157 protein-coding genes and 3 pseudogenes (1 of these 160 only partly in view) are annotated in these 174,561 nt (G+C 65.7%); 74 read left to right on the top strand and 86 right to left on the bottom strand.

The genetic code is table 11. The annotated features are described in order from the left end of the window. The 12 genes from AC1DGP_RS08935 to AC1DGP_RS08990 form a co-directional block, all read right to left on the bottom strand. Nucleotides 1-600 carry the start of an MFS transporter gene (locus tag AC1DGP_RS08935; protein WP_441506586.1) on the bottom strand. Its footprint begins 960 nt before the window's first position, so only the first 600 of its 1,560 coding nucleotides appear in the window; its start codon is at nucleotides 598-600; its stop codon lies beyond the left edge, outside the window. 68 nt (nucleotides 601-668) lie between these two features. Then, complete coding sequence (locus AC1DGP_RS08940; RefSeq protein WP_441506587.1) at nucleotides 669-1,109, bottom strand: SRPBCC family protein; 441 nt, start codon at nucleotides 1,107-1,109, stop codon at nucleotides 669-671. 21 nt (nucleotides 1,110-1,130) lie between these two features. Continuing rightward, entirely contained in the window at nucleotides 1,131-1,553 is a 423-nt protein-coding gene (locus tag AC1DGP_RS08945; protein ID WP_441506588.1) for an ArsR/SmtB family transcription factor, read from the bottom strand. A gap of 70 nt (nucleotides 1,554-1,623) precedes the next feature. Continuing rightward, nucleotides 1,624-2,007, bottom strand: coding sequence for a cupin domain-containing protein (locus tag AC1DGP_RS08950; protein WP_441489182.1), 384 nt, complete (start codon nucleotides 2,005-2,007; stop codon nucleotides 1,624-1,626). A gap of 33 nt (nucleotides 2,008-2,040) precedes the next feature. Beyond that, nucleotides 2,041-2,502 (bottom strand): PaaI family thioesterase, encoded by a 462-nt coding sequence (locus tag AC1DGP_RS08955; RefSeq protein ID WP_441506589.1) that lies wholly within the window; start codon nucleotides 2,500-2,502, stop codon nucleotides 2,041-2,043. Nucleotides 2,503-2,511: 9 nt separating this feature from the next. Further along, the gene (gene dusA / locus AC1DGP_RS08960) at nucleotides 2,512-3,510 is read right to left on the bottom strand and encodes a tRNA dihydrouridine(20/20a) synthase DusA (RefSeq protein WP_441506590.1); all 999 of its coding nucleotides are present in this window, start codon (nucleotides 3,508-3,510) and stop codon (nucleotides 2,512-2,514) included. Nucleotides 3,511-3,620: 110 nt separating this feature from the next. Next, complete coding sequence (locus tag AC1DGP_RS08965; RefSeq protein ID WP_441506591.1) at nucleotides 3,621-4,511, bottom strand: class I SAM-dependent methyltransferase; 891 nt, start codon at nucleotides 4,509-4,511, stop codon at nucleotides 3,621-3,623. 75 nt (nucleotides 4,512-4,586) lie between these two features. Continuing rightward, complete coding sequence (locus AC1DGP_RS08970) at nucleotides 4,587-5,309, bottom strand: GntR family transcriptional regulator (protein WP_441489178.1); 723 nt, start codon at nucleotides 5,307-5,309, stop codon at nucleotides 4,587-4,589. Nucleotides 5,310-5,434: 125 nt separating this feature from the next. Further along, nucleotides 5,435-6,265, bottom strand: a complete 831-nt coding sequence (locus tag AC1DGP_RS08975) for an ABC transporter permease (protein ID WP_069882107.1) — start codon at nucleotides 6,263-6,265, stop codon at nucleotides 5,435-5,437. 4 nt (nucleotides 6,266-6,269) lie between these two features. Beyond that, entirely contained in the window at nucleotides 6,270-7,157 is an 888-nt protein-coding gene (locus AC1DGP_RS08980; protein ID WP_441478761.1) for an ABC transporter permease, read from the bottom strand. Next, the gene (locus tag AC1DGP_RS08985; protein WP_441489177.1) at nucleotides 7,154-8,227 is read right to left on the bottom strand and encodes an ABC transporter ATP-binding protein; all 1,074 of its coding nucleotides are present in this window, start codon (nucleotides 8,225-8,227) and stop codon (nucleotides 7,154-7,156) included. Before AC1DGP_RS08985 ends, AC1DGP_RS08980 begins: the two co-directional genes overlap by 4 nt. A 100-nt stretch (nucleotides 8,228-8,327) precedes the next feature. Beyond that, nucleotides 8,328-9,521 (bottom strand): ABC transporter substrate-binding protein, encoded by a 1,194-nt coding sequence (locus AC1DGP_RS08990; protein WP_441489176.1) that lies wholly within the window; start codon nucleotides 9,519-9,521, stop codon nucleotides 8,328-8,330. Nucleotides 9,522-9,655: 134 nt separating this feature from the next. Here AC1DGP_RS08990 and AC1DGP_RS08995 point away from each other — a divergent pair, with 134 nt between their 5' ends. Continuing rightward, a complete protein-coding gene (locus AC1DGP_RS08995; protein ID WP_441506592.1) occupies nucleotides 9,656-10,348 on the top strand; it encodes a GntR family transcriptional regulator in 693 nt (230 codons plus the stop codon). A gap of 53 nt (nucleotides 10,349-10,401) precedes the next feature. Next, a complete protein-coding gene (uxuA, locus tag AC1DGP_RS09000; protein ID WP_441506593.1) occupies nucleotides 10,402-11,598 on the top strand; it encodes a mannonate dehydratase in 1,197 nt (398 codons plus the stop codon). A gap of 18 nt (nucleotides 11,599-11,616) precedes the next feature. Here the strand turns inward: uxuA and AC1DGP_RS09005 are convergent, their stop codons facing one another. From AC1DGP_RS09005 to AC1DGP_RS09080, 16 genes are all read right to left on the bottom strand, one after another. Next, on the bottom strand, nucleotides 11,617-12,759 hold the full coding sequence (locus AC1DGP_RS09005) for an alpha-D-ribose 1-methylphosphonate 5-triphosphate diphosphatase (protein ID WP_441506594.1): 1,143 nt from the start codon (nucleotides 12,757-12,759) through the stop codon (nucleotides 11,617-11,619). Nucleotides 12,760-12,980: 221 nt separating this feature from the next. Further along, on the bottom strand, nucleotides 12,981-13,565 hold the full coding sequence (locus tag AC1DGP_RS09010) for an ANTAR domain-containing response regulator (RefSeq protein ID WP_476832019.1): 585 nt from the start codon (nucleotides 13,563-13,565) through the stop codon (nucleotides 12,981-12,983). Between the two features lie 39 nt (nucleotides 13,566-13,604). Next, on the bottom strand, nucleotides 13,605-14,183 hold the full coding sequence (locus AC1DGP_RS09015; RefSeq protein WP_441506596.1) for a HupE/UreJ family protein: 579 nt from the start codon (nucleotides 14,181-14,183) through the stop codon (nucleotides 13,605-13,607). 11 nt (nucleotides 14,184-14,194) lie between these two features. Next, nucleotides 14,195-14,827 carry an urease accessory protein UreG gene (gene ureG / locus AC1DGP_RS09020; protein WP_441506597.1) on the bottom strand — a complete coding sequence of 211 codons (633 nt, stop codon included), beginning with the start codon at nucleotides 14,825-14,827 and terminating at the stop codon, nucleotides 14,195-14,197. Continuing rightward, nucleotides 14,824-15,501, bottom strand: a complete 678-nt coding sequence (locus AC1DGP_RS09025) for an urease accessory protein UreF (RefSeq protein WP_441506598.1) — start codon at nucleotides 15,499-15,501, stop codon at nucleotides 14,824-14,826. Before AC1DGP_RS09025 ends, ureG begins: the two co-directional genes overlap by 4 nt. Before the next feature lie 6 nt (nucleotides 15,502-15,507). Next, nucleotides 15,508-16,266 (bottom strand): urease accessory protein UreE, encoded by a 759-nt coding sequence (ureE, locus tag AC1DGP_RS09030; RefSeq protein ID WP_441506599.1) that lies wholly within the window; start codon nucleotides 16,264-16,266, stop codon nucleotides 15,508-15,510. Between the two features lie 26 nt (nucleotides 16,267-16,292). Continuing rightward, a complete protein-coding gene (locus AC1DGP_RS09035) occupies nucleotides 16,293-16,601 on the bottom strand; it encodes a putative quinol monooxygenase (RefSeq protein ID WP_113514657.1) in 309 nt (102 codons plus the stop codon). A 164-nt stretch (nucleotides 16,602-16,765) separates the two neighbouring features. After that, nucleotides 16,766-17,806 (bottom strand): ABC transporter substrate-binding protein, encoded by a 1,041-nt coding sequence (locus tag AC1DGP_RS09040; RefSeq protein WP_476832020.1) that lies wholly within the window; start codon nucleotides 17,804-17,806, stop codon nucleotides 16,766-16,768. A gap of 133 nt (nucleotides 17,807-17,939) precedes the next feature. Further along, nucleotides 17,940-19,676 carry an urease subunit alpha gene (ureC, locus tag AC1DGP_RS09045; RefSeq protein WP_441506601.1) on the bottom strand — a complete coding sequence of 579 codons (1,737 nt, stop codon included), beginning with the start codon at nucleotides 19,674-19,676 and terminating at the stop codon, nucleotides 17,940-17,942. A gap of 41 nt (nucleotides 19,677-19,717) precedes the next feature. Then, complete coding sequence (locus AC1DGP_RS09050) at nucleotides 19,718-20,545, bottom strand: DUF1003 domain-containing protein (RefSeq protein WP_441506602.1); 828 nt, start codon at nucleotides 20,543-20,545, stop codon at nucleotides 19,718-19,720. A 33-nt stretch (nucleotides 20,546-20,578) separates the two neighbouring features. Then, entirely contained in the window at nucleotides 20,579-21,199 is a 621-nt protein-coding gene (locus AC1DGP_RS09055) for an urease subunit gamma (RefSeq protein ID WP_113514651.1), read from the bottom strand. Then, nucleotides 21,196-21,519 carry a hypothetical protein gene (locus AC1DGP_RS09060; protein ID WP_441506603.1) on the bottom strand — a complete coding sequence of 108 codons (324 nt, stop codon included), beginning with the start codon at nucleotides 21,517-21,519 and terminating at the stop codon, nucleotides 21,196-21,198. Before AC1DGP_RS09060 ends, AC1DGP_RS09055 begins: the two co-directional genes overlap by 4 nt. Nucleotides 21,520-21,529: 10 nt before the next feature. Then, the gene (locus AC1DGP_RS09065) at nucleotides 21,530-22,420 is read right to left on the bottom strand and encodes an urease accessory protein UreD (protein ID WP_441506604.1); all 891 of its coding nucleotides are present in this window, start codon (nucleotides 22,418-22,420) and stop codon (nucleotides 21,530-21,532) included. 89 nt (nucleotides 22,421-22,509) lie between these two features. Next, nucleotides 22,510-23,409 (bottom strand): PfkB family carbohydrate kinase, encoded by a 900-nt coding sequence (locus tag AC1DGP_RS09070; protein WP_476770115.1) that lies wholly within the window; start codon nucleotides 23,407-23,409, stop codon nucleotides 22,510-22,512. Nucleotides 23,410-23,414: 5 nt separating this feature from the next. Further along, nucleotides 23,415-24,464, bottom strand: coding sequence for an aldose epimerase family protein (locus AC1DGP_RS09075; RefSeq protein WP_441506606.1), 1,050 nt, complete (start codon nucleotides 24,462-24,464; stop codon nucleotides 23,415-23,417). Between the two features lie 132 nt (nucleotides 24,465-24,596). Further along, nucleotides 24,597-25,049 carry a VOC family protein gene (locus AC1DGP_RS09080; RefSeq protein WP_441506607.1) on the bottom strand — a complete coding sequence of 151 codons (453 nt, stop codon included), beginning with the start codon at nucleotides 25,047-25,049 and terminating at the stop codon, nucleotides 24,597-24,599. A 109-nt stretch (nucleotides 25,050-25,158) separates the two neighbouring features. On the opposite strand from AC1DGP_RS09080, the gene AC1DGP_RS09085 reads away from it, so the two are divergent. The 3 genes from AC1DGP_RS09085 (at nucleotide 25,159) to AC1DGP_RS09095 (ending at nucleotide 31,815) form a co-directional block, all read left to right on the top strand. Further along, a complete protein-coding gene (locus AC1DGP_RS09085) occupies nucleotides 25,159-26,577 on the top strand; it encodes a cation-efflux pump (protein WP_244523343.1) in 1,419 nt (472 codons plus the stop codon). Nucleotides 26,578-26,655: 78 nt separating this feature from the next. Beyond that, nucleotides 26,656-29,301 carry an aminopeptidase N gene (gene pepN / locus AC1DGP_RS09090; protein WP_476775655.1) on the top strand — a complete coding sequence of 882 codons (2,646 nt, stop codon included), beginning with the start codon at nucleotides 26,656-26,658 and terminating at the stop codon, nucleotides 29,299-29,301. 219 nt (nucleotides 29,302-29,520) lie between these two features. Continuing rightward, a complete protein-coding gene (locus AC1DGP_RS09095; protein ID WP_476832021.1) occupies nucleotides 29,521-31,815 on the top strand; it encodes a PAS domain-containing sensor histidine kinase in 2,295 nt (764 codons plus the stop codon). A gap of 7 nt (nucleotides 31,816-31,822) precedes the next feature. Here AC1DGP_RS09095 and AC1DGP_RS09100 read toward each other — a convergent pair whose 3' ends face one another. The 4 genes from AC1DGP_RS09100 to AC1DGP_RS09115 form a co-directional block, all read right to left on the bottom strand. Next, the gene (locus AC1DGP_RS09100; protein WP_476832022.1) at nucleotides 31,823-34,780 is read right to left on the bottom strand and encodes a bifunctional [glutamine synthetase] adenylyltransferase/[glutamine synthetase]-adenylyl-L-tyrosine phosphorylase; all 2,958 of its coding nucleotides are present in this window, start codon (nucleotides 34,778-34,780) and stop codon (nucleotides 31,823-31,825) included. A 16-nt stretch (nucleotides 34,781-34,796) separates the two neighbouring features. After that, on the bottom strand, nucleotides 34,797-36,254 hold the full coding sequence (locus AC1DGP_RS09105) for a HAMP domain-containing sensor histidine kinase (protein WP_476832056.1): 1,458 nt from the start codon (nucleotides 36,252-36,254) through the stop codon (nucleotides 34,797-34,799). 55 nt (nucleotides 36,255-36,309) lie between these two features. Beyond that, nucleotides 36,310-36,993, bottom strand: a complete 684-nt coding sequence (locus tag AC1DGP_RS09110; RefSeq protein WP_043241143.1) for a response regulator transcription factor — start codon at nucleotides 36,991-36,993, stop codon at nucleotides 36,310-36,312. A gap of 122 nt (nucleotides 36,994-37,115) precedes the next feature. After that, the gene (locus AC1DGP_RS09115) at nucleotides 37,116-38,321 is read right to left on the bottom strand and encodes a S1C family serine protease (RefSeq protein ID WP_441489148.1); all 1,206 of its coding nucleotides are present in this window, start codon (nucleotides 38,319-38,321) and stop codon (nucleotides 37,116-37,118) included. 198 nt (nucleotides 38,322-38,519) lie between these two features. On the opposite strand from AC1DGP_RS09115, the gene AC1DGP_RS09120 reads away from it, so the two are divergent. Continuing rightward, complete coding sequence (locus AC1DGP_RS09120) at nucleotides 38,520-39,047, top strand: hypothetical protein (protein WP_476832023.1); 528 nt, start codon at nucleotides 38,520-38,522, stop codon at nucleotides 39,045-39,047. 63 nt (nucleotides 39,048-39,110) lie between these two features. Here AC1DGP_RS09120 and AC1DGP_RS09125 read toward each other — a convergent pair whose 3' ends face one another. From AC1DGP_RS09125 to AC1DGP_RS09155, 7 genes are all read right to left on the bottom strand, one after another. Beyond that, nucleotides 39,111-39,581, bottom strand: coding sequence for a cytochrome c-type biogenesis protein (locus AC1DGP_RS09125; protein ID WP_441506611.1), 471 nt, complete (start codon nucleotides 39,579-39,581; stop codon nucleotides 39,111-39,113). A 4-nt stretch (nucleotides 39,582-39,585) separates the two neighbouring features. After that, on the bottom strand, nucleotides 39,586-41,562 hold the full coding sequence (locus tag AC1DGP_RS09130; RefSeq protein WP_441506612.1) for a heme lyase CcmF/NrfE family subunit: 1,977 nt from the start codon (nucleotides 41,560-41,562) through the stop codon (nucleotides 39,586-39,588). 7 nt (nucleotides 41,563-41,569) lie between these two features. Next, nucleotides 41,570-42,031, bottom strand: a complete 462-nt coding sequence (gene ccmE / locus AC1DGP_RS09135) for a cytochrome c maturation protein CcmE (protein WP_441489234.1) — start codon at nucleotides 42,029-42,031, stop codon at nucleotides 41,570-41,572. A 41-nt stretch (nucleotides 42,032-42,072) separates the two neighbouring features. Continuing rightward, a complete protein-coding gene (gene ccmI, locus AC1DGP_RS09140; protein WP_441506613.1) occupies nucleotides 42,073-43,176 on the bottom strand; it encodes a c-type cytochrome biogenesis protein CcmI in 1,104 nt (367 codons plus the stop codon). A gap of 71 nt (nucleotides 43,177-43,247) precedes the next feature. Beyond that, nucleotides 43,248-44,618 (bottom strand): ATP-binding protein, encoded by a 1,371-nt coding sequence (locus AC1DGP_RS09145; RefSeq protein WP_441506614.1) that lies wholly within the window; start codon nucleotides 44,616-44,618, stop codon nucleotides 43,248-43,250. A 9-nt stretch (nucleotides 44,619-44,627) separates the two neighbouring features. Beyond that, on the bottom strand, nucleotides 44,628-45,296 hold the full coding sequence (locus tag AC1DGP_RS09150) for a response regulator transcription factor (protein WP_043241156.1): 669 nt from the start codon (nucleotides 45,294-45,296) through the stop codon (nucleotides 44,628-44,630). Between the two features lie 59 nt (nucleotides 45,297-45,355). Further along, on the bottom strand, nucleotides 45,356-45,676 hold the full coding sequence (locus AC1DGP_RS09155; protein ID WP_069877267.1) for a PepSY domain-containing protein: 321 nt from the start codon (nucleotides 45,674-45,676) through the stop codon (nucleotides 45,356-45,358). A gap of 28 nt (nucleotides 45,677-45,704) precedes the next feature. On the opposite strand from AC1DGP_RS09155, the gene AC1DGP_RS09160 reads away from it, so the two are divergent. From AC1DGP_RS09160 to AC1DGP_RS09170, 3 genes are all read left to right on the top strand, one after another. Beyond that, nucleotides 45,705-45,893, top strand: a complete 189-nt coding sequence (locus AC1DGP_RS09160) for a hypothetical protein (protein ID WP_441506615.1) — start codon at nucleotides 45,705-45,707, stop codon at nucleotides 45,891-45,893. A gap of 99 nt (nucleotides 45,894-45,992) precedes the next feature. Next, nucleotides 45,993-46,772, top strand: a complete 780-nt coding sequence (locus AC1DGP_RS09165; RefSeq protein ID WP_441506616.1) for a S1 family peptidase — start codon at nucleotides 45,993-45,995, stop codon at nucleotides 46,770-46,772. A gap of 63 nt (nucleotides 46,773-46,835) precedes the next feature. Further along, nucleotides 46,836-47,678 (top strand): S1 family peptidase, encoded by an 843-nt coding sequence (locus tag AC1DGP_RS09170; protein ID WP_441489141.1) that lies wholly within the window; start codon nucleotides 46,836-46,838, stop codon nucleotides 47,676-47,678. Between the two features lie 145 nt (nucleotides 47,679-47,823). Here the strand turns inward: AC1DGP_RS09170 and AC1DGP_RS09175 are convergent, their stop codons facing one another. From AC1DGP_RS09175 to AC1DGP_RS09185, 3 genes are all read right to left on the bottom strand, one after another. Continuing rightward, a complete protein-coding gene (locus AC1DGP_RS09175) occupies nucleotides 47,824-48,405 on the bottom strand; it encodes an LOG family protein (RefSeq protein ID WP_069877270.1) in 582 nt (193 codons plus the stop codon). Next, on the bottom strand, nucleotides 48,402-49,784 hold the full coding sequence (locus AC1DGP_RS09180; protein WP_441489140.1) for a dipeptidase: 1,383 nt from the start codon (nucleotides 49,782-49,784) through the stop codon (nucleotides 48,402-48,404). Before AC1DGP_RS09180 ends, AC1DGP_RS09175 begins: the two co-directional genes overlap by 4 nt. 115 nt (nucleotides 49,785-49,899) lie before the next feature. Continuing rightward, nucleotides 49,900-51,441, bottom strand: a complete 1,542-nt coding sequence (locus tag AC1DGP_RS09185) for a helicase HerA-like domain-containing protein (RefSeq protein WP_441489139.1) — start codon at nucleotides 51,439-51,441, stop codon at nucleotides 49,900-49,902. 150 nt (nucleotides 51,442-51,591) lie between these two features. Here AC1DGP_RS09185 and AC1DGP_RS09190 point away from each other — a divergent pair, with 150 nt between their 5' ends. The 4 genes from AC1DGP_RS09190 (at nucleotide 51,592) to scpA (ending at nucleotide 57,150) form a co-directional block, all read left to right on the top strand. Next, on the top strand, nucleotides 51,592-51,978 hold the full coding sequence (locus AC1DGP_RS09190) for a DUF2267 domain-containing protein (RefSeq protein WP_441489138.1): 387 nt from the start codon (nucleotides 51,592-51,594) through the stop codon (nucleotides 51,976-51,978). Nucleotides 51,979-52,149: 171 nt separating this feature from the next. Continuing rightward, nucleotides 52,150-54,144 (top strand): methylmalonyl-CoA mutase family protein, encoded by a 1,995-nt coding sequence (locus tag AC1DGP_RS09195; RefSeq protein WP_441506618.1) that lies wholly within the window; start codon nucleotides 52,150-52,152, stop codon nucleotides 54,142-54,144. Nucleotides 54,145-54,160: 16 nt separating this feature from the next. Then, entirely contained in the window at nucleotides 54,161-54,985 is an 825-nt protein-coding gene (gene thiD, locus AC1DGP_RS09200) for a bifunctional hydroxymethylpyrimidine kinase/phosphomethylpyrimidine kinase (protein ID WP_441489136.1), read from the top strand. Next, on the top strand, nucleotides 54,982-57,150 hold the full coding sequence (scpA, locus tag AC1DGP_RS09205) for a methylmalonyl-CoA mutase (protein WP_441506619.1): 2,169 nt from the start codon (nucleotides 54,982-54,984) through the stop codon (nucleotides 57,148-57,150). Before thiD ends, scpA begins: the two co-directional genes overlap by 4 nt. 62 nt (nucleotides 57,151-57,212) lie before the next feature. On the opposite strand, the gene AC1DGP_RS09210 is transcribed toward scpA, so the two are convergent. From AC1DGP_RS09210 to AC1DGP_RS09230, 5 genes are all read right to left on the bottom strand, one after another. After that, on the bottom strand, nucleotides 57,213-57,482 hold the full coding sequence (locus AC1DGP_RS09210; RefSeq protein ID WP_069877276.1) for a hypothetical protein: 270 nt from the start codon (nucleotides 57,480-57,482) through the stop codon (nucleotides 57,213-57,215). A gap of 100 nt (nucleotides 57,483-57,582) precedes the next feature. Next, entirely contained in the window at nucleotides 57,583-58,371 is a 789-nt protein-coding gene (locus tag AC1DGP_RS09215) for an ABC transporter permease (protein ID WP_441489134.1), read from the bottom strand. Beyond that, nucleotides 58,368-59,234: an ABC transporter permease gene (locus AC1DGP_RS09220; RefSeq protein ID WP_441506667.1), complete on the bottom strand. Its 867-nt coding sequence runs from the start codon at nucleotides 59,232-59,234 to the stop codon at nucleotides 58,368-58,370. The genes AC1DGP_RS09215 and AC1DGP_RS09220 overlap by 4 nt, the downstream gene beginning before the upstream one ends. 35 nt (nucleotides 59,235-59,269) lie before the next feature. After that, nucleotides 59,270-60,466 (bottom strand): ABC transporter ATP-binding protein, encoded by a 1,197-nt coding sequence (locus AC1DGP_RS09225; protein WP_441489133.1) that lies wholly within the window; start codon nucleotides 60,464-60,466, stop codon nucleotides 59,270-59,272. Then, nucleotides 60,463-61,578, bottom strand: coding sequence for a polyamine ABC transporter substrate-binding protein (locus AC1DGP_RS09230; RefSeq protein ID WP_476769290.1), 1,116 nt, complete (start codon nucleotides 61,576-61,578; stop codon nucleotides 60,463-60,465). Before AC1DGP_RS09230 ends, AC1DGP_RS09225 begins: the two co-directional genes overlap by 4 nt. Nucleotides 61,579-61,720: 142 nt before the next feature. Between AC1DGP_RS09230 and AC1DGP_RS09235 the strand changes: the two genes are divergently transcribed. Further along, nucleotides 61,721-62,458 (top strand): DUF3750 domain-containing protein, encoded by a 738-nt coding sequence (locus AC1DGP_RS09235; RefSeq protein ID WP_441506621.1) that lies wholly within the window; start codon nucleotides 61,721-61,723, stop codon nucleotides 62,456-62,458. A gap of 91 nt (nucleotides 62,459-62,549) precedes the next feature. On the opposite strand, the gene AC1DGP_RS09240 is transcribed toward AC1DGP_RS09235, so the two are convergent. After that, nucleotides 62,550-63,833 carry a cystathionine gamma-synthase family protein gene (locus AC1DGP_RS09240; protein WP_441506622.1) on the bottom strand — a complete coding sequence of 428 codons (1,284 nt, stop codon included), beginning with the start codon at nucleotides 63,831-63,833 and terminating at the stop codon, nucleotides 62,550-62,552. A gap of 150 nt (nucleotides 63,834-63,983) precedes the next feature. Here AC1DGP_RS09240 and AC1DGP_RS09245 point away from each other — a divergent pair, with 150 nt between their 5' ends. Beyond that, complete coding sequence (locus AC1DGP_RS09245) at nucleotides 63,984-64,442, top strand: Lrp/AsnC family transcriptional regulator (RefSeq protein WP_441489131.1); 459 nt, start codon at nucleotides 63,984-63,986, stop codon at nucleotides 64,440-64,442. A 3-nt stretch (nucleotides 64,443-64,445) separates the two neighbouring features. Here AC1DGP_RS09245 and AC1DGP_RS09250 read toward each other — a convergent pair whose 3' ends face one another. The 3 genes from AC1DGP_RS09250 to AC1DGP_RS09260 form a co-directional block, all read right to left on the bottom strand. Beyond that, nucleotides 64,446-65,339 carry an alpha/beta hydrolase family protein gene (locus AC1DGP_RS09250; protein ID WP_476832024.1) on the bottom strand — a complete coding sequence of 298 codons (894 nt, stop codon included), beginning with the start codon at nucleotides 65,337-65,339 and terminating at the stop codon, nucleotides 64,446-64,448. Nucleotides 65,340-65,396: 57 nt separating this feature from the next. Continuing rightward, nucleotides 65,397-66,398 (bottom strand): alpha/beta hydrolase, encoded by a 1,002-nt coding sequence (locus tag AC1DGP_RS09255; RefSeq protein ID WP_441489129.1) that lies wholly within the window; start codon nucleotides 66,396-66,398, stop codon nucleotides 65,397-65,399. 144 nt (nucleotides 66,399-66,542) lie between these two features. Next, nucleotides 66,543-67,706: an alpha/beta hydrolase gene (locus AC1DGP_RS09260; RefSeq protein ID WP_476769288.1), complete on the bottom strand. Its 1,164-nt coding sequence runs from the start codon at nucleotides 67,704-67,706 to the stop codon at nucleotides 66,543-66,545. 109 nt (nucleotides 67,707-67,815) lie between these two features. On the opposite strand from AC1DGP_RS09260, the gene meaB reads away from it, so the two are divergent. Together meaB and AC1DGP_RS09270 are read left to right on the top strand one after the other, a co-directional pair. Beyond that, a complete protein-coding gene (gene meaB, locus AC1DGP_RS09265; protein WP_441506625.1) occupies nucleotides 67,816-68,790 on the top strand; it encodes a methylmalonyl Co-A mutase-associated GTPase MeaB in 975 nt (324 codons plus the stop codon). Between the two features lie 106 nt (nucleotides 68,791-68,896). Further along, nucleotides 68,897-70,273 (top strand): TIGR03808 family TAT-translocated repetitive protein, encoded by a 1,377-nt coding sequence (locus AC1DGP_RS09270; protein WP_476832025.1) that lies wholly within the window; start codon nucleotides 68,897-68,899, stop codon nucleotides 70,271-70,273. A gap of 97 nt (nucleotides 70,274-70,370) precedes the next feature. Here AC1DGP_RS09270 and AC1DGP_RS09275 read toward each other — a convergent pair whose 3' ends face one another. Continuing rightward, entirely contained in the window at nucleotides 70,371-71,372 is a 1,002-nt protein-coding gene (locus AC1DGP_RS09275; protein WP_441506627.1) for an asparaginase, read from the bottom strand. Between the two features lie 150 nt (nucleotides 71,373-71,522). Here AC1DGP_RS09275 and AC1DGP_RS09280 point away from each other — a divergent pair, with 150 nt between their 5' ends. The 14 genes from AC1DGP_RS09280 (at nucleotide 71,523) to AC1DGP_RS09345 (ending at nucleotide 88,503) form a co-directional block, all read left to right on the top strand. Continuing rightward, nucleotides 71,523-72,347 (top strand): alpha/beta hydrolase, encoded by an 825-nt coding sequence (locus tag AC1DGP_RS09280; protein WP_476832026.1) that lies wholly within the window; start codon nucleotides 71,523-71,525, stop codon nucleotides 72,345-72,347. A 50-nt stretch (nucleotides 72,348-72,397) separates the two neighbouring features. Further along, nucleotides 72,398-72,634: an Lrp/AsnC ligand binding domain-containing protein gene (locus AC1DGP_RS09285; protein ID WP_038361355.1), complete on the top strand. Its 237-nt coding sequence runs from the start codon at nucleotides 72,398-72,400 to the stop codon at nucleotides 72,632-72,634. Nucleotides 72,635-72,778: 144 nt separating this feature from the next. After that, nucleotides 72,779-74,371 (top strand): ABC transporter substrate-binding protein, encoded by a 1,593-nt coding sequence (locus AC1DGP_RS09290; protein WP_476832027.1) that lies wholly within the window; start codon nucleotides 72,779-72,781, stop codon nucleotides 74,369-74,371. 151 nt (nucleotides 74,372-74,522) lie between these two features. Then, nucleotides 74,523-75,500, top strand: coding sequence for an ABC transporter permease (locus AC1DGP_RS09295; protein WP_069877289.1), 978 nt, complete (start codon nucleotides 74,523-74,525; stop codon nucleotides 75,498-75,500). Further along, the gene (locus AC1DGP_RS09300) at nucleotides 75,497-76,423 is read left to right on the top strand and encodes an ABC transporter permease (protein ID WP_441489121.1); all 927 of its coding nucleotides are present in this window, start codon (nucleotides 75,497-75,499) and stop codon (nucleotides 76,421-76,423) included. Before AC1DGP_RS09295 ends, AC1DGP_RS09300 begins: the two co-directional genes overlap by 4 nt. A 4-nt stretch (nucleotides 76,424-76,427) precedes the next feature. Further along, entirely contained in the window at nucleotides 76,428-77,414 is a 987-nt protein-coding gene (locus AC1DGP_RS09305; protein ID WP_476832028.1) for an ABC transporter ATP-binding protein, read from the top strand. Then, on the top strand, nucleotides 77,411-78,430 hold the full coding sequence (locus tag AC1DGP_RS09310) for an ABC transporter ATP-binding protein (RefSeq protein WP_476832029.1): 1,020 nt from the start codon (nucleotides 77,411-77,413) through the stop codon (nucleotides 78,428-78,430). The genes AC1DGP_RS09305 and AC1DGP_RS09310 overlap by 4 nt, the downstream gene beginning before the upstream one ends. A gap of 118 nt (nucleotides 78,431-78,548) precedes the next feature. After that, the gene (locus tag AC1DGP_RS09315) at nucleotides 78,549-80,846 is read left to right on the top strand and encodes an NADP-dependent malic enzyme (RefSeq protein ID WP_441506633.1); all 2,298 of its coding nucleotides are present in this window, start codon (nucleotides 78,549-78,551) and stop codon (nucleotides 80,844-80,846) included. A gap of 76 nt (nucleotides 80,847-80,922) precedes the next feature. Next, nucleotides 80,923-82,041, top strand: a complete 1,119-nt coding sequence (locus tag AC1DGP_RS09320; protein WP_441506634.1) for an alpha/beta hydrolase family protein — start codon at nucleotides 80,923-80,925, stop codon at nucleotides 82,039-82,041. A gap of 131 nt (nucleotides 82,042-82,172) precedes the next feature. After that, on the top strand, nucleotides 82,173-83,774 hold the full coding sequence (locus AC1DGP_RS09325; protein WP_441489116.1) for a peptide ABC transporter substrate-binding protein: 1,602 nt from the start codon (nucleotides 82,173-82,175) through the stop codon (nucleotides 83,772-83,774). 65 nt (nucleotides 83,775-83,839) lie between these two features. After that, on the top strand, nucleotides 83,840-84,760 hold the full coding sequence (locus tag AC1DGP_RS09330) for an ABC transporter permease subunit (protein ID WP_441489115.1): 921 nt from the start codon (nucleotides 83,840-83,842) through the stop codon (nucleotides 84,758-84,760). A gap of 4 nt (nucleotides 84,761-84,764) precedes the next feature. Beyond that, nucleotides 84,765-85,886: an ABC transporter permease subunit gene (locus tag AC1DGP_RS09335; protein WP_476832030.1), complete on the top strand. Its 1,122-nt coding sequence runs from the start codon at nucleotides 84,765-84,767 to the stop codon at nucleotides 85,884-85,886. 1 nt (nucleotide 85,887) lies between these two features. After that, nucleotides 85,888-87,483, top strand: coding sequence for an ABC transporter ATP-binding protein (locus AC1DGP_RS09340; RefSeq protein ID WP_441506636.1), 1,596 nt, complete (start codon nucleotides 85,888-85,890; stop codon nucleotides 87,481-87,483). 162 nt (nucleotides 87,484-87,645) lie between these two features. Beyond that, the gene (locus AC1DGP_RS09345; RefSeq protein WP_069877297.1) at nucleotides 87,646-88,503 is read left to right on the top strand and encodes a D-amino-acid transaminase; all 858 of its coding nucleotides are present in this window, start codon (nucleotides 87,646-87,648) and stop codon (nucleotides 88,501-88,503) included. Here the strand turns inward: AC1DGP_RS09345 and guaD are convergent. Continuing rightward, nucleotides 88,464-89,804 carry a guanine deaminase gene (gene guaD / locus AC1DGP_RS09350; RefSeq protein ID WP_476832031.1) on the bottom strand — a complete coding sequence of 447 codons (1,341 nt, stop codon included), beginning with the start codon at nucleotides 89,802-89,804 and terminating at the stop codon, nucleotides 88,464-88,466. The genes AC1DGP_RS09345 and guaD overlap by 40 nt on opposite strands. Before the next feature lie 117 nt (nucleotides 89,805-89,921). On the opposite strand from guaD, the gene xdhA reads away from it, so the two are divergent. From xdhA to AC1DGP_RS09425, 15 genes are all read left to right on the top strand, one after another. Beyond that, nucleotides 89,922-91,400: a xanthine dehydrogenase small subunit gene (gene xdhA, locus AC1DGP_RS09355; protein ID WP_476768484.1), complete on the top strand. Its 1,479-nt coding sequence runs from the start codon at nucleotides 89,922-89,924 to the stop codon at nucleotides 91,398-91,400. Further along, a complete protein-coding gene (xdhB, locus tag AC1DGP_RS09360) occupies nucleotides 91,393-93,744 on the top strand; it encodes a xanthine dehydrogenase molybdopterin binding subunit (RefSeq protein ID WP_441506639.1) in 2,352 nt (783 codons plus the stop codon). The genes xdhA and xdhB overlap by 8 nt, the downstream gene beginning before the upstream one ends. Next, nucleotides 93,741-94,619 carry a xanthine dehydrogenase accessory protein XdhC gene (xdhC, locus tag AC1DGP_RS09365; RefSeq protein ID WP_476832032.1) on the top strand — a complete coding sequence of 293 codons (879 nt, stop codon included), beginning with the start codon at nucleotides 93,741-93,743 and terminating at the stop codon, nucleotides 94,617-94,619. Before xdhB ends, xdhC begins: the two co-directional genes overlap by 4 nt. After that, nucleotides 94,600-96,165, top strand: coding sequence for an ABC transporter ATP-binding protein (locus tag AC1DGP_RS09370; protein WP_441506641.1), 1,566 nt, complete (start codon nucleotides 94,600-94,602; stop codon nucleotides 96,163-96,165). Before xdhC ends, AC1DGP_RS09370 begins: the two co-directional genes overlap by 20 nt. Then, entirely contained in the window at nucleotides 96,158-97,237 is a 1,080-nt protein-coding gene (locus AC1DGP_RS09375) for an ABC transporter permease (RefSeq protein ID WP_476832033.1), read from the top strand. Before AC1DGP_RS09370 ends, AC1DGP_RS09375 begins: the two co-directional genes overlap by 8 nt. Continuing rightward, nucleotides 97,234-98,157 (top strand): ABC transporter permease, encoded by a 924-nt coding sequence (locus AC1DGP_RS09380; RefSeq protein WP_441506643.1) that lies wholly within the window; start codon nucleotides 97,234-97,236, stop codon nucleotides 98,155-98,157. Before AC1DGP_RS09375 ends, AC1DGP_RS09380 begins: the two co-directional genes overlap by 4 nt. Nucleotides 98,158-98,197: 40 nt before the next feature. After that, nucleotides 98,198-99,268, top strand: coding sequence for a BMP family ABC transporter substrate-binding protein (locus tag AC1DGP_RS09385; RefSeq protein WP_441506668.1), 1,071 nt, complete (start codon nucleotides 98,198-98,200; stop codon nucleotides 99,266-99,268). A gap of 218 nt (nucleotides 99,269-99,486) precedes the next feature. Next, nucleotides 99,487-100,656 (top strand): ABC transporter substrate-binding protein, encoded by a 1,170-nt coding sequence (locus AC1DGP_RS09390; RefSeq protein ID WP_113515589.1) that lies wholly within the window; start codon nucleotides 99,487-99,489, stop codon nucleotides 100,654-100,656. 351 nt (nucleotides 100,657-101,007) lie between these two features. Further along, complete coding sequence (locus tag AC1DGP_RS09395) at nucleotides 101,008-101,934, top strand: branched-chain amino acid ABC transporter permease (RefSeq protein ID WP_069882119.1); 927 nt, start codon at nucleotides 101,008-101,010, stop codon at nucleotides 101,932-101,934. Next, on the top strand, nucleotides 101,931-102,926 hold the full coding sequence (locus AC1DGP_RS09400; protein WP_441489104.1) for a branched-chain amino acid ABC transporter permease: 996 nt from the start codon (nucleotides 101,931-101,933) through the stop codon (nucleotides 102,924-102,926). The genes AC1DGP_RS09395 and AC1DGP_RS09400 overlap by 4 nt, the downstream gene beginning before the upstream one ends. Beyond that, on the top strand, nucleotides 102,919-103,668 hold the full coding sequence (locus tag AC1DGP_RS09405; RefSeq protein ID WP_441489103.1) for an ABC transporter ATP-binding protein: 750 nt from the start codon (nucleotides 102,919-102,921) through the stop codon (nucleotides 103,666-103,668). The genes AC1DGP_RS09400 and AC1DGP_RS09405 overlap by 8 nt, the downstream gene beginning before the upstream one ends. 2 nt (nucleotides 103,669-103,670) lie before the next feature. Next, on the top strand, nucleotides 103,671-104,369 hold the full coding sequence (locus AC1DGP_RS09410) for an ABC transporter ATP-binding protein (protein WP_441489102.1): 699 nt from the start codon (nucleotides 103,671-103,673) through the stop codon (nucleotides 104,367-104,369). Nucleotides 104,370-104,383: 14 nt separating this feature from the next. Further along, nucleotides 104,384-104,842, top strand: a complete 459-nt coding sequence (locus tag AC1DGP_RS09415) for a cupin domain-containing protein (protein ID WP_441506645.1) — start codon at nucleotides 104,384-104,386, stop codon at nucleotides 104,840-104,842. Between the two features lie 105 nt (nucleotides 104,843-104,947). Continuing rightward, nucleotides 104,948-105,283 carry a hypothetical protein gene (locus AC1DGP_RS09420; RefSeq protein WP_441506646.1) on the top strand — a complete coding sequence of 112 codons (336 nt, stop codon included), beginning with the start codon at nucleotides 104,948-104,950 and terminating at the stop codon, nucleotides 105,281-105,283. Nucleotides 105,284-105,506: 223 nt separating this feature from the next. Further along, a complete protein-coding gene (locus AC1DGP_RS09425; protein ID WP_441489100.1) occupies nucleotides 105,507-105,872 on the top strand; it encodes a PilZ domain-containing protein in 366 nt (121 codons plus the stop codon). A 7-nt stretch (nucleotides 105,873-105,879) separates the two neighbouring features. Here AC1DGP_RS09425 and AC1DGP_RS09430 read toward each other — a convergent pair whose 3' ends face one another. Then, nucleotides 105,880-107,121 carry a flavin-dependent oxidoreductase gene (locus AC1DGP_RS09430; RefSeq protein WP_441506647.1) on the bottom strand — a complete coding sequence of 414 codons (1,242 nt, stop codon included), beginning with the start codon at nucleotides 107,119-107,121 and terminating at the stop codon, nucleotides 105,880-105,882. Nucleotides 107,122-107,398: 277 nt separating this feature from the next. Between AC1DGP_RS09430 and AC1DGP_RS09435 the strand changes: the two are divergent. The 3 genes and pseudogenes from AC1DGP_RS09435 to AC1DGP_RS09445 form a co-directional block, all read left to right on the top strand. Further along, nucleotides 107,399-107,683 (top strand): annotated as a pseudogene (locus tag AC1DGP_RS09435) (HU family DNA-binding protein); the annotation flags it as partial. Nucleotides 107,684-107,763: 80 nt separating this feature from the next. After that, nucleotides 107,764-108,939 carry a vWA domain-containing protein gene (locus AC1DGP_RS09440; protein WP_476832034.1) on the top strand — a complete coding sequence of 392 codons (1,176 nt, stop codon included), beginning with the start codon at nucleotides 107,764-107,766 and terminating at the stop codon, nucleotides 108,937-108,939. 32 nt (nucleotides 108,940-108,971) lie between these two features. Beyond that, complete coding sequence (locus tag AC1DGP_RS09445; RefSeq protein WP_476832035.1) at nucleotides 108,972-109,568, top strand: hypothetical protein; 597 nt, start codon at nucleotides 108,972-108,974, stop codon at nucleotides 109,566-109,568. Nucleotides 109,569-109,588: 20 nt separating this feature from the next. On the opposite strand, the gene AC1DGP_RS09450 is transcribed toward AC1DGP_RS09445, so the two are convergent. After that, complete coding sequence (locus AC1DGP_RS09450) at nucleotides 109,589-110,017, bottom strand: universal stress protein (RefSeq protein ID WP_069877316.1); 429 nt, start codon at nucleotides 110,015-110,017, stop codon at nucleotides 109,589-109,591. A 207-nt stretch (nucleotides 110,018-110,224) separates the two neighbouring features. Between AC1DGP_RS09450 and AC1DGP_RS09455 the strand changes: the two genes are divergently transcribed. Continuing rightward, nucleotides 110,225-111,463, top strand: a complete 1,239-nt coding sequence (locus AC1DGP_RS09455) for an MFS transporter (protein WP_441506649.1) — start codon at nucleotides 110,225-110,227, stop codon at nucleotides 111,461-111,463. A 21-nt stretch (nucleotides 111,464-111,484) separates the two neighbouring features. Here the strand turns inward: AC1DGP_RS09455 and AC1DGP_RS09460 are convergent, their stop codons facing one another. Beyond that, the gene (locus AC1DGP_RS09460) at nucleotides 111,485-111,805 is read right to left on the bottom strand and encodes a 2Fe-2S iron-sulfur cluster-binding protein (RefSeq protein WP_069882120.1); all 321 of its coding nucleotides are present in this window, start codon (nucleotides 111,803-111,805) and stop codon (nucleotides 111,485-111,487) included. 84 nt (nucleotides 111,806-111,889) lie between these two features. Continuing rightward, entirely contained in the window at nucleotides 111,890-112,228 is a 339-nt protein-coding gene (locus tag AC1DGP_RS09465) for an Hpt domain-containing protein (RefSeq protein ID WP_441489095.1), read from the bottom strand. A gap of 267 nt (nucleotides 112,229-112,495) precedes the next feature. On the opposite strand from AC1DGP_RS09465, the gene AC1DGP_RS09470 reads away from it, so the two are divergent. Further along, nucleotides 112,496-118,921 carry an apolipoprotein A-IV repeat region-like domain-containing protein gene (locus tag AC1DGP_RS09470; protein WP_476832036.1) on the top strand — a complete coding sequence of 2,142 codons (6,426 nt, stop codon included), beginning with the start codon at nucleotides 112,496-112,498 and terminating at the stop codon, nucleotides 118,919-118,921. A 198-nt stretch (nucleotides 118,922-119,119) separates the two neighbouring features. On the opposite strand, the gene AC1DGP_RS09475 is transcribed toward AC1DGP_RS09470, so the two are convergent. The 4 genes from AC1DGP_RS09475 to AC1DGP_RS09490 all read right to left on the bottom strand — a co-directional run bounded on the left by AC1DGP_RS09475 (nucleotide 119,120) and on the right by AC1DGP_RS09490 (nucleotide 122,993). Continuing rightward, nucleotides 119,120-119,722 (bottom strand): ABC-type transport auxiliary lipoprotein family protein, encoded by a 603-nt coding sequence (locus tag AC1DGP_RS09475; protein ID WP_441506651.1) that lies wholly within the window; start codon nucleotides 119,720-119,722, stop codon nucleotides 119,120-119,122. Nucleotides 119,723-119,726: 4 nt separating this feature from the next. Then, nucleotides 119,727-120,860: an MlaD family protein gene (locus AC1DGP_RS09480; RefSeq protein ID WP_476832037.1), complete on the bottom strand. Its 1,134-nt coding sequence runs from the start codon at nucleotides 120,858-120,860 to the stop codon at nucleotides 119,727-119,729. A gap of 116 nt (nucleotides 120,861-120,976) precedes the next feature. Beyond that, entirely contained in the window at nucleotides 120,977-121,831 is an 855-nt protein-coding gene (locus tag AC1DGP_RS09485) for an ABC transporter ATP-binding protein (RefSeq protein WP_441506653.1), read from the bottom strand. A gap of 16 nt (nucleotides 121,832-121,847) precedes the next feature. Continuing rightward, nucleotides 121,848-122,993, bottom strand: coding sequence for an MlaE family lipid ABC transporter permease subunit (locus AC1DGP_RS09490; RefSeq protein ID WP_441489090.1), 1,146 nt, complete (start codon nucleotides 122,991-122,993; stop codon nucleotides 121,848-121,850). A 312-nt stretch (nucleotides 122,994-123,305) separates the two neighbouring features. Between AC1DGP_RS09490 and AC1DGP_RS09495 the strand changes: the two genes are divergently transcribed. Then, a complete protein-coding gene (locus AC1DGP_RS09495) occupies nucleotides 123,306-124,193 on the top strand; it encodes a hypothetical protein (protein WP_476832038.1) in 888 nt (295 codons plus the stop codon). Here AC1DGP_RS09495 and AC1DGP_RS09500 read toward each other — a convergent pair whose 3' ends face one another. From AC1DGP_RS09500 to AC1DGP_RS09515, 4 genes are all read right to left on the bottom strand, one after another. Further along, nucleotides 124,194-125,579 carry an FAD-binding oxidoreductase gene (locus AC1DGP_RS09500; RefSeq protein ID WP_476832039.1) on the bottom strand — a complete coding sequence of 462 codons (1,386 nt, stop codon included), beginning with the start codon at nucleotides 125,577-125,579 and terminating at the stop codon, nucleotides 124,194-124,196. Between the two features lie 2 nt (nucleotides 125,580-125,581). Then, nucleotides 125,582-126,472 (bottom strand): ABC transporter permease, encoded by an 891-nt coding sequence (locus tag AC1DGP_RS09505; protein WP_084651136.1) that lies wholly within the window; start codon nucleotides 126,470-126,472, stop codon nucleotides 125,582-125,584. Then, complete coding sequence (locus AC1DGP_RS09510) at nucleotides 126,469-127,281, bottom strand: ABC transporter ATP-binding protein (protein WP_441489087.1); 813 nt, start codon at nucleotides 127,279-127,281, stop codon at nucleotides 126,469-126,471. The genes AC1DGP_RS09505 and AC1DGP_RS09510 overlap by 4 nt, the downstream gene beginning before the upstream one ends. A gap of 100 nt (nucleotides 127,282-127,381) precedes the next feature. Next, nucleotides 127,382-128,410, bottom strand: coding sequence for an ABC transporter substrate-binding protein (locus AC1DGP_RS09515; protein WP_441506656.1), 1,029 nt, complete (start codon nucleotides 128,408-128,410; stop codon nucleotides 127,382-127,384). A 264-nt stretch (nucleotides 128,411-128,674) separates the two neighbouring features. Here AC1DGP_RS09515 and AC1DGP_RS09520 point away from each other — a divergent pair, with 264 nt between their 5' ends. Both AC1DGP_RS09520 and AC1DGP_RS09525 read left to right on the top strand, forming a co-directional pair. Next, nucleotides 128,675-130,066 (top strand): FAD-binding oxidoreductase, encoded by a 1,392-nt coding sequence (locus tag AC1DGP_RS09520; protein ID WP_476832040.1) that lies wholly within the window; start codon nucleotides 128,675-128,677, stop codon nucleotides 130,064-130,066. Between the two features lie 25 nt (nucleotides 130,067-130,091). Continuing rightward, nucleotides 130,092-130,889: a creatininase family protein gene (locus tag AC1DGP_RS09525; protein WP_476832041.1), complete on the top strand. Its 798-nt coding sequence runs from the start codon at nucleotides 130,092-130,094 to the stop codon at nucleotides 130,887-130,889. 9 nt (nucleotides 130,890-130,898) lie between these two features. Here the strand turns inward: AC1DGP_RS09525 and soxR are convergent, their stop codons facing one another. Beyond that, a complete protein-coding gene (gene soxR / locus AC1DGP_RS09530) occupies nucleotides 130,899-131,360 on the bottom strand; it encodes a redox-sensitive transcriptional activator SoxR (protein WP_476832042.1) in 462 nt (153 codons plus the stop codon). Between the two features lie 75 nt (nucleotides 131,361-131,435). On the opposite strand from soxR, the gene AC1DGP_RS09535 reads away from it, so the two are divergent. The 3 genes from AC1DGP_RS09535 to AC1DGP_RS09545 all read left to right on the top strand — a co-directional run bounded on the left by AC1DGP_RS09535 (nucleotide 131,436) and on the right by AC1DGP_RS09545 (nucleotide 134,863). Further along, nucleotides 131,436-132,026 carry an NADPH-dependent FMN reductase gene (locus AC1DGP_RS09535; RefSeq protein WP_476832043.1) on the top strand — a complete coding sequence of 197 codons (591 nt, stop codon included), beginning with the start codon at nucleotides 131,436-131,438 and terminating at the stop codon, nucleotides 132,024-132,026. A 156-nt stretch (nucleotides 132,027-132,182) separates the two neighbouring features. Next, complete coding sequence (locus AC1DGP_RS09540) at nucleotides 132,183-133,904, top strand: Na/Pi cotransporter family protein (protein ID WP_476832044.1); 1,722 nt, start codon at nucleotides 132,183-132,185, stop codon at nucleotides 133,902-133,904. 194 nt (nucleotides 133,905-134,098) lie between these two features. Then, a complete protein-coding gene (locus AC1DGP_RS09545; protein WP_441489080.1) occupies nucleotides 134,099-134,863 on the top strand; it encodes an MBL fold metallo-hydrolase in 765 nt (254 codons plus the stop codon). A 15-nt stretch (nucleotides 134,864-134,878) separates the two neighbouring features. Here AC1DGP_RS09545 and AC1DGP_RS09550 read toward each other — a convergent pair whose 3' ends face one another. The 3 genes from AC1DGP_RS09550 to otnK form a co-directional block, all read right to left on the bottom strand. Continuing rightward, entirely contained in the window at nucleotides 134,879-136,408 is a 1,530-nt protein-coding gene (locus AC1DGP_RS09550) for a malonate--CoA ligase (protein WP_476832045.1), read from the bottom strand. A 20-nt stretch (nucleotides 136,409-136,428) separates the two neighbouring features. Then, nucleotides 136,429-137,763, bottom strand: a complete 1,335-nt coding sequence (locus AC1DGP_RS09555; protein ID WP_476832046.1) for a malonyl-CoA decarboxylase — start codon at nucleotides 137,761-137,763, stop codon at nucleotides 136,429-136,431. 170 nt (nucleotides 137,764-137,933) lie between these two features. Next, complete coding sequence (gene otnK / locus AC1DGP_RS09560; RefSeq protein WP_476832047.1) at nucleotides 137,934-139,208, bottom strand: 3-oxo-tetronate kinase; 1,275 nt, start codon at nucleotides 139,206-139,208, stop codon at nucleotides 137,934-137,936. Nucleotides 139,209-139,589: 381 nt separating this feature from the next. Here otnK and AC1DGP_RS09565 point away from each other — a divergent pair, with 381 nt between their 5' ends. The 6 genes from AC1DGP_RS09565 (at nucleotide 139,590) to AC1DGP_RS09590 (ending at nucleotide 146,497) form a co-directional block, all read left to right on the top strand. Continuing rightward, nucleotides 139,590-141,095 carry an ABC transporter substrate-binding protein gene (locus tag AC1DGP_RS09565; RefSeq protein WP_441489076.1) on the top strand — a complete coding sequence of 502 codons (1,506 nt, stop codon included), beginning with the start codon at nucleotides 139,590-139,592 and terminating at the stop codon, nucleotides 141,093-141,095. 88 nt (nucleotides 141,096-141,183) lie between these two features. Further along, entirely contained in the window at nucleotides 141,184-142,128 is a 945-nt protein-coding gene (locus tag AC1DGP_RS09570; RefSeq protein ID WP_113515563.1) for an ABC transporter permease, read from the top strand. Further along, on the top strand, nucleotides 142,128-143,018 hold the full coding sequence (locus AC1DGP_RS09575; protein ID WP_441489075.1) for an ABC transporter permease: 891 nt from the start codon (nucleotides 142,128-142,130) through the stop codon (nucleotides 143,016-143,018). The genes AC1DGP_RS09570 and AC1DGP_RS09575 overlap by 1 nt, the downstream gene beginning before the upstream one ends. Nucleotides 143,019-143,038: 20 nt before the next feature. Next, nucleotides 143,039-144,838, top strand: a complete 1,800-nt coding sequence (locus tag AC1DGP_RS09580) for a gamma-glutamyltransferase family protein (protein ID WP_441489074.1) — start codon at nucleotides 143,039-143,041, stop codon at nucleotides 144,836-144,838. A gap of 13 nt (nucleotides 144,839-144,851) precedes the next feature. After that, the gene (locus tag AC1DGP_RS09585; RefSeq protein ID WP_441508616.1) at nucleotides 144,852-145,580 is read left to right on the top strand and encodes a DUF1028 domain-containing protein; all 729 of its coding nucleotides are present in this window, start codon (nucleotides 144,852-144,854) and stop codon (nucleotides 145,578-145,580) included. Nucleotides 145,581-145,807: 227 nt separating this feature from the next. Further along, nucleotides 145,808-146,497, top strand: coding sequence for an OmpW/AlkL family protein (locus tag AC1DGP_RS09590; protein WP_441489072.1), 690 nt, complete (start codon nucleotides 145,808-145,810; stop codon nucleotides 146,495-146,497). A 150-nt stretch (nucleotides 146,498-146,647) separates the two neighbouring features. Here AC1DGP_RS09590 and AC1DGP_RS09595 read toward each other — a convergent pair whose 3' ends face one another. The 7 genes from AC1DGP_RS09595 to AC1DGP_RS09625 form a co-directional block, all read right to left on the bottom strand. Beyond that, complete coding sequence (locus tag AC1DGP_RS09595) at nucleotides 146,648-147,724, bottom strand: D-TA family PLP-dependent enzyme (protein ID WP_441489071.1); 1,077 nt, start codon at nucleotides 147,722-147,724, stop codon at nucleotides 146,648-146,650. Further along, nucleotides 147,721-148,179 carry a RidA family protein gene (locus AC1DGP_RS09600; protein WP_113515557.1) on the bottom strand — a complete coding sequence of 153 codons (459 nt, stop codon included), beginning with the start codon at nucleotides 148,177-148,179 and terminating at the stop codon, nucleotides 147,721-147,723. Before AC1DGP_RS09600 ends, AC1DGP_RS09595 begins: the two co-directional genes overlap by 4 nt. A gap of 121 nt (nucleotides 148,180-148,300) precedes the next feature. Beyond that, nucleotides 148,301-149,470, bottom strand: coding sequence for an amidohydrolase/deacetylase family metallohydrolase (locus AC1DGP_RS09605; RefSeq protein ID WP_441508617.1), 1,170 nt, complete (start codon nucleotides 149,468-149,470; stop codon nucleotides 148,301-148,303). 22 nt (nucleotides 149,471-149,492) lie between these two features. Beyond that, complete coding sequence (locus tag AC1DGP_RS09610; RefSeq protein WP_441508618.1) at nucleotides 149,493-150,428, bottom strand: N-carbamoyl-D-amino-acid hydrolase; 936 nt, start codon at nucleotides 150,426-150,428, stop codon at nucleotides 149,493-149,495. 169 nt (nucleotides 150,429-150,597) lie between these two features. Next, entirely contained in the window at nucleotides 150,598-151,506 is a 909-nt protein-coding gene (locus AC1DGP_RS09615; RefSeq protein ID WP_441508619.1) for an ABC transporter permease, read from the bottom strand. Next, nucleotides 151,503-152,444 carry an ABC transporter permease gene (locus tag AC1DGP_RS09620; protein ID WP_441508620.1) on the bottom strand — a complete coding sequence of 314 codons (942 nt, stop codon included), beginning with the start codon at nucleotides 152,442-152,444 and terminating at the stop codon, nucleotides 151,503-151,505. Before AC1DGP_RS09620 ends, AC1DGP_RS09615 begins: the two co-directional genes overlap by 4 nt. 28 nt (nucleotides 152,445-152,472) lie before the next feature. After that, nucleotides 152,473-154,071 (bottom strand): ABC transporter substrate-binding protein, encoded by a 1,599-nt coding sequence (locus AC1DGP_RS09625; RefSeq protein ID WP_476832048.1) that lies wholly within the window; start codon nucleotides 154,069-154,071, stop codon nucleotides 152,473-152,475. Between the two features lie 402 nt (nucleotides 154,072-154,473). Here AC1DGP_RS09625 and AC1DGP_RS09630 point away from each other — a divergent pair, with 402 nt between their 5' ends. Next, nucleotides 154,474-155,430, top strand: a complete 957-nt coding sequence (locus AC1DGP_RS09630; protein ID WP_476832049.1) for an amidohydrolase family protein — start codon at nucleotides 154,474-154,476, stop codon at nucleotides 155,428-155,430. Between the two features lie 18 nt (nucleotides 155,431-155,448). Here AC1DGP_RS09630 and AC1DGP_RS09635 read toward each other — a convergent pair whose 3' ends face one another. The 3 genes from AC1DGP_RS09635 to AC1DGP_RS09645 all read right to left on the bottom strand — a co-directional run bounded on the left by AC1DGP_RS09635 (nucleotide 155,449) and on the right by AC1DGP_RS09645 (nucleotide 159,691). Further along, the gene (locus AC1DGP_RS09635) at nucleotides 155,449-156,861 is read right to left on the bottom strand and encodes an amidase (RefSeq protein ID WP_441489065.1); all 1,413 of its coding nucleotides are present in this window, start codon (nucleotides 156,859-156,861) and stop codon (nucleotides 155,449-155,451) included. Between the two features lie 70 nt (nucleotides 156,862-156,931). Next, complete coding sequence (locus AC1DGP_RS09640; protein ID WP_476832050.1) at nucleotides 156,932-158,161, bottom strand: Zn-dependent hydrolase; 1,230 nt, start codon at nucleotides 158,159-158,161, stop codon at nucleotides 156,932-156,934. A gap of 66 nt (nucleotides 158,162-158,227) precedes the next feature. Further along, nucleotides 158,228-159,691 (bottom strand): amidase, encoded by a 1,464-nt coding sequence (locus tag AC1DGP_RS09645; RefSeq protein ID WP_476832051.1) that lies wholly within the window; start codon nucleotides 159,689-159,691, stop codon nucleotides 158,228-158,230. 197 nt (nucleotides 159,692-159,888) lie between these two features. Here AC1DGP_RS09645 and AC1DGP_RS09650 point away from each other — a divergent pair, with 197 nt between their 5' ends. From AC1DGP_RS09650 to mbfA, 5 genes and pseudogenes are all read left to right on the top strand, one after another. Further along, nucleotides 159,889-161,295 (top strand): MATE family efflux transporter, encoded by a 1,407-nt coding sequence (locus AC1DGP_RS09650; RefSeq protein WP_441478841.1) that lies wholly within the window; start codon nucleotides 159,889-159,891, stop codon nucleotides 161,293-161,295. A 315-nt stretch (nucleotides 161,296-161,610) separates the two neighbouring features. Further along, nucleotides 161,611-162,384 carry a L,D-transpeptidase gene (locus tag AC1DGP_RS09655; RefSeq protein WP_441508625.1) on the top strand — a complete coding sequence of 258 codons (774 nt, stop codon included), beginning with the start codon at nucleotides 161,611-161,613 and terminating at the stop codon, nucleotides 162,382-162,384. A 192-nt stretch (nucleotides 162,385-162,576) separates the two neighbouring features. Further along, complete coding sequence (locus AC1DGP_RS09660; RefSeq protein WP_113515549.1) at nucleotides 162,577-163,881, top strand: UDP-glucose dehydrogenase family protein; 1,305 nt, start codon at nucleotides 162,577-162,579, stop codon at nucleotides 163,879-163,881. Nucleotides 163,882-163,969: 88 nt separating this feature from the next. Next, nucleotides 163,970-164,779, top strand: coding sequence for a DUF2076 domain-containing protein (locus tag AC1DGP_RS09665; RefSeq protein ID WP_441489060.1), 810 nt, complete (start codon nucleotides 163,970-163,972; stop codon nucleotides 164,777-164,779). 121 nt (nucleotides 164,780-164,900) lie between these two features. After that, nucleotides 164,901-165,852 (top strand): annotated as a pseudogene (mbfA, locus tag AC1DGP_RS09670) (iron exporter MbfA). A gap of 24 nt (nucleotides 165,853-165,876) precedes the next feature. Here mbfA and AC1DGP_RS09675 read toward each other — a convergent pair. Together AC1DGP_RS09675 and AC1DGP_RS09680 are read right to left on the bottom strand one after the other, a co-directional pair. Continuing rightward, on the bottom strand, nucleotides 165,877-166,686 hold the full coding sequence (locus AC1DGP_RS09675; RefSeq protein ID WP_441489058.1) for a L,D-transpeptidase: 810 nt from the start codon (nucleotides 166,684-166,686) through the stop codon (nucleotides 165,877-165,879). A 215-nt stretch (nucleotides 166,687-166,901) separates the two neighbouring features. Then, nucleotides 166,902-168,335 carry a lipopolysaccharide biosynthesis protein gene (locus AC1DGP_RS09680; protein WP_476832052.1) on the bottom strand — a complete coding sequence of 478 codons (1,434 nt, stop codon included), beginning with the start codon at nucleotides 168,333-168,335 and terminating at the stop codon, nucleotides 166,902-166,904. Nucleotides 168,336-168,617: 282 nt separating this feature from the next. Here AC1DGP_RS09680 and AC1DGP_RS09685 point away from each other — a divergent pair, with 282 nt between their 5' ends. The 3 genes from AC1DGP_RS09685 (at nucleotide 168,618) to AC1DGP_RS09695 (ending at nucleotide 170,862) form a co-directional block, all read left to right on the top strand. After that, nucleotides 168,618-169,121, top strand: coding sequence for an N-acetyltransferase family protein (locus AC1DGP_RS09685; protein WP_476832053.1), 504 nt, complete (start codon nucleotides 168,618-168,620; stop codon nucleotides 169,119-169,121). Beyond that, complete coding sequence (locus AC1DGP_RS09690) at nucleotides 169,118-169,960, top strand: DMT family transporter (RefSeq protein ID WP_441508627.1); 843 nt, start codon at nucleotides 169,118-169,120, stop codon at nucleotides 169,958-169,960. Before AC1DGP_RS09685 ends, AC1DGP_RS09690 begins: the two co-directional genes overlap by 4 nt. A gap of 209 nt (nucleotides 169,961-170,169) precedes the next feature. After that, nucleotides 170,170-170,862 (top strand): DUF930 domain-containing protein, encoded by a 693-nt coding sequence (locus tag AC1DGP_RS09695; RefSeq protein ID WP_441508628.1) that lies wholly within the window; start codon nucleotides 170,170-170,172, stop codon nucleotides 170,860-170,862. 36 nt (nucleotides 170,863-170,898) lie between these two features. On the opposite strand, the gene AC1DGP_RS09700 is transcribed toward AC1DGP_RS09695, so the two are convergent. After that, the gene (locus AC1DGP_RS09700) at nucleotides 170,899-171,279 is read right to left on the bottom strand and encodes a VOC family protein (RefSeq protein WP_441489053.1); all 381 of its coding nucleotides are present in this window, start codon (nucleotides 171,277-171,279) and stop codon (nucleotides 170,899-170,901) included. Between the two features lie 21 nt (nucleotides 171,280-171,300). After that, nucleotides 171,301-171,801 (bottom strand): hypothetical protein, encoded by a 501-nt coding sequence (locus tag AC1DGP_RS09705; RefSeq protein ID WP_476832054.1) that lies wholly within the window; start codon nucleotides 171,799-171,801, stop codon nucleotides 171,301-171,303. 82 nt (nucleotides 171,802-171,883) lie between these two features. Here AC1DGP_RS09705 and AC1DGP_RS09710 point away from each other — a divergent pair, with 82 nt between their 5' ends. After that, nucleotides 171,884-172,696, top strand: coding sequence for a helix-turn-helix transcriptional regulator (locus AC1DGP_RS09710; protein WP_441489051.1), 813 nt, complete (start codon nucleotides 171,884-171,886; stop codon nucleotides 172,694-172,696). On the opposite strand, the gene AC1DGP_RS09715 is transcribed toward AC1DGP_RS09710, so the two are convergent. The 3 genes from AC1DGP_RS09715 to AC1DGP_RS09725 all read right to left on the bottom strand — a co-directional run bounded on the left by AC1DGP_RS09715 (nucleotide 172,693) and on the right by AC1DGP_RS09725 (nucleotide 174,122). Next, nucleotides 172,693-173,043: a DUF1801 domain-containing protein gene (locus tag AC1DGP_RS09715; protein WP_476832057.1), complete on the bottom strand. Its 351-nt coding sequence runs from the start codon at nucleotides 173,041-173,043 to the stop codon at nucleotides 172,693-172,695. The genes AC1DGP_RS09710 and AC1DGP_RS09715 overlap by 4 nt on opposite strands. Nucleotides 173,044-173,168: 125 nt before the next feature. Continuing rightward, the gene (locus AC1DGP_RS09720) at nucleotides 173,169-173,654 is read right to left on the bottom strand and encodes a PaaI family thioesterase (RefSeq protein ID WP_441489049.1); all 486 of its coding nucleotides are present in this window, start codon (nucleotides 173,652-173,654) and stop codon (nucleotides 173,169-173,171) included. A gap of 81 nt (nucleotides 173,655-173,735) precedes the next feature. Next, nucleotides 173,736-174,122, bottom strand: a complete 387-nt coding sequence (locus AC1DGP_RS09725) for a MarR family winged helix-turn-helix transcriptional regulator (RefSeq protein WP_176733255.1) — start codon at nucleotides 174,120-174,122, stop codon at nucleotides 173,736-173,738. A 320-nt stretch (nucleotides 174,123-174,442) separates the two neighbouring features. Here AC1DGP_RS09725 and AC1DGP_RS09730 point away from each other — a divergent pair. Further along, nucleotides 174,443-174,561: pseudogene (locus AC1DGP_RS09730) on the top strand (co-chaperone GroES); the annotation flags it as partial.

Raw genomic sequence — 174,561 nt, forward strand, 5'->3', positions numbered from 1 at the left:
CCTGCCGGCATTCGGGTCGCGGAATTCCGGCAGCAGCACGGGGCCGAGCAGGAGCAGCAGCACCATCACCGGCACATTGATCAGGAAGACCGAGCCCCACCAGAAATGCTCGAGCATGATGCCGCCGACCAGCGGGCCGATCGCGCCGCCCGCCGAGAAGCTGGCGATCCAGATGCCGATGGCCGCGGTCCGCTGGCGCGGATCGAGGAACATGTTGCGGATCAGGGAGAGCGTCGAGGGCGCGAGCGTCGCCCCCGCCACACCCAATGCGGCGCGCGCCGCGATCAGCGTGCCGGCGCTATTGGCGAAAGCGGCCAGGATCGATGCGAGGCCGAACGCCGCCGCACCGATCAGTAGCAGCCGGCGCCGGCCGATCCGGTCTCCCAGCGTGCCCATGGTGATCAGGCAGCCGGCGATCATGAAGCCGTAGATATCGACGATCCAGAGCAGTTGCGAGGCACTGGGCCTGAGTTCCGCGCTGAGCTGCGGCACAGCGAGATTCAGGACCGTCAGATCCATCGAATAGAGCAGGCAGGGCAGCGCGATGACGGCAAGGCCGATCCATTCGCGCCGACCGGCCTGAGGGGCTTGATCGTGCATCGTTATTGAAGGCTCCGGAGGCGTTGCCGCCCCTTGGTGATGATGTCCCTTGAGCTCGCCCGGCTCTGTCAGGAGAAGAGCTGCTCCAGCTTGACCAGCGAACCTGTCCAGCCATGCACATGGCGGCCGGCCGCGGCCTCGTCGTAGAACTGCTCGTGAAGCAGCGTCAGGATGGTGACATCCCCGTCCGGCTTGAGGGTCACCGTCACGCGTGAGACGCGCTCCGGCGTCGAGATCCAGGCCCAGCTGAAGACGAGGCGCTCATTTTCGACGACCTCGTGATACTCGCCGGACACGTGATGCAATTGACCATCACTGCCGCGCATCGAGATGCGATAATGGCCGCCGACGCGCGCATCGATCTCCGCCTTCTCGGCCCGGACATTCTCCGGCCCGAACCAGCGCGCGAGCAGTTCCGGTTGCGTCCAGGCGCGGTAGACCTCCGCCGGCGTCGCATTGAGCCGCCGCTTCATCGTCAGGCTGGGCGCGGTCTCGACCTTCTTGTCCATGATTATCCTCCGGTCGATCGATCAGGTCTTGTCGCTGGTCTTGCATGGTGGCGCGCCGCGATCAGGCTCCCGATCCTTGCGCGGGCGGTTGAAATAGGCCTCGAGCGCATCGAGTTTCTCACGCCAGAAGCGCTCGTAGCGGCGCAGCCACCCCATAGCTTCCTCCATCGGTGCGGCGTTCAGGCGGCACGATACCGTGCGGCCTGTCTTTTCCCGCGTGATCAGCCCGGCATCCGACAGCACGTCGAGATGTTTCATGATGGCCGGCAGCGTGACCGGAAAGGGTCGCGCTAGGTCACTGACCGAGACGGAATCCACCCCTTCGAGCCGCGCCAGAAGCGCCCGCCGCGTCGGGTCGGCCAAAGCGGCAAAGGTGCGGTCGAGCGACGGCTCTTGATACTTAACCATTGAGTTAAGTTTAGGCATCGATTCAGGCAGCGTCAAGCGCTCGTGACCAAGGGGCAGGAGACGCGGCTACGAGGCGCCTACTCCATCCAGCGCCACGCCGGCACACTCAATCCGGCACATAGCGCCGGGACAGTTCGTTGCGATCGTCATAGGACGCTTCAAAGATGGATGCGGCCAGGGTGGCGCGTACGTGCAGGATTCCGGCGCCGACATTCCTGAAGCCATGGCGGGCGCCTGCCGGAATCAGCACCGACTGATTGGCCGTCACGGTCCGGGTCTCGTCGCGCAGGGTGATCTCGGCCGTGCCCTCGATCACTTCGAGCACCTCCTCGACGGCGTGGAGATGCATCGGCGCGCCCAGGCCGGGCTCGCAATATTGCTCGAAGATGCAGAGCTGCCGGCTCTCGACCCGTGCCGAAACGCGCATCAGCGTCCTCACCCCGTCGCGCCAGTGTTCCTGCGGCTGAGTGGCGTGATCGAGGATATCCATGGCGCTGCCTTCTTCCGCGGTCGGAGCACGCATTCAGTCGGACACGCCGTCGCGACCGGCAATGGTCATGCAGGTCGCCGTCATCATCGCGCAGAGCCTGGCCGCGCCGTCCTTCAGCGCGAAGACTTCGGCGGTCGCGAGCGTCAGGGTGCGGCCGGCCTTGACCACCCTGCCCTTCGCCACCAGCCGTTCGCCGGCAGCAGGCGCAAGAAGATTGATCTTGAACTCGGCAGTGAGGATGCCGGTGCCCGGCGGCATCATCGTCAGCGCCGCATAGCCTGCGGCGGAATCGGCGATGGTGGCGACCGCTCCGGCATGGACGAAGCCGTGCTGCTGGGTGAGATGGGCCGAGACCGGCAGCTCGATCTCGACCTCGCCAGGAGCGACACGAGCAAGCCGGGCGCCGAGCGTCGTCATGAAGGCCTGTTTGCCGAAACTCGCCTCGATGCGCCTGACCACGTCCGCATCTGGAAGCGACTGGTCGGGCACGGTCATGGCAGACTCCTATGCAGCGGCGGCCGCCTCTTCGTAGCGCGAGACATGGGCGACAGCCGCACGCAAATCCGCCAGCCCCGCTTCGCTTCCGACGCAATGCTCGGCGAGATGGCGGCGGAACTGGCGCGCCCCCCGGCGGCCCGGGAACAGCCCGACGAGATGACGGGTGAAGGCATGCAGCCGGCCACCCTTCTCGAGATGCGTCGCGATATGCGGTTCGAGCGCCTCCAGCATGGCGAAGGCATCGTCGACCGGAGCCGCCTCGCCAAAGAGCAGCGGGTCGACCTGCAGCAGCACCTCGGGATTTTGATAGGCCTCGCGGCCGATCATCACGCCGTCGAGATGCGCCAAGTGAGCCGGCCATTCCGTGGGAGCGCGGATGCCGCCATTGATCGCCACGATCAGGTCCGGATTTGCCGCCTTCAGACGATAGGCGCGCTCATAGTCGAGCGGCGGGATCTCGCGGTTTTCTTTCGGCGACAATCCCTGCAGCCAGGCCTTTCGGGCATGCACGATAAGGGCATCGACGCCGGAGGCGCGCACGCTGGCGGTCAGGGCATCGAGCGCTGCTTCCGGATCCTGATCATCGACGCCGATGCGGCATTTGACGGTGACGGCGACGGAGACCGCCGCCTTCATCGCCGCGACGCAGTCACCGACCAGCGCGGGCTCCCGCATCAGGCAGGCGCCAAAGGCCCCGCCCTGCACGCGGTCGGAGGGACAGCCGCAGTTCAGATTGATCTCGTCATAGCCGAAATCGGCGCCGATCTTCGCGGCCTCGGCCAGCAGGGCCGGATCATTGCCGCCGAGTTGCAAGGCAACGGGCTGCTCCATCGCGTCGAAGCCGATCAGGCGCTGCCGGTCGCCGCGGATCACCGCCTGCGCCGTCACCATCTCCGTATAGAGCCGCGCCCGGCGCGACATCAGGCGATGGATGACGCGGCAATGCCGGTCCGTCCAATCCATCATCGGTGCGACGGAGAATCGATATGACTGATAGTGCTGCATTTTATCCGGACATGGGCGGCGCGTGTTGAGCTTCACGCGCCCTTATACGCGAAACCAGGCAATTTTCGACCGGTTTTGCGCATGGGATTCAGCCCGGCGATCTGCCGCGCTCAAAACTGGAAGCGGAGCAGCCGGCCCATGCGCCCGAGAGGCGGAAAGGCGGAGAGGAAGAGGACCGTCAGACGGGCGGGCCAGGACATTCTGGCAATCTGGGCAGAGTCATAACCGCGCGGATCATAGGCGGTCAGGTCATTCCTGAGCTTCAGCCCGGGAATGCGGTCTTCAAGCTCGCGCGGCTCGTCGATGCTCCATAACAGCGTGGCGCCGGTCGCCCGCACCGCGCGGTGATGGCTGACAAGCCATAATCCGAACGGGCTGAAGGCATCGAAGGCCAGTTCGCCATGCCCGAAATGCGCAACCAGCCGTTTGATCAGCCGTGGCACGGCATCCGGTCGGAGATACATCAGCAGCCCCTCCGCAATGATCATTGTCGGCCGGCCCGAAGGCACGTCATCGAGCCAACCCGACTCCGTCACCGGGGAACCGATCAGGGTGTAACCCTGTCTTTCCGGATAGAGACGCCGGCGGAGCGCGACGACGTCGGGATAGTCCAGATCGAACCAGCGTACGCTCGGGGGCGGATCGATCCGGAAGACCCGGCTGTCGAGGCCGCAGCCGAGATGCAGCACCGTCGCATCGGGATGCCGCATGATGAAATCACTGGTCCAGCCATCGAAAATATGCGCCCGCATCGCCAGCGCGATCATGTCATCCCGGCTGACGCCCAGTTTCCGGAAGTCATAGTCGATCCGGCGGACCGCGCTCGCGGCGAAGCGATCATGCAGCAGGGAATCCCGCAGGCGGCTTTCCTCGCCCTTGGCGTAGAGGGTGATGAGGAGCGTTTCCCGCTCCCTGGTCAGGGTCACTTTCTCGGACAGCAATGACTCGGGATCAGTCTGCACTGGCCGCGCCATGTTTCGGGTGGTCTGGCTGCGCACCATTGGGCGATCCCGGATCACGTTGCTGGATCGATCGGCACGGGTCTCGGACGCTCCCTGAGCCCCTGGGCCCGCCGATCAGGGCCTGTGCAGCACCTGCGTATGTGCCGGCATGACTTCGTCCTCGAACAGCTCGGGATAGTTCTGCGCAATCCGGGGCAAGGCGTTGAGGATCTCGCGCAAATGCCTGCGCATCTCGCATTCGGCTCCATCGGCGTCTCCGGCCTCGATGGCATCGAGGATCGCAGCGTGTTGCGCAACGAGCAGCGGAACCGGCGAGGCACCGGGCAGCGACAGATAGCGGACGCGGTCAGTCTGGGCGCGAGCACCTTCGACGATGCGGGCGGCGTAGTCGCAATCGACGATCTCGGCCAGGGTCTGGTGGAAATTCTCGTCGAGCACGGCAAAGGCAGCGCGATCGGCGAGGGCAGACACCTCGCGCTGACGCTCGATCAGCCAGCGCAGCCGCATCACGTCGTCCTTGGTGATCAATGCGCTGGCCGCGCGCGCAATGGCACATTCCACCGCCTCGCGCACGAAGCGGGCATTGGCGATCGCCCGCATCGAAACCTTCATCACATAGGTGCCGCGGCTCGGCAGGACCTGCACGAGACCGGCTTCGGAGAGTTTGATGAAGGCCTCACGGACCGGCTGACGGCTGACGCCGAAGCGGCCGGCGATATCTTTTTCGGAGAGCGCCTCGCCGGGCCTGAGCTGCGTGGCAATAATCGCCTGCCGCAAGGACGAAACCAGTTGCGGAGCGATCGGATCCTTAAGGCGGAGGCTGGGTTCCATCGTCATGGGCAGAGCGTCCCGCTCATCCCCCATCCGTTGGTCTATCTAGCATACCGGTATGGTGGATGTCGCCATGCCCATACGTCGCAGGGGCCCGGCCGCCCAAAGGCGGCCGGGATCACTTCGGCATTCTATTTCTTGGCGCGGGCGACAATCTGCGTCGGGTTAACGAAGCGCAGCGCGATCACCAGCCAGATCAGCGTCGTGATCATGTAGATCACCGCCATGGCATCGATCGACTGCACGGCGCGGACGCCCGCAGCGAAGACCGCATAATAGAGGGCGACGACGAGTGTCTGGCTGGTCGGGCCTGCGGTCAGGAAGGTCAGCTCGAACATCGCGATCGTCCTGACCAGAACCAGCAGCAATGCAGCCAGAATGCCCGGCATCAGCAGGGGCAGCAGGACGTGAATGAAGAGCTTGAAGGTGTTCGCCCCGAAGACGCGGGCGGCCGCCTCGATCTTGGTGTCGATCTGCTCGATGAACGGGATCATCACCAGGATGACGAAGGGAACCGTCGGCACCAGATTGGCGAGCACGACACCCGACATGCCGCCGGCAAGACCGAGCTTGTAAAGCACCGTCGCGAGCGGGATGCCGAAGGTGATCGGGGGCACCAGCAACGGCAGCAGGAACAGCAGCATGACGAGCTTCTTGCCCGGGAAGTCCCGCCGCGCCAGCGCATAGGCGGCTGGAACGCCGAGCAGGCCCGAGAGGAACACGACCAGGAAGACGATCTGGAAGGTCACGCTCAGCACGTCGGAGAGCTGGAACTCGCTCCAGGCGGCCGAATACCAGCGCGTGGTCCAGCCGGCCGGCAGCCATGTGCCAAGCCAGCGGGTCGCGAAGGAACTGGTCACCACCGTCGCGATCATCGCGCCGAGATTGAGGATGAAGAAGCCGATGAGCGTCCAGTTGGCGGCAGCCCAGAGCTTGCTGGAGAGGCGGGTATCCTTGACCATGATCTCAGCCCTTCCCGCCACCGGCGGGGCCACGGTAGAGCATGCCGCGCGCGGCCAGCACGACGACGACAATGCTGAGCTGCACCACGCCCATGATCATCGCGACGGCAGACGCCATCGAATAATCATACTCCTCGAAGGCAGCCTGATAGGCCGCGATCGAGATGACGCGCGTCGGCCCGGCCGGCGCCCCCAGCAAGACCGCCGAGGGAAAGACCGAAAAGGCCTGCACGAAGCTGAGGCAGAAGGTGATCGCCAGACCCGGCAGCAGGAGCGGCAGCAGGATGTGCTTGAACCGTTCCCAGGGCCCGGCGCCCAGCGTCGCACCCGCCTGCTCGAGCGCCGGATCGACACCGGAGAGGTAGGACAGGGTCAGCAGGAAGGTGAAGGGGAAGCCGGTGATGACGAGTGAAATGCAGACGCCCCAGTAATTGTGCAGGAGTTTCACCGGCGTCGAGATCAGCCCGAGCGTCAGCAGGGTACGGTTAAACCAGCCCTGGGGGCCAAGATAATTCAACAGGCCCTGCGCGACGAGAACCGTGCCGAGCGTGATCGGGATCACGAGGATCGTGGTCAGCAGGCGCTGATGCTTCATCATCCGCACGCGGAAGGCGATCGGGATCGCCAGCAGAAGCGTCACGATCGTGACCGGCAGTGCCAGCCAGAGCGTCGTCGCGATCGTCCCGTACAGGAAGGAATCCGAGAAGAAGCGCGTGTAGTTCGCCAGCATCGGCCCGGTCTTGGGCGTGAAGGAGAGCACGAGCCCATAGAGGAACGGGTAGATGAACAGCGCCAAGAGGAAGAACACCGCTGGCAGAACCAGCAATGTCAGAGAATCGATGCCGCGTGCGGCGAGCCTCTGGCTGAGGGGGATGGATGTCGTCGCGCTCACGCCGCCCCCCCGAAAACCAGGACGCGATCGGGATCTGCCGCCAGAGTGACCTCGCCGCCCGGCGCGATGCGGTCATGCGCCAGGAAGGAGAGATCGGTTCCATCCGCCATGCGGGAGAAGCCGACGAATTCGCGACCGCGGAACTCGGTCGAGACGACGGACGCCTTGAGCCCGGCGCCCCCGGCAGTTGCGGGGTGAAGATCCTCCGGCCGGATCGCGAGCCAGGCCTGAGCACCGGGCGCCACCGCGCCACGCACCCGCCCGACGATCTTGGCGTCACCGACGGTGACGGTCGCACGCTCGCCCTCGACAGAGGCGACGCGACCGGCGACCTTGTTGCGGAAGCCCATGAACTCGGCGACATCGAGATGGTCGGGGCGGGAGAACAGGTCTTCCGGCCCACCGACCTGACGGACCTCGCCGTCACGCATCACGACGATGCGGTCGGCCAGCGACAACGCTTCTTCCTGGTCATGCGTGACGTAGATCGTGGTTGCGCCGAGCGTATTGTGGATGCGGCGGATCTCGGCGCGCATCTCGAGACGCAGCTTGGCATCGAGGTTGGAGAGCGGCTCGTCCATCAGCACGAGCGGCGGCTCGACGACGATGGCCCGGGCGATGGCGACACGCTGCTGCTGTCCGCCGGAGAGCTGGCCGGGCAGTTTTTCGGTCTGGCCCTGCAACCGGACCAGGGCTGCGGCTTCGCCGACACGCCGCTCGATCTCGGATTTCTGGACGCCGCGCATCTTCAGACCGAAGCCGATATTCCGCTTCACGCTCATATGCGGGAAGAGGGCGTAATTCTGGAACACCATGCCGAAGCCGCGCTCCTCGGGCCGCAGCGGGTCGATGCGCCGATCATCGAGCCAGATGCCGCCCCCCGTCGCCGGCAGAAGGCCCGCGATCAGGTTCAGCGTCGTCGACTTGCCGCAGCCCGACGGACCGAGAAGCGCGATGAACTCGCCCTTCTTGATCGTCAGCGACACGTCCTTGACGGCGTTGTGAGTGCCGAAGTCGCGGCTCAGATTGTCGAGCCGCAGCTCGCGGAAGTTCGCAGCGTGAATCGTCATTTAGGTCACGTCTTTGGAAAGCGGCTGATGGGTTCAGTCAGGAAATGTGACGGCGAAGCGAGCCGGCCGGAACCGGCTCGCTGTCGTTAGCGGGTTTCGTTCACTTGCGCTTGGCGCCGCCGACTTCCTCGTCCCAGCGGCGGAAGGCGAGCACCATCTGGTCGGGGTCGAGCGGCGTCTCGAGCGGAGCCTCGGCGATGAGCTTCTCGTATTCGGGGCGGCCGTATTCCTTGATCGCCGCCTGGCTATCGGCGGGCGCCATGTCGAGCGTCACGCCCTTCACCGCCGGACCCGGATAGAAATAGCCCTCGTCATAGGTGTAGGCCTGCTGCTCCTTGGTGAGCAGGAAGTTCATCAGGTCGAGCAGAACCGCGAGCTTCTCGTCAGAGACGCCCTTCGGGATGCACATGTAGTGCGCGTCGGTGACCCAATGGAATCCCTTGAGCGCGCCGACCTTGGCTTCCTTGGGCACGACGCCGAGCACGCGCGGGTTGATGTCCCAGCCCGTGGTCGTGACGGTCATGTCGCGGGAGCCTTCGCCGAGCTCCTTCATCACCGCACCCGTGCCGGCCGGGTAGTACTCGACGTTCTCGCCCAGCGCCTTGAGATAGGCCCAGGTCTTGTCCCAGCCCTTGACCGGGTCCTTCGGGTTCGAATCCCCGAGGATATAGGGCAGGCCCATGATCCAGGTCCGGCCGGGGCCCGAATTGGCGGGGCGCGCATAGAAGAAGCGGTTCTTGTTCTCGCGGGTATAGGCGAGCAGCTCCTCCGCCGTCGTCGGCACCTTCTTGACCTTGTCAGGCATGTACTCGAGCAGCGGCCCGGACGGATAATAGGTCACCACGACGCCCTGCCCGCTCGCGAGGCCCTGCATCTTGGCGGCACCTTCGAGATAGATCTCGTCGAGCTTCGGCAGCGAGCCTGCAAGCTGCGGCAACAGCGGCGTCCAAAGCTTCTGGTCGACACCGGCGGAAAGCGCATCGGTCCCGGTCAGCACCATGTCGATATCGACGCGGTTCGCTTCCTGCTGTGCCTTCAGCTTGCCGGGAAGCTCCGGCGCGGGCGCCTTGGTGAAGGTGATGCGCGAGACCAGGTTCGGCTTGGCCTTGCGGTAATTCTCAATGGCCTTCTGCGTCAGCGCCAGATTGCCGGCGACATCGACGACGGAAAGCGCGACCGGCGAGGTCGGCAGCTTGAGCTGCTGCGCGAAGGCGCCCGGCGCATAGGCCGCGGCACCGGCGAGACCTGCGACGCCGCCGAGAAATGTGCGCCGATTGATGCTGTCCTGGACCATGACTTCTCCCTTCGGTACGGATTTACCGCTTTTGGATTCTTAGACACCTTTCGGCATCAGCCTCGGCGAAGTTCACGTTGACGCCGCCTCGGATTGCCCGGTATCCTAGTATACTAGTGGACCAGAGCTTGGCAATGGGCAGCGCAGCGGCACGACAAAGCACAGACCAGATTCACCGCGCCTTGCGGGACGACGTCCTCAACGCGGTGCTCCTGCCGGGCGAGGCGATGTCGGAAGCGCGGATGGCCGTCCAGTTCGGGGTCAGCCGCACGCCCGTGCGCGAGGCCTTCAAGCGACTGGTCGACGAAGGTTTCCTGGTGGTCGTGCCGCAGGTCGGCACCTTCGTCGCGCCGATCGATCTGGCGGCAGTCTATGACAGCCAGTTCGTGCGCGAAACCTTGGAATGCCGCACTGTCACGCTGGCCGCGCAGCGGATCGACGATGCCGGGCGCGCCGCGCTGGAACGGCTGATCACCCAGCAGGAACAGGCGCTCGCAGTGGGCGATCGCGTTAATTTCTTCCGTGCTGACGAGGCCTTCCATGCCGAGCTCTCGCGGCTATCGGGCCACCCCTCGGTCTGGGGCCTGATCGAAGGCGTCAAGGCGCAGCTTGACCGCGTGCGCTGCCTGTCGCTCGAGGCCGCGTCCTGGCCCGGCATGATCATGGACCAGCATCGCGAGATCGCCGCGAAGGTCAGCGCCGGCGACGTGCTCGGCGCCGAGACGGCAATGCGGGCGCATCTGCGCACGGTGTTCGACGCCATCGAGGCGATCGCGCGCAATCATGTTGACGCCTTCGTCGCCAACACCCCGATCCGCAAGGCCTGAGCCGGCCGCATTCTCTGCATCACGACAAGAAACGACAAGGAAGGAACGCGACGATGGAACAAACTTGGCGCTGGTTCGGGCCGGACGATGTGGTGACGCTCGCCCAGGCACGGCAGGCGGGCGCGCAAGGCATCGTCAACGCGCTGCATCAGATTCCCTATGGCGTCGTCTGGAGCGTCGAGGAGATCGAGGCGCGCAAGGCGATCATCGAAAAGGACAAGAGCCTCGGCCTGCGCTGGTCCGTGGTCGAGAGCCTGCCGATCCATGAAAGCGTCAAGATCGGCGAAGGCGATCTCGAGCCGATCTTCGTCAACTACCGCCAGTCGCTGCGCAATCTCGCCGCCTGCGGCATCGAGGTGGTCTGCTACAACTTCATGCCGGTTCTCGACTGGACCCGGACCGAACTCGCCTGCCCCCTGCCCGGCGGCGGCACGGCGCTGCGCTTCAACCTGCATGAATATGTCGCCTTCGACCATTTCATGCTGGAGCGACCTGGCGCCGCCGACGGCCACTCTGCCGAGGTGATGGACCGGGCCAAGGCCTGGTTCGAGCGCTCGACCGAGGCCGATCGCGCCCGTCTGCTCGCCAATATCATGGCCGGGCTGCCCGGCGCCTATGATCGCTATGACGTGCCCGGCCTGAAGCGCATGCTCGCGCGCTATCATGAGATGAGCCATGACGGGTTGCGCGCCAATCTGAAGCGGTTCCTCGAGGCGGTGATCCCGACTGCGGAAGAGGTCGGGATTCGCATGTGCATTCACCCCGACGATCCGCCGCGCCCACTCTTCGGCCTGCCGCGCATCTGCTCGGACGAGAGCGACATCGCCTTCATACTCAGTGCGGTCGATACCCCGTCCAATGGCCTGACGCTGTGCTCGGGCTCGCTGGGGGCCAACCCAGGGAACGACGTGCCCGGAATCGCCCGGCGCTTCGCCGACCGGATCTGGTTCGCGCATCTGCGCAATGTCGCCAAGGATCCGGACGGCTCCTTCATGGAGGCAGAGCATCTCGGCGGCGACACCGACATGGTGGCGCTGGTCGATGTGCTGATGGTCGAGGAGCAGCGCCGCAAGGCCGCCGGCTGGCGCCATTGGCGCATCCCGATGCGGCCCGATCACGGCCATGAACTGCTCGACGATATCGGCAAGGGCAGCTTCCCGGGCTATCCGGCCGTCGGCCGCCTGCGCGGCCTCGCGGAGCTGCGCGGCGTGATGGCCACCCTGACCAGCCTGCGCGGCTACGACGCCTGATCAGGCCAGGGACGCTACTTAGGCCAGAAGACGCTGATCGGCGAGCTGCACCAGCTTGCCGCCAGCAATCGTCGCAACGACGCGCGGCTGCGGCGCATCCTCGACGATGATCAGATCCGCCCGCCTGCCCGGCGCAATGACGCCGCGATCGGCCAGGCCAAGGGCTTCCGCCGGGGCCTCGGAAACCAGCCTCCAGGCCTCGGGAAAGCTCGCCGTGCCGTTGCGCGCCAGCATGAAGGGCGCCAGCAGCAGCGCCGGATAATAGTAATCCGACGCCAGAATGGTGCAGAGCCGCTTGCCGACCATATCCTCGGCGGCCGGGCAGCCGGTATGCGAACCGCCGCGTACGACATTGGGCGCGCCGAACACCGTCGCCTCGTCATGCGCGACCGCCTCGCGCGCCGTCGCCTCATCCATCGGGAACTCCGCCACGGTCACGCCGAGCGAGCGATACCAACGCCGCATGTCCGGGCTCATGTCGTCATGCGAGAGCGTCGGAATGCCGGCGGCCAGCGAGGCCTTCGCCAGCCGCGCGACCGATTCCGGCACGTCGTCGCCGCGGTCATGGGCGTTCTGCGCCAGGGCCATGAAGTCGGCATGTGAGAGGCCGGTGCGCTCGACCATCTTGGCGACCTTGTCCGGCCGGGTCGTCTCCTTGAGGATCCCGCCGGTATGGTCGTTGAAGGCCAGCACTCCGACGCGCCCCGCCTGCAGCCACTCGATAATCTCGGCCTCGGCATCGAGGTTGAAGGTCTCGTGGCGCAAATGAAATCGGGTATCGGCCCCAAGTTCCGGCCCGAGCCGTGCAATCGCCTCGACCAGGCGCCGCGCATTACCGGCTCCGCGCAGGCCGGGTTCCCAGGACCAGGTGACGCCGTGGAAGGCCGTGGTGATACCGCAGCTCAGCATGGCGCGATCGGCATCGCGCAGAGCGAGATCGATATCGAACGACACGCGCGGTCGCGGCATGATGTGCCGCTCGAAGGCATCACCATGACAATCGACCATGCCCGGCAGGACGAGCAGGCCGGTGGCGTCCAGGCGCAAGGCGCCGGCAGGAGGAGACGCATCGAGCGCAGCGATGGACGATCCATCGGTGACGAGATCGGCACGGGTGAGCGCGGCGGTCAGAACTGTTCCGCCCGTGATATGAAGTGACACGCCCGCCTCCGCCGCAGCCCCTGGGAGGGCGCGCTTGACGGGTCAGCATGACGGCAGAATGACAAGCGGGCCGGTCAGGATGGCGTCCGGCCTTGTTCAACGCACCGAGACCGGCGACAACGTCATCGACCGGGCGGCCTTCCGCAAAGCCGGCATCGTCCACTGCGATCAGCAAGCGGCGGCATCGGCGAGGCGCAGGACGGTGACGCTCCGGCCCAGGATCATTTCAAGACCTCGGTCGCGGTGATGATGGAACGGGCGATGTCGACCAGCTTGCGCTTCTCGTTCATCGCGGTGCGGCGCATCAGGGCATAGGCCTCCGCTTCGGGGAGCCCTTTGAGGCGCATGACGATCCCCTTGGCATGATCGATCAGCGCGCGGTCGTCGCGCTGCGACCGCACCTCGTCCAGCCCCTCGCGCAGCTTCGAGGCAGCGTCGAAGCGACTGATGCAGGCCTGGAGGATCGGCTTGAGCGCCGCCCGGTTCAGCCCGTCGACGGCATAGACCGCGACCCCTGCCTCGACGGCCGCCTCGATCAAGGMCGGATCCGGCGGCTCGACGAACAGGGTGACCGGCCGCTTCGGGCGCTGGCTGACCAAAAATGCCTCAGCCAGCGCATGATGGTCGGGGCTCGCGAGATCGATCACGACTACATCGGGGTCATGTGACTCAACGCTAGTGACTTGCCCGTTTGTCGCACCGATTTGGACGAGATCGGTAAAGCCCGCCTCGCGCAAGCCCTCGTCGAGAATGGCAGCCCGGACCGGGTTGGCGTCGACGATCAGAATTTTCAACGCAGGTGTCATGAGCCACGACGCCTAACGCAGTGAGGATAAGGCCCGTCCTCAGCCCGACAGGATTGCGACACCTGCCAGAATGAAACCACCACCGGCGATGCGGGCAAGCTGCGGCATCCGCACCGCAAGCTGGCCCGCAAGAAGCAAGCCTACTCCATGCAGGGCAGATGTCGCGATCACAAAGCCGATCGCATAGCTCACACCGCTGGCATCCTCCGGCATCTCGGCGCCATGGGCAAAGCCGTGGAAGATCGCGAAGATCCCGCAGGCAAGGGCGCCGGCAGCGAGCGGCGGCGCGAGATTGAGTGCGATGGCAAGCCCGAGGATGACGATGGAAAAGGCGATACCGACCTCCGCGCCTGGAAGCGGTCCGCCGGACATCGCCCAGAGCCCGGCCAGCGCCATGGCCGAAACGAAGGTGACGGGGTAGGCGATGCGCGCCCTGCCACCGACGAGCCCGGCCCAGAGGCCGACCGCGATCATCGCCAGCGCATGATCCAACCCGGTGAGCGGATGCTGCAGCCCGTGAACGAGACCATCTACGGAGCCCACTCCGGTATGGGCAAGGGCGGGTGCCGCCATCATCGTCACGAGCGACGCCAGGGCGCCCGTCAACCGCGTCAGCATGTTCGCCTCCTCTATCCCGGGGCGATCGCCTTCAGGCCGCCCACGGTCTCGATGAAATCCACCACCGCATCGACGCCCTCGCCCTCCCGCGTATTGGTGAAGACGAAGGGTCGCTTGCCCCGCATGGTTCTTGAGTCCCGGTCCATCACAGCAAGATCCGCGCCAACATGCGGAGCGAGATCGGTCTTGTTGATGACGAGCAGGTCCGAGCGGGTGATGCCCGGGCCGCCCTTGCGCGGGATCTTCTCGCCGGCTGCGACATCGATCACGTAGATCGTCAGATCGGCGAGTTCGGGCGAGAAGGTCGCCGCCAGATTATCTCCGCCGGACTCGATCAGGATCAGGTCGAGCGCGGGAAATTTGCCGCGCATTTCGTCGACCGCGGCGAGGTTGATCGAACAATCCTCGCGGATCGCGGTATGCGGGCAGCCGCCGGTCTCGACGCCCATGATGCGCTCCTCGGGCAGAGCCCCTGCGACGGTCAGGAGACGCGCATCCTCCTTGGTGTAGATGTCATTGGTGATGGCGCAGAGATCGTAACGATCGCGCATGCGCTTGCAGAGCACCTCCATCAGGGCGGTCTTGCCGGAACCGACCGGGCCGCCGATGCCGACGCGCAAGGGGCCGTGGGGAGAGCGGGTCATGAGCGGAACAGCCTCGAATACTGGGTTTCGTGGCGCAGGGACGCAAGGTCCGAGCGCAGCGCGCAGCCGCCGAGATCAGCGAGCGTCGCGGTTTCCGCGCGCGTGGCAGCCGCATGCAAGGACGGCACCAGCCCAGCCGTAATCCTCTGCCCGTCGGTCTGTCCGATGACGCCGAGCCTGACCGAGGCCGAAACCAGATTGGCGACGAAGGCGAGGCTGTAAGCTTCCAGGGCCGGGCGCAGCGGCACGTCATGGCCGCTGGCGGCGGACGCGACCGCAATGGGATAGGCGACGTCGCCCTCCCAGGCAGCGCGGAGCCGATCAAATGCCGCGCAGGGCCAGGCGGCGCGAACGGCCGCGACGAACGCATTGCCCTGCGTCACCGTTTCCAGCCGCCGCTCCGCGGAGTTCGCCAGCGCCAGGGCCAGCTCCGCCACCTCGCTCAGCGCCGCGCCGTCCTCAGCCCCGAGGGCGTTGTAGGCGCACGTGAACAGGACGAGGTCGTTATGGAGGGAGCCGTGGCCGACGAGCGCCTCGAGCCAATCGCGAAGCGTGTCGGCATTGGTGAGGTCGCCGGCCTCGAAGGCCCATTCCAGCCCATGCGAATAGGCAAAAGCGCCGACCGGGAAGGACGGCGAAAGCCAGACCATCAACCGCAGATGGACGTGCGACATCAGCCCTCAATGGTCGTGCTTGTGACCCTTGTGCGCGTGTTCGGCGCCATGATGGTGGCCGTCGTCATGCTTGTGATCATGATCGCCATGGCCGTGGTCGTGGCCACAGCCGCAATCCGCACCGTGGGCATGCGCATGGGCGTGGGCATGGTTCGCGTGATCATCACGCTTGTTCTCGTGGTGGTCGTGGCCATGGTGATCGTGAGCATGATCATGGCCGGCGTGAGCGTGCCCCTTCTCGTGATGACCGTGGCCGTGATCGTGCCCGCAGCCGCAGGATGCGTCATGCGCGTGATCGTGATCATGACCGCGTTCATGGTCGTGGGCGTGACCGTGATCATAGGCGCCGCGCTCAGGCTGGAACGGACGTTCGACCACGCTCATGGCGCAGCCCTGGCCACGGACCATCTCGGCGAGGACGTGGTCGTTCTCGATATAGATGGCGTCCGCCGTGATCTCCGCGGGCGTGTGCCGGTTGCCGATATGCCAGGCGACGCGCATCAGCCGCAGCGGGTTCTCGGCCCGCACTTCGAGCAGGCTCTGCGCAGCGGCCCTGACCAGGACCAGGCCGCCGTCTTCGAGTTTCACGGCATCGCCATCGTTCAGAACCGTCGGTTTGTCGAGATCGAGCAGGATCTCGCGCCCGCCATCGCCTTTCAGCGCGATGCGGCGGCGATTGCGGTCCTCGTGGTCGAGCGTCAGGGTCTCGACGACCTTGTCCTGCTTGACCGCGGCCTTGCGGACGACGGAGGTGGCGCGCAGCATGATGGTACCCGTGACAACGAAATGGATCAGAGGCGATCGACCGATCGCGGCTCGACCACTTCGATCACCGGAGGCGTCGTGACGCAAGCCCCCGCGATCTCGAGGAACGCCTGAAGATGCGGCTGCTGCAGGTGGCGGTCGATATGCTCGCGCTGCTCCCAGCTCTCCACCGACACGAAATACCCGGGCTCCGTAATGCTCTCATGCATGTCATAGGCGAGACAGCCATGTTCGCGACGTGTCGCGGCGATACAGTCTTGCGCCGCAGCGACAAAGGCTGCGCGGGTTTCCGGGCGGATGCGCGCCCGCGCAATGACGATAACCGGATCCGACATACCGCGTTCTCCTCTCGTGCCTGAGGGCGCTTCACCCGCCCAGAGAGAATACGCACGTTTCGGCGGGCTGGATGCAGCCGCCGCGCCCTCTGCAGCAGAATGGCGCAGAGGGTCCGGATGCGTGGGATGCGCTTGCGAAGGCGAGGAGCCGGATTTCGCCGCCCTTACCGTGGCCGCGCCTTCACCTCGGTGTCGAACTTCTTCAACAGGCGCGAGCGTTCGGCCGGACTGCCCCAGCGCGGTGTATCGTAGTCGATCAGCTTGATCTCCGAGAACTTTGGCGCGTCGGGAGAGAGTTCGGCGCTCCTGTTCGACGGGATCGAGTTGATCTTGAGCTTGGCGTTGATGTTCTGCGCCTCGGGCGAGAGCGTGAAATCGATGAAACGGCGCGCCGCCTCGGCATTCCTGCCGCCCTTGATGATCGAAACCGAGCCGGTCTCGTAGCCCGTGCCTTCGCAGGGCGCGACGGTCTGGATCGGCGCCCCCTGCAGCTTCTGCGTCAGCATGTCGTGGATGAAGGCGATGCCGATCGCCGTCTCGCCCAGCGCCGTCGCCTTGACCGGTGCAATGCCGGACTTGGTGTACTGATTGATGTTCTTGTGCAGGGCCTTGAGATAGTCGAAGCCCTTCTCCTCGCCGAGGCGCTGCACGGTGGTCGCGAGGAAGACGTAAGCCGTGCCGGACGAGCTCGGGTCGGCAATCTGGACCTCGTCGCGATAGGCCGGGTCGAGCAGGTCTGCCCAGCATTTCGGCTCGGGCAGGCCCTTCTTCTTCAGCATCTCGGTGTTGTAGCCGACGCCAAGCGCGCCGAGATAAATGCCGGAGGTGCGGAATTTCGACTGCTCGGCATGGCGCTGTGCCCAATCATGCAGCTCGGCGAGCTTGGGCGAACGATACTCGTCGAGCAGCCCCTCCTCCGCCGCCTGCAGATGCGGCTCACCGGGGCCGCCCCACCAGACATCGCCACGCGGATTGGAGGCTTCCGCCTTGACCTGCGCATAGACCTCGCCCGTGCTCTTGCGCACCATCGAGACCTTGATGCCGGTGGCGCGCTCGAACATCGTCGCGCCCTCACGACACTGTTCTTCGAGAATCGAGCAATAGACTGTGACCTGCCCCTGCGCCGCAGCGGGCTGATAGGAGGCCAGAAGCGCAGCGCTGGCGAGCCAGAACGACGCCTGGCGAGCGAAACGGAAACCGGACACGAGCTCTCTCCCTGGCAAACTTGTCTGCCTGACAAATTCATTTGCCGACGAAGAAAGGATGCGCGAGCGGGCTAGTCAATACGGAAGCGGCGCGCGCCCATGCGGTCCACAGCCCCGGGCGCCACTCAATCGCTCAGAACAGGAAATAGCGCTGCGCCAGCGGCAGCTCGCTGGCAGGTTCGCAAACCAGCAACTCGCCATCCGCCACCACCGCATAGGTTTCCGGATCAATCCGGATGTCGGGCGTCGCGTCGTTGTGGATCATGCTCTTCTTGGAGATGCCGCCACGCGTGTTCTCGACCGCGACCATCTCCTTGTCCGTACCGAGGCGGGACTTGAGGCCACTCGCCAGCGCGGCCTGCGAGACGAAGACCAGCGATGTCGTGGTCACGGCCTTGCCGAAGGCGCCGAACATCGGGCGGTAATGCACCGGCTGCGGCGTCGGAATCGATGCGTTGGGATCGCCCATGGGCGCAGCCGCGATCATGCCACCCTTGAGGACGAGATCGGGCTTGGCGCCGAAGAAGGCCGGCGACCAGAGCACGAGATCGGCTAGCTTGCCGATCTCGATCGAGCCGATATGGCGCGAGATGCCATGCGCGATCGCCGGATTGATCGTGTATTTCGCGACATAGCGCTTGGCGCGGAAATTATCGGCGCCGGTGCCGGCGTCCTGTGGCAGCGGACCGCGCTGCACCTTCATCTTGTGCGCGGTCTGCCAGGTCCGGGTCACGACCTCGCCGATGCGCCCCATGGCCTGGCTATCCGAGGACATCATCGAGAGCGCGCCGAGATCGTGCAGGATGTCCTCGGCCGCGATCGTCTCCTTGCGGATGCGGCTTTCGGCGAAGGCGAGATCCTCGGGGATAGAGGGCGAGAGGTGATGGCAGACCATGAGCATGTCGAGATGCTCGTCGAGCGTGTTGACCGTGAAGGGCCGCGTCGGATTGGTCGACGACGGCAGCACATTGGGCAGGCCCGCCACCTTCATGATGTCGGGCGCATGGCCGCCGCCGGCCCCCTCGGTGTGGAAGGCGTGGATGGTGCGGCCCTTGAAGGCCGCGATCGTGTCCTCGACGAAACCGCTCTCGTTCAGCGTGTCGGTGTGGATCATCACCTGGATGTCGTAGTCGTCGGCGACGGAGAGGCAGTTGTCGATCGCGGCCGGTGTCGTACCCCAGTCTTCATGCAGCTTCAGCGCGCAGGCGCCGGCCTCGATCATCTCCGTCAACGCGCCCGGCAGCGCGGCATTGCCCTTGCCGGCAAAGGCGAGGTTCATCGGGAAGGCGTCGGCCGCCCTGATCATCTGGCCGAGATGCCAGGGGCCGGGCGTGCAGGTCGTCGCGAGCGTGCCATGGGCCGGGCCGGTGCCGCCGCCCAGCATCGTGGTGAGGCCGCTCATCAGCGCGTCCTCGATCTGCTGCGGACAGATATAGTGGATATGGCTGTCGAAGCCGCCGGCGGTGATGATCTTGCCTTCGCCGGCAATGACCTCGGTTCCGGGGCCGACAATAATGGTCTCGGACGGATTGAAGTTTCCGAACCCGTTCTGGATATCTGGATTGCCGGCCTTGCCGATGGCGCAGATGCGCCCGGCCCGGATACCGATATCGGCCTTGACGATGCCCCAATGGTCGAGGATCAGCGCGTTGGTGACGACGGTATCGACCGCACCAGCGGCATTGCTGACCTGGCTCTGGCCCATGCCGTCGCGGATGACCTTACCGCCGCCGAACTTCACCTCCTCGCCATAGGTGGTGAAATCCTTCTCGACCTTGATGACGAGTTCGGTATCGCCGAGGCGCACCGTATCGCCGGTCGTCGGGCCGAACATGGCGGCATAGGCATTGCGCGGAAAGGGAAAGGGCATCTCGAAGTCCCTGGTCGGTTCTTGCGACGTGTTAGCAATTCTCAGGCCGATGCATCCGGCTCCGATTTGGGCTGCCGGTCCTCAGCGCGCCGCTTCGTCTTGGCCTTCGCACCCGCGGGCTTGCGGCGGCGGGTAGCGCGCAGGCTCTCCTCCTGCAGCATCTCGAGCTGGACCTGCTGGATCTCGGCCAGGCGCTGCCATTGCCGGGTGATCAGATGGTCGATCTTCTCGTGCAGATGGCGGATCTCGAGTTCGGCCTTGAGGTTGACCTGATAGTCGTTGAACGAGCGCAGACGGTCCTTCTGCTCCTGCCGCTTCTGGCTCATCATGATGATCGGAGCCTGGATCGCCGCGATGCAGGAGAGGACGAGGTTCAGCAGGATGAAGGGATAGGGGTCGAAGGCATTGTCCATCCCTTCCACGACATTGATCATCATCCAGATCGCCAGCACGACGCCAAAGCTGATCAGGAAGGCCCAGGAGCCGCCGAAGCCGGCGAGACCGTCGGAGAGGCGCTGCCCTACCGTGCGATGCTCCTCGAAATCGTCCTCGACATTCGCCGCGATGGTGTCCTGCTTGGCGATGCTTTCGACGACTTCACGGTCGAGCTCCGTGTACTCGCCATGCTCCTCACGCAGGATTTCCTCGACATAGCGCGTGCGGTAGCGCGCGAGCTCCGCCTTGCTGATCAGGCTCTGCTCGGTAAGCTGCGGGAAGTCGGACTGGATGCGCTCGGCCAGGGAAGGACGCAGCGTGGCAAGCGGGACAAGGTTCTTGCGGCTGGTCTCGACACCCGAAATGGCGCAGGTCCCGCGCTTCTTTCCGTTCGCGGCCAGTTGTTGTGACGATTTCTCTGCGATCGCGGTCATCGGCACTCTCACCCCGCACCGGCATCGGTCTCGCTAGAGCTTACCCATGATCTCCTGCCGGAAGCCATAGACCTCGCGCTTGCCGCCGAGCGCCACGAGCCTGACCTCGCGGGTCTGGCCGGGCTCGAAGCGCACAGCCGTTCCCGCCGGAATATCGAGCCGAAAGCCCCTCGCCTTCTCGCGTTCGAAGGAGAGCGCGGGATTCGCCTCGAAGAAATGATAGTGGGAGCCGATCTGGATCGGCCGGTCACCGGTATTGGCAACCGCGAGCATCAGGCTCTCGCGACCTTCATTGAGAATGAGGTCGCCGGGTAGCGTCGTCACTTCGCCGGGCTTCAGGCGCCCGGCCGAGCCGCGGATCGGCTCATGCACGGTGACGAGCTTGGTCCCGTCTGGAAAGGTCGCCTCGACCTGCACGTCATGGATCAGCTCGGCGATGCCGTCCATGACCTGGTCGGCCGAGATCACATGCGCGCCTGCCTCCATCAGCTCGGCGACAGAACGACCGTCGCGCGCACCCTCGACCACGAAATCGGTGATGAGCGCAACGGCCTCCGGATAGTTGAGCTTGACGCCGCGCTCCAGCCTTCGCCGCGCCACCATGGCAGCCATGGCGACGAGCAGCTTGTCCTTTTCGCGCGGCGTCAGGTTCATGCCTTTTCCTTCTCGTCTTCCTCGTCCTCTTCGGACTCGTCTTCCGAGGTCTCGACCTCTTCGTCGTCCTCGTCTTCCGCCTCGTCCTCATCGAGGTCGAGATCGGCGTATTCATAGGCGAAGACGATCTCGCTGGTGGCGGGATCGAAGCTGCTCGTGGTGGATTCCTCGAAGGCCTCGATCAGCATCTCGGCATCATCAGGCCCGTCGACGTCGAAGCGACGCGTGACGGTTTCCCCCTCGTCGGCGAGGGCGAGCTCGACCGCCCAGCCCCGCGAGCCGGTGTCATAAATGCATTTCAGGCCTTGGATCGCCAGCATGGTGCTCTCCTCACGTGGACCATGTGCGCGGCAGCGCACGCCCCGTGACATGCCGAAGCAGCATGACGAGGGCGCGACGGAGCGCCTGGGCATCGCGGGAGAGAAGGCGAATGACGAGAAGGCCGGAGACGAGCCCGGCCCCGGCCTCGACGCTGACACAGGCGGGATCCTCGGCAAGCAGCGCACGAAGCTCATCGAGCCTGGCAGGATGCTCCGGGCCGGCGGCGATCACGGTTGCGACGGCCCGCGCCCCGGCGGCAATGGCAGGCCGCTCCAGCGTGGCGGCGACCGCGCCGTCAAGGCGAAGCTCGTCGGCGAAAATCAGGCGGCCGTCGCGGCGGATGCGCCAGCGATCGTGAATGGCACCGCGCTGCATCGTCTCGCCCATGGCGATGCGGCCGAAGACGATCGATTCACAGGCGACGAGGCGGGCGTCGGTGGCGAGGTCAATCGTCAGATTCCGGGCGAGGCGAGCGCCCGAAAACAGGATGCTCTCCTGCGGCAGCCAGGCGAGGCTCGCCCCGGCAGCAACCGAGAGATGGGTCTCGACCCGCGTGTCAGCGCCCTGGCTGCGATAAATCTTCTCGGCCGCCTGCGTGGTGATGACCGCCTCGGCCTGCGCCTCGATGACGGCATCGACCCGCATCGCGTCGCCACCGGCCATGCCGCCGCCGGTGTTGATCAGCACGGCCTCGCAGGTTGAGGCGAAGGTGTCGGGGAAGCGGGCGCGGTAGCCGCCGGACTCGGCGAGCTCGAGCCGGCGCGTCACTTCGCCGACCCTGGCGAAACGCAGGCGCACGCCGCCATTGGCCCGAACATAGGCCGGCAACAGCGGATCGGCAGAGGCCGGAAGCGGCGGCGCGAACATCGAAGGCCCTGGCGCGAATGAACCTTCAGCCATTCTCCGCCTGCGGCCTCGCCGGGCAAGAGGTGGCGCCGTCAGCGCCGCCCAAATTTCAGGCAGGCGCTGCCCGTTCCACGGGCGCCGCTTCAGCCGGGGCCGGTCTCGATCAGGAAGCGCATCACCTCGCCGCGCGTCGGCGCGCCGGCGCGACCGCCAAAGCGCGTGCATTTGATCGCAGCGGCCGCCGAGGCGAAGCGGATGGCGCTGCGCTCGTCCTGTTCCTCGGCCAGCGCCAGCGCAAAAGCCCCATGCCAGACATCCCCTGCGCCAAGCGTGTCGACGGTCTCGACCGCGAAGGCCGGCAGATGCGCGACTTCGCCATTTTCGATGAAGAGCACCCCTTCCTTGCCGAGCGTGACGGCAAGCCAGGTCGCTGCACCCTGCCCGACCCGGGCGAGGCCAAGGCGCGGATCCTCCTCCCCCGAAACCTCACGCAAGGCCTGGGCGCTGAAGGCGACATGGCTTGCGGTCGCCACGAGATCGGGATGAGGCGGCCTACGGTCGCCATCGAGCAGGCCCGGAATACCGGCCTGGCGCGCAAGCCTCAGCGCCGCGAGCGCTCCTTCGCCCCAGCGCGTATCGGCGAGCACCGCCTTCGCCCCATCCGGCAGGGTTTTCGGGAGCCACTCGGCGCTCTCCGGCATCGCCGGATCGGAATAGGAGACGACCATGCGTTCGCCAGCGGCATCGACAAGAATGGCTGAAACCGGTGAGCGCAACCCCACGGCGCGCAAGGCAAAGCGGGTATTGACGCCCTCGTCTGCGAGCTCAGCCACGATCTCGTCGCCGACACGATCGTCCGCGAGCCGGGTCGCCAGCCAGGATTGACCGCCAAGCCGCGCGATGGCGACCGCGGCATTGCCGGCGCAGCCGCCACCGACCACCGCCAGATCGCGTGAGCGATATTTCTCGCCACGCGTCGGCATGGTCTCGACGCTGTAGACATAGTCGAGGGTTGCGATGCCGAGACTGAAGACGCCGGCCATGGATTTCAACCGCTGAAGCGATATTCGCTGACCTGCCGGTAGACCTCGCCGGGGCGCAGCACGGTCGTGGGAAAATGCGGCAGATTGGGTGAGTCCGGCACGTGCTGGGGTTCCAGCGCGATGCCGGCATTCGGACCATAGGGCTGGCCATCGAGCCCCGCCACGGCAGTGTTGAGCTTGAAGCCGTCATAGACCTGGAGCGCCGGCTCCGTCGTCCAGAGTTGCATCGCGAGCCCACTGCGCAACGAGCGCAAGATCGCGGCATGGGCGAGCGTCAGCCCGGCGAGCGCGCTCGGCTCACACTGGTCGCGGAGGAGGACATAGTCGTGATCGAACCAGAAGCGCGTGCCGTCGGGGTTTGCGAAGCGGACCGCGCGCGGCTTGCGAAAATCGAAGGGCGTGCCGGCAACCGGAACGAGCGATCCGTCCGGGATCAGGTCGGCATCGACCGGCGTCATCAGATTGGCGCGGACCTCGAGCTCGTGGTCGAGAATGTCGGGACCATCATCGAGCTTGAAATAGGAGTGATGCGCGAGATTGACGATCGTCGGCGCATCGGTGGTGGCGGTGAGTTCGATGCGCAGCGTTGCTGCCCCGACAAGGCTGTAGCGGCACCAGAGATTCAGCGCACCGGGATAGCCGGCATCACCGTCAGGCGAGACCAGGGCCAGCGTCACGCTTGCCGCGTCATGATGCAGGATCGTCCAGGGCCGCTTGCCAAAGCCCTGCCCGCCACCATGGAGCGAATGCCGGCCGTTCTCGTTCAGAGGCAACTGATAGGTCTTGCCGTCGAGCGTGAAGCGCCCGCCGCCAATGCGGTTGGCGAAGCGTCCGGCGATCGCGCCCATATGCGAGGCGTGCTGGGGATAATCGGCGGGATCGGCGAGCCCGAGTACGACACGCTGCGGCTGGCCGCTCGTCAGCGGCACGCGCAGATCGCGCAGCGTCGCGCCCCAGTCCATGACACGCGCCTCGGCCCCACCGGGCGAGCGAAGCACGATGTCGTGGATCGGCGTGCCGTCCGAAAGGGTCGCGGCGATAGCAGGCTTGGTCATGGGCATCACACCACCAGCAAGGAAACGCGGCCGAAGCCGCGCCCTCTCGTGCCCGATTTCATCGCCGTGCTCAACGGTCACACGCATGGGTCTGGCGCTTGGGCCCGGCGTTTGAGCCCGGCGCCTCGGCCCTCACCAAACCCCGGTATTCGGCATGCTCGCCCACGGCTCGGCCGGCGCCTTGGCGGGCCCCTTCTGCAGGATCTCGATCGAGATGTTGTCGGGAGAGCGGACGAAAGCCATGTTTCCGTCGCGCGGAGGGCGGTTGATCGTGACGCCCGCCTTCATCAGCTTGTCGCAGGTCGCGTAGATATCGTCGACCTCATAGGCGAGGTGACCGAAATTGCGGCCGCCGGTATAGACTTCCGGATCCCAGTTATAGGTCAGCTCCAGCGTGGGGCGGCCACGGCTGCCTTCGGCGCCCTTGGCGTCGGCGGCGTCATCCGGCGCAGCCAGGAAGACCAGCGTGAAGCGTCCCTTCTCATTTTCGATGCGGCGGGTTTCGACAAGGCCGAACATGTTCACGTAGAAATCGAGTGACGCGTCGAGATCGGTGACACGCACCATGGTGTGGAGATATCGCATGCTTGGGGCTCCCCTTGTTCGGCCGGGTTGATCTCGCTCCTAAATCGGGCCAGACGCTCTGCTTTCCAAGAGGCGGCGCGCGAGGCGGGCCATGACGAGAACGCAAGACGTGGACACGAAACGCCCCGACGCCGCGACAATTTCCAGCATCAAGCAGCGTGCTGCCTTGCTGTCGGTGATGGCGACGCTCCTGCTGACCGGAGCCAAGGGCATCGCTGCGATCCTCTCCGGCTCGCTCGCCCTGCTGACCGATGCCTTGCAGGGGCTGATCGATATCGGCTCGACTCTGTTCACCTGGTTCGCGGTGCGGGCGGCCGACAAGCCGGCCGACGCGGAGCACCATTACGGCCATGGCAAGGTCGAGGCGTTGGCGGCGCTGGTCGAGACCGCGATCCTCTTTACGCTGGCCGGAGCTATCCTCTGGGAGGCGATCAGCCGGCTGTGGAGCGGTACGGTCGACGCCGTTACCGTCACGCCCATCGTGCTTGGCGTCATCCTCTTTTCCATGATCGTCGACGCGATCCGCTGGCACTCGCTGCGCAAGGTCGCGGCGGAAACGGGCAGCGAGGCACTGGCAGCCGAGGCGACGCATTTTTCGGCGGATTTCGTCGGCTCGGCCCTGGTTCTCGTCGGCCTCATCGCCGCCTGGTTCGGCTTTGGGCGGGCCGACACGATCGCCGCCTTCGCGATCGCAGCCTTCATGGCCTATTCCGCCTTCAAGCTCGGGCGCCGCACGATCAATACATTGCTCGACGCTGCCCCCGCCGGGCTGAGCGAGCGCCTGACCGCCGCAGCCGGGGCTGTGCCCGGCGTCGTCGCCGTGGAATGGCTGAAGGTTCGGCCTTCGGGCGGCCAGACCCATGGCGAGATCGGAATTCGCGTCTCGCGGACGCTCCCGCTCGACCGTGTCGTCGCCATCAAGGACGCGCTCGTGCTGGCGTTGCGCGAGGTCGAGCCAGGGGCCGAGATCACCGTCACCGCCAACCCGATCCAGGTCGATGATGAGACCGCGCTCGAGCGGGTTCTGCTGATCGCGCTCAAGCTCAAGATCCCGGTGCACCACGTCACCGTGCACAGCATCGGCGACCGACTCTCGGTCAGCCTCGATATGGAGGTCGATTCCCGGCTGCCGCTCGGCGAGGCGCATGAGATCGCGACCCGGCTCGAGACCGCGATCCGCGCCGAGTTCGGCGGCGAGACAGAGGTCGAGACCCATATCGAGCCCATGGAAACCGGCACGCCGCCGGGCCACAATGCCGCATGGGACGCGGTGGAGGATATCGGCAAGGCGCTTGCCAAGGAGGCCGCGGGACTCGACGGCCCGATCCACGACATCCACAGCGTCCGCGTGCGCCAGACCCCGAACGGTCTCGTGGTGAATTATCACTGCCGTGTCGATCCGGCGCTCGACGTCGCGGCGGTCCATGCCGCGGTCGACGCGATCGAGCGCGCCGTCCGGATCGCGCGCCCGCAGGTCTGCCGGCTGGTCAGCCATGCCGAGCCTGCGCATCTGCGCCAGCCTGCCTGATCAGCGCGCACGGACTTTCAGCGGAAGGGGGCTCGGGCTACAGACAAGGCTCAGATGTCGTTTTCGCCAGGGTTGTCCATGCGCGCCGAAGATACCCCCCTGATCCGTCTCGAGGATTATCGTCCCTCCGACTGGCTGATCGATACGGTCGATCTCGACTTCGTTCTCGATGCGCATGAAACGAAGGTGCGGGCCCAGCTTGGCCTCAGGCCGAATCCGGCCGGGCAGCCGGGATCGGCGCTGGTCCTCGACGGGGACGAGCTGACGCTGGTCTCGCTCAAGCTCGATGGAACCACGCTGGATGCTGCGGCCTACAGCGCCACGCCGCAGGGACTGACCGTGCTCGCGCCACCGAAGCGCGGCTTAACCCTCACCATCGAGACGGTGCTGAACCCCTCGGCCAATACCAAGCTGATGGGGCTCTATCGCTCGTCCAACGTCTACTGCACCCAGTGCGAGGCGGATGGCTTCCGCCGGATCACCTATTTCCTCGACCGCCCCGACGTGATGTCGGTCTACACCGTGCGCCTTGAGGCGAAGAAGGCCGAGGCTCCGGTCCTGCTCTCGAACGGCAACCGGGTCGCGACCGGGGATGTCGCCGGCACCGACCGGCATTTCGCGGTCTGGCACGACCCTCATCCCAAGCCCGCCTATCTGTTTGCCCTGGTCGGCGGCACGCTCGACCATGTTCGCGAGGACTATGTCACCGCCGATGGCCGCAAGGTCGAGCTCGCCGTCTATGTCGAGCCCGGCAAGAGCAGCCGCGCCGGCTGGGCGCTGGACTCGCTGGTGCGCTGCATGCGCTGGGACGAACGCGTCTTCGGCCGGAACTATGATCTCGACGTGTTCAACGTCGTCGCCGTGTCGGATTTCAACATGGGCGCGATGGAGAACAAGGGCCTCAACATCTTCAACGACAAATATGTGCTGGCCGATCCGCAAACCGCCAGCGATGGCGATTATGCCAGCATCGAGGCGATCATCGCGCACGAGTATTTTCACAACTGGACCGGCAACCGCATCACCTGCCGCGATTGGTTTCAGCTGTGCCTGAAGGAAGGCCTCACGGTCTTCCGCGACCAGGAATTCTCCTCCGACGAGCGCTCCCGCCCGGTGAAGCGCATCGCCGATGTGCGGACCCTGCGCGCAACCCAGTTCTCCGAGGATGCGGGGCCCCTCGCCCACCCCGTCAGGCCGCGCGCCTACAAGGAAATCAACAACTTCTACACGCCGACCGTCTATGAGAAGGGCGCGGAGGTGATCCGCATGCTCAAGGTCCTGATCGGCGACGAGGCCTTCAAGCGCGGCATGGATCTGTATTTCGAGCGCTGCGATGGCACCGCCGCGACGATCGAGGAATTCCTGGCCTGTTTCGCCGAGAGCTCGGGCCAGGATCTCAGCCATTTCGCGCGCTGGTACGAACAGGCGGGCACCCCAACGATCGTCGCCTCCGGCCGCTACGATGCTGCCGCAAGGAGCTATACGCTCGATCTCGCCCAGAGCACGCCGCCGACCCCCGGCCAGCCCCAGAAAGCGCCGGTGGCGCTGCCGATCGCGCTCGGCCTCGTCGGCAAGGCCGGCGACCTGCCGCTCCACAGCAACTCGAATGCCTATGCGGGCGACGGGCTAATCGTGCTCGACCAACCGTCGCTGTCAGTGACCTTCACGGGCCTGGACGAGGCGCCGATCCCGTCCTTGCTGCGCGGCTTTTCGGCCCCGGCGCGGCTGGAGCTCGATCTTGCCGATGCCGATCTGCTGCGCCTGTTCTCTGCGGACAGCGATTCCTTCAATCGCTGGCAAGCGCTCCAAACGGTCGCGACGCGCGCGTTGACCAGCGCCGGGCGCGGAGCCCTCAGCGCCGCCGGGCTTGCCGACAAGGCCACGGAACTCGCCGGAGCGCTCGACGCCTTCCTGCGCGATCATGCGCTTGCCGACCCTGCCTTTGCCGCCCAGGTGCTGCGCCTGCCCGCCGCCGCCGATATCGCCCGCGAGATCGGTCGGGATGTCGATCCCGACCGGATCCATGCGGCCCACCGCGCGCTCTCGGCACAGATCGGCAAGACACTGGCCGACAGGCTTTCGAGCCTGCGCGACGCGCTTGACGATAAGAGCCTCTATTCGCCGGATGCCACGGCAGCCGGGCGAAGGGCGCTGCGCAACGAAGCGCTGGGACTGCTCGCCATCGGCGCCCCCGAGACCAGCGCGCGCCTCGCAGACACCCAGTTCAGCGCCGCCGACAACCTGACCGACCGGCTTGCGGCACTCGCCGCCATGACGCTGATCCCGGGCGAGGCTCGCGAAGCCCTGATCCGGCGCTTCGCAGAGCGCTATGCGGCTGAGCCGCTCGTGCTCGACAAATGGCTGATGGCGCAGGCTCTGATCGCCGAGCCCGGCACGCTCGGCCGCGTCAAGGACCTGATGCGGCACCCGACCTTCTCGCTCGGCAACCCGAACCGCGTCCGCTCGCTCATCGGCGGGTTTGCCGCCAACCTGACGCAGTTCAACCGACCCGATGGCGCCGGCTATGATTTCGTGGCGGATATCGTGATCGCGCTCGATCGGACCAATCCCCAGATCGCCTCGCGCCTGCTCGGTTCCTTCAAGACCTGGCGCACGCTGGAGCCGGGCCGTCGCGGCCTCGCTCAGGCGGCCCTCACCATGGTGTCGCGCACCCCCAATCTGTCGCGGGACGTCGCCGATATCGCAGAGCGCGCACTCGCCTGAGAGGCGGGGCGCGCACCGCCTGTCCAGTTCGTTAACGATTTATTACCCGCACAAGATTCATTCTATGAATTACTACAACCATAGGGTGAATTCTGAGCCCCTGATTCAACTCAAAGCTAGACAAACCGATTCGGTCGGATTCAACTGGCGGTGATTCGAGGGGATGCGGCACGTCTCCCGATCTTACTGACGGTACTGTTATCCGAAGGGGGAACGGGCATGGCGCGTGCGAACGCGACCTGCGCGGCAACGCGCGCAGGCACGATTCTGGGTGTCGCAAGATCGCTGACTCATCCGCTCTACCAGCGGTTTGAGAAGGCTGAGCCGACCTTTCGCAAAGTCATTCCTGCCCTCGTCCTCGGCTTTTTTGTCCTGTTCGGTGCCGGCGCCTATATCCAGACCTCCGCGATGCGTGACGATGCATTGTCGGATGCGATATCTGATCTCGACCTCGTCGCGTCATTGATCGCGCGAGAACTCGACATCGCGACAAAGATCGATGCGGCACCTGCAACTGTTCTTGCCGCACTTGCGACCAAGCACCTGTCCTCACATGGCCGCCTCGTCCATGTCAGCGATGCCATCGGTCAGGTCATCGCCAGCGAGCCGGTGATTGGACAGGCCCGGCGCACGCTGGTCGATTTCCTTGGCCAGACCCAGCCGCTGACCGTGTTCGGCGACCGGGCCGGCGTCATGAAGATCGTCCTCCCAGGCGGCCTTGAGACCTTCGCGACCGTCCGCAACCTCGCCGCCCCGCTCGGCCAGGTTGCGGTCTTGCAACCCGCGTCGCGGGTGCTGTCGCTCTGGAATGAGCGCAGTCGCGCGCTCACCATCCTGTTCGGCTCGGCCGCGCTGGTCCTTTCTGCCCTTACCGTCGCCTTCCTGATGCAGTCGAAGCGCGCCCGCGCCGCCGACGAGGACTGCGACTGCGTGCGCGAACGTATCGATACCGCGCTCAACCGCGGCCATTGCGGCCTCTGGGACTGGGACCTCGCGCGCGGCCGCATCTACTGGTCGGACTCGATGTATGCGATGCTCGGCTATGACCGCGCCGGCGACTTCATGTCCTTTGGCGAAGTCAATGCCTTCATCCATCCGGCCGATGTCGATCTCTACGCGCTCGCCGACGCGATCAGCCGCGGCGAGGCCGACCATCTCGACCAGGAATTCCGGGTTCGCGACGTCAATGGCGGCTGGGTCTGGCTCAAGGCCCGCGCCGAGCTGGTCACCGACCGGCGCACCCATTCGCAGCACCTCGTCGGCATCGCAGTCGACATCTCCGAGCAACGCCGCATGGCCGAGCAGACCGCGACAGCCGATGCCCGCCTGCGCGATGCCGTCGAGGCCATCTCGGAAGCCTTCGTGCTCTGGGACGCGGATAATCGTCTCGTGCTCTGCAACGCCAAATACCAGCAGTTGCACCAGCTTTCCGCCGAAGCCGTCCATCGGGGCGTGAGCCACGAAGAGGTGATGAGCCTCAGCGCCCAGCCCAATATCGACCGCGAGCCGACCCGCCACTCCCGCGAGAACGGCACCTCCTACGAGGCGCGCCTCTCCGATGGCCGCTGGCTCCAGATCAACGGACGCCGCACGAAGGATGGCGGCTCGGTTTCGGTCGGCACCGACATCACCACGCTGAAGCAGCAGGAAGAGCGGCTCACCCAGTCCGAGCATGAACTCCTGATGCATGTCACCAATCTCAAGGCCTCACGCCAGAAGCTCGAGGCGCAGGCTCAGCAACTCGCCGATCTCGCCGAGCGCTATCTCGAGCAGAAGGCTGCCGCCGAAACCGCCAACCGCGCCAAGTCGGAATTCCTGGCGAATATGAGCCACGAGCTGCGCACGCCGCTCAACGCCATCATCGGCTTCTCCGAGATCATGGAGAACGGGATGTTCGGTGCCCTCGGCAGCGAACGCTATGTCGAGTATGTCCGCGACATCCGCACCAGCGGCGGCTATCTGCTCAGCGTGATCAACGACATCCTCGACATGTCGCGGCTGGAATCCGGCAAGCGCCGGTTGGAAGCCTCCGATGTCGCGGTCGACCTCGTCGTGGCCGAGGCCGTGCATGAGGCCCAGGACCAGATCGCGCGCAAGGACCTCACCCTGACCGTGGAGGGGGCCAAGAACCTGCACCTCGTCGCCGATCCGCATGCGCTCTACCAGATTCTCCAGAACCTGCTCGACAACGCGATCAAGTTCACCCCCACCGGCGGGCGCGTCGCCATCCGCACGCGGCAGGTGCCGGACGCGCTCAACATCTATGTCGAGGATACCGGCATCGGCATCCCGAAGGAGAAGATCGACCGTATCGGCCGGCCCTTCGAGCAGGTCGAGGGCGAGCTCATCCGCAGCCATGGCGGCTCCGGCCTCGGTCTCGCCATCGCCCGGTCCCTGACGGAGCTCCATGGCGGCTCGCTGCGCCTGCGCTCGACCAGCGGCGCTGGCACGATCGTGATGGTGCATCTGCCCCTGAACGGGGGCGCCGGGCGGATCAACGCCCAGGCTGCGTAAGGCTCCCTCAGCCCTGACGGGCTGCGCCCAGCACCCGCTTGAAGATTCCGCGCACGGCGCTCCGCGTTTCGTCCAGTTCTGCGCGCAGCACCTTGGCATCCGGCCGGCCAACGGCCGTCGCGATCCGGCGCAGCACACGCTCCGGCACCGCCTTCGGATCGAAGGCCTCCTCAACGGTGAAGCGCTGCCAGAGCTGCACGTCGCCAATCAGACGGTGCGCCTCCACGAGAACCGAGGCATCTGCTTGCGCCAGCAGCCCGGCTTCGCGCGCAGCGACGAAGACCGGCGCGGTATCGCGTACCAGAAGCCCGGGATGAGCGCTGGCGTGAGCCAGGATCAGGAACTGCGCCAGGAAATCCAGATCCGTCAGCCCGCCCGCAGCAAGCTTGAGATCCCATGGATCGCTTTCACCCTTCTCCCTGGCGATCAGCGCCCGCATATCGGCAACCGCCGCAGCGACTTTGGCCGGCTCGCGCCTGCGGCCCAGGATGGCCGCGATCGCCGCTTCAGTGCGGCGCGCGAGCCCAGCATCGCCGGTGATGACGCGGGCACGCGTCAGCGCCATCTCCTCCCAGATCTCGGCTTCGCCGCCGTGATAGGCCTCGAAGCCGGCGAACTGGGTTGCGGCCGGGCTCTTGTTGCCGGAGGGCCGCAGCCGCATGTCGACCTGGTAGAGCGTGCCACGCCGCGTCGGCACCGTCAGGGCCGCAACGAGGCGCTGCGTGAACCGGATATGCCAGGTCACCGGATCGAGCGATTTGCGCCCGGTGCTGACCTCAGATGCAGCAGGTCGGTCATAGAGCAGGATCAGGTCGAGATCGGAGGACGGCGTCAGCTCGCCCGCCCCGAGCCGGCCGAGCCCGAGGACCACCGTCTCCGCCCCCTCGACCACGCCATGGTCTTCTGCGAAGGCCGTCTTGGTGTCGTCGAAGGCGACGCACAGGCAGGCATCGGCCACCGCGCAATAGGCCTGACCGGCCTGCTGGGCGGCATAGACGCCCGAAAGCAGCCGCGCCCCGACGAGGAAGTTCTCCTGCCGGGCCGCGTCGCGCAGTCGATCGAGCCCGTCCTCCACGCTGGGCGGCGGCGTCCCGACAGCGGCGCGAATGCGCCGCGCGACCGCCTCGCCATCGAGCACGGATGAGGTGAAGGCCGGGTCGATCACTCCGTCGAGCACATGCGGGTGCAGGGCGGCGACCTTGGCCAGGCGAGGGGCGCTGCCAAGAATCTCGGCGAAGATCGTCAAGAGCGAGCCATGCGAACGCAGCAGGGTCAGCAGTTCGACAGCCGCCGGCATCCGAACGAAGGCGTTGTCGAGATGGGCGAGTGCACCATCGGGATCGGCCGTGCGGCCCAGCGCCACGAGCAGCGCCGGCGTCAGCTCGGTCAACACCTCACGGGCGCGCGCACTGGTGACGGCAGCACGGCCGCCGAAATGCCAACCGCGCACGGTCTCCGCCACGGTTTTCGGGGCGCGAAAGCCGAGCTTGCCCAGCGTTTCCAACGTATCGGGATCAAGCTCGGTGCCGGTGAAGCTCAATGTGCCTGCCTCGCTCGCCAGGCTCGGACCTTCTTCGAACAGCAGCCCATAATGGCCTTCGACGCGCTTGGCATGAGCCGTCAGCGCCTTGCCGAAAGCGGCCGTCGAGGGATAGCCGCAGAAACGGGCAAAGGCCTCGAGATCGGCCTTCTGCGTCGGCAGCGTCTGCGTCTGCTCGTCATTGCGCATCTGCAGGCGGTGCTCGATCGTGCGCAGGAAGCGATAGGATTCGCCGAGCTCGTCGCGCGCCTGGGGCGTGATCCAGCCTTCGCGGGTCAGTTCGGCCAGCATGTCGAGGGTCCGCGCACCGCGCAAAGCCGGACGCCTKCCGCCGAAGACGAGCTGCTGTGTCTGCACGAAGAACTCGATCTCGCGGATGCCGCCGCGCCMGAGCTTCACGTTATGGCCGGCGACCGCAACGGTCTCGTGGCCCTTCACCGTCTGAATCTGGCGCTTCATCGCATGGATGTCGGCGATCGCGGCGAAGTCGAAATATTTGCGCCAGATGAAGGGGGCGAGATCGCGGATGAAGCGGTGGCCGAGCTCGAGGTCGCCCGCCACGGGGCGCGCCTTGATCATCGCCGCCCGTTCCCAGTTCTGACCGACGGTCTCATAGTAGGAATAGGCGGTCGGCAGCGCGACGGCGACATGCGTCGAGCCGGGATCGGGCCGCAGCCTGAGATCGACGCGGAAGACGTAACCGTCCGGGGTCCGCTCCTGGATGATCCGGGCGACCTGTTGCGTCAGCTTGACGAAGAAGCTCGACGGCTCGGCGACGCCCGCGGCCTCGGCCGCTTCGGGATCGAAGAAGACGACGATATCGATGTCGGAGGAGTAATTCAGCTCGCCGGCGCCGTGCTTGCCCAGCGCGAGCACGACGAGGCCTGAGCCCGGGCCTGGATTGGCTGGATCGGCCAGGGTAATCCGCCCGAGGTCGGCCGCCTGCCGCAATGCATGCGCAACCGCCAGCCGCACCGCCATGTCGGCGGTCGCGGTCAAGGCGGCCGTCACCGTCTCGACATCCCAGAGGCCGCCGATATCGGCGAGCGCCACGAGCAGCGCCATGGCCTGGCGAAAGCGCCGCAAGCCCCGCATCAGTTCGCCGGTCTCGCATTCGGCGGCGGCACCCAGAGCTTGGATATCACCGAGCAGGGCGTCCCGCCGCGCTTCCGGCTGCAAGGTCAGGGAGGCGAGCAGCCCTTCGGGATCAAGCCGCATGACCTGCGCGAGAAAAGGCGAATGCGCCAGCAGACCAGCGACGAGTTCGGTCGAACGCGGATAGTCCGCGAAATGGGCGGCGAGAGCCTGGGCGGCCTTCTCGTCCCGCAGGCGATCGATCAGGTCATGCGCGATGAGCGCATCGGCCTTGGCCCGCGCCGGCAGGACGGGCGCGCTCGAAACTCTCTCGCAAAGCTGCCCGTCCATTGCATAACCCCGCCGATCAAGCCGACTGGAGGCCAGCAGGGTTCGCCTGCGCTGTCGAGGCGGGAAGCGCTCCTTCCCCGGCTGTTTCCACAGGCTTGGGCGGAGCTTCCGGCAACAGCATGACAACGCGCAGGCCCGGCGCATTGTCCTCGAGCCTGATCTGGCCGCCATGGAGCCGGACGACGCCGGCCGCGAGCGAGAGGCCGAGCCCGAAGCCGGGCTTGCTGCGGCTCTGATCCAGCCTGACGAAGCGCTCGAGAACGCGACCGCGGTCGGCCTCGGGAATACCTGGCCCATTATCGGTCACGGAGAGCTCGATCTGTTGCCCGACCACCCCGGCGGCAACGCGCACGATGGGGGCGGCCTCCCCGGTCGGCTTGCCATATTTCAGGGCATTGTCGATCAGGTTGGCGAGCGCCTGTCCGATCAGCTCGCGATTGCCCAATACGCGCAGGTCAGGCGTAACCTCGGTGACGATCTCAAGACCCGCCTCTTCCGCCAAGGGTTCGTAGAGCTCGGCGAGCCCCGAAACAACCTCCGAGAGATCCAATTCGGCCATGCTGTCATTGATCCGCCCCGTTTCCAGCCGCGCGATCATCAGCAGCGCATTGAAGACGCGAATCAGATTGTCGGCMTCATCGATGGACGCATCCAGTGCGCCGCGGAGTTCGTCCGGCGACTGGGCGGTCCGGAGCGCCTCCTCCGCCCGGTTGCGCAGACGTGTCAGGGGCGTCTTGAGATCATGCGCGATATTGTCGGAGACCTCCTGCATGCCAGACATCAACTCGCCGATCCGGTCGAGCATGGCATTGAGATTGAGCGCCAGCCGATCCAGCTCGTCGCCGGTACCGGAGATCGCGAGCCGCCCCTTGAGATCCCCCGCCATGATGGTCTGCGCGGTATCGGTCATGTCGTCGATGCGCTTGAGCACGCGCCGCGCCACAAACCAGCTCGCGAAGCAGCCCAGCACGAAGACGAGCAGAAGCGACCAGCCGGCCGCCCGCCGGATCACCACGCCCAGCCGATCCCGTTCCTCGAGGTCCCGGCCGACGAGCAGCCTGAAGCCGGCCGGAAGCACGAAGACCCGGACGATGGCGCGGCTCGGCGAGTCGAGCGCGTCGCTGCTGCGGGAATATTCGATCTCGCTCTCACCCGGCAGGTCGAGAGCGCCCGGCTGCAGTGCCTCGACATTTCCGGCCAGACGCTCGCCGACCGGCGTCGTCACGAGATAAAGCGAAGCGCCCGGCGCGCGCGAACGCCGCTCGATGATATTGACGAGGCGCCTGATGCCACCCAGGCGCTGCTGCTCGGCGAGCCCCTGGATCTCGGCGTCGATCGTCGATCGGATCTGGTCATCCAGCAGCCGCTTGGCATTCCAGGCGACATAGCCGAGCACAAACCCGGCGAAGAGCGCGAAGATGACGAGATAAATCGCGGTCAACTTGAAGGCGGTGGTGCGGAACAGGTTCGGCAGGAAGCGCTGCTTCCTCTTCGGAGCCTGAGACGCACCGGAGCCCGGCGAGACGATGTCAGCGGGTCGTGTCACGAACCATGTATCCCGCGCCGCGAATGGTGTGGATCATCGGATGCTCGAAGCCCTTGTCGACCTTCGAACGCAACCGCGAGACATGCACGTCGATGACGTTGGTCTGCGGATCGAAATGATAGTCCCAGACATTTTCGAGCAGCATCGTGCGCGTCACGACCTGCCCGGCATGCTTCATCAAATACTCGAGCAGGCGGAATTCGCGTGGCTGCAGCGGTATCTCGCTGTCGCCGCGCGTGACCCGGTGGGCCAGCCGGTCGAGCACGAGATCGCCGACGCGATAGGTCGTCGGCTCCGAGGCCGGCGCCGCACGCCGCCGCGACAGCACCTCGACGCGCGCCAGCAGCTCGGAGAAGGCATAAGGTTTCGGCAGATAGTCGTCGCCGCCGGCACGCAAGCCCTTGACGCGGTCATCGACCTGCGCGAGCGCCGACAGGATCAGCGCCGGCGTCGCATCGTTCTGCTCCCTGAGCGAACGGATCAGCGACAGGCCATCGAGGCGCGGCAGCATGCGATCGACCACCAGAACGTCATAGCCGCCCCCCTCCGCCATCGCATAGCCCTGCAGGCCGTCGGCGGCATGATCGGCAACATGCCCAGCCTCGCGAAAGGCCTTGACGAGATAGGCCGCCGCTTCGGCGTCGTCTTCAACGATAAGGAGTCGCATGACGGCAGGTTACCTCAGGAAACTGAAAAACGGCAGGCCGGATGAATACATCCGGCCTGCCGCGTTAAGGCTGGTTTACCTGGCAGGGGCGACTGAAGGCCAGGAAGCCTGCCCAACCTTGTTTAGGCGGCCGGCTGACGGCCGACCTCGAAGCTGACCTCGCGCTCCTTGCCGTCGCGCCACACGGTCAGGGTCGTCTTGGTGCCCGGTGCGAAGACCGCGATCTTCTTGGAGAGATCGCGGGCGTCGGCGACCTTGTCGCCATTGACGGCGATGATCGTGTCACCACGCTTGATGCCTGCCTTGGCGGCGGGACCATTGGCCTGCGCCTCGGCGATCAGGGCGCCATGGGGCTCCTTGAGGCCGATCGCATCGGCGACTTCGGCGGTGACCGGCTGGATCTGGACGCCGATGAAGCCACGGGCCACGGAGCCATCCTTCTTCAGCGAGGCGACGACGCTGTCGACCGTGGCAGCGGGAACGGCAAAGGCGATGCCGACATTGCCGCCCGACGGCGAGTAGATCGCGGTGTTCACGCCGACGACCTCACCCTTCTGGTTGAAGGTCGGGCCACCCGAGTTGCCGCGGTTCACGGCCGCATCGATCTGCAGGAAGTCGTCATAGGGACCAGAGCCGATGTCGCGCCCCTGGGCCGAGACGATGCCCGCGGTCACGGTGCCGCCGAGGCCGAAGGGGTTGCCGACAGCCAGCACCCAGTCGCCGATGCGCGGCTTCGTCTTGGCGAGCTGGACGAAGGGGTAGTTGCCCTCCTCGGTGACCTTCAGCAAGGCGATATCGGTCCGCGGATCGGTGCCGATGACCTTGGCCGCAAGCGTCTTGCCGGAATCGGTGACGAGCTGGACCTCGGTCGCGTTCTGAACGACGTGGTTATTGGTCACGACATAGCCGTCCTGGCTGACGAAGAAGCCCGAACCCTGCGACATGCCCTGACGCGGCTGCGGCTTGCCCTGACGCGGGCCCTGGCCCTGGCCCTGACCCTCTTCACCGAAACGGCGGAGGAAGCGCTCGAGCGGGTGGCCGGGCGGCAGACCTTCGATGCCGCTCTCGCCATCCTCGGCGGAGGCGGCAGCGACGCTGGTCTTGACGCGAACGGAAACGACAGCCGGCTTCACGTGATCGACCATGTCCGCAAAGGACGGGAGCTGGGTCTGGACGCCGGAGAGCTGGATCGGCTGGGCAAAGGCGCTGTGATTCTGCATGAGAGCGCCATCCGCGAGACCAGCGGCAAGACCGATGCCCAGCGTGGCCGCACCGGCGATCAAGGCGCCGCGCTTGAGGATGGACTTGGAAGTGGTAGGGGTCGTCATGGTTTTACCTCTGCGACTGACGGCAGGGGCATTCCCTGCTTGGTGTCGTGACCATGACGGGTGGCGCCTTACCCCGTTTTCGCGCCGAGATGACGTTTTTGTAAGGTTGAGCGGACGGCGCCCCCCAGTGCGCTTGACGATTGAGACGGCGCTCCTGTCTCATGGGGGGACGATGACTTTGCCGGACTGGCCTTGACGATGCGCGTTCTCACATTCGCGGCGATTGCCGCCCTCGCACTGGGCAGCAGTGCCGCCTCCTCGCAAACCATCACGACCTACCAAACCGGTTTGCGGCTCGCCCAGAAGCGCGGCTACGCGAACGCGGAATGCTACGCGCAGGTGTTTGCACGGCATGCCGTCGTGGTCGAGAAAGCCAGCGGAAACCGAGGTTGGTTTGCTCCCTCGACACCGGCCTACAATGCCGAGCTCCGCCGCCGCTGCGGCGTCGACCGGCTGGCCGATCTCGCGGCCCGCAAGCCCGCCCGCATCGCAGGCCGCAACACCTATGCGGGGCCCCAAACCCAGGGCGGAGCCTACCTTGCGGGCACGAAGATCGCGGCTCAGCGCGGATATTCAGGAGACAAGGTGGCCTGCTTTGCCCGGGTCTTCGCCGAGCACGCGACGTTCAGGCCATCGCCGATCCGTACCGGCTTTGTGGATTGGAGCGCCAACCTGGGCCCTGCCATAACGGGCGAGATGCAGAGTCAGTGCGGCATCTCCATCTGACCTGAGCGTCGGTGTTTGCGGCGGATTTCCCGAAGAGTGTAATCCGCCCTTCGGGCCGATGCCTTAGTTGCCGTCCCGCCTGATCAGCGCGTCAACCCGTGCCTGTTCGTCGTCGCTCAGGGGTTTCGTCTGCTGCCCGGCCGACGTCCGCATCAGCCGGCTTCTCCGGCCGAGATAGGCAAGGCCGAAGGCAAGGATCAGGAACGGCGCGACCCACAGCGCAATGGTGCGGATATTGAGGGGAGGACTGAGCAGGACGAAATTGCCGTAACGTGCGACGACGAAATCGCGCACGGCCTCATCCGTATCTCCGGCCACCAGCCGCTCGCGCACGAGGATGCGCAGGTCGCGGGCAAGTGGCGCGTCGGAATCGTCGATCGACTGGTTCTGGCAGACGAGGCAGCGCAGGCCGCCGGAAATCTGGCGCGCCCGCTGCTCGAGCATGGCGTTCGGCAGGACCTCGTCCGGCTGCACCGCCCTGACCGGGCTGGCGCAGAGCAGGCCGAGCATCAGCAAGGCAAGGACGCGACGCATGCGTTCACTCCGCCGGCTGGATGACGGCGCGCGTCGCGGCACGCCGCGGCACGGCGAGACGGAAGCGCCGGTCGGTCAGCGACAGCGCTCCGCCGAAAGCCATGACGACGGCACCGATCCAGATCAGCAGGATGAGCGGCTTGTCATAGACCCTGACCGCGATTCCGCCGCCCTGCGGCTCGCCAAGGCTGACATAGACCTGGCTGAGGCCGTCGGTCCGAATGCCGGCCTCCGTCGTCGGCATGGCGCGGGCGGTATAGACCCGCTTCATCGCCTCGACGGGTTTCAGCTGTCTGTCGCCGGCAGAAACGCGGAAGCGCGCCACATCCTCGGTAAAGTTGGGGCCCTTGCGCGGCGTGACCGTCTCCAGGACCACGGTATAGCGGCCGCTGGTCAGGCTCTCGCCCGGCTTCAGCACGCCGATCCCCTCCGCGCTCCATGCGGCAGCCGCGATACCGATCACGCTGAGGCCGACGCCGGCATGGGCGAAGGCCGTACCCCAGGCCGAACGCGGCAGGCCGATTGCGCGCGACAGCATCGCCGAGGCGCCGCTCGCCCGCCGCACCACGCGCTCGCCGATATCCCAGGCCGCACCTGCGATGAGGAAGACGCCAAGCCCGATACCAAGCGGCGCAAGGACGGGGCCGCCACGCATGACCGCGACGACCGCAAGCCCGGAGACGATTGCGAGCACGAGAGCAGCCGACATGCGCTGCGCCGCACCGAGCAGGTCACCGCGCTTCCAGGCCAGCGTCTGGCCGATCGGCAGCAGCAGCAGCAGAGGCACGACCACGGGTACGAAGGTGGCGTTGAAGAACGGGGGGCCGACGGAAATCTTGTCGCCCGTCAGCATCTCCAGCACCAGCGGATAGAGCGTACCGATGAAGACGGTCGCGCAGGCGGTCGCGATGAAGAGATTGTTCACGACCAGCGCGCCCTCCCGCGAGATCGGGGCGAAGAGGCCGCCCTGCCGCAGCAGCGGCGCGCGCCAGGCGAAGAGCGCCAGCGAGCCGCCGACGAAGAAGACCAGGATCGCAAGGATGAAGAGGCCGCGCCCGGGATCGCTGGCGAAGGAATGCACCGAGGTCAGGACGCCGGAGCGAACGATGAAGGTACCGAGCAGCGAGAGCGAGAAGGTCAGGATCGCGAGCAGGATCGTCCAGACCTTCAGCGCATCGCGCTTCTCCATCACCACGGTGGAGTGAATCAGCGCGGTGCCGGCCAGCCAGGGCATCAGCGAGGCATTCTCGACCGGGTCCCAGAACCACCAGCCGCCCCAGCCAAGCTCGTAATAGGCCCAGTAGGACCCCATCGCGATGCCGAGCGTCAGGAAGACCCAGGCCAGCAGCGTCCACGGCCTGACAGCGCGCGCCCAGACGGCATCGATGCGCCCGTCGATCAAGGCGGCGACGGCGAAGGCATAGGTGATGGAGAAGCCGACATAGCCGACATAGAGCAGCGGCGGGTGGATCGCGAGGCCGAGATCCTGAAGGATCGGGTTGAGATCCTGGCCCTCGCCCGGCGCCGGATCGAGCCGCCGGAACGGGTTCGAGGTCAGGAGCACGAAAGCCAGGAAGGCGACCGTGACGAAGCCCTGCGCCGCCAGTGTTCCGGCCCTGAGACGCGTCGGCAGAGACCGGCGCGACACGGCGACCAGCGCGCCGAACAGCGTCAGGATCAGCACCCAGAGCAGCATGGAGCCTTCGTGATTGCCCCAGGTCGACGTCACCTTGTAGATCAACGGCTGGGCCGAATGCGAATTGGCGACGACGTTCTCGACCGAAAAATCCGAGCGCACATAGGACACGACGAGCGCAAGGAAGGAGAAGGCGACCAGCAGGAAGCAGGTCACCGCCGCCGTCGGGCCGACCGAAGCCAAGGCGGCATCCCGCCGCGAGACGCCCCAGAGTGGGACGAGCGCCTGGACGACGGCGACACCCAGCGCCAGCGCGAGCGCGAAATGTCCGATCTCGACGATCATCCTGCCCTCACCGCTGCGGCTTCTGCGCACCGGCGTCGCCGGGCTGCCAATGGCCTTGCTTCTTCAGTGCGTCCGCGACTTCGCGCGGCATGTAGGTTTCGTCATGCTTGGCGAGAACCGAATCCGCTCGGAACCGGCCTGCGGCCTCAAGCACGCCTTCCGTGACGACGCCCTGCCCTTCGCGGAAGAGATCCGGCAGGAGGCCATCATAGCTCACCTGGACAGTGGTCTTGCTGTCGGTAATGGCGAAAGTCACGCGCTGGCCAGGCCCGCGAGACACGGACCCCGTCTCGACGAGGCCGCCGAGCCGCATGCGCGTGCCGGGCTGCAGCCCCTTTTCGGCGATTTCCGTCGGTCCGTAGAAGAAGACGATCGAATCGCGCATGGCGAAGAGCACGAGGCCGGCGGCAAGGCACAGGACTGCGCCTGCCGCTCCGATCAGGGCAAGGCGACGTTGCTTGCGGCTCATCCCGCGGCGCGGCGCCAAGACTCGCGACGGTTCTGTGGCGGTCATGGCGCGGGCTCCCGCAATCCGAGTTCTCCGGCCAGGGCATCAAGCTGGCCAAGCGCCGCACCATCATCGGCGAAGCGCTGGCGGGCCGCGATGATCGCCTCTCGTGCTGCAGGCTTGTCGCCGAGCACGACCTGCGAACGGATCAGTCGCGTCCATTCGGCGAAGGTGCCGCCGCCCATCTTGAGGCGCTCGGCAAGACCATCGACCATGCCCCGGATCGCGAGCTGCTGCTCGCCCGGCGGCAACGCCGCGATCGAGGCGCCGGTGGACGGTGCGGCCTCCAGCCCCTCCAGGCGCAGGCGCACCGTCCCGACCCAGGTCGCATCAGCTGGAGCATCGGCGAGCAGAGCGCGCAGATCCGCAATCGCGCCGGCACTGTCACCGTCCTGCTCCTTGGCAATCGCCAGGAAGTAGCGGGCCCGGGCATTGCCGCCATCGAGCTTGACCGCTTCGGTCAGGGGCTGGCGCGCTTCAGCCGTCACCACGCCGCCTGCGGCAAGCGCACGCGCCTCGCCAAGGCCGGCCAGCAATTCGGCATTGGCTCCGCCATGCTCCAGCGCCGCCGCGAAGGCCCGCGCCGCCTCGTCGTAACGACCCTGGCGCAAATAGACCGGCGCCACGACGGACCAGCCCCGCGCGTCGCCGGGGTTGGCCGCCAGATGGGCCTCGATGCGGCTGACCGCGAGCGCAAAATCCTGAGAAGGGTCCGATTTCAGCCGCGCCGAGAGCGGCTGATCCGGTCGCTCGGGCGAGCCCTGGGCGCCATAGAGCAGAAGAGCAAAGAGCGGCACGCAGGACAGTGCGATCGCCGAGGCTGCACGCCGCCGACGCAGCGCAGGCTCGCTGTCTCCCGTGGGGACAGCCTCCCCGTCCGCCGCACGCAGCAACCTGCGGCCGGCCTCGGCGCGCGCAGCGTCCGCCTCGGTGCCGCCGATCAGCCCGCGGCCAAAATCGCGGTCGATCTCGGCAAGCTGGGAGCGATAGAGACTCTTTGCGTCGGTGACCTCGGCAAACGCGTTCGCGTCTCCGCGCCCAAGGGGCCAGAGCAAGGCGAAAACCGCCGCCGCCGTCATTGCCGCAAAGATGATCCAGATCAGCATGTCGCGTTCATAGCCAATCGCTGACGCCGTATCATGTCTGCCGATGGCGACAAAGGGTCACGTCGGCACCGTCAGACCGAAGGAAGCAGCAGGCGCGCCCGCAGGCCACCGAGGCGCGAGCGCTCGAGCGTGAGCTCGCCGCCATAGAGCTTGGCGAGATCGACCACGATCGAGAGCCCGAGGCCGGAGCCCGGCGTCGTCTCGTCGAGCCTACGGCCGCGCTTGAGCACGTCGAGCACGGCCTCGGACGGCAGCCCGGGACCATCATCGTCGATCAGCAGCGCGATCCGCCCCTCTTCGGCTTCGGGGGCCAGGCTCACCTCGACCGTCGAACGCGCCCATTTGAACGCGTTGTCGAGCAGATTGCCGAGCATTTCCTCCAGATCCTGCCGCTCGCCGCGAAAGCGGACATGGGGCGGGACGTGGTGCATGCCGGTGATGCCGCGCCCCTGCGAGATCTTGGCGAAGGTGCGGATCAGCGCGTCGAGCGAGGGCGCAACCTCGGTGACGCTGCCGAGCGCGCCGGAGAGTGCAGCCGCCCGCGCGCGGTCGAGATAATACTGCACCTGGTCGCGCATGATCGCCGCCTGGTTCCGCACCGTCTGCGGCAGATGCGGGTCGCTTGCCTCGGCTTCGTTCAGCATCACGCTGAGCGGCGTCTTCAGGGCGTGGGCGAGATTTCCGACCTGGGTCCGGGCCCGTTCCAGGATTTCGCGGTTGGCGTCGATGAGCTGATTGAGTTCGCCAGCCAGTGGCGCAAGATCAGGCGGGTATTTTCCGGCGATCCGGGCGGCCTCGCCGGTTCGCACCGAGCCGACCGCTGTCCCAAGCCTGACGAGGGGGCGCAGGCCGAAGCGAACCTGGATCAGGGTCGAAGCCACGAGCGCGAGCCCGAGCAGCAGGAAGGTCAGCGTCAGCGCCAGGCGGAAATCACGAATGTCGCCTTCGATCTCGTCGGCGGGGGCCGCGACGCCGACGATGAAGCGGCCATCCTCGCCGACATCGATCTCGCGCTCGATGATGCGCAGGCCTCTCTCGTCCGGCCCAGAGACATAGCTCTCACGCAAGCCGCGCGCATTCGGCGTCAGCTGCTGGTCGAGAAGCTTCGGCAACTGCCCGCCGACGAGAGAGCGCGAGGTGCGCACCACGGGCTTTTCGCCATCGAGCCTGACGATCTGCCAGTACCAGCCGGATAGCGGCAGATCGAAACGCGGCTCGCCGAGATCGCCGATCGCCTGGCGTTCGGTTTCCGGCGGCGCGGCAAGATCCGCGACCAGTTCCTTGATGTAGACGCTGAGTCGCTCGTCGAAGCCACGCTCAGCGGAGCGACGGTAGAATGTCGTCAGGCCGAACCCGGCGAGCGCCAGCACCAGCGCGCAGCACACTGCCGCCGACAGGAAGAGGCGAGCGCCGAGCGAATAGCGATGCGATTTGCCCGGCATGGACCGTCGTCAGACCTTGGCAGGCGCAGCGGCGATGTAGCCAAGCCCACGGACGGTCTCGATGATCTCGACGCCGAGCTTCTTGCGGAGACGGCCGACGAAAACCTCGATGGTGTTGGAGTCCCGGTCGAAATCCTGATCGTAGAGATGCTCGACCAGCTCGGTACGCGAGACGACACGCCCCTGATGATGCATCAGATAGGCCAGCAGCCGGTACTCGTGCGAGGTGAGCTTGACCGGATTGCCGTCGACGACGACCCGGCTGGCGCGCGTGTCGAGCCGCACCGGGCCGCAGGTCAGCTCCGAGGTGGCATGGCCGGCTGCGCGGCGCAGCAGCGCCCGGACGCGGGCCAGCAGTTCCTCGATATGGAACGGCTTGACGACATAGTCGTCGGCGCCCGCATCGAAGCCCGAGACCTTGTCGCTCCAGCGATCCCGTGCAGTCAGAATCAGTACCGGCATGGTCTTCTCGGCCCGGCGCCAACCCTGGAGCACAGTCACGCCATCGACCTTCGGCAGGCCGAGATCGAGGATCACTGCATCATAGGGTTCGGTCTCTCCGAGATAGAGGCCCTCCTCGCCGTCGAACGCCTTGTCGACGGCATAGCCGGCATTCTCCAGCGCGGTCACGATCTGGCGATTGAGGTCCTTGTCGTCCTCGACGACGAGCAGTCTCACGTCGGCTCACTCCTGTCTTGATGTCCCGGGGCCGGATGCCTTCGCCTGAAGGCTGCCGCTCAGCGAATGGTTGAGACCTTGCCGGACTGGCCCTCGAGCGTCACCCGGGCCACGCGACCGTCGCGCTTCAACGTCGTTACAACATAGACGAAATCATCGCCCTGGCGACACAGCCTGATACGGACGACCTCGCCCGGCGCGGCGTTGCGCGCATGCCTGGAGGCCTGGGCCGGCTGGATCACCCGCCCATCCGACACCGCCTCGCGCATCTCGTCCGCCGACAGGCAGGAGATGGGCTCCTGGCTGTCGATCGTGACAATCGGGAGGGGCTGGGCAAGCAGTGTCAGGGCGAAGATCGTTTCGACGGGCATCATCGACATTCGCTAATCCCGAGCAACTGAACACGCCATGAATGGGCGGCTCGCGTATCGTCAGGATATGCCAGTGCACCGCCAGCCGTCCACGCCATTCCTGCCCCTTGCCCACAACCTTGCGGATCTGAGCATCGGCGATCTCAATCTCGGTTTGCAGACGCCCGTCTCGCGGAGTCCGGCATTTCCGCACCTCGCCGGCCGCGCGCGCCGCTGGCTGGCCTGACGAACAAGACCCTCCAGCGTCAGCCGCCGGCTCCGATTCCAGGTTCAATTATGCGGTTCGACGCGCTATCGCTCCCAGCACACGAGGAGAGGAGATCAGATGAGCGTCAGAGGTTCGATTGGCCCTGGCGGGCTCGCGCTCGCGGCGATTCTGGCGGCAACGCCTGCCCTGGCCGTGCTCGGCGGACGCGACGGCGGACCGTCTGCCGCGTCGACGCTGATGGTTCTCAATGCGCGCGGCGGCGTCTGCTCCGGGATCGTCCTGTCACCGCGAACGATCCTGACCGCGGCCCATTGCGCCGATGGCGGCGTCGAGCTGCGCATCCACTGGAAGGACGGCAGCGGCGAACCGGTGCTGATCGCCCCTGCCACGGTCTCGTTCCATCCCGGCTTCGATGCGAAGGCGATCACGGCGCGGCGCCGCTCGATTGATCTCGCCCTGGTGCGCCTCTCCGCGCCGCTCCCGTCGCGCTTCTCGCCCGCCGCCTTGATCGATGGCGGCCTCCCACCCGCCGGTTCGGAGATAACGCTTGCGGGCTATGGGGTCTCCCGGGAGGGAGAGGCCCGCACCACCGGCACCTATCGATCCGCCACTCTGGCGACGGTCGAGCCCTATGGACCAGGCAAAATCCTGCTCTGGGCGGCAGATCCTGCTGGTGCGGGCAGTCGTCCCGGCGCCGGCGCCTGCCAGGGCGATTCCGGTGGCCCGATCTGGCAGGGCAGTGACGGCGTCATCGCGGTGACAAGCTGGTCCACTGGTCCGAAGGGCAGGAATTGCGGCCTGCTCAGCCAGGGCGTTCTCGTCGCGCCGCAGCGAAACTGGATCGACCGCACCTTGTCGCAATGGGGCGAGAGCGCATCCTGGACAACCGGTCGCTGATCGAAACACTGGACTGGCTCGAAACAGGCCATAGAGTGGCAATGTGAACCCGGCGGTTGCTTCATGATGTCTCGTGCTCCGATCCTTGCCCTTGCCGCAGCACTTTGCGCGGCAGCCTCCCCGGCAGCGGCCGTCGTCGGTGGCGCTCCTTCGCGAGGGCTCGATGGCCCGCGCGCGTGGACGGTCAGGGTCGAGACCAGCCGCGGCGAGCTCTGTTCCGGCGCGGCGATCGCGCCTGAACTCGTCCTGACCGCGGCGCACTGCCTGATGGGCGGTGGGGCCGTCCGTGTGGTGAGCCTGGATACGCGCTTTCGCGAGCGCAGCCACCCGGTGATCGGGGTCCTGCCGCATCCGAGCTTCGTTCCCGGCACCACGCCGCGCACCCAGCCCGGGACCGATCTCGCCGTTCTCAGGCTCGCCTCTCCCCTTCCCGCCGATATCGAACCACTCTCGCTGGGCAGCGGTCTCTGGCAGGGCGAGACCGTGACGATGGCAGGCTATGGCCTCTCGTCCGAGAACAACAAGCGCACCGCGCGGCGGCTGCGGGAGACGCCGCTCGTCAATGCCGGAAACTACACGACGTCGAACACGGTGAAGGTCGCGGTCGACACGCAGGCACTGGGCGAGACGCCTGGCGCGGGTGCCTGCCGTGGCGATTCCGGCGGCCCCGTCCTGCGCGGCTCGGCGGCCTCGCGGGATCTGGTCGGCATCGTCAGCTGGTCGAGCGGCCCGCTGAATTCGCGCGTCAGACGGATTTGCGGCGGTTTCACCGCCATTACGCCGATCAGCGAGCACCGCTCCTGGATCACCGAGGCCAGCGGCCGGCTTCTGGCGCTTGGCGAAGGCGGGCGCCAGGAGGCCCCGGTCGCGCCGCGCGCCAGCTATAGCTGGTGGTTCAGCCGCTGAGCCGAACCCGGCGGCTCAGGCGGGGGAACTCCGTCCGCTCGCGTCGGCAGGGCCGCGCGACGCGTGAGGTTCACAACCCGGCCGGGAACGCCCGAGCCGGGCTGCAGAGGGCAGACCACGGGGAAGCGCGGCGGTTGAAGGAGACTCAGGTCTCCTCCTTCTCCACCCATTTGAACGTCGCGGACGGAACATATTGATCCATCCTTTCGAGCAGGGTCGCCGGCTCGGTATCCGTCATGGCCATGGCGCGGTGGTTCTGCTTCAGGAAGCCGGCCTCAACCGTGTTGTCCAGGAAAGTCGCGAGCGGATCGTAGAAGCCGCCGATATTCAGGAAGCCGAGTGGTTTGGTGTGAATGCCGAGCTGGCCCCAGGTCCAGATCTCGAAAATCTCCTCGAAGGTGCCAATGCCGCCCGGCATCGCGATGAAGCCATCCGAGAGTTCGGCCATCCTCGCCTTGCGCGTGTGCATGGTGTCGACCACTTCGAGCCGGGTCAGCCCGTTATGGCCGATCTCCTTTTCGCGGAGCGCGCGCGGGATGATGCCGTGGACCTCGCCTCCGGCCGCGAGCGCCGCATTGGCAACGGTGCCCATGAGACCGACAGCACCGCCGCCATAGACGAGCGTCAGCCCGCGCCTGGCGATCTCGGCGCCCATGGCCCGGGCGCCGGCGGCGTAGACCTCGTCATTGCCCGGGTTGGAGCCGCAAAAGATACAAACCGATTTCATGCGCCCAGCGCCTGCAGGATGCGGGCCCAGGAACGCTGGCCCTTGTGGAAGGAAGAGAGGTCGTATTTCTCGTTCGGCGAGTGAACGCGGTCATCATCGAGACCGAAGCCGACGAGCAGAGTGTCCATGCCGAGCGTGCGCTTGAAGTCCCCGGCGACCGGGATCGAGCCACCCGAGCCGATGGTCACCGCCTTGCGGCCCCATTCCTCGGTCAGCGCGGCCTGCGCCTTGAGCAGGGCCGGCGAATCGACGGGAACGGCGATCGCCGGCGAGGCGCCATGCGCTACGAACTCAGCCGTGACATCCGCCGGCAGTCGCGCCCGCACAAAGGCCTGGAAGGCGGCCGCGATCTTCTGCGGATCCTGCTTGCCGACGAGGCGGAAGGAGATCTTGGCCGAAGCCTTGGCCGCGATCACCGTCTTGGTGCCTTCGCCGATATAGCCGCCCCAGATGCCGTTGACGTCGCAGGTCGGGCGCGACTGGATCTGCTCGATCAGCATCCGGCCCTTCTCCCCGATCGAGTGCTTCAGGCCGATCCCCCCGAGGAATTCCGCTTCGGTCAGGCCGAGCGCCTGCCAATCCGCCTTCTGCTCGGCGGTCGGTTCCTCGACCCCGTCATAGAAGCCGGGAATGGTGATCCGCCCGGTCTCGTCGTGGAGCGCCGCGACGATGCGTGAGAGCACATGGATCGGATTGGCGGCGGCGCCACCGAACAGGCCCGAATGCAGGTCGCGGTCGGCGCAGTTGATCGTCACCTCCTGATAGACCAGCCCGCGTAGCGAGGCGGTGATGGCCGGCGTTTCCCGGTCCCACATGCCGGTGTCGCAGATCAGCGCCACATCGGCCTTGAGCTCCTCGGCATTCGCCGAGACGAAGGGCGGCAGATTGGGAGAGCCGGACTCCTCCTCGCCCTCCACCAGGATGGTGATGCCGACCGGCAGGTCGCCGGTTTCCTTCAGCGTCGCCCGCAAGGCCTCGATGAAGGTCATCACCTGGCCCTTGTCGTCACAGGCTCCGCGCCCCGTGATGACCTTGCGGCCGGGCGCGATCTCCTTGACCACGGGCTTGAAGGGGTCGCTCTCCCACAGGTTCAACGGGTCGACCGGCTGGACGTCGTAATGGCCATAGAACAGCACATGCGGCGCACCAGGCTTGGGCCGATGGCCGACGACGATCGGCTGGCCGGGCGTTTCGCGCAGCGAGGCCTTGAAGCCGAGCGATTCGAGATCGTCCCGCAGCCATTCCGCGGCGCGGCGGCTATCGGCGGCATAGGCCGGATCGGTGGCGATCGACGGTATCGCGATCCACGACGCCAACCGGGCCAGCGAGGCATCCAGTTCGGCATCGAGGCGGGAGAGAATCGCAGGAAGCTTGGGCATGTCGCTCGATCTCACTATGGGCTCAAGGCATGAGCGGATTTTAGGTTGCATCATCATGACAAGCCACGGGGCCGGCGCCAGCAGGCCGGCCGGCATGGCTGCCCCGCGTCGCCGGCTATTTTCGCCCGCCCATCATCGATCCGAGCACTCCGCGCAGGATGGCCGAGCCGATCTGGCGCCCCATCGTCGAGGCGGCCGAACGGGCTGCCGACGTAATGATCTTTTCCGTCATGCTGGGCGGAAGCCTCCCGCCCCGGCTGCCCGGGCCGGTCTTCGGCCGCTCGCCATTGCCGACGGCATCCCCGAGCCAGCCACCGATCGTATCCATGATGCCGCCGCCGCCAGTCGAGGCCTCGACCGGCGAGCCATCGGCGTTCAGGCCCTTGCGCTTCATCAGTTCTTCATAGGCCGACTCGCGGTCGATCATCGTGTCGTATTTCCCGGCAAAGCCGGAATCGCGCATGCACTGGGCACGCTCCTGCGCCGAGACCGGGCCGACCTGCGCCATGGGCGGCGCGATCAGAGTGCGCTCGACCATGGTCGGCGTGCCCTTGCCCTCCAGCGTCGAGGTCAGCGCCTCGCCGACCGCAAGCTGGGTGATCGCTTCCTCGGTCTTGAATTTGGGGTTCTGGCGGAAGGTTTCGGCGGCCGCCTTGACCGCCTTCTGATCGCGCGGCGTGAAGGCGCGCAGCGCGTGCTGCACACGGTTGCCGAGCTGGGCCAGAACCGTGTCGGGAATATCGAGCGGGTTCTGCGTGACGAAGTAGACGCCGACGCCCTTCGAGCGGATCAGCCTGACGACCTGCTCGACAGCCGTCAGCAGCGCCTTCGGCGCGCCGTTGAAGAGCAGGTGAGCCTCGTCGAAGAAGAACACCAGCTTCGGCTTGTCGAGATCGCCGACCTCCGGCAGTTGCTCGAACAGCTCCGAGAGCAGCCAGAGCAGGAAGGTGGCATAGAGCCGTGGATTGGCCATCAGCTTGTCGGCCGCGAGCATGTTGATGACGCCGCGCCCGTCACGGTCGGTCCGCATCAGGTCGTTGATGTCGAGCGCCGGCTCGCCGAAGAACAGATCGCCCTTCTGGTTTTCCAGCACCAGCAGGGAGCGCTGGATCGTCCCGACCGACTGGGCCGTGACATTGCCGTATTTCGTCGTCAGCGACTGCGCGTTCTCAGCGATGAAGGAGAGGATCGCGCGCAGGTCCTTGAGGTCGAGCAGCAGCAGCTTCTGCTCGTCGGCAATGCGGAAGGCGATGTTGAGCACCCCCTCCTGCGTGTCGTTGAGATCGAGCAGGCGCGAGAGCAGCAGCGGCCCCATTTCCGAGATGGTGGCGCGGACAGGATGGCCCTGCTCGCCGAACACGTCCCAGAATACGGTGGTGAACTGGTCGGGCTGGTAGGTCACGCCGATCTCCTCGGCGCGCTTGAGGAAGGGCGGCTTCGAATCGCCCGGCGCGGCGACGCCGGACAGGTCGCCCTTGATGTCGGCTGCAAAGACGGGAACGCCGTGACGCGCAAAGCCTTCGGCCAGAACCTGCAATGTCACCGTCTTGCCGGTGCCGGTTGCGCCGGTGATCAGGCCATGACGATTGGCAAGCTTGAGCAGGAGCGATTCGGGCTTCCAGCTCTTGCCGATCAGAATCGTGCCGTCATCCGCCATGAGATTCGCCTATGCTGTTGTCGAAGCGTCAGGCGATGGGTGTAGCGAAACGGGCCGACCGGCGGAAGCCTGAACCCTGTTTGATTCAGATCGTAAATATGTAAACTATCGCCCAGCGGCACAGGCCGACCCCTTGAAGAGGACAAACCGATGGATGAACTGATCTCCCGCATCGTGGCGGCTTCCGGTCTTGATGAAGGCCTCGCCCGCAAGGCGATCGGCATCATCCTCGCCTTCCTGCAGAAGGAAGGCCCCGCCGCAGAGATCGAACAATTGATGTCCGCCCTGCCCGGCGCACAGGAGCTCGCTGATTCCGCCAATGGCGGCAAAGGCGGCCTGATGGGCATGGTTGGCGGCCTGATGGGCGGTAGCGGCGGCGTCATGGCACTCGGCGGGCAACTGATGGGCGCCGGGCTCTCGATGGGCCAGATCCAGAGCGTGTCCAAGGAGATGTTCGCGGTCGGCCGCGAAAAGGCCGGCGAAGACGCGATGGGCGCGATCGTCGGAGCGATTCCCGGGCTCGGCCAGTTCGTCTGATCGCCATTCCGGCTTGAGGTCGGAACGCCGCCCGGCAACGGGCGGCGTTTTTCGTTTCGGCCGGGGGTTTGCGCACGCGGCGTTGGACGAAGTAGGGATGGCGGTGCGTCTGCGCACGTGGCATCACGCATTCGCAATTGCAGCATGCCGCAAGCAGGGAGACCGGCGCGCATGAACTCGGCCTCGACATCCGATCTGCCCTTCATGGAGGCCTTTCCGCTGCCCGATCAGGCGCAGTGGCGCGCCGCCGTCGACAAGGTTCTGAAGGGTGCCGACTTCAAGAAGCGCCTCGTCGGGCGGACCGCCGACGGCATCCGCATCGAACCGCTCTATGCGGCAGTCAGCCCGCAGACGCGGCCGGCGCGGTCACAGGCCGGGCGCTGGCATGTCAGCACGCGGGTCGACCACCCCTCCCCCGCAGAGGCCCGCGACCTGGCGCTCGCCGATCTCGAAGGCGGCGCTGACGCGCTCGTTCTCAGCTTTGCCGGCGCCCGCGCGGCCCGAGGCTATGGGCTTGTCGCCGATGATGTCGCCACGCTGGATGCCGCGCTCGACGGCGTGATGCTCGACCTGATCAACTTGCGGATCGACCCCGCGGCGGGCGGCCGCATCAATGCGCTCCTGCTTGCCGCGCTTGTCGAGCGTCGTGGACTAGACCCCGCGACGACGACAATCGACTTCGGGCTCGACCCGATCGGCATCCTGGCCAGCCAGGGCGTGTTCGCGGCCTCCTGGCCCGAAATCGGTCGCCGCCTTGTCGAGACGATCGACGCACTGAAGGCGCGCGGATTCGCAGGCCCCTTCCTCACGGCCGATGGACGCCCCTATCAGGAGGCTGGCGCGAGCGAGGCGCAGGAACTCGGCGCGGTCATGGCGACCGCGATCGCCTATCTGCGTGCGCTGGAAGCCGACGGCATGTCGCTCGATCAGGCCCGCGACGCCATATCCTTCGTCCTCCTCGCCGATACCGACGAGTTCATGACCATCGCCAAGCTCCGGGCCGCTCGGCTGCTCTGGCAGCGCGTGCAGCAGGCGTGCGGGCTTGATCCCAAGCCCATGGTGCTGAACGCCGAGACGGCATGGCGCTCGCTGACCCGGCGCGACCCCTGGGTCAATCTGCTGCGTGCGACGGTCGCAACCTTCTCGGCCGGCATAGGCGGGGCGGACTCTCTCACCGTCCTGCCATTCACCGCCGCGCTCGGCCTGCCCGACGCCTTTGCCCGCCGCGTCGCCCGCAACACCCAGCTCGTCCTGCTGGAGGAAGCCAATCTCTGGCGCGTCGCCGACCCCGCCGCAGGGGCTGGCGGTTTCGAGGCTCTGACCCAGGCGCTATGCGAGCAGGCCTGGACCAAAATGCAGGATCTGGAGCGCGAAGCCAGTGACGGCCGGCCCGGCATCGTCGCGGCACTCACCAACGGACATGTCCAGCAGGGCCTTGCCCGACAGCGCGATATTCGCGCCAAGGCCATCGCGACCCGCCGGGAGCCGATCACGGGAACCAGCGAGTTCCCGAATCTCGCAGAGGCTCCGGTCAAGGTGCTCGACATCGCGCCGGTCGAGCGGACACGCTCCTCGCCATCCACGACCAGGGCAGCCGGTCAGGAGCAAGCGGTGTTGATCAGCCAGCTTGCAACGGGTGCGACGCGCGCGGATGCCTCGACGGCTCCTGAACAGGATGGGCTGAAGGTCGAAGCGCTGCCCTCAATGCGGCTGGCCGAGGCGTTCGAGGCCCTGCGCGACAAGGCGGATGTGCTGACGCAGGAGCGCGGCAAGCGCCCGAGCGTCTTCCTCGCGACGCTGGGGCCTGTCGCCGATTTCACGGGGCGCGCCGGCTTCGCGCGGAACCTGTTCGAGGCCGGAGGCCTCTCGGCTCCGGGCCATGACGGCTTCCCCGGCAATGGCGGGACCGACATTCCGGCACTGGTTGCGGCCTATCGGGCCTCGGGCGCGCGCCTCGCCTGCCTCTGCGGCTCGGACGCCGGCTATGCGGCAGAAGCGGTTGCCGCCTCGGAGGCGCTGCGCGCCCAGGGCGCGACGGTTTGGCTCGCCGGCAAGCCCGGTGAAATGGAACATGCGTTGAACCAGGCCGGTGTGGCCGCGTTCGTTTTTGCGGGAGCCGATGTCGTCGCCGCGCTTGAACAGGCGCAGGCGATCGCGGCTGCCTGATACGGAGAGCAGTGCCTTGACGCCCATCGCCCTCACCATTGCCGGCTCCGATTCCAGCGGCGGCGCCGGAATTCAGGCCGATCTCAAGACTTTTGCGGCGCATCAGGTCTATGGCGCCAGCGTCATCGTCGCGCTGACCGCGCAGAACACCACGGGCGTCACCGCCATCCACGCCGTACCGGCCAGTTTCGTCGCCCAGCAGATCGACGCCGTCTTTTCCGATCTCGACGTGGCGGCGGTGAAGATCGGCATGCTCGCCACGGCCGAACTGATCGCGACGGTTGCAGAGGGCCTGGTTCGACACAAGGCACGCAACATCGTGCTCGACCCGGTGATGGTCGCTGCTTCAGGGGCTCGTCTGCTCGAGGACAACGCCATTGACGCCATCCGCCGCCTGCTCTTCCCGCTCGCGACGCTGGTCACGCCCAACCTGCCGGAAGCAGCGGCGCTGCTTGGCTCCGCGATGGCGACAAGCGATGCGGCGATCGACGAACAGGCCGAGAGGCTGATCGGCTTCGGCGCCGAAAACGTGCTGTTGAAGGGCGGGCATGGCAGCGGCGAGACCAGCACGGATCTGTTGCTCCTGGCCGGAGGCCAGCGCCAGCGCTTCAGCGCGCCGCGCCATGATACGCGCAATACCCACGGCACCGGCTGCACGTTGTCCTCGGCGATCGCGTCCGGCCTGGCCAAGGGATTGGCGCTGCCCGAAGCGGTCGGCCAGGCGAAGACCTATATCTCGGCAGCCATCGCTGCCGCCGACCAGGTTCCGGTTGGCCATGGCCATGGACCGGTGCATCATTTCCACCATTGGTGGGACAGGACCGACGGGAGAAAGCCATGACCGCGATCCCGGATTTCACGACGCTCGCCTTCGACGATCGCACCCCGGCAGCGGCCCTGGTTCCGGCCCCGGCAATGGAGCCCTGGCTGACGCCGGAGAGCATCCCGGTCAAAGCCATCTATAGCGCGGCCGACCGCGACGGGCTTGGCTTCGTCGACAGCTTGCCGGGCCTGCCGCCCTATCTGCGTGGCCCCTACCCCACCATGTATGTCAACCAGCCCTGGACCATCCGGCAATATGCCGGCTTCTCCACGGCGGAGGATTCGAACGCCTTCTACCGGCGCAATCTCGCCGCCGGGCAGAAAGGGCTCTCGGTCGCCTTCGATCTCGCGACCCATCGCGGTTATGACAGCGACCATCCGCGCGTCGGTGGCGATGTCGGCATGGCAGGCGTCGCGATCGACTCGATCTACGACATGCGGACGCTGTTCTCCGGCATCCCGCTCGATCAGATGAGCGTGTCGATGACGATGAACGGCGCGGTCCTGCCGGTTCTTGCGCTCTATATCGTCGCGGCCGAGGAACAGGGCGTGCCGGCGGCCAAGCTCTCGGGGACCATCCAGAACGACATCCTCAAGGAGTTCATGGTCCGCAACACCTATATCTACCCGCCCTCGCCCTCGATGCGGATCATCGGCGACATCTTCGCCTATACCTCGGCGAACATGCCGAAATTCAACTCGATCTCGATTTCCGGCTATCACATGCAGGAGGCGGGAGCGACGCAGGACCTGGAACTCGGCTACACGCTTGCCGATGGCGTCGAGTATATCCGCGCCGGGCAGCAGGCCGGTCTCGGCGTCGATGTCTTCGCGCCGCGGCTCTCCTTCTTCTGGGCCATCGGCATGAACTTCTTCATGGAAGTGGCAAAGCTGCGCGCGGCCAGGCTGATCTGGGCCAAGCTCGTCAAGGATTTCGGCGCCCAGAACGAAAAATCCCTGCCGCTGCGCACGCATTGCCAGACCTCCGGCTGGTCTCTGACCGCGCAGGATGTGTTCAACAACGTGCCGCGCACGATGATCGAAGCGATGGCGGCGACGCAGGGCCACACCCAGTCGCTCCACACCAATGCGCTCGACGAAGCGCTGGCGCTGCCGACCGACTTTTCCGCCCGGATCGCCCGCAACACCCAGATCCTGCTGCAGCAGGAGAGCGGCACGAGCCGGATCATCGATCCCTGGGGCGGTTCCTACTATGTCGAGCGGCTCACCGCCGAACTCGCGGCCAAGGCCTGGACCCATATCCAGGAGGTCGAGGCGCTCGGCGGCATGGCCAAGGCGATCGAGGCCGGTATTCCGAAGCTGCGCATCGAGGAAGCAGCCGCCAAGACCCAGGCGCGCATCGACGGCAAGCAGCAGGCGATCATCGGGGTCAATATCTTCAAGCCGGAGAACGAGGCCTCGATCGATGTGCTCAAGGTCGACAATGCCTCGGTTCGCACCCAGCAGCTCGACAAGCTCCGTCGTCTCAAGGCCGAGCGAAACGAAGCCGAGACACAAGCCGCGCTGACGGCGCTCACCCATGGTGCCGCCGGCGACGCCAACCTGCTCGATCTCGCGGTCAAGGCGGCCCGCGCCAAGGCGACCGTCGGCGAGATTTCCATGGCGATGGAGACAGTCTTCGGGCGGCACCGGGCCGAGATCAAGTCGATTTCCGGCGTCTACAAGCGGGAGGTCGGCATGGAAAATCCGGCGGTGACACGCGTGCAGATGATGACTGAAGCCTTCGAGGAGGCCGATGGTCGCCGGCCGCGCATCCTCGTCGCCAAGATGGGCCAGGACGGGCATGACCGCGGTCAGAAGGTGATCGCGTCGGCCTTCGCCGATCTCGGTTTCGACGTCGATATCGGACCGCTTTTCGCGACGCCGGACGAAGCCGCGCGGCAGGCCGTGGAGAACGACGTCCATATCGTCGGCGTCTCCTCGCTGGCGGCCGGGCATCTGACGCTGGTGCCAGAGCTGAAGGCGGCGCTGGGCAAGGCCGGCCGGCCCGACATCATGATCGTGGTTGGCGGCGTGATCCCGCCCCAGGATTTCGAGGCGCTGATCGAAGCCGGTGCGAGCGCGATCTTCCCGCCGGGTACCGTGATCGCCGATGCGGCCGAGAAGCTGCTCGAGGAACTCAACCAGCGGCTCGGCTACAGCCAGCGCACCGCTGCGGAATAGCAGACGGGCGCGGCTGGAAGAGCCGCGCCCGCGCCATGATCACCAGCTGTCGCTACACGAGATCAACGCCAGCCGTAGCCGTAGCTCTCGTAGTGACGAGGGCGGGCATAGCGCCGGTCGTCCTCGCCGAAGCGGCGCCACTGACGCTGTCCCCAATAGCCGTGGAACGCGGGCGGTGCCGGGCGCCAGCCATAGGCCGGGCGCTCCTGATAGCGATCCCAGCGGCCGTCAAAGGCTGCGGCGGAGCCCGTCCCCGCCAGGCTTGCCGCGCCCAGGGTCGCAGCGCCGATGATGAAGGTCGCGAGGCCGGCTGAGGCGAGTTTGCGGAACATGGTCCTGATCCTGTGTGGCGGCCCGGGCGATCCCCTTGCCTGACACCGACATTCGCAGGTTCCGTCTGAACGGCCCTTGAGGGGGCTATTCACCAGCCGTTCAAGCGCTGGCCATTTGATCGCGCTTCAGGAGCAGGGAAGCCGCAATGACGACGAGCGCGACTGCGCCGATCATGATCGTGCAGGCCGCATTGATCTCAGGAGAGACGCCCAGCCTGACTGCCGAATAGAGCCGCATCGGCAGGGTCGTCGCGCCCGGCCCGGTCGTGAAGCTGGCAATCACGAGATCGTCGAGCGAGAGCGTGAAGGCGAGCATCCAGGCGGCGGCGACCGCCGGCCAGATCAGCGGCAGGGTCACGGTCCAGAAGGTGACGACAGGAGTGGCGCCGAGATCGCGCGCCGCTTCCTCCAGCGAACGGTCGAAGCCGGCGAGCCGCGACTGCACGACAATGCAGGCGAAGCCGAGGCTGAAGGTGGCGTGGGCGATCGTGACGGTCCAGAAGCCGCGCTCTACCTGCGCCGAGACGAAGAGTAGCAACAGCGACAGGCCGGTGATCACCTCCGGCATCACCAGCGGCGCCAGCACCATGCCGGAGAACAGGGTGCGCCCGCGAAAGGCGCCATAGCGTGCGAGCGCCAGCGCGGCCAAGGTCCCGAGCGCGGTGGCGACCGTCGCCGAGACGAAAGCGAGACGGATGCTGAGCCAAGCTGCGGTGAGCAAGGGCTCATTCGCCATCAGCGCGCCATACCAATGCGTCGAGAACCCGCCCCAGACCGTCACGAGCCGCGAGGCGTTGAAGGAGTAGGCGATGAGCGCGAGGATCGGCAGGTAGAGAAAGGCGAAGCCCGCCACCAGCGCCATGATCAAGCCGGGACCGAGCCGCTTCATGCCGCCCCTCCCCGCGTCAGCCGCGCCCGCTGCAGCAAAGCGAGCGGCGCGACCAGCACGAACAGCAGGACGACCGCGACGGCGGAGGCAAGCGGCCAGTCGCGGTTCGAGAAGAATTCGCTCCAGAGCACCTTGCCGATCATCACGGTATCGGGGCCGCCGAGCAGATCGGGAATGACGAACTCGCCGACCGCCGGAATGAAGACAAGCGCCGAACCCGCCAGGATGCCGGGGATGGACAGGGGCAGCGTCACCGTCGCGAAGGCGGTCGATGCCGGGGCACCGAGGTCGGCGGCAGCCTCCAGCAGCGAGCGATCGAGCTTCTGCAGCGTCGCGAAGAGCGGCAGCACCATGAAGGGCAGGTAGGAATAGACCATGCCGATCAGTACGGCGGCTTCCGTGTTGAGCAACCGCAGCGGCTCGCTCGTCACACCCATGCCCGTCAGGACCGTGTCGAGCAGCCCGTCGGGCCGCAGGATTCCGATCCAAGCGTAGACGCGGATCAGGAAGGAGGTCCAGAACGGCAGGATGACCAGCACCAGCAGGATGCCCTGCCAGCGCCTCGGCGCACTCGCCATCGCATAGGCCAGGGGATAGCCGATCGCGAGCGCGATCAGCGTCGTCAGCGCGGCGATACGCAGGGAGTAAAGATAGCTCTGCCAGTAGAGCGGGTCGTCACCAAGGAGCTTGAAGTTCTCGAGGTCCAGCGCAGCAATGAACTCGCCGAGCTGGGAGAAGCCCTGGAAATGCGGCGCATAGGGCGGCAGATCGGTCGCGGCGTCCGAGAACGCCATGCGCAGGACGATCGCAAAGGGCGCCAGGAAGAACAGCAGCAGCCAGAGATAGGGTACGGCCACGACCAGGCGGCCGAGCCGGCGCGCCGAAGCATTCCCCGTCCTCATGGCGGCAGGACCAGCCCGGCCTCGACATCCCAGGAGAGCCAGACCCTGTCCTCCCAGGCGAAGGGACGGTCGATCCGGCGGGTGCGGTTGGCAAGCGCAACCTTGAGCAATTGCCCGTCATCGCCGCCGACCATCACCTGCACCATGGTGAAATCGCCGAGATAGCCGATATCCCAGATCTCGCCGGCGACCTTGTTGGCCGCCTGCGCCGGCTCGTCATGGCCGAGCGTGATCTTTTCGGGCCTGAGGCCAACGAAGATCGTCTCTCCCGTGGCAAGCGAGGCCGCCTCCTCGTCGAGCTCGACCGCGCCGGCCATCGCCGTCTCGACCCGTACGATCTCGCCGGCGACGGATGTCACACGACCTTCGAGGATGTTGATGTCCCCGACGAATTCCGCGACGTAGCGGCTGGTCGGCGCCTCGTAGATCTCATCGGGCGGGCCGATCTGGACGAGCCGGCCATGGTTCATCACCGCCATGCGGTCGGCCATGGTCATCGCCTCGTCCTGGTCGTGGGTGACGACCATGAAGGTGAGGCCGAGTTCGCTCTGCAGATCCATCAGCTCGAACTGCGTCGACTCGCGCAGCTTGCGATCGAGCGCCGCCATCGGCTCGTCGAGCAGCAGGAGCTTCGGACGTTTGGCGAGCGAGCGTGCCAATGCGACGCGCTGGCGCTGGCCGCCGGACAGCTGGTCCGGGCGACGTTTCTCGAGCCCGTCGAGCTTGACCAGAGCCAGCATCTCGGCGACGCGGCGCGTGATCTCCTCGCGCGGCAGCCCTTCCCGTCTCAGGCCATAGGCGATGTTGTCGCCGACGCTGAGATGCGGGAACAGCGCATAGGACTGGAACATCATGTTGATCGGCCGGCGATGCGGCGGCACGGCGGTGATGTCGACGCCGTCGAGCAGGATCTCGCCGGCATCCGGCTGCTCGAACCCTGCCAGCATGCGCATCAATGTGGTCTTGCCGCATCCAGACGCGCCGAGCAGCGCGAAGAATTCGCGCGGGTAGAGCGCAAGCGACAGGTTGTCGACCGCCGTCACCATGTCGAAGCGCTTGGTGACATTTCGGAAGACCACCAGCGGCTCTGCCGCCGGGTCATTCCATGGCTGGAAGGCCCGGCGAACGCTGCCGGGCGAAGCCTTGCGCTTCGCCCGGAGCGGAGCCGCAGCCCCGGCATCGCGCGCGTTCATTTGCCGGTCTTGATGCGGGTCCAGAGCCGGTTGACCACCCTCTGGCTCTTCTGATCGTAGGGAGTGATCGTGTAGAGCCGGCTCATCACGGCTTCCGAGGGATAGATGCCGGGATTGTCGCGCACCGCCGCCGAAAGCAGCGGTTTTGAAGCGATATTGCCATTGGCATACTGGATGAAGTCGGAATTCTTCGCCGCCATCTCGGGCCGGTTGACGAAATCTATGAACTTCAGCGCGGCATCCGGATTGGCGGCATCCTTCGGAATGACGAAGGAATCGAACCACATCAGCGCGCCTTCCTTCGGGATGGAATAGGCGATCTCGACCTTGTTCTTGGCCTCTTCCGCCCGCTTCTTCGCCTGCAGGATGTCGCCGGAATAGCCGACCGCGAGGCAGATATCGCCATTGGCGAGAGCGTTGATGTATTCCGAGGAATGGAATTTCTGGATGTGCGGGCGGATCTTGCGCAGCAATTCGCCGGCCTTGTTCAGATCCGCTTCGTTCTTCGAATCCGGGTTCAGGCCGAGATAGCGCAGCGCCGCCGGGAACATCTCCTCGACCGCATCGAGGACGTGCACGCCGCAATTCGAGAGCTTCTTGAGCTGGTCGGGTTCGAACAGGATGCGCCAGGAATCGATCACTGCATCGGGGCCGAGCCGCTCCTTGATCTTGGCGACGTTGTAGCCGATGCCGGTCGTGCCCCACATGTAGTTCACGGCAAACTTGTTGCCGGGATCATATTTCGAAAGCCGTTGCTGAATCTCGGGCCAGGCGTTCTTCAGGTTCGGAACCTTGGCCGTATCGATCGGCGAGTAGAGATTGAGCGGGATATGGCGCGGCAGAAACGAGGCCGTGACCACGATCAGGTCATAGCCGGTCTTGCCCGCGAGCAACTTGGTCTCGACCGTCTCCATCTGGTCGAAGGTGTCGTAGACGACTGTGATGCCGGTTTCCTTCTTGAAGGCATCAAGCACCTCCGGATCGACATAGTCCGACCAGTTGAAAATGCGCAGCTGCTTGTCCTGCGCGCTAGCGGCCGTGCCCGAAACCAGCGCCCATCCAAGCGCAATGGCTGTCGCAAGGCCCTTCAGCCCCCGTACCGATGAACCCAATCTGCCCCTCCTTAGCGGGTGAATCTCCACCCGGCGCGCGGCACGCTATCAGCTTGCCGCCAAGCCTCAACCACCTTTTCGTGAAGTTATGTCGCAGTGTCTTTTCTTGCGATGCCGCAATCGGGCTCACTATCGTCCTGCGATGCATCATCTGCGCCGCGTCCTGGCTCTCTTTGTCGTCCTTTTCCTGCTGCCCGTCGCGACGCATGCGGCCTGGTGGCAATTGCAGCCGCTCGCGGCCGACTGGCGCCGGGCGGACTGGTCCAGCGCCAGGCTCCTGCCGGCCGCAGCAACCGTGCCCGAAGCGACGATCCATGTCTTCGCTGCCCGCGTCGGGCGCTGGCGCGGGATCTTCGCGCATCATTCCTGGCTGGTGGTCAAGGAGGCGGGCGCGAGCGCCTATACACGCTTCGATGTCGTCGGCTGGGGCAATCCTGTGCGCATCAACCATCGCGAGGCCGATGGCCGCTGGTTCGGCAACGTGCCGGAGCTGGTGACGGAGGTGAAGGGCGCCGCCGCCGAGGCGCTGATTCCGCGCATTCGCGCGGCCGTGCAGAGCTATGCCTATAGCACGTCAGGCAGCTATTCCGCCTGGCCGGGGCCCAATTCGAACAGCTTCGTGCAGCACGTGCTCGCCGAGATTCCCGAACTCGCCCACGCACTGCCGCCGACCGCGATCGGGAAGGACTGGCGCGATGACGGCCTGTTCCTCGGCATGGCGCCGAGCCGCACCGGCATCCAGGTCTCGCTCTTCGGGGTCGCCGGCATCACGCTGGCCTGGGTCGAAGGCGTCGAGGTCAATCTGCTTGGGCTCGTCACCGGCTTCGACATCCGCCAGCCGGCGCTGAAGCTGCCGGGCTGGGGAAGAGTGGGCGTCTAGGCGCGCTCGGCATGCTGCCAAATCAGCCGCGGCATGCTCGCAATTTGGCAAGCAGGGATGGCCGGTTCGAGACCGGCCATGATGCTCCAGATCAGACCGCCTCGAAGGCCTGCGCCAGATCCGAGATCAGGTCCTCGATATTCTCGATGCCGACCGAGATCCGGATCAGGGCATCGGTGAGCCCGATCTCCTCCCGCAATTCGCGGGCGACCCCCGAATGGGTCATCGCGGCGGGATGCGAGACGAGCGTCTCCGTGCCGCCGAGGCTGACCGCGAGCTTCATGATCTGAAGATTGTCGAGCAGCGCGAACGCTTCCTTCTCGCCACCCTTGACGTCGAAGGAGAAGGTCGAGCCCGGCGCCGAGCATTGCTTGTCGAAGACCGGCTTGCGCGGATCGCCATCCTTCAGATCGCCAAGGTAATGCAGCTTGGCAACCTTGGGATGGCTCGCGAGATACTCCGCCACAAGTCGGGCGTTCTCGTTGGCGCGGCTCATGCGGATGTCGAGCGTCTCCAGCGAACGCATCAGCATCCAGCAGGAATTCGGATCAAGCTGCGTGCCGAGCGACGAGCGCCAGCCCTTGACCTGGCGGACGAGCGCATCCTTGCCGCTGATCGAGCCGCCGACGAGATCGCTATGCCCGCCGACATATTTGGTGAGCGACAGCAGCGAGAGATCGGCGCCATGCTGCAGCGGCTTCTGGAATTTCGGGCCGAGCATGGTGTTGTCGACCACCACGGGCGGGCGATGCCCCTGCGACTTCTCGAGCTCGTCGGCGATCATCGCGCAGGCTGCGAGATCGACCAGCCCATTGGTCGGGTTGGCCGGCGTCTCGACCAGGATCATCCCGACGCGCCCCTTGGCGGCAGCGGCCTTGGCGGTCGCACGCATCTGCGCGACATCGACGCCGTCGGTGAAGCCGAAAGGCGTCACCCCGAAGGCGCCCATCTGGTTCTTCAGCAGCGTCTCGGTGCCGCCATAGAGCGGCCGGCTGTGGATGACGGTGTCGCCCGGGCGCAGGAAGGCGAAGCAGGTCGTTGCGATGGCCGCCATGCCGCTGGCGAAGACCGCGCAGCGTTCGGCCTCGTCCCAGATTGCCAGGCGATCCTCGAGGATCTCCATGTTCGGATGGTTGAAGCGCGAATAGACCAGGCCGGACTTCTCGCCGGGCTTGAGCTGGCGGCGCCCCGAGGTGAGGTCGAAGAAATCCTTGCCCTGCTGCGCGCTCTCGAAAACGAAGGTCGAGGTCAGGAAGACCGGCGGCTTGAGCGAACCCTCCGACATCGCCGGCGAGTAGCCATAGCCCATCATCAGCGTCTCGGGATGGAGCTTGCGGTTGGCGATGCGGTCCTTGTGATAATTGTCCTGGCTCATCGCACTCTCCTCTGCCGGTCAGGCTGCCGACCTTGCGGCACCAGAAAGGCAGGTTAGGCCGATCCGCGCGGCATTGCATGAATGATCCCGTCGGGATTACATCCCGTTTGCGCATCTTCCTGCTCAGATATCGAATTCGAGGAGCATCTTATGCTCGATACGACAGACCGCCGTATGCTTGCCGTGCTGCAGGAGGACGGACGCATCACCAATCAGGACCTGTCGCAGAAGATCGGCCTGTCGCCGACGCCCTGCCTGCGCCGGCTGAAGCGACTGGAAGAGACGGGCGTGATCAGGGGCTATGCCGCGGTCGTCGATCCCAAGGCCTATGGCCTACCCTTCAGCGTCTTTGTCTCGATCCGCCTGAGCCAGCAGACCCAGGAGCATATCAGCGAGTTCGAGAAGGCCGTCGAGAGCTGGAATGAGGTCGCGGAGTGCTACCTGATGACCGGGTCTCAGGATTACCTTTTGCGGGTGCTGACGGACGGGATCGAGGGCTATGAGCGCTTCCTGAAGCAGAAAATCACGCGGCTGAAATGCATCCACTCGGTCGAATCCAATTTCGCGATGGCGACCATCAAGAAGCGCAACGGCCTGCCACCGCTCTGAGCCCTATCTGCCGCCAAACAGCGCCTGCGCCGCCGCATTCGCCATCTTCCCCTGCTCATGACCGACGCCCGGCACGACGATTTCGCGCCATGGGCTTGCAACACCGAGGCGCTTGGCTTCTGCGGCTGCAACTCGCGTGAAATTCTCTCCACGCGCGAAGCGGTTGGAGCCTTGCGCCTCTGCGCCCCTGGACTTGTTGAGTCGCGGGTGGCCCGGGTCGGTATCCTGATCGCCCAGCATGATCAGCATCGGTTTGGCGAGGGCGGCCTTCGTGCTCGCCTCGGTCGCCGGCGTGCCGTCGAGCGAATAGGGGTAGCTGAAGCCGCCGGCCGCCTCTTTGCCGACAGGCAATGTGTAGTAGCCGGCATTGGCGGTGACCGCTGTCGAGAACCGCGCCTCCGGCATCAGGATCGCCATGCGGTGGACGAACTGCGCCCCGGCTGAATGGCCAAACAGCACATAGCCCGTGTCCGTGACACGACTGCTCTTCAAGGCCTGGTCATAGAAGCGCTCGATGACCGAGTAGACCCATTTCGCCCGGTCCGGCTCCCCCTGGACTCCGCCCTGCTGATAGAGGCGTGTCGGAAAGCGCTCCTTGTCGAAATGCGGGGCGGCAATGATCAGGCCGTGCCGGTCTGCCGCCTCGACCCAGCTGTCGCGCGCCGACGCGGCGTTGCGCAGCAGTCCGTGCAGCGAGATCACCAGTGGGCAGCGCTTGTCGGCGCAGGCCTGCGGCACATAGGTCTCGATGTTGATGGTCTCGGTACCGGTGGGCGAAACGTCCTCATGCAGGACATGCGAGCGCCCGGCTTCCTGGAACGGGGTCAGGTCATGCGCCTGCCCGGCCAGAGGCATGAGCACAAGCAGGCACGCAGCGCGCAACAACACTCGTGGCATCGACGTCCCCCTGAAGGCAGCGCGATGCTGCCCCCAAGACGAACCGCTCCGCAAGCCTCAGGAGCCTGTACGGTCCATGGCGCGCCGCACCACCTGCGTCACTTCGCTGTCCGTCAGGAACAGATCATGCCTCAGCATGCTCCAGCCGCGGCCGGAAGTGTCGGCGACACGCACGCCCAGAGCCTCGAGCCGCGAGCGCTCGGCCGCGCCGGCCCGCGCCACGCCACCGGCGATACGCGAGGAGATGGCGAGGGCCCTGTCATCGGGGTCGATGATCAGGGTCATGCGCTGGGCAAGCGGACCCAGCCGCGAGACCGTCTGCTCGAACGCGTCGATGTCGATATCGGGCGATGCGAAGACGATCGAGCCGATCTGCGAGGAGACGTCGGCGGAGTCCCGGAGCTCCCGCAGGCCTTCCAGCGTCAGGAATGTGCCCATCGAATGCGCGACGATGTGGATGCGCCCCACGGTCGGGTTGGCGACGAGGGCGCGCAAGGCCTGGACGAAGCCCTCGCGCGACCACAGCGCGCTCTCGCGGTCATAGCCGTAGTCGAAGAGCTTGCCGCCGGAGGGCCAGGTGAAGAGCGCGGTGCGCCCCTGGAACTTCAGCGCATGCGAAAGCTGCCCGGCGCTGCGGGCGGCGGATTCGAATGTCTCGTTATAGCCGTGGACGTAGAGCAGCACGTCACGCCCGGTCGCAGCCTCGCCGAAGGCACGGGCCGCATTGGTCGAGGTCCGGTTGCTGACACCGACGACGCGCCAGTCGCTGCCGACGGTCGCCGCGACAACCCCGCGTCCCGGAGGGGAAAGCCGCGCTTCGGCGAAACTCAGGCCCGTGCCACGATCCGGCCCGAAGAACGGCTCGCGGTCACCGAGAGACTTTCGCGTGGTCGCGACCAGGAGCACCGGCTCCCTGCCGAAAGGGGACGACTCCGCATGGGCCGTTTCCGAGAATGGCGAGATCGCCGCCTCTGTCTGCGCGCAGGCCGACAATGCGAGCGAAAGCAGCGCTGCAAGCGCAACGAAGCGACGGGAAGGGGCGTGCCGCGCAGCGGACATGGGCGATCGAGAATTCCAGTGTTGCAGGAATGCGGGCGGAAATGGCCAGCCCGGCCTTAAGGCCAAGCTAACGCGGCCATAATGGGGCAACCTTGCAGCAATCTTCGCGCAAGGCTCGCGCGTGTCCCTGGTGCAACAGCCGCTCTATTGCTGGATAATCGCAGCCGGGGCCGTGACCACGAGCTCCAGCGTGCCGCCGACGGTGCCGACCACGCCGCCGGCGATATCGCCCAGGCGATCGCCGAATTGAGGGCCGCGCATTGCGATTCCCCTGTCCGCCTGCAGTCGCTTGCCGATCATCTGGACGACCTTGGGCGAGGCGGCGAACTTGCCGTGGTTGAGATTGTCGCTGGTCGAAACATCGGACAGATCGATGATATCGACCCCGGATTTCGCCAGCTCCGCGACCGTATCCTTGTCGCTCGCGGAAATCGCCCCCAGGCGCTTCTTGTCGCCGGCGAAGCGGCGCGAAAATTCGAGCGCCTTGTCGTCGGCCGAGACAAAGACCGTCACCGGCGTCTTGATCTCGCGCATCACGGTCTTGAACACATCGAGATCGACATCGGGCGCAGCCAACATGACGTTGCGGAGCTTTCCGCCGAAATTGCCGTCGCCGCGAATGGATGCCTGCCGCAGGGTTTCCAGCGTCAGCTGCGTTCCCATGGAATGGGCGAGGATGTCGATGCGGCTCGGACCGAGGTCCTTGGCGATCGCGCGCAGGTTCATCTCGAGGAAATCGCGGGAATAGAAGGCGCTTTCCCGGTCGTAAGGGTAGGCCAATAGCTGCCCGCGCGAGGGCCAGGTGAACAGCACCGGCACGCCCTTGAAATCCGAGTCATGGACGATCTGGGCGAAACGATAGGCCGCATCGGCAAAGCTCGTGTTGTAGCCGTGAACGAAGACGAGGACCTCGCGCTCCTTTGCCGGCCTTGCCGCGATCTCGCGCCGGACGCGCGCGACAATCGGGGAGAGGTCGATCCGCTCCACCGAAGTCACCGCGAAATGCTCGGCCGGGTTGGTCTTGCCGTAGCTGCCGGGAAGCTCGAGCTCACCCGACTTGTGCGCCTTCGGCACCGAGATATCGATCTTGGCGAAGGAGAGGTGTTGTCCCCGTTCTCCGGTGAAATATTGCGGTTCCGCCCCCATCTCACGGGTCGAGGCCACGAAAATCCGCACGGTCCCGACGATATCGGCTGGATTGACGCTGGTGAGCGACAGGTCTCTGGGCGGGCCGCCGCATGCCGCGAGGCCAAGTGGAGCCAGCAAGGCCAGCGCAATCAATCGAACCCGGAACGCCGCACGCATCATGACCGATCTCGTCTCATTGACGTTGCGGATGTTCAAGAGGCGCGGATGACACAGTGATGACCGAACTCGCGGCTTGTCGCCCGAGCCCAAGGCTTGCTAGGTGCCTGTCATGGCTGACGTCTCCACCCTCGCCGATGCAATTCTCTCCGGTGAACGGGCGGCCCTGGCGCGTGCCATCACGCTCGTGGAATCCCGCCGGGCCGATCATCGCAGGCAGGCCCATGCCCTGATCCAGCAGGTGCTGCCGCACACCGGAAAATCGATCCGGGTCGGCATCACCGGCGTTCCCGGGGTCGGCAAGTCGACCACCATCGATGCACTCGGCACCTACCTGACAGGGCTCGGTCACAAGGTCGCCGTGCTGGCGGTCGATCCATCCTCGACGCGGAGCGGCGGTTCGATCCTGGGTGACAAGACGCGGATGGCCCGCCTTGCCATCGACCCCAGCGCCTATATCCGCCCCTCCCCGTCTTCCGGCACGCTCGGTGGCGTCGCAGCCAAGACGCGCGAAACGATGCTGCTCTGCGAGGCCGCCGGCTTCGACGTCATCCTGGTCGAGACGGTGGGCGTCGGCCAGTCGGAGACCGCGGTCGCCGATCTCACCGATTTCTTTCTCGTGCTGATGCTGCCCAATGCCGGCGACGAATTGCAGGGCATCAAGAAGGGCATCATCGAGCTCGCCGACATGATCGCCGTCAACAAGGCGGACGGCGCCGGAGCCGTGGCGGCGAAGGCCGCAGCGGCGCAGTACCGCGCGGCCCTGCACATTCTCGCTCCCGTATCGAGCGTCTGGTCCACTCCGGTGGTGACGGTCTCGGGGCTGACGGGCGATGGGCTCGACACGCTCTGGGCGAAGGTCGAGGATCATCGCCAGCGGATGGGTGCGAGGAACCTGATCCAGGAGAAGCGTCGCCAGCAGGACGTCAAATGGATGTGGGCCATGGTCGAAGACCGCCTGCGCGCCAGGCTCCGCCATGATCCCGTCCTCAAGGCACGGACCCCCGCGCTTGAAGCAGCCGTCGGGGCAGGAGAACTCAACCCCACCCTGGCGGCCGACGAGATCGCGCGGGCGCTCGGCCTTTGAGGTGAGTGATCGCGACGGATGGGGCTGGCCGGCCGGCGCGCGGGCCTGAAACGGCACAACCAGGCCGGCACGCGGCTTGTAAGCCTGCGGCGTCATGGAGGCCCTCATGGCGATTTCTCGACGTTCCCTGCTGGCCGCGACCGTTTTTGGGACAGCAGGATCCGTTGTTCCGGCGGCGGCACAGCAGGCACCGCGGAGCGAACCGGCGCGCGCGCTCGGTCAGCTCGGACTGGAGGCTACTCATTTCGGACTGCGCCCCGGCTCCGCCGACGATCAGTCACGGCCGCTTCAGAATGCGCTCGCGGAAGCGGCCAGGCGCGGCGCGCCCTTGCTGCTGCCGCCGGGGCGCTATCGCGTGTCCAACGTCATCCTGCCCGAGGGCTCACGGCTGGTCGGTGTCCCCGGCGCCACGCAGCTCGTCGCGGCGCAAGCAGGCCCGCTGCTCATCGCCCGCCGCATCAAGCGCACGGCGCTGACAGGGCTCAGTCTCGACGGGCTCGACATCCGCGCCAGCGAGCGAGCCGGACTTGTGGCCGCCGAGGAGGTCCTGGAGCTCACCCTGAATGAATGCGAGTTCGCCAATGCGGGCTCGGTCGGCCTCGTCCTGACCCGAACAGCGGGGCGGATCCAGGCCAGCAGGTTTCGCAGCATGCGCGAATCGGCGCTGTTCTCGCTCGATTCGCGCGGGCTCTCGATCGAAGGCAACCAGATCGAGGATTGCGGCAATAACGGTATCCAGATCTGGCGCAGCCAGGCGGGCGACGATCAGTCGCTCATTCGCGGCAATCGGATCAACCGCATCCGTTCGGATTCCGGCGGTGACGGGCCTAATGGCAACGGCATCAGCCTGTTCCGCGCCGGCGGTGTCATCATCGAGAGCAACAGCCTGCGCGACTGCGCGCTGACCTTCATCCGGAACAACTCCGGTTCGACCGTGCAGATCATCGGCAACCAGGGCAAGCGCTGCGGCGAGACCGCGCTCTATTCGGAATTCGCCTTCGAGGGCGCCATCATCAGCGGCAATCTGCTGGAGGATTGCGCCATGGGCATAAACGTCACCAATCTCGACCATGGCGGGCGGCTCGCCGTCGTCGCCAACAACATCATCCGCAACGCCCAGAAGGGTTATGCCCCGAAAGGCAAGGAGCCGGTCGGGGGCATGGGCGTGCATGTCGAGGCGGAGGCCGCCGTGACCGGCAATGTCGTGGAGAATGCCAGCGATGTCGGCATCTCGCTCGGCTGGTCCTGGGCCATGCGCAACCTCGTGGCCACCGGCAACATCGTTCGCAAGACCGGGATCGGCATCTCGGTCTCGCTGGTGCCGAAGGAACGCAACGCCCTGATCGCCAACAATGTCATTGCGGACGCGAAGCTCGGTGCCGTCCTCGGCACCGAATACGGCACGATCGTCACTGGCGACCTGACGCAAGGCGCTGACAAGCGGGCGACCGGCATCCGTGTCGAGAACAACGCGGTGAGCTGAAGCACCGGCCCGAAAGTGGATAGCTGTTCTTCAGGAAAGCCGACGCGATCACAAAAGGGTAGACGATCGGACCGGATACGATATCCGATCCGATGATTTAAGCGCTGGCTGCCGCCCTCACGCGCCCGACCTCGATGCCGTTCCAGTTCTTCAGGACGCTTTCGCGCAGCGGCGCAAAGCTCGCCGCCTCCGTCTCGCTCATCGGCAGGAAGCGCGCGATCAGCGAGGCCATCACCACCTCGGCCGCGCGCCCTGCCCCGTCATCGCATTTCAGCGCAATGCCGAGCCCGAGTTCCGGAATCGCGCCGCAATAGACGCCTTCCGCGCCGGTCTTGATGAAGATGCGCTCGCGCAGGAGTTCCATCGCGCGCGTGTCGAACCGGCCGGTTCCCGCGACCATGAAGGGGTGAGCAGCGACCGCCTTGCGGATGCGCAGTGCGGCCTCGGCACGCTTCGGCCCAAGCCCGTGGCCGGAGCCGAGACGGGCGAAGCCCAGCGCCAGCGACGTCAGCGGCACGGCATAGGTCGGAATCGAGCAGCCGTCGGTGCCCATGAGATCGGCGGAGTGGGCCGCGCCTGTCACCTCTTCGAGCGCGCCGCGCACCGCCTTCTGGACGGCGTGGCCGGCCTTGACGTAGCCGGTCGGGTCCTCATCCAGGCCGCAGGACAGGCAGACGAAACCGGCATGCTTGCCCGAACAGTTGTTGTTGAGAGCGGTCGGTTCCTGGCCTGCCTTGGAAATGGCGCGCGCCGCAGCCTCGTTCATCGGCCAATGCGCGCCGCATTCGAGGCAACCGGCATCGCGACCGGCCTTCCTCAGCATGCCGAGCGAGGTTTCGGCATGAGCCGGCTCGCCGGAATGCGAGGCGACGGCAAGCGCGATCTCGGCTTCGGTCAAACCGTAGCGGTCGGCAGCGCCGCTCTCGAACAGCGGCAGGGCCTGGATCGCCTTCACCGCCGAGCGCGGGAACACGGGGCGCTCGACATCCCCCAGCGAAAGCACCACAGCGCCGTCCGCATCGACCACGATTGCAGCGCCGCGATGGCGCGATTCGACGACGGCGCCGCGCATCACCTCGGCAAGAACGGGGTTTTCCATAACGATCTCCAGGCTCGCAGAGGCCATGCACATGGTGCCCAGCCTTGTGGCGTTTGCGGCTCGACCTGTCAAAAGCCATAGCGCAGACTGGCGTGGCCTGCGATTCAGGACGTGGTCCGCAGCCGCAGAGCCGGAGAAGCCGAGCCAGCCATGTCGACGGATTACGAGACAGAATACAATAACCGCGCCCGCGTGCCGGAGCATCCCGGAATCATTGCCGGCTGGCAGGCGGACGCTGCGGCCTATCGCGGTATCGCGGTCAGCGAACTCGGCATCTCCTATGGCCCGGGCGAGCGGCAACATTACGACCTGTTCAAGCCCGAGGCGGTCAAGGGCAACGCCATCGTGCTCTTCATCCATGGTGGCTACTGGCAGGCGCTCGACCGCTCCTATTTCTCGCATATGGCGCGCGGCGTGAACCGGCTCGGCGTTCCCATGGCGGTCACGGGCTACGATCTCTGCCCACAGGTCGAGCTCGGCCACATCGTCTGGGAGCTGCAGCAGGCGGCGGCGGCCCTCTGGCGGCAGTTCAACCGGCCGATCGTCGCATCGGGCCATTCGGCGGGCGGGCATCTCGCCGCCTGCCTGCTCGCCACCGACTGGAAGAATGTCGACCCCGACCTGCCGGACCAGCTGGTGCCGGCAGCCTATGGCATCTCCGGCCTCTACAACCTGAAGCCCCTGACCGAGACGAGCATCAACAAGGCGCTCGGACTCGACATGGAATCGGCCGAGCGGGAGAGCCCATTGTTCTGGCCGGCCCCCTCGGGATTGCTGATGGACGCCGTGGTCGGCGGGGCCGAAAGCGATGAATACCTGAAGCAGAGCCGCCGCATCACCGATGTCTGGGGCCTGGAAGGCGTCAGGACGCAGTATGGCGAGATCGACGGCGCGAACCATTTCACCGTCCTTGCCGATCTTCCCGACCCCGACAGTGCAATGAGCAAGCGCCTCGCCGAACTCGCAGGCGCTTGATCTTCCGGCGCGAGGCTCTATCCAGAGGGACAGGATTTTCGGAGCGCGTGATGCAGACCTTCTTCGTCGAGATCAAATGCAAGCTCGGCAAGACCTATGAGGTCGCCAGCGAACTCGCTGATCGCGAGATCGCCTCGGAGATTTATTCGACCGCCGGCAATTACGACATCCTGGCCAAGTTCCACGTCGCCGCGGATGTCGATATCGGCCATTTCGTAGCGCAGAAGGTGCAGTCGATCCCCGAGATCGCCGACACGCACACGATCATCACCTTCAAGGCGTTCTGAGGCCCTTTACCGTCCTCATCCTGCCACGCGCAGGCATGCTCCGGCCCTACGAATCCGTGGAGAAGGACATTCTCCACGCGGTGGCTGCTGGCCATGCCGGCTCCGATCCGCCAAAATATCCACTGAACTCGGGAGGTTCTTTCAATGAGAAACGTCGCCACACTCGCCAGCCGCGCCGCCATGGCCGCGGCGCTGTCTCTGGTCGCGGGTGCCGCTGTCGCGCAGGAATTGCGCATCGGCATCTCGGCCGAGCCGAGCGCGATGGACCCGCACTATCACAACCTGACCCCCAACAACATGCTGGCCCGGCACATCTACGAGCCGCTGGTCGGCCAGGACGCCTCGCAGCGGCTGGTTCCCAGCCTCGCCGAAAGCTGGAAGGCGATCGACGACACGACCTGGGAGTTCAGGCTCCGCCAGAACGTCAAGTTCCATGACGGCTCGCCCTTCACCGCCGACGACGTGCTCGCGACCTTCCAGCGCGCGCCGAACGTGCCCAAGAGCCCCTCGAGCTTCTCGGCCTATGTCCGCGGCAAGGAGATCAGCAAGGTCGACGACTACACGATCCGCATCAAGACCGCCGCGCCGGCGCCGCTGGTGCCGACCGATCTTTCGACCTTCGGCGTCATCTCCGCCAAGTGCAAGGACACCACCACCGAGGAATTCAACGCCGGCAAATGCGCGGCGGGCGGCACCGGCCCCTACAAGCAGGCCGAGTTCGTCTCGGGCGACCGCGTCGTCATGACCGCCAATGACAGCTGGTGGGGCGGCAGCAAGGATCTCTGGAAGAAGGTGACGTTCCGTATCGTCACTTCGGCGCCCACCCGGGTCGCGGCCCTGCTCGCCGGCGATGTCGACATGATCGAAGCCGTTCCGACCTCGGATGTCGCCAAGCTCAAGGGCGACAAGAACCTGAATGTCGTCAGCCAGGTCTCGAACCGCGTGGTCTATTTCCACATGGACCATTTCCGCGACGTCTCCCCCTTCATCAAGGGCAAGGACGGCTCCGAGATCAAGAATCCGCTGAGGGATGTCCGCGTCCGCAAGGCGCTTTCGATGGCGATCAATCGGCCGGGCATCGTCGAGCGCATCATGGAGAAGGAGGCGATCCCCGCTGGCCAGCTCCTGCCCGATTCATTCTTCGGCACCTCCAAGAACCTGAAGCCGGTCGCCTTCGATCTCGCCGGCGCCAAGAAGCTGCTGGCCGAGGCCGGGTACCCGAACGGCTTCAAGATGAAGATGCACGGGCCGAACGGGCGCTACACCAACGACACCAAGATCATCGAGGCCGTCGCCCAGATGTTCGCGCGGCTCGGCATCGAGACCGAGGTCGAGACGCTGCCCCCGGCCAACTTCTTCACCCGCGCTTCGCAGGGCGCAGCGGGCAATGTACCGGAATTCTCCTTCATCCTCGTCGGCTGGGCCGCCGGAACGGGCGAGTCCTCGGACTCGCTCAAGGCGCTGCTTGCGACCTTCAACCCGCAGAAGGGCATGGGAGCGACCAATCGCGGCCGCTACTCCAACCCGGCCTTCGACGCGAAGGTCGAGGAAGGCCTGCGCACGGTCGACGACAAGAAGCGCGATGCCATCTTCGGCGAGGCGATGGAGATCGGCATGAACGATGTCGGGCTGATCCCGACACATTTCCAGCTCAACACCTGGGCCGCCCGCAAGGGCTTCAAGGTCGAGCCGCGCTCCGACGAGTACACGCTCGCGACCTCCGTCACCAAGCAGTGACCGCGTCGGCGGATTGACGTCGTTCCCGGGCTCAGGCCCGGGAACCTCTTGCCGATGACCGCTGGTCACCGAAGGGTCGGAGCAAACCCGGCCACGCTGTTTTGAGCGCTGCGTTCGCGCACACCATCCCGCTTGCGAAGGAACCAACCCGATGGCTGCCTTCATCCTACGTCGCCTGGCGCAGGCCCTCTTCGTCATCGGGGCGATGCTGGTCATCGTCTTCTTCGGCGTGAACGTCGTCGGCGACCCGATCTACATGCTCGTCTCGCCGGAGATGAACCAGGAGCAGATCGCCGAAACGGCCCGCTCGCTCGGCCTCGACCGACCGATCTGGGAACAGTTCCTGATCTTCCTGAAGAATGCCATGCAAGGCGATCTCGGCCGCTCCTTCGTGCATGGCGAGTCCGCGATCAAGCTCATCCTGTCGCGCATGCCGGCGACGCTGGAACTCGCCCTTGTCGCGCTTTTCATGGCGATCGTGATCGGGCTGCCGCTTGGCCTCTATGCGGGGCTGAAGCCGGAGAGCAAGGCCTCGCGCGCGATCATGGCGATATCGATCCTCGGCTTCTCGCTGCCGACATTCTGGGTCGGGCTGATGCTGATCCTCGCCTTCGCCGTCGGATTGGGCTGGTTCCCCGCCACGGGCCGGGGCGAAACCGTCTCCGTCTTCGGCATCGAGACTTCGCTGCTCACGCTCGACGGCTGGCAGCATGTGGCCCTGCCGGCGCTGAACCTCGCACTGCTCAAGATCTCGCTTGTCATCCGCCTGGCACGAGCCGGGGCACGCGAGGCGGCCCTGATGGACTATGTCAAATTCGCCCGTGCCAAGGGCCTTTCGCAGAGCCGGATCATCGGCGTCCACATCCTGAAGAACATCATGATCCCGATCGTCACCGTGCTCGGGCTCGAATTCGGCTCGCTCGTCGCCTTTTCCGTGGTGACGGAGACGATCTTCGCCTGGCCCGGCATGGGCCGCCTCCTGCTGGAGGCGATCACCCGGCTCGATCGACCGGTCATCGTCGCCTATGTCATGGTTGTCGTCGTGCTGTTCGTGACGATCAACCTGCTGGTCGACCTCGTTTATTCCGCGCTCGATCCGCGCGTCCGCCTGACGGAGGCCAGCACGTGAGCGAGACCAGTCTGCCCACGGTCACGACGACCCCGACCGCGCCGGCCAGGGAAGAGACGCCGCTGCGGCGCTTTGTCCGCAGCTTCATCGAGGACCGCGTTGCGCTGATCGGCCTCCTGGTCTTCGCGACGATCGTGCTGCTGGCGCTCGCCGCGCCGCTGATCGCCCCGCAAAACCCCTATGACCTCGCTGCGGTCGATGTGATGGACTCCCGCCAGCCGCCAGGCGCCGTGGCCGGCGAGGGCTTTACGATGTGGCTGGGCTCCGACGGTGTCGGCCGCGATCTGCTCTCCGGCATTCTCTATGGCCTGCGCATTTCGCTGATGGTGGGGGCCTTCTCCGGGCTGATCGCCGCGACCGTCGGCATGACCGTCGGACTGATCGCCGCCTATGCCGGCGGCAAGGTCGAGACCGTGATCATGCGGCTCGTCGACCTGCAACTATCGCTGCCCTCGGTCCTCGTCGCGCTGATCCTGGTCGCTGCGCTCGGCAAGGGCGTCGACAAGATCATCATTGCCCTCGTCATCGTGCAATGGGCCTATTACGCCCGCACGGTTCGCGGCTCTGCGCTGGTCGAGCGCCGCAAGGAATATGTCGAGGCGGCGCAGTCGCTCGGCCTCTCCCATGCGCGCACCGTCTTCCGCCATATCCTGCCGAACTGCCTTGCCCCGGTCATCGTGATCGCGACCGTGCAGACCGCGCATGCGATCTCGCTGGAGGCGACGCTGTCGTTCCTCGGAGTCGGCCTGCCGCAGACGGAGCCCTCGCTCGGCGTGCTGATCGCCAACGGCTTCCAGTACATGATCTCGGGCAGCTACTGGATCTCGGTCTTCCCCGGCCTCGCCTTGCTCATGACCATCGTCTCGATCAACCTGGTCGGCGACAGGTTGCGCGACGTGTTGAACCCGCGCCTGGAGAAGTGAAGCCATGAGCGATCACGTGCTCCAGGTCAGCGATCTCAAGACCCATTTCTTCACCCGCGCCGGCACGGTGAAGTCGGTCGACGGCGTCTCGTTCCATGTCCGTCGCGGGGAAGTGCTTGGCCTGGTCGGCGAATCCGGCTCGGGCAAATCGGTCACCGGCTTCTCGATCATGGGGCTGATCGATCCCCCCGGCCGCATTGTCGAGGGCTCGATCAAGCTCAACGGCAAGGAGCTCGTCGGCCTGGGCGAAGACGAATTCCGGAAGGTCCGCGGTCGCGAGGTCGCGATGATCTTCCAGGATCCGATGATGACGCTGAACCCGGTCCTGCGCATCGACACGCAAATGATCGAGGCCGTCACCGCCCATGACAAGGTTTCGCACAAGGCAGCGCGGGCCCGCGCCCGGGATGCCCTCGCCAAGGTCGGCATCCCTTCGCCCGAAGAGCGGTTGAATGCCTATCCGCACCAGTTCTCGGGCGGCATGCGCCAGCGTGTCGCAATCGCGATCGCGCTGCTGCATCGTCCACCGCTGATCATTTGCGACGAGCCAACCACCGCGCTCGACGTCACCATCCAGAGCCAGATCCTTGCCGAGATGCAATCCCTCTGTGCCGAAACCGGGACTGCCCTGGTCTGGATCACCCATGACCTCGGCGTCGTCGCCGGGCTCGCCGACCGGATCGCGGTGATGTATGCCGGCCGCATCGTCGAGGCGGGCGCGGTCGACCCCGTGCTGGACACGCCCTTGCACCCCTATACCGCCGGCCTGCTCGGCTCGCTGCCGAGCGAGGGGGAACCTGGTGAGATACTGCGCCAGATCAGGGGCTCGACGCCTTCGCTCGCTCGCCTTCCGCAGGGCTGCGCCTTTGCCCCACGCTGCGACTACGCTCAGGGCGACTGCCTCACGATCGCGCCAGCCACGACGGCTTTCCCCGGCGAGCGCGGCGTGCGCTGTCATCATCCCCTGAGCGGAACCGGGGTTGCGGCATGAACGATACACCGATCCTCACCCTCGAAAGCGTCTCGAAGCGCTTCGCCAAACCGCTCGACGCGGCCGCGAAATTCGCGAACTGGTTCGGCGCCGGCAATACCGAAGAGGTCGTGCACGCGGTCGACAGCGTCGATCTCTCGATCCGGGCCGGCGAGGTCGTCGGGCTGGTAGGCGAATCCGGCTGCGGCAAATCAACGCTCGGACGGGTCGTCGCGGGGATTCACAAGGCGAGCGCCGGCCGCGTGAGCTGGCGCGGGCGCTATACCGACGAGATGGGCACCGAGGAGCGCCACGCTGCGACGCTGGCGATCCAGATGATCTTCCAGGACCCGATGTCCTCGCTCAACCCGCGCATGCGGGTCAGCGACATCGTCGGCGAAGCGCCCGTCGTGCACGGGCTGACGACACGCGCCGGCCAGGCGGATTATGTCGACGATATTCTCAATCGCGTCGGCCTCGACCCGACCTATAAGCGGCGCTATCCGCACCAGTTCTCGGGCGGCCAACGTGCCCGCATCGGCATCGCGAGAGCGCTGGCGGTGAAGCCGGAATTTCTCGTCTGCGACGAAAGCGTGGCTGCTCTCGATGTCTCGATTCAGGCCCAGGTCCTGAATCTTTTCATGAAGCTGCGCGACGAACTCAACCTGACCTACCTCTTCATCAGCCACGACCTCGGCGTCGTCCGGCACCTCTCGGACCGGGTCGTGATCATGTATCTCGGCCGTGTCGTCGAGGCCGCGCCCGCCGCCGCCCTCTTCAAGGGGCCGCAGCACCCCTATGCCCAGGCACTGCTCGCCAATGTGCCGACGATCACGGCTMGCAAGAAGCGTTTTGCGCCGGTCAGCGGCGAGATCCCCTCGCCGCTGCACCCGCCATCAGGTTGCCATTTCCACCCGCGCTGTCCGCATGCCGGGCCGCGCTGCAAGGCGGAGCGGCCGGCGCTGAAAACGATCGCGTCCGGCCATGTCGCGGCCTGTCACTTGCATGACGGCGGCGTCGGAGCGATGGCGGCCTGAAGCGATCCTGTCGTTTCGGTTGAATGATTGTTGCCCCCGGCACGCTTGACGGCACCGCGTTTCCGGGCGACCTCCAAGCTGATTTGGCCTTGGGCCGTGGAGCCAGGAACGCAGGACGATGAAAAGCACCTTGTCGACGGATCTTCGCTCGGGCGCGCTCGTCTACCACCGCCTGCCCCGGCCCGGTAAGCTCGAGATCCAGGCAACGAAGCCTCTCGGCAACCAGCGCGACCTGGCGCTCGCCTATTCTCCCGGTGTGGCTGCCGCCTGCGAGGCGATCGTCGACGACCCCGCGGAAGCCGCCGAACTGACCTCGCGCCAGAACCTCGTCGCGGTCATCACCAACGGCACAGCCGTTCTCGGCCTCGGCGATATCGGCCCGCTCGCTTCCAAGCCGGTGATGGAGGGCAAGGCGGTCCTGTTCAAGAAATTCGCCGGGATCGACTGCTTCGACATCGAGGTCGACCAGAAGAACATCGAGAAATTCGTCGATGTCGTTGCGGCGCTGGAACCGACCTTCGGCGGCATCAACCTCGAGGACATCAAGGGTCCCGAATGCTTCGAGATCGAGGAGCAGCTCAAGGCCCGGATGAACATCCCGGTCTTCCATGACGATCAGCACGGCACCGCGATCATCGTCAGCGCCGCGATCCTGAACGGGCTCGATCTCGCGGGAAAACAGATCGGCGACGTCAAGATCGTCGTCTCCGGCGCCGGCGCAGCCGCGCTTGCCTGCCTCAACCTTCTGGTCGAGCTCGGGGCCAGGCGCCGGAATATCTGGGTCACCGACCTTGAAGGCGTGGTCCACAAGGGCCGCAACACGCTGATGGACCGCTGGAAGGAGGTCTATGCGCAGGAGACCGATGCGCGGACGCTCAGCGACGTGATCGGCGACGCCGATGTCTTCCTCGGCCTGTCTGCCGCCGGCGTTCTGAAGCCCGAGATGGCCAAGCGCATGGCGGCGAGTCCGCTGATCCTGGCGCTGGCCAACCCGAACCCGGAGATTACGCCGGAGGATGCGCTTGCCGCACGTCCTGACGCGATGATCTGCACCGGCCGCTCGGACTATCCGAACCAGGTCAACAACGTCCTGTGCTTCCCCTACATCTTCCGCGGCGCGCTCGATGTGCACGCCACGACGATCAACGAAGCGATGAAGCTCGCCGCCGTGCGCGCGATTGCATCGCTGGCGCGGGAGGCCACGTCCGACATCGCGGCGCGCGCCTATGGCGGCGAATCGCAGACATTCGGTGCGACCTCGCTGATCCCGAACCCGTTCGATCCGCGCCTGATCCTGCGCATTGCCCCGGCAGTCGCGCAGGCCGCGATGGATACCGGCGTCGCACGCAAGCCGCTGGCCGATATCGAGGCCTATCGCGAGGACCTGTCGCGCTTCGTCTTCCGTTCCGGCTTCATCATGAAGCCGCTCTTTGCGCAGGCGAAGGCCGACCCCAAGCGCGTCATCTACGCCGAAGGCGAGGATGAGCGCGTGCTGCGCGCCGCTCAAGTGGCGCTGGAGGAAGGCATGGCCGTGCCGATCCTGATCGGCCGCCCGAGCGTCATCGAAACCCGGGTGAAGCGCTTCGGCCTGACGATCCGGCCAGGCATCGATTGCGAGGTGATCAACCCCGAGGATGATCCGCGTTATCGCGACTACGTGCAGACCTATCTCGAGATCGCCGGCCGGCGGGGCATCACGCCGGAGGCCGCACGCGTGCTGGTGCGCACCAACAACACGGTGATCGCGGCACTCTCGGTGATGCGCGGCGAGGCCGATGCCATGATCACCGGCCTGGAAGGGCGCTTCCTGTCGCGGCTGCGGCACATCAAGGACATCATCGGGCTTGCGCCCGGAGCACGCGACATCTCGGCGATGACGCTGATCATCACCAACAAGGGCGCCTTCTTCCTGGCCGACACCCATGTGAAGCATGATCCGACCGCTGAGGAGATCGCCGACATGGCGGTGATCGCGGCGAGCCATGTCTCGCGCTTCGGCATCCCGCCCAAGATCGCCCTGCTCTCTCATTCGGATTTCGGCGCGGCCGACACCCCCTCCTCGCTGAAGATGCGCAAGGCGGTCTGCCTGATCCGCGAGCGCGCGCCGGAACTCGAATGCGACGGTGAGATGGAGGCCGACACCGCCCTCCTGCCGATGGTGCGCGACAGGGTGCTGCCCTCCTCGCATCTCAAGGGCGTCGCCAATGTGCTGATCTTCCCGAATCTCGACGCCGCCAACATCGCCTACCAGTTCGCCAAGGTGCTGGCGGATGCGCTCCCGGTCGGCCCGATCCTGATCGGAGCGGCCAAGCCGGTGCATATCCTGACCGGTTCGGTGACGGCACGCGGCGTCGTCAACATGACGGCCGTGGCCGTGGTCGAGGCGCAGGAACGCGCTGCGGCTTCGCCAGCCTAGTCAGGAGGCGTTGCAGCGGCGCCGTTTCCTGCCATTCTGCGGTGCTCCGGCGGACCGGGATTGCGGGGAACAGGCCATGCGCATCACCAGGATGCTGCTGCGGCTCGCGGCTGTCATGCTTCCGATCCTGGCCGCGGCAGCGGCCAGCGCGCAGGAGCCCCTGCGCGAGGAGAGCACCTTCCTCCGGATCAAGCTCGAGGGGCGTGACATCAGGCTCGAGGCGCTGATCGTCAGGCCGGAGCGTGCTGAGGGTCGCCTCCCGCTGGCGCTGATCACTCATGGCAAATCCTCGAGCAGCGTCAGCATGGGCGATTTGCGGGCGGCGTCCTACGCCACCGTCGCCCGGGATTTTGCCCGGCGTGGCTGGCTCGCAGCCGTCGTCATGCGTCGTGGCTTCGGCCAGTCGGACGGGCCCTTCCCGGCCTCGACCTCCTGCGCCGATCTCGATTTCACCAGCCGATTCGAGGCGGATGCCAGCGAACTCGAAGCCGCCCTGCGGGTGCTGCAACAGCGCGACGATGTCGACCCGGCGCGCGCCATTGCGGTCGGAGAATCGGCGGGAGGCGCGGCGGTCCTGGCGCTCGCCCAGCGCAAACCAGCGGGCTTGCGCGGCATCGTCAATGTCGCCGGCGGCCTGAATATCGACAGCTGTGTCGACAAGGCGCGCGATGCGCTGGTCGGCATCGTCAAGGGCTGGCAGGTGCCCGGCGCGCCACCACAGCTCTGGATCTATGCGAAAAACGACGAGCTGTTTCCGCCCGCGCTCGTCGATCGCATGCGCGGCGCCGCACGCGATGCCGGCGGCGATATCCGCTTCGTCGAGCTCCCCGAAGTCCGGCCCACTGGTCACCTGATCTTCCGTCACGGACAAGCCCGGTTCTTCTGGCTGCGCGAGGTGGACGCGTCGCTGCGTGCCTGGAAGCTGCCGACCTGGTCGCCCGCCCAGGCAAGGGAGCTCTTTGCCAAGCTGGGGCTGACGGCACGCGCCGCCGCATTCGAGCAGTATTTTGCAGCGCCCGGCGAGAAGGCGATGGCGCTCAGCCGGTCACGCAAGCATTTCCGCTACACCTTTGGCTCTCAGACGCTCGATCGCGCCAAGGAAGCGACACTGAACGATTGCGCCAAGGCCGCTGGCGATTGCGTGATCGCCTTCGAGAACGACACGTTCATGCTGCCCTCCGGCGGCGCCCCGTAAACGAAAACGGGGATCAAGACTTTTCCTGCCTGCAAGTTTTTTTCCTGCTTGGCAGCGCGCGAGCAGCGCGCTCTACTCTCCCGGTCATGTCAGGAACAGGCAGGAAGACCTGCCCTCAGGGGAGTTTCGTCATGTTCAGGATCACGCGCCGCGCGGCGCCGCTCGCCATTGCCGCGGCTCTGGCGCTCGCCACCACCACGGTCGCACAAGCCCAGGTCACCTTCCATCGCGGCAACGACTCCGATCCCGAGACGCTCGACGCGCACAAGACCTCGACCGTGTCGGAAGCGCATCTGCTGCGTGATCTCTCCGAAGGGCTCGTCATCCACCACATCAACGGCACCGTCGTGCCCGGCGTGGCCGAAAGCTGGACGATCAGCCCGGACGGCAAGACCTACACCTTCAAGCTGCGCCCTAATGCGAAATGGTCGAACGGGGACGCGGTGAAGGCCTCGGATTTCGTCTTCTCGCTGCGGCGGATGGTCAATCCCGAGACGGGGGCGAAATACGCGAACATTCTCTATCCGATCCTGAACGCGGAGAAGATCAACAAGAGCGACGGGGGCGCGAAGCTTGCCGATCTGGGTGTGACGGCCGTCAATGACACGACGCTCGAGATCAAGCTGGAGCGATCGACCCCGTATTTTCTCGAATTGCTGACGCACCAGACCGGACTTCCGGTCCATCCGGCCTCAGTCGAGAAATTCGGCAGCGATTTCGTCAAGCCGGAGAACTGGGTTTCGAACGGCGCCTATGTGCTCAAGGAGTTCGTGCCGAACTCCCATATCAAGCTTGAAAAGAACAAGGCCTTCCACGACGCGGCCAACGTCAAGATCGATACGGTGATCTATTATCCGTCGCCGGACCTCGCCGCCGCCGCCCGGCGCTTCCAGGCCGGCGAACTGCATATGACGACCGACATCCCCGCCGACCAGATCAAGCAGCTGCGCGAAAAACTGGGCGATCAAGTCAAGATCGCGCCCTATCTCGGCACCTATTTCCTCATCATCAACAGCTCGAAGAAGCCCTTCGACGATGTCCGCGTCCGCCAGGCCCTTTCCATGGTGCTCGACCGTGAGTTCATCGCCGACGAGATCTGGGGTGGCACGATGCTGCCGGCCTATGGCGTCATTCCGCCGAATATCGGCAATTACGGCACGGCCGCCGAAGCCGACTTCAAGAACGCCTCGCCGCTCGACCGCGAGGAGAAGGCCAAGCAGTTGCTCAAGGATGCGGGCTTCGGGCCCGGCATGCCCTTGAAGATACAGCTCCGCTACAACACGACCGACAACAACCGACGCACCGTCATCGCCATTGCCGAGCAGTGGAAGGCACTCGGCGTCGAGACCAGCTTCATCAACACCGACGGCAAGACCCATTTCGCCCTTCTGCGTGACGGTGGCGATTTCGACATCGCCCGCTATGGCTGGATCGGCGATTTTTCGGACCCGCAGAACTTCCTGTTTCTGTTCCTCAGCGACAACAAGGGGTTCAATTCCGGCAAGTACAACAACCCGACCTTCGACGGCTTGCTGGCCAAGGCCGCCGACGAGATCGACCTGACCAAGCGCGCCGCGATCCTGCGCGAGGCCGACGCGATCCTGGCTGCCGAGGTGCCGTGGATTCCGGTGATGTTCTATTCGTCGAAGAACCTGGTCTCGCCCAAGCTCGTCGGCTTCCAGCAGAATCTGCGCGGCGCGCTGCCGACACGCTTCATGAGCCTGAAGCCGTAAGAAACCCGCGTGTCATGGCCGGGCCTGCCCGGTCATGACACCGCAGACGGCCCGGTTCATTCGGAATGCTCTCCTTCATCCTGCGTCGCCTCGCTATCGCGATCCCGACCCTGTTCGTGATCGTGACGATTTCCTTCTTCCTGATGCGCGTCGCACCGGGCGGGCCGTTCGACCTCGAACAGCCGCTGGAAGCGAAGGTGATGGAGAACCTGCGCCGGATCTATCAGCTCGACCGGCCGCTCTATCAGCAATATCTGACCTATCTCGCGGCTTTGATCAGGGGTGATTTCGGCCCTTCCTTCTACTTCCGCGACTTCTCTATCGCCGAGCTCTTCGCGCAGGGGCTGCCGGTCTCGATGCGGCTGGGCGCATCGGCACTCGCTCTTGCCCTGCTAATCGGCGGCCCGCTCGGCGTGCTCGCAGCCTTCCGCCAGAACGAGCATGCCGACCATGCGGTGATGGGTTTTGCCACTGCCGGCATCACCATTCCCAACTTCGTGGTCGCGCCCGTGCTGCAGATCGTCTTCGGGCTGATGCTGGCCTGGTTGCCGGTCGGCGGCTGGAATGGCGGTGCGGTCCGCAACACTATCCTGCCGATCGTGACTTTGGCGCTGCCGCAGATCGCGGTGATCGCGCGGATGACCCGCGCGGCGATGATCGAGACCCTGCGCGCCAACCATATCCGCACCTTGCGGGCACAAGGGCTTTCCAGCGTGACGGTCGCACTGCATGCGCTGCGCGGCGCGGCCCTGCCCGTCGTCTCCTATCTCGGGCCGGCCGCCGCGGCCTTGCTGACGGGCTCGGTCGTGGTCGAGAGCATCTTCGCCGTTCCCGGAATCGGCCGCTATTTCGTCGAGGGTGCGCTCAACCGCGACTACACCCTGGTGATGGGCACGGTCGTTGTCGTGGCGATCTTCGTGCTGGTCTTCAATCTCGTCGTCGACGTTGTCTATGCGCTGCTCGATCCGCGCGTCAGGCTGGAGTGAGCGCATGAGCGAGATCACGCTTGCCCCCCTGCCCGTCACCGGGCGCTCGCTCTGGCAGGATGCGCGCATCCGCCTGATGCGCAACCGCGCAGCGGTCGCGAGCCTGATCGTGCTGGCGCTGATGACGCTGGCCTGCCTGATCGGCCCGTTGATGACCGGGCATCCGCATGATCGGGTCTACCAGGACTATGTCCGTGTGCCCGCCAGCATCGAGAGCTATCCCAAGGCCGAGGCGATACCGGCCGCCGTGCAACGCATCGCCTCACGCGTCCGGGCAACGGCGGGCGATGTCGCAATAAGCCGGGACGGCGTGCGCCTGACGCTGACGTCACAGCGCCCGATCGATCAGCGGCTTCTCGTCTATTTCGATCGCTCAGACCAGTTCGGGACCCCGAAGATCCGGGCCAATGAGGAAGATGGCCGCAGGCTCGCTCTGGAGGTACCGATCAAGCGGCAGCGCTTCTGGTTCGGCACCGATGCCAATGGCCGCGACCTGCTGACCCGCACGCTAATCGCCGGGCGGGTTTCCCTGGCGATCGGCCTGCTCGCGACAGGTGTCGCGCTCGTGATCGGCGTCAGCTACGGCGCAACGGCGGGCTATCTCGGCGGGCGCGTCGACATGCTGATGATGCGCATCGTCGACGTGCTCTATTCGCTGCCCTTCATCTTCTTCGTCATCCTGCTGGTCGTCTTCTTCGGCCGGAATTTCATCCTGATGTTCCTTGCCGTCGGCGCGATCGAATGGCTCGACATGGCCCGGATCGTTCGCGGACAGACACTCTCGATCAAGCGACAGGAATATGTGCTGGCGGCCGAGGCGCTCGGCGTCACGACCGGCGGCATCCTGAGGCGCCATGTCATTCCCAACACGCTTGGCCCAGTCATCATCTATGTCACGCTGCTGGTGCCGAAGATCATCCTGCTCGAGAGTTTTCTCTCCTTCCTCGGCCTCGGCGTGCAGGAGCCGATGACGAGCTGGGGCGTGCTGATCTCGGACGGCGCCCGCTCGATCCAGGGCGCGCCCTGGATGCTGATCTTCCCGGCGAGCTTCCTGGTGACCACGCTGTTCGCGCTGAACTTCCTCGGCGATGGCCTGCGCGACGCGCTCGATCCCAGGGATCGCTGAGATGGGGGACGCTCCGATCCTCGAGATCCGCGACCTGCGCGTGCGCTTCCGGACCAATGATGGGCTGCTCGATGCGGTGAACGGCGTCGATATCGCTGTCGGAGCCGGCGAATTCGTCGCCATCGTCGGCGAATCCGGTTCCGGCAAAAGCCAGACGGTGATGGCCGCGATGGGCCTGCTCGCTGGGAATGGCGAGGTGGAAGGCTCGATCCGCTATCGCGGCACGGAGCTGCTCGGGCTGAAACCCAAGCAACTCAATGCCTATCGCGGCCGGAAGCTCGCGATGATTTTCCAGGAGCCCATGACATCGCTCGACCCGCTGTTCCGGATCGGCAGCCAGATGGCCGCGCCTCTGCGCAAACACCAGGGATTGTCACGCAGCGCCGCGCGGACGCGGGCGCTCGAACTCCTGAAACTCGTCCAGATTCCCCGGCCGCAGGAACGGCTCGATGCCTATCCGCACGAGCTCTCAGGCGGGCAGCGCCAACGCGTCATGATCGCGATGGCCCTGGCCAATGATCCCGATATCCTGATTGCCGACGAACCGACGACAGCGCTCGACGTCACCATCGAGGCCGAGATCCTGGCGCTGATCGCCGATCTCAGAAAGCGGCTCGGCATGGCCGTCGTCCTGATCAGCCACGATCTCGGGCTGGTGCGGAAATATGCAGAGCGCGTCTATGTGATGAAGTCTGGCGAAGTGGTGGAGAGCGGAACCACCGAGGTCCTCTTCGCAGCACCGAGCCATCCCTATACCAAGCTGCTGCTCTCGGCAGAGCCCGCAGGCCATAAGCAACCTGCGCCGAAGGGCGCCCCGATCCTGCTCGAGGCCCGTGACCTGCGCGTCAGCTACGATCTCGGTCGTGGCTTTCTCAAGCGCAGGAACGGCTTGCTCCACGCCGTCGACGGTGTCGATCTGACCCTGCAGCGCGGCCAGACCATCGGCATCGTCGGGGAGTCCGGCTCGGGAAAGTCGACGCTGGGAAAGGCGCTACTCAGGCTCGTGCCGGCCAGCGGGCAGATCCGATTCGAGGACCGGGCGCTGGCGCCGCTCGATCGCTCGCAGATGCGGCCGCTGCGCAAGAGCCTGCAGGTCGTTTTCCAGGACCCATTCGGCTCGCTCTCGCCGCGGCTCACCGTAGGCGAGATCGTCAGCGAGGGGCTGCTGGTCCACGCGCCCCATCTGACGCGCGCCGAACGCGACATGCGCGCGGCGCAGGCCCTGGAGGAGGTCTCGCTCGATCCGCGCCTGCGCAACCGCTATCCGCACGAATTCTCGGGCGGCCAGCGCCAACGCATCGCGATCGCGCGCGCGATGATCCTGCACCCGGCGCTGGTCGTACTGGACGAGCCGACCTCGGCGCTCGATCGTACCGTGCAGAAGAGCATCGTGGCGTTGCTCAAGGACCTCCAGGCCCGCCACGACCTCTCCTATCTCTTCATCAGCCACGACCTCGCCGTGGTCCGCGCCATGGCCGACACGATCATGGTGATGAAGGATGGCAGCGTCGTCGAAAGCGGACCAACCGAGGCGATTTTCGCCGCACCGCGCGAGGGCTACACGCAGAGGCTGATCGCGGCCGCGCTCAAGGCGTAAACGGAAGATATCCGGTCCGGCCCGGTGGCCGTGGCGGTCCTCGTCCCTTCGGCGCGGCAGTGTTGCGCCCGACGCCGATCTGCAAGCCGGCTTTGGCACTCGCCTCCCGCCCGCGCCTCCGCTACCAATGCCGACGTTCCTTCAACCACGAGACCGAAGCCGATGAGCCGTATTGTCTATGTGAATGGTGAGTACCTGCCCGAGGAAGAGGCCAGGATCTCGATTTTCGACCGCGGCTTCATCTTCGGCGACGGCATCTACGAGGTCTCGGCGGTGCTCGGCGGCAAGCTGGTCGACTGCGACGCGCATCTTGCCCGTCTGGAGCGCTCCTGCGGAGAAATCCGGCTCGCCCTGCCCTGGTCGCGCGCCGAACTGACCGCCATCCATGAGGAGCTGATCAAGCTCAACAATATCGACGAGGGCGGTATCTATCTCCAGGTCTCGCGCGGCGCTGCCGACCGTGACTTCGCCTTCCCGAAGGATGTGGCGCCGACCCTGGTGATGTTCTCGCAGGCCCGCAACCTGAGCGAGGCCCCCGCCGCCAAGACCGGCATCAAGGTCGTCTCCTGCCCGGACCTGCGCTGGGCCCGCCGGGACATCAAGAGCGTCAACCTGCTCGGGCCGGTGCTGGCCAAGCAGTTCGCCGCCGAAAGCGGCGCGCAGGAAGCCTGGCTGGTGGAAGATGGCGTCGTCACCGAAGGTGCGTCCTCGACCGCCTGGATCGTCAAGGGCAAGACGCTGATCTCGCGGCCGCTCTCGAACAAGGTCCTGCCGGGCATCACCCGCAAGGCTGTTCTGGCTTTCCTCGCCGAAACCGGCTTCACCTTCGAGGAACGCACGTTCACGCTGGATGAGGCGCTCGATGCCGAGGAGGCCTTCATCACCTCGGCCAACAGCTTCGTGATGCCGGTGGTCTCGATCGACGGCCATACGATCCACAATGGCGCGCCGGGCCCAACCGCGATCCGCCTGCGCGAAATCTATATCGACTTCGCCAGGAAGGGCGGCGTGCTGGGCTGATCGCCCACACGCTCCCCCGCGACATAGGTCGCGGCGACATTGCGCTCGTCACCCAGCGTGACGAGCACGAAGAGTTCCTCGGCGAGATCGCGCGCCGTTTCCAACCGGTGCGCCATGGCCCGCGTCGCTGCCGGGTCGAGCACCACGACATCCGCCTCGCGGCCGGGCTCGATCGAGCCGATGAGATGATCGAGCCCCAACGCCACCGCATTGCCGCGCGTGATGGCATGGAGCGCCGCGAACGCGGAAAGCGACTGGCCCTGCAGCTGCAGCACCTTGTAGGCCTCGGCCATGGTCCGCAACATCGAGTAGCTGGTGCCGCCGCCGATATCGGTCGCGACCGCAACCCGTACGCCTTCCCGCTTCGCCCGGGCCCAGTCGAACAGGCCTGAACCGAGGAAGAGGTTCGACGTCGGACAGAACACGGCGACAGCTCCGGCCTCGGCAAAAGCACGCCATTCATGCTTGGTCATGTGGATGCAGTGGCCCAACAGGCTCTTGCGGCCGAGCAGGCCGTAATCCCGATAGATGCCGGCATAATCATCGGCATCCGGATAGAGCTGGCAGGCCAACGAGATCTCGGCCTGGTTCTCGTTGATATGGGTCTGGACGAAGCAGTCCGGATGTTCAGAGGCGAGTCGCCCGGCAGCGGCCAGCTGCTCCGGTGTCGAGGTCACCGCAAAGCGCGGCGTGATCGCATAGAGCTGGCGTCCCCTGCCGTGCCAGCGCTCGATCAGGGCCTTGCTGTCGGCATAGCTGCTCTCGGCCGTATCGGTCAGCGCCGCCGGGGCGTTGCGGTCCATCATCACCTTGCCGGCAATCATCCGCGTGTTGCGGCGCTCCGATTCGGCGAAGAAGGCTTCGGCCGATTGACGGTGAACGGAGCAGTAGACGGCCGCCGTGGTGGTGCCGCTCGCCAGCAACTCGTCCAGCAGGAACCGCGTCAGCTTCTCCGGATGTCCCTGCTGCGCCAGCTTCTGCTCCTCGACGAAGGTGTATTTGTTCAGCCACTCCATCAGCTGCGCACCATAGGAGGCGATCACCTGGGTCTGCGGCATGTGCAGATGCGCGTCGATGAAGCCCGGCATGATCAGGTTCGGCCGGTGATCGACGATTTCCGCCTCTTCCGGCAGCGTCGGCAGCAGCTCCGATGCGGCGCCGACGGCCTTGATCAGTCCGTCGGCGATGACGACCAGGCCATCCCCGATGAAGCGATGCGCCGCGTCGCCGGAGGTCTCGGGATCGCCGACGAACCAGAGCAGGCGGCCACGCAGGGCGCGAAGGCGACGGTCTTCGTTCACAGGCTCGTGCTCCGGCTCAAAATCACGTCATATCTGCACCAAATCAAAGCTTTCGGCCAAGCGTCGAACATGCCTAATCTGGAGGCATGATTTGGATCTGTGAGCGGCCGGGCCGCCATGCGTGAGATAGTGCGCTTCCTCTACGGCGATGAGCTGGTCGAGATCGCGTCCAGCGATCCGACCCAGACGCTGCTCGACTGGCTGCGCCTCGAGCGCCGCCGGACCGGCACGAAGGAAGGCTGCGCCGAAGGCGATTGCGGAGCCTGCACCGTCGTCGTCGGACGACTCGACGGCGGCCGATTGCGTTATGAGGCGATCAACGCCTGCATCCGCTTCCTGCCGACGCTCGATGGCTGCCATCTGCTCACCATCGAGCACCTGAAGGGCGCGGACGGCCGTCTGCACCCGGTGCAGCAGGCGATGGTCGATTGCCACGGCTCGCAATGCGGCTTCTGCACGCCGGGCTTCGTGATGTCGCTCCTTGCGCTCTGGCTGAACGAGCCGGCGCCGGAGCTGGGGCGAATCGAGGACGCGCTCGCGGGCAATCTCTGCCGCTGTACCGGCTACGAGCCGATCATTACCGCGGCCCGTCGCCTCTACGAACACGCCGACCGGACGCAGGATCGCTTCGCGCTTTCGGTGCCCGGCATCGCCGCCCGGCTGCACGCTTTCGCGGATCAGGAGACGCTGACACTCGCCCATGGCACGCGACGCTTCCTGTCGCCGGCGACGGCCGATGCCCTCGCCGATCTCGTCATCTCCCATCCCGAGGCCGTTCTCGTCGCCGGCGCGACCGATGTCGGTCTCTGGATCACCAAGGGGATGCAGCAGCCGCAAACCATCATCCATCTCGGCCGCGTCGAGGACCTGCGTCCAATCAGCGACGAGGGCGATCATCTGCGCATCGGCGCCATGGCGAACCATATCGATGTCCGCACGGCACTCGCGGTGCTCTCGCCGCAGCTCGACGAGCTGATGCGCCGCTTCGGCGGCGAGCAGGTGCGCAATGCCGGGACGATCGGCGGCAATATCGCCAATGGCTCACCGATCGGCGATCTACCGCCTGCGTTGATTGCGCTTGGTGCAACGCTGCTGCTGCGGCGCGGCAGCGAGCGACGCGCGCTGCCGCTGGAAGCCTTCTTCCTCGACTATCGCAGCCAGGACCGGAAGCCAGGCGAATTCGTCGAGGCCGTGCTGGTGCCGAAACTGCAGAATGACGCTCTGTTCCACATTTCGAAGATCTCAAAGCGCTTCGACGAGGATATCTCGGCGGTGTGCGGCGCCTTCCTGCTGCATCTCGACGAAGCCAATCGGGTGAGCGAGGCACGGCTCGCCTATGGCGGCATGGCCGGTATCCCGAAACGGGCCGCCGCCGCGGAAGCCGCGCTGCTCGGGAGGGATTGGGACGAGGCTGCGGTCGCTGCCGCCATCGCCGCCCTGCCCCGGGATTTCACACCGCTGACCGACATGCGCGCCTCGGCGGCGTACCGGCTGAAGGTGGCCGGCAATCTCCTGCGCCGGTTCCTGATCGAAACGACGGCGCTTGACGTCGACACGCGCGTCGCGGGCCTGCTTGCGGAGGCTGCCCATGGCTGACGCGCGCAAACGGCTTGAGACCGAGGTCGTGGCCGGGCCGCTCGGCCGGACCAGCAATCATGATTCCGCCGCCAAGCATGTCGCGGGTGAAGCCCTCTATATCGACGATATCGCCGAGCCGGCCGGCCTTGCGCATGCCTATCTCGGCCTTTCCCAGGTCGCGCATGGGCGGCTGATATCGCTCGACCTCGCGGCCGTGCGCACGGCCCCCGGCGTTCTCACCGTGTTGACGGCCGAGGATATTCCGGGCGCGAACGACATCAGCTCGACGCATCGACATGACGAGCCTGTCTTCACGACGCAGAATATCCTGCATCACGGCCAACCGCTTTTCGCGGTTATCGCGGAAACCCGGGATCTGGCGCGCCGCGCCGCCGCGCTGGCCAAGGCGGCCTATGAGGAAGCCGCTCCGCTGCTGGATGTCGCAGCGGCCCGCGCGGCCGGCGGCGAGCTTGTCACCGACCCGCTGAAGCTGGAGCGCGGCGATGTCGCGGAAGCGCTTGCTGCCAGCCCGCGCCGGCTCAAGGGGTCGATGGAGATCGGCGGGCAGGATCATTTCTATCTGGAGAGCCAGATCGCGCTCGCCATCCCCGGCGAGGACGAAGACATGCTGGTGCTGTCCTCGACGCAGCATCCGAGCGAAGTCCAGCACATGGTCGCGCAGGTGCTCGCCGTCGGCTCCCACGCCGTCACCATCGAGGTCCGGCGCATGGGCGGCGGCTTTGGCGGCAAGGAGACGCAGGCCAATCTCTTCGCCTGCGTCGCCGCGCTCGCTGCCCGCAAGCTGAAGCGCCCGGTAAAGCTCCGGCCCGACCGCGACGACGACATGGTCATCACCGGCAAACGCCATGATTTCGTGGTCGATTACGAGATCGGCTTCGATGACGAGGGGCATATTCACGCGGTGGACGCGGTCTATGCGGCGCGCTGCGGCTGGAACGCCGATCTCTCGGGCCCGGTCACCGACCGCGCGCTGTTCCACATGGACAATTGCTATTTCTACCCGGCGGTGCGCGGACGTTCGCAGCCCCTGCGGACCAACACCGTTTCGAACACGGCCTTTCGCGGCTTCGGCGGCCCCCAGGGCATGGTCGGAGCGGAACGCTTCATCGAGGAGGTTGCTTTCGCGACCGGGCTCGACCCGCTCGAGATCCGCAGGCGCAATCTCTATGGCGCGGTCGGTCGCGACATCACGCCCTATCACCAGCAGGTCGAGGACAATATCGCCGGCGACGTGATCGCCGAACTTGAACGGCGTTGCGATTACCGCGCGCGCCAGGCGGGGATCCGTGAGGCCAACCGCAAGAGCCCGGTCATCAAGCGTGGCATCGCGCTGACCCCGGTCAAGTTCGGCATCTCCTTCACCGCGACCTGGTACAATCAGGCAGGCGCCCTGGTGCATGTCTACACGGACGGCACGGTGGCGCTGAACCATGGCGGTACCGAGATGGGCCAGGGCCTCTATGTGAAGGTGGCGCAGGTCGTGGCGCAGGCTTTCGGGATCGGCCTCGACCGGATCAAGATCACCGCGACGACCACCGGAAAGGTGCCGAACACCTCGGCGACAGCCGCCTCCTCCGGCTCCGATCTCAACGGCATGGCCGCGCTCGATGCCTGCGAGACGATCAAGGCGCGGCTCATCGCCTTCGCGTCGAAGCGCTGGGAGGTTTCAGCCGAGGAGATTGCCTTCCTGCCGGGCCGGATCAGGATCGGCACGCAGGAGATGAGTTTCGCCGAATTCGTCGCGGCAGCCTACATGGCCCGCGTCCAGCTCTCGGCGACCGGCTTCTACGCGACGCCGAAGATCCATTGGGATCGCAAGGCCGGGCGTGGCCACCCGTTCTATTATTTCGCCTATGGCGCGGCTGCGGCCGAAGTCGCGATCGACACGCTCACCGGCGAATACAAGGTCGAGCGGGTCGACATCCTGCATGATTGCGGCACCTCGCTGAACCCGGCGATCGACAAGGGCCAGATCGAGGGCGGCTTCGTGCAGGGCATGGGCTGGCTCACCACCGAGGAACTCTGGTGGGACGACAACGGCCGGCTCAAGACCCATGCGCCCTCGACCTACAAGATCCCCGTCGCCTCCGACCGGCCGCGGATCTTCAATGTCGACCTGCTCGAGAACGCCCCCAATCGCGAGCCGACGATCCACCGTTCCAAGGCGGTCGGGGAGCCGCCGCTGATGCTGGCGATCAGCGTGCTCCACGCCTTGTCGGACGCGGTCGCGAGCGTCGGCAATCATCGCTTCTGTCCCCGTCTCGACGCGCCGGCGACGCCGGAGCGTGTACTCGATGCGGTCGACCGCATGCGGGAACAGGTACGGGGCGCGGCGCCATGACCGGGCTGGCGACTTTCCTCGAAGCCCATCTCGAGCAAGGCGCCATCCTTGTCAGCATCGAGCGCGCCGAAGGATCGACCCCACGCGAAACCGGCGCGACGATGGTCGTCACCCCCGAGGGCAATTCCGGGACGATCGGCGGCGGCCAGCTCGAATTCCACTGCGCCGACATCGCCCTTGAGATGCTGGCGAGCGGCGAGACCTCGCGACGCCTCGATATTCCGCTTGGGCCGCAAATGGGCCAGTGCTGCGGCGGCCGGGTCGGTGTCGTGCTGGAGCGGGCCAGGCCGTGCCATCTCGCGACTCTCCAGGCCGCCGAAGCGGCAAGGTGCGCAGCGCAGCCTGCCGTCCTCATCCTCGGCGCCGGCCATACCGGGCGCGCGCTTGCCGAGGCCCTCATGCGCCTGCCGCTGACGGTCATTCTGATCGACGACCGCGAAGCCCAGATGCACGATCTTCCCGTTGGTGTCGCACCGCTACGACTGGACGACCCGGTCGAGGCGATCACATCGGCCCAGCCCGGCACCGCCTTCGTGATCCTTTCGCACAGCCATGCGCTCGACTACCGGCTGACCGAGGCTGCGCTCCTGCGCGGGGATGCCGCCTATGTCGGCATGATAGGCTCGGCGACGAAGCGCGCTCGCTTCGCTGCCAGCTTCCGCCGCCGGCACCCTGCAAGCGATGCCCTGGCGCGCCTGACCTGCCCGATCGGCGGGGATGATGTGGACGACAAGCGCCCTGAGGTCATCGCCGCCTTGACGGCAGCCGAACTGGTGCGGAGCTTGCTTGCCAAGCAACAGGCTTCCGGGCAAAGCGTGGCGCAGGGCCGACAGGGTCCGGGGAGAAGGGCAGGAGATGACGGCGTCGCCGCATGACAGGACGGATACGCCGCCCCGGCTCGTGCTGTCGGGCATCTCCAAGAGCTTTCCCGGCGTGAAAGCCAATGACGACATCAGCTTCAGCGTGAAGCCCGGCGAGATCCACGCCCTGCTCGGCGAGAACGGAGCGGGCAAGTCGACGCTGGTCAAGGTCATCTACGGCGTTCAGCAGGCCGATTCGGGCAGCATCTCCTGGGATGGCCGGCCTGTTTCGGTCCCCTCGCCCAAGGCGGCGCGGCGGCTCGGCATCGGCATGGTCTTCCAGCATTTCTCGCTGTTCGACGCGATGACCGTGATCGAGAACATCGCGCTCGGCCTCGACGAGGCCGTGGATCGCGAGGAGCTGAAGACCCGCGTCGCCAAGGTTCTGCAGAGCTATTCGCTGCCGCTCGATCCCGAGCGCGAGGTCCATACGCTCTCGGTCGGCGAACGGCAGCGCATCGAGATCGTCCGCTGCCTGCTGCAGAAGCCGAAGCTCCTGATCATGGATGAGCCGACTTCGGTCCTGACACCGCAGGAGGTCGAGCGTCTGTTCGAGACCTTGCGGCAGATCGCGTCCGAAGGCTGCTCGATCCTCTACATCAGCCACAAGCTGCACGAGATCAAAGCCTTGTGCGACACCGCCACGATCCTGCGCGCCGGCCGGGTCGTCGCGACCTGCGACCCGCGGCAGGAGACGACACGGCGCATGGCCGAGCTGATGATCGGCGCCGAATTGCGGCAGATCGAGAACGCCCATTCCGGCAGGATCGGCAAGCGCCGACTGATCGTGTCTGGTCTCTCCCTGCCCGGCGAACCGCCTTTCGGCACGAGCTTGCGCGACATCAGTTTCGAGGCACGGGCCGGCGAGATCCTCGGCATCGCCGGCGTCGCCGGCAATGGCCAGGCCGAGCTGCTCGGCGCGCTGTCCGGCGAGCGCCTCAGTGCGGTGCCGAACGCCATCATGCTCGACGGCAAGCCCGTCGGCAGCGAGGGAGCGGGCGAGAGGCGCAGCGCCGGCCTCGCCTGCGTTCCGGAGGAGCGCAACGGACACGCCGCCGTGCCGGATTTCTCGCTGGCCGAGAATGCCATCCTGACGGCGCGCTACCGGCTGCCACTGGCACCTCGCGGCTTTATCCGCCTCGGAGCGGTTCGGCGCTTCGCCCAGGCCGTCATCGGCCGGTTCGATGTGCGCACCACCGGTCCAGGCTCTCCGGCCCGCTCATTGTCCGGCGGCAATCTGCAGAAATTCATCATGGGCCGCGAGATCGGCCAGGAACCAGGTGTCCTCGTGGTCTCGCAGCCGACCTGGGGGGTCGATGCGGGCGCCGCAGCGGCGATCCGGCAGGCGCTGGTCGATCTGGCGGCGAAGGGCTCTGCGGTCGTGGTGATCTCGCAGGACCTCGATGAACTGCTCGAGCTGGCAGACCGGCTCAGCGTCATCAACGAGGGCCGGCTCTCGCCGCCCCGCCCGGTCGCGGAGCTCGCGATCGACGAGATCGGCCTGATGATGGGCGGCATTCACGGCGCAGCCCAGCCCGAAGGAGCGCCGCTTCATGCTTGAATGGCGCCGCCGCCGCGAACCAAGCCGGGCGATGCTCTATCTGAGCCCGCTGATCGCGATCGCGCTCACCATGGCGACCGGCGCGTTGGTCTTCACGGCGATGGGTTATGACGGGCTGACCGCGGTCTTCGACTTCTTTCTCGTACCCTTCCTCGAGCCGCATCGCTGGCCGGATCTCGGCGTCAAGGCGGCGCCGCTGGTGATGATCGCGCTCGGCCTCGCCATCGGTTTTCGCGCCAATGTCTGGAATATCGGCGCCGAGGGCCAGTACATCATGGGCGCCATCGCCGGCACCGGCGTTGCCCTCGCCACCTATGAGATGAGCGGCTGGTGGATCCTGCCGGCCATGGCTCTAGCCGGCATCCTCGGCGGCATGGCCTGGGCTGCGGTCCCGGCGCTGCTGCGCGTCAGGCTTCAGGTCAGCGAAATCCTGACCAGCCTGATGCTGACCTATGTCGCGGTGCAGGTGCTGTATTATCTCGTGCGCGGCCCGTGGAAGGATCCGGACGGCTTCAACTTCCCGCAGACGCGGATGTTCACGGCCGATCAGACGCTGCCGGTCGTCATCCCCGAGACGCTCGTCCATCTCGGCATTCCGCTCGCACTCGTCATTGCCGTCATTGCCTGGCTGGTGTTGGAGAAGACGACCGCGGGCTATGCGGTGAAGGTTGTCGGGCTCGCACCGGCTGCGGCGCGTCACGGCGGCTTCAGCGCCGAACGGACGACCTGGGTGACGTTGCTGATCGGCGGCGGCCTTGCGGGTCTTGCCGGCATCTTCGAGGCTGCAGGCCCGTTCAGCCAGCTTACCCCGCAGTTCCCGGTCGGCTACGGGTTCACCGCCATCATCGTCGCCTTCCTCGGCCGCCTGCACCCGCTGGGCATCGTGCTCGGCGGCGTCGTTCTGGCGGCAACCTATGTCGGCGGCGAGATCGCCCAGACGACCGTGCGTCTGCCCCAGGCCGCGACCGGCATGTTCCAGGCGATGCTGCTGTTCTTCCTGCTCGCGACCGATGTGCTGGTCCGTTATCGCATCGCCTTCCGGGCGAGGCCGGCGAAAGTGGTGCCGCGATGAACAGCGTCATCCTGGTCTCGATCATCATGACGCTCGTCGCAGCGTCGACACCGATCCTGCTCGCGGCGCTCGGCGAGCTCGTCGTCGAGAAGTCGGGCGTGCTCAATCTCGGTGTCGAGGGCATGATGCTGACCGGGGCCGTCGCCGGTTTCGCGGTCGCCTTCAGCACCGGCAGCGTTGCGCTCGGCCTCATTGCCTCCGTTATCGCCGGCATCGCAACCGGGATGATCTTCGCCGTGCTGACGCTCAGCCTGACCGCGAACCAGGTCGCGACGGGCCTGGCGCTGACGATTTTCGGCGTCGGCGCCTCCTCGCTGATCGGCGCCGGCTTTGTCGGCCGCACGATCGATCGTCTGGGGCCCCTGTTTCCCGAAGCGCTTTCCAGCCATCCCTGGCTGCGTGCGCTCTTCGGGCACGACATCATCGTCTATCTCTCGCTTGCCCTGGTTCTCGGCGTGAGCCTCTTCCTGCGCAGGACGCGCGCCGGATTGATCCTGCGGGCGGTCGGCGAGAATGACGCATCGGCCCATGCCATCGGCTATCCCGTCATTGGCATCCGCTATGCGGCGATCGCCTTCGGCGGCGCGCTGGCGGGCCTCGGCGGCGCCTATTTCTCGCTGGCGCTGACGCCGATGTGGGCTGACCGCCTCACCGCCGGGCGCGGCTGGATCGCGCTCGCGCTCGTCGTCTTCTCCGCCTGGAAACCCGGCCGGCTCCTGCTCGGGGCCTATCTCTTCGGCGCGGTGATGACCTTCGAGCTTCAGGCCAAGGCTGCCGGCATCACCTGGCTCGCGCCGGAGGTGCTGGCGATGGCCCCCTATCTTGCGACAATCCTGGTTCTGACGATGATGTCGCTCGGTCGCAAGACGGGCCGGCTCGACGCGCCCGCATGTCTCGGCAAACCCTTCTCGGCGTCCTGACGGCGCCGCCAACCCCGTGGGGAGAACAACCATGTCATCCATGATCACCCGCCGCACGCTCGTTGCCGGCGGCGCCGCGGCGTCCGCCCTGCCCCTGCTCGGCCGCAGCGCCTTTGCGCAGGCGCCACTGGGTGTCGGCTTCATCTATGTCGGTCCGATCGGCGATCACGGCTGGAGCTGGACGCATGATCAGGGCCGCAAGGCGCTCGAGAAGCAGTATGGCGACAAGATCAAGACCAGCTTCATCGAGAACGTCGCTGAGGGGCCGGATGCGGCGCGCGCGCTGCGCCAGCTGGCGCAGGCCGGCAACCAGCTGATCTTCGCGACCTCCTTCGGTTTCATGAACCCGACCATCCAGGTCGCAAAGCAGTTCCCGAAGCTGAAATTCGAGCACGCCACCGGCTATCAGCGCGCCGAGAACGTCGCGACCTACAATGCCCGCTTCTACGAGGGCCGCGCCGTGATCGGCACGATCGCGGGCCACATGTCGAAGAGCGGCCAGGCCGGCTACATCGCCTCCTTCCCGATTCCGGAGGTCGTGATGGGCATCAACGCCTTCACGCTCGCCGCCCGCAAGGTCAACCCGAACTTCAAGACCAAGGTCATCTGGGCCTCGACCTGGTACGACCCGGCCAAGGAAGCCGACGCCGCCAAGGCGCTGATCGACCAGGGCGCCGATGTGATCACCCAGCATACCGACAGCCCCGCCGCCCTGCAGGCGGCCGAGCAGCGCGGCGTCTTCGCCTTCGGCCAGGCGTCCGACATGAGCGCCTTCGCGCCCAAGGCGCATCTCTCGGCGATCGTCGACGACTGGTCGGGCTACTACATCAAGCGCGTCAAGGACGTCATGGACGGCAGCTGGAAGTCGGGCGACGTCTGGGGCGGGATCAAGGACGGCTTCGTCAAGCTCGCCCCGTTCAATCCCGCGATGACGCCAGCCGCACGCGCAGGCGCGGAAGAAGTCCAGAAGGGCATCGTTGCCGGCACGCTCCACCCCTTCACCGGCGAGCTCAAGGACCAGAAGGGCGTGCTGCGCCTCAAGGCCGGCGAGACCGCCCCCGACGAGATGCTGTCGAAGATGGACTGGTATGTCGACGGCGTGCAGGCCTGAGCGCGCAGGCCAACTTATCCTAACGTCACCCCGGCAGCCGGATCGAGACTTCGGCTGACGGGAATGACGGAGGCGGCATGACGCCCCGAACGATTCAGCATCAAAGCCTCTTGCAGATATTTTAAGCTTGAAACAAAATGAGGACCATACGAGCCGGAAGGGGATGGGGATCTCCGCCGGCCAGTAGGCTCCTTGCAGGTCCCGGGAGGACATCGGACATGAAGCTCAAACTCGCATTGTCTATCGGCACGGCGCTCGTCGCGCTGGGAGTTGCCGGCGCACAGGCCCAGGAGCCGATCAAGATCGGCGTCGTCAGCGTTCTTTCCGGCCCGCAGGCAGCCCTTGGCCAGCAATTGCGCGACGGCTTCCAGCTCGCAGTCGACCAGATGGGCGGCAAGCTCGGCGGACGGCCGGTGCAGATCACGGTGATCGATGACGAGCTCAAGCCCGATGTCGCGGTCGGCAAGGTTCGCGGCTTCGTCGAGGGCGGCAAGGTCGATTTCGTCGTCGGACCGGTCTTCTCGAACATTCTGGGCGCCATCGCCAAGCCAGTCCTGGACTCCGGCGCGGTGCTGATCAGCCCGAATGCCGGCCCTTCGACGCTTGCAGGCAAGGCCTGCCACCAGAACTTCTTCGTGACCTCGTACCAGAACGACCAGGTCCACGAGGTGCTCGGCAAATACGCTCAGGACCAGGGCTTCAAGCGCGCCTACATCATGGCGCCGAACTACCAGGCGGGTAAGGACTCGCTCGCCGGCTTCAAGAACTACTTCAAGGGCGAGGTGGTCGACGAGGTCTATGTCCCGCTGAACCAGCTCGATTTCTCGGCGGAGCTCGCCAAGATCGCCTCGGCCAAGCCCGACGTCGTCTTCGCCTTCATGCCGGGCGGTCTCGGCGTCAATCTGGTCAAGCAGTGGTCGCAGGCCGGCCTGCAGGGCAAGATCCCGTTCCTCTCCGCCTTCACGGTCGATGAATCGACCCTGCCGGCACAGCAGGACGCTGCGGTCGGCCTCTTCGGCGGCATGACCTGGGCGCCCAATATGGACAATCCGCAGAACAAGAAGTTCGTCGCGGATTACGAGGCTGCCTACAAGATCGTCCCCGGCTCCTACGCCATGCAGGCTTATGATGCCGCCTTGCTGATCGACTCGGCGGTCAAGGGTGCCGGCGGCACGGCCGACAAGGACAAGCTGCGGGCCGCGATCCGGAAGGCCGACTTCAAGTCGCTGCGCGGCAACTTCAAGTTCAACAGCAATGGCTACCCGATCCAGGACTTCTATCTGGTCAAGGTCGCCAAGCGCGCCGACGGCAAGTTCCAGACCGAGATCGCGCAGAAGGTGTTCTCGGACTATGCCGACCCGCATGCGAAGGATTGCGCGCTGAAGTGAGGAGACTGCCCGGGGGAGCTCATGTCCCTTCGTCTCTCTGGGAGGAGAGAAGAGCTTGGATGATGGCAGGGTGCCGGAGAGCAGCCGCCTGTCATCGGAGCAGGACATCAGCTCCCCTTGGCGACATCCTCACCCTCGCCGCCGCCCCTGCCCTTTCCGGGGACGGACGCCCGCCCGTGCCTGACTTGCGTCTCGCTGCGCCCGCCTAGCATGCTGCGAAAAGTTGCGACGGTTTTCGCATTCGGCATGCTCTAAATTATGAGAATCGATCGCGTTTTCTGCGTTGGACGACTTTGTCCAAACGCAGCGTGATCAAGGGGCGCCCCGCGCCGGCCAACGAATATCGAGCTGATGACCACCAGTCTCCTCATCGTCCAGATCCTGAACGGGTTGCAGCTCGGCATCCTGCTGTTCCTGGTGGCAGCGGGGCTGACGCTGGTCTTCGGCGTCATGGATTTCATCAACCTGGCCCATGGCGTGCAGTACATGCTGGGGGCCTATCTCGCCGTGACCTTCGTCGGGCTGACCGGAAGCTTCGTGCTGGGGCTGCTGCTCGCCCTGGCGGCTGCGCTCGTCATCGGGCTAGCCCTCGAATTCCTGGTCTTCCGCCATCTCTATGAACGCGACCATCTCGACCAGGTTCTCGCGACCTTCGGGCTCATCCTGCTCCTGAACCAGGGCGTCAAGATCGTCTGGGGTGCGGCGCCTCTCTCCGTCCCGGTCCCGGAATTCCTCTCGGGCTCTGTGCGCTTGATGGACGGCATTCTCTATCCGACCTATCGCTTCGCCCTGATCGGCGCCGGGCTCGCGGTCGGCGGATTGCTCTGGTTCATCGTCGAGCGGACGCGTACCGGCATGCTGTTGCGGGCCGGGGCCTCGAACGCGCCAATGGTTTCGGCACTCGGTGTCGATATCCGCAAGCTCTTCATGGTCGTCTTCGCCTTCGGAACCATGCTGGCCGGATTTGCCGGCGCGATGGCGGCGCCGATCCTCTCGGTCGAGCCCGGCATGGGCGACACGGTGCTGATCCTCGCCTTCGTCGTCATCGTCGTTGGCGGCATCGGCTCGATCCGCGGCGCCTTCGTCGGTGCGCTGATCGTCGGACTGGTCGACACGCTCGGGCGCTCCTTCATGAATGACCTGCTGCGCCTGTTCATGAGCGCCCCCTCGGCCCGTGCGACGGGAGCCGCTCTCTCCTCGATGCTGATCTACCTGGTGATGGCCATCGTCCTGTTCGTGCGTCCCGAAGGCCTGTTGCCCGCCAAGGGCCGGACATGAGCGCGGCGCCCACCATCGCCGGCGCAGCCGGGTCCATCCCATCCCGACCAAGATCGCGCTCCGTCCTGGCGCTGGTGCTCTTCGCGGCGCTCGCGCTTGCCCCGGTCGCCGTCTCGCTCGGCGTCCCAGCGCATTGGCTGTCATTGCTGACGCGGGCGATGATCTTCGCGATCGCGGCCCTGTCGCTCGACCTCATCCTCGGTGTCGGCGGGCTGGTCTCCTTCGGGCATGCCGCCTTTATCGGCATCGGCGCCTATGTGACCGGCATCATGATCACCGAGGGTCGCACCGAGACCCTGCTGATCCTGCCCGTGCTCCTCGTCGTCTGCGCCATCTTCGCGGCGGTCACGGGCGCGGTCTCGCTGCGCACGCGCGGCGTCGCCTTCATCATGATCACGCTGGCCTTCGGGCAAATGGTGTTCTTCCTGGCGCAGGCGCTCTCGGCCTATGGCGGCGACGATGGCCTGACGCTCTATGCCCGCAGCACGATCGCCGGCCTCGACATCGCGGCAAGCCGGACCGGCTTCTTCTACATCGTGCTGGGCGCACTCATCGGCTGCTACGGGCTGGTCCGCATCATCGTCGCCTCCCGCTTCGGCCGCGTGCTGCGCGCGGCGCGCGAGAACGCGACGCGCGTGACCGTGACCGGCTACGATGTCGGACGCGTGCGCCTGATCGCCTATGTCATCAGCGGCATGATCGCGGGCCTGTCCGGCTTCTTCCTCGCCAACCAGACGGAATTCGTCAGCCCCGCCTTCATGTCCTGGCAGCGCTCGGGCGAACTGATCTTCATGGTCGTGCTCGGCGGTGTCGGCTCCCTGCATGGCGCGATCATCGGCGCGCTTGCCTTTCTCTTCGCCGAGGATGTGCTCGCCGGGATCACCGAACACTGGAAGGCGATCTTCGGGCCTCTCATCGTTCTCTTCGTGCTGTTCACACGCGGCGGCATCGTCGGCATCCTCGCAAGGATACGGGGACGCAGCGATGGCTGAGCCCGTCCTCGCCCTCGATGGCGTTCGCAAGTCCTTCGGTGCGCTGAAGGTGACCGATGGCGTCAGCTTCTCCGTCGCTCCCGGCGAATTGCATGCCCTGATCGGCCCGAACGGCGCCGGCAAGACCACGCTCGTGCACCAGATCTCCGGCATGCTGCGCCCGGATGCCGGCAGCATTCGCTTTCGCGGCGCCGACATCACCGGACTATCGCCGGAGAAGCGCGCGCGCGCCGGGCTCGCGCGCACCTTCCAGATCACCTCGACCATCGCTTCGCTCTCGGTGCTGGAGAATGTGGCTCTCAGCGTGCAGGCGCGGGCGACGCATCCGCTGGCGCTGTTCCGCAACGCCGCCCGCGACGAGCGCCTGAACGGTCCCGCCTGGGCGGCAATCGAAGCGGTCGGTCTCGGCGAGCGCGCGCATGTGCCGGCCGGCCGGCTCTCGCATGGCGAGAAACGCGCGCTCGAGATTGCGATGGCACTGACCCTCGAGCCCGCCGCGATTCTGCTCGACGAGCCGCTGGCCGGTGTCGGGCACGAGGAAGGCGCACGCCTGATCGCGCTGCTGAAGAGCCTCAAAGGTCGCTACGCCATGCTGCTGGTCGAACACGACATGGAGGCGGTGTTCGCGCTCGCGGACAGGGTCAGCGTGCTGGTCTATGGCCGGGTCATCGCCTCTGGTGAACCGGCCGCCGTCCGTGCCGACCCGACCGTGCGCGAAGCCTATCTCGGCGAGGAGGGCTAGGCATGCTCGTCGTCGAAGCTCTGGATGCCGGCTATGGCGAAGCGCAGATCCTGTTCGGCGTTGATCTCGCGATCGCCGAGGGCGAGGTGGTGACCTTGCTCGGCCGCAACGGCATGGGCAAGACCACGACGATCCGCGCCATCATGGGCCTGATTCCGGCGAAGGCCGGCCGCATCAGCGTCTCCGGCCGCGACCTGACCGGCGCTCCACCCTTCCGGATCGCGCAGGCCGGAATCGGGCTGGTGCCTGAAGGCCGCCAGATCTTTCCGACGCTCAGCGTGGAAGAAAATCTGATCGCCACGGCAGCCAGCCGCTTCGGCAAGCCGCGCTGGGATGTCGAGCGCATCTACACGTTCCTGCCGCGCCTCAAGGAGCGGCGAACCAATCGCGGCAACCAGCTTTCCGGCGGCGAGCAGCAGATGCTGGCGATCGGCCGGGCCCTGATGACCAACCCCAAACTGGTCATTCTCGACGAGGCGACGGAAGGGCTGGCGCCGATCATCCGCCAGGAGATCTGGTCCTGCCTTGCCGCGCTGAAGGCTGATGGCGAATCGATCCTGGTCATCGACAAGAATGTCGATGCGCTGGCCAGGATCGCCGACCGGCATATCGTCCTGGAAAAGGGCCGCGTCGTCTGGCGCGGATCGAGCGACGACTTGCGCAGCGACAGTGCTGTGAAGGATCGCTTCCTGCATCTTTAGAGAAGGAGAGACCGATGAAGCCACTGACAGCCGGCGTGACGAGGGCCAATCAGGGCATCGATGCCATCTCATGGAATATTCTCGGCCAGACCTATGTCCCGAAGACGCTGAGCGAGGATAGTTTCTCCTGGCATGCGATCTTCCCGCCCGGGACCTTCGTGCCGCCGCATGTCCACCCGACGCAGGATGAGTTCATCTATCTGCTCGAAGGCCGGCTTGATCTCGTTCTCGACGGAGAGGAAGCGCATGCCTTGCCCGGCGACCTGATCCGCCTGCCGCGCAACGTTCCGCACGGCATCTTCAACAAGAGCGACAGCCCGGCCAAATGCCTGTTCTGGGTCGCCCCCACCGGCCGGCTCTACGACCTGTTCTGGGCGATCCATTCGATGCCGGAGCAGAACCCCGCGGAGGTCGTCGCGCTCGCCGCCAAATACGAGATCGACTTCCTGCCGCCGCCTCCAGACGGGGCGTGACAAACCCCGCGGCGGGGAAGAAACCGGCCCGTGCGGAACCCGTGCCCGTGCATCCTGCGTTCATCTGCCGGCACTAGTCTGCCGAGCAATGATGGAGGATGAAACATGAGGAAGGCGACGCTTTCCCTTGGCTTGCTCGCCGCGTTCGCGGCGGGCAACGCGGCAGCGATGCCGCTCCCGGCGCCTGGCGAAACGGGCCTGCCGCTCACGCTGGCCCAGATGCGCTGCAATGAATTCCGCTGCATCAATCCGCGCAGCGGCGTCTACACCGAAAGCACCTGCGACTATCGCGGCTGCTATCCGAGCAGCCGCCCGCGTGGGCGGCTTGGCCCCTATGGCGAGGACTATCGCTTCGGGCGCCGTCGGCTTGACGATGATGACGACTATCCGCGCTACCGGGGATATCGCCGCTATCGCGAAGACGACGATGACGACGATTGATTTTCGCGGCCCCCTGCCCTCCGCGTTCGAGCATCCGCCACGATCCGACATGCAGCGTGCTGGAAGGACAACGCGTGCCGAGCCGTGCCCAGAGGAATCTGCTGAACAGCCGTTAAGGTTAATGCAAGGTTAAGGCTGCGCGACTCGCGCTAAAGTGGCAATTATCCCTCTTACGTAGCGGTAGGCAGAATGCCTGCGGCGGAAGTTTGGAGGGGGCGGCATCATGACGACCGAACGCCGTGAAGTCCCACGGCAGCGCACCCTGCTGGGCGCGCGCATCGTCTTCAACAACCGCCAATCCACGCTCGACTGCGTGGTGCGCAACCTTTCGGACGTTGGCGCCATGGTGCTCATCTCCGATGCCGTTGCCTTGCCGGCAGCATTCGAGCTTGAGATCGAGCATAAGCGACACGTCTACGGCGCACGCTTTCGGTGGCGCGATGGCGAGCGCGTCGGGATCGCCCTGGACGGGCGGCCTGCCTCAACCGCCGAAATCGTGCCTCTCGACCACGCCCGGCGCTTGAAGCAATGCGAGCAGAGCAATGCGCAGCTGAAGGCGCGCATTCAGCAACTGACCGAAGCCGGCTGATCGCCCCTCAGCGCCGGGTCAGCTGCTCCGGCGCAAAGCCGGCCTTGCCGGCATAGGATTTCACGATGGCCTCACGCCTTGCGTAACTCATGACCCGTTCGACATCGTCGAAACCATTCGGCGCGAGCGCCTCGACGGCATCGATCACACGTTCGGGGCCGCCAACCCGGTTCAAGGCCACGACCTGCGCCGTTGCCGGCAGGCGCACAGCCTCATAGGCCGCCAGCGCCTGACGCGGATGCTCGCTGCGGACCAGCGCATCGGCAAGCGCGCGCGCATCAAGGATCGCCTGCGAGGCCCCGTTCGAGCCGACCGGGTACATCGGATGAGCGGCATCGCCGAGCAGCGTGACGCGGCCATGGGTCCAGCGCGGCAGCGGATCGCGGTCGCACATCGGGTAATCCCAGAATCCGGGCGAGGCCTGGATCAGCGCAAGGATGTCGACGCCGGGAATCGAGAAACGGCGGGCATAGGGCAGCACATCCTCAAGCCTGCCCGGTTTCGACCAGGCCTCCTTCGGAGGCGGCTTCGCCGGATCCCCCGTCCGGATATTGACGACCCAGTTGGTCAGCCGCGTGCCGGGCTTGCTGCCCGCGGCGATCGGATACAGCACCAGTTTTCCGGCCATGCCGCCGGCGATGATCATGCTCTCGCCGTCGAGGAAGGCCGGCCAGTCACAAGCCCCGCGCCACATCTGCACGCCATTCCAGCGCGGCGCCCCCTGGTTCGGGAAATAATGTCCGCGCACGCTGGAGTGGATGCCATCGGCCGCGATCAGCACGTCGGCACGCGCCGTCTCGCCGGCCTCGCCGCGCCGCGCATCGGTAAAATGGGCTGTCACTCCGCCCTCGTCCTGGACGAACCCCTGCAGCCGGCGCCCGGTTCGCAGAGCGCCCTCCCCCAGGCGCTCGCGCACAGCCGCGCAGATCACCCCCTGCAGGCGGCCGCGATGGATCGAGAACTGCGGCACCGGCGCCCCCCCATGGAGACCACGCGGCTCGCGCCAGACGGTCTGGCCAAAGCGGTTCATGTAGATGAGTTCGCGCGTCCGGATCGCGACGGCATCAAGCGCCGGAAGCAAGCCGAGCTCGGCCAGTTCGCCGATCGCATGCGGCAAGGTGTTGATGCCGACGCCGACCTCGCGGATATCACTCGACTGCTCGTAGACGGTGGCGGCGATGCCGCGCGCGTGCAGCATCAATGCGAGCGTCAGGCCGCCGATTCCGCCTCCGACGATAACAACCTTCATGCGTCCCCCCGCGTCAGTATTCATTATTTTAAACTTGAAATAACAGGGCAAGATTTGTCAATGACCCCTGTCCTGGTGGCCGCCCCGCTGTTTTTTTGCACTCCAGAGGCGGGAACGAAGCGAAATGCTGTGCGTATCTAGCCCCAATGCCGTGTTTTTGGACGTCAACCGTGCCAAGTGGCAGTTTCGCATAGGGCGGACATCCAGTCGTCGCGCGATTCGCGACGGCAGCAGGAATTAGCGTCCTCCCCAGCGACGACTAAGCAACACCGTTCTTCAGGAGAGTTTCATGACCAAGAACGAACTGATCGCCGCCATTGCCGACGAAACCGGCAAGACCAAGACCGACGTGTCCGCCATCCTCGGCTCGCTCGCAGCCGTCGTCGCCAAGACGCTGAAGTCCGGCGACGATGTTACGCTCGGCGGCGTCGGCAAGCTGTCGGCGGCCAAGCGCGAAGCCCGCGAGGCCCGCAACCCCTCGACCGGCGCCATGATCCAGGTTCCCGCCAAGACCGTCGTCAAGTTCAAGGTCACCAAGGACCTCGCCGACGCGGTGGCGTAAGCCGATCATATTTTAAAGCAGCACCTGGCCTTCGGGCCGGTGCTGCTTGACCCCGCCGCGGCCATCCGCACAGTGGGGCGATGTTCCTCCGTCTGTTCACCGATCTGCGCGCCGCCAAGGTTCCCGTCACGCTGCGGGAGTACCTGGCCTTGCTCGAAGGCGTGGAAGCCGATCTCGCCGAGCACCGCGTCGACGAATTCTATTATCTCGCTCGCACCTGCCTGGTGAAGGACGAGCGCCATCTCGACAAATTCGATCAGGTCTTCGCCCAGGTATTCAAGGGCATGGAGCCCCTGCAGCAGGCGATCGAACAGGCCGGCATTCCCGAGGAATGGCTGCGCAAGCTCGCCGAGAAATTCCTGACCGACGATGAAAAGCGCGAGATCGCGGCAATGGGCTGGGACAAGCTCTGGGAGACGCTGAAGCAGCGGCTCGCCGAGCAGCAGGGCCGGCATCAGGGCGGTTCGAAATGGATCGGCACAGCAGGGACCTCGCCCTATGGCGCCTATGGCTATAATCCCGAGGGCGTCCGCATCGGCCAGGACAGCAACCGCAACTTCCGGGCGATCAAGGTCTGGGACAAGCGCGAGTTCAAGGATTTCGACGACACCCGCGAACTCGGCGTGCGCAACCTGCGCGTCGCATTGCGGCGGCTGCGCCGCTTTGCCCGCACGGGAGCGGCTGAAGAACTCGACCTCGACAACACCATCTCGGAAACGGCCAAGCACGGCTATCTCGACGTGCAGTTGCGGCCCGAGCGCCGCAACGCGGTCAAGGTGCTGCTATTCCTCGATGTGGGCGGCTCGATGGACTGGCATGTCGAACTGGCCGAGGAGCTGTTCTCGGCGGCGCGGGCCGAGTTCAAGCATTTCGAGCATTTCTACTTTCACAACTGCCCCTACGAACGGGTCTGGCGCGAGAACAGGCGCCGGCACGATCAGGTCATATCGACATGGGACATCCTGCGGACCTATTCGGCCGACTATCGCATCGTCTTCGTCGGCGACGCCTCGATGAGTCCCTATGAGGTTGCAATGTCCGGGGGCTCGGTTGAGCACTGGAACGAGGAAGCGGGCGAGGTCTGGATGCAGCGCCTGGCCGGTCATTTCCCGAAATCGGTGTGGCTCAACCCGGTCCAGCAGCAGCTCTGGAGCTATACCCAGTCGATCCGTCAGATCGGCGGGCTGATGGGCGGGCGCATGTTTCCGCTGACACTGGACGGGCTGGACGGCGCCATGAAGGTACTGGCCCGCTGACAAGTCCGCGGGGAGCCGCTATGGCTGCCGCCATGCAAGATGACGATGATGCGCTCCCGCCGTCCTGGCGCCAGCGTCCCAAGCCGGTCGGCTTCGAAATCACGTACCGCCTGAAGGGCGATACGCTCGAGATCGACAGCACACGCAAGGTCGATCAGGTCAGGCTCTCGGCGGTCGTGCAGGTTCGCTTCGTCTATGCGCCGAGCAATATCTCCTCGAAGGGATTCAAGACGCAGCTCAGGCTGAGCGACGGCAAGAGCATCACCTTCGGCAACCTGTCCTGGCGCTCGCTCACCGACATGGAGCGTGACGATGCCGGCTATCGTGCCTTTGTCGAAGCGCTGTCGGCCGCAATCGTCAGGGCCAATCCCCGCGCCCGTTTTCTCGCCGGCAAGCCGAACTGGAACTGGCTGCTGCTGACCGTGGTCAGCGGCCTGTCCCTGCTCATGTTGATCATGTTCACGCTGCGCGCCTTCCTGCAGGGCTCCAGCTCGGCGGGATGGCTGGGTATCCTGCTTGCTCTCGCCTCGCTCTGGCAGGTCGGGCCGATGGTCAAGCTCAACCGCCCCCGCGAGCTGCAGACAGGCGAAGTACCGGACGACCTGGTGCCGCGCGCCTCGGCAGGCTGACAGGCCGCTTTCCGGCCGCCTCAGCCGCTGCGCACGACCAACACCGAGCACTTCGCGCGGCGCACGATGGCCGATGCATTGGAGCCGATGACATAGGCGAGCATGCCGGGCTCGTGCGAGCCGATCACGATCAGATCGGCGCCGCTCGCATCGGCTTCCGCCAGCACCTCTCCATGGATCGAACCGACCAGCACCTTTGCGGAAACACGATCCGGCGGCAACGGAATGCCCGCCGCGATATCGGCGAGCTTGGCCTCCGCCTCGCTCTGTTGTTCGGTGTCGAAATCAGCCGGCACGAACTCCATGTAGGTGATCGGCACGAGCGACCGGACATAGACCAGCCTTATGGTTCCGCCTGACGCTTCGGCGAAGGACACCGCCGCGTTGATGGCGAGCGCCGCGAAGTCAACCTCGGCAAGATCAACGGGAACCAGAATCGATCTGTACATCGCATCCCCCCGATTTTCGGCATCGCCAGATTCCGCAGCCGCCGCCCTACGATACCACATCCAGGCACGCGCAGCGTTCCGCATGGTCGCCATGACAGGGCGGAATTGACGCAGCCCGGGCCTCGCCTAAGAGTATCGCCGCACGGAAGCAGTCTTGTGAAGTCCGTGGCGGCGCCGATGGCCGTTCCTCCTGTCCGGTAATCCGATGTGACCGACGCCCAGCCCGCCTCAGGCCCGCCACGCGGGCTGCTGCACTCGCCTGCCGCCTTCCTGATGGTGCTGGCCTTCGTCAACTGGCTCGGCTTTGCAAGCTGGAGCGCGCTGCTCAACAATTTCGCCAAGGAAGCCGCCGGCTTCACCGGGCAGGATATCGGCATCCTGCAATCCGTCCGCGAGATTCCAGGCTTCCTCGCCTTCACGGCGATCATCCTGTTCTGGTTCATGCGCGAGCAGATCCTCGCCTATCTCAGCCTGCTCACGCTCGGCTTCGGGGTTGCGATCACCGGCTTCTATCCCAGTCTCGGTGGCCTCCTGATCACCACCACGATCATGTCGCTCGGCTTCCATTACTACGAGACCGCGCAGCAATCCCTGCAGCTGCAATTGCTGCCCAAGGCGGAGGCCCCAAGGCTTCTCGGCAAGATCGCAGGCGCCTCGGCCGCCGCACAGCTGCTTGCCTTCGGCTCGATCGCGCTGATCTGGCGGCTGTTCCAGCCGGGTTACACGATCATCTTTGTGGTGGCGGGCCTGCTCACCATCTGCCTGACCGGCGCCACCTGGCTGCTGTTTCCACGCTTCCAGGGTGCCGTGCCGCAGAACAAGGGCTTCGTCCTGCGCAAGCGCTACTGGCTCTATTATGCCCTGACCTTCATGTCGGGCGCGCGCCGGCAGATCTTCATGGCCTTTGGCGGCTTCCTGCTGGTCGAGCGTTTCGGCTACGATGTCGCAGCGACGGCTACGCTTCTGCTTGCGACCTACGGCATCAACACCTTCGTGGGGCCGATGCTCGGCCATCTCGTCGGGCGTGTCGGCGAACGTGCGACGATCCAGCTCGAGAACATCTCTCTGATCGCCGTCTTCGTCGGCTATGCGCTGGCAAGCCACGGGCATTTCGCCGGCTGGGGCGTCTTCGTCGCCGGGGCACTCTTCATCGTCGACGGGGTCTTCTTCACGCTCGTCCTGGCGCAAAGGACCTATTTCCAGAAGATCGCGGACCCGGCCGATATCGCCCCGACCTCTGCAGTGGCCTTCACGATCAACCACATCGCCGCAGTCTTCCTGCCCGTGACCTTCGGACTGCTCTGGATCCGCGACCCTGCGATCGTCTTCTACATCGGCGCGGCGGTCGCCACCGTCTCGCTGACGCTGGCTTTCCTGGTCCCGCGCCATCCCGTGCCCGGGCGCGAGACAATGCTGGCGTCAGTCGTGCCGGCTGCGGCCGAGTAGGACCGCCCTAGGCCCGACTGCTCAGCCCTGACGGGCCGGCGTGCGCACGACGAGACCGTCGAGTTCGTCGCGAACCCTGATCTGGCACGAGAGCCGCGAGGTCGGGCGCACGTCGAACGCAAAGTCGAGCATATCCTCTTCCATGGACTCGGCATGGCCGGTCTTCTCGGCCCAGGCATCGTCGACATAGACGTGGCAGGTCGCGCAGGCACAGGCACCGCCGCATTCGGCTTCAATGCCGGGAATCCCGTTGCGCACGGCCGTTTCCATGACCGTCGAGCCGGTCTCGGCCTCAACGGTACGGCTTTCTCCCTGGGCATCGATGAAAGTGATCTTCGGCATCATAAACTCCGGCGGGGCCAACGCCGGCACCGCTTAGAGCATTTCCAGGCATTGTGGAAAGAGCGTTGACCGCCTGACCGCCCCTCAGGCGGCGCAATCGATCGTGGAAATCGCAGCGCGTGCCTCGGCCGCGGCCAGGGCCAGGGCATCCATCGCATTGTCCCTGCGCGCCGGATCATCGCCAGCCAGTTGGCGTTCCATGGCATCGGCGGCTTCGGCAACCGACCAGGCTCCGATCGCGCTGGCCGCTCCCTTCAGGGTATGCGCCGCGTCCATTCTGGCCTTGATGTCGCTGCCGGAATGGATCGTCCGCAAATGGCTGATGCATTGCTGCGCGAAGAGCGTCAGCAGCTCGCGCTCGAGGTCGTGATCGCCGCCGGTCTGGCGGGCGAGGTGAGCAAGATCAATGGCTTTTTGGGGCATTGGAGCACTCGGAAACACGCATTTTGTACGAGCCGGCTTGGCGGCTCCCATGCTCAAACAAGCGCCAACATGGTGAACGAGGCGTTAACGACGTTTGTGAATCGGGGCCTCAAATGGGTTCCAATCGCATAGAGCCTCCACTACCCTTCCAACTGGTAAATGATGGGCGCATTGTCCCTCCTGATGTCGGTCGCCAGAGGCGGCGCCCGGCAGCGCGAGGGTCGCGGCGATGTCGACCCATCGAAGTAGCGTTGCGAGGCGGCAATCATGACCCGACAGAACAAGCTCCAGGACCCGACAGAAGCGGCGATGTCCGCGATCGAGGAGGCCCTGCGGCTCGACCAGTCGAAGCCCCTCGGTGCGGAGCCCCACCCATCCGAACCGAAGCTGCCTTCGGCCACTGAAGGCGATCTCAAGCTCGACCTGCCTCGCGTCGAGCCCGCGCCCAGGCCGCCGGAACCCGCCCCCGCACCGCAGGCAGCGGCCCCACGCCCGGCGATCGCGCCCGATACCAGCCGCGTCGCCAATGACGACCGCCGCGATTCCAGTTCCCTCGTCCAGGCCTTCTCGGTCCGCCCCTCGCGCCGCCCCTCCTGGTTCGCGGGCTTTGCCTCGCTGCTCTGGCTCGCCGGCGTCGCCTTCGTGCTCGTCGGCCGCTTCGGGTCGTTCAGCGGCGGCGTGCCGGAAGGCCTCGCCGGCTTCGGCCCTGGCGAATGGGCCATGCTCGCATTGGCGATCGGCACCCCCATCGTCTTCTTCTTCGTGCTCGCAGCACTGTACCGCCGCACCCAGGAGATGCGCCTCGTCTCGCGAGCGATGACGGAGGTCGCGTTGCGCCTGGCCGAGCCGGAAGTGGTCGGCGCCGATTCCGTTCTCTCGTTAAGCCAGACGATCCGTCGCGAAGTCGCCGCCATGGGCGACGGCATCGAGCGCGCCGTCGCACGCGCCGGCGAACTGGAAACGATCGTGCGCGGCGAGATCGCCACGCTCGAGCGCGCCTATGCGGATAACGAAATCCGGCTGCGCGCGCTTATCGACGAGCTCGTCACCCAGCGGGAATCCGTTGTGGGCAATGCCGAGCGCGTGAAATTCGCGATCAGCGGCGCACATGAGTCCCTCTCCAAGGATCTGGAAAGCGCCAGCCGCAGCATTGCCGAAGCCGTCTCTCAGGCCGGCGACCGCGTCACCGGCTCGCTCGGCGAGAAGGGCGACCAGATCACGGTCGCGCTCGGCCGCGCCGGTGAGCGCATGATCGACGAGATCAGCGGCCGCAGCCACGAACTGGTCGAACGCCTGCAGATCACTTCAGGCGAGGTCAGCGAGCGGCTGTCCGGCGCCAGCGACAACCTGTCGACGATGCTCGACGGGCGCGCTCAGGAAATTGCCTCCTCGCTGGAGCGTACCGGCCAGGTTCTGACAGAGGGCCTAACCTCGGGCGCCCGCGACGTCACCAAGGCGATCAGCGAGACCGGCTCGCAGGTCGTCGAGACGCTGACGGCGCGGGTCGAGACCGTCAACGAGACCCTGAGGCAGACGGGCGAAAGCCTGGCCCAGGAGATCTCGGAGCGGGGCACCACCGTCGCCGAGCGCTTCGAGCAGAGCGGCCGCACGCTGGTCGGCCTGATCGAGGGCCAGAGCGAGACGCTGACCCAGCGTATCGCGGAGACCGGAGAGACCCTGCGCAGCTCGCTCTCGAGCGAAGGCGAAAGCGTCACCACGCGCCTCGCCGAGGTCGGCCGCGGCGTCCACAGCCTGCTCAGCCGGCAGCATGAGAGCATGGCTTCGCGCCTGCTTGAAGTCGGCAACAACGTGCACGGGCTGATCGACAGCCAGGGCGAGACGCTGGTCAGCCGCCTCACCGAGACGGCCCGCACCGTCGAGGACGTGCTGCGCGAACGCGGCGACGCCATCGTGCTGCGTTTCGACGAGGCGAGCAAATCGCTGGGGGATACGGTCGGCCGCCAGGGCGACGAACTGACGACCCGGATCACCGATGTCGGCACCAGCCTGCATGGGCTCTTCACCGAGCAGGGCGGCAGCCTCGTGACCCGCCTCTCCGAGACCGGCGAGATCGTGCATACCCTGCTCGATCAGCAGGCCGAGAAGCTCACCAGCCGCGTCTCCGGCGCCGGGAAGGATGTCGAATCCCTGCTCGACCGCCATGGCGAAACGCTGGCCGCCCGCCTCGGCCAGACCGGCGAGGACGTGCACAAGCTCCTGAACGAGCAGGGCGATGCGCTCGTCGCCCGCCTCGGCCGCAGCGGCAAGGATGTCCAGAACCTGATCGGTCAGGAAGGCGACAACCTGGTCGCGCGCCTCGGCCTTGCCGGGCAGGAAGTCCACAGCCTGATCAGCGAACAGCGCAGCTCTCTCATCACCAGCCTGTCCGAGACCGGCACCAAGGTCAGCGCCCTGCTCGAAGAGCAGACCGGCGGCATGACGGTGAAGGTCTCGCAGGCCGGCCTCGACATGCAGGATCTGCTCAGCGGCCAGAGCCAGGCGCTGGTCACGCGGGTCGCCGATGTCGGCCGCTCCGTGCACAACCTGCTCGCCGAACGCGGTGGCGCACTGATCACCCAGCTTGCCGAGACCGGAGAGAACCTCCACCTCAAGCTCGGCGAACAAGGCGATGCGCTTGCGACCCGCGTGACGGAAAGCGTCGAGAGCGCCCGCTCCGCACTTGAGCAGCAGCAGGCCGGCTTCATCGCCCGCCTCGGCGAAACCAGCCAGGAGGTCGGCGCCCTGCTCGGCGAGCAGCGCGAGACGATGATCCGCGATCTCGTCAGCACCGGCCGCGAGGTTCACACCCTGCTCGGCGAGCAGAGCGAGGATCTGGCACGGCGCATGACCGACGCCACCCGCAGCCTCACCGAGACCATCAATGTCGATGGCCGCCATGTCGCCGAAACTGTCAGCGAAGCGACACAGGGGTTGCGCGCCACCTTCACCGTGCATGCAGAAGACGCGCGCACGCTTCTTGCCGACACCGGCAGGGAAATCGTGCTGGCGCTGACCCAGCAGGGCGGACGCGTCAACGAGGCCCTGGCCGCCAATGCCGAGTCGATGCTGCGCTCGGTCGAGAACCGTGCCCAGGCGCTGAACGAGACGCTGGCAAGCCGCCACGACGCGCTGAACCAGCTCTTCGATACGCAGGGCCGCCAGATCGACGGCACCCTGGCTGCGCGCCTCGCTGCCTTCTCCGAGCTGTTCGAGACCCAGGGTCGGGGTATCGAGGCCACGCTCAACGAGCGGCTTGTCTCCCTGTCCCAGCTCTTCGACTCGCAAGGGCGCGTCATCGAGCACGGCCTCAACGAGCGCCTCGCCGCACTCACGCATCTGTTCGACTCGCAGGGCCGCGGCATCGAGACCAATCTCAGCGAGCGTCTCGTCGCCTTCACCCAGCTGTTTGAAACGCAGGGTCGTGGCATCGAGACCAGCCTCAACGAACGCCTCGCCGCCTTCACCCAGCTGTTCGACACGCAGGGCCGTGGCATCGAGACGGGCCTCAACGAGCGCCTTGCTGCCTTCACTCATCTGTTCGACACGCAGGGTCACGGCATCGCGAATGGCCTCGACGAACGCCTCGAAGCGTTCAACCAGCTGTTCGACAGCAAGGGCCACGGTATCGCCAGCGGCCTCGACGAACGCCTCGAAGCGTTCAACCACCTGTTCGACAGCAAGGGCCAAGGCATCGCCGGCGGCCTCGACGAACGCCTCGAAGCGTTCAACCAGCTGTTCGACAACAAGGGCCAAGGCATCGCCAGCGGTCTCGACCAGCGCCTCGCCGCCTTCAACCAGCTGTTCGATACCAGGGGCCACGGCATCGCGAGTGGCCTCGACCAGCGCCTCGCCGCCTTCACCCAGCTGTTCGATACCAAGGGGCACGGCATCGCCAGCGGCCTCGACGAACGCCTCGCGGCCTTCACCCAGCTGTTCGACAGCCATGGTCACGGCGTCGCGAGCAGCCTCGACGAACGCCTCACGGCCTTCACCCAGCTGTTCGACACGCATGGTCACGGCATCGCAAGCGGCCTCGACGAACGCCTCGCGGCCTTCACCCAGCTGTTCGACACACAGGGCCGCGACATCGAGAGCGGCCTTGGCGAACGCCTTGCCGCGTTCACGAGCCTGTTCGACACGCAGGGTCGCGAAGTTGAAGCCGCGCTCGGCATCCGCCTCGACGCCTTCGAAGACATCGTGGTCCGTCAGGGCGGAGCCCTTGCAACCAAGCTCAGCACAGACACGCGCGAATTCACCGAATCCGTGGCGGCGCGCCTGAACGAGGCCGAGCGGCTGCTGACCGGCGACGGCCAGGCGCTGGCCGACCGCATCGGCACCCGCGCGGCAGAGGCCGCCGATATTCTCGCCGCCCGAACCCAGGAAGCGGCGACGGCCATGGAAGAGCAGATCAAGGTGTTCGAGGAGCGTTCCGGCGCCAAGAGTGCCGAGATCGCCACCTCCCTTGACGGGCTCATTGCCCGCATCGACGGCAATCTCGGCTCGCGGGCCACCGCGCTCAACGAGGCGCTGGTCGAACGCACTGTCGACATCGCCCGCGTGCTTGCCGAGGGCGGCCGGGAGGTCACCCGAGCCCTGGCGGCAAAGGCAGACGAGATCGGGGACGTCGTCACTTCGAAGAGCGAGTCGCTCACGCGCACGCTCAGCGAGAAGGCCGATACCATCAACGCCACCCTTGGCGGGCGGGCGTTGCAGATCGCCGATACGCTCGACCAGAGCGTCGCGCGCTTCGAGGAGCGCGTGGTCAACCGTCTCGACTCCGTCTCCGGGACGCTCGACACGCGCGGCCAGCAGATCGCCGACACACTGCACAACAAGTCCGAGGAGATCTCGGTCTCGCTCGGGGCCCGCGCCGACGAACTGCGCGCCCTGTTCGACGACAAGGGCGGCGGCATGGTTGCGGCGCTCGGCCTGCGCGGCGAGGCCATCGCCAACGAGGTCGCGTCGGTCGGCGAAACCGTGGTCAGCGCCATCGAGAGCCGCGGCTCTTCGATCCTCGCCGGCCTGCGCGAACGCGGCACCGAGATCACGGCTGCGCTCGACACCTCGTCGGCGGGGCTGCGCGACACGCTCGAGGTCGGAACGCGCCAGTCGGTCGAAGCCCTGGTCAGCACCAACGAGCAGCTTCGCGGCGAGCTCGGCGGCATGCTTGGCCGCCTGGGCGAAGCCAACAAGCTGATGCAGCAGATCGTCAACGGCGCGAACAAGAACCTCGGCGCGATCGAGGCCGGCCTGTCGGAGCGCGTCAGCGACCTGCAGGCAGTGCTCGCCACCGTCATGGACGAGACCAAGGGGGCGACGGAACAGGTCGCGGCCCAGGTCGAGGAGCTCAAGGCCTTCTCGGAAGGCACCTTGCGCCAGACCGCTGCGCTTGTCGGCCAGCTCGACGGCCAGGGCACCTCGCTCTCCGAGGTTACCCAGGCAAGCACGGCTGCGCTGCACGCTGTTGCCTCGCGGCTCGAGCAGGTCGAGGCGCGTGTCGGCAAGGCTCTCGCCGATCGCAAGGACACGCTCGAGGAAGTGCATGGCCTGATCTCGGGCAAGACCGACGACATCGAAACGATCACGCGCTCCTTCGCGGCCTTGATCGACGAGTCGCTGAGCAGCGCCGAAGCACGCGCACGCCAGATCGGCGGCGTGCTGACAGAGTCGGCCGAAGCCACGACCGGCGCGATCATGCAGCAGTTCGAGATGATCCGTGCCACCACGGGCAAGGAGCGCGAGCGCACTGCGCACGCTCTGCGCTCGGCCTATGAGCAGGTCAGCGGAGAACTCGGCAACGAGCTGTCCAAGGTCACGGAACGCTTCCAGGGCGCCGCCGAGGACATGCGCAAGATCTCCACCGAGATCCAGCGCGAGCTCGAGGCGACACGCTCCGAACTGAAGCGCGGCGTCCTCGACCTGCCGAAGGAGACGCAGGAATCGACGGCAGAGATGCGCCGTGTGGTTGCCGAGCAGATCAAGGCGCTCAACGAGCTGACCGAAATCGCGACGCGCGCCGGGCGCAATGCCGGCCCTGCCGAAGCCCCGGCTCGCCGTCCGGCTGCGGTCATGCCGGCAGCCCCGGCCTATTCCGGCTCCGTCACGCAGGCACGCGTGACGACCCTGGCCGAACCGCTGCGGCCCTCGATCGATGCGACAGCCGAGCCTGCCAAGCCGGAACCGCGCGCCGATGCGAAGGCAGCCCCGGCTCGCCCGACGCCCGCACCGGACGCTTCGCGCCGTCAGGCCACACCGGAACAGCCCCCGGCCAAGTCCGGCTGGCTGTCCGATCTGCTGAACCGCGCCTCGCGTGAGGACCGGCAGGCGGAGCCGAGCAAGCCGACTGCGCACTCGATCGAGAAGCTCGATTCGCTCTCGGTCGATATCGCCCGGATGATCGACCACGATGCGGCCGTCGAGCTCTGGGACCGCTACAAGCGCGGCGAGCGCAACGTCTTCACGCGCCGGCTCTATACCCTGCAGGGTCAGCAGACCTTCGACGAGATCCGGCGGAAGTACCGCCGCGATGCGGAGTTCAAGGAGACGGTCGACCGCTACATCGACGAGTTCGAGCGCCTGCTCGGCGAGGCGGCCAAGGACGACCGTGACTCGATGGTGGCGAAGACCTACCTCACCTCCGAGACCGGCAAGGTCTACACCATGCTGGCCCATGCGAGCGGGCGCTTCGAGTAAGCGCCCCTCCACCACCCCGAAATGCAAAACGGCCGCCCAATCGGGCGGCCGTTTTCATTGAAGCCTTGCGAACTCGATGTCGCTTTCGCCCAGAGCACATTGCGAAAACGTGGCGACGGTTTTTCGCATTGAGCATGCTCTCAACAATGAGAGTAGATCACGCTGTGTTTGGACGATTCCGTCCAAACACAGCGTGATCTAAGCAGCCCAGCGGACGATATCGATCAGAACCTTCGACAGCGCCTGGTCGAGCGCGCGGGCGGCGGCGGCACCGTCGACGGCACCGACGGGCACCCTGGCCGAGAACAGTTTGGCGCGCTGGATGTGCCCGGTCCGGTCCCCGACCAGCTTCGCGGTGATCTCGACCACGGCGGAGTTCGTCGCAGCATCGATATTGAAACTGCGGATATCCGTGTTGAGCTGGAAATCGGGAACGATCCGTTCGCCCGGCAGCGAAACCGACGCGATGCGGCTGCCGTTCTCGAAAGTCTGGAGCAACCGTATCTGCACGAGCTTCGGAACCCGGTCGGCCCATTGCGTGCCGCCGAGGAACGACAGCGCGCCGGCAGAGTCCCGGACAATCATGCGATCGGAATCGAGGGTCTGGACCGTCGTCGGCTCGTTGATGACGAGGGCTGCGCGCGCTCCTCCGACCCGGCCGAAATCGCGCGGCGCAGACAGATCGTAGGTGGTGGGCGTCGCGCCGCCGCTGCAGCCGCTCAGCGTGAGCGAGACGGCCAGGACGAGAGCGGCGATCGGCGTGAAGCCAGGTTCTGGCGCAAGGCGGGACGACATCGGCATCTGACTAGCGCGATCCGCTATACTGGGGAAGCGGCGGACGGCCGCCAAAGATGAACTGTTGCGGATTGCGCTCGATATTGCGCAGCGCCCGGTTGAAATCCGTCAGCGTCCGACGGCCTTCGGCGGCGAGGTTCTCGATGTCGCGCAAGCCCGGCCCGGTAAAGCGGTTGATCCCGGTCGTGATCTCCGCAGTGCGCTTGTCGAGGTTCTCGGCAAGGGTGCGGATCGAGCGCGCAGCATTGCCGACCTCGGCCAGCGCCCCCTGCCCGTCCCCGGAATTCAGGAACCCCTGCGCGGCCTTGAGCACGCCCTCGACCTGATCAGCCGCCTTGTTGAGCTTCTCGCTAATGGAGGCGACATCCTTCACCACCTTGCCGACATCCTCGCTGTTGTCGCCCAGTGCGGCGGTGAACTTGTCGACATTGGCGACGATGTTGGCGACCTTGCGCTGGTCGACGGACTTCACAACCTCGGTAAGTTCATCGCTCAGGCTGCMGAGTTTCTGCGAAAGCGGGGCGATCGTATCGGCGATCTGGCCGAAGCTGCTCATCAGCTTGTCGATGCCGTCGGAATTGTTGCCGAGCGCAGCCGAGAATTTCTCCACATTCCTGACCGTGTTGCCGATCGAGCCAGCATTGTCCTTGACGAGCCCCTCGATGCCGCCGAGCACCTCGTCGGCCCGCTTGGCGATCGTGCGCACCGTTTCGAGGATGTCCTGGAACTCGGACCGTTCGGCAATGATCGTCGGCAGGCTCTGGCCAGGCAGTGGCTTCAGCACGGGGGAATCCGGGTCGCCACCCAGCAACTGCACGGCGACGACGCCCGCAAGCCCCTGAGCCTCGATCCGGGCTCGGGTGTCGACCCTGAGCGGCGTGGTGTTGTCGACCTGAACGACGGCGTAAATCCGGCGAGGATCGTCCGGCAGCAGCTCGATGCGGGTGACCTCGCCAACACGCAGGCCATTGAAAAGCACGCTGGAACCGCGCCCCAGTCCGGTGACGGTGCCGCTGAAGACGATCCGGACATCCTGTCGGCGGCCCGCCAGGCCACTGTTGAACCAGTAGACGAAGCCGAACATCGCCGCGAGGACCGCGAGCGTGAAGAGACCGACCAGTGCGTAGTTCGCGCGCGATTCCATTAGCGCAACGTTAGAGCAGGATTCTGCAAGGGGCGAAGCAGCTTTCGGGCAACATTCTCCTCCAACGCGTCAATCGAGGCCGGGTTTCGCGGCCCTGGTCGCTTATCGAACTCGCTTCACGACCTTCTCTGGTCAGCAGGGAGGCGAGCCTGGGCCCGTTCGCCACCAAAATACGCCTTCAGCCAGGGGTGATCGGAGGCCAGCATCGTCGCAATCGGCCCGACCGCGATGACGCGTTTGTCCGCCAGCGCAGCGATCCGGTCGCAGGCCGAATACAGGCTGTCGAGATCATGCGTCACCATGAAGACGGTGAGGCCGAGCGTTTCCTTCAGCGTCATGATCAGTTGGTCGAATTCGGCAGCGCCGATCGGATCGAGGCCCGAGGTCGGCTCGTCAAGGAAGACGATCTCGGGATCGAGCGCCAGCGCCCGCGCGAGCGCCGCGCGCTTGATCATGCCGCCCGAAAGCTCGGAAGGCGCCTTGTCCGCCGCATCGGGCCTGAGACCGACCATCTCGAGCTTGAGCATCGCCATCTCGTCGAGCAGCGTGGGCGACAGCTTCAGGTATTCCCGCATCGGCACCTGGATGTTCTGCTTGACGCTGAGAGCCGAGAAGAGAGCGCCGTGCTGGAACATGACGCCAAAGCGCTGTTCAAGGGCGCGTCGCGCAGGCCCTTCGAGATCGTCGACATTCTCACCGAAGACCTCGATCGTGCCGCGCTGCTTGCGCACGAGCCCGAGGATCGTGCGGGTGAGGACGGATTTTCCCGTGCCGGACCCACCGACGAAACCGAGGATCTCGCCGCGCATGACGTCGAGATCGAGGCCGTCCATGATCACCTTGTCCCCGAAGGCGACCTTGAGATTGCGCACCTTGATGACAGGCTCCGGCGCGTCCTGGTTGCTCCCGGACGGTTCGGCCGCGTCATGCGACGGCGGATATCCCGCCGACTGGCCCCAGTTTGCGCTCATGCCCGGCCCACCGCCCTCAAAACTGGATGGATGCAAAGAACATGGCGAAAAGCCCGTCCACCAGGATGACCATGAAGATCGCCTTCACCACCGAGGCCGTGACCTGACGGCCGAGCGACTCGGCCGAGCCCTGGACGGCGAGACCTTCGATCGAGGCGATCAGACCGATGACGAAGGCCATGAAAGGAGCCTTGATCAGCCCGACGGCGAAATGCTTCCAGGTGATCACCGACTGGAGGCGCGCCAGGAAGGTATCGATGCCGATGCCGCCATAGAGCCAGCTCACCAGCGCCGCACCCGCCAGGCCGGCCATGGAAGAGATGAAGGTGAGGATCGGCAGCGAGATGATCAACGCCAGGATGCGGGGAACGACGAGGACCTCGATCGGGTCGAGCCCCATCACCCGCAAGGCGTCGATTTCCTCGCGCATCTTCATCGAGCCGATCTCGGCGGTGAAGGCCGAGCCTGAACGGCCGGCAATCATGATCGAGGTGAGCAGTACCCCGAGCTCGCGCAGAATCAGGATGCCCGTCAAATTGACGACGAAGGCCGAAGCGCCGAACTGCTGCAGCTGGAATATGCCCTGCTGGGCGACGATGCAGCCGACCAGAAACGAGATCAGCATGATGATCGGCGCGCCATTGAAGGCGATCAGCTCGATCTGATTGACGAGCGGCGGTCCCCTGAACTTGCGCGGACCGAACATGACGCTGACGGAGCCGACCACCACCTCGCCGAGGAACATCGCTCCGCCGACCATGTCGCGCCCGAAGCGGACCATGGCCTCGCCGATATTCACCAGCACGCTGACAATGCCGAAATGATGGACCGTCGGCGGGACGGAGCAGTCGTGGATATTGACCTCGGCCAGCAGCACCGCGTGCTCCGGCCTCCGGCTGACGAGTTCGACCGAGCCCCCGGCGGCCTCGCGCTGGTTCTTCAGCCGGTTGAGAACATAGGCGCCGAGCGTATCGAGCCGGATGATCGCGGAGAGATCGAGGGTCGCGCGCGACACCGAGGCGATGCGTTCGCCCATTTCAGCGATCAATTCCTCAATGCGCGGCGCGCGCTCGGCGCTCCAGGAGCCGGTCAGCTCGATGGCGAGGCTACCTGCATCGTCGTGAAAGACGGCCTGGGGTTCGGCGGTGTCGAGGCTCGCCATGGTCTCCCTGATGTCCCTCGATCGGCCTCATCGGACCTCCGTCCGCGCATGGCACCCTAATGCCAGGTCAGGCCCTATCCCCGAAACCTGTATCGCCGTGCCGGGCACGCTTGGCAAGCGTCGTCGCGCTGCATCGCTGTCGCCGCGAACGCTCCCACCGCGTGATCGGCGCGCTCCGGTTTTTTTGTGCATCGAGGCGCCTTTCGATGCCGCATGGCAGCACTTCCTTAATCAATTCTGTCGCACGGTTTTCGCTGGATCATCACGACTGCCCGGCCCGAATCGGTCAGTCTCCCCGAGAGCAGGTTCGTCATGGGCGACGCGCGTTCGCTGACACCGCTGAGCGAGACCGACTACGAGGCTATCGCCGCGGCAGTGATGGAGACCGCGCGCGGGCGCTGGTTCATGGCCGAGCACGCCAAGCGAAACCGGCAGGCCGACACCGCTCAGGTGCTGGCTGCCATCGACAGGCTGCAGCATGCCATGGGCGTCTCTGCTGCTCCGGCGTCGAGCGGACCAGATGTGAGCGAGGCCATCGCGCTGATCATGGATCTGCGCAGCGATCTGGAACGGATCAGCGGCAAGGCCGGCGAGCCGTCGTCGCGTCTCGCTGCACGTATCGAGACCGCGGCCGGCAGCATCGTCGGCGCGACCGAGAGCATCCAGGAAGCTGCCTGGGGCCTGCGCGAGAGTGGCGCGGCGGAAGTGATGTGCGACCTGCTCGATCGGCGGGCGACGGAGATCTATGCGGCAAGCGCCGTTGTCGAGGGCACCGCGCAGCAGATCGGCAAGATCGCCGACACGATTGCCATGCTCGACAGCAGCCTGCGGGCCATCGCCGGCAGCATCCATGTCGCCCCCGACACAAGCCGGATCACGCCGCCCTCGATGCCTGCCAAGGCGCTTGATCTGCGCGAGGCCGTTCCACTCTCGACCTATGACGACATCGAGATCGTCGAGATCGACGACAAGCCGCGCTCCACCCTGCACGAGACCCCGCGCATCCGAACGAGAGCCTCCAATCATCGGCGGCTCAGCACGATTCAGATGATGGAGGAAGACCTCGTCTTCGCGGAAGCCCCCGAGGCTGCGGTCACAGTGGCCGCGCCGAAGCCGAGAGCCGCGGCGACGACGTCGGAGGTCGAGCTGCGCAAGATCGAAGCGCTCCCGGTCGACAAGAAGCTCGCCTTCTTCGCCTGATCAGCCGGGTTTCGCGACAAAACTATCCATTTTGCCGGGGTTCAGCAGCCCGTAGGGATCGACCTCGTGCTTGAAGCCGAGCTGGTCGGCATCGGCGCGCTTGTGGCGGCTGCCGCCTTCGAGCGAGACGACATGCGGGTTCGCGATCATCACGCCCGCCTCCTCATGCAGCGCGATGATCTCGTTCAGCCGCTCCGGGGTCGTGTAGCGCAGAATCGGCAAGGCGCTCGCGGTCACGCGTCCACCGAAGCGGATGAACTCGTGATGAGGCAGCACCTCGTCCGGGAAGCGTGCGATCATCTCGCGGGCGCTCGCGACCAGCCGGTCATGCGGGAACAGGCACTGCAGATAGGTGATCGAGCGATCGCTCTTCAGCCATTGCAGCGTCGTGTGGTTCCAGGTGTACTCATAGAGCGGCACCGTGCCCGGCCCCTCCTCCGAGGGCGCCTCATAGGTCACCGTTCCGCGCGCACCGATGATCGCCTTGAAGGGGCCGAGCGAGGCCTCCGCGATCATGCAGATCAGGATGCTCTTGCCTGGCGGGCAATGCTGCTTCAACGCGCCGAAATAGGACGGGATCGGCGATGAGATCGGCGTCACCAGCTTCTTGACCACGCCGTCTGCCAGCGCGACGTCATAGCCGGCCTGGAACGCCTCGATGTAATCGTCGAAGGCGACGATGACGTCGATCCACGGCCAGGCCGGGGCCAGCGGCATTTCGAGCGCGGTGATGATGCCGGTCGTGCCGTAGGCGCGGTTGACCTTCTGGGCTGCGTCGTCGCGCAGCTCGAGAATGCGCGGCTCCTCCTCCACCGTGACGACGCGGGCCGCCAGGATATTGCCCGGTTCGCGCAGGCCGCCATAGGTCACAGAGCCAACGCCGCCCGAGCCGCCCGCGACGAAGCCGCCGACAGTCGCCGACCGTTTGGTCGAGGGATGCATGCGCAATTCGTAGCCGGATGGCCGGGTCGCGATGTCGATATCGAGCAACCTGGCGCCGGCCTGGACGCGGATCGCGCCGGGCTTCTGCCACTCGATCGCGGTCAGTGCGGTGATATCGAGCAGGACGCCACCTTCAAGCGGCACGGCCTGACCGTAATTGCCGGTTCCCGCGGCACGCACCGTCAGCGCGATGCGTCGCCTGGCACAGGCCGCCGCAACGCGCACCACATCGGCCTCCTCGCGCGGACAGACGATGATATCGGCCGACTTGTTCGCCAGTTCGGCATTGAGGATCGGCGAGTACCAGAAGAAGTCGCGCGAGCGCTTGCGCACGACCTGCGGCTCATCGATCAGCGGGATGTCGGCGATATCGGTCTTGAAGCCCGCGATATCGTAGCGCGAGGGCTGAACCGCCCTCAGTTTGCGGTCCGGGACGGCGTTCATGATCAATTCTCCCGCTTCAGCGCGCTTTCATGCCAGCGCCGCAACAGCAGATGCGAGATCCAGCTCGTCACCAGGAAGATCGCGATGCCCGAGAGCGAGATCATGATCAGGGCGGCGAAGACCCGCGGAATCTTGAGCTGATAACCGGCTTCGAGGATGCGATAGGCGAGGCCCGACTCGCTCCCACCCGTTCCGGCAACGAACTCCGCCACCACCGCGCCGATCAGGGCAAGACCGCCGGAGATCTTCAGGCCCGCCAGGAAGTAAGGCAGCGCGGCCGGCAGCTTGAGATAGCGCATCGTCTGCCAGCGCGTCGCGCCATAGAGCTGGAAGAAATTGATCAGGTTGTGGTCGGCCGAGTTCAGCCCGAGGATCGTGTTCGACAGGATCGGGAAGAAGGCGACGATCCAGGCGCAGATCAGCAGCGACAGGTTGATGTCGCCGGCCCAGATGATGATCAGCGGCGCGATCGCGACGATCGGCGTGACCTGGAGGACCACCGCATAAGGCAGAAGCGACATCTCCAGCCATTTCGACTGGGTGAAGAGCACGGCCAGCGTGACGCCGACGACCACGGCTGCGAAGAGCGCCATGAAGGTGATGCGCAGCGTAATCCAGAGCGAGCCCGAAAGCGTGCCCCAGTCGGCGATCAGCGTTTGCCCGATCAGCACCGGCCCGGGCAGGATATAGGGTGGGATCTCCTTCCAGCGGACAAGAAACTCCCACAGGCCAAGCGCCAGCACACCAACCGCGATCGGCGCCAGGATGCGGGGCCAGGCGCTGGCGGGCAGGCCGAGGATGCGGGGCTCGGCCGCGAAGATCGGGCGCGCTTCCGCATCGGTCCCGTCATGAGGCACATGCGGCATGGTGGTATCCAGGGACGGCGCGCTCATGAGCCGATCGCCTCCTTGAGCTTGCCGGAAACGACACGGCACAGATGCGCGTAATCGGCCGAGGTGCGGAACAGCTCGTCGCGCGGATAGGGAGCATCGACGTCGAGATCGGCCATGACGCGCCCGGGACGAGCCGCCATGACGACGATGCGCTTCGACAGGTAGACCGACTCGAACACCGAATGGGTGACGAAGACGGCGGTGAATTTCGTCTTCCACCAGAGCTCGAGCAGGTCGTCATTGAGGCGGTGACGGGTGATTTCGTCCAGCGCCGCGAAGGGCTCGTCCATCAGCAGGATCTTTGGCCGCATCACCAGCGCACGGGCGATCGAGACGCGCATCTTCATGCCGCCGGAAAGCTCGCGCGGATAGGATTTCTCGAAGCCCTTCAGCCCGACCAGCGCCAGCATCTCGGCCGAGCGCTCCTGCGCCTCGCGCTTCGGCACATGCTTGAGGATCAGCGGCATCATCACGTTGGACAGGGCATCCGCCCAGGGCATCAATGTCGGGTCCTGGAAGACGAAGCCGAGATCGCGCTCCGGCTTGCCGGAGGCGTCATGGCTCGTCGTCGGCCAGTCGATCGTGCCCGTCGATGGCGCACCCAGGCCTGCGATCATCCGCAGCAAGGTCGACTTGCCGCAGCCCGAGGGGCCGAGCAGGCTGATGAACTCGCCCGTGCCAAGGTCGAGATTGACGTCGCGCACGGCCAATGTGCCGTTGGCGAACTGCTTCGAGACATGCCGGACTGATACGAGCGGCCTGGCGCCGCTGCCTTCGACATGAGGTCTGCTCAGATAGGCTGTGTCCAAAGCCTGATGATCCATCTTGCTGCTGTCGAACGTCTTCCGGTCATCCCGGACGGATCGACGCCGCCGCGCCGACCCGGGGTCCATGAAGGGCGGAAGCCGCCTACGCCTTGCCGACGCCCTTGTTGATGAACTCGAGGCTATAGGCCTTCTTGATGTCGATGCCAGCAGGGAAGACGCCGGCCTCCGTCATCATCTTGTAGAAATCGGCCCAGCGCGCATCGGTCATCGCGCCGATGCCAAGCGTCAGCGCGTCCCCCGAGAGCACGATGCCGTTCTCGTTCATGACCTGGCGGGCATAGGCGAGCTTCTCGCCGTCCATGTCGGGATTGTCCTTGAGGATCAGCGCATTGGCGGCCTCGATCGCCGGACCGCCCTTCATGTACTCGGCCCAGCCTTCGAGAGTCGCGGTGACGAAGCGCTGCACCACGTCCTTCTTCTCGGCGACCATCTTCTTCGAGATGTTGATGGTCGTGTTGTAGTTGCCGAAGCCGGAATCGGCGAGCAGGTGCACGACCGGGTTCACGCCGGCCTTGCGGATCGCGAAGGGCTCAGAGGACAGGAAACCCTGCTGCGAGATCGTCTTGTCGGCCAGGAACGGCGCCATGTTGAAGGTGTAGGGCCGGATCTGCTCGTCGGTGAAACCGAACTTCGCCTTCAGGAAGGGCCAGAAGCTGGTGCGTCCGCCGGCGCCGACCAGGATCGGCTTGCCCTTGAGCGCAGCCAGCGTGTCGTTGCCCTGGCCCGGATGCGAGATCAGGACCTGCGGGTCCTTCTGGAAGATCGAGGCGATGCAGAGGAAGGGCAGGTTCTCCTGGGCATAGCGGATCGCCTCGAACGAGTTCGACATGATCATGTCGACCCGGCCACCGAGCAGGAGCTGCGACGGGTTCTGCTGCGGGCCGCCCATGCGGATATCGGCGTCGATGCCGTATTTCTTGTAGATGCCGTTGGCGAGGGCGAGATAGAAGCCGCCATGTTCGCCCTGGGCGCGCCAGTTGGTCTGGTAGCTGACCTTGTCCAGCGTCTGGGCATTGACCCTGGCTCCGGGAACCGGGATCAGGGCGGAAGCGGCCGAGCCGCCGATCAGGCCGAGCGCAGCGCGACGGCTCACGCGATACTTCATCGTCATGGAACGGACCTCCAGGAACAGGCTAGCCAGCGGCGTCCGCGCCGCGCTGTGGCCACCAGCGAGCAACATATATGCCACGCTGCCAGGCGCGCTGGAAATCCGGCATCGCATTATTACGCACAGAGATCGGGCATTTGCCCAATTCCTCGCCAGATCTGCAACACCTGAAGTGATCAACAGCCGCGACGGCGCCATGCGGCCACGCGGCTTCCTCCGCCGGCACTTCCGGCTATGGTGGCGCCGTCCACGGAATCCGAGATCAGCATGACCAGCCCTGCCCTCTCCGCACTTCGCGCCGAACTCGCAGATCTGACCATCTATGACGACGCGCCGTCGCTCAGGATGCACAGCCGCGACTTCTTCTGGTTCTCCCCCGTGCTGAAGCCGGATCTCGAGGGCAAGCAGGCTGAACTCGTGATCCTGCCGAAGACCAAGGACGAGGTTCGCCGCGTCGCCTCGGCCTGCGCGCGCCATCGCGTGCCATTGACGATTCGCGGCGGCGGCACAGGCAATTACGGCCAGGCCGTGCCGCTCGAAGGCGGGGTCGTGCTCAACCTGTCCCGGTTCAGCCGCGTGGTCTCGACCACCCTCGGCGCGGGCCGGTTCGAGGCTGGCGCGAACATGCTCGATATCGACAAGGCGCTTGCTCCGCTCGGGCAGGAGTTGCGCATGCATCCCTCGACCCGGGCACAGGCAACGCTCGGCGGCTTCATCGCCGGCGGAGCTGCCGGCGCCGGTTCCTGCACCTGGGGGCAGATCGACAATCCAGGCGCGGTCATCGCCGTCGAAGTCATGACGGTCGAGCCGGAGCCGCGGCTGATCGAGCTGCGCGGCAAGGACATCCTGAAGGTCATGCACGCCTATGGCGTCAACGGCATCATCACCGAGGTCGAGGTGCCACTGGCACCCGCCCATGCATGGGCAGAACGGATCGCGACCTTCGAGACCCTTGGTCAGGCGGCCGCCTTCGGCCAGGCCTTCACCGAATGCGACGGTATCGCCAAGAAGCTGATCAGCATCCACGATCCGCGCATTGCCCCGTATTTGCGCCGACTCGCCCCCTGGCTGGGCGAGAACAAGGCCTTCGCCATCCTGATGGTCTCGGAGCCGCAGGGCGACGAGCTCGACCGGCTGATTGCCGAGATGGGCGGAACGGTCACCTTCTCGCGCGCAGCGGCTGAAGCCCGCGCCGCGGCATTCGGGGAGCATCGCGAGAAGGGCGCGCCCGGCCCGCTCTACGAATACGCCTGGAACCACACCACGCTGCATGCGCTGAAGGTCGACCCCGACATCACCTATCTGCAACTGCGCTTCCCGCCGGTCCGCAACCTCGAACTGCTGGCCTGGGCCGAGACGCATTTCCACGAGGATGTGCTCTTCCACATCGAGTTCCAGCGCCGGCAGGGCAAGGTCTACCATTCCAGCCTGCCGCTGGTGCGCTTCACCACGGCCGAGCGCCTGCACGAGATCATGGCGCAGGCCGAAGAAGCGGGCATCCAGGCCTCGAACCCGCATAGCTGGGTCCTGAACAATGCCGGCTGGAAGAAGGTCGATGCGCCGCAACCGGAGTTCAAGCGGATCGCCGATCCGCAAGGACTGATGAACCCCGGCAAGCTGTTGAACTGGCAAGCCGATGCTGCGCAGGCGGCGGAATGACGAGCAGACAAGGACGGATTGAGCGATGAGCGCGCGTTTCTGGGGCGACCTGAAGACCACCGATTTCGAGGGGCTGTCGCCCGACAACACCGTGGCGGTGCTGCCGCTGGCGGCGATCGAGCAGCACGGGCCGCATCTGCCGGTCTCGGTCGACACCACCATCATGAATTCCATGCTGGCCGAGGCGATGCCGCTGGTTCCCGCCAATCTCGATGTGCTGGTGCTGCCGACGCTGCCGATCTGCAAGTCGAACGAGCATCTGCATTCGCCGGGCACGCTGACCCTGTCCTGGGAGAGCGCGACGCAGAGCTGGCTCGAGATCGGCGAAAGCGTTCGGCGCGCCGGCCTGCGCAAACTCGTCATCGTCACCTCGCATGGCGGCAATATCGACCCGATGAAGGTGGTCGCGCGCGAACTGCGCGTGCGCCACGGCATGCTGGCTGTCACCACCGCCTGGCGCGCCTTCGGTCTGCCGCAAGGCGTCTATGCCGATCTCGATGCCAATCACGGCATCCATGCCGGCGACATCGAGACCTCGCTGATGCTGCATTTCCGGCCGGATCTCGTCGACATGGGCAAGGCCGACCATTTCGAGCCGAGCACGATCAAGATGCAGGGCGAGTACGCCTGGCTCAGGCCGACTGGCCTGCATGCGCATGCCTGGATGGCGCAGGACGTCAATCCCAGCGGCGCGGCAGGCGATGCCAGCCTGGCGACGGCCGAAAAGGGCAAGGCGACAGCGGCCCTTCAGGCGAAGGGTTTTGCCGAGCTGCTGGCAGACGTCGCCAGGTTCCCGCTCTCGCAACTGCACAAGGCGTCGTAATCGGCAGCCTCAATCGGGGTCGAGCAGGCGCGGTCCCGCGCCCTGCTCGCCCAACCGATCCCAGGGATTGTGCAGCGGGCAGCTCTTCACCGAGAGGCAGCCGCAGCCGATGCAGTCGGTCAGGTGGTCGCGCAGCCGCGTCAACCGGTCGATCCGGMGCTCCAGCTCAACCTTCCAGACCGATGACAGGCGTGACCAATCCTCCGCCGTCGGCGTGCGCTCCGATGGCAAGGCCTTGAAGGCGTCGCCGATCGTCTTCAGCGGGATTCCCGTGCGCTGCGCCACCTTGATGATCGCCACGCGCCGCAGAACCTCGCGCGGATAGCGGCGCTGGTTTCCGCTGCTCCGCGCGCTCCGGATCAAGCCTTTCGCCTCATAGAAATGGATGGTGGAGACAGCGAGCCCGCTGCGCCTCGCCACCTCGCCGACGCTCATCTCATCGAAGAAATGGGCGTGATCCGCTTTGCTCATCGACGCTTGACCTTAACCTTGCTTGAGGTTTTATAACCCTGCGCTTCCGATGTGCAAGCAGCCTGGAGCGCGACCATGCACCGCCCGTTAGACCGCAGGATCCACCTCGCCCTGATCTATGGCAGCACCCGTGAGGGGCGGCTCTGCGACCGGGTGGCCAACTGGGCGCTGTCGCAGATCGAAGGCGAAGGCCCCTTCGTCGTCGATGTCCTCGATCCGCTGACGCTCGACCTGCCGAAGCGCCACCCACGCGGCGAAACTCCGACAGTGCGCCTGCTCACGGAGCGGATCGGGCGCGCCGATGGCTTCATCGTGGTCACGCCGGAATATAACCGCGGCTATCCGGCGCCTCTGAAGTTCCTGATCGATCTCGTCGGGGCGGAGTGGCGCGGCAAGCCGGTCGCCTTCGTGTCCTATGGCGGCGTCTCGGGCGGCTTGCGCGCCATCGACCAGTTGCGCCAGGTTTTCAACGAGTTGCACGCGGCCACTATCCGCGACGTTGTCTGCTTTGCGCATGCCTGGAGCCAGTTCGACGAGACCGGCCAGCTCCTGGATGCGACCAAGGCCGAGCAGGCGATGGCAACCATGCTGGCGCAACTGCACTGGTGGGCGACAGCGCTGCGCGATGCCCGGGAAAACGTCCCCTATGGTACATTCGCGGCTTGAATCGATCAGCAATCACCGACGACAATAGGTCGGAGAGGGGTCATCAAATGGCCCCTTTCAACCTACATATTTTATAAGACGGCTAATGAAATTCAGCTAGATTGGCTGCGCTTCGCGAGGCCCTTGGCACCCCCGATTCGGAGACCACCGTACGAGATGAACGCAGTCGACAGCACCACCTCGGTCCTGATCCACCTCGCAGGGGCGGTGGCTCTGCTGATCTGGGCCGTACGCCTGGTCAGGACGGGCGCCACGCGGGCTTTCGGCTCCTCGCTCCGACAGGCGCTCGCGCGTTTCACGCGCAACCGCTTCACGGCGCTGGCGAGCGGAGCGGCGGTGACTCTGGTGCTGCAAAGCTCGACGGCGACGACGCTGCTGCTCTCCTCGTTCGCGGGCCAATCGCTGATCACGCTGCCGATGGCGCTTGCCGTGCTGCTCGGAGCCAATATCGGCACGGCGCTCGCAGCCTTTCTCGTGTCGCTCGATCTTGGCTGGATCTGGGGGCTTTGCCTCGCCGTCGGTGTGGCGCTCTATCTCGCCAACGAGGCGATGGACCGGGCCCGCAATATCGGCCGTGTCCTGGTCGGCATCGGGCTCATCCTGCTCTCGCTCGTCGAGCTGAAATCCGCTGCCGCTCCGCTCGCACAGTCCCCGACCTTCAAGCTGATTCTGCAGGCACTGGCCGGCGAGCCGGTCATCGCCGTGCTTGTGGCCGTCGCCGCGACCTGGCTGACCCATTCCAGCCTTGCCATCGTGCTGCTGATCGCTTCGTTCTGGTCGGGCGGGCTGCTCTCCCCGACCATGGCCGTGACACTGATCGTCGGAGCGAATCTCGGCAATGCCCTGGTCCCGGTCATCGACCAGCTCGGCGCCCCGATCGCGCAGCGCCGTGTCGCGGTCGCCAATCTGCTGACGCGCCTCGTCATCGCCGTCATCGTGATCCCGTTCGCCGGCCCGCTCGCCGGCTGGTTCTCGTCCCTGTCTCTCCATCCCGGACGGCTCGCAGTCGAGCTGCATCTGGCGCTGAACATCGCCGGCGGGCTGCTGTTCCTGCCCTTCATCACACCAATTTCCAACCTCGTCCTGCGGCTCATGCCGAGCGCGCCGACAAACGAACGCGTGATCCGCCCGCTCTATCTCGACCCCGGTGTGCTCGACAGCCCATCGGAAGCGCTTGCCTGCGCGATGCGCGAGACGCTCCATCTCGGCGACCGCGTCGGCGAGATGCTGAAGGACACGCTGACCCTGCTCGATGGCGACCAGATCAAGCTCTCCCGCGAGATCTCGCAGGCCGATGACGGTGTCGACACGATCCACGAGGCGATCAAGCTCTATCTGGTACGGCTGTCCCGGTCCGAGCTGAGCACAGAGGAAAGCCGCCGGCTGCTCGAGATCGTCACGTTGAACACCAATCTCGAGCATATCGGCGACGTCATCGACAAGAACCTCCGGGAACTGGCCGAGAAGAAGATCCGCAAGGGCTATCGCTTCTCGGCGGAGGGGCTTGCCGAGATCAGCGCACTGCATGCGCGGGTGTCCTACAGCCTGCGGCTGGCCTTGAACGTCCTCGCGACACGCGACATCGCATTGGCGCGTCAACTCTTCGATGAGAAGGCCGTGATGCGTTCCGCCGAGCGCCGCGCGACCGAAAGCCATTATGAGCGGCTGCGCAGCGGCGTGCCGGAATCGATCGAGACGAGCTCGATCCATCTCGACGTGCTGCGCGACCTCAAGCGCATCCACGGGCACATCACGTCGATCGCTTATCCCATCCTCGAGACGGCCGGCGAATTGCGGGAGAGCCGCCTCAGGCACCGCGAAGCATCCGCTGCCGAGGCTGATTTCGATCTTGGCATGGTACCGCAACCCAAGGGCTGAGCCCGCTCGCCAGCCCTCGCGGATGTATAGTCCAAAGGCGTAGGTCTTTGGGAGGCTACGAGGGTTTCTCCTTGATCTCAATGCGGAGCGAGCATTGATCAACGCTGAGCACTATCGACTTCACAAAATAGAACTGGCCGCTGGCGAGCGGGAGAACGCATGATGAGCTGCATTGCCACTATCCGGAGACACTCATGCGGCTCCAACTCCTCCGCAATGCCACGCTCAAGCTTGTCTATGCGGGCAGGACATTCCTGATCGACCCTGATTTCGGCCCCATGCACGGCCGTCCATCTTTCACCGGCAAATCCGCAAACCCGATGGTCGAGCTGCCCGAGCCGATCGAGAGCATTCTCGATGGTGTCGACCAGGTGATCGTCTCGCACCTGCATTCCGACCATTTCGACAGCGTCGCGAAGGAGCGCATTCCCAAATATCTGCCGCTGACCTGCCGCCCCGGCGACGAGGACAGGATCGTGGAGGCGGGTTTCCAGTCAGTCAGCCCCGTGGAGTGCTTCCAGCGGATCGGACCGATTATCCTGAAGCGCGTTCCGGCGCAGCATGGCAGCGGCGCGGTCGTCGAGAAGATGGGGCCCGTCATGGGCTTCAGCCTGGAGGCCCCAGGCGAGCCGACGCTCTATTGGTGCGGGGACAGCATTCTCTATCCGCCGCTGCTCGAAGCAGTTTCAGCGACCGCGCCGGATGTGATCGTCACCCATTCCTGCGGTGCCCTCTGGGACAACACCCTGATCGTGATGGACGACGCCCAGACGCTCGCACTCTGCGAAGCAGCCCCCGAGGCCATCGTCATCGCGACCCATATGGAGGCGCTCGACCATGCGAGCATCAACCGGGCGGCCTTGCGCAAGGCCGCCGAACAGCGCGGTATCGGGCCAGAGCGCCTGTTGATCCCCGGCGACGGCGAAACCATCGAAATCAGGGAGCCCGCGCGGGTTTGACCGCGCGGTGCTGGGTTACTCCCCCGCTTTGGCGGTCTTGGCGTAGATGTCGCGATAGCTGTCGCGCAGCAGGTTCTTCTGGACCTTGCCCATGGTGTTGCGCGGCAGTTCGGGCACGATGAAGACCTGCTTCGGCAGCTTGAACTTGGCGAGGCGCTGGTCGAGCGCCTTCGAGATCGACGCGGCGGTGATCTCGGCCCCGGGCTTGACCACGACCACGGCCGTGACGCCCTCGCCGAAATCGGGATGGGGACAACCGATGACCGCGCTCTCGATCACGCCCGGCATCTCGTCGATCTCGGTCTCGACTTCCTTCGGATAGACATTATAGCCGCCGGTAATGATCAGGTCCTTGCCGCGCCCGACGATATGGACATAGCCGGCGGAGTCGATCTTGCCGAGGTCGCCGGTGATGAAGAAGCCGTCATCGCGGAATTCGGCCTTGGTCTTCTCCGGATTGCGCCAATACCCCTTGAAAACGTTCGGGCCCTTGACCTCGATCATGCCGATCTCATCGGCACCGAGCGTCCTGCCGGTTTCCGGGTCGGTGACGCGCGCGCTCACGCCTGGCAGCGGAAAACCGACCGTGCCGGCAACACGCTCGCCCTCATAAGGGTTGGAGGTGTTCATATTGGTCTCGGTCATGCCGTAGCGCTCGAGGATGGCGTGGCCGGTGCGCTCGCGCCATTCGCGATGCGTCTCGGCGAGCAGCGGCGCCGACCCGGAGACGAAGAGGCGCATATGCCGGGTCGCCTCCTTGGTCAGGCGTGGATCCTGCAGCAGCCTGACATAGAAAGTCGGCACGCCCATCATGCAGGTCGCCTGCGGCAGGTATTTCATGATCTGCTCGGGATCGAATTTCGGCAGCAGGATCATCGAGGCGCCGGCGAAGAGCACGACATTGGTCGCGACGAAGAGGCCATGCGTATGGAAGATCGGCAGCGCATGCAGCAGCCGGTCATCCCTACTGAAGCGCCAGTAGTCGACGAGCGCGAGCGCATTCGAGGCCAGGTTGTCATGGCTCAGCATGGCGCCCTTGGAGCGCCCGGTCGTCCCCGAGGTATAGAGGATGGCGGCCAGGTCGTCCGGGCCACGTGCGACATCGGCGAATTCTGCGGAAGCGCCGCCGGCCTTGTCGAAGAGCGCCCCTGTCGCGACACCGAGCGTTTCCAACTTGGCACCGGCCTTCTCGGCGTAGGGCCGCAGGGCCTCGGCCTTGCCCGGATCGCACACGAAGACCGCGGGCTCGGCATCTCCGAGGAAATACTCGATCTCGGCTGGGGTGTAGGCCGTATTCAGCGGCAGGAAGACAGCGCCGGCGCGGATCGTGCCGAGATAGAGCATCAGTGCCTCGATGCTCTTTTCCACCTGCACGGCGACGCGGTCGCCCGGCTTCACGCCGAGCGCCACCAGGGCATTGGCGAAGCGGGCGGACACCGCGACCATCTCGGCATAGCTGTAGCGACGGCCGTCATCGAGAAGCGCGAAGGGCACGTCCGGTGCAGGAATGCGCGCGGTGACGAGGGCGAACAGATGATTGGCCATGACAGGTCTCAGGTTTTGGTTCAGGCGGAGACGGGACGGAGCAGCTTGCGGACGGCGGACGATGCGACGACGGTGTTGCGGCTGGCGAAGGCCTCGTGATTGGCTTCGATATCGCCGAGATCATAGCGGTAATTGACCATCACGCCGTGCGACTCGCGCAAGCCCCGGGCCGAGAGATTGCCGCCGATATTGATGCGTTCCAGCCTTGCGCCGTTGCCGAGATGGAAGCGCGCGACCGGGTCGATGACCCGCCCCGACGATGCACGCGCGCGCAGCAGATACTGCGCCGCCATCTGGCCCAGCAGCTTGTCGCGCCGCGCCCTCTCCTGTTCGTCGAGCGCCATGGTCTCGCCGACCGGGCGCGCAAGCTCGGAGAGTTCCTCATTGGTGAGCAGCGGGTCGCCAGGCTCGGCGACGATGCCCGCGAGCCAGCGCGCAAAGCCGGGAACGGGCGAAAGGGTGACGAAGGTATCCAGCCCGGGCAGTTCGCGCTTCAGGTCCTCGGCGACCTGCTTGATCAGGAAATTGCCGAAGGAAATGCCACGCAGCCCCTCCTGGCAGTTCGAGATCGAATAGAACACCGCGGTGGACGCATTCTGGGCCGGGAGGACCTCGCGCCCCTCACTCAGGACTTCGGCGATGCTGCGCGGGATCGCGCCCGTCAGCGCAACCTCGACGAAGATCAGCGGCTCGTCGACAAGCTGCGGATGGAAGAAGGCGAAACAGCGCCTGTCTGCCGGCTCGAGCCTGCGGCGCAGATCGTCCCAGCCCTGAATCTCGTGCACGGCCTCGTAGCGGATGACCTTCTCCAGCACATTGGCCGGTGTGTGCCAGTCGATGCGGCGCAAGACCAGGAAGCCGCGATTGAACCAGGAGCCGAAGAGATGCCGGAAATCATCATCGACCGGCTTCAGGGCCGGGTCGGCCTCGATCGCCTCGAACAACGCCTCCCGCATGCGGACCAGCACATGAGTGCCGCCGGGCGCGAGGTTGAGGCGGCGAAAGAGTTCCTGCCGGCGCGGCTCGGAGGTAATGTGCAGCGCTGCGATAGCAGCCGCGTCCGGCTCATTCTGGTAGCGCGCGATGGCGGCGTTCAACTTCTCCTGATCCGGACCGAAGCGATCCTGCAGCAGGCGGAAGAAACCGAGGCGCCCGGGCGGATCGAGCCGTTCCCATTGCTCGAGAACGGCCTGCGCCAACGCCATGCCGGAGGCCTCACCACGCCCTGACAGCAGGTCCTCGCAGAGCCGGTCAAGCGAGCGGTTGCGGTTCCCGGCAAAACGCTCAAGGCCAATCAGTGCGCGGCCCCGGTCCGCCACACTCGTCAGGAGTTCGCCGAGAAACGCCATGTCCATCCCCGTCTCCGCTGCCGTCGTGGTGCGATCCTATACGAGTTTTTCTGCGCCGGAATGAACGGCCTGTCCTGCTCGAGCATCGGCCCGAAAAGTGGATTGCGGTTTCCGGAAATGCCGATGCGAACATAGAAGCTAGGTCATCGGACCGGATACGATACGGGTCCGATGACCTAGCGGAGCAGGCTCCATGCCTTCAGGAAGAAATCCGGAGCTCCGAAATTCCCGGATTTCAGGGCAACAGCCATCGCGGGGCTACCGACGACGCGAGTCCACGGCACACCGGGGTCGATCTCGGGGCCAATCTCGAGCGTCTGGATGCCGAGGCCCTGGACAACGGCGCCCGAGGTCTCGCCACCGGCGACGAGCAGGCGCGTAACACCGCCCTTGGCGAGCAGGCGCGCCGTTTCAGCGAAAGCCTGCTCGACGATCTCACCGGCCTTGTCGCGGCCAAGCTGCCCCTGGATCGCGGCGACTTCGGCCGGGTCATCGCTGGAATAGACGAGGAAGGGTCGATCGGCCGGTTGCGCCAGCGCCCAATCGGCCAGAATTCGTGCCGTCTGCTCGCCGGTGGCCAGAGCGAGCGGGTCGACCTTCAGCGCGGGATATCCGGCTTCAAGCGCCGCCTTGATCTGCACGCGTGTGGCAGTGGAGCAGCTGCCCGAGATAATGCCGGCCCGCCCCTCGGGCGCCTCGATATGGGCCGCGATATCGCGCCCCGGCAACAGCCCTGCCTTGCGGAAGTTCTGCGGCAGCCCCATCGCGATGCCGGAACCGCCGGTCAGCAGGACCGCCCCATCGACAGCAGCGCCCAGCACCATCAGGTCGTCATTGGTCAGCGCGTCGGTCACGACATAGCGCACGCCCTGCCCCGCCAGCTCCACAAGCCGGTTCTTGACCGCGCCGGCCCCAGCCAGGACCGTGGCGTATCCGATATGGCCGACAGGGGTCTCGGTCTGTGCCGCCATCAGGCGCATCAGGTTTGAATCCCGCATCGGCGTCAACGGGTGGTCCTTCATCGAGCTCTCATGCAGAGGCACGGAGCCGACGAAGAGATAGCCCTGATAGATCGAGCGGCCATTCGCGGGAAAGGCCGGGCAAATGATGACGCTTTCCGCGCCGAGCCGGCGCATCAGCGCGTCCGCCACGGGGCCGATATTGCCGTGCGGAGTCGAGTCGAAGGTCGAGCAATATTTGAACAGGATCTGGCGCGCCCCGGCGGCGAGCAGCGCCTCGCAGGCGGCGAGCGACTGCGCCACTGCTTCCGAAACCGGATTGGTGCGCGACTTCAGCGCGACGACGACCGCATCGGCCTCCGGCAGGGTTGCATTGGCCGATGGCGCGCCGATCACCTGAACCGTCCGCATCCCGGCCCGGTTCAGCATCAGGGCGACGTCGGTCGCACCCGTCATGTCGTCGGCAATCACACCCAGAAGCATCCGTCCCATTCCCTGTTTCCAGCGCATACAAACTGCGCCTGATACCCGTATCCGTCTGGCGCAGTGCATATCAGAGATCATGCCCTGCGTGCGCGTAGCCCGGACATGCCGGCCTCAGCCAGAAGCGGAGAGCTTGGCCGCCAACTTGCATACAAGCCGAACGGCGACCCGGGAACAATACTCCGCAAGAATGATGCAGCGCATGATCGACGCCCGCCGAAACTTGCGCCAACTTGGTGCTGAACGGGACCAACCCGGGAGGCTCTTCGCTTTCGGATTCTGCATATCGACCTAGCGGCGCAAGCAGCCTGCGTTCGGCAGGCCATGGGCCAGATCTCTATCCGGCCGCGCGAACGCGCCTCACACAGAAAATCCAACAGGGGAAAACCGATGAAGCTCATTGCCGCGCTGGTTTCAGCGACCTTCCTGACGATCGCGAGCCTGCCAGCCATGGCGCAGGCGCCGAACACGCTGCGTGTCGGCCTGCAGGAAGACCCCGACGTGCTCGACCCCCACAAGGCGCGCACCTTCGTCGGTCGCATCGTCTTCATGGGGCTGTGCGACCGGCTGCTCGATATCACGCCTGACCTCAAGCTCGTCCCGCGGCTGGCGACCGAATGGTCATTCTCCCCTGACGGGCTGACGCTGACCATGAAGCTGCGCAGCGATGCGAAGTTCCATGACGGCGAGCCCTTCAATGCCGAAGCGGCAAAGGCCAATCTGGAGCGGGCGCGCACGCTGCCGGACTCCCTGCGGAAATCGGAACTCGCCTCGGTCGACAGTGTCGAGGCCGTCGATGCCACCACGCTCGTGCTGAAGCTCAAGCGCCCCGACGCGACCCTGCTTGCCCAATTGACCGATCGCGCCGGCATGATGCTGGCTCCCAAGAGCCTCAGCGGCGATGTCGGCGCCAAGCCGATCTGCTCCGGCCCCTACAAGTTCGTCGAGCGCGTCCAGAACGACCGCATCGTGCTGGAGAAGTTCAAGGAACACTGGGAGGCCGCGAACTACCAGTTCGACCGGGTGCTCTATCGTTCGATCCCCGACACCACCGTGCGTCTCGCCAATCTGAGAGCCGGCGAACTCGACATGCTGGAGCGCCTTGCGCCGACCGACGTGCCGGGCGCCCGGGGCGACAAGTCGCTCAAGATCGCCAGCACATCGAATCTCGGCTATCAGGGCATCACCATCAACACGTCCAATGGCGAGGCGGCGAACCAGCCGATGGGCAAGGACAAGCGCGTCCGCCAGGCCCTGTCGCTCGCGATCGACCGCAAGGTCCTGAGCCAGGTCGTGTTCGAAGGGCTGTACGAGCCGATGATCCAGCCGTTCAACCCCGGAAACCCCTATCTCAGCGCCGACTTCCCGGTGCCGGCGCGCGACGTCGCCAAGGCGAAGGCGCTGCTCAAGGCAGCCGGTGCCGAAAAGGTCTCGGCCGAGCTCTTCGTCACCAACAATCCCGTCGACGCGCAGCTTGGCCAGGTCATCCAGGCAATGGCTCAGGAAGCCGGCATCGACATCCAGATCCGCTCGAGCGAATTCGCGAGCCAGCTGCGCGACCAGCAGCAGGGCAAGTTCCAGATGAGCCGCATCGGCTGGTCCGGCCGCATCGACCCCGATGGCAATATCCACCAGTTCGTGACGTCGAAGGGTAACCAGAACGACGGACGCTACAGCAATCCGGAGGTCGACAAGCTGCTCGACCAGGCCCGCACCGTCTATGACGTCGCCGAGCGCAAGAAGCTCTATGACGCAGCGCAGGCAATCCTGCAGGACGAGCTGCCGATCGTCTATCTCTACAACCAGACGGTGTTCTTCGCGCTGCGCTCCAACATCGATGGCTTCGTGATCAATCCCGACGGCATGATCCGGCTCGCCGGGTTGAAGAAGAAGTGATGACCGCCTCTTCTCGAACCCCACACCCTCGTCAGCTCCGGGCGACCCTTGCGTCGCCCGGAATGGCGGCCGGGCTTAGGGGGCAGCCATGCTGACCCTGATCGGCCGCCGCGTCTTGATCGCGATCCCGACACTCTTTCTGGTGTCGCTGTTCGTCTTCGCCCTGCAGCGAGCCTTGCCCGGCGATCCGTTCCTCGTCATCGCCGGCGAGGAGCGCGATCCGGAGGTGATCGCCCGGCTGCGCGAAATCTACCGGATGGACGATCCCATCGTCGTCCAGTTCTTCGCCTGGCTCGGCCAGGTCGTGCAGGGCGATTTCGGCCGCTCGCTGCGAACCGGCGAGCCGGTGCTCGGGCTGATCCTGCAAAAGCTGCCTGTCACCATCCAGCTCGCCACGGCCTCGATCCTCGTCGCCGTCGCGATCGGCGTCCCGGCGGGCATCATCGCCGCCCGCAACAAGGGGACGGCCCTCGACTATTCCGCCAGCGCGCTCGCGTTGTCGGGTCTCTCGATTCCGAATTTCTGGCTCGGCATCATGCTGATCCTGCTCGTCTCGGTGGAGCTCAAGCTCCTGCCGGCATCGGGATATGAGCCGATCTTCAGCAACCCGATCGGCGCGATCGAGCGGCTGATCATGCCCGCCTTCGTGCTGGGCGGCGGGCTTGCGGCTTTCCTGATGCGCCATACGCGCGCTGCGATGCTGGAGGTCCTGCAGTCCGACTATGTCCGCACCGCGCGCGCCAAGGGGCTCGACGAGCAGACGGTCGTCAACCGCCATGCGCTGCGCAATGCCCTGATTCCGATCATCACCCTCTCGACGCTGCTCTTCGGCGAGCTGCTGGCCGGAGCTGTGCTGACCGAACAGGTCTTCACGATTCCCGGTTTCGGCAAGCTGATCATCGACGCCGTGTTCAATCGCGATTACGGCGTGGTGCAAGGCGTCGTCCTGTGCACTGCAATCGGCTTCATCCTGATGAACCTGCTTGCCGACCTGCTCTACATCCTCGTCAACCCACGCCTGAGGGACGGCTGATGGCGAACATCGCATTGGACCGCCCGTCCCCGACCAGCTCGTTGGAACCATTGCCGGCGCGAAGCCCGCGCGCCTGGACGAAACTGCTGCACAACCGCTCCGCCCAGATCGGCGGGGCGCTCGTGCTGATCTTCGTGCTGATGGCGATCCTGGCGCCGCTGCTGCCGCTGGCAGACCCGCTGAAGTCGAACTTCCTCGCCATCCGCAAGCCGCCTTCGGCGCTGTACTGGTTCGGCACCGACGAACTCGGCCGCGACCAGTTCTCCCGCCTGTTCTACGGCGCGCAAACCTCGCTGCTGGCCGGCATCTTCTCGGTCTCGATCGCGCTGGCGGTCGGAGTACCGTTCGGGCTGCTGGCGGGGTGGTATGGCGGCTGGATCGACATCGCGATCTCGCGCGTCACAGAAGCGATGCTGGCCTGCCCCTTCCTGATCGTCGCGATTGCGTTTGCAGCGATCCTCGGCCCCTCCTTGACCAACGCCATGATCGCGATCGGCCTCTCGGCCGTTCCGATCTTCATCCGGCTGGTCCGGGGCCAGGTGCTCAGCATCAAGGCCGAGGATTTCATCGAGGGAACGCGCGCGATCGGTGCCCGCGACATGCGGATCCTGTTCCTTCACGTCCTGCCGAACACGCTTTCGCCGATCGTGGTGCAATCCACCCTGTTCATGGCGCAGGCGATCATCCTGGAAGCGGCCCTCTCCTTCCTCGGCCTCGGCCAGCAACCTCCCGCTCCGTCCTGGGGTCAGATGCTCAACGTCGCCAAGAATTTCATGGAGCAGGCGCCGTGGATGTCGGTCGCGCCCGGGATCACCATCTTCTTCGCCGTTCTCGGCTTCAACCTGCTCGGCGACGGCCTGCGGGACGCGCTCGACCCCAAAGAACACTAAGCAAGCCTAGGGATAGCATCATGTTCACGACCCGCCCCGAAATCCTCGGCACCTTTGGTGTCGTCACCTCGACGCATTGGCTCGCGACGGCCTCCGGCATGGCCATGCTGGAAAAGGGCGGCAACGCCTTCGATGCCTGTGCCGCCGCAGCCTTCGTGCTCCAGGTCGTCGAGCCGCATCTGGTCGGCCCGGCCGGCGACATGCCGGCCGTGTTCTATTCGGCCGAGACGAAGAAGGTCGAAGTCATCTGCGCGCAGGGCCCGGCTCCGCAGGCAGCCACCATTGCGGCCTTCAAGGAACTCGGCCTCGACCTGATCCCCGGCTCGGGACTGCTCTCGACGGTCGTGCCCGGCGCTTTCGGCGGCTGGATGACGCTGCTGCGCGACCATGGCCGCCTGTCGCTGCGTGAGGTTCTCGAGCCGGCCATCGGCTATTTCGAGAACGGCCATCCGATGCTCCCGCGTGTCTCCGACACGATCGGCTCCCTGACCGATCTCTTCACCAATGAGTGGCCGACCTCGGGGGCGGTCTATCTGCCGGGCGGCAACGTGCCGAAGGGCAAGGAACTCTTCAGCAACAAGGCCGCGGCGGAAACGTACAAGCGCATTCTGTCGGAAGCGGAAGCCGCCGGCGGTTCGCGCGAGAAGCAGATCGAGGCTGCTTACGACACCTGGTACAAGGGCTTCGTCGCGGAAGCGATGGACGCATTCTGCCGCACGACCGAGGCGATCGATTCCTCCGGCCGCCGCCACAAGGGCCTGCTCACCGCCGACGACATGGCGCGCTGGAAGCCGACCTACGAAACGCCCGCGAGCGTGAACTATCACGGCTGGGAGGTCTTCAAGATCGGTCCCTGGGGCCAGGGCCCCGTCTTCCTGCAGACGCTGAAGATCCTGGAAGGCATCGATATCGCCGCGATGGGACCGGCCAGCCCGGAATTCATCCATCACGTCACCGAGGCGATGAAACTCGCCTTCGCCGATCGCGAGGCCTATTACGGCGATCCGGATTTCGTGAAGGTGCCGATGGCGACGCTGCTTTCGGAGGATTACGCCCGCGGCAGGCGCAATCTCATCACCGACAAGGCCTCGCATGAGCTGCGCCCCGGCATGATCCCCGGCTTCGAGGAGCAGGTCGGCAAGATGCTGGCGAATATCCGCATCGCCGGGCAGAGCGGCGCCGGCGGCGCAACCGTCGGCGAACCGACGCTCGCCTCGATGGTTGCATCGTCGAAGCGCGGCGATACCGTTCATATCGACGTGATCGACAAATGGGGCAACATGATCGCCGCCACGCCGTCTGGCGGCTGGCTGCAATCCTCTCCCGTCATCCCCGAGCTTGGCTTCCCCCTGAACTCGCGCGCGCAGGCATTCTGGCTGGAAGAGGGCCTGCCGGCCTCGCTCGCGCCGCTGAAGCGCCCGCGCACCACGCTGACGCCGACACTGGCCTTCGAGAATGGCGAACCGCGCCTGGCTTTCGGCACGCCGGGCGGCGACCAGCAGGAGCAATGGCAGCTCGGCATGTTCCTGCGCCGGGTGCACCACGGTCTCAACCTGCAGGAGGCGATCGACCTGCCGCTGTTCCACACGCAGCACTTCCCCTCGACCTTCTATCCGCGCGAAGCGCGGCCGGGGCATCTCACGGTCGAGGAGAGCATCGGCGCTGCGGCGATCGCCGATCTGGTCCGGCGCGGCCATGATCTCGAGAAGGCCCCGGCCTGGACCGTCGGACGCCTGACCGCGGCGGAGAAGAGCAGCAATGGCCTCTTGCGTGCCGCGGCGACGCCACGTCTGATGCAGGCCTACGCCGCCGGCCGCTGAGAAGGATTGCTCCATGACCTGGTCTATCGTCGCCCGCGATGCGGCGACAGGCGCCTATGGCGTCGCGGTTTCCACCTGCGCCTTCGCCGTCGGCTCGCGCGTGCCGCAGGGCGCGGCGCGCACGGGGGCGCTTGCCACACAAGCCTTCCTCAACCCGCTCTATGGCATCGATGGCCTGCGGCTTCTGCTCGAAGGCCGCCCGGCCGCCGAGATCGTCGCCAACCTCACAGCGGCCGATGAGGGGCGCAATCATCGCCAGCTGCACATCATCGACCGGGACGGCAAGATTGCCGCTCATACCGGTTCGGCCTGCATCGACTGGTGCGGCTCGGTCGAAGGCCCGCAGGTCTCGGTGGCTGGCAACATGCTCGCCGGACCGCAGGTGATCGAGGAAACGCTGAAGGCCTATATTGCGGCCTCGGCGCTCGATTTCGACGAGCGCTTGCTGGTTGCGCTCGAGGCCGGAGAGCGGGCCGGCGGCGACAAGCGGGGTCGCCAGTCCTGCGCGGTTCGGATCTGGTCGACCGATGCCTTTCCGAGCTTCGACATCCGCGTCGACGATCACGCAGACCCGCTCGCCGAATTGCGGCGGCTCTGGCGCATCGCGCACCAGCGCTCCGTGCCCTACCAGGCCGCCTCGCCGTCTCGTGCCCGACCGGCGGGGATCACGGACCGCACCGAGCTCGATCGGCTGTGCAGCGAGTATGCTGCTGCCTGGAATGCGAGGCACCCCGAGAGCTGAGCCCTTCGGCCGTCCGGGGCGTGGCATCGCGCCTGGCCCCGGCTTCGGATGGGCGCCAAGCACAATCTCTGCGTCAATGCTGCAACAGGGCGCCGTGATCGTCGGCAGTCCTGTCGCCGTCTTGACGCAGATCAATCACTTTCCCCGAGCACTGGCGAAGAACGGTCCCACCGGCCGGGCAAGTTGCGATGGATTGAGTCGCCCACCGGCAGCAGCTGGGGACCATCATGACGACACGCCTTCTCCCGACCGCTCTGAGCGCCGTCCTGCTCGCAGGCACCGCGCTGACAAGCGCTGAGGCAGCCGATCTGCCCTCCTACAAGGTACAGCCGGTCGCGCCGATTCTGGCGCAGTGGAGCCCCTGGATGATCCGCGGGCGCGCACTCGTCGTGGTACCGCAGGAGGATGCCTCGCTCCGGATCGGCGGCGTCACAGTTCCCGGCGCGGACGTCAGCATCTCGACCTCGGTCGTGCCCGAACTCGACATCAGCTATTTCTTCACGAAGAACATCGCCGCCGAGCTGATCCTTGGCGTCACCCCGCATCGCGTCAAAGGCGCTGGTGCTCTCGCCGGAGCGCGGATCGGCTCTGCCTGGCTGCTGCCGCCGACGCTGATGCTGCAATATCACTTCACTGACCTCGGGCGCATCAAGCCCTATGTCGGCGCCGGCGTGAACTACACGGTCTTCTTCAACGAGAAGGCCAAGGGCGGCTTCACCGATTTCGATCTGAAGGACAGCTTCGGCCTCGCCCTGCAGGCCGGCTTCGACTACATGATCGACGACCACTGGGGCATCAACTTCGACGTGAAGAAGATCTTCCTCGAGCCGAAGGTCAAGGTGAACAACGGCCTGGTCAGCGGCAAGGTCAAGATCGATCCCTGGCTGATCGGGACAGGCGTCACCTACAAATTCTGAGCTGAAAGATGTTCAGGCTCCCCCGCCGGGTGCGGCGAGGGAGCCTTGAGAATCGGTCCGGAACGTGGATTACGGCTTGGGAAGGCCGATGCAGACACTGAAGGTCAGATCATCGGACCGGCTGCGCGATCCGGTCCGATGATCCTGTTGTCAGGTCAGCCTGCCGCGCGCCGCGACCGGTAGTTCGCCGATCAGCTTGTCGCCGCGCACCGTGATCAGCCTGTCGACCATGTTGACGACGACGCAGACATGGTTCGGCACGATCCGGACGACCTCGCCGACCTTCGGCCGTTCATTCGAGGCCGCAAGGTCGAGGAAGCCATGCTCCTCGGCGAATTTGGCAATCTTGGCGGACGGATACTCCAGAATATAGCCGTGCCCTTCGAGGCCGCCGGTGTCGCTCGTCAGCGTCTTGGACCCTGAATCGAGGATGCCGCGCTCCGGGCCGGCACGGCTCACCACCGTCGCATAGACCGTCAAGGCGCAGTCATCGAGGCTGGCGACGCCCGCCGCGACCTGCATGCGGTCGTTGAAGATCGAGGTACCGGCGCGGTGCTCGGTCGCGCCCTTGAGCTTGCCGATATTCGGAATATTGGGCGAGCCACCGGTCGAGACGATGCCGGCCTCGAGCCCCGCATCGCGCAGGCCCGCATTGGCCGTGTCGAGGAAGAGCTGCGTCCGGTCCCAGCCATCCTCCGGCGGATACATCAGGAAGCCGGCGAAGCGCAGGCCCTTGGAACCGGCGATCATCTTGGCAAGCTCGACCGCCTCACCAGGCGTCTCGACGCCGGCGCGCTGGCGACCGGTGTCGCATTCGACCACGACCTCGAGGTCGCGCCCGGCGATCTCGGCGGCCGTCGGCAGGCCGGCGATGGTGACGGGATTGTCAGCCGCCACGATCATCCGCACACGGCGCTGAAGCGCGCCGAGGCGCCCAAGCTTCTCCTCGCCGAGGATGTTGTAGCTGATCATGATGTCGTCGAGGCCGCCATCGGCCATGACCTCGGCCTCGCCGAGCTTCTGGCAGGTAATGCCGCGGGCGCCGGCCTCGCGCTGCAGGCGCGCGAGCTCGGGCGATTTATGCGTCTTGATATGCGGACGATTGGCGACGCCGGCGGCGTCGCAGGCGGCCTGGAGGCGCGCGATATTGGCCTCGACCTTATCGAGATCGATGACGACGGCCGGCGTGCCGTAGACGCGGGCAATTTCCTCGGCAAGCGCGGTCATGGCAGCACCCGGATGATGACTTCGATCTCGACGGTCATGTTGTTGGGCAGCGAGCCCATGCCCACGGCCGAGCGGGCGTGACGGCCGTTCTCGCCGAGAACGGCGACGAACAGGTCCGAGCAGCCGTTGATCACCTTGGGCTGTTCCGCGAAATCCGGCACCGCATTGACCATGCCGAGCAGCTTGATGACCTCGACCTTGTCGAGCGAACCGGCGGCCTCCTGCATAGCCGCGAGCAGACCAAGCCCGGTCTGCTTGGCGTGTTCGTAAGCCTCTTCGACCGTGACATTGGCGCCGACCTTGCCGGTCGGATAGCTGCCATCGGCCCGACGCGGCCCCTGGCCGGAGAGATAGACGATATCGCCAGCCCGCTTGAAGCGGACATAGTTGGCGACCGGCGTCGCGACGTTGGGCAGTGTCAGCCCGAGTTCCTTGAGCCTGGCTTCGGCAGACATGGTGTTTCCTCTATCGTTATTGTGGCGCGGCGTTCCGCGGACGGCACACAACGCGCGCCCGTGAGACTCCGACGTGAGATGCCCGGGTCAAGCCCGGGCTTGTCGGCAGCACGACCTGGCCTTAGGCCGCCACCTTCTTGAACTTGTTCGTGCGCTTCGGGTGCCACCACTTGCCCTTCAGCACCACGCCCTCGGAAACGAACTTCTTGTCGCCGATCAGGTGCTCCCCGACGACGTCGACATAGTCGAACTTGCCTTCCTTGACGGTGAGGATGGTGGCGTCGCCCAGCGAGCCGACCCTCAGCGAGCCGTATTCGGGACGCTTCAGCGCCATGGCGGCATTCACGGTCGAGGCTGCGATGACGTTGTTCAGGCTCATGCCCATGCAGAGGAACTTCGACATGGTGGTGACCTGGTCATAGGCCGGCCCGTCGATGCAGAGCTTGTGAACGTCCGACGAGATCACATCCGGCTCGAAGCCATTGGCAAGCATGGCGCGCGTCGTCTTGAACGAGAACGAGCCCTTGCCATGGCCGATATCGAAGATGACACCGCGCTTGCGGGCGGCGAGCACCTCCGGCTTCACCGTGCCCTGGGCCGTCGCGGGTGCGTTCGGGAACGGCCGGAAGGCGTGGGTCAGTACGTCGCCCGGCCGCAGCATGCCGATGACTTCCTCATAGGATGGCGGCGGATGGTCGATATGGCACATCAGCGGCATGCCGACCTCGTTGGCCACCTGCAGCGCGATGTTCAGAGGCACGGTCCCAGACGTGCCCGAGGCATGCAGGCCGACGCGGACCTTGATGCCGACGATATAGTCGCGATTGGCGTCGGCGACTTCGACGCAATCAATCGGATTCATCATGCGCAGGTCGCCGCTCTCGCCGACCATGACGCGATGATCGAAGCCGTAGATGCCGGCATGCGAGACATGGAGATAGGCCAGGATGCGGGCCTGGCTCTGCTCGATCACATGCTTGCGGAAGCCGGCCCAGTTGCCCGGTCCGGCGCTGCCGGTGTCGACCGAGGTGGTGACGCCGGACATGCGGCAGAACTCGTCGGCATCGATGCCGAGCGAGGTGCCGCCCCAATAGACATGGGTGTGGAGGTCGATCAGGCCGGGCGAAACGATATAGCCCGAGACATCGCGAACTTCAGTATCGGCGCCGCCCTTCAGGTCCTTGCCGAAGCCTGAGACCTTGCCGTCGGTGAAGGCGACATCGAGAATGCCGTCATGCTTCTGCGAGGGATCGATGACCCGCCCGCCTTTCAGGATGAGATCGTGGTTCATGGCTGGTCCTTTGACGGCAAACTCAGAGCGGTGAGATAGCGCCCTTGCGCTCCACGATCATCCGGTATTGCTCCGGCTCGCGGTGGCGGGCGAAATTGAATGTGGATGCCTTGTAGCTCTTGCCGAGATCGAGATCACAGCGGGCGACGACGAGTTCGTCCCCCTCGGTGACGGCCTGGGCCACGACCTCGCCGGTCGGCGCAATGATGCAGGATCCGCCGATCTGGTCGACGCCAGCCTCGAGCCCCGCCTTGGCCACGCCGACGACCCAGGTGGCGTTCTGGTAGGCACCGGCCTGCATGACGAGCTGATTGTGGAAATTGCCGAGGCGGTCGTGGTCGGGCGCCGGGGGGTTATGCTTGGGCGTGTTGTAGCCGAGCACGATCAATTCGACATCCTGCAACCCCATGCTGCGATAGCTCTCGGGCCAGCGCCGATCATTGCAGATCATCATGCCGATATTGGCATCCATCGTCCGCCAGACGGGCCAGCCGAGATTGCCGGTCTCGAAATAGCGCTTCTCGAGATTCTGGAAGGGAGCGCCCGGCCGGTGCTCGGGATGTCCAGGCAGGTGGATCTTGCGATATTTGCCGACGATCGAGCCGCTCTTGTCGACCAGGACCGCGGTGTTGAAGCGGCGCTTGCGCCCGTCCTCGAAGGCGAGCTCGGGATAGCCGAGATGGAAGCCGATACCGAGACGGGCGGCCTCCTCGAAGAGCGGCGCCGTCTCGTTCGAGGGCATGGCACTCTCGAAATAGGAATCGATCTCGTCCTCGTCATCCATCCACCAATGCGGAAAGAAGGCTGTCAGGGCGGCTTCTGGATAGACGACGAAATCGCAGCCATGCCCCTTGGCCTGGCGCATCAAGGCGATCATGCGGGCGACGGCCGAAGCGCGGCTTTCATCCCGATGGATGGGGCCGAGCTGGGCTGCGGCCACCGTCAGAATTCGACTCACCTTGTTTCCTCCTCAGCGCACGGGCCAGCATCGCGATCATCCAGGGCAGGCGAAAGCCGGTCAGCCCGCATGGACGCCATCGGATTTCCGCAGACCGCACCCCGAATCCGGGGTGCGAGGCCAGCGGACGCTGCGGCAGAGCCAGCCGGCATGGTGGATGCGGTTCCCCTCAGAGGCTCTTTGCCAGGCGGGGATCGAGCGAGTCGCGCAGGCCGTCACCGAGCAGGTTCACGGCAAGCACCGTGATCGACAGGAAGACCGCCGGGAACAGCACGATATGCGGCCGGACCTGCCAGAGCGCCCTGCCCTCGGCCATGATATTGCCCCAGGACGGCGTCGCCGGCGGAATGCCGGCGCCGATGAAGGAGAGGATCGCCTCGACGATCATCGCGCTGGCGCAGATATAGGTCGCCTGCACGGTCATCGGCGCGATGGTGTTCGGCAGGATGTGGCGCATGATGATGCGCGGCGCGCGTGCACCGGCGGCCACCGCCGCCTCGACATAGGGCTGCTCGCGCAGGCTGAGCACCACGCCGCGCACCAGGCGGGCGACGCGCGGGATTTCGGCAATGGTGATGGCGATGATGACGTTCTGGACCGAGCCGCGCGTCAACGCCATCAGCGCGATCGCCAGCAGGATCGGCGGGATCGACATCATGCCGTCGATGCCCCGCATGACGATGCCGTCAGCCCGGCGCACGAAGCCTGCGAAAAGGCCGATCGCCAACCCGACCAGAGACGACAGGATGGCGACGGTGAAGCCGACAATCAGCGAAACCCGCGCGCCGTAGATGACACGGGAATAGATGTCGCGCCCGAGCATGTCAGTGCCGAACCAGTACTGCTCCGAGGGCATCCTGGTGCGCCTCGCCGGCGCGATCGCGGTCGGATCGACAGTCCAGAGCAGCGGCGCAAGGATGCCGATGAGGATCATGAGCAGCAACAGGCCGCCGCCGATCGCGACCGAGGGGTGCCGGCGCATGAAGCGCAGCAGGTTTCTCAGGGGTGATCTCTCTGGCCCGATCCCGGCCAGAGCGGGAGCCGCCACGGCGGCAGGGCTCTCGGAGCGCGTCGTCAATAGCGTATCCTCGGATCGAGAAGCGTGTAGACCAGATCGATGATGAGGTTCACCAGCACGTAGACGAAGCTGAACATCAGGACGACGCCCTGAATCACGGGATAGTCGCGCCGCAGGATGGCATCGACCGTCAGCCGGCCCAGTCCGGGAATGGCGAAGACGCTCTCGGTCACCACGGCACCGCCGATCAGCAGGGCGATGCCGATGCCGATGATCGTCACGATCGGGATCGCGGCATTCTTCAGCGCATGCAGGAACAGGACGCTGCGCTGGCCGAGCCCCTTGGAACGTGCCGTGCGGATGTAGTCCTGCTGCAGCACCTCGAGCATCGTCGCGCGCGTGATGCGGGCGATCAGCGCGATATAGACGAGGCCGAGCGTGACCGAGGGCAGGATGAGGTTCCGGAGCCAGGGCCACAGCCCTTCCGAGAGCGGCGTGTAGCCCTGCACCGGGAGCCAGTCGAGTTTCAGCGCAAAGACATAGGCCAGGAGATAGCCGACGACGAAGACCGGGATGGAAAAGCCGAGAACGGCAAAGGCCATCGCGAACTTGTCGACCCAGGTGCCTGCCTTCCAGGCCGCGATCACCCCCATCGGCACCGCGATGACGACCGCAAAGATCAGCGTCAGCACCATCAGCGAGACGGTCGGCTCGATGCGCTGGGAGATGAGCTGCGTCACCGGCAGCGAGGTGAAGATCGACGTGCCGAGATCACCCTGCAGCACCCTGAAGAGCCACTCGCCGAACCGTATCAGGTAGGGGCGGTCGAGCCCGAGGCTCAGCCTGATCTTCTCGACATCCGCGGGCGTCGCCTGATCACCCGCGATGACTGCCGCCGGATCTCCCGGCGCTATGTAGAGGAGAGAAAAGACGAACAGCGCCACGAAAGCCATCACCGGGATGGTCGTGATGATGCGTCTGACGATGAAAGCCAACATCGCGGCGCTGTATCCCTATCGTTGCAAATCAGGCCTTGGAGACGCCCCAGAAGAACGGCAACGGCCCGCTGACGACGCCCGAGACGTTCTTCCGCCAGGCTTGGTAGCCGAGATAGAAGCCGGTCGGCGCGTAGACGACATTCTGAACCGCCGCCTGGTTGAGCCGGCCCATGGCCGCCTTCTCCTCGGCGAGATCCTTGGCGTTGAACCAGTTCGTCACCTCGGTCTCGACGGCAGGCACGTCCGGCCAGCCGAACCAGGCCTTGTCGGCATTCGCGCGGATAGCCGTATACGAGGCCGGATTGATGCAGTCGGCGCCGGCATGCCAGGTGTGGAACATGCTCCAGCCGCCCTGGCCCGGTCCGGTCTTCTGGGCGCGCCGGGAACCGACCGTGCCCCAGTCTGTGGCGACGAAATCGACATTCATGCCGATGCGCTTGAGCAGATCGGCCGTGACGTCGCCCATCGCCTTGGTGGCGGACATGTCCTGCGCCACGACACAGACCACCGGCTCGCCCTTGTAGCCGGACTCGGCCAGCAGCTTCTTGGCGGCCTCGATATTGCGCATCTTGAGCATATCGCCGCCCTGCTCGGTGTAGAGCGGGGTGCCCGGCGTGAAGAAGCCGGGAAGCGGCTTCCAGAGCTTGTCGTCCTCGCCGACAAGCGCACGCATGTAGTCTTCCTGGTTCATCGCAGTCAGCACCGCCTGGCGCACCTTCAGATTGTTGAAGGGCGGGTGCAGGTGGTTCATGCGGAAGGCGCCGATATTGCCGAGCGGATCGCCGATATCGACATTGATATTCTTGTTGGCCTTGAGCACCGGCACGAGATCGGCGAGCGGCGTCTCCCACCAGTCGATCTCGCCATTCTGCAGCGCAGCGGCTGCCGTCGCCGGATCAGGCATGATCACCCACTCGATGCGATCGACCAGCATCTTCTTGCCGCCGGCGAGCCAGTTCGCCTGCTCGGAGCGCGGCACGTAATCGGCAAATTTCTCGAAGACCGCCTTGGCGCCCGGCACCCACTCATTGCGCAGGAACTTCATCGGTCCGGAGCCGACATATTCGGTGATCTGCTGGAACGGATCGGTCTTGGCGATGCGCTCGGGCATGATGAAGGAACAGGGAGCGTTGTTCTTCGCCAGCGCCAGCAGCATCTTCGGGAAGGGCTGCTTCAGCGACCATTTCCAGCTCCGGTCGTCGACCGCAACCAGTTCGTTCTGGATGGCGCGGAGCATCAGGCCCATCGGGTCGCGCGCCGACCAGCGCACGAGGCTCTGCACCACGTCCTTGGCGAGCACCGGCTCGCCGTCATGGAATTTGAGGCCGGGGCGGAGCTTGAAGGTCCAGGTCAGGCCGTCGGAGGAGACCTCCTCGCTTTCGACCATCTGGCGCTGCGGCTGGAACTTGTCGTCGATGCCGTAGAGCGTATCCCAGACCAGCGCAGCGGCGTTGCGAACGACATATTGCGTGCCCCAGATGGGGTCGAAATTCGCGAGATTGGCCTGCGGCACGAAGCGCAGGGTCTTGGCCGCTGCTCCTTGCGACAAGGCCGGCATGGACAGCCCCCCGGCGGCGGCCAGAGCGCCGGCACCAGTGGCAGATTTCAAGAATGTCCTGCGATCCATTACTCTCTCCCCTGAAACGGCTACCTCTGACGGGCGACCTTGAGGCGAGTGTGGGCGAGAAAGATCACCCTGACAACACGCCGCGCCGGTCGAAATCCGCGGCTGGGAGGCTTGCAGAGTCCGTGCCAAACGGTACCGGTTGGCCCCCAACGCCATGCACCCGCGCCAATCGAGCATAAATCCGCAGAAAATTGCGCAACGTCGGCTAAATCGATTTGATCGGCGCGCAACTGGCCTCATCACAGCGTCTTCCCAGCACGCGAAAGGTCCTCGCTGACCGGCGAAGACGAAGCGCCCGCTCAGGCCTCGTCACGCGCCACGCGCCAGACGCGCCCCCCTTCTGTCGCCCCGCAGAGTTCTGCTAGGCATTCGGGCGTTGACGCGGGTTTTTTGGGCAGGTCCATGCGCTTGGCAGTGGGGATATTGGTTCTGGGCTGCGCATTGGCGCTCTCGTTCGGCGCCAGCGTATCGGGTCAGGATCAGCCCCGTGTTCTGAAGCGGGTGAAGAGCTCGGCCGCGCCGGAAAGCACCGCACCAAGTCTCGAAACGGTGCCGTTCGTCGATGCGCATGTCCATCTCAACGACGAGGCCATGCAGATCGAACGGATGCGGCACTACGGGGCGAAGCGTGCCGTCGTGTTCTGGGGGCGCAACGGCGACAACGGGTCGATTGCCGATGCCGTCAAGCGCCGTCCCGACCTGTTCATCGGCTTTGCCTCGATTTCTCCGGAGCGCAGGGCTCATCGAAAGGCATGGGAGGATCAGGACCTGGCGCTGCTCGAGGAGCTCGACGGTCTCCTGGCCACCGGCCAGTTCAAGGGTATTGGCGAGATATCGGCAGTGCATTTTCCGTCGCCCGGTTTTCCCGAGGCGAACTACGATCCGGCGGGCCCGATGATGAGCGGGATCATGGCCCTGGCGCGCAAATACCGCGTGCCTGTCCTGGTCCATGTCGAATCGACACGGATGCGCGAACTGACATCGCTGCTCGAGGCCTTTCCCGATGTGAACCTGATCTGGGCCCATGGCGGTTACACGCCGCTGTTCCTGGCCCGCAGGATGCTCGAACGGCACCCCAACCTCTATTACGAGCTGAGCGCGCGAACCTGGCCAAGGCACCCGCGTTCCCCCGACTACACGATCCTGCAGGACGGCAGGAGTGTCTGGCCGGAATGGCTTGAGCTCATCGAGACGATGCCCGGCCGCTTCATCATCGGAACCGACGCAAGCCATCGCTCGCTGGAGAGCGAGCGGATGAAATTCGAGAGCGTGCAGTCTTTCCTGCGCCAGCTCAGCCCGGCAACGCGGGAACGGGTGGCACAAGCCAATCTGCTGGGGCTGTCCGAACCCAGGCCCTGACCGGCCCGGCTTCGCTCTTCAGGCCACTCTGACGGGCGCGTCGACACGCGCGAAAGGCTGCAATGCCTCAAATGCCGCCGCCGCACGCAGAACCAGCGCATCCCGGCCGAACGGCCCGACGATCTGCAGTCCCGCCGGCAACCCGGCCGATGTCAGGCCGCAGGGCACGGAGATGGCCGGTGCCTGGGTGATGTTGAAGGGGTAGGTGAATGGCGTCCAGCGCGTCCAGTCATCGCCATATCCGCCGTGGCCGGGGGCATTCCGTCCGACCTCGAAGGCCGGCAGGGGCAAAGTCGGCGTGAGCAGCAGATCGAAGCGCTCGTGGAACTGCGTCATATGACACGCAAGCGCATTGCGCTGGTTGAGCAGGGCGTCGACATAGGCCGAGCCCGGAATCTGCTCGCCAGCCTCGGCCACGGCCACGAGACCCGGGTCCATCTGCGCGCGCTTCTCCGGCCCCGCTCCGCGCAGGGCCAGGGCAGCCCCCGCCGACCACAATGTCATCAAGGTCTCAAGCGGATCGTCGAAACCGGGATCGACCTCCTCGACGCTCGCACCCAGCTCACGGAACGCAAGCGCCGCCGCCGCGGCGAGCGCTGCGATCTCGGGGTCAACGAGATGGTTGCCGCCAAGGCGCGGCGACCAGGCGATGCGCAGGCCCTTCACGCCACCGGCAAGGCCCGCAACGTAGTCCGGCGGGGGCTCGATCATCGCGGTCATGTCCCGGCCATCAGGCCGACCGATCGCGTTCATGGCGAGCGCCGTGTCTGCGACGGTGCGGGTCAGCGGGCCGAGATGGGCGAGGAAACCCATGGTCGAAACGGGATAGGCCGGCACGCGGCCATAGGTCGGCTTCAAGCCGACGACACCGGTGAAGGCCGCCGGGATTCGGACTGATCCGGCACCGTCGGTTCCGATATGGATGCAGCCGAGATTGAGCGCTGCGCATGAGGCCGCGCCGGAAGAGGAGCCGCCCGGCCCGGTTCGGACATCCCAGGGATTGCGCGTGATGCCCGAGAACGGTGAGTCGCCGACCCCCTTCCAGCCATATTCCGGCATCGTCGTCTTGCCGAGGAAGACGGTCCCGGCCTCACGCAACCGCGCCGCAGCCGGAGCGTCTTCCGGCCAGGGCGCGCCGGAGGCCAGCGCGGAGCCGCGGCGCATCGGCCAGCCCCTCACGCCGATATTGTCCTTGATCGTGACCGGCACGCCGTCGAGCGGACCGAGCGGAGCGCCCTTGAGCCAGCGTGCCTGCGAGGCCTCGGCCATGGCGAGCGTGACCTCGGCATCGCGCACGACGAAGGCGTTGATGTCGGGCTCGAAACGCTCGATGCGGTCGAGCGCGTCCTTGGCGACCTCGACCGGCGAGAGGCTGCGCCCAGCGTAGAGCTTGTTCAGCGCGACAGCAGACAGGGAAGCGATTGCGGTCATCGGCATCTCTCGTGAGGAGGAAGGACCAGGGCTGGGAGCAGATGTCCTTCGCGGCGCGCGCCGCGCTTGATCAGTTATTCGCCACGCGCCAGGCGGCACTGAGCAGGACATTGGCGCCGGCGACCATGTCCTCGTCAGTGCTGAGTTCCGCCGGGTTATGCGAGAGGCCGCCGATCGAGGGGATGAAGATCATCGCCGTCGGGCAGATGCGCGACATCATCTGGGCGTCGTGTCCCGCGCCCGAGATCATCCGGCGGATCGGCAGGCCGAGTTCAGTTGCGCTCATCTCCACGCCGTAGATCAGCTCCGATGCGAATTCGACCGCCGGAAAGCGGGCAAGATCGCGGAAGCYGATCTGGATGCCGTCCCGCTCGGAAAGCTCGGCGCAGAACGCCCGGACGGCGGCCTCCGCCTCAGTCAGGAGCGCATCCTTGGGATTGCGCAGGTCGAGCGACATGACCACGCTTTCCGGCACCACGTTGACGTTGCCGGGCTCGACGCGGATGACGCCGGAATTGGCAAGCTGGCCCGGAATCTTGCCCGTCAGCTCATTGGCGAAGAGGTTGATGCGCGCAGCCGCCAACCCGGGATCCCTGCGATAGGCCATCGGCGTCGTACCGGCATGGCTCGGGCGGCCCTTCAGCGTCAGCTCAAGCCAGGTGATGGCCTGGATGCCGGTGACAGCGCCGAGCCCGCCGCCCTCGCCTTCGAGCACCGGCCCCTGCTCGATATGGAGCTCGAGATAGGAATGCGCCTTGAGGAAACCGGGCCGCTCCGGGCCGTGATAGCCGATCCGCTTCAATTCGGTGCCGAGCACAGCCCCTTCGGCATCCTTCTCGGCATGGGCCGCTTCCACGCTCATGCCGCCGGCCCAGACATAGGAGCCGAGCATATCGGGATGGAATCGGGCGCCCTCTTCATTGGTGAAGGCGATCACCGCCATGTCGCGCTTCGGCGGCAATCCTGCATCGCGCAGCGCCGCCAGCACCTCGAGGCCGGCAATGACGCCGAGCGCGCCATCGAAGCGCCCGCCGGTGCCGACCGTGTCGATATGGGAGCCGAGGATGACGGCAGGTCCCTCCTCTCGCCCCTTCAGGATGCCGACGACGTTGCCGATCGCGTCGACCTTCACGTCGAGCCCGAGCGCCTTCATCTGCTCCACGAGCCAGTCACGCCCCTGCTTGTCCTCGTCGGAGAGAGCGAGCCGCCTGCAACCGCCTTCCGGCGTCGCGCCGATCTTCGACAAGGCTTCGAGCCTCGAGACCAATCGTGGCCCGTCGATCCGCAGGTTCGAGCTCATTCGCCAACTCTCCCAAAAGGCCGACCACAGGCCGCTAACGCATAAAGCATGAACGATGCCGGCCGCTCAGCCGGCGAGCAAGGCCGGCTTGCGCTTCTCGACCCAACCGGTTGCGTCCTCATAGGCCTGCGCGGCCTCGAGCAGCAGACGCTCCGCGTGGTTGGGCCCCCAGAGTTGCATGCCCATGGGCAAGCCCGCAGCGTTGAAGCCGACCGGGACACTGATCGCCGGACAACCCGACATCGTCACCGGGATCACCACCTCCATCCAGCGATGATAGGTGTCCATCGCGCGGCCGGCGATCGCGCGCGGCCAATGCGTTTCGACGGCAAAGGGAAAGACCTGGGCACTGGGCAGGACAAGCAGGTCGTAGCGTCCGAACAGGCCGCGCACATGCTGATACCAGGACGAGCGCAGATTCGAGGCCTTCATCACGTCGAAGGCCGAGAGCTTGAGGCCCTGCTCGACCTCGTGGCGCGCTTCGGGCTTGAGAAAGTCGCGCCGTGCCGGATCCGCATGGATGGGGGCCAGGCTCGCACCGACCTGCCAGGCCCTGAGTCTGGTCCAGGCCCCCCAGACGGCTTCGGGGTCGAAACCGAGGCTCGCCTCCTCGACCCGCGCCCCCATGTCCTCGAAGGCCTTCAAGGCTTCGCGGCAAAGCGACAAGATGCCATCCTCCATCGGCAGATGCCCACCGAGATCGCCAAGCCAGCCGATGCGGAGCCCGGCGATGTCGCGCTTGAGATTGCCCAGGAAGGCGGCCGGCTCCTCGCGGATCGAGAGCGGAACGCGCAGATCGTAGCCCGACTGCACGGCGAGCAGCGCGGCAAGATCGCGGGTCGTGCGCGCCATGGGACCAGCTACGCCCATCTGCGGAATGAAGACCTCGTCGCCACTCGAGGGCACGCGGCCATAGCCCGGCCGCATGCCGAGCACGTTGTTGAAGGCAGCCGGATTGCGCAGCGAGCCGGCATGGTCGCTGCCATCGGCCACCGGCAGCATGCGCAGCGCCAGCGCAACGGCAGCGCCACCGCTCGAGCCCCCCGAGGTCTTCGACTGGTCATAGGCGTTGCGCGTTGCCCCGAAGACCGGATTGAAGGTCTGCGAGCCCAGGCCGAATTCCGGCGTATTGCTCTTGCCGATGATGATGGCGCCAGCCGCCTTCATGCGCTCGACGAAAATGGCGTCGCTTTGCGCGATCTCGTCCTTGAAGAGCGGCGAGCCTTGCGTCGTCGCGAACCCCTTGGCGGCGGCAAGATCCTTGATGGCCTGCGGGAAGCCGTGCATCCAGCCACGCGACCGGCCTGCTGCCAATTCGGCATCCAACGCCTCGGCTTCCCCCAACAGATCGGAGCGGTGGCGCAGTGCCACCAGGGCATTGACCGTCGGGTTATGCCGCTCGATCTGATCGAGATAGGCGCCCATCACCTCGACGCAGGACAACTTGCGCGCGTGGATCGCGTGCGACAGCGCAACAGCGTCCAGGCCGACGATGTCGCCGGCCATGGCGGCGTTTCTCAAATCTGACATCCTTGACGGTTCCTCTGTCTTCTTCTTGCCGGTGATGATGGCCGTCATGGCCGAATGCCGGTAGCGACGTTTGCGCAGGGGCCGGATCGCGAAAACGCGCAGCGGGCCGCTCCCACACGCTCACGCGCCGAGCGCGGGCAAGCCCAGCGTGGCTGACCCTGTCCTGCACAGAAAATGGGCGCTAGAAGCGACGGCCCATGACCGATCTGGCCCTCCCCACTGCGCGCGCTCATCCCTGGCTCACAGAAGTCAGGGCCATGCTCGCCCTGAGCTGGCCCATGGTGCTCACCAATGTGGCGCAGACGGCGATGACGGCAACCGATGTGGTGATGATGGGACATCTCGGCCCCGACTCGCTCGCGGCCGGAGCGCTCGGAGCCAATCTCTACACGGCGGTCCTGATTTTCGGCATCGGCGTCATGGCAGCGGTCGCGCCGATGATCTCGATCGAGCTCGGGCGCAACCGCCATGCAGTGCGCGACGTGCGCCGCACCGTGCGCCAGGGTCTCTGGGTGGCAGCGACACTGGTCGGACCGATGTGGCTGTTCCTGTGGCAGGGCGAAGCGATCCTGCGCGCCATGGGGCAGGATCCAGCGCTTTCCGCGGCGGCCGCGAGCTATGTCCACACCCTGCAATGGAGCCTGCTGCCGTTCTTCTTCTATCTGGTCCTGCGCGGCTTCGTCGCGGCCTTGCAGCGGCCATTCTGGGCCTTCGTGGTCGTGCTGTTCGCCGTCGCATTCAATGTCTTTGCCAACTGGTGCCTGATGTTCGGGCGGCTCGGCTTCCCGGCCCTCGGTCTGCCGGGTTCGGGGATCGCCACCGCACTCTCCTCGACCCTGATGTTCCTTGGACTTGCCATTGTCGTTTCGGTCGACAGGCGTTTCCGGCGATTTCATCTTTTCGGGCGCTTCTGGGTGCCGGACTGGCCGCGATATCGCGCCTTCTGGCGGCTCGGCTTCCCGATCGGCCTGACGCTCGCCTTCGAGGTCGTGATCTTCAACGGCGCCGCCTTCCTGATGGGGCTGATCGGCTCGACCTCGCTGGCCGCGCATGCGATCGCCATTCAGATCGCGTCCCTGACCTTCATGGTGCCGATGGGCATCGGCCAGGCCGGCACCGTGCGTGTCGGCCGCGCCTATGGTGCCGGCGATCGCGACGGCATCACGCGTGCCGGCACCACCGCGATCGTGCTCGCGATCTCCTTCATGGCGCTGACCGCGCTCGTGATGCTGCTGGCTCCCCACCTGCTGGTCGCGCCCTTTCTTGATGCCAGCAAACCGGGTTCGCAGGCTGTTGCCGAACTCGCGATGCGCTTCCTCCTGTTCGCAGCGATCTTCCAGATTGCCGACGGCGCACAGGTGGTCGGTTCCTGCATCCTCAGGGGCCTGCGCGACACGCGCGTGCCGATGATCCTGGCCGGCCTGGGCTATTGGGGCATCGGGCTGCCGCTTTCGGCGGCTCTCGGCTTCTGGACACCGCTCGCCGGCAGCGGAATCTGGATCGGACTGGCGACCGGCCTTGCCGTGGTGGCGGTGCTGATGCTGTGGCGCTGGTCGCAGCGCGAAAGGCTCGGCCTGGTCGCGCCCGCGTCGACGCCAAGCTAGGTTGCACCGGCATTGCAGGGCGGACACAGCAAGCCGCCAGCGATGTCGCCGGTTTCCAGGAGTTTGCGCGATTCGGCGCTCTTTTTGCCAAGCACCCGCCTGATCGCCTGATAACACGGCCGATTTCCCGGTGTTTTCGAGCTGTTGCGGATTCAGCACAGCCAGCTGAAGACACAATTTCGCCGCACTGTGTTCACCCCACGGCCACGCCATCCGCCTTGAACCCCATTGGGCGAAGACGTGGAACACCGTGGAACTGCGCGATCGCTCGTCCGTTGCTAGTCCCGCAAGACCAAGAATACGCGAGCCAAACTGATGTCCTTCGACTCGATCGCCGGCGCACTCCGCCATCGCCTCTTCAAGCGCATGATGGTGCTGCTCTTGCCGCTATCGCTGGCAGCCTGTGTCGGCGCGCGCCAGCAAGCCCTCGAGGCCGCGAGACCTGCCGGACCGAGCGCGGCTGCACTCGCCATGTATGGCGAGATGCCCGACGAGAAGTTCCCTCTGCCTGAAACCGACATTACCGAAGTCGACCCGCGCTTCCTGAGGCAGGAAGTCGCCTATCCGACCAGCGAGCGGCCCGGCACGATCGTCGTCGACACCAACAAGCGCTATCTCTATCTGGTCCGAGAGAACGGCCGTGCCATCCGCTACGGCATCGGCGTCGGCAAGCAGGGCATGTCCTGGCGCGGTCGCGCAACCGTTGCCCGCAAGGCAGCCTGGCCGCGCTGGACCCCGACCCCTGCGATGATCGCGCGTGATCCTGCCAAGAACCGCCCCTGGGCCGGCGGCATGGACGCGGGCCTCGAGAACCCGCTCGGCGCGCGCGCGCTCTATCTCTATCAGGGTGACCGCGACACCCTCTATCGCATCCACGGCACCTCGGAGCCCTGGACCATCGGCACGGCGGTTTCGAGCGGCTGCATCCGCATGTTCAACCAGGATATCATCGACCTGCACAGCCGCGTGCCCACCGGCACCACCGTCGTGGTCCTCAACCGCACCCCGCTGCTGAAGCCGGAGCCCGGCGAGAATTTCGACGAATTCGTCTCCGAAGGTGTCGAGCCGGCCGAGCCGTTCGAAGGCTGATCGCCACCCTCCGTCATCGCCCAGAGATTGGCGCGCATCACCAACCCATAGGGTTCGGTGTTGCGCGCCTCTTCATTTCCCAGCGCCTTAAATTGATATAGGCGGTGCTAGGGCGGGGAGCCGTGCTCCAGCTGCCGCATACGAGAGGCCCGGATCAATCCCGCTCCGGCCCGCGAGAGAGGACGACACCTCATGCGCGTGACGATGATCGGTTCGGGCTATGTTGGCCTGGTCTCGGGTGCCTGCTTCGCTGATTTCGGCCATGTCGTGACCTGCGTCGACACCGACGCTCGCAAGATCGAGGCGCTCAACCGCGGCGAGATCCCGATCTTCGAGCCCGGCCTGGACGATCTCGTCGCCAAGAATGTGCGCGAAGGCCGCCTCTCCTTCACGACCGAGCTGGCCGGTGCCGTCCGCGGCGCCGACGCGGTCTTCATCGCAGTCGGTACCCCGGCCAGGCGTGGCGACGGCCATGCCGACCTCTCCTATGTCTATCAGGCCGCTCGCGACGTCGTGGCCGAGCTTGAAGGCTTCACCGTCGTCGTCACCAAGTCGACCGTTCCGGTCGGCACCGGCGACGAGGTTGAGCGGATCATGCGGGAGAGCCGGCCGGAGGCCGATTTCGCTGTGGTCTCGAACCCGGAATTCCTGCGCGAGGGCGCCGCGATCAGCGACTTCAAGCGTCCGGACCGGATCGTGATCGGCACCGACGATGCACGCGGGCGCGCCGTGATGGAGGACATCTACCGGCCGCTCTATCTCAATGCCGCGCCCCTTCTCTTCACCTCGCGCCGAACCTCCGAGCTGATCAAATACGCCGCCAACGCCTATCTCGCGACCAAGATCACCTTCATCAATGAAATGGCCGACCTCTGCGAGGCCGTCGGCGCGAATGTCCAGGAGGTCGCGCGCGGCATCGGCCTCGACAATCGCATCGGCGCGAAGTTCCTGCATGCCGGCCCCGGCTATGGCGGCTCCTGCTTTCCGAAAGATACGCTGGCCTTGATGAAGACGGCGCAGGACCTCGCTGCTCCGCTGCGGATCGTCGAGACCGTCGTCGCCGTCAATGACCAGCGCAAGCGCGCCATGGCCCGCAAGGTGCTCGCCGCCTGCGGTGGTTCGGTGCGCGGCAAGCGAATCGCCATCCTTGGCCTCGCCTTCAAGCCGAACACCGACGACATGCGCGAAGCGCCCTCGATCGCGATCATCACCGCGCTCCAGGATGCCGGGGCCGAGATCGTTGCCTATGATCCCGAGAGCATGGATGCGGCCAAGCCTCTGCTGCCCGGAATCTCCTATGCGAGTGACGCCTATTCCTGCATCAGGGGCGCAGATGCGCTGGTGATCGTGACGGAATGGGATGCTTTTCGTGCGCTCGACCTCGCCGCGGTCAAGGCCGCGCTACGCGAACCCGTCGTTGTCGATCTGCGCAATATCTACCGCTCGGACGACATGCGCCGCCGTGGCTTCCAGTACAGCAATGTCGGCAATGCCTGATCGACGCACTGCCTTGATAGCGTCACAGGCAGTCCCCACCTCTTGACGCGGCGGCGCACCCGCGCCGTCCAAACGAGAGGAGATGACGATGACGCCGCAAGAACGCGACGTGATCGCCGGGATTTTCGATCGCCTGAGACAGGCGGCCAACCAGCCCCGCGACCCCGAGGCTGAACGCTACATCGCGGAGCGCCTGCGCGAGCAGCCCTATGCGCCCTATGCCATGGCGCAGGCCGTCTACGTTCAGGAACAGGCGCTGACCAACCTTCAGGCCCAGGTCGAGGAACTGCAGGCGCAGGTTCGTGACCTGCAGAGCCGACCGAGCGAGGCTCCGGCGCAGGCCGGCGGCTTCCTGTCGGGCATCTTCGGCGGCGCATCTCGGCCAGCTGACGCCCCGGCACGCAGCGGTTCCGTGCCGGCCTTCCCGGCGCGCCCGGCAGGGCAGGCCCCATCGGCCGCCTGGACCGGTCAGCAACCGCAGCAGCAGCCAGCCCCCGGTCAGGCTTTCGGCGGCCCGCAAGGCCAGCAGCAGGCGGGCCCCTGGGCGAACCAGCAGGCCCAGGCGCCCGGACGTGGCGGTGGCTTCATGGCCTCAGCGCTGACGACGGCAGCCGGCGTCGCTGGCGGCATGATGCTCGGCAATGTCCTGACCAACGCCTTTGGCGGCGGCAAGGGCGGCGAGGCAAAAGCCGCGGAGACGGCAGATGCCAGCAAGGCGGCCGACGCCAGCAAACCGGCCGATACGGCTGAAAAGGATGCCGGCACCGCCGACAACCAGCAGGCGGCCTATGATCAGGGTGCTTCCGACCAGGCAACCTACGATCAGGCCAGCTACGACGAGCCCTATGAACCCGGCCAGGACGACGACCCCATCGATGATGGCGGCGACTGGGCCTGATTCCGGCTGCGTCCACCCGTACCAACAACGGCTCGCCCTCCGGCGGGCCGTTTTCGTTGGGGGCCTTCCCAACCCGGCGCGCATCTCTTAGATTAGAATAATTCTAATCTAAGAGATGATCATGAAACGCATCGACGATCTGGACGAGGCCGAGATCCTCGCGCTCGCGATCGCCAATGAGGAAGAGGATTCCCGAATCTACCTTTCCCTCGCCAATCGCCTTCGGCCGATCTACCCGCATTCCGCCGAGGTCTTCGACGAGATGGCGGCGGAAGAGCAAAGTCATCGCCACAGCCTGCTTTCGCTCTATGAGCGGCGCTTCGGCAAGGAACTGCCCTACATCACCCGCCAGGATGTGAAGGGGTTCCTGAAGCGCAACCCGGTCTGGCTGATGGACGGGCTGCGACTCGACACCGCCCGGACGCAAGCGGCGCTGATGGAAGAGGAAGCCTCGGGCTTCTACGCTCGTGCAGCGCAACGGGCGCATGACGTCGAGACGCGCAAACTGCTGGCTGACCTTTCCGAAGCCGAGAAATCGCATCAAAGCCTGGCGCAGCGCCTCGGCGAAACCATCCTGACCTCGGATGCGACCGCCGAGGAAGACCAGACCCGTCATCGCCTGTTCCTGCTGCAGATCGTTCAGCCAGGGCTTGCCGGATTGATCGACGGTTTCGACGCTCGCGCCGATATTCGCGGCCGCCTTCGCGACCCATGATTCCTGGAATGCCTTCCAGGTCGGCCTCGCCGCATCGGTCGGCGCGGGCATCAGCATGGGCCTCACCGAAGCTCTCTCGGATGACGGGACCATCACGGGACGGGGGCATCCCTGGGTGCGTGGTGCTGCCTGCGGCGTCGCGACCACGGTCGGCGGGCTCGGCCATACCCTGCCCTACCTCATCCCCGATTTCTGGACCGCCACGGCCATCGCCGGCATCATCGTGGCGATCGAGTTGATCGTGATCGCCTGGGTCCGCTGGCGCTATATGGAGACGCCGTTCACATCGGCGATCGTCCAGATCGTGCTCGGTGGCCTGCTGGTCCTTGCGACCGGCATTTTCATCGGAAGCTCGTGACGGCTGCGCAGGTGGTGAGCCGCCTCAGATCACCAGCACCTTTGCGCCGACCCGCACCCGGCCATAGAGGTCCGTCACATCGTCATTGGTCATCCGGATGCAGCCCGAGGAAACGGCTTGACCGATCGTGTGCGGCTCGTTCGTGCCGTGGATGCGATAGAGCGACGACCCGAGATAGAGCGCGCGCGCGCCCATCGGATTCTCGGGCCCGCCGGACATGAAGCGCGGCAGATCCGGGCGGCGTTTCAGCATCTCGGCCGGCGGCGTCCAGCTCGGCCATTCCGCCTTGCGCGTCACAGCCTTCATGCCAGCCCATTCGAAACCTGGTCGCCCAACGCCGATGCCATAGCGCAAGGCGCGGCCACCAGGCTGGACGAGAAAAAGAAACTTCCGCGGCGTGTCGATGACGATGGTGCCCGGTTTGTGCGGGCCGTCATAGGCGACTTCCTGCTTCTGGAAACGCGGATCGAGCACGCGCTCGATCGGCCGTTGCATCTGCATGGGCTCACCGAGCGCGGCCATGCGGCGCCCCGGAGCCCGCGGCTCGGATGCCTGCTCGAACGGATCGGCGCCATAGCCCTGCCCGGGTACGACGCGCTGGCCATAGGCGGAGTAGCCGCCCGGCCGATTATAGACCGCCCCGCCCCGGCCCTGGGGCGTCGGGTCCCGACCGGTCATCAGCATCTCGATGAAGCCGCCACCGTAGTTGCCACGCGCGGTAGAGCCGGTCACCAGAGGATCGGCTGGGCGCCCGTAGCTCTGCGCGGAGACGGGGCCGTTGGTGGCGCACATCCCGGACAGGATCGCGAGCGGAACGAACAGGACGGGACGCATGACGCAACTCTCTTCAGCAAGCTGCGAAGAGCCTGGGGAGCCGCCCTCAAAGGAATGGTGAATCGCTGCCGCTTCGTCAGCGTTTCCGCCAGCAATCGCGTGACTTCAGCGAATTAACCTTAGCAACCCGCCTAGAGAGAGAGTGAACGAAGCGTTTCGGGTGACCGTGCAGAGCTCTTCGGCAGGCGCCGGGCTATCGGGCAAACCTTGCCATCTCATCGGGCCGCGCGGCTTTTGCGCATGACCCACCACAAGGAAAGCCGGGAGCGGCTCCGCATCACGTCGCAACCCAGGATGACAACCGCATAGACGAGCGCCCCCACGCCGACTTGGAGCACGAGTTCGATGGGGGCCGCGAAACGGCCGGACAGCGGCCAGGTTGCAGCAACCATCGACAGCACGGCGAGGAGCACGCAGGCGCAATCTCGCAGTGGCGGCCAGATCGGCAGCGAACGGAGTGCCGCAGCCGCAGTCACCCCGAGCGCGACAATGAAAGCACTTGCCTGCGCATAGGCGTAACGCTGCGGTCCCGCCGCTCCGAGGGGAGTGAGCACCAGCAGCAGATTGCAGGCCAGGCCGAGGCCCGTTGCCATGGGCGCGATGCGGGTGCGCTTGTCCAGGAGAAAGACCGGGATGAAGGCCGCCTGCKAGATCGTCAAAGCCACGAACCCGGGGATCAGGATCGACATATAGGCCGAGAAATGACCGTGAAAGCTCGGCGGAACCAGAAGCCGTTCAAAGGCGGGGAGGACAAGCCACAGTCCGGCGGCAGCGGGGAGCGCCACCATCAAGACCACGACGACGTTCTCCGCGATACGACGCAGTGCCGCCCGTCGCCCGCGCGTCTCGTCGAGGCGAATGACCTCTCGCAGGAGCACGATCTCCAGGGTCGAGGCGAGCGTGCCGAAGAGCTTCAGCCCCATATCCGAGGCCAGGGAGAAATAGCCGGCCTCGGCAAAGCCATGGGCGCCGGCGAGCAGGGAGCGGTTGATCAGCGGGATCAGCGAGTAGACCGCATTGCTGCCGATCAGCGGCAGGGAATAGATGAAGAAGCTCCAGGCGACGGCCTTGTCGGCCGCCGACAGCGAAAGCGGCGCATCGGCCAGCGCCCGCCGGACGAGAAGCAGCGCCACCACCACGCTGATCAGGCCGCCAAGCAGAACAATGGCGGGATCATGCGTGATCCAGGCTCCGCCAACCATCAGGATCAGCGCCAGAACGTTCTTGACGATGATCAGCTTGGCATAGGCGGCGTCGAGGAAGCGGGCCCGCGCAATCGCGCCATGATAGTCGAACAGCCCAGCCCCGATGCCGCCGAGCACGGCAGCCGCAAGCAGCATCGCCGGCAGGCGGAAATCGATGCCTGCCACGATCGCCGCGATCAGCAGGCCGGACAGGGCAATGCTGATGCCGGCCGCCAGGATATCCAGTGTCGCGCGGATCTCCGGCTGCTTCTCGCGCGCCGCCAAGGAGTAGAAGCGGATCGCGGAGACCCTCAGCCAGTCGAGCAGCGCGGTGTTCACCAGCACGACGATGGCCGCGCCAATGGCGTAGAGTCCAAAAGCCGCGGGCCCGAGAAAATAGGCGATGAGCAGACCGAGGACGAAATTCAGCCCGGCATTGATGATGAAGGGCACGAGAACAGTCATATGATCCCGGTCATGGCGCCAGCACGAAGCTGCCGCGCGACTCACACGGCAACCACATCATCGATATACAACTGCCCTAACCGTCCGCTCGTGCATTTCCAAGCGGAAGCGCGTCGAATATCTGGCCATTCGCGTTCCGGATTCCGCTGGTGTCGAGCGACCGGCGCAGCAGCGCCGAAACAGACCGCCGATGCGGCATGTGCATTGCTGAGCTGAACGGCATGCGCGCAGCGGTTGCGCCTCCCCCTTGCGCCAATCCGGATTGGCCTGCATCGCTGCGGCATGACCGCAAGCCTCCCGCCGCTTCGCGCCGCGCGCGACGATGATTCAGAACCGCTCGCCGCCCTGATCGCCGCGAGCTTCGCCGAATATCCCGATTGCCATTTCGACTGGTCGGAGTTTCCGGAGTTGCGGAGGCCGGCGAGCCATTTCGCGGCCAAGGGCGGCCGGCTCTGGATCGCAGAGGCGCCTGATGGCGGGATCGCCGGGTCGCTCGGCATCTTTTCAGTTCCCGAACAGAATGCCGCCGAGCTTGCGAAGGTCTACGTTTCTCCCGCCTGGCGCGGCGCCGGCCTTGCGCAGGTGCTCTTTGCAGAGGCGCTGCGCTTCGCGGAAGCCGGCAACCATGCAGAGATGATCCTGTGGTCCGACGCGCGCTTTGCACGCGGCCATCGCTTCTACGAGAAGCTCGGCTTCGTCCGCTGGCCGGGGCAGCGCTATCTCGGCGATATCTCCTTCAGCTGGGAGTATCATTTCCGCAAGCGCCTCACCGGCCAACCGGAATGACCGCAGGCACAGCGCTCCGAGCCGTCTTCGGCATCGCCCTGCTCACCGCAATGGACGCGGTGATCAAGGCGCAGATGCAGCACCATCCCTTCATCGTCACCCTGTTCATGCGCTTTGCCGCAGGCGGCCTTTGCGCCCTCATCGTGCTTGCGGCGGTGCGCCCGGCCTTCCCGACCCGCAGCAGCCTGATCGGCAATGTCGTGCGCGTGCCGCTCGTAGTGCTCACCGCCGGCAGCTTTTTCTATTCCATCTCGGTGCTGCCTCTGGCGGAGGCGCTTACCCTGTCCTTCCTCGCGCCGGTCTTCGTCGCCCTGCTCGGCGGATTTTTGCTCAAGGAACGGCTCGACGGGCGCATTCTCCAGGCCCTCGGCTTCGGCCTGCTCGGCATGCTCGTCATGGTCTGGCCCAGGCTGCAGGGCGGCGTCACCGGAGCGGAGCTCGGCGTCGCCGCAGCCCTGTTCTCAGCAGTGTCCTATGCGTTCAATCTGATCCTGCTGCGACGGATCGCCGTGAAGGAACATCCGGCCGTCATCGTCGCCTTCCAGAATTGCGGGCCGGCGCTCTGCCTCGCCATTCCTGCCTGGCTCGCCTTCGTGCCCATGACCGGCAAGGACCTGCTTGCCTATCTCAGCGCCGGCCTGCTCGGCGTCGCCGGCCATCTCATGCTGACCTCCGCCTTTGCTCGCGCAGCCGCGTCGCGGCTCGCGCCAATCGAGTACACGGCGCTTGTCTGGGCGAGCCTGCTCGGGTTTGCCTTCTTCGGCGAAATTCCGCTCTGGACCACCTATGCGGGCGCCGTCTTGATCGTCGCCGGCGCCGTTGCGGTCAGCAGACGCTAGAGCATCGGCCCGAAGGCTGGATTTCGGCTTTCGGGAAGGCCAATGCAAACACGGACGATCAGATCATCCCGCCGGATGCGATATCCCGTCCGACAATCGAGCCGCTGCCGCAAAAGCGCCCGATTGATTGCGACTTCTGCAGCCGTCCGAACAGCACGCGGAGGGGCCCGCGGTTGAGTGCGTTCTTCATCGCGGCAGCGCTGTGATCCATGAGGTTCTTCCGACATCCGCGTCACGGATCGCAAGCCCATGGCGCCATCGGCTCGCTCGGTCTGCATGTCGGTCTTTTGGGGGCTTTGATCTGGCTCCCCAGTATCGAGCCGTTGACACCGGCCCCGGAGGACAGCATCGAGGTCGAGTTGGTCACGCAGCAACAGGCCGAAGCCGTGGCCGAACCAAGGCAGCAGGAGCCCGTTCCCGAGGCTCCGAAGCCTGCACCGCCAGAGATCACTGCCGCAGCGCCGCAGTCTCCTCCGCAGCCCCGGCCCAATACCCCTCCTGTCGTTGCGGCGCCCGTCATGATCCGAGCAAGACGAACGCTATCCGGCAAGGTCCTTGCCGAACCGCGCAGCCGGCAGGCGCGGGAAGCCCTGACCCACCTGGATCCCTCAGAGCGCATCGAGCAATTATGCAACCTCGAAGCGATGAGCCAGATCCAGGCATGGAAAGCAGAGTTCCAGCCGGACAGGGTTGTCGCCTACGCCATGGCGGACACCAGATTCTCGGCGGGAATGCTGCAGGCCGACGGCGCCGCCTTCCGCAGCAAGCAGCAATGGTACAGGCTCAGGTTCAGATGCGAGACCACGCCCGATCGCAGCAAGGTTGCCGGTTTCGAGTTCCTGGTCGGCGATGCGGTTCCCCGCAGCGAATGGTCCGCGCGGAATCTTCCCACGACGCACTGAAGGAGGCGGTAGCGCCCTGGCAGGCGCCGTGATCCATCAGCCATCCGGCTGCCCACAATAGGCCTCGATCCGATAGCCGTCGGGATCGATTGCGAAGGCCGCGTAATAGTTCGGCCCGTAATCCGCCCGCAGCCCTGGCACGCCATTGTCCTTGCCGCCCGCCTTCATCGCTGCCGCATGAAAGGCGTCGACGCTCGCCCGACTGGGGGCCGCGAAGCAGAAGTGCAGGTTCGAGCCCGGATCCGGCGGGACAGGAGCCTGGGCCCTGCCGATCCAGAATGCGACCGCATCGCCGCCATAGCCCAGCGAATTGTCGTCATGGCTCAGGCAGCGGTAGCCGAGGGCACTGAGCGACGCGTCGTAGAAGCGCTTTGCGCGAGCGATCTCGCGAACGCCAATCGAGACATGGTCAAGCATGGTGGTTCTCCTCAGGGGGCTTCAGGTGGCGAGGCGCCGGGCGCGGAAAGCGGCCTTCAGGCGCCAGGTCTTTCCGTCATCGGATGAAAGGTCTCCGAGCCAGCGGAAAGCGTTCGGTGTGATCTCGGTAAAGCGCCACCGGATCGCCGTGCCGTCCTCCAGCTTGCCGTGCTGGACGATATCTGGCCCCTCGGCCCGACCGAGCTGACGCGTGTAATACTGCTTGAGCGGGTCGCTCCAGAGGATATGCCAGGCGTCGAGCGCGGGGTCGTAGACCCTCAGCGTCGTGCCGTGGAAGAAGCCGGGCAGGATCCAGACATCCTGGATCGCCCGTCCGCCCAGCACCCAACCGAAACAGATCTCACCCTTGCCTTCGTGCCGAGTGCCATCATCGGCATGCATCACGGCATCCATCGCCCATGCCCCGATGAGCCAGCTGTAGAGACCCATCTGCTCGACCCGATCGGGAGCGGGCCCGCCGGCATGGAGTACCTCCTTCAAAGCGGTGATGGCCACTGCCATGTTCAGGCTCCAGTGCTGTGCAATGTGCCCCGAGTTAGGCTGCTCTCACCGCTTTGCGCTTGGGAAAAATTGCTGAATTAAGATGACCGCGACGTCGCAACTTCTGGCATCCGGCCCGGGCTGGCGGGTGCGTGACATCGTCTGCACGGCGGGCCCGTCCGATCCTGCCTTCGAGGAACGGCATGAGCATTGCTGCATCGCTGTCGTCACCGCGGGCAGCTTTCAGTATCGCTCTTCACTCGGAACCGCCGTGCTCGCGCCGGGCGCGATCCTGCTCGGAAATCGAGGCACGTGCTTCGAATGCGGCCACGAACACGCTATCGGCGATCGCTGCCTCGCCTTCCAGTTCGAGCCCGAACACCTGGAAGACATCGTAGCCGGCGTGCCGGCAGCCAAGCGGTTCGAATTTGCGCGGGCCTGCCTGCCACCGTCGCTGGCATCGTCCCGGCTCGCGGCAGTAGCGGAGGCCGCGCGCTGCGATGCAAACCAGCTCGAGGAGATCGCGGTTCGGCTTGCTGGCGCTGTCGCAGCCCTGCAGAATGGCGAGCCCCCGGCGGCGGTCGCCCCCAGCGCCCAGGACGCGCGCCGGGTCACCAGAGCATTGCGGCTGATAGAAGCTGAAAGCGAGCAGCCGTTGACGCTCGCCGGTCTCGCCCGCGAGGCGGCGATGAGCCGCTATCATTTTCTGCGAACTTTCCGGACGCTCATCGGCATGACGCCGCATCAGTTCCTGCTGCGGACACGGATGCACCGTGCCGCGACGATGCTTCGCCGGTCCGACCTGACGATCGCGAACATCGCGTTCGATGCAGGCTTCGGCGATCTCTCGACCTTCAATCGCCGCTTCCGGCAGGTGATGGGGGCCAGTCCGAGTGCCTATCGCGCCCAGCCCTAGCGCCAGCGATGGTAGGTCAGCGCGAGCCCGATGCAGTGTTCGAGCGGCCCGACAGGAATCTCCTCCTCCTCCCGGAAGACGAGGGCGCGGCTGCCTTCGAAGCGAAAGGTGTCGGGGTAGTGACGCGCGAAGGTCTCGACCAGTGTCGTCTGGCAATGGACATACATCGCGTAGTGCTTGCTCGATCCCTTCAACGCAGCGACCCTTACGGTCGTCCCCACACGCTGTTTCACAGGGAAATAGGCAGGCTCGCCCCATTTCAGGGTTTCGACGAGTCCGCCGAGCCCGGTCGTCCGGGCGCCTGTGTCGAGGATAAGCTGACGCAGCCGGAGCAGCGGCGTCCTCAGCGGCTCAGCGAATGACTGAAAAGCTGCGTCGACCGCGAGATCCTAGAACGCTGCGAATTGCATGGACAACTCCGCCCCGGGGCATCGGCGCGTATCCTAGTCACGAACCGCTGGACGACGCCACTTCAGCGGCCTGCCGCAACGCCGACCGGAAAGATCATGCAGGTTTCGGTGCCATGCGCGAGCAGCTTGCCGCGCTCGTCGGTGAGCCTGCCTTCGGTCGTCGCGATCGTGCCGCCGCGATGGATCAGCTTGCCTTCGCACCGTACGATCCCGCCACCCGGCATCACCGGGCGGACATAGTTGATCTTCATCTCGAGCGTCGTGTAGCCCTCCCCGGCCTTCAGCGTCGCGTGCGCCGCACAGGCCATGGCTGAATCGAGGATCGTCGCGGTCCAGCCGCCATGGATCGTGCCAAGCGGATTGAAGTAGCGCGCCGACGGCTTGCCGACGAACACCACCCGCCCCTCCTCGACCTCCGCGAGATCGAAATCCATGGCATCGGCGAAGGGCGCGCCGGGATGTCGCCCCTCCATCATGCCACGCAGGAAGGACACACCGTCTTCGGCCAGCAAGACTTCGCGTGAGACGACGCCGATCTTTCGCGACATGGACAGCCCTCGATTAACGTGCAGATACACGTTACTGAGAAGCCGCGCACGGTCAAGGCCTGCTTCCACCCGAGACAGCGTTCAGGTCGCGCCGCGGGCAACCCGCCGCAAGGCCCGCAGGCCATCGCGGGTCTCGTTCCATCGTTCCCGGCCGAGCCCGCCCTCGATGCGCTCCTGCGCCGCCTGCCAGTAAGGGATCGCGGCCTCGATCGCCGCGCGGCCCTTGTCGGTCACGGCATAGACCAGGGCCCTCCCCTTGCACTCCAGCGGTTCGATCAGCGCCTCCGCGGCGAGCAATTGCAGGTTGCGGGTGAGCGAGGTGCGTTCCAGCGCAAAACGCTCGGCCAGCTCGGTCACGGATCGGAAGGCGCCGGTGCTGAGCGCCGAGAGCAGGACGAACTGGGTGATCTTCAGCCCGCTCGGCCGCATCGCCTCGTCATAGGCGCGCGTGACGGCGCGTGCAGTCATTCGAACGTGCAAGGCGACGCAGGAACGGGCGATGTCGTCAAGCCGGGGATCGGGCACGGGCTCGGTCATTCCAACAGGATAGCGCGTCGCATGGGATTGCGCAGCATCCCTCTTGCCATGCCCTGTCTTGCGACGCCCCGCTTGCCGCGCCGCAATTTCGATTCACTTTCCGCCGAGAAGCTTCCTTGACTCATCCGGGGGGCGAGCCTATCTCCGCGGCATCCGTTAGCACTCGATCCTCGAGACTGCTAACAGATGCCGGCAGCGTTTCCACGCAGGCCGCGCGTTCCGTTTCTACCTTCTTAGAGGAAGACAGAACCATGAAGTTCCGTCCGCTGCATGACCGCGTCGTGGTCCGTCGCCTTGATGGCGAAGAGAAGACCAAGGGTGGCATCATCATCCCCGAAACCGCCAAGGAAAAGCCCCAAGAGGGTGAAGT

It is taken from the genome of Allobosea sp. 05T433 (genome assembly GCF_056396065.1).

What these genes read in the sequence shown, in the direction of transcription:
- AC1DGP_RS09720 (WP_441489049.1), bottom strand. Translation starts at nt 173,654, where the DNA reads ATGTCGCGAAAGATCGGCGTCGTCTCACGCGAAGTCTTGCTGGCCGAA.
- AC1DGP_RS09570 (WP_113515563.1), top strand. Translation starts at nt 141,184, where the DNA reads ATGCTGACCCTGATCGGCCGCCGCGTCTTGATCGCGATCCCGACACTC.
- AC1DGP_RS09400 (WP_441489104.1), top strand. Translation starts at nt 101,931, where the DNA reads ATGAGCGCGGCGCCCACCATCGCCGGCGCAGCCGGGTCCATCCCATCC.
- AC1DGP_RS09625 (WP_476832048.1), bottom strand. Translation starts at nt 154,071, where the DNA reads ATGGATCGCAGGACATTCTTGAAATCTGCCACTGGTGCCGGCGCTCTG.
- AC1DGP_RS09500 (WP_476832039.1), bottom strand. Translation starts at nt 125,579, where the DNA reads ATGAACGCCGTCCCGGACCGCAAACTGAGGGCGGTTCAGCCCTCGCGC.
- AC1DGP_RS09650 (WP_441478841.1), top strand. Translation starts at nt 159,889, where the DNA reads ATGACCGATCTGGCCCTCCCCACTGCGCGCGCTCATCCCTGGCTCACA.
- AC1DGP_RS09540 (WP_476832044.1), top strand. Translation starts at nt 132,183, where the DNA reads ATGAACGCAGTCGACAGCACCACCTCGGTCCTGATCCACCTCGCAGGG.
- AC1DGP_RS09725 (WP_176733255.1), bottom strand. Translation starts at nt 174,122, where the DNA reads ATGACTGCACGCGCCGTCACGCGCGCCTATGACGAGGCGATGCGGCCG.
- AC1DGP_RS09170 (WP_441489141.1), top strand. Translation starts at nt 46,836, where the DNA reads ATGATGTCTCGTGCTCCGATCCTTGCCCTTGCCGCAGCACTTTGCGCG.
- AC1DGP_RS09270 (WP_476832025.1), top strand. Translation starts at nt 68,897, where the DNA reads ATGGCGATTTCTCGACGTTCCCTGCTGGCCGCGACCGTTTTTGGGACA.
- AC1DGP_RS09515 (WP_441506656.1), bottom strand. Translation starts at nt 128,410, where the DNA reads ATGACGATGAAGTATCGCGTGAGCCGTCGCGCTGCGCTCGGCCTGATC.
- AC1DGP_RS09240 (WP_441506622.1), bottom strand. Translation starts at nt 63,833, where the DNA reads ATGAGCCAGGACAATTATCACAAGGACCGCATCGCCAACCGCAAGCTC.
- AC1DGP_RS08975 (WP_069882107.1), bottom strand. Translation starts at nt 6,265, where the DNA reads ATGGTCAAGGATACCCGCCTCTCCAGCAAGCTCTGGGCTGCCGCCAAC.
- AC1DGP_RS09600 (WP_113515557.1), bottom strand. Translation starts at nt 148,179, where the DNA reads ATGTCTGCCGAAGCCAGGCTCAAGGAACTCGGGCTGACACTGCCCAAC.
- AC1DGP_RS09420 (WP_441506646.1), top strand. Translation starts at nt 104,948, where the DNA reads ATGAGGAAGGCGACGCTTTCCCTTGGCTTGCTCGCCGCGTTCGCGGCG.
- AC1DGP_RS09335 (WP_476832030.1), top strand. Translation starts at nt 84,765, where the DNA reads ATGAGCGAGATCACGCTTGCCCCCCTGCCCGTCACCGGGCGCTCGCTC.
- AC1DGP_RS09070 (WP_476770115.1), bottom strand. Translation starts at nt 23,409, where the DNA reads ATGGCCGGCGTCTTCAGTCTCGGCATCGCAACCCTCGACTATGTCTAC.
- AC1DGP_RS09210 (WP_069877276.1), bottom strand. Translation starts at nt 57,482, where the DNA reads ATGTTCCGCAAACTCGCCTCAGCCGGCCTCGCGACCTTCATCATCGGC.
- AC1DGP_RS09490 (WP_441489090.1), bottom strand. Translation starts at nt 122,993, where the DNA reads ATGGCGAGCCTCGACACCGCCGAACCCCAGGCCGTCTTTCACGACGAT.
- AC1DGP_RS09250 (WP_476832024.1), bottom strand. Translation starts at nt 65,339, where the DNA reads ATGCCACGAGTGTTGTTGCGCGCTGCGTGCCTGCTTGTGCTCATGCCT.
- AC1DGP_RS09025 (WP_441506598.1), bottom strand. Translation starts at nt 15,501, where the DNA reads ATGTCGCACGTCCATCTGCGGTTGATGGTCTGGCTTTCGCCGTCCTTC.
- AC1DGP_RS09505 (WP_084651136.1), bottom strand. Translation starts at nt 126,472, where the DNA reads ATGAGCGCGCCGTCCCTGGATACCACCATGCCGCATGTGCCTCATGAC.
- AC1DGP_RS09710 (WP_441489051.1), top strand. Translation starts at nt 171,884, where the DNA reads ATGACCGCGACGTCGCAACTTCTGGCATCCGGCCCGGGCTGGCGGGTG.
- AC1DGP_RS09185 (WP_441489139.1), bottom strand. Translation starts at nt 51,441, where the DNA reads ATGGCGGATGACGGCACGATTCTGATCGGCAAGAGCTGGAAGCCCGAA.
- AC1DGP_RS09665 (WP_441489060.1), top strand. Translation starts at nt 163,970, where the DNA reads ATGACGCCGCAAGAACGCGACGTGATCGCCGGGATTTTCGATCGCCTG.
- AC1DGP_RS09405 (WP_441489103.1), top strand. Translation starts at nt 102,919, where the DNA reads ATGGCTGAGCCCGTCCTCGCCCTCGATGGCGTTCGCAAGTCCTTCGGT.
- AC1DGP_RS08950 (WP_441489182.1), bottom strand. Translation starts at nt 2,007, where the DNA reads ATGGATATCCTCGATCACGCCACTCAGCCGCAGGAACACTGGCGCGAC.
- AC1DGP_RS09575 (WP_441489075.1), top strand. Translation starts at nt 142,128, where the DNA reads ATGGCGAACATCGCATTGGACCGCCCGTCCCCGACCAGCTCGTTGGAA.
- AC1DGP_RS09050 (WP_441506602.1), bottom strand. Translation starts at nt 20,545, where the DNA reads ATGACCGCGATCGCAGAGAAATCGTCACAACAACTGGCCGCGAACGGA.
- AC1DGP_RS09595 (WP_441489071.1), bottom strand. Translation starts at nt 147,724, where the DNA reads ATGACCGCGCTTGCCGAGGAAATTGCCCGCGTCTACGGCACGCCGGCC.
- AC1DGP_RS09520 (WP_476832040.1), top strand. Translation starts at nt 128,675, where the DNA reads ATGACCAGCCCTGCCCTCTCCGCACTTCGCGCCGAACTCGCAGATCTG.
- AC1DGP_RS09215 (WP_441489134.1), bottom strand. Translation starts at nt 58,371, where the DNA reads ATGAAGCGGCTCGGTCCCGGCTTGATCATGGCGCTGGTGGCGGGCTTC.
- AC1DGP_RS09115 (WP_441489148.1), bottom strand. Translation starts at nt 38,321, where the DNA reads ATGACGACCCCTACCACTTCCAAGTCCATCCTCAAGCGCGGCGCCTTG.
- AC1DGP_RS09285 (WP_038361355.1), top strand. Translation starts at nt 72,398, where the DNA reads ATGCAGACCTTCTTCGTCGAGATCAAATGCAAGCTCGGCAAGACCTAT.
- AC1DGP_RS09675 (WP_441489058.1), bottom strand. Translation starts at nt 166,686, where the DNA reads ATGCGTCCCGTCCTGTTCGTTCCGCTCGCGATCCTGTCCGGGATGTGC.
- AC1DGP_RS09245 (WP_441489131.1), top strand. Translation starts at nt 63,984, where the DNA reads ATGCTCGATACGACAGACCGCCGTATGCTTGCCGTGCTGCAGGAGGAC.
- scpA (WP_441506619.1), top strand. Translation starts at nt 54,982, where the DNA reads ATGACCGCGATCCCGGATTTCACGACGCTCGCCTTCGACGATCGCACC.
- AC1DGP_RS08970 (WP_441489178.1), bottom strand. Translation starts at nt 5,309, where the DNA reads ATGACGATGGAACCCAGCCTCCGCCTTAAGGATCCGATCGCTCCGCAA.
- AC1DGP_RS09635 (WP_441489065.1), bottom strand. Translation starts at nt 156,861, where the DNA reads ATGACCGCAATCGCTTCCCTGTCTGCTGTCGCGCTGAACAAGCTCTAC.
- AC1DGP_RS09380 (WP_441506643.1), top strand. Translation starts at nt 97,234, where the DNA reads ATGAACAGCGTCATCCTGGTCTCGATCATCATGACGCTCGTCGCAGCG.
- AC1DGP_RS09125 (WP_441506611.1), bottom strand. Translation starts at nt 39,581, where the DNA reads ATGCGTCGCGTCCTTGCCTTGCTGATGCTCGGCCTGCTCTGCGCCAGC.
- AC1DGP_RS09705 (WP_476832054.1), bottom strand. Translation starts at nt 171,801, where the DNA reads ATGGCAGTGGCCATCACCGCTTTGAAGGAGGTACTCCATGCCGGCGGG.
- AC1DGP_RS09685 (WP_476832053.1), top strand. Translation starts at nt 168,618, where the DNA reads ATGACCGCAAGCCTCCCGCCGCTTCGCGCCGCGCGCGACGATGATTCA.
- AC1DGP_RS09630 (WP_476832049.1), top strand. Translation starts at nt 154,474, where the DNA reads ATGCGCTTGGCAGTGGGGATATTGGTTCTGGGCTGCGCATTGGCGCTC.
- AC1DGP_RS09695 (WP_441508628.1), top strand. Translation starts at nt 170,170, where the DNA reads ATGAGGTTCTTCCGACATCCGCGTCACGGATCGCAAGCCCATGGCGCC.
- AC1DGP_RS08940 (WP_441506587.1), bottom strand. Translation starts at nt 1,109, where the DNA reads ATGGACAAGAAGGTCGAGACCGCGCCCAGCCTGACGATGAAGCGGCGG.
- AC1DGP_RS09475 (WP_441506651.1), bottom strand. Translation starts at nt 119,722, where the DNA reads ATGCCGATGTCGTCCCGCCTTGCGCCAGAACCTGGCTTCACGCCGATC.
- AC1DGP_RS08955 (WP_441506589.1), bottom strand. Translation starts at nt 2,502, where the DNA reads ATGACCGTGCCCGACCAGTCGCTTCCAGATGCGGACGTGGTCAGGCGC.
- xdhA (WP_476768484.1), top strand. Translation starts at nt 89,922, where the DNA reads ATGCGTGAGATAGTGCGCTTCCTCTACGGCGATGAGCTGGTCGAGATC.
- ureE (WP_441506599.1), bottom strand. Translation starts at nt 16,266, where the DNA reads ATGCTGCGCGCCACCTCCGTCGTCCGCAAGGCCGCGGTCAAGCAGGAC.
- AC1DGP_RS09370 (WP_441506641.1), top strand. Translation starts at nt 94,600, where the DNA reads ATGACGGCGTCGCCGCATGACAGGACGGATACGCCGCCCCGGCTCGTG.
- AC1DGP_RS09235 (WP_441506621.1), top strand. Translation starts at nt 61,721, where the DNA reads ATGCATCATCTGCGCCGCGTCCTGGCTCTCTTTGTCGTCCTTTTCCTG.
- AC1DGP_RS08990 (WP_441489176.1), bottom strand. Translation starts at nt 9,521, where the DNA reads ATGGTCCAGGACAGCATCAATCGGCGCACATTTCTCGGCGGCGTCGCA.
- AC1DGP_RS09130 (WP_441506612.1), bottom strand. Translation starts at nt 41,562, where the DNA reads ATGATCGTCGAGATCGGACATTTCGCGCTCGCGCTGGCGCTGGGTGTC.
- AC1DGP_RS09410 (WP_441489102.1), top strand. Translation starts at nt 103,671, where the DNA reads ATGCTCGTCGTCGAAGCTCTGGATGCCGGCTATGGCGAAGCGCAGATC.
- AC1DGP_RS09120 (WP_476832023.1), top strand. Translation starts at nt 38,520, where the DNA reads ATGCGCGTTCTCACATTCGCGGCGATTGCCGCCCTCGCACTGGGCAGC.
- AC1DGP_RS09080 (WP_441506607.1), bottom strand. Translation starts at nt 25,049, where the DNA reads ATGCGATATCTCCACACCATGGTGCGTGTCACCGATCTCGACGCGTCA.
- AC1DGP_RS09345 (WP_069877297.1), top strand. Translation starts at nt 87,646, where the DNA reads ATGAGCCGTATTGTCTATGTGAATGGTGAGTACCTGCCCGAGGAAGAG.
- AC1DGP_RS08965 (WP_441506591.1), bottom strand. Translation starts at nt 4,511, where the DNA reads ATGGTGCGCAGCCAGACCACCCGAAACATGGCGCGGCCAGTGCAGACT.
- AC1DGP_RS09660 (WP_113515549.1), top strand. Translation starts at nt 162,577, where the DNA reads ATGCGCGTGACGATGATCGGTTCGGGCTATGTTGGCCTGGTCTCGGGT.
- AC1DGP_RS09535 (WP_476832043.1), top strand. Translation starts at nt 131,436, where the DNA reads ATGCACCGCCCGTTAGACCGCAGGATCCACCTCGCCCTGATCTATGGC.
- AC1DGP_RS09295 (WP_069877289.1), top strand. Translation starts at nt 74,523, where the DNA reads ATGGCTGCCTTCATCCTACGTCGCCTGGCGCAGGCCCTCTTCGTCATC.
- AC1DGP_RS08995 (WP_441506592.1), top strand. Translation starts at nt 9,656, where the DNA reads ATGGGCAGCGCAGCGGCACGACAAAGCACAGACCAGATTCACCGCGCC.
- pepN (WP_476775655.1), top strand. Translation starts at nt 26,656, where the DNA reads ATGCGCGCCGAAGATACCCCCCTGATCCGTCTCGAGGATTATCGTCCC.
- AC1DGP_RS09110 (WP_043241143.1), bottom strand. Translation starts at nt 36,993, where the DNA reads ATGCGACTCCTTATCGTTGAAGACGACGCCGAAGCGGCGGCCTATCTC.
- xdhC (WP_476832032.1), top strand. Translation starts at nt 93,741, where the DNA reads ATGACCGGGCTGGCGACTTTCCTCGAAGCCCATCTCGAGCAAGGCGCC.
- AC1DGP_RS09460 (WP_069882120.1), bottom strand. Translation starts at nt 111,805, where the DNA reads ATGCCGAAGATCACTTTCATCGATGCCCAGGGAGAAAGCCGTACCGTT.
- ureG (WP_441506597.1), bottom strand. Translation starts at nt 14,827, where the DNA reads ATGACCCGCTCTCCCCACGGCCCCTTGCGCGTCGGCATCGGCGGCCCG.
- AC1DGP_RS09495 (WP_476832038.1), top strand. Translation starts at nt 123,306, where the DNA reads ATGGGCGACGCGCGTTCGCTGACACCGCTGAGCGAGACCGACTACGAG.
- AC1DGP_RS09450 (WP_069877316.1), bottom strand. Translation starts at nt 110,017, where the DNA reads ATGTACAGATCGATTCTGGTTCCCGTTGATCTTGCCGAGGTTGACTTC.
- AC1DGP_RS09280 (WP_476832026.1), top strand. Translation starts at nt 71,523, where the DNA reads ATGTCGACGGATTACGAGACAGAATACAATAACCGCGCCCGCGTGCCG.
- AC1DGP_RS09145 (WP_441506614.1), bottom strand. Translation starts at nt 44,618, where the DNA reads ATGCCGGGCAAATCGCATCGCTATTCGCTCGGCGCTCGCCTCTTCCTG.
- AC1DGP_RS09375 (WP_476832033.1), top strand. Translation starts at nt 96,158, where the DNA reads ATGCTTGAATGGCGCCGCCGCCGCGAACCAAGCCGGGCGATGCTCTAT.
- dusA (WP_441506590.1), bottom strand. Translation starts at nt 3,510, where the DNA reads ATGCAGCACTATCAGTCATATCGATTCTCCGTCGCACCGATGATGGAT.
- AC1DGP_RS09395 (WP_069882119.1), top strand. Translation starts at nt 101,008, where the DNA reads ATGACCACCAGTCTCCTCATCGTCCAGATCCTGAACGGGTTGCAGCTC.
- AC1DGP_RS09195 (WP_441506618.1), top strand. Translation starts at nt 52,150, where the DNA reads ATGAACTCGGCCTCGACATCCGATCTGCCCTTCATGGAGGCCTTTCCG.
- AC1DGP_RS09645 (WP_476832051.1), bottom strand. Translation starts at nt 159,691, where the DNA reads ATGTCAGATTTGAGAAACGCCGCCATGGCCGGCGACATCGTCGGCCTG.
- AC1DGP_RS09700 (WP_441489053.1), bottom strand. Translation starts at nt 171,279, where the DNA reads ATGCTTGACCATGTCTCGATTGGCGTTCGCGAGATCGCTCGCGCAAAG.
- AC1DGP_RS09545 (WP_441489080.1), top strand. Translation starts at nt 134,099, where the DNA reads ATGCGGCTCCAACTCCTCCGCAATGCCACGCTCAAGCTTGTCTATGCG.
- AC1DGP_RS09260 (WP_476769288.1), bottom strand. Translation starts at nt 67,706, where the DNA reads ATGATGCGTGCGGCGTTCCGGGTTCGATTGATTGCGCTGGCCTTGCTG.
- AC1DGP_RS09605 (WP_441508617.1), bottom strand. Translation starts at nt 149,470, where the DNA reads ATGAACCACGATCTCATCCTGAAAGGCGGGCGGGTCATCGATCCCTCG.
- AC1DGP_RS09525 (WP_476832041.1), top strand. Translation starts at nt 130,092, where the DNA reads ATGAGCGCGCGTTTCTGGGGCGACCTGAAGACCACCGATTTCGAGGGG.
- AC1DGP_RS09445 (WP_476832035.1), top strand. Translation starts at nt 108,972, where the DNA reads ATGCAAGATGACGATGATGCGCTCCCGCCGTCCTGGCGCCAGCGTCCC.
- AC1DGP_RS09315 (WP_441506633.1), top strand. Translation starts at nt 78,549, where the DNA reads ATGAAAAGCACCTTGTCGACGGATCTTCGCTCGGGCGCGCTCGTCTAC.
- AC1DGP_RS09465 (WP_441489095.1), bottom strand. Translation starts at nt 112,228, where the DNA reads ATGCCCCAAAAAGCCATTGATCTTGCTCACCTCGCCCGCCAGACCGGC.
- ccmI (WP_441506613.1), bottom strand. Translation starts at nt 43,176, where the DNA reads ATGCTGATCTGGATCATCTTTGCGGCAATGACGGCGGCGGCGGTTTTC.
- ccmE (WP_441489234.1), bottom strand. Translation starts at nt 42,031, where the DNA reads ATGAGCCGCAAGCAACGTCGCCTTGCCCTGATCGGAGCGGCAGGCGCA.
- AC1DGP_RS09485 (WP_441506653.1), bottom strand. Translation starts at nt 121,831, where the DNA reads ATGAGCGCAAACTGGGGCCAGTCGGCGGGATATCCGCCGTCGCATGAC.
- AC1DGP_RS09060 (WP_441506603.1), bottom strand. Translation starts at nt 21,519, where the DNA reads ATGCTGGCGATCCAAGGCCTGAAATGCATTTATGACACCGGCTCGCGG.
- AC1DGP_RS09055 (WP_113514651.1), bottom strand. Translation starts at nt 21,199, where the DNA reads ATGAACCTGACGCCGCGCGAAAAGGACAAGCTGCTCGTCGCCATGGCT.
- otnK (WP_476832047.1), bottom strand. Translation starts at nt 139,208, where the DNA reads ATGGGACGGATGCTTCTGGGTGTGATTGCCGACGACATGACGGGTGCG.
- ureC (WP_441506601.1), bottom strand. Translation starts at nt 19,676, where the DNA reads ATGCCCTTTCCCTTTCCGCGCAATGCCTATGCCGCCATGTTCGGCCCG.
- AC1DGP_RS08985 (WP_441489177.1), bottom strand. Translation starts at nt 8,227, where the DNA reads ATGACGATTCACGCTGCGAACTTCCGCGAGCTGCGGCTCGACAATCTG.
- AC1DGP_RS09225 (WP_441489133.1), bottom strand. Translation starts at nt 60,466, where the DNA reads ATGAACGCGCGCGATGCCGGGGCTGCGGCTCCGCTCCGGGCGAAGCGC.
- AC1DGP_RS09325 (WP_441489116.1), top strand. Translation starts at nt 82,173, where the DNA reads ATGTTCAGGATCACGCGCCGCGCGGCGCCGCTCGCCATTGCCGCGGCT.
- meaB (WP_441506625.1), top strand. Translation starts at nt 67,816, where the DNA reads ATGGCTGACGTCTCCACCCTCGCCGATGCAATTCTCTCCGGTGAACGG.
- AC1DGP_RS09430 (WP_441506647.1), bottom strand. Translation starts at nt 107,121, where the DNA reads ATGAAGGTTGTTATCGTCGGAGGCGGAATCGGCGGCCTGACGCTCGCA.
- AC1DGP_RS09440 (WP_476832034.1), top strand. Translation starts at nt 107,764, where the DNA reads ATGTTCCTCCGTCTGTTCACCGATCTGCGCGCCGCCAAGGTTCCCGTC.
- AC1DGP_RS09555 (WP_476832046.1), bottom strand. Translation starts at nt 137,763, where the DNA reads ATGGACATGGCGTTTCTCGGCGAACTCCTGACGAGTGTGGCGGACCGG.
- AC1DGP_RS09035 (WP_113514657.1), bottom strand. Translation starts at nt 16,601, where the DNA reads ATGTCGGATCCGGTTATCGTCATTGCGCGGGCGCGCATCCGCCCGGAA.
- uxuA (WP_441506593.1), top strand. Translation starts at nt 10,402, where the DNA reads ATGGAACAAACTTGGCGCTGGTTCGGGCCGGACGATGTGGTGACGCTC.
- AC1DGP_RS09095 (WP_476832021.1), top strand. Translation starts at nt 29,521, where the DNA reads ATGGCGCGTGCGAACGCGACCTGCGCGGCAACGCGCGCAGGCACGATT.
- AC1DGP_RS09065 (WP_441506604.1), bottom strand. Translation starts at nt 22,420, where the DNA reads ATGGCTGAAGGTTCATTCGCGCCAGGGCCTTCGATGTTCGCGCCGCCG.
- AC1DGP_RS09390 (WP_113515589.1), top strand. Translation starts at nt 99,487, where the DNA reads ATGAAGCTCAAACTCGCATTGTCTATCGGCACGGCGCTCGTCGCGCTG.
- AC1DGP_RS09340 (WP_441506636.1), top strand. Translation starts at nt 85,888, where the DNA reads ATGGGGGACGCTCCGATCCTCGAGATCCGCGACCTGCGCGTGCGCTTC.
- AC1DGP_RS09290 (WP_476832027.1), top strand. Translation starts at nt 72,779, where the DNA reads ATGAGAAACGTCGCCACACTCGCCAGCCGCGCCGCCATGGCCGCGGCG.
- AC1DGP_RS09190 (WP_441489138.1), top strand. Translation starts at nt 51,592, where the DNA reads ATGGATGAACTGATCTCCCGCATCGTGGCGGCTTCCGGTCTTGATGAA.
- xdhB (WP_441506639.1), top strand. Translation starts at nt 91,393, where the DNA reads ATGGCTGACGCGCGCAAACGGCTTGAGACCGAGGTCGTGGCCGGGCCG.
- AC1DGP_RS09585 (WP_441508616.1), top strand. Translation starts at nt 144,852, where the DNA reads ATGACCTGGTCTATCGTCGCCCGCGATGCGGCGACAGGCGCCTATGGC.
- AC1DGP_RS09580 (WP_441489074.1), top strand. Translation starts at nt 143,039, where the DNA reads ATGTTCACGACCCGCCCCGAAATCCTCGGCACCTTTGGTGTCGTCACC.
- AC1DGP_RS09330 (WP_441489115.1), top strand. Translation starts at nt 83,840, where the DNA reads ATGCTCTCCTTCATCCTGCGTCGCCTCGCTATCGCGATCCCGACCCTG.
- AC1DGP_RS09655 (WP_441508625.1), top strand. Translation starts at nt 161,611, where the DNA reads ATGTCCTTCGACTCGATCGCCGGCGCACTCCGCCATCGCCTCTTCAAG.
- AC1DGP_RS09470 (WP_476832036.1), top strand. Translation starts at nt 112,496, where the DNA reads ATGACCCGACAGAACAAGCTCCAGGACCCGACAGAAGCGGCGATGTCC.
- AC1DGP_RS09590 (WP_441489072.1), top strand. Translation starts at nt 145,808, where the DNA reads ATGACGACACGCCTTCTCCCGACCGCTCTGAGCGCCGTCCTGCTCGCA.
- AC1DGP_RS09275 (WP_441506627.1), bottom strand. Translation starts at nt 71,372, where the DNA reads ATGGAAAACCCCGTTCTTGCCGAGGTGATGCGCGGCGCCGTCGTCGAA.
- AC1DGP_RS09425 (WP_441489100.1), top strand. Translation starts at nt 105,507, where the DNA reads ATGACGACCGAACGCCGTGAAGTCCCACGGCAGCGCACCCTGCTGGGC.
- AC1DGP_RS09385 (WP_441506668.1), top strand. Translation starts at nt 98,198, where the DNA reads ATGATCACCCGCCGCACGCTCGTTGCCGGCGGCGCCGCGGCGTCCGCC.
- AC1DGP_RS09305 (WP_476832028.1), top strand. Translation starts at nt 76,428, where the DNA reads ATGAGCGATCACGTGCTCCAGGTCAGCGATCTCAAGACCCATTTCTTC.
- AC1DGP_RS09415 (WP_441506645.1), top strand. Translation starts at nt 104,384, where the DNA reads ATGAAGCCACTGACAGCCGGCGTGACGAGGGCCAATCAGGGCATCGAT.
- AC1DGP_RS09165 (WP_441506616.1), top strand. Translation starts at nt 45,993, where the DNA reads ATGAGCGTCAGAGGTTCGATTGGCCCTGGCGGGCTCGCGCTCGCGGCG.
- AC1DGP_RS09075 (WP_441506606.1), bottom strand. Translation starts at nt 24,464, where the DNA reads ATGACCAAGCCTGCTATCGCCGCGACCCTTTCGGACGGCACGCCGATC.
- AC1DGP_RS09155 (WP_069877267.1), bottom strand. Translation starts at nt 45,676, where the DNA reads ATGTCGATGATGCCCGTCGAAACGATCTTCGCCCTGACACTGCTTGCC.
- AC1DGP_RS09255 (WP_441489129.1), bottom strand. Translation starts at nt 66,398, where the DNA reads ATGTCCGCTGCGCGGCACGCCCCTTCCCGTCGCTTCGTTGCGCTTGCA.
- AC1DGP_RS09175 (WP_069877270.1), bottom strand. Translation starts at nt 48,405, where the DNA reads ATGAAATCGGTTTGTATCTTTTGCGGCTCCAACCCGGGCAATGACGAG.
- AC1DGP_RS09690 (WP_441508627.1), top strand. Translation starts at nt 169,118, where the DNA reads ATGACCGCAGGCACAGCGCTCCGAGCCGTCTTCGGCATCGCCCTGCTC.
- AC1DGP_RS09550 (WP_476832045.1), bottom strand. Translation starts at nt 136,408, where the DNA reads ATGGCCAATCATCTGTTCGCCCTCGTCACCGCGCGCATTCCTGCACCG.
- AC1DGP_RS09565 (WP_441489076.1), top strand. Translation starts at nt 139,590, where the DNA reads ATGAAGCTCATTGCCGCGCTGGTTTCAGCGACCTTCCTGACGATCGCG.
- AC1DGP_RS09160 (WP_441506615.1), top strand. Translation starts at nt 45,705, where the DNA reads ATGAATGGGCGGCTCGCGTATCGTCAGGATATGCCAGTGCACCGCCAG.
- AC1DGP_RS09015 (WP_441506596.1), bottom strand. Translation starts at nt 14,183, where the DNA reads ATGCTGACGCGGTTGACGGGCGCCCTGGCGTCGCTCGTGACGATGATG.
- AC1DGP_RS09620 (WP_441508620.1), bottom strand. Translation starts at nt 152,444, where the DNA reads ATGTTGGCTTTCATCGTCAGACGCATCATCACGACCATCCCGGTGATG.
- AC1DGP_RS09180 (WP_441489140.1), bottom strand. Translation starts at nt 49,784, where the DNA reads ATGCCCAAGCTTCCTGCGATTCTCTCCCGCCTCGATGCCGAACTGGAT.
- AC1DGP_RS09320 (WP_441506634.1), top strand. Translation starts at nt 80,923, where the DNA reads ATGCGCATCACCAGGATGCTGCTGCGGCTCGCGGCTGTCATGCTTCCG.